Origin of the sequence: Burkholderia guangdongensis, assembly GCF_013403875.1 — a bacterium.
GTDB lineage: Bacteria > Pseudomonadota > Gammaproteobacteria > Burkholderiales > Burkholderiaceae > Burkholderia > Burkholderia guangdongensis.
In genome coordinates, this window is record NZ_JACBNX010000001.1 from 111,022 (window position 1) to 341,707 (window position 230,686).

The 230,686-nt window shown below is 64.3% G+C and carries 181 protein-coding genes, 1 tRNA gene and 4 pseudogenes (1 of these 186 cut by a window edge); 134 read left to right on the forward strand and 52 right to left on the reverse strand.

The window, feature by feature from the left end; all coding sequences use genetic code 11:
* Positions 1–415 precede the first annotated feature (415 nt).
* Entirely contained in the window at positions 416–1,297 is an 882-nt protein-coding gene (locus HZI36_RS00555) for a bifunctional DNA primase/polymerase (RefSeq protein WP_179400662.1), read from the forward strand.
* A gap of 51 nt (positions 1,298–1,348) precedes the next feature.
* A complete protein-coding gene (locus HZI36_RS00560; RefSeq protein WP_179400663.1) occupies positions 1,349–3,055 on the forward strand; it encodes a primase-helicase family protein in 1,707 nt (568 codons plus the stop codon).
* A gap of 745 nt (positions 3,056–3,800) precedes the next feature.
* Here the strand turns inward: HZI36_RS00560 and HZI36_RS00565 are convergent.
* Positions 3,801–4,232 carry a lysozyme gene (locus HZI36_RS00565; protein ID WP_179400664.1) on the reverse strand — a complete coding sequence of 144 codons (432 nt, stop codon included), beginning with the start codon at positions 4,230–4,232 and terminating at the stop codon, positions 3,801–3,803.
* 88 nt (positions 4,233–4,320) lie between these two features.
* Between HZI36_RS00565 and HZI36_RS00570 the strand changes: the two genes are divergently transcribed.
* From HZI36_RS00570 to HZI36_RS00585, 4 genes are all read left to right on the forward strand, one after another.
* A complete protein-coding gene (locus HZI36_RS00570) occupies positions 4,321–4,554 on the forward strand; it encodes a hypothetical protein (protein ID WP_179400665.1) in 234 nt (77 codons plus the stop codon).
* A gap of 48 nt (positions 4,555–4,602) precedes the next feature.
* Positions 4,603–5,034 carry an antirestriction protein gene (locus HZI36_RS00575; protein ID WP_179400666.1) on the forward strand — a complete coding sequence of 144 codons (432 nt, stop codon included), beginning with the start codon at positions 4,603–4,605 and terminating at the stop codon, positions 5,032–5,034.
* A 448-nt stretch (positions 5,035–5,482) separates the two neighbouring features.
* On the forward strand, positions 5,483–5,857 hold the full coding sequence (locus HZI36_RS00580; protein WP_179400667.1) for a hypothetical protein: 375 nt from the start codon (positions 5,483–5,485) through the stop codon (positions 5,855–5,857).
* A gap of 41 nt (positions 5,858–5,898) precedes the next feature.
* Positions 5,899–9,093, forward strand: a complete 3,195-nt coding sequence (locus tag HZI36_RS00585) for a glycosyl hydrolase family 28-related protein (protein ID WP_179400668.1) — start codon at positions 5,899–5,901, stop codon at positions 9,091–9,093.
* A 136-nt stretch (positions 9,094–9,229) separates the two neighbouring features.
* Here HZI36_RS00585 and HZI36_RS00590 read toward each other — a convergent pair whose 3' ends face one another.
* A complete protein-coding gene (locus HZI36_RS00590; RefSeq protein ID WP_179400669.1) occupies positions 9,230–9,979 on the reverse strand; it encodes an abortive infection system antitoxin AbiGi family protein in 750 nt (249 codons plus the stop codon).
* Positions 9,980–9,996: 17 nt separating this feature from the next.
* Positions 9,997–10,344 (reverse strand): hypothetical protein, encoded by a 348-nt coding sequence (locus HZI36_RS00595; protein ID WP_179400670.1) that lies wholly within the window; start codon positions 10,342–10,344, stop codon positions 9,997–9,999.
* Between the two features lie 125 nt (positions 10,345–10,469).
* On the opposite strand from HZI36_RS00595, the gene HZI36_RS00600 reads away from it, so the two are divergent.
* The 3 genes from HZI36_RS00600 (at position 10,470) to HZI36_RS00610 (ending at position 12,389) form a co-directional block, all read left to right on the forward strand.
* Entirely contained in the window at positions 10,470–10,700 is a 231-nt protein-coding gene (locus HZI36_RS00600) for a hypothetical protein (RefSeq protein WP_179400671.1), read from the forward strand.
* A 171-nt stretch (positions 10,701–10,871) separates the two neighbouring features.
* Complete coding sequence (locus HZI36_RS00605; protein WP_179400672.1) at positions 10,872–11,807, forward strand: STM4504/CBY_0614 family protein; 936 nt, start codon at positions 10,872–10,874, stop codon at positions 11,805–11,807.
* Positions 11,808–11,858: 51 nt separating this feature from the next.
* Positions 11,859–12,389 carry a hypothetical protein gene (locus tag HZI36_RS00610; RefSeq protein ID WP_179400673.1) on the forward strand — a complete coding sequence of 177 codons (531 nt, stop codon included), beginning with the start codon at positions 11,859–11,861 and terminating at the stop codon, positions 12,387–12,389.
* A 69-nt stretch (positions 12,390–12,458) separates the two neighbouring features.
* Here the strand turns inward: HZI36_RS00610 and HZI36_RS00615 are convergent, their stop codons facing one another.
* Together HZI36_RS00615 and HZI36_RS00620 are read right to left on the reverse strand one after the other, a co-directional pair.
* Positions 12,459–12,668 (reverse strand): hypothetical protein, encoded by a 210-nt coding sequence (locus tag HZI36_RS00615; RefSeq protein ID WP_218883526.1) that lies wholly within the window; start codon positions 12,666–12,668, stop codon positions 12,459–12,461.
* Positions 12,669–12,724: 56 nt separating this feature from the next.
* On the reverse strand, positions 12,725–12,955 hold the full coding sequence (locus HZI36_RS00620) for a hypothetical protein (RefSeq protein ID WP_179400675.1): 231 nt from the start codon (positions 12,953–12,955) through the stop codon (positions 12,725–12,727).
* Between the two features lie 211 nt (positions 12,956–13,166).
* On the opposite strand from HZI36_RS00620, the gene HZI36_RS00625 reads away from it, so the two are divergent.
* From HZI36_RS00625 to HZI36_RS00720, 20 genes are all read left to right on the forward strand, one after another.
* Complete coding sequence (locus tag HZI36_RS00625; protein ID WP_179400676.1) at positions 13,167–13,349, forward strand: hypothetical protein; 183 nt, start codon at positions 13,167–13,169, stop codon at positions 13,347–13,349.
* An 11-nt stretch (positions 13,350–13,360) separates the two neighbouring features.
* Positions 13,361–13,939, forward strand: a complete 579-nt coding sequence (locus HZI36_RS00630; RefSeq protein ID WP_179400677.1) for a hypothetical protein — start codon at positions 13,361–13,363, stop codon at positions 13,937–13,939.
* Positions 13,940–14,220: 281 nt separating this feature from the next.
* Positions 14,221–14,700 (forward strand): hypothetical protein, encoded by a 480-nt coding sequence (locus HZI36_RS00635; protein WP_179400678.1) that lies wholly within the window; start codon positions 14,221–14,223, stop codon positions 14,698–14,700.
* Positions 14,697–16,139 (forward strand): PBSX family phage terminase large subunit, encoded by a 1,443-nt coding sequence (locus HZI36_RS00640; protein WP_179400679.1) that lies wholly within the window; start codon positions 14,697–14,699, stop codon positions 16,137–16,139. The genes HZI36_RS00635 and HZI36_RS00640 overlap by 4 nt, the downstream gene beginning before the upstream one ends.
* 42 nt (positions 16,140–16,181) lie before the next feature.
* On the forward strand, positions 16,182–17,285 hold the full coding sequence (locus HZI36_RS00645; protein ID WP_179400680.1) for a hypothetical protein: 1,104 nt from the start codon (positions 16,182–16,184) through the stop codon (positions 17,283–17,285).
* A gap of 43 nt (positions 17,286–17,328) precedes the next feature.
* A complete protein-coding gene (locus HZI36_RS00650) occupies positions 17,329–18,285 on the forward strand; it encodes an SU10 major capsid protein (protein ID WP_179400681.1) in 957 nt (318 codons plus the stop codon).
* A gap of 483 nt (positions 18,286–18,768) precedes the next feature.
* A complete protein-coding gene (locus HZI36_RS00655; RefSeq protein ID WP_179400682.1) occupies positions 18,769–21,363 on the forward strand; it encodes a portal protein in 2,595 nt (864 codons plus the stop codon).
* 14 nt (positions 21,364–21,377) lie between these two features.
* Complete coding sequence (locus HZI36_RS00660; RefSeq protein WP_179400683.1) at positions 21,378–21,644, forward strand: hypothetical protein; 267 nt, start codon at positions 21,378–21,380, stop codon at positions 21,642–21,644.
* The gene (locus tag HZI36_RS00665) at positions 21,645–22,109 is read left to right on the forward strand and encodes a hypothetical protein (protein ID WP_179400684.1); all 465 of its coding nucleotides are present in this window, start codon (positions 21,645–21,647) and stop codon (positions 22,107–22,109) included. It begins immediately after the preceding gene.
* Between the two features lie 32 nt (positions 22,110–22,141).
* Positions 22,142–22,756 carry a phage adaptor protein gene (locus HZI36_RS00670; RefSeq protein ID WP_179400685.1) on the forward strand — a complete coding sequence of 205 codons (615 nt, stop codon included), beginning with the start codon at positions 22,142–22,144 and terminating at the stop codon, positions 22,754–22,756.
* Positions 22,756–24,495 carry a hypothetical protein gene (locus tag HZI36_RS00675; RefSeq protein ID WP_179400686.1) on the forward strand — a complete coding sequence of 580 codons (1,740 nt, stop codon included), beginning with the start codon at positions 22,756–22,758 and terminating at the stop codon, positions 24,493–24,495. The genes HZI36_RS00670 and HZI36_RS00675 overlap by 1 nt, the downstream gene beginning before the upstream one ends.
* Positions 24,496–25,101: 606 nt before the next feature.
* Complete coding sequence (locus HZI36_RS00680) at positions 25,102–26,730, forward strand: hypothetical protein (protein WP_179400687.1); 1,629 nt, start codon at positions 25,102–25,104, stop codon at positions 26,728–26,730.
* Between the two features lie 8 nt (positions 26,731–26,738).
* Positions 26,739–29,762 (forward strand): glucosaminidase domain-containing protein, encoded by a 3,024-nt coding sequence (locus HZI36_RS00685; protein ID WP_179400688.1) that lies wholly within the window; start codon positions 26,739–26,741, stop codon positions 29,760–29,762.
* A gap of 47 nt (positions 29,763–29,809) precedes the next feature.
* Positions 29,810–30,835 carry a hypothetical protein gene (locus HZI36_RS00690; RefSeq protein WP_179400689.1) on the forward strand — a complete coding sequence of 342 codons (1,026 nt, stop codon included), beginning with the start codon at positions 29,810–29,812 and terminating at the stop codon, positions 30,833–30,835.
* Between the two features lie 12 nt (positions 30,836–30,847).
* The gene (locus tag HZI36_RS00695) at positions 30,848–31,663 is read left to right on the forward strand and encodes a hypothetical protein (protein ID WP_179400690.1); all 816 of its coding nucleotides are present in this window, start codon (positions 30,848–30,850) and stop codon (positions 31,661–31,663) included.
* Positions 31,664–31,672: 9 nt separating this feature from the next.
* Complete coding sequence (locus HZI36_RS00700) at positions 31,673–32,806, forward strand: hypothetical protein (protein WP_179400691.1); 1,134 nt, start codon at positions 31,673–31,675, stop codon at positions 32,804–32,806.
* Positions 32,807–32,946: 140 nt separating this feature from the next.
* A complete protein-coding gene (locus HZI36_RS00705) occupies positions 32,947–33,690 on the forward strand; it encodes a hypothetical protein (protein ID WP_179400692.1) in 744 nt (247 codons plus the stop codon).
* A gap of 201 nt (positions 33,691–33,891) precedes the next feature.
* A complete protein-coding gene (locus HZI36_RS00710; RefSeq protein WP_179400693.1) occupies positions 33,892–34,374 on the forward strand; it encodes a hypothetical protein in 483 nt (160 codons plus the stop codon).
* 17 nt (positions 34,375–34,391) lie between these two features.
* Entirely contained in the window at positions 34,392–34,649 is a 258-nt protein-coding gene (locus HZI36_RS00715) for a hypothetical protein (protein WP_179400694.1), read from the forward strand.
* A 34-nt stretch (positions 34,650–34,683) separates the two neighbouring features.
* The gene (locus HZI36_RS00720) at positions 34,684–34,923 is read left to right on the forward strand and encodes a hypothetical protein (protein ID WP_179400695.1); all 240 of its coding nucleotides are present in this window, start codon (positions 34,684–34,686) and stop codon (positions 34,921–34,923) included.
* 432 nt (positions 34,924–35,355) lie between these two features.
* Here HZI36_RS00720 and HZI36_RS00725 read toward each other — a convergent pair whose 3' ends face one another.
* The 3 genes from HZI36_RS00725 to HZI36_RS00735 form a co-directional block, all read right to left on the reverse strand.
* Positions 35,356–36,168, reverse strand: coding sequence for a BPSS1780 family membrane protein (locus HZI36_RS00725; RefSeq protein ID WP_179400696.1), 813 nt, complete (start codon positions 36,166–36,168; stop codon positions 35,356–35,358).
* Positions 36,159–37,157 (reverse strand): homoserine kinase, encoded by a 999-nt coding sequence (locus tag HZI36_RS00730; RefSeq protein ID WP_179400697.1) that lies wholly within the window; start codon positions 37,155–37,157, stop codon positions 36,159–36,161. Before HZI36_RS00730 ends, HZI36_RS00725 begins: the two co-directional genes overlap by 10 nt.
* Before the next feature lie 102 nt (positions 37,158–37,259).
* Positions 37,260–37,670, reverse strand: coding sequence for a hypothetical protein (locus tag HZI36_RS00735; RefSeq protein WP_179400698.1), 411 nt, complete (start codon positions 37,668–37,670; stop codon positions 37,260–37,262).
* A gap of 131 nt (positions 37,671–37,801) precedes the next feature.
* Here HZI36_RS00735 and HZI36_RS00740 point away from each other — a divergent pair, with 131 nt between their 5' ends.
* A complete protein-coding gene (locus HZI36_RS00740; protein ID WP_179400699.1) occupies positions 37,802–39,328 on the forward strand; it encodes an AMP nucleosidase in 1,527 nt (508 codons plus the stop codon).
* A gap of 126 nt (positions 39,329–39,454) precedes the next feature.
* Here HZI36_RS00740 and HZI36_RS00745 read toward each other — a convergent pair whose 3' ends face one another.
* Complete coding sequence (locus HZI36_RS00745) at positions 39,455–39,679, reverse strand: hypothetical protein (protein ID WP_179400700.1); 225 nt, start codon at positions 39,677–39,679, stop codon at positions 39,455–39,457.
* A gap of 417 nt (positions 39,680–40,096) precedes the next feature.
* On the reverse strand, positions 40,097–40,852 hold the full coding sequence (locus HZI36_RS00750; protein WP_179400701.1) for an LOG family protein: 756 nt from the start codon (positions 40,850–40,852) through the stop codon (positions 40,097–40,099).
* A 1-nt stretch (position 40,853) separates the two neighbouring features.
* Here HZI36_RS00750 and polA point away from each other — a divergent pair, with 1 nt between their 5' ends.
* Both polA and HZI36_RS00760 read left to right on the forward strand, forming a co-directional pair.
* On the forward strand, positions 40,854–43,607 hold the full coding sequence (gene polA / locus HZI36_RS00755) for a DNA polymerase I (protein WP_179400702.1): 2,754 nt from the start codon (positions 40,854–40,856) through the stop codon (positions 43,605–43,607).
* Positions 43,608–43,767: 160 nt separating this feature from the next.
* Positions 43,768–45,132, forward strand: coding sequence for an NAD(P)/FAD-dependent oxidoreductase (locus tag HZI36_RS00760; RefSeq protein ID WP_179400703.1), 1,365 nt, complete (start codon positions 43,768–43,770; stop codon positions 45,130–45,132).
* Between the two features lie 23 nt (positions 45,133–45,155).
* On the opposite strand, the gene HZI36_RS00765 is transcribed toward HZI36_RS00760, so the two are convergent.
* Positions 45,156–45,863 carry a response regulator gene (locus HZI36_RS00765; protein WP_179400704.1) on the reverse strand — a complete coding sequence of 236 codons (708 nt, stop codon included), beginning with the start codon at positions 45,861–45,863 and terminating at the stop codon, positions 45,156–45,158.
* Positions 45,864–46,269: 406 nt separating this feature from the next.
* Complete coding sequence (locus HZI36_RS00770) at positions 46,270–48,681, reverse strand: ATP-binding protein (RefSeq protein WP_281376128.1); 2,412 nt, start codon at positions 48,679–48,681, stop codon at positions 46,270–46,272.
* A gap of 253 nt (positions 48,682–48,934) precedes the next feature.
* Between HZI36_RS00770 and HZI36_RS00775 the strand changes: the two genes are divergently transcribed.
* Positions 48,935–49,810 carry a dienelactone hydrolase family protein gene (locus HZI36_RS00775; RefSeq protein ID WP_179400706.1) on the forward strand — a complete coding sequence of 292 codons (876 nt, stop codon included), beginning with the start codon at positions 48,935–48,937 and terminating at the stop codon, positions 49,808–49,810.
* Between the two features lie 70 nt (positions 49,811–49,880).
* Here the strand turns inward: HZI36_RS00775 and HZI36_RS00780 are convergent, their stop codons facing one another.
* The gene (locus HZI36_RS00780; RefSeq protein ID WP_179400707.1) at positions 49,881–50,750 is read right to left on the reverse strand and encodes a sulfurtransferase; all 870 of its coding nucleotides are present in this window, start codon (positions 50,748–50,750) and stop codon (positions 49,881–49,883) included.
* Positions 50,751–50,873: 123 nt separating this feature from the next.
* Positions 50,874–51,980 (reverse strand): aromatic ring-hydroxylating oxygenase subunit alpha, encoded by a 1,107-nt coding sequence (locus tag HZI36_RS00785; RefSeq protein WP_179400708.1) that lies wholly within the window; start codon positions 51,978–51,980, stop codon positions 50,874–50,876.
* Positions 51,981–52,252: 272 nt separating this feature from the next.
* On the opposite strand from HZI36_RS00785, the gene HZI36_RS00790 reads away from it, so the two are divergent.
* From HZI36_RS00790 to folE2, 4 genes are all read left to right on the forward strand, one after another.
* A complete protein-coding gene (locus HZI36_RS00790; RefSeq protein WP_179400709.1) occupies positions 52,253–52,546 on the forward strand; it encodes an exodeoxyribonuclease VII small subunit in 294 nt (97 codons plus the stop codon).
* Positions 52,543–53,427 (forward strand): polyprenyl synthetase family protein, encoded by an 885-nt coding sequence (locus HZI36_RS00795; RefSeq protein WP_179400710.1) that lies wholly within the window; start codon positions 52,543–52,545, stop codon positions 53,425–53,427. The genes HZI36_RS00790 and HZI36_RS00795 overlap by 4 nt, the downstream gene beginning before the upstream one ends.
* An 81-nt stretch (positions 53,428–53,508) precedes the next feature.
* Entirely contained in the window at positions 53,509–55,413 is a 1,905-nt protein-coding gene (gene dxs / locus HZI36_RS00800) for a 1-deoxy-D-xylulose-5-phosphate synthase (protein ID WP_179400711.1), read from the forward strand.
* A 169-nt stretch (positions 55,414–55,582) separates the two neighbouring features.
* On the forward strand, positions 55,583–56,392 hold the full coding sequence (gene folE2 / locus HZI36_RS00805; protein ID WP_179400712.1) for a GTP cyclohydrolase FolE2: 810 nt from the start codon (positions 55,583–55,585) through the stop codon (positions 56,390–56,392).
* 83 nt (positions 56,393–56,475) lie between these two features.
* Here the strand turns inward: folE2 and tsaD are convergent, their stop codons facing one another.
* Positions 56,476–57,516 (reverse strand): tRNA (adenosine(37)-N6)-threonylcarbamoyltransferase complex transferase subunit TsaD, encoded by a 1,041-nt coding sequence (gene tsaD, locus HZI36_RS00810; RefSeq protein ID WP_179400713.1) that lies wholly within the window; start codon positions 57,514–57,516, stop codon positions 56,476–56,478.
* A gap of 202 nt (positions 57,517–57,718) precedes the next feature.
* Here tsaD and HZI36_RS00815 point away from each other — a divergent pair, with 202 nt between their 5' ends.
* From HZI36_RS00815 to HZI36_RS00850, 8 genes are all read left to right on the forward strand, one after another.
* Positions 57,719–63,832: an alpha-2-macroglobulin family protein gene (locus tag HZI36_RS00815; protein WP_179400714.1), complete on the forward strand. Its 6,114-nt coding sequence runs from the start codon at positions 57,719–57,721 to the stop codon at positions 63,830–63,832.
* Positions 63,833–63,847: 15 nt separating this feature from the next.
* Positions 63,848–66,238: a penicillin-binding protein 1C gene (gene pbpC, locus HZI36_RS00820; protein ID WP_179401033.1), complete on the forward strand. Its 2,391-nt coding sequence runs from the start codon at positions 63,848–63,850 to the stop codon at positions 66,236–66,238.
* A 79-nt stretch (positions 66,239–66,317) separates the two neighbouring features.
* The gene (locus tag HZI36_RS00825) at positions 66,318–67,535 is read left to right on the forward strand and encodes a BaiN/RdsA family NAD(P)/FAD-dependent oxidoreductase (protein ID WP_179400715.1); all 1,218 of its coding nucleotides are present in this window, start codon (positions 66,318–66,320) and stop codon (positions 67,533–67,535) included.
* Between the two features lie 73 nt (positions 67,536–67,608).
* Positions 67,609–67,821, forward strand: a complete 213-nt coding sequence (gene rpsU / locus HZI36_RS00830; RefSeq protein ID WP_006479415.1) for a 30S ribosomal protein S21 — start codon at positions 67,609–67,611, stop codon at positions 67,819–67,821.
* Positions 67,822–67,980: 159 nt separating this feature from the next.
* Positions 67,981–68,427 carry a GatB/YqeY domain-containing protein gene (locus HZI36_RS00835; RefSeq protein ID WP_179400716.1) on the forward strand — a complete coding sequence of 149 codons (447 nt, stop codon included), beginning with the start codon at positions 67,981–67,983 and terminating at the stop codon, positions 68,425–68,427.
* 55 nt (positions 68,428–68,482) lie between these two features.
* Positions 68,483–70,357 carry a DNA primase gene (dnaG, locus tag HZI36_RS00840; protein WP_179400717.1) on the forward strand — a complete coding sequence of 625 codons (1,875 nt, stop codon included), beginning with the start codon at positions 68,483–68,485 and terminating at the stop codon, positions 70,355–70,357.
* Positions 70,358–70,465: 108 nt separating this feature from the next.
* Positions 70,466–72,772: an RNA polymerase sigma factor RpoD gene (rpoD, locus tag HZI36_RS00845; RefSeq protein WP_179400718.1), complete on the forward strand. Its 2,307-nt coding sequence runs from the start codon at positions 70,466–70,468 to the stop codon at positions 72,770–72,772.
* A gap of 126 nt (positions 72,773–72,898) precedes the next feature.
* A tRNA-Ile gene (locus tag HZI36_RS00850) sits at positions 72,899–72,975 on the forward strand.
* Positions 72,976–73,010: 35 nt separating this feature from the next.
* Here HZI36_RS00850 and HZI36_RS00855 read toward each other — a convergent pair.
* The gene (locus tag HZI36_RS00855) at positions 73,011–74,096 is read right to left on the reverse strand and encodes a serine hydrolase domain-containing protein (protein WP_218883527.1); all 1,086 of its coding nucleotides are present in this window, start codon (positions 74,094–74,096) and stop codon (positions 73,011–73,013) included.
* Positions 74,097–74,320: 224 nt separating this feature from the next.
* Here HZI36_RS00855 and HZI36_RS00860 point away from each other — a divergent pair, with 224 nt between their 5' ends.
* The gene (locus tag HZI36_RS00860) at positions 74,321–75,199 is read left to right on the forward strand and encodes a helix-turn-helix transcriptional regulator (RefSeq protein WP_179401034.1); all 879 of its coding nucleotides are present in this window, start codon (positions 74,321–74,323) and stop codon (positions 75,197–75,199) included.
* 253 nt (positions 75,200–75,452) lie between these two features.
* Positions 75,453–81,332, forward strand: coding sequence for an excinuclease ABC subunit UvrA (uvrA, locus tag HZI36_RS00865; protein ID WP_179400720.1), 5,880 nt, complete (start codon positions 75,453–75,455; stop codon positions 81,330–81,332).
* 52 nt (positions 81,333–81,384) lie between these two features.
* Here the strand turns inward: uvrA and HZI36_RS00870 are convergent, their stop codons facing one another.
* Positions 81,385–82,227, reverse strand: a complete 843-nt coding sequence (locus tag HZI36_RS00870; RefSeq protein WP_179400721.1) for a helix-turn-helix transcriptional regulator — start codon at positions 82,225–82,227, stop codon at positions 81,385–81,387.
* Between the two features lie 185 nt (positions 82,228–82,412).
* Here HZI36_RS00870 and HZI36_RS00875 point away from each other — a divergent pair, with 185 nt between their 5' ends.
* From HZI36_RS00875 to HZI36_RS00900, 6 genes are all read left to right on the forward strand, one after another.
* Entirely contained in the window at positions 82,413–83,534 is a 1,122-nt protein-coding gene (locus HZI36_RS00875) for a polyamine ABC transporter substrate-binding protein (protein ID WP_179400722.1), read from the forward strand.
* Between the two features lie 48 nt (positions 83,535–83,582).
* Entirely contained in the window at positions 83,583–85,136 is a 1,554-nt protein-coding gene (locus HZI36_RS00880) for a DUF3138 family protein (RefSeq protein ID WP_179400723.1), read from the forward strand.
* Positions 85,137–85,192: 56 nt separating this feature from the next.
* Positions 85,193–86,485: an NAD(P)/FAD-dependent oxidoreductase gene (locus HZI36_RS00885; RefSeq protein ID WP_179400724.1), complete on the forward strand. Its 1,293-nt coding sequence runs from the start codon at positions 85,193–85,195 to the stop codon at positions 86,483–86,485.
* Between the two features lie 50 nt (positions 86,486–86,535).
* Positions 86,536–86,913 carry a cupin domain-containing protein gene (locus tag HZI36_RS00890; RefSeq protein WP_179400725.1) on the forward strand — a complete coding sequence of 126 codons (378 nt, stop codon included), beginning with the start codon at positions 86,536–86,538 and terminating at the stop codon, positions 86,911–86,913.
* A gap of 48 nt (positions 86,914–86,961) precedes the next feature.
* The gene (locus HZI36_RS00895; protein ID WP_179400726.1) at positions 86,962–88,371 is read left to right on the forward strand and encodes an amidase family protein; all 1,410 of its coding nucleotides are present in this window, start codon (positions 86,962–86,964) and stop codon (positions 88,369–88,371) included.
* 84 nt (positions 88,372–88,455) lie between these two features.
* Entirely contained in the window at positions 88,456–89,946 is a 1,491-nt protein-coding gene (locus HZI36_RS00900; RefSeq protein WP_179401035.1) for an aldehyde dehydrogenase, read from the forward strand.
* A 40-nt stretch (positions 89,947–89,986) separates the two neighbouring features.
* Here HZI36_RS00900 and HZI36_RS00905 read toward each other — a convergent pair whose 3' ends face one another.
* Positions 89,987–90,940, reverse strand: coding sequence for a LysR family transcriptional regulator (locus HZI36_RS00905; RefSeq protein WP_179400727.1), 954 nt, complete (start codon positions 90,938–90,940; stop codon positions 89,987–89,989).
* Positions 90,941–91,041: 101 nt separating this feature from the next.
* Between HZI36_RS00905 and HZI36_RS00910 the strand changes: the two genes are divergently transcribed.
* Together HZI36_RS00910 and HZI36_RS00915 are read left to right on the forward strand one after the other, a co-directional pair.
* A complete protein-coding gene (locus tag HZI36_RS00910; protein WP_246326919.1) occupies positions 91,042–91,683 on the forward strand; it encodes a glutathione S-transferase family protein in 642 nt (213 codons plus the stop codon).
* Positions 91,684–91,764: 81 nt separating this feature from the next.
* On the forward strand, positions 91,765–92,130 hold the full coding sequence (locus tag HZI36_RS00915; RefSeq protein WP_179400728.1) for a nuclear transport factor 2 family protein: 366 nt from the start codon (positions 91,765–91,767) through the stop codon (positions 92,128–92,130).
* A 30-nt stretch (positions 92,131–92,160) separates the two neighbouring features.
* On the opposite strand, the gene HZI36_RS00920 is transcribed toward HZI36_RS00915, so the two are convergent.
* The gene (locus HZI36_RS00920; RefSeq protein WP_179400729.1) at positions 92,161–92,466 is read right to left on the reverse strand and encodes a hypothetical protein; all 306 of its coding nucleotides are present in this window, start codon (positions 92,464–92,466) and stop codon (positions 92,161–92,163) included.
* Positions 92,467–92,641: 175 nt separating this feature from the next.
* On the opposite strand from HZI36_RS00920, the gene HZI36_RS00925 reads away from it, so the two are divergent.
* The 4 genes from HZI36_RS00925 to HZI36_RS00940 all read left to right on the forward strand — a co-directional run bounded on the left by HZI36_RS00925 (position 92,642) and on the right by HZI36_RS00940 (position 96,539).
* Positions 92,642–93,499, forward strand: a complete 858-nt coding sequence (locus tag HZI36_RS00925) for an MBL fold metallo-hydrolase (protein ID WP_179401037.1) — start codon at positions 92,642–92,644, stop codon at positions 93,497–93,499.
* Positions 93,500–93,523: 24 nt separating this feature from the next.
* Positions 93,524–94,783: a polysaccharide pyruvyl transferase family protein gene (locus HZI36_RS00930; protein ID WP_179400730.1), complete on the forward strand. Its 1,260-nt coding sequence runs from the start codon at positions 93,524–93,526 to the stop codon at positions 94,781–94,783.
* A gap of 131 nt (positions 94,784–94,914) precedes the next feature.
* The gene (locus tag HZI36_RS00935) at positions 94,915–95,580 is read left to right on the forward strand and encodes a c-type cytochrome (RefSeq protein WP_246326920.1); all 666 of its coding nucleotides are present in this window, start codon (positions 94,915–94,917) and stop codon (positions 95,578–95,580) included.
* Between the two features lie 11 nt (positions 95,581–95,591).
* The gene (locus HZI36_RS00940) at positions 95,592–96,539 is read left to right on the forward strand and encodes a c-type cytochrome (protein ID WP_246326921.1); all 948 of its coding nucleotides are present in this window, start codon (positions 95,592–95,594) and stop codon (positions 96,537–96,539) included.
* Between the two features lie 58 nt (positions 96,540–96,597).
* On the opposite strand, the gene HZI36_RS00945 is transcribed toward HZI36_RS00940, so the two are convergent.
* The gene (locus tag HZI36_RS00945) at positions 96,598–97,644 is read right to left on the reverse strand and encodes an AraC family transcriptional regulator (protein ID WP_179400732.1); all 1,047 of its coding nucleotides are present in this window, start codon (positions 97,642–97,644) and stop codon (positions 96,598–96,600) included.
* 125 nt (positions 97,645–97,769) lie between these two features.
* On the opposite strand from HZI36_RS00945, the gene HZI36_RS00950 reads away from it, so the two are divergent.
* From HZI36_RS00950 to HZI36_RS00980, 7 genes are all read left to right on the forward strand, one after another.
* Positions 97,770–99,503 carry an AMP-binding protein gene (locus HZI36_RS00950; RefSeq protein WP_179400733.1) on the forward strand — a complete coding sequence of 578 codons (1,734 nt, stop codon included), beginning with the start codon at positions 97,770–97,772 and terminating at the stop codon, positions 99,501–99,503.
* A gap of 36 nt (positions 99,504–99,539) precedes the next feature.
* Positions 99,540–101,147: a carboxyl transferase domain-containing protein gene (locus tag HZI36_RS00955; protein WP_179400734.1), complete on the forward strand. Its 1,608-nt coding sequence runs from the start codon at positions 99,540–99,542 to the stop codon at positions 101,145–101,147.
* A gap of 97 nt (positions 101,148–101,244) precedes the next feature.
* On the forward strand, positions 101,245–103,248 hold the full coding sequence (locus tag HZI36_RS00960) for an acetyl/propionyl/methylcrotonyl-CoA carboxylase subunit alpha (protein WP_179400735.1): 2,004 nt from the start codon (positions 101,245–101,247) through the stop codon (positions 103,246–103,248).
* Positions 103,248–104,144, forward strand: coding sequence for a hydroxymethylglutaryl-CoA lyase (locus tag HZI36_RS00965; protein WP_179400736.1), 897 nt, complete (start codon positions 103,248–103,250; stop codon positions 104,142–104,144). The genes HZI36_RS00960 and HZI36_RS00965 overlap by 1 nt, the downstream gene beginning before the upstream one ends.
* Positions 104,145–104,288: 144 nt before the next feature.
* The gene (gene bioF / locus HZI36_RS00970) at positions 104,289–105,491 is read left to right on the forward strand and encodes an 8-amino-7-oxononanoate synthase (RefSeq protein ID WP_179400737.1); all 1,203 of its coding nucleotides are present in this window, start codon (positions 104,289–104,291) and stop codon (positions 105,489–105,491) included.
* A gap of 100 nt (positions 105,492–105,591) precedes the next feature.
* Complete coding sequence (bioB, locus tag HZI36_RS00975; protein WP_179400738.1) at positions 105,592–106,608, forward strand: biotin synthase BioB; 1,017 nt, start codon at positions 105,592–105,594, stop codon at positions 106,606–106,608.
* Entirely contained in the window at positions 106,605–107,864 is a 1,260-nt protein-coding gene (locus HZI36_RS00980) for a cytochrome P450 (RefSeq protein ID WP_179400739.1), read from the forward strand. Before bioB ends, HZI36_RS00980 begins: the two co-directional genes overlap by 4 nt.
* Here HZI36_RS00980 and HZI36_RS00985 read toward each other — a convergent pair.
* Both HZI36_RS00985 and HZI36_RS00990 read right to left on the reverse strand, forming a co-directional pair.
* The gene (locus HZI36_RS00985) at positions 107,817–110,354 is read right to left on the reverse strand and encodes a mechanosensitive ion channel domain-containing protein (RefSeq protein ID WP_179400740.1); all 2,538 of its coding nucleotides are present in this window, start codon (positions 110,352–110,354) and stop codon (positions 107,817–107,819) included. The genes HZI36_RS00980 and HZI36_RS00985 overlap by 48 nt on opposite strands.
* A 235-nt stretch (positions 110,355–110,589) precedes the next feature.
* Complete coding sequence (locus tag HZI36_RS00990) at positions 110,590–111,501, reverse strand: LysR family transcriptional regulator (RefSeq protein WP_179400741.1); 912 nt, start codon at positions 111,499–111,501, stop codon at positions 110,590–110,592.
* Between the two features lie 104 nt (positions 111,502–111,605).
* On the opposite strand from HZI36_RS00990, the gene HZI36_RS00995 reads away from it, so the two are divergent.
* The 6 genes from HZI36_RS00995 to HZI36_RS01020 all read left to right on the forward strand — a co-directional run bounded on the left by HZI36_RS00995 (position 111,606) and on the right by HZI36_RS01020 (position 118,796).
* The gene (locus HZI36_RS00995) at positions 111,606–113,081 is read left to right on the forward strand and encodes a nitronate monooxygenase (RefSeq protein ID WP_179400742.1); all 1,476 of its coding nucleotides are present in this window, start codon (positions 111,606–111,608) and stop codon (positions 113,079–113,081) included.
* Positions 113,082–113,142: 61 nt separating this feature from the next.
* A complete protein-coding gene (hmpA, locus tag HZI36_RS01000) occupies positions 113,143–114,354 on the forward strand; it encodes an NO-inducible flavohemoprotein (protein ID WP_179400743.1) in 1,212 nt (403 codons plus the stop codon).
* 845 nt (positions 114,355–115,199) lie between these two features.
* Positions 115,200–116,123 (forward strand): NAD-dependent protein deacetylase, encoded by a 924-nt coding sequence (locus tag HZI36_RS01005; protein WP_179400744.1) that lies wholly within the window; start codon positions 115,200–115,202, stop codon positions 116,121–116,123.
* Complete coding sequence (locus HZI36_RS01010; protein ID WP_179400745.1) at positions 116,120–116,761, forward strand: DUF938 domain-containing protein; 642 nt, start codon at positions 116,120–116,122, stop codon at positions 116,759–116,761. Before HZI36_RS01005 ends, HZI36_RS01010 begins: the two co-directional genes overlap by 4 nt.
* Before the next feature lie 94 nt (positions 116,762–116,855).
* Positions 116,856–118,268: an NADP-dependent phosphogluconate dehydrogenase gene (gene gndA, locus HZI36_RS01015; RefSeq protein ID WP_179400746.1), complete on the forward strand. Its 1,413-nt coding sequence runs from the start codon at positions 116,856–116,858 to the stop codon at positions 118,266–118,268.
* Between the two features lie 201 nt (positions 118,269–118,469).
* On the forward strand, positions 118,470–118,796 hold the full coding sequence (locus HZI36_RS01020) for a DUF4148 domain-containing protein (RefSeq protein WP_179400747.1): 327 nt from the start codon (positions 118,470–118,472) through the stop codon (positions 118,794–118,796).
* 91 nt (positions 118,797–118,887) lie between these two features.
* Here HZI36_RS01020 and HZI36_RS01025 read toward each other — a convergent pair whose 3' ends face one another.
* Positions 118,888–119,208 carry a hypothetical protein gene (locus tag HZI36_RS01025; protein WP_179400748.1) on the reverse strand — a complete coding sequence of 107 codons (321 nt, stop codon included), beginning with the start codon at positions 119,206–119,208 and terminating at the stop codon, positions 118,888–118,890.
* Positions 119,209–119,573: 365 nt separating this feature from the next.
* Between HZI36_RS01025 and HZI36_RS01030 the strand changes: the two genes are divergently transcribed.
* Positions 119,574–120,305, forward strand: a complete 732-nt coding sequence (locus HZI36_RS01030; protein ID WP_179400749.1) for a peptidoglycan DD-metalloendopeptidase family protein — start codon at positions 119,574–119,576, stop codon at positions 120,303–120,305.
* Positions 120,306–120,360: 55 nt separating this feature from the next.
* Here the strand turns inward: HZI36_RS01030 and HZI36_RS01035 are convergent, their stop codons facing one another.
* Positions 120,361–120,996, reverse strand: a complete 636-nt coding sequence (locus HZI36_RS01035; RefSeq protein WP_179400750.1) for a Pr6Pr family membrane protein — start codon at positions 120,994–120,996, stop codon at positions 120,361–120,363.
* Between the two features lie 96 nt (positions 120,997–121,092).
* Between HZI36_RS01035 and HZI36_RS01040 the strand changes: the two genes are divergently transcribed.
* Complete coding sequence (locus HZI36_RS01040) at positions 121,093–121,629, forward strand: cytochrome b (protein ID WP_179400751.1); 537 nt, start codon at positions 121,093–121,095, stop codon at positions 121,627–121,629.
* Positions 121,630–121,734: 105 nt separating this feature from the next.
* Here the strand turns inward: HZI36_RS01040 and acnA are convergent, their stop codons facing one another.
* From acnA to HZI36_RS01065, 5 genes are all read right to left on the reverse strand, one after another.
* Positions 121,735–124,452 carry an aconitate hydratase AcnA gene (gene acnA / locus HZI36_RS01045; RefSeq protein ID WP_179400752.1) on the reverse strand — a complete coding sequence of 906 codons (2,718 nt, stop codon included), beginning with the start codon at positions 124,450–124,452 and terminating at the stop codon, positions 121,735–121,737.
* Positions 124,453–124,502: 50 nt separating this feature from the next.
* On the reverse strand, positions 124,503–125,957 hold the full coding sequence (locus tag HZI36_RS01050; RefSeq protein WP_179400753.1) for a bifunctional 2-methylcitrate dehydratase/aconitate hydratase: 1,455 nt from the start codon (positions 125,955–125,957) through the stop codon (positions 124,503–124,505).
* 22 nt (positions 125,958–125,979) lie between these two features.
* On the reverse strand, positions 125,980–126,483 hold the full coding sequence (locus tag HZI36_RS01055) for a hypothetical protein (protein ID WP_179400754.1): 504 nt from the start codon (positions 126,481–126,483) through the stop codon (positions 125,980–125,982).
* Positions 126,484–126,670: 187 nt separating this feature from the next.
* Positions 126,671–127,744, reverse strand: coding sequence for an HpcH/HpaI aldolase/citrate lyase family protein (locus HZI36_RS01060; protein ID WP_246326922.1), 1,074 nt, complete (start codon positions 127,742–127,744; stop codon positions 126,671–126,673).
* Between the two features lie 187 nt (positions 127,745–127,931).
* Complete coding sequence (locus tag HZI36_RS01065; RefSeq protein WP_179400755.1) at positions 127,932–128,915, reverse strand: malate dehydrogenase; 984 nt, start codon at positions 128,913–128,915, stop codon at positions 127,932–127,934.
* A 297-nt stretch (positions 128,916–129,212) separates the two neighbouring features.
* On the opposite strand from HZI36_RS01065, the gene HZI36_RS01070 reads away from it, so the two are divergent.
* The 18 genes from HZI36_RS01070 (at position 129,213) to HZI36_RS01155 (ending at position 147,002) form a co-directional block, all read left to right on the forward strand.
* On the forward strand, positions 129,213–130,016 hold the full coding sequence (locus tag HZI36_RS01070) for a GntR family transcriptional regulator (protein ID WP_218883528.1): 804 nt from the start codon (positions 129,213–129,215) through the stop codon (positions 130,014–130,016).
* A 202-nt stretch (positions 130,017–130,218) separates the two neighbouring features.
* On the forward strand, positions 130,219–130,635 hold the full coding sequence (gene sdhC, locus HZI36_RS01075) for a succinate dehydrogenase, cytochrome b556 subunit (protein ID WP_179400757.1): 417 nt from the start codon (positions 130,219–130,221) through the stop codon (positions 130,633–130,635).
* A gap of 4 nt (positions 130,636–130,639) precedes the next feature.
* Positions 130,640–131,008 (forward strand): succinate dehydrogenase, hydrophobic membrane anchor protein, encoded by a 369-nt coding sequence (gene sdhD / locus HZI36_RS01080; protein ID WP_179400758.1) that lies wholly within the window; start codon positions 130,640–130,642, stop codon positions 131,006–131,008.
* 3 nt (positions 131,009–131,011) lie between these two features.
* Positions 131,012–132,787, forward strand: coding sequence for a succinate dehydrogenase flavoprotein subunit (gene sdhA, locus HZI36_RS01085; RefSeq protein WP_179400759.1), 1,776 nt, complete (start codon positions 131,012–131,014; stop codon positions 132,785–132,787).
* A gap of 24 nt (positions 132,788–132,811) precedes the next feature.
* Positions 132,812–133,513: a succinate dehydrogenase iron-sulfur subunit gene (locus HZI36_RS01090; RefSeq protein WP_179400760.1), complete on the forward strand. Its 702-nt coding sequence runs from the start codon at positions 132,812–132,814 to the stop codon at positions 133,511–133,513.
* A 1-nt stretch (position 133,514) separates the two neighbouring features.
* Positions 133,515–133,790: an FAD assembly factor SdhE gene (locus tag HZI36_RS01095; protein ID WP_179400761.1), complete on the forward strand. Its 276-nt coding sequence runs from the start codon at positions 133,515–133,517 to the stop codon at positions 133,788–133,790.
* A gap of 55 nt (positions 133,791–133,845) precedes the next feature.
* Entirely contained in the window at positions 133,846–135,147 is a 1,302-nt protein-coding gene (gltA, locus tag HZI36_RS01100; protein WP_179400762.1) for a citrate synthase, read from the forward strand.
* A gap of 283 nt (positions 135,148–135,430) precedes the next feature.
* Positions 135,431–136,189, forward strand: coding sequence for a dimethylarginine dimethylaminohydrolase family protein (locus tag HZI36_RS01105; RefSeq protein WP_179400763.1), 759 nt, complete (start codon positions 135,431–135,433; stop codon positions 136,187–136,189).
* Between the two features lie 121 nt (positions 136,190–136,310).
* The gene (locus tag HZI36_RS01110) at positions 136,311–136,775 is read left to right on the forward strand and encodes an Lrp/AsnC family transcriptional regulator (protein WP_179400764.1); all 465 of its coding nucleotides are present in this window, start codon (positions 136,311–136,313) and stop codon (positions 136,773–136,775) included.
* A gap of 127 nt (positions 136,776–136,902) precedes the next feature.
* Positions 136,903–138,432, forward strand: coding sequence for an amino acid permease (locus tag HZI36_RS01115; RefSeq protein WP_179400765.1), 1,530 nt, complete (start codon positions 136,903–136,905; stop codon positions 138,430–138,432).
* A 312-nt stretch (positions 138,433–138,744) separates the two neighbouring features.
* Entirely contained in the window at positions 138,745–140,712 is a 1,968-nt protein-coding gene (locus tag HZI36_RS01120; protein WP_179400766.1) for an alkaline phosphatase family protein, read from the forward strand.
* Between the two features lie 200 nt (positions 140,713–140,912).
* Positions 140,913–141,299 carry a VOC family protein gene (locus HZI36_RS01125; RefSeq protein WP_179400767.1) on the forward strand — a complete coding sequence of 129 codons (387 nt, stop codon included), beginning with the start codon at positions 140,913–140,915 and terminating at the stop codon, positions 141,297–141,299.
* Between the two features lie 79 nt (positions 141,300–141,378).
* Positions 141,379–142,053, forward strand: coding sequence for a histidine phosphatase family protein (locus HZI36_RS01130; RefSeq protein WP_179401039.1), 675 nt, complete (start codon positions 141,379–141,381; stop codon positions 142,051–142,053).
* A gap of 25 nt (positions 142,054–142,078) precedes the next feature.
* Positions 142,079–143,110 (forward strand): phosphotransferase, encoded by a 1,032-nt coding sequence (locus tag HZI36_RS01135; protein WP_179400768.1) that lies wholly within the window; start codon positions 142,079–142,081, stop codon positions 143,108–143,110.
* 67 nt (positions 143,111–143,177) lie between these two features.
* Positions 143,178–143,942, forward strand: coding sequence for an SDR family oxidoreductase (locus HZI36_RS01140; RefSeq protein ID WP_179400769.1), 765 nt, complete (start codon positions 143,178–143,180; stop codon positions 143,940–143,942).
* Positions 143,943–144,032: 90 nt separating this feature from the next.
* Complete coding sequence (locus HZI36_RS01145; protein ID WP_179400770.1) at positions 144,033–144,794, forward strand: SDR family NAD(P)-dependent oxidoreductase; 762 nt, start codon at positions 144,033–144,035, stop codon at positions 144,792–144,794.
* A gap of 24 nt (positions 144,795–144,818) precedes the next feature.
* Positions 144,819–146,063, forward strand: a complete 1,245-nt coding sequence (locus HZI36_RS01150; protein ID WP_179400771.1) for an acyl-CoA dehydrogenase family protein — start codon at positions 144,819–144,821, stop codon at positions 146,061–146,063.
* A 39-nt stretch (positions 146,064–146,102) separates the two neighbouring features.
* Positions 146,103–147,002 (forward strand): LysR family transcriptional regulator, encoded by a 900-nt coding sequence (locus HZI36_RS01155; protein ID WP_179400772.1) that lies wholly within the window; start codon positions 146,103–146,105, stop codon positions 147,000–147,002.
* 74 nt (positions 147,003–147,076) lie between these two features.
* On the opposite strand, the gene HZI36_RS01160 is transcribed toward HZI36_RS01155, so the two are convergent.
* Entirely contained in the window at positions 147,077–148,057 is a 981-nt protein-coding gene (locus tag HZI36_RS01160; protein WP_179400773.1) for a LacI family DNA-binding transcriptional regulator, read from the reverse strand.
* A gap of 146 nt (positions 148,058–148,203) precedes the next feature.
* Here HZI36_RS01160 and HZI36_RS01165 point away from each other — a divergent pair, with 146 nt between their 5' ends.
* The 9 genes from HZI36_RS01165 to HZI36_RS01205 all read left to right on the forward strand — a co-directional run bounded on the left by HZI36_RS01165 (position 148,204) and on the right by HZI36_RS01205 (position 160,000).
* Positions 148,204–148,425, forward strand: a complete 222-nt coding sequence (locus HZI36_RS01165) for a hypothetical protein (protein WP_179400774.1) — start codon at positions 148,204–148,206, stop codon at positions 148,423–148,425.
* The gene (locus HZI36_RS01170; protein ID WP_179400775.1) at positions 148,422–149,951 is read left to right on the forward strand and encodes a sodium:solute symporter family protein; all 1,530 of its coding nucleotides are present in this window, start codon (positions 148,422–148,424) and stop codon (positions 149,949–149,951) included. The genes HZI36_RS01165 and HZI36_RS01170 overlap by 4 nt, the downstream gene beginning before the upstream one ends.
* A gap of 30 nt (positions 149,952–149,981) precedes the next feature.
* Positions 149,982–150,902, forward strand: coding sequence for a carbon-nitrogen hydrolase (locus HZI36_RS01175; protein ID WP_179400776.1), 921 nt, complete (start codon positions 149,982–149,984; stop codon positions 150,900–150,902).
* Positions 150,903–151,003: 101 nt separating this feature from the next.
* Positions 151,004–152,053: a porin gene (locus tag HZI36_RS01180; protein WP_179400777.1), complete on the forward strand. Its 1,050-nt coding sequence runs from the start codon at positions 151,004–151,006 to the stop codon at positions 152,051–152,053.
* A 193-nt stretch (positions 152,054–152,246) separates the two neighbouring features.
* Positions 152,247–153,656 carry a 3-isopropylmalate dehydratase large subunit gene (gene leuC / locus HZI36_RS01185; protein WP_179400778.1) on the forward strand — a complete coding sequence of 470 codons (1,410 nt, stop codon included), beginning with the start codon at positions 152,247–152,249 and terminating at the stop codon, positions 153,654–153,656.
* A gap of 11 nt (positions 153,657–153,667) precedes the next feature.
* A complete protein-coding gene (gene leuD / locus HZI36_RS01190) occupies positions 153,668–154,318 on the forward strand; it encodes a 3-isopropylmalate dehydratase small subunit (RefSeq protein ID WP_179400779.1) in 651 nt (216 codons plus the stop codon).
* Positions 154,319–154,403: 85 nt separating this feature from the next.
* A complete protein-coding gene (gene leuB / locus HZI36_RS01195) occupies positions 154,404–155,471 on the forward strand; it encodes a 3-isopropylmalate dehydrogenase (RefSeq protein WP_179400780.1) in 1,068 nt (355 codons plus the stop codon).
* 164 nt (positions 155,472–155,635) lie between these two features.
* Positions 155,636–157,684: an STY4199 family HEPN domain-containing protein gene (locus tag HZI36_RS01200; RefSeq protein ID WP_179400781.1), complete on the forward strand. Its 2,049-nt coding sequence runs from the start codon at positions 155,636–155,638 to the stop codon at positions 157,682–157,684.
* Between the two features lie 84 nt (positions 157,685–157,768).
* Positions 157,769–160,000: a hypothetical protein gene (locus tag HZI36_RS01205; RefSeq protein WP_179400782.1), complete on the forward strand. Its 2,232-nt coding sequence runs from the start codon at positions 157,769–157,771 to the stop codon at positions 159,998–160,000.
* A 150-nt stretch (positions 160,001–160,150) separates the two neighbouring features.
* Here HZI36_RS01205 and HZI36_RS27460 read toward each other — a convergent pair.
* Positions 160,151–160,273 (reverse strand): annotated as a pseudogene (locus HZI36_RS27460) (3-isopropylmalate dehydrogenase); the annotation flags it as partial.
* A gap of 29 nt (positions 160,274–160,302) precedes the next feature.
* Between HZI36_RS27460 and asd the strand changes: the two are divergent.
* The 16 genes and pseudogenes from asd to HZI36_RS01285 all read left to right on the forward strand — a co-directional run bounded on the left by asd (position 160,303) and on the right by HZI36_RS01285 (position 181,919).
* Positions 160,303–161,424 carry an aspartate-semialdehyde dehydrogenase gene (gene asd, locus HZI36_RS01210; protein WP_179400783.1) on the forward strand — a complete coding sequence of 374 codons (1,122 nt, stop codon included), beginning with the start codon at positions 160,303–160,305 and terminating at the stop codon, positions 161,422–161,424.
* Positions 161,330–161,560: pseudogene (locus HZI36_RS27325) on the forward strand (hypothetical protein); the annotation flags it as partial. The gene asd and the pseudogene HZI36_RS27325, both read left to right, overlap by 95 nt.
* A gap of 40 nt (positions 161,561–161,600) precedes the next feature.
* Positions 161,601–165,062 (forward strand): annotated as a pseudogene (locus HZI36_RS01220) (DUF6531 domain-containing protein); the annotation flags it as partial.
* A 1,992-nt stretch (positions 165,063–167,054) separates the two neighbouring features.
* The gene (locus HZI36_RS01225) at positions 167,055–167,309 is read left to right on the forward strand and encodes an Imm74 family immunity protein (RefSeq protein WP_179400784.1); all 255 of its coding nucleotides are present in this window, start codon (positions 167,055–167,057) and stop codon (positions 167,307–167,309) included.
* 976 nt (positions 167,310–168,285) lie between these two features.
* Positions 168,286–170,373: a FimV/HubP family polar landmark protein gene (locus HZI36_RS01230; RefSeq protein ID WP_343049917.1), complete on the forward strand. Its 2,088-nt coding sequence runs from the start codon at positions 168,286–168,288 to the stop codon at positions 170,371–170,373.
* Positions 170,373–171,209 carry a tRNA pseudouridine(38-40) synthase TruA gene (gene truA, locus HZI36_RS01235; RefSeq protein WP_179400785.1) on the forward strand — a complete coding sequence of 279 codons (837 nt, stop codon included), beginning with the start codon at positions 170,373–170,375 and terminating at the stop codon, positions 171,207–171,209. The genes HZI36_RS01230 and truA overlap by 1 nt, the downstream gene beginning before the upstream one ends.
* Positions 171,206–171,931, forward strand: coding sequence for a phosphoribosylanthranilate isomerase (locus HZI36_RS01240; RefSeq protein ID WP_179401041.1), 726 nt, complete (start codon positions 171,206–171,208; stop codon positions 171,929–171,931). Before truA ends, HZI36_RS01240 begins: the two co-directional genes overlap by 4 nt.
* A gap of 61 nt (positions 171,932–171,992) precedes the next feature.
* Positions 171,993–173,186, forward strand: coding sequence for a tryptophan synthase subunit beta (trpB, locus tag HZI36_RS01245; RefSeq protein ID WP_179400786.1), 1,194 nt, complete (start codon positions 171,993–171,995; stop codon positions 173,184–173,186).
* A 10-nt stretch (positions 173,187–173,196) separates the two neighbouring features.
* On the forward strand, positions 173,197–174,060 hold the full coding sequence (locus tag HZI36_RS01250; protein ID WP_179400787.1) for a DNA-methyltransferase: 864 nt from the start codon (positions 173,197–173,199) through the stop codon (positions 174,058–174,060).
* Positions 174,061–174,101: 41 nt separating this feature from the next.
* On the forward strand, positions 174,102–174,908 hold the full coding sequence (trpA, locus tag HZI36_RS01255; RefSeq protein ID WP_179400788.1) for a tryptophan synthase subunit alpha: 807 nt from the start codon (positions 174,102–174,104) through the stop codon (positions 174,906–174,908).
* A 69-nt stretch (positions 174,909–174,977) separates the two neighbouring features.
* Positions 174,978–175,850, forward strand: a complete 873-nt coding sequence (gene accD / locus HZI36_RS01260; RefSeq protein WP_179400789.1) for an acetyl-CoA carboxylase, carboxyltransferase subunit beta — start codon at positions 174,978–174,980, stop codon at positions 175,848–175,850.
* A 107-nt stretch (positions 175,851–175,957) separates the two neighbouring features.
* Positions 175,958–177,268 (forward strand): bifunctional tetrahydrofolate synthase/dihydrofolate synthase, encoded by a 1,311-nt coding sequence (gene folC, locus HZI36_RS01265; RefSeq protein ID WP_179400790.1) that lies wholly within the window; start codon positions 175,958–175,960, stop codon positions 177,266–177,268.
* A gap of 21 nt (positions 177,269–177,289) precedes the next feature.
* Positions 177,290–178,216 (forward strand): SPOR domain-containing protein, encoded by a 927-nt coding sequence (locus HZI36_RS01270; RefSeq protein ID WP_179400791.1) that lies wholly within the window; start codon positions 177,290–177,292, stop codon positions 178,214–178,216.
* Positions 178,217–178,219: 3 nt separating this feature from the next.
* Positions 178,220–178,714 carry a CvpA family protein gene (locus HZI36_RS01275; protein WP_179400792.1) on the forward strand — a complete coding sequence of 165 codons (495 nt, stop codon included), beginning with the start codon at positions 178,220–178,222 and terminating at the stop codon, positions 178,712–178,714.
* A gap of 51 nt (positions 178,715–178,765) precedes the next feature.
* Positions 178,766–180,307: an amidophosphoribosyltransferase gene (gene purF / locus HZI36_RS01280; RefSeq protein ID WP_179400793.1), complete on the forward strand. Its 1,542-nt coding sequence runs from the start codon at positions 178,766–178,768 to the stop codon at positions 180,305–180,307.
* Between the two features lie 268 nt (positions 180,308–180,575).
* Positions 180,576–181,919 (forward strand): MFS transporter, encoded by a 1,344-nt coding sequence (locus HZI36_RS01285; RefSeq protein WP_179400794.1) that lies wholly within the window; start codon positions 180,576–180,578, stop codon positions 181,917–181,919.
* A gap of 50 nt (positions 181,920–181,969) precedes the next feature.
* On the opposite strand, the gene HZI36_RS01290 is transcribed toward HZI36_RS01285, so the two are convergent.
* Genes HZI36_RS01290 through HZI36_RS01300 form a run of 3 tightly spaced genes read right to left on the reverse strand, consistent with a single transcriptional unit; the run spans position 181,970 to position 185,071 of the window.
* Complete coding sequence (locus HZI36_RS01290; RefSeq protein ID WP_179400795.1) at positions 181,970–182,926, reverse strand: GDP-mannose 4,6-dehydratase; 957 nt, start codon at positions 182,924–182,926, stop codon at positions 181,970–181,972.
* Complete coding sequence (gene gmd, locus HZI36_RS01295) at positions 182,913–183,956, reverse strand: GDP-mannose 4,6-dehydratase (RefSeq protein ID WP_179400796.1); 1,044 nt, start codon at positions 183,954–183,956, stop codon at positions 182,913–182,915. The genes HZI36_RS01290 and gmd overlap by 14 nt, the downstream gene beginning before the upstream one ends.
* 50 nt (positions 183,957–184,006) lie before the next feature.
* The gene (locus HZI36_RS01300; RefSeq protein ID WP_179400797.1) at positions 184,007–185,071 is read right to left on the reverse strand and encodes an acyltransferase family protein; all 1,065 of its coding nucleotides are present in this window, start codon (positions 185,069–185,071) and stop codon (positions 184,007–184,009) included.
* Positions 185,072–185,516: 445 nt separating this feature from the next.
* On the opposite strand from HZI36_RS01300, the gene HZI36_RS01305 reads away from it, so the two are divergent.
* The 3 genes from HZI36_RS01305 to HZI36_RS01315 are packed head-to-tail and all read left to right on the forward strand — an operon-like array spanning position 185,517 to position 191,695.
* Positions 185,517–187,721, forward strand: a complete 2,205-nt coding sequence (locus HZI36_RS01305; RefSeq protein ID WP_425485183.1) for an NHL repeat-containing protein — start codon at positions 185,517–185,519, stop codon at positions 187,719–187,721.
* A gap of 51 nt (positions 187,722–187,772) precedes the next feature.
* Complete coding sequence (locus tag HZI36_RS01310; protein WP_179400799.1) at positions 187,773–189,239, forward strand: flippase; 1,467 nt, start codon at positions 187,773–187,775, stop codon at positions 189,237–189,239.
* Positions 189,236–191,695, forward strand: a complete 2,460-nt coding sequence (locus tag HZI36_RS01315; RefSeq protein ID WP_179400800.1) for a glycosyltransferase family 4 protein — start codon at positions 189,236–189,238, stop codon at positions 191,693–191,695. The genes HZI36_RS01310 and HZI36_RS01315 overlap by 4 nt, the downstream gene beginning before the upstream one ends.
* Positions 191,696–191,822: 127 nt before the next feature.
* Here the strand turns inward: HZI36_RS01315 and HZI36_RS01320 are convergent, their stop codons facing one another.
* Entirely contained in the window at positions 191,823–192,989 is a 1,167-nt protein-coding gene (locus HZI36_RS01320) for an acyltransferase family protein (protein WP_179400801.1), read from the reverse strand.
* Between the two features lie 216 nt (positions 192,990–193,205).
* Here HZI36_RS01320 and HZI36_RS01325 point away from each other — a divergent pair, with 216 nt between their 5' ends.
* Positions 193,206–193,349 (forward strand): hypothetical protein, encoded by a 144-nt coding sequence (locus HZI36_RS01325; protein WP_179400802.1) that lies wholly within the window; start codon positions 193,206–193,208, stop codon positions 193,347–193,349.
* Positions 193,350–193,432: 83 nt separating this feature from the next.
* Positions 193,433–194,329 (forward strand): UTP--glucose-1-phosphate uridylyltransferase GalU, encoded by an 897-nt coding sequence (galU, locus tag HZI36_RS01330; protein ID WP_179400803.1) that lies wholly within the window; start codon positions 193,433–193,435, stop codon positions 194,327–194,329.
* Positions 194,330–194,503: 174 nt separating this feature from the next.
* Here galU and HZI36_RS01335 read toward each other — a convergent pair whose 3' ends face one another.
* Positions 194,504–195,622: an acyltransferase family protein gene (locus tag HZI36_RS01335; protein WP_179400804.1), complete on the reverse strand. Its 1,119-nt coding sequence runs from the start codon at positions 195,620–195,622 to the stop codon at positions 194,504–194,506.
* A gap of 253 nt (positions 195,623–195,875) precedes the next feature.
* Here HZI36_RS01335 and HZI36_RS01340 point away from each other — a divergent pair, with 253 nt between their 5' ends.
* The gene (locus HZI36_RS01340; RefSeq protein ID WP_179400805.1) at positions 195,876–196,319 is read left to right on the forward strand and encodes an HU family DNA-binding protein; all 444 of its coding nucleotides are present in this window, start codon (positions 195,876–195,878) and stop codon (positions 196,317–196,319) included.
* Positions 196,320–196,544: 225 nt separating this feature from the next.
* Here HZI36_RS01340 and HZI36_RS01345 read toward each other — a convergent pair whose 3' ends face one another.
* Together HZI36_RS01345 and HZI36_RS01350 are read right to left on the reverse strand one after the other, a co-directional pair.
* Positions 196,545–197,708, reverse strand: a complete 1,164-nt coding sequence (locus tag HZI36_RS01345; RefSeq protein ID WP_179400806.1) for a porin — start codon at positions 197,706–197,708, stop codon at positions 196,545–196,547.
* Positions 197,709–198,120: 412 nt separating this feature from the next.
* Entirely contained in the window at positions 198,121–199,035 is a 915-nt protein-coding gene (locus HZI36_RS01350; RefSeq protein ID WP_179400807.1) for a YihY/virulence factor BrkB family protein, read from the reverse strand.
* A gap of 430 nt (positions 199,036–199,465) precedes the next feature.
* Here HZI36_RS01350 and HZI36_RS01355 point away from each other — a divergent pair, with 430 nt between their 5' ends.
* The gene (locus HZI36_RS01355; RefSeq protein WP_179400808.1) at positions 199,466–200,566 is read left to right on the forward strand and encodes an NAD(P)H-dependent flavin oxidoreductase; all 1,101 of its coding nucleotides are present in this window, start codon (positions 199,466–199,468) and stop codon (positions 200,564–200,566) included.
* A 45-nt stretch (positions 200,567–200,611) separates the two neighbouring features.
* Here the strand turns inward: HZI36_RS01355 and HZI36_RS01360 are convergent, their stop codons facing one another.
* Positions 200,612–201,835 carry an IscS subfamily cysteine desulfurase gene (locus tag HZI36_RS01360; RefSeq protein ID WP_179400809.1) on the reverse strand — a complete coding sequence of 408 codons (1,224 nt, stop codon included), beginning with the start codon at positions 201,833–201,835 and terminating at the stop codon, positions 200,612–200,614.
* A gap of 268 nt (positions 201,836–202,103) precedes the next feature.
* On the opposite strand from HZI36_RS01360, the gene HZI36_RS01365 reads away from it, so the two are divergent.
* The 5 genes from HZI36_RS01365 (at position 202,104) to HZI36_RS01385 (ending at position 207,416) form a co-directional block, all read left to right on the forward strand.
* The gene (locus HZI36_RS01365; protein WP_179400810.1) at positions 202,104–202,634 is read left to right on the forward strand and encodes a flavin reductase family protein; all 531 of its coding nucleotides are present in this window, start codon (positions 202,104–202,106) and stop codon (positions 202,632–202,634) included.
* Between the two features lie 39 nt (positions 202,635–202,673).
* Complete coding sequence (locus HZI36_RS01370; RefSeq protein WP_179400811.1) at positions 202,674–204,152, forward strand: 4-hydroxyphenylacetate 3-hydroxylase family protein; 1,479 nt, start codon at positions 202,674–202,676, stop codon at positions 204,150–204,152.
* 60 nt (positions 204,153–204,212) lie between these two features.
* Positions 204,213–204,599, forward strand: a complete 387-nt coding sequence (locus tag HZI36_RS01375) for a cupin domain-containing protein (protein WP_179400812.1) — start codon at positions 204,213–204,215, stop codon at positions 204,597–204,599.
* 73 nt (positions 204,600–204,672) lie between these two features.
* A complete protein-coding gene (locus tag HZI36_RS01380) occupies positions 204,673–205,362 on the forward strand; it encodes a DUF2848 domain-containing protein (RefSeq protein ID WP_179400813.1) in 690 nt (229 codons plus the stop codon).
* A 185-nt stretch (positions 205,363–205,547) separates the two neighbouring features.
* Positions 205,548–207,416 (forward strand): amidohydrolase, encoded by a 1,869-nt coding sequence (locus HZI36_RS01385; protein WP_179400814.1) that lies wholly within the window; start codon positions 205,548–205,550, stop codon positions 207,414–207,416.
* Positions 207,417–207,477: 61 nt separating this feature from the next.
* Here the strand turns inward: HZI36_RS01385 and HZI36_RS01390 are convergent, their stop codons facing one another.
* Positions 207,478–208,593: a polyamine ABC transporter substrate-binding protein gene (locus tag HZI36_RS01390; protein ID WP_425485187.1), complete on the reverse strand. Its 1,116-nt coding sequence runs from the start codon at positions 208,591–208,593 to the stop codon at positions 207,478–207,480.
* A 133-nt stretch (positions 208,594–208,726) separates the two neighbouring features.
* A complete protein-coding gene (locus HZI36_RS01395) occupies positions 208,727–209,386 on the reverse strand; it encodes a TetR/AcrR family transcriptional regulator (protein ID WP_179400816.1) in 660 nt (219 codons plus the stop codon).
* A gap of 176 nt (positions 209,387–209,562) precedes the next feature.
* Here HZI36_RS01395 and HZI36_RS01400 point away from each other — a divergent pair, with 176 nt between their 5' ends.
* From HZI36_RS01400 to HZI36_RS01410, 3 genes are read left to right on the forward strand one after another with little or no spacing between them, the layout of a single operon-like run.
* Positions 209,563–211,173 carry an AMP-binding protein gene (locus HZI36_RS01400; protein WP_179400817.1) on the forward strand — a complete coding sequence of 537 codons (1,611 nt, stop codon included), beginning with the start codon at positions 209,563–209,565 and terminating at the stop codon, positions 211,171–211,173.
* Between the two features lie 43 nt (positions 211,174–211,216).
* Positions 211,217–214,504, forward strand: a complete 3,288-nt coding sequence (locus tag HZI36_RS01405) for a carboxyl transferase domain-containing protein (RefSeq protein WP_179401042.1) — start codon at positions 211,217–211,219, stop codon at positions 214,502–214,504.
* A 52-nt stretch (positions 214,505–214,556) separates the two neighbouring features.
* A complete protein-coding gene (locus tag HZI36_RS01410) occupies positions 214,557–215,462 on the forward strand; it encodes an SDR family oxidoreductase (RefSeq protein ID WP_179400818.1) in 906 nt (301 codons plus the stop codon).
* 6 nt (positions 215,463–215,468) lie between these two features.
* On the opposite strand, the gene HZI36_RS01415 is transcribed toward HZI36_RS01410, so the two are convergent.
* Positions 215,469–216,425 carry a LysR family transcriptional regulator gene (locus tag HZI36_RS01415; protein ID WP_179400819.1) on the reverse strand — a complete coding sequence of 319 codons (957 nt, stop codon included), beginning with the start codon at positions 216,423–216,425 and terminating at the stop codon, positions 215,469–215,471.
* A 133-nt stretch (positions 216,426–216,558) separates the two neighbouring features.
* Between HZI36_RS01415 and HZI36_RS01420 the strand changes: the two genes are divergently transcribed.
* Together HZI36_RS01420 and HZI36_RS01425 are read left to right on the forward strand one after the other, a co-directional pair.
* Entirely contained in the window at positions 216,559–217,881 is a 1,323-nt protein-coding gene (locus HZI36_RS01420) for an MFS transporter (protein ID WP_179400820.1), read from the forward strand.
* Between the two features lie 113 nt (positions 217,882–217,994).
* Positions 217,995–219,179 carry a M20 aminoacylase family protein gene (locus HZI36_RS01425; protein ID WP_179400821.1) on the forward strand — a complete coding sequence of 395 codons (1,185 nt, stop codon included), beginning with the start codon at positions 217,995–217,997 and terminating at the stop codon, positions 219,177–219,179.
* 135 nt (positions 219,180–219,314) lie between these two features.
* On the opposite strand, the gene HZI36_RS01430 is transcribed toward HZI36_RS01425, so the two are convergent.
* From HZI36_RS01430 to HZI36_RS01480, 10 genes and pseudogenes are all read right to left on the reverse strand, one after another.
* Positions 219,315–219,740: a DUF427 domain-containing protein gene (locus tag HZI36_RS01430; RefSeq protein WP_179400822.1), complete on the reverse strand. Its 426-nt coding sequence runs from the start codon at positions 219,738–219,740 to the stop codon at positions 219,315–219,317.
* A gap of 223 nt (positions 219,741–219,963) precedes the next feature.
* Positions 219,964–221,157 (reverse strand): porin, encoded by a 1,194-nt coding sequence (locus HZI36_RS01435; protein ID WP_179400823.1) that lies wholly within the window; start codon positions 221,155–221,157, stop codon positions 219,964–219,966.
* A 360-nt stretch (positions 221,158–221,517) separates the two neighbouring features.
* Entirely contained in the window at positions 221,518–222,117 is a 600-nt protein-coding gene (locus tag HZI36_RS01440) for a peroxidase-related enzyme (protein WP_179400824.1), read from the reverse strand.
* Positions 222,114–224,058: pseudogene (locus HZI36_RS01450) on the reverse strand (acyl-CoA thioester hydrolase/BAAT C-terminal domain-containing protein). The gene HZI36_RS01440 and the pseudogene HZI36_RS01450 overlap by 4 nt, the downstream one beginning before the upstream one ends.
* Positions 224,055–225,623: an ABC transporter substrate-binding protein gene (locus HZI36_RS01455; RefSeq protein WP_179401043.1), complete on the reverse strand. Its 1,569-nt coding sequence runs from the start codon at positions 225,621–225,623 to the stop codon at positions 224,055–224,057. The pseudogene HZI36_RS01450 and the gene HZI36_RS01455 overlap by 4 nt, the downstream one beginning before the upstream one ends.
* Positions 225,624–225,690: 67 nt before the next feature.
* Complete coding sequence (locus tag HZI36_RS01460) at positions 225,691–226,707, reverse strand: ABC transporter ATP-binding protein (RefSeq protein WP_343049924.1); 1,017 nt, start codon at positions 226,705–226,707, stop codon at positions 225,691–225,693.
* A gap of 101 nt (positions 226,708–226,808) precedes the next feature.
* On the reverse strand, positions 226,809–227,813 hold the full coding sequence (locus HZI36_RS01465; protein ID WP_179400828.1) for an ABC transporter ATP-binding protein: 1,005 nt from the start codon (positions 227,811–227,813) through the stop codon (positions 226,809–226,811).
* 37 nt (positions 227,814–227,850) lie between these two features.
* Positions 227,851–228,804 carry an ABC transporter permease gene (locus HZI36_RS01470; RefSeq protein ID WP_179400829.1) on the reverse strand — a complete coding sequence of 318 codons (954 nt, stop codon included), beginning with the start codon at positions 228,802–228,804 and terminating at the stop codon, positions 227,851–227,853.
* A complete protein-coding gene (locus HZI36_RS01475) occupies positions 228,801–229,775 on the reverse strand; it encodes an ABC transporter permease (RefSeq protein ID WP_179400830.1) in 975 nt (324 codons plus the stop codon). Before HZI36_RS01475 ends, HZI36_RS01470 begins: the two co-directional genes overlap by 4 nt.
* Positions 229,772–230,686, reverse strand: the 3' portion of a protein-coding gene (locus tag HZI36_RS01480) for an NAD(P)-binding domain-containing protein (RefSeq protein ID WP_179400831.1). The gene runs 597 nt beyond the window's last position; the window shows 915 of its 1,512 coding nt (coding positions 598–1,512); its start codon lies off the right edge, out of view — the gene reads right to left on this strand; the stop codon is at positions 229,772–229,774. The genes HZI36_RS01475 and HZI36_RS01480 overlap by 4 nt, the downstream gene beginning before the upstream one ends.

Genomic DNA, 230,686 nt, shown 5'->3' on the forward strand with positions numbered 1-230,686 from the left:
CGTGCTCAAATGCTCGACTTTGAAAAAGTGGCCGGTTGGGCAGGAATGACGTTTGTCCTATTCTATTTTGACGGCTCCTGCTGCTATGCCGTAATATGGCTGCGAGCAAGAAATCGCGGAATTCGAGCTTTTGCACACGAACCGTGAGCTTCTTGCTAAATAGATATGTGAAAGACAGGGCTTGGTCGCCTACGCTGAACAGTACAAGCTGTTCGCACTGTCTAGGTAAATGCAGAATACAATTAGCTAAATACTATCGTAGACACTACACTCTGTGAGTTGTAGCATGTTTTGATGTTTATTTTTCCCGTGTGTTATTTCGCTAATTCGTTAGCGTTTACCTAAGACCTCTTGTGAGACCAAGCACAAGAGGTCTTCCTCATTTCTGGCATAGAAAATAACAACGGAGAATAATATGCTCAATACTGAACTTGAAGTACTACAGTTACAAGGCGCGCTGTACGTACCCATCCCACTTGGTCAGAAGGGACCAGCTACAGCAGGTTGGCAGCACAACCCCAAGCAACTGCACGAGATACCAGACAACGGCAACGTTGGTGTTTTGCTCGGGCCGAAGACCGGTCTGTGTGCGATCGATTTCGACGGCGCATGGGGACGGAAACTTTTTGACGAGCTTTTCGGCGGCATGGCAATATTGCCCGAGACCGTAATGTGGTCGTCAGGGAAGCCCCATCGCTTCCAAATGCTGTTCAGCGTTCCGTCCGAATGCTGGCAATACCTGCGTACCGTCAAGAAAAACGACAAGCAAGCGACAGGCAAGCCCGAAGGTCTTGAGTTCCGCTGGAACAACGTACAGTCTGTACTACCTCCTAGCATCCATCCTGAGACGCAGAAGCCGTATCACTGGCTTGCTAGTCCTTGCGATGTAGCTGTAGCGGAATTGCCTGAAGTTGTACTTGCTTGGTGGTTAGCGGAATGCAATCCCGAACCGGTCAAACACCAGTACGAGTTCACAGGCAACAGCACTGAGCAGGAAGCAAAGGTCATAAAGTGCCTTGATGCGATCAAGCAGAAGCAGCCAGTTCTTGGTTACGACGACTGGTCTGTGATCACTTGGTCAGTGTTCAACACGCTAGAGCACAACGAGCAGCAAACAGTTGCTCTCATGTCACAGCGCTGGCCTGAACAGAAACGCGGTGAGTACAGCAAGCTGCTTACTAGTCGCTACAACGGTACTAGACGCAGAACGATGGGAACGCTGTACCACTATGCAGGTATTAAGCTAGATCGCAAAGACGTACTACAGGCGAGACTAGCCACACTGCTTAGAAAATAAAAATAACAACACACGGAAAATAAAAAGATCATGAACACACATGACATTGACATGGAAGCAGTCAAAAACGCTTCATTCGAAAAGAAACAATTGATCGACGCACTGAAGAAAGACGTTAAGTTGCTTGATACCAAACTAGCAGAGCTTGACAAGCAAGCAGTGCTGTTCAAAGACGACCCAGTTCTGTCACAGGCAATGCTGGCAAGGATCGAAGCTACAAGCAACGAACGCACAGACAAGCTGAAGCGGATCAACGACCTTGAGATTGAAGTCAAGCAGGGACAGCACGCAGCAAAGCAGTTGAAAGACGAGCAGGATTCTGGCGAGATCGGCCCACTAATGCAAAGGTTCAATATGGGCTACTCGATCAGAGACCAACGCTACATCAGCTTCAAGAACTCATCCGACAACATCACTGTGGTCTGCAATCCGCAACCACTGCTGTTCACGCACGAGCAGATGGTTGACGAACTCAGCTTGATCTCAGGCAAGAAGATCACACTCGACAAAGAAGCGTTAAAGGATGTGTTTCGCGCAGATGACCGTATCTATACGGCAATGGTAACCAGCTTCAAGATTGATCGTTGGGGCAAGAGCTTTTATAACGTTGCACGCGTGTTGAAAGATACGTTTTGGGTGCAGCCAGACAACACTGAGCCGTACAACGAGTTGTTCGATCACTTGATCTACAGTGTTGCGGGTGGCAAGCAAGAGAACGTTCAGCACTTGGAAAAATGGATCGTACACAAGCACAAATTTCCAGAGCGCAGTGAAAGCACTCCGAACCTGGACTTGATGGGCGCCGGCGGTGGTAACGGCAAGAACTTGTTCAAGGACATGTTGGAAACCATTTTTGCAGGTGGTTGCGTGGTTCCAATTGGACAAAAGGACTTGGAAAACGGCTTTAACTCAATGCTTGAGAATGCGACTATTGGCTTCATCGACGAGAACGAAGGCAAGAGCTTTAGTGCAGACGCATACAAGCGTGCAACTGGTAGCACGAACTTTCGACTGGAAAAGAAGGGCAAGGACGCAATAGCAGCAGACGCTAACTACAACCTGCTTTGTGCATCTAACAACGGCCTGAAAGGCTCTATCCCTGTTGATGGCAGTGGTACTAGCGGTGCTGACCGTCGTACCTCTGTTATTCATACAAACATTCGATTGAAAGAGCGTTTGCAAGACGTATACGAGTGCAACATTGATACCGCAAGCGAGCTAACACATGAGATCGCACTGCTTGTAAAGAACCGAGAGGAAGTGGCAAAGTTCCTGACTCATCTGTTCAGCAAGCACGGTGCAGACCTCAATGGTGTGTTGTTGGCCTTGCATGGTGAGGACTACCAAGAGCAGGTCAAGGCACAACGTTCAGACATCAATACACTGTACGACGCGATCATCAAGTATGCAGTCAACGACGGTTGCATTCCGCTGAAGCTTGTACACCGTATTGTTAATGCTTGTGTTGATAAGCCGATGAAAGTGTCAGAGGTCAAGGAGCAGTTCAGCAACGCTCTGATGTTGAACGGCTACAAGAGCCAGTGCGAGAAGCAGTACTTTGAAAACTACTGGGGCGACGAGAAAGGCGCAGCGAAAGACCAAGCACAGGTCTGGATTCTTGATAAGAGCGGTGTGCTCAATGTCAATTACAAGCAGTATCTGTCCCACAAGCCAGTAGCTGGCAAAAAGAGCTGGTCCGACGACCTGTTAATCGGCGAGCACCTAGCGGAAGAGCTGCGCCAGTACCGCCAAGTATAAAAATCGAGCATTTGAGCACGGAAATCGCTGGAATCCCTCGTCCTATAAGACTTCCACGCCGTGCTCAATGCAAAAAATCGAGCACCAATCAAGCACCAGTCGAGCATGGCTCGGATATAACACATAAAGGAATAAGTAAAAATGAAACGATTAAAAGTAAATCTAAAGAAGACGTTGTTCAAGCATCACATGCGGTTGACCTACACGCCAAAATCAGGAACGAGTATCTGTGACATGCACTGTGCAATCGTGGACTGCTTGCAGCGCTTCCCACATGACGCGCAAGTGGTTCAGAACAAGAGCAGTGTGGTCATCAACATCATAAGGGACGAAAGCCCACTAAACCTCTTGCTTGAGGATCTTGGTTATTTCGACACTTGGAGCGAATAAGATGAGTACACCAAGAATGACAGCAGCAGATTGCCTAAAGCGCATCAACCAAATACGAAACCGTATCAATAACGTAACAACCCTACAGCAAGGTTGGGACTTTGAGTTGTACTGTGATACACAAGATGAATGGGAGCAGCTATGCGAACTGATCGGAACCAGCGGCCCATTGCAAACGCAATGTCGGTTCACAGTAACCGATGACGTGTTAGCGCTACAGCTAAAACTCACGTATATCGACGCATAAGTACAGCGCGAGTATAAATAGGGTGGTGGATGTCAAAGAGTCCATGCATTGTTTTATTCTCCGAAACCGGGCAACCATTTCCAGCAGGACTTGGTTGCCTTCCTCATTTCAGGCTGGTGTCTCAAACAGCTTTGCTTCTGCTGCTCGTCTTGCCACTAGCCCCGGTAGTACTTTCCCGCCTGCATACACCCACAAGTGAAACTGGTTGGCTGCCCCTGTGTAGTTGCCCATGTTCAGCAGCTTCAACAGTGTGCTTTCCGCTAGGCTTCCTTGCCCCAAATTGAACACGAAGTCGGTCAAAGCATCGTACTGGTTCTGGCTCAATGTGACTGTGACCAAACGGCTTACGGCTGCACCTGCTGCTGCTAAATCCTGTTCCAAGTACTGAATGGCTTGGGCGTCCGTGATAGTCATGCCAGCAGCGACACCAGCAGTATGGCCGTAGCCGATTGTCCAAACGCCTACCGAGTCTTGATAGGAAGTTAGAACGCATCCCTCTGATGCCTCTACCAGATTGATACAGTTGATTGATGGAGTCATACGGATTCCTTATAAATCCGTATTTACCTCTCATATAACTGCTAACTTGGCTGGGGTAAATATACTGAACAAGCCTACAGGGGACTCTATGGCAGACGATTTAGACGCAGTGCGCGCAACCATGAACACACACCTATTTGAGTGTGCCCAAAACTACGCAGAACTGCATGCGATTACAGAAGTGCAGAATGCAAAGATTGATGCATTAACCAAGACCGTATCTACCCTAACAACTGTGATCATTTCCAGCGTTGGTTTTGCATTTGCCACGGTTGTTACTGTTGCGGGCTACCTAGCAAAGCTTTACCTGTCTCAGGCTTGATTGGTGCTATGGACTACGTATCATCTGGATCCCACAACGGAGGTTCAGATGAAAGCGAACGAAATCACAGTTACAGCAGTTCCCGAGCAAGAGCGCATGAAGTTCATGCCGTACTTGTTCACTGCCAAGTGCTTCATCCTCAGTGAGCAGACCTTGTTCAGGACCGCACGCAAGATCAGCAAGGAGTACAACGGAGGACACTGGGAGTTCGCGAAACTCAGCAACGGCTCGGGGTTTGCATATCCCGAGTCCCCAGAGAAGTTCAGCGTCTATGTAGACGGCAATGGTTTTGAGGGGGAGCTAGGACGCGAGGCATTCGGTATCGTCTGCACGCTGTTTGCGTTGAGCGGAGCGTGTGCGTATGCGTTCATGAAGGAAATGACAGCAGCTAACGAGACTTTGCACGATCACTATCACCAGCTACGCGACTACGTTGCCCAGCACACGGAAGCAAAGCAAATTTTTAGAGCGATTGACTGAACGTGATAACTTTTTCTTGTATACGGTAGTGGGCGAATACACCATCCAGATACCTAATCTCTGAGGAGAACAAAAATGAGCACTGCTGTAGAACTCTACAAAACCGTACGCAATGACATTCTGAAGCTCGCAGGGATTTGTGCGCTGGGTTTCGCAGGGTCTGGTCTGCTACCAGCTTTGCCAGCAGCATGAAGCGGTGTTAGCTGCTGAAGCACAACAGAAGCTTGATTACAGCAACATCACTACTGCGGACTTGATCGCGTCCATGCCTCCGCTTCCAGCTAGCGCAGCACAAGCAGACAAGCAGTAGTACAGTCCACGTAGTAACCACCAGCACTCTTTCGCGGGTGCTCTTTTTTTGTGCGCGTTTAATGCGTGATTCTCCTGCATAAATAGAACAACAAACACCGTCGGATTGGAGACGGTTCACCATGCAGGAGAAACCAATTTGGCATTCAACTTCTATGCCGGCCAAACATTCAATGGTGCTGGCAACCTCGCTTTTGTAGGCAATTTTACGCCGGGCTACTACGGTACATACGGCGTCACCGGCAACCAGCCGGATTTCAGTCAATGGGTTATCTCAGCTAGCTTGTACGACGCTACAGGCCAGACGCTGATCTATAACTTCAAGGTCACGAATCTATCAGATCCGGCGTTACCAAACACCAATGGCCTGTACATGATTACTGCAATATCCGGCGATACTGCTCAATGGGTAATTGGGAAGGCGCAGTTTGTTGTCAAGGCCGTAGCTGCTGATGGCTCTGAGATCTTAGGCGAGCCAATTTGGTATCGAATTGTGAAGCATCCAATGACATAATCAGCAGTACAAAATAAAACACTCTATAACGAGAACAATAAATGAGTGATTCACAACTTACCTTCACCATACAAACGGATCAAGGCACCTTGGTGTCCAACTTTGGTCCGTATCTGCCGATCCCTGTTGGCAATGACTTGCAGCAGATAATGACCCTGGTAACCGAAGCGCAGGCAACGGTTCAGAGTGCAATCGACGTAGGAAATACAGCTACCGCGCAGGCCAGTCTTGCGAACAGCTACGCTACGAATGCGTCAACAAGTGCGACGAACGCGGCCGGTTCCGCAGCACAAGCATTGAATTCTGCCAATGCAGCGGCCAATTCCGCAGCGCAAGTCGCTTCAAACGCCAGTACAGCACAAGCAGCGGCCAATACCGCACAAACTATTGCCAATCAACTTTCGAAGGATTACGTCGTTACGGTTAAGGATTTCGGAGCGGTCGGTGATGGTGTAACTGACGACACCGTGAGCATTCAGGCAGCACTTGACCACGTAACATCTATCGGTGGTGGGGAGGTTTTCTTTCCCGAAGGCACATACATGGTTATGGCTCCAGTGGCTAACTATCTGTGGCTAACCAAGGCATCTAATCGAATGAATTACGCTGCACTTATGGTTGGTTCGAATACCAAAGTGTCGGGGGCGGGCGCTACATCAATTATTCGATTGATTGGAACACTTCCAAGTCCGGGTACAACTGATGGCCGTGGAGATTATGCGACCACTCACATCATGATTAACAAAAATGCTGCTGGATTGCCGCAGCATATTGTTGACCGAGACATTATCGTATGTGGCCTAAAGTTTGACGGTAATCGCACTCAGCAGTCAGGAGAAGGTGTTTCTTTCTGTGGTGTTGAAAATTTCCTGATTACAGAATGTGACTTTACTAACTCCTACTACGAAACGAACTATATCGTGTACTGTCGTGGGGGTGAGATCGCACATAACCGAATGTACGGCAACGGTCTCTACCAGACGGACGGTGGTGGTCCAATGGCGGATACATCTTCGGATATTCATATCTCGAACAACATGATTCAGGATTGTGGCTACTACTCGATCCTTCTAATTAATGCGTTCAACTGTGTCGCGGAAAACAACCACGTATTCAAAGATACCTATCCTAGTGCGTCGGGTTATCAGTCGATCCGAGTAGCTAACTGCTCGATGTGCGAAGTGCGTGGCAACTACATTCAAGACAGTGCTTATTCGGCGGTTTGGATTCATGGTGGCTACTGCAACAGTGTATGTGACAACTTCATCCTTCACGCAGGCTATGGTGCTGGCGCAGGCTCTAACCTTCACGCGATTACACTTGATTTCATGTCTGGCGCGCCGGGTGGCCGACATATCGTGGATGGCAACAGAATCTTCTACAGCGCGGGTTGCGGTATTGCAGTGCTGGAGGGTATCCCATATGGTGTAGATGACAGCGCGGGCGATAACGCTGGATCAATCATAACGAATAACGTAGTCATGTATAACAACCGTGACGGTATTGCTATCTATGGCAGCTATCACAGGGTTATCGGCAATACCGTTGAGTCGAATGGTATTTCAATCACGGATGGTATTCCCGGGAATGGCTACAACGGTATTACTCTGAATGGTGCAACTTATTGTACTGTTATTGGTAATAGCTGTATGGACATTATTCAGCCTTATGCTGTTCCTCTTAATATTGATGCAGCGTATGGAACCACGTTTGCTACTCCATATACGATAACCCATTCGGCTCAAACGCAGAACTACGGTATCGTAGAATATCCCGGTGGCGTCACTGGCAGCGAGCCAGCGGACTACAACACGATCACGAATAACAATGTTCTGGGCAACCTTGCGAACCCAACAGGTGATGGAGGCTACCACGCCTATAACAACGGCACGGTTATTTGCGGTCAAAACTCGTTAGTTAAGGATAACCAAGGAACGGTAGACAATACTGGTCCGGTCAATCCAAGTAACGGCGGAACTGGTGTAGGAACTATTACTGGCGTTGTCTACGGTAATGGCACAGCAGCAATGAGCGCGGCGACTGGTCCTCAGATTGCAGCGACGCTGGGCACGGCAAACATCAGCGGTAGTGCTGCCAACGTAACCGGCACGGTAGCGGTATCAAATGGTGGCACAGGGGCTACGTCGTTGTCCGGTATTGCATTTGGCAATGGCACATCTGCGATGACAGCGGCTACTGGTGCACAGATTGCAGGCGCCCTCGGAACTACCAACATCAGCGGGAACGCAGCAAACGTGACGGGCACGATTGCCGTTGGAAATGGCGGTACTGGACTAACAACCTACAATGTTGGCGACCTCGTCGTTGCATCTGGTTTGTCGTCGTTGGCATCACTTCCTGATGTTGCTGTTGGTAAGGTTCTTCTCAGCGGTGGCGTTGGCTCCGCTCCCGTGTATGGGCAAGTAGGGCTGACAACTCACATCACAGGAACGCTGCAAGTAGCAAACGGTGGAACAGGGGCGACGACCGCATCCGCCGCACTGGCGAATCTCGGAGCTGCATCCACTGGAGCTAACACGTTTAATGGCGCACAAACCATAACCGCAACAGGTTCAGTTTTGACGCTTAACGAACCCACGGGGACTGGCGACGCGTCCTTCCTCATGGCTAGCAATGGGTCGCTGCGTTGGGAATTCGCTAAAGATGCAGCCACTGACAATTTGGATCTAAACCGATACGTTGGTGGTACTTGGACTGACACCCCGATCAGTGTCAAGAACAACACTGGTACGGTGGTCATCAACACGCTAACCGTAGCATCAAGCTTTAACCCGTCTGGCGGCATTATCGCGGTTGATTATGCGATGGAAGCTGCCGCTGGCAATATTGGGGAGTTTATTTACAGCAACGTCCCTGCTGGTTCTGCTGTTTCTCTGACCTCAGGCACTAACACCAACGTTACCTCGATCAACCTGACGCCGGGCGATTGGGAGATTTATGGTTCGGTTGGAACGTCACCAGGAGCTACGACGACACAGTCTGCATTTGTTGCAGCGCTTAACACAACGTCCGCGACTATGCCAGCGCATCCGAATTACGGTGCATCTGTACTACTGCCGTTTTCAGCATCGGCGGGTACGGGGATTGTTTCGCCAGTTGGTCGCATGCGACTGAACCTCAATGCGAATACAACAGTGTATCTGGTCGTGCGCTGTACGTTTGGAACGTCTACAAACGCTGCATATGGATACGTGGCTGCACGCCGTATGAAGTAACCTTTACGGTATTGATTCGGAGCTGCGTCTATGTAGACTCGCGAAGCATTTTCGTAGACGGTACGTAAGCATACAGACCTGAGAAAGCGTGTGTGCTAAGGGCAGGCCGCTAACCGTCGCTTGCCCTCTTTCCACATTAAAGATCTTGCGCCAAGCTTTCCTGCGAAACTATGCGCGTCTGCAGGATCTTCATGTCCTCGTCGGTGAAGCGTTTGCCCAAGCCTGACGCACTGGACCGCATGAAGTCCACAAGTTCAGGAATGTCCGCATCCTTCTCGACAAAGAGATAACGAATGTCGTCAGCGTTAAAGCCAAGCAGACAGTGTTCAAATGTTTTTTTGTTCGCTGCTTCAATAACCCCATCAGTGTCCCATTTAGAGCGCGGAATAAAGAAATCTATCTGATCATGGTCCGGAACATACCGCCACTCCGATTCTTGATAGAAGTCGACATTGTCGATCATCACTCCCTTGACCTTCATGCTGCCGGTGAGCGGCTTAATATTTCGAGCAATCTCCAAAAAATTGCGTCGTGGTTTCTTTTTTACTGCCTCGTCCATTTGAAGCAATTCAGAGTTTAAATTTTGGACCGAATCCCCGAGCATACTGGTACTGCTCAAATAGATCACCGGATTCAATCGGTTCCGCACTGCCCACGTTCTAGACATTCCAATGCCGTAGTTTCCATACTGTTGAACGTGTTGATCAACGCGACCGAGCGGTATGTCGCAGAAGCAAACCATCGGAAATGCATTTGCAAGACTCTGCCCGGACCAGCTCATATCTTCGAGGCAGTAGCGGGGGTGAAATCCGTTCCTGAGAATGCTTTTGAGATATTCCAGTTTGGGGGTGAAGTGGAATAGCGTCTGTGATTTCGGGCGTGCCATTACAATAATCTCTACGTTTACTTGTACTTGACCTTGACAGTCATCTTGCCCGACTTGCCGACCTTGGCTTCCACGTTTTCGGGGCCAAATTTACCCTTGAGACCTAACCCAGCATCTTGATCCATTGTGATTTCGATGGACTCGGCGCCGTTTTCTCTGCCGGCTTTGATCATCGCTTCAGCCGCTTCGCGCTGCGCTTGTATCGTTGGTCCGTTGTCGAATGCGCTCTTGACGAAGTCGATGGCTTTGCCTAGCAGGTAAACGGTTGGTTCGAAACCCAATGCCTTATAGAGAGGGTTGTCTTTAAGACTCGCCAGGGCCTGCCCCATTCCTTGGTTGGTTGTCAAATCCCACTTCTGTTCCATGTTTTCCCCGACAGTGACCTTGTTGTGAATGAAAGCTGTTGCAAATATTAGCACTTTGGGTACCTAGGGACGAGGTGCGTAGCGCTTGCTAAATATGGCTGTCAGACTTACGTAAGGAGTTATCCATGACAGATACCGTAGACCAAGCAATCGCATCCGCGGAAGGGGCAGTAGTGGCAGCTCAACCACTGGTTCAGACAGTGGGCACCGTCGTTGCCGCAGTTGACCCGTCAGCCGCACCCGCAGTAGCAGCAGTGGAAGCAGTAGCTAGTGCAGCACCAGAAGCCGTTTCAGGTATTGCCGGCATTGTGGCAGCACTTGAAGTTGCGCTTGCACACTTGAAAACACTGGTGTAGGCGTCTAACAGCCCACGGCGCAAAAAAAAGGGAGCAATCATTGCTCCCTTTTTTATGCGAGCGCAATCCACTGCGATTTCCCGCACACTTAGTTGCTTATAATATGAAAGCCGATTCGGTCTCGCGCTCGTAAGCGTTGGGCCGAGCAATTACTACACTAGGGAAGCGAACATGGCAGTGTTTGACTTGTATTCGAAGCGGAAGAAGCGAGCACTCGGGGAAGTTCACGACGTCTACCAGTACGACGCGATCCCAGTGCCATTGCGCGTACAGCTAGTCCACATTCTTGATGACGTTCTCGGGACAGAGGAGGAGTACTACGATAGCTACAAAGGAGTTCAAAAGGTTCATAAATTGATTGTCGACATACTTTGCCGAGAGCACGGCTGGTTTAGGCTGCCCACCAGCCTCCGCGACACAAATCACTTTAAGCAGCTTAGGGGTTTTCTGCTCGATGAGACAGACGTCGATAAGCTATTGGATGCCGTGGAAGTATCGTGTCGAGCGATTGACAAACTGACACGCAACGTTGACTATCGCGGCGAACGCAACAACGATAAGCTGGCTGACGAAGCACTTGAGGAAATCAATACGCGAATGCGGGAGCACGGCGTCGGATACGTGTTTCAGAACGGTGAGATACTGCGCGTAGACTCGCAGCTATTGCATAGCGAAGTTGTGCGGCCGGCGCTAGAGTTGTTGAATGAGCCTGGTTACGAGGGAGTGCAGGAAGAATATCTGGCAGCGCACGAGCATTACAGGCACGGACGTGCAAAAGAGGCGCTGAGTGATTGCCTGAAGGCGTTTGAAAGCATGATGAAGGTAATCTGCAACAAGCGCGGTTGGAGCGTTGGTGGGCGTGGTACTGCCGGTGACCTGATCAAGGCCATTTTCGACAACAAGTTGGTACCTGACTTCTGGCAAAGCCATTTCGGCTCGCTGCGCTCCACACTGGAATCTGGTGTGCCGACTGCCAGAAACAAGTTGGCAGGACATGGGCAAGGTGCGGAGCCTACTGAAGTACCGGCGGACCTTGTCGCCTACATGTTGCACATGACCGGCGCTGCAATCGTGCTGCTGTCCGAACGTGACAAAGCGCTGGGATAGTCCGTAAAAATGACAAGAGCGAGAGACCGGACGATGCGGGCGAAACTCTGTATGGTGATCGTGATGCTGGCTGCGGCAAACTCCGGCATTGCATTGGCGCAATCAAATGGGGATACGTTGCTGGACTGCGAAGGGAGGATGACTTGGGAGGGACATAATGCGCCGAAGGATGTTGAGATACCTGCACCCAGCAGTGTCGTCGGTCGATTTACGCTAGCAGGCGATACACTTCAACCCAGCAGCCTTGGTTCGTATCCGGCTCGCAAGCTCATCTTGTGCGAGAGTACCAGCGACAGCTATACGTTTTCCAACGATTGCACAGCGAACCCTCTTACCTACGTTGCCGAATGGCTTCGCGAAACGAACATCAATACGGAAACAAGTCCGTTCTTCAAGCGCCACCAGAACAGCATGTTTGACCTCGACGTGATTCGCATTGATCGCGTGAACCTCAACTTGGTTGAGACATACTATGCGAATGACACCCACAGCGACTGGAACGGTGCGAGCGTAAAGCATACCCAGTATGTTGTCTCTAGTCAGTTCGTTGCGACCTGCCGAGTGGTAAAGCCGAAGATCTGAACAATACAGAAGAAAAAAGCCCCAAGCATAAGCTCAGGGCTTCCTTTCGTTTTGTCAGGTCCGGTTAATTCAGTGCATCATCTTCGCGAACAGCAGCGAGAGGCTGACGATTGCGCCGATCACGGCTGATGCGGTCGTCGCGCCCCACACAAAGGGCATCCAAGTGCGTTCCCTTCGAAGCTTGGCGCTCTCGTCCACGAGCTTTGCTGTCTCTGCCATCAGCTTTTGGCTCGTGTTCCGCATGACTTCCATGTCAGCCTCGAACTTCAGCAGGTCCATTTGGTCCCTCACAGTCGTTAGCTCCTTGTATGTTATAGCACTTTGCAAGCTTGCGTTCAAAGCTGCTTGCGACCGTCGGTGTACTCGATGGTTTGCGTGAGTTGCAGGGCGGGCACTTTCGCAATCTCAGTCTTACCAAACCAAATGATGAACAGGCCGGGATCAGCAGGGCTGCGCTGTACCTTGCACTTTTTTCCCGCTTTGTGAGTACGGCCAGCATTAAGCCCCAGGTACTTGCTATGCACTTCGACTAGCAGCTTTGCGGGACGCGGAAGTTCGTAGGACATGGTTTGTATTCCTTATCAGTTGACGTGTCGTTTACCACCTTCTGATGGTACGTTCGTGTGGCTACCAATCAACTGCCAGTTCAATTGTGGTTTCCAATTGAACGCATCTCCACCAATAGCCAAATACAACTGGTTTGGTTGCGTTCTTCGCTTGCATGGTTGCCATGCGAAATTACCATCGGAACATGGTTAGGCAACAAGGAGAAACAAGGTGCAAACGCAACGTCTTATCAACTGGATCGACACGCACTACAGACCGCATCCCACGATCGACAACAAGGACGGCACGCTGATTGTGTTCAGCGAAGAAGTAGATGCCGCAGGTGTTGTACGTGTTGTGTGCGACGTTATCCCCGCAGAACTGCAAGCAGCACGTGATCTGCTCGGCTACTAAGGAGACTGAAAATGGCAAAGCAACTTTCGATGACCCCCGACGCAATCAAGAAGCGCGAGAAGCGTGCAGCGGATAAGCAAGCACAAGCAGTTGAACAAAATGTGCCTGTGGTTGACCAGAGCGACGCTGGTTCCCCTGCTGAGGTAGCACCTGACTCCGTGCATGTCCCAGAAGCGAAACCTGTTGGTGGTACCTCTGTGTGCTTCGTAGGGCACGCGTTTATCAAGGGAAAGGGAAAAAACGACAAGCCCAAGAAAGACAGCATTTGGGGCGTTATGCATGTGGGCGACCAGTACGTTAAGTTCTTTGGTCGTGTTGGTGGGGCGCTGCGCTTCAAGGTCGCCGACTGCTTGGAAGAAGCGAAAGACTTGTACGCGCAAAAGCTTGATGGCACTGACGCTAAGAAGCTCAAACACGTTGACCTTGCACCCAGCAAGCAAGTTGAGCTGCTTGGCAACGATTGGCCGGACAGCTTGTTTGCCAGGTACACGGAAGCGCTTGAACGTGGCGCAGTTGATGCGCGCAAACCGGAGCACGTGCAAGTACAGCCCGAGCCTGCTGCATGGCCTTGGCCTCGTAGTGCCGCATAACAGCCTAGGCAGTACAAAATGTGCCCCTGACAGCAGTGTTGGGGGCCATTTCTACTTCCAGAAATAGACGCGGAAAGTACCCAACATACTCAACACAAACCGACCAATCGTAGAGCCAGCACGGTTTTGCCGCTGTTGAGTACCGAAAAAAGCACCCAACATTCGTCGATTCGTACCCAACACACCCAACATCAAATACAGCTAGTTTTAACTACTGTTCTCGCGTTGCTAAATAGACATACGACCTCGCCTTTCTACCAATGGCGATCAGACGAGGACCTATGTCTAATACCAATAAACCTTCCAATGCTTTTACCTCTGCAAACCAGCCTACACCGGGCAATACACGAGGTAAGTCGCCGAAGACCAAAGCACTAGCAGCACTACAACGTGTTCAAAACTGGTCTGAGGATCAACTGTACGACTACATCGTGACAGAGGCGTTCCAGAACAACAACAAAGAGATGCTGGAGCAGTTTCTAAAAGCAGCAGTACCAACAGCACGTACAACACTCCCGAATATCGCATTCCAGTACGACCGAAGTGCGCCTTACCACGAGAAGGCCGAAGTGGTTATGGAGGCAATGAGCAAGGGCGAGATTCCACCAGACGTTGCGCTCGACATCATCAACAGCATCAAGCACATCGCAACCGTGCATGAGCAAGAAGCGCTGGTCAAACGCATCGAGCAACTGGAAACGATCTTGCAAAACACGTTCTCGTTTAATCGTCTTGGTGAGGCGGTGCCGTTGAAAGTATGACAACAGCACTTCTAAAGCGCCTCGGTGCTTTGGAGGAGTTGGTCAAGCAACAACAGCAGATCCAGCAACCAAAGCAGTTCCGCATAGGCGTATTCGCCTCTACACCAAATCAGAGTCTGTTGGGTGTTGTCGATATCAACGGCAAACCACTTGCCGGTACTGACTACGATACAGCGATAGCGGACAAGTTTCTGCCATTGCTGGACACAAAGTATCGCTTTGTATCAATGCGCGGTGGACGTGGCTCCGGCAAGTCCGTCACTGTCGCAAAGATACTGCTGCTACAGGCATATCACAAGCCAATCAAAGTGCTGTGCTTCCGCGAAGTCCAAAACAGTATCAAAGACTCCGTGTATCAGAACCTCGTTGACTTGATCGACGAGCTGGGATTGGGCCACTTCTACAGCTACACGCTAAACGAGATCCGCGGAGCAAACGGCAGCGCGTTCATCTTTAAGGGCTTGTCTGACCAGACTGTTGAATCGATTAAGTCGTTCTCTGGTATCGATATTTGTTGGGGTGAGGAAGCAGCAGGTCTAACAGACAAAAGCTTAAACATTCTCATCCCTACGATCCGTAACGAAGGCAGTCGTTTCTACTTTACGTGGAACCCGAGTTTGGACACAGATGCGGTCTATCACCGCTACGTGCTCAACTCACGTGAAGACGTCAAAGATATCGAAGTCAACTACCTGCATAACCCGTGGTTTCCTAGCGTACTAGAGGTAGAGCTTAATGCGGACAAAGGTCGTCTGTCGCAAGACATGTTCAGCCATATCTGGGAAGGCAAGGTGCTGCCAGCACAGCAGGGCGCAGTCTACTTCCGCGAGATATCAAAGGCTTTTGAGCAAGAGCGCGTTACACGTGTGAGAGTCGATCCAAGTCTTGCTGTCCATTCGATATGGGACTTGGGTATGGCAGACCAAACAGCAATCATCCTTGTACAGCGAACTTTGTCTGAAATACGTGTCGTTGGCTACTTCGAAGACAATCGCAAAACGCTGTCGGAGTACAACCAATTGCTGCGTACATGGGGCACAGAACATCAGGTCAACTGGGGCACTTGCTTCCTACCGCACGATGCGCGACACGACAACATTCAAACAGGACAAACTGCAGAAGAGGTAATGAAGGCATTCGGGTGGAAAGTTGAGATTACACCCAACATCAGCATTGACGAAGGCATCCGTTCCGCTCGCAGCTTGTTTGCATTGTGCTACTTCGACAGGGAGAGCACTGGAGTCTTGCTGGAGTGCTTGAAGCGCTATCGCTATAGCGAACGACCAGACGGAAGCTTTGGCAAACCAGTCCATGACCTGTATTCGCACGGAGCAGACGCGTTCCGTTACCTCGCAGTCAACCAGCAGAGCCTAACGAGTACGAACCTAAGCGCTAGCTGGGGCAAGCCTATCAACTACAGAAAGAATTCTGTTTTTTGATAAAACACAACTAAATCCATAGAACAACAAGGATAAATAAAAATGGATTCAAACGTTACAGATACTACCCAACTCGACGGCACGAGCGCAAGTGTTAGCGACGAGGGCGTGAAGAACCAAGCATCCCTTAACGAAGATGATCTCGCAAGCTATTTAATGGGGCAGCAAGACCACGTCATCAAGGGCAACCAAGGTGGTAGGTCAATCCCCAATCCTTTTGACGATACTCCAGTGTCCGAAAGCGAAGTTGAAGATCATGCAGATGGCGAAGACGAGCTAGACCTTGGGTTGTTGGACAGCGATTCCGAACAGGATACCAATGCTGACGAAGCGGAGTCTAAGGAAGAAGAACCATCGTATGAGCTTCAAGTAGATGGGCAGAAAATCAAAGTTAAGCAGTCTGATTTGATTGCAGACGCACAGAAGTGGCGTGCTAGCAACGACAAGTTCCAAGAAGCTTCCAAAATGCGCAAAGAAGCGGATGAGCTAATGTCAGCGTACCAACAAGAACGCGAAACATTGAAGGGGCTTATCAATCACTATCAGAATTTTATTGACCAGTCGTACAAGAGCCAAGAACCAGATTGGCAAACCCTGTTTGATGCTAACCCAGCTGAGTACATCAGACAGAAAGAGATCTGGGCAGCTCGTATGAACCAAGTGCAGTTGGCAATGCAGCATCAGGAGCAGATTAAAGCTCAAGAGGTGGCTGAGCTCAAAGCACGCGAAGTTGAGTTTGTAGCACAGCAGCGTGCAAAGCTGTTGGACGTGTTCCCAACGTGGAAGGATGATGCAGTACGAGCAAAGGCGGGCAGAGAAATTATGTCCTACCTGAATGCAGAAGGTTTCTCCCAAAGCGAGGCAGACGGTCTGACGGATGTGCGGTACTTGGTTGTAGCTCACAAGGCAGCAATGTACGACAAATTAGTAAAGGCTAACGCAGAGAAGAAAGCGAAAGCTGAACCTTCGAAGCAGACTTTGAAAGCAGGTGTAGGTACGAATAGAGACCCAGGCTTTGCAAAAAGACAGGCTCAAACTCAAGCCGCACGCGATGCAAAAGCGGTGAATGATCAGTTTAGATCTAACCCATCGCAGAGAACGCTGGAAGCTTACTTGGCTAGCCAGTGGACTACAAAGAAGCGATAAGCATCGCACCGTTTAACTTTGCGTCTAATAAAAAGGATAAAAAATGACCGCAAATACAATGACAACATATCAGTCAGTGGGTAACCGTGAAGACCTCATTGACAAGGTATTCATGATTTCACCAACTGACACACCATTCACTTCCGCTATTGCGAAGACTGGTTCAAAAGCACGTTTCCACGAGTGGCAAACAGACGTACTGGCAACACCAGGTCCAGTTGCACTGGTTGAAGGTGCAGATGCTGTGTTCGTAACTCAGAACCCAACCACACGTCTGGGTAACTACACACAGATCGTCGGTACATCTTTCAGCGTGTCAAAGTCACAGGAAGCAGTGAGCCACGCAGGTCCAAACGAATTGGCACGTGCGCAAAGCAAAAATATGATCCAGCTTACCAAGGCGATTGAGTACGCTGCGATCCTGAATACTGCTGTCAACGTTGGTTCCTCAACAACCGCACGTCAGATGGCCGGTCTTGCAGGCTGGTTGAAGACAAACTACTTCGGTGGTACAGGTGGTTCCGCTCCCGGTCTGACAGGTGAGTATCCAGGTACAGCACCAACAGCAGGTACAGGCCGTGCTTATACTGAACTGCTGTTGCAGCAAGCTATCACCCAGACATACACAGAGGGTGGCAAGGTCGATTACTTGCTGATGACCCCAAATGCGAAGATGGTACAAAACGGCTTCTCAGGCGGTGTTACACGTATGCAGGACATTAACGGCGACAAGAACGTTACACTGAACACCACATACACCATCTACGGTAGTGCGTTCGGTAACATCACAATCGTTCCTGACCGCGTTATTGCAAACGCAACCACTTCAGTGTTCGGTGTCGATACAGACATGTTCGCACTTGCTAACCTGCGTGGCTTCGAGACTACAGAGCTTGCTGTTGTTGGTGACTCCATTAACTACCAGATCGTTTGGGAAGGTACTTTGGAAGCACGTAATGAAGCGTCAAGCTTCAACATTGCGGACTTGAACGACGTCTAAACAACGCTTGTGCAGACGGAGGTGACTGCACTCTACGGCGTAAAAAGCCCTGACAGCAATGTTGGGGCTTTTTTCATGGAACACGCCGACCTAAATACGAGTGGAGAAGACAATATGAGAAAGAGACGCAAAAATTTCCACTACGTATATCTGCTTGTGCATGAGTCTGGTCTGTACTACTTGGGCAAACGTTCGTCGGTATGTGTGCCTGCCTGGGATCATTACTGGGGCTCTGGCAAGCTGCTATGGGAGGTGTACCGCATGTTTGGGTACCACGACTTGAAGCAGGGGAAGCCAAAGGGATGGGAAAAGCACATAGTTGCTGTCTTTGATAGTGAGCGGGAGTGCAGCAAGTACGAAACTGAGGTCATACGAGCAGAGCGACCCAACGAGCTTTGTTTGAACTGCAATGGTTCGGGAAAACTAACGCGTTAACTGGTGTCATCATCTAACTAAATATAGGTACTGTAAAGGTACCTATAAATGGCCAAAAGAAAGAACCCATTATTGCCACCAACGGAAGACAACGATCCGATCTTCCAAGACAAGACAAACAAGTACGAGCAGCAGCTACAGCAAATGCAGCAGTTGTTGCCGGGCTTGACGCCACAGGATGACAAGACGGCTATCGACGTAGAGGCACAGAAGGTCGGTGAAGACGGCCCTATGTCTGACGAAGAACTGCTTGGCATCATCCACGTACGTGAGAACCGAGCACGTTCTCACATGCAAGACCAGATCTCTATTCGCGCTGCTGTATCAAACGAATACTACCTCGCACAACCAGCTGGCATCTTTGCGGCACCTGAAACCGGCGGTCGTTCCAATTACGTTGATACCTCTGTAGCAGATACGATCAACTGGCTGCTACCACCATTGCTAGATGTGTTTTGCGGCACTGATGATGTTTGTAGCTTTAGTGCTCGCAGTCCTGCGCAAGAGAAGTCCGCAGAGATGACCACAGCGATGGTCAATCATGTATGGCGCAAGCAGGGCGGTTACAAAGTTGCTCGTACATGGATTCACGACGCACTGATGCAACCGGGCGGCATTGTCAAAGTGTATTGGGAGCCAGATACCGAAGTAAAGACTACCACTTACAGAGGTTTGACGGACTTACAGTTTGGCGCGTTAGCAGTTGCGGCAGATGCGGGTGAGTTGGCGATCAAAGCGCACAAGATGCGTGAGAACCCAGCATTCGATGCGCTAACAACATTGCAGCATGGGTTGAGCATTGCGAACGCAGTAGCGACAGGCCAACAACCGCAGCTAGTAGCTCCACAAGTACAACAGGCAGCTAATGCAGCACAGCAAGGCCAGAATCCCCTGCAAGCTGCTCAAAGCATCCAAGTAGACCCCACAGACGTATCAGCGAGTTCAATGCTGCATGACGTCAAGGTATCGATTGAGCCCGACAGCAAAAGCAACAGCAAGGGCAAGATCAAGATCGATAACATTCCGCTGGAAGAGTTTTACTTCGATAACCAAGTGCCGAGTTTAGAGCATGCGGATTACGTTGCACATGCGAAGAAAGTAACTGCATCGGATCTGCGAGCAATGGACTTTGACCCAGACCAGATCGACCGCATTACAGACATGGAGTTTGATCCACAAATGTCTTTGACGTATGAGACAAGACATGAACTGGATTCAACTTATGCATGGACGTATCAGCACGACGAAGTAGACCCTTCAATGCGACGCATTTTGATCATTGAATCTTACATGAAGGTGGACTACGACAGAGACGGTCTGGCTGAGTGGCGCAAGGTCATTACATGCGGTAGCGAGATCCTGCTGAACGAGGCATGCGACGGTCATCCGTTCATCATGCTCGTGTCCAACCCATTGCCACATTTGGCATTTGGTCAATCAGTTGCAGAACAAGCACAGCAGATCCAGCTTAACCAAACACAGATTTACCGTGCACTGATCGACAACATCAGCTACGGCGCTAACGCACAGGTATATGCAGTAGAAGGCGAGGTCAACGTTGACGACCTCTTGGACAGCAAGCCAGGCGGTATTGTGCGCGTCAAGAAGCCTGAGTCGGTGGGTATCTTGTCAACTGGTAGCGGAGATGTAGCTGCTGTTACTACGTTGCTTGAGGCATTCGACACCGTTAAGCAGGAGCGCACAGGCGTACAAAAGCTGACGCAAGGTAGTGACGCGGACATTCTGAACCAGACTGCTAGCGGCTACAGCATGATGACAGAACGTGCTGAGCAACGTATCAAGCTTATGGCACGCGAGTTTGCCGAGAACGGCTTCAAACCGTTAGCACTGCGTATTCAGAAGCTATTGGCGCAGTACCAAAACGAATACATGCAGATCCGATTGAACGGCCAAATTATGCAAGCTGACCCGATGGATGCATGTAACCAGTACGACGTGGATATTCGTGTTGCATTGGGTACTGGTGACAGAGCACGTGAAATTGCTTACCTGCAACAGATTATGGGTATGCAGCAGCTTGCGTTGGAGCAGGGCACAGGCATGGTCAACTTGAACCATATGTACAACACGGTAGAGAAGTTAGTACGAGCTATGGGCTTCCCAAATACAGAGGAGTTTGTAGCAAAGCCACCTTCACCAATGCCACAGCCCCCACAGCCACAGATTCCGCCGCAAGATCAAATCAAGCTGCAGATTGCACAGCAGCAGGCGCAGAACGAAGCACAACAGCAGCAACGTCAAGCCGAACTGGATGCAATGAAGTTACAAGCGCAGCAAGCCAACGACACAAAGCAAGCGCAACTGGACTTCCAGCGTGAGATGGCAAAGCTTCAGATGCAGCAAAAGATCGAGCTTGAGAAGCTGTACCTGCAAGCAGCAATTCAACGCGAACAAGCAGCTCTGCAAGCAATGGTCAAACCAGCGGATGAGCAAGCCATGTTCAACGAGACGTTTAAAAGCACTACTGACTCAATGAACGCCGCAGTTGCAAAGATCAGCATGCATGCAAGTGGTGACTACGCAAACCTGCTCAATGCGATTACTAACGCACCAGAGCCACAGGCACCAAAGATGCCACGCAACCCAAATGCACCGGACGAACCAGAGCCGATGCCAGCTTAAAAGGACAATAGAAGATGGAACGCAAACCAAAATCACCAACAGAGTACGACTTTCAGATTGCAAAGGGTAACGAAGCAAATCTAATCCTCAACAACCAAATGCTTAACGATGTACTGGCAAAGATCGAGTCGAATGCAGTTGCTCGCATGATCGACAGCTTGGACCCACTGCAACGAGAAAGTGAGTGGCACAAAGTACGTGCTATCCGCGACTTGAAGGCCGAGCTGCAAAGCATTGCAAACAGCGGAAAGATTGCTGCAAAGCGCAAGGAGCTGAAGTAAATGAGCAACAAGTTTTTTGCAAGTGGCAGCAATGCAACGTTTGATCTTAGCGGCGTGAAGAAGCCAGCAGAGCAGTTGGACCTAAGCGCAGATGCGGGTGTCAAGGAAACCACGTTCGGTAACAAGTTCGACGACAAGCCTTGGAGCAAGACAGAGTTTATTGTCGATAACGACGTAACTGGCGAGAACATCACCGTAGCACATACGGTTGATCTGGGCGATTCCGTGCAGTACGCGCAGGACTGGAGTAAGAACCTCGACAGCATCAGTTCATACGGTGAAGAGATGCGTCCGTTGATGAATATTCCAGGTATTGTCATCGAGCAGTATTGCATTAGACGTGGCGTTAGCTGGCGTGAGTTTTGGAGTGCGGAGTCCAACGGTGTGCATTTGCGCGCTATCTTGACAGATCCCGATCTAAGCTACTTCCGTTTGCGCTCGTACAACAGCAAGACAAAGAAGTAAGCAGTACAACAATAACAAAAAGAGGCATTTGAATGTCCGGTTTAAGTTTCGATTCATATGATGACCTGCAAGCTACGATTGCTGCGTACCTACAGCGTACCAATCTGACTGCACAGATTCCTGTTTTCATCCAGCTAGCAGAGGTGAAGCTGAGAGCGACCATCGACACGATGGAAGCGCAGTTCACCAATGACTGGCTCATTCAACCTGCACAGGGTTCGAACGTTGTAGCGCTGCCAACGGACTGTGCCTCTATTGCTAACGTTATATACGGCTGCAAGAAGCTGGAGTACACGTCTGTCGAGAATTTGAGTACAGATCCACAGCGATATGGGCGTGGTGAGTGGAGCACGTTGGGTAACAACTTGTACCTGCAAACATACGTTGACGGCGTCAAGCTGCTTGTCGTCAATTACTTTCGCACAATACAACCACTAAGCGAAGCTAACCCATCTAACTGGTTGCTGGAAGACTGGCCGAACGTCTATTTGTATGCGGTGTTGGTGGAAGCTGCCAAGTACCTGATGGATGACGAGCGCTTGCCAATGTGGTCGGAGGAGCTGGAAAGCGCGGTGTTGGATATGAAGGAATCCGACAAGATCGCACGCTACCCAGCACGTAGTAAGTTGCAAATGAGGGTTCGATAATGGCAACAATGCTTGATATTGAACCACAAAAGCTAATCGGTTTTGCACCTGACCTGAACCCTAGCACACCGGGCGTTTTTCAAAGCTGTAACAACGTCGTACCTACACTGATCGGCTTCAAAAGTGCTGCCAGTCCTGTTAATGCAGGTCTCCCAGCATTGTCAAGTGCATCAATGGGTGGAGCGCTCATTCTCAATTTGAATGGCACTGCACGCATGTTTGTAGGTACTGCCGGTGCTTTGTACGAAGACGTAAGCGGTGCTTGGGTAAACCAGTCTGCGTCAGGCGGCTATGCGTTGGCTACTGACGGTAAGTGGCGCTTTGCCTCAACGGGTAACGTCTCGCTTGCTGTCAACGGCGCATCTCAAATGCAGTGCTCGCAGAATGGTGCCTTTACTGCTGTACCTGTTTCAGTCTCAGCCATAAACGTGGTTACGGGGGGAGCAGGCTACACGTCAGCACCTACAGTCACCATCTCAGCACCAGACGTTTCCACGGGCATCCAAGCAACTGCAACAGCAGTCATTTCAGGCGGGGTAGTTACCGCGATCGTTATTTCTAATGCTGGTAGCGGCTACCTCAAGGCGCCAACGATCACGCTGACAGGTGGGGGTTACACAACAATCGGTACTGCGACACCAGTTCTGTATCAGTCTCCAGTAGGCGAGGTCGTATTTGTTGCGAACGGCCAAGTGTTTGTGTGCAATTGCTCGCAGCCAGCAGCCGTAGCAGGTGGTGACTTCTGGTATTGCTCGGGATCGTATGACTACACGCAATGGAACTACACCAACATGCAAACGCTGTCAGCATACGGACAGTTGATCGATACACCGGGTCCAATTACAGGTGGTGGATCGCTTGGTGCCAATGCCATCTTGTTCAAGAAGAACAGCATGTATCTGGGCACGCAGACAGGTTATCCGGTGGGCTGGGACTTCCAAGCGGTAAGCAAGACAATTGGTGCGTTAAACCACGAATGTATCGTATCTACCAACAATACGCTGTACTTTATTGGGCCGGATGACTTCTACGCATACCAGGGATACGGCTTGCCTGTGCCAATTGGTGAGAACGTGCGTCGCTGGTTCTTTGCTACGTTGAATCCAAATTATGTTGGCAACATTAGTTCGTACTACGATCAAACTAACCGTGTCATTTACTGGGCGTTCCCCTCCAACAACTCGCTAAACGGAGAGATCGATACTTGCCTAACCTACAACTGGTCAACAGGTACGTGGGGCATGATGAACGTACCAATGCAGGGGTTTGTGACGATCCTCAACGGGGAGCTAACGTACAACAGCATGGGCACGGAGTGGAGTACCTACAATAGCTTGCCAAACATTAGCTATAACTCGTCGTTCTGGATCAATTTCCTGCTGACTCCAGGCTACATCGATACAACTAACACGCTGCAAGCGCTATCAGGCACGTCAACTGGCGCGACGATTACAACTAACGCATTTGGTGATATCCGCTACTACTCGTCCATGCAGCAGTTCTTTATCACATTCAAGCAGGAACCGGCATCGGGTACAGCAATATGGCAGGGCAAGACAACATTGGGCAGTAGTGACCCTTCGATCATTGCTAGTGCAACAGTAGGCGGTTTGGTGCTTTCTGATAGCCGTATTGACGTAGACCAGTCCGATAGATGGCATCAGCTAATGATGACCTTTACAGGCGACTTCGAAGTAATGGAGTGGGTGCCTACCATGATCAGACAGGGGCGCAACTAATGGGCAAGATAAGCTTAATCCAGCTGCCAACAATCACAACAAACATCGATGGCAAGACAGTAACGTATGCAGATACAAACCAGTTGCAGTTGATCTTGAACCAGCTAGGCACACAGCTAAACTCGGTCAGTTCAGGTGCTATCTCGGGTACGTGGAATGCAGCAGTACAACCACCTACGGCACTTGCTGGTGTCACGTCAAACCCCACAGGTGCAGTACCCGGCATTACGTACGGCGTTGGAGACCAGATACGTAACAGCGCTCCAGTTGTACTAACTGCATCTGATGGAAAGCAATACATCACAATTGGTTGGATCTGTACGAAGGCAGGCAACGCAGGAACGGCTAACCCTCCTGTGTTTCAACCTATCAACAGCATCTTGAACCCGTAGTGCCGTGCTCGAATATGCTCGATGGTGCTCACGCCATGCTCGATTCGTGCTCGACGCGAAATCGCTGGAAGCTAGATGGGACGAGGGATTGCCCGATTCGCCGTGCTCAAATGCTCGATTTCTATCAATTCCGCTGCCAGCGGGAAAATGGCGTAGTGTGCAGCGTTAATGGATGCCATGCCGCTATAAATAACAAGAATAACAAGGATGATTCATGGCTAGTCTTCTAGATTTACTGGGTCTGCCAAGTTCAGCTGGTATGCCATCGAGCATGACCGATGAGGACTTGCAGAACCTACAGCAAAACCAAACACCATTTTCGACGCTGTTCGGCCTTAATCCATCAGCATATCGAGATGTGGCTTCCGATGCCGCCTCAGATGCTACGAGCAAACCCGATCCAAACTACGATACCGATACTACGACACCAACTGGTGTTTCTCAAGGCAGTCCAGATGTCACAGTAAATGACGACGGCACAAGCACTGATCAAACACCAGCAGCAAGTGCTGCCCAAAGCGACAGCAGCAGTGCAAGTGATAGCACGCCAGCTAGCAGCAATACACCAACAAGCAGCACATCAGGCACGACTGCACAGAGCGCCCAACCTGGCTTCATGTCCAAGCTCTTTTCCGCTACAGAGAATCCAAATGTTTCCATGGCTCTTATGAATGCTGGTTTTAGCATGATGGCTAACTCGCGCTATGGTACACCATGGTGGTCAGCGATTGGTTCAGGCGCGCAAACAGGCATGCAGACGTATGAGCAGTTGAAGCAGCAGCAGATTCAGAATGCAATGAGCATGTATGCGGCACAGCGCCAAACTGCATTGGATCAAGCGGATATTACCGCGAAGAACGCAACTTCAGCGGCAACACAGCAAGCAACTGCAAACAGAGCCAACTTCCAGAAGTATCTCGGAAGCAACCCTGCGAATGTTACACCACAAAGCATTTTGTCGAACGGTGGTAGTGCGGATGACATTAAGTCGCTGTTTCCAACCATGCAAACTGTCACTGGTGACGACGGTACTGTTTATTCTTTCAATCCGCAAGGTGGTGGGCTTACTAAGATCGGTCAAACTGTTAAGACACAGGCGACACCAGCAGGTACTGTTATTAATCAGGTCCAGCCGGGTCAAAACGGCAGTCCTGCTCAAGTAACGCCTGTATCCAACGTGTCGTTGACACCAGATCAGCAAAAGCAAGTCCAAACATACTCTGACAATGCTGTCGCTGCAAAACAGCAAGCGGATCAACTTGGCACTTACATGCAGGTCGTCAATGACCCGCAGTATCAGGCAGCACAAGCTAGCGGTTTGCCAGGGAAGATGCAAGCGTACCTGCGTTCTAAGGGTCTTACCTCCGACCCGTCGCAAGTTATTGCCCAAACAATGACAAATGCCCAGTTGGCTAACGCATACGGTTCTATTGAGAAGTCAGGTGTGTCACGTCTGGATCAGAAGACGCAAGAAGCGATTATTAACGGTCAGATCAATTGGAATTCCGCAGATCCGAAGACACGAGCCGCAATCGCGCAGGACATGTACAACCTAAAGATGAACGAGTACAACCTAAACTACCGTTCTGCTCAGTGGGATGGTGCCGGTTTGGGAAATTCGGTAGGTCCACAGGTTACATTGAAAGATGGAACTGTTGTTCCGGCGGGTACTAATCGTACTGACTTCGTTGGTGCTAAGAGCCAAGTCAGCAATCCTATGCAAGCAGGCAAGCCAGCAACTCAGTACACGCAAGCAAGTTCTTTACAGTACCTTGTTGATCAAGCACGTTCAGGTAATGCGAAAGCACAGCAAATCTTGGCCGCAAATAACTACAAATACTAAGGTCACGTATGGCAGATACATCTACACCGTCAATTGACCAACTTGCTTCCATTGCGTTCCCTAACGCTAGCTCAAGTTCATACTACACACCAAGCAGCTTCGCGCAGACATACGGACAAGCTGCGCAATCTGCTGGGCAGCAATTGGGTGTTGATCCAAGCATCATTCTGGGTCACTGGGGACAGGAAACAGGCTGGGGTAAGTCCGTTATACCCGGCACAAATAATTTGGGCAATATCAAAGATCCACGCGGACAGGGACCAACTGCAACCGACAATGCAACAGGTTCAACGGACAGCTACCAGTCGTATCAAAACCCGCAGCAGTTTGCGAACAGCTATGCTAGCTTCGTAAAGAGCAACTATCCGAAAGCAGTTAATGCAGGTACGAACGCGAATGCTTTCTTTGGTGGTCTTCAAGCAGGTGGCTATGCGCAAGACCCAAAGTATGTTTCAAAGGGCGTGGCAGCGACTAATACCGTAGCTAAGGCACCGGGCTTTTTGCAAACTATCGGCAACGCGGCAGCAAGCGCGATCTCCGGTACTGCAAATGCTGCTGAACCGGATCTAGACCAACTAGCCGCCATTGCTTTTCCCAACAGCAGTGCCGGTACAACTCAGACCGCGCAACAGCAGCCACAAAGTGCTAACTCGACGGGTTCTTTCTGGAGTGACGTGGGGCAAGGTATCAACACTGGTGTCAATGGGGTAGTAAATGCGGTGTCACACCCAATCGATACAGCTACCAGCATCTACAACGGCGTTAAGGGCAATCTTTCGCAGGCAGTACAGAACCCTGGTGCTTATGCGAAGGGTATCGGCGCATCTCTGGTCAACAACATTGAGAATGGTATTGCAGCACAAGCAAATGCGAGTCCGTTTGCTTCTCAGCAACAGCAACAAGCGTTGCAACAAGACGCCACTAACCGAAACATCACAGCAGGTACGGCTAATCCTAACGCGTTTAATGCTGGTCAATCTGCAGGTAACTTCGCACAGAACGCTGCGCTAGCTGTAGCTGCTCCTGAAGCTTGGGGCGTGCCGGGGCTTGCTGGTAAGGCGGTTCTAGGGGCAGGTGTTCAAACAGGTGCTAGTGCTCTGCAAAACGGAGCAACAGGCGGTCAGGCATTGGGCCAAGCATTGGTAGGCAGTGCTGCTGCTGCGCCTGTAGCGGGTGCTGGCAGTTTGGTTGGGAAGGCCATCGGCAAAACCGCAGGAACAGTTGCAGGCGCTACGAGTGCAGATGCGCAAGCGGCAAAAGGGGCTGCACAAGCGGCAGTGCAAGCTAATGGCTTCTCCTCAAGTGACTTGAATATCGCGCAGAAGCTAGCAGCACGTATCGACCAAACATCTGGTGTTACTGGTCAAGGCGTCGATGACGTAGCTAACGAGTTGACAGCTAAGGCGCAAAACCAAGTGCCGGGTTATCAGCCCACAGCAGCGGAAAGCACTGTCAACCCTGTTATTCAAAGTGCGCAACGTGGTCTAGAGAACCAGCATATGGAAGGGCTGGATACTCGCGCTGAACAGAATGCAGACGCAAACACAGCACATATCCAAAACCAAGCTGCACCAGACAGTACGATCTCTGACTTGCAGAACCAAACTGGCGACACACCAATGCAAAACTTGGTCGACCAATGGAATAACGTCAAAGGTACGCCAGAGCAATCAGCTAACTTGGAACTGCAACGTATTATCGATTCACGTCCGATGTATCAGCAGGTGTTCGACCAGGCCAGTGCGATCCCAGTAGAAGGCGACTTGGAAAAGATCCTGAATACGCCAGCAGGGAAGATCGCAGTTGGAAATACGGAGAAGTTCAGAGCTAACAGCTTGAACGATACACCGATGATCAACGACGGTGCAATCCAGCCGCAGGACTTGAACCAAGTAAAGATCGAGATGGACAACCTCATTAGCCGTATGAGCAATCCTGCGGATACTGAGGCAAACGCTTTGAAGTTCCAGAAGAACGCAATCATTGGCTTGCGCAATCGACTGGATGGCATCCTTGATGTCAACGTACCCGGATTTTCTACTGCGAACAAGGTCTACCAGACAGCGACGGAACAGATGCAAGCTAGTCGTTTCCTGACCGATCCGCAGATGACAGACGCGTTCGGCAACATGAACTTGAACCGCTTGAAGGCGCTGAACGATTCAATTCAAGCAGGGCAAGCTAATAACGATCCGTTCGACCCAGCTAAGCTAGTGTCACCGGCAAAGGTCAACCAATTGCAACAGATGCAAAAGGACTTGGCTGCGCTGAAACAGGCAAAGGGCACCGTCGGAACTTCGCCTGATGGGCAACTGTCAGTCAACAGTGCTTCGAATCCAGCTGCATTTAACCAGTACGGTAATTACTTGCGAGGTCAAGGCCAAGGTGACGTCGCGGATGCAATGCAGCAGTTAGCACAGCACCAAAACTACGGAAAGATACTCGATAAGATTGATGCACGACAAAGCAATTCACCAGCTTGGAATGACGTTGCAAAGATCAATCAGCAAGACGGACTGTACACACCAGAGCAAACACAAGCGTTGCAAGGCGTGCGTCAGAATCTGATCAACAGTGATTCATACAAGTACAAAAACATCAAGGGCAGTCCTACTACAAACAAGCAAGCTGACATTCAAAACGTCAACGAGTTAGTAGGCAAGACTGGTGTCGGCAAGTACATCAGTAGCGCAGAAGGTGAGCGCGCAATGCGTATGGCTGCTGATGGTGCAATCGGTGCTGCACACGTACATGGTCTAGGTGCTATTGGCGTGGGTTGGGGTTTGGACAAGGGCGTTAGCTGGGTTGCAAACAAAGTGGGTGCATCAGCGCAGCAGGCAAATACTCAGTCGCTTGAGCACTTGATGCTCAATCCTGATCGCCTTGCAGAAGCACTGAAAGTCGGCAAGCAAATGAATGACGCTGCTGCTAGTAAGGCTGCAACAGGTGCGAAGTTTAATAAGCTGATTGGGCAGACAACAAGAGGTGGATTGTTGGGCGGAATATCTGGATCGCGTACGCCACAGCCATAAATAAGCAGTAGTGCTTCCAGACAAGAAAAATAATAAAAAGGAAGAGTATGTCAATTTTCGTATTTGCGAAGAAAGCGCGCGGTCACATGATCGCAATGGGTAGCGGTGGTGGAAGTGGTGGGAACAGCACTACAACCACAGAACTGCCCAGCTATGCGCAACCTGCAGCACAAAACATTCTGAGCACAGGAACGCAGCTAAGTCAGCAGCAAGTGCCGCAGTACACAGGCCAAACATATGCCGGCATGAATGGCACGCAGTCAGGTGCTATCAACGGCATGACTAACTTGGCTAATACCGGTGGTGTTGGTGGTTCTGTTTCAGGTGCTGTCTCAGGCATGGCGAACAACGGCGGCAACAGCTACGGCTATGTCAACTCGCCAATGGCATCTGCATCGCAGAACCCATACGCCAGTATGAGCAATCCGTACTTGGCACAAGAAGTAAGCGCAGCAAACCAGCAAACAACAAACGCGTTCAACCAGAATGCGATGAACCTCAATAGTCAGTTTTCTGGATCAGGGGCATACGGCGGTTCCGCATATCAAAACGCGATGAACCAGCAGAACCAGACACTTGGGACTGCACTTGCTAACAACAGCGCGAATATCTACGGAAACGCCTACAACACGGCAGCAAACGCAGCGAGCGTCAACGCGGAGCTGGGAACGCAAGCAAACTTAGCAAACGCATCCAACTACCTCAACGCGCAGAGCCTGAATTCAAACAACTACAACACGGCTCAAAATCGTGTGTTGAGTGCAGGCGCACTTGCACCAAGTTTAGATAGCGATACGTTGAACCAGTTGAATGCTCAGTACACCGGCGGGACAGCACAGCAGACGAACGCTCAAAACGCAGACAACGCGGCCTATCAGCAATGGTATCAAGGCGCTATGTCTCCATACGAGCAACTTGGTATTCAAGAAAGCGCTTTGTCTGGTGCATTGGGTAATGGCGCACAAGGGATTTCGTCTACAAGCCAGTCAGCTAACCCGCTGGGTGCAATCGCAGGTTTGGGCGTCTCAGGGATGGGCTTGCTCGGCTCCCTGTCGTCATCAGGCTACCTATAAGGAGAACTATAAATGTCGGTGCCAACCAGTATTAGTCAATTAAACACAACAGCAAGCTTGAACTCTCCAGCGGGTACGGAGCCAATCGGCAACAACTTGTCTTTGTACTTGAATGCAGCGTTTGCGTTCATTGCTCAGCTTGCTAACGGATCAGCGCTTACACAATCTCAAGCTCTGAACATGAACAGCTACCAGATCAACAACGTTGCAGCGGGCGTAGCAAACACAGATGCGGTCATCGTGAGTCAGTTGAAGTCCCTGATTCCCGTTGGTACGGTCATGATGTGGTCAGGTGCAATAGCGAATATCCCTTCTGTATGGGGTTCGGACTGGGCATTGTGTAACGGCCAAAACGGCACACCCAATTTGATGGACAAGTTCGTCGTTGGTGCAGGTAACTTGTATGCGCCGGGTGCAACGGGTGGTTCTACAAGCGTTACGCTGTCTGCTTCAAACATGCCTGTTCACAATCACGGGGTGAATGATCCAACGCACAACCACTACGTCAACGATCCAACGCACAACCACTATGTCAATGACCCACAGCACGCGCATAGCTACCCACCAGGTGGTTGGGGCCAAGCAGGTCAAGATAACGGCGGTATCTCAGGTACTAGCGCGCCTAATCAGTATGGCACGTTCAACCGCGGAATCATGAACACAAACGCAAGCGGCACAGGTATTTGGTTGAATGCAAGCGGTACAGGTATTTGGTTGAATGGTAGTGGAACGGGTATCAGTATTCAAAATGCAGGCGCTGGACAGCCATTTACCGTAACCCCACCGTATTACGCATTGTGCTACGTGTGCAAAATTTCTTCCAACTGATGAGGTAGTATGAGTACATCAGCTATGGAAGGGATTGGGCTTGGAGCAGGTGCAATCGGTTTAGGATTGCTAACTGGTGGTGTGGGTGATGCCGCATTGGCAGGTGGAGCAGCAGCAGCGGATGCAGGCGCTACGGGGGCAATCGGTGCAGGAGCAGCGGGCGCAGCAGATGCCGGTACAGCAGCAGCGATCGGTGCAGGTGCAGCCGACGTGGGCACAGCAGCAGGACTCGGTAGTGGTTTGCTTGCAGGAACAGCAGGTACAGCGCTTGGTTCAGGTGCTTTAGCTGCTAGTCTTGCCGCTCCGACTGTTGCGGGCGCAAGTGGTGCATTGGGTGCAGCAGCTGGATCAGGTCTAGCAGGATATGAAGCAGCGACTGGTTTATCGGGCCTTGGTAGCTCTGCCGCAAATACAGCAGCTAGCACAAGCGGCTTGTTGGCTAGAGGCATGGGCGCTGGCAATGCAATTGGCAACAGTATTGGTGCAGGTGCGGGTCAAGCTGGCTTAGGCATTCAAGGTGCAATCAACGGAGCAGGTCTATACGGCGATGCAGGTCTCACAAATGGCGTAGGCGTCGGGGCAACTGGCTTGAACCCGGCAATGAGTAATCTAGCTGGTAGCTTGGGCGCGTCTCCAACAGGTCTTTACTCGGGTCTATTGCCGGGTGGAGGCATGACAGGCACTGCGTCTGGTGCGCTTGGTGGTGGTCTGTCAGGTGCAACGGCAGGGGGCGACTCATTGGGTACTGTATCGATGGGCGGTCTTGCAAACAGTCCGTATATGAAGCTGCTCATGGGTGCAGCACGTACGGGCACGACCGCCATGAACGCATCAAACGGAATGTCAGGTGGGCAAGCACCAAATGCCCCTATGGTTGGTGGGGGTGTGCATCACTCAGGCAGTACAGCGGGCTTTGTTCCGCAACCTCTGCCGAGCATGGCTAGCCCAAATTTGTATGAGCAGATGCCGGGTGCGAATGCGTTGCCCACAAACAACAGCTACAGCACTCTGCTCAGTACGATGCTGAACAACTCGGTAGCAAATCCCGAAGCGGCAATGCTTGCGGGACAATACGGGGCTACTGGCATACCGGGATACGGTACTAGTATCAATCCTTCTAGTCTGATGCCCGGCTTGTATTGAATTTCGCAATTTGGCAACCGCTTTTCGGTCGCACATAGCAATGCAATCGTCGACAGCGCGCTGCTAGAAGTAGGAAATTTCTCCTAATATGGCTGCTAGCAGCGCATCTCCCTCCTAAACTCCACTAGAAATTGCGCAAAATGTTTCGGGTCGCAGGGCAAGAGCAGGCAAACGCCGCTAACATTGCAGCCCAGTTCAGTTTGGAGTTCAACGAAGTGAAACAGAGCAGTAGTGGTTATCGCAAGACGTTCGACAATATGTGCGATGGGTTTTTGAGAATGGCGGCCAACACATACCAAGCCTGCACGGGTAAGGATGAGTTCGATTTCTTGGATACCGTCTACTACCCACTTTTGCGGCAACACGAGCTTGACCCCAGAGCAATGCAACGGGAATATTTGAAGAACAAGCGGCCCGATTACATGGATACCTTCCGATTGGCTTGCGCATACAGATCGGCAGCAACCCATGCATTCAATAGTGGTGATGGCGGCACGGCTTGGACGTTCCTTTGTCGGGCCAACTACTATCTCGGTCGGACCCAAACGCGAGCAATGCAACCGGTTGTAGTTGCTCGACAGGTAGGTAAGGAGCTTCGGACCAAGATCTCGGACAGAACGAGAGCAGGTGGTGATGCGAAGAACATCGCCCGCAATCTCGCAGTGCAGCGTGCCCGTCAGCTAGTGGCAGCCAGTCCGAACCTGTACAGCAGTGCAAGTCAAGCCGCTGGCAAGCTACAGGACCAGATCAACAGCTACATACAGGCAATCTACGACGACAAGGCCCAGCGGGAGCAGTACGGAATCCAATCAAAGCCCCAAAAGTTTGCCAGCAGTACGATCCGTAGGTGGTTTGACGGCATCGACTTCAAGAGCAAGCAGTAGCAAGCAGATAGTTGGCAGGTGCTAGCACTGTTCCTAGCCAACAGTATCTGGCGTCAATAGAATTCATTCCATCGAATCAACGACGCAATAACTGATTCGAAACAGCAGCAAAATCCATCCGCAGTTAAACGTACTGACCAGACGTGGCCAAGCCAACGACTGCGGATTAACTCACGCTCAATTTTTATTACGGGGAATTTTATGCAAAAGCAATTCACGACGGCTGGTATCGCAATGCAGCTCACTATGACGAAGGCAGAATACGACGCTCATATTAAGACGCTCGAAGCCTTTGCTCAGAAATTCGAACTGCAATCGCCGAAGGTTATTGCGCTCAAGCAGCAGGGGTTCAATCCTGAAACTGGTGAGGTCGTCGAAATCGAAGGCTACGATGCAGTGTCCGGTTATATCGTGAAACTGGAGATGGCTAACGTGCAGCAATACAACTCAATTCGCGAATTCGATAAACCGCAGGTTCAAACGTCTGCTAAGGGTGGTGGCAAAGGATATCCCGAGGCAGTGAAAGCTAAGGCCAAACACCTGCTCCTTGTTGAGCAAAAGACGGTCGATGAGGCGGTTGCCTTGTTGAAGGGCGACGACGGCGAGGGACCGGGCAAAAGCACGCTCATGAACTGGAAGAAGGCATGGCTTGCTGAAGCTACGGTGTCGCAGCAATCGGCCTAATAACGAGGGGAGACAGTATGACTACTTGGAACGAAGCGCCGTGCCGTAGCGGTGTGGCATTGAAAACTACGATTCAGGGTTATTCTATTGCTGACGCGCTGCGCAATTCGATTAATGCGTGGCTCGAACAAGTGTACGGCAGTTGGGATAATGCGGATACCGCGGGTGCGTCGTCATTGCTCCGCATGCTCACTAAATCTGAATTTGAGCTGACTGTGTATTTGGCTGACGACTTCGCTATCGTGGATTTCAAGCAGAAGTTCGGATGGGGCTGAAGGGCAGGTAAATACTCCAGATAGGAGGGTGGCTATGAATATTACTGTAGCTGATTATCTGGAAGCATTTGACGAGCTTAACGAACGGGATACGTTCGAGTGCTGTGACATTGGTTCCGGTTGCATTATCTGTTTGCACGAGGAGCTAGACGACGACAGCATCGAAATTATTCCGTTCGACAATAACGGCATCTCGGTTGGAGTGGTAGTAGAGATCGAGTCTCTTGCTATCACCAATATGATCTTGAGGGCAGTACGAAATACGAATTATTAGACGGACGCCATGCTCGACTGGTGCTTGATTTATGCTCGATTTTCGAGGTCAAGCACGGCTTGGAAGCCTTATGGGACGGGGGTTACAGCCATTTCTATGCTCAAATGCTCGATTCTTGTATTTCTGGTGCCAGAGCGTTTCCGCAGTCTGCCCCACATACCCAGTACGGTCCTAGCGTCAAACAGGCTGGGGAAGGCGTGCCAGATGCGGCAAGATGTCGCACCCGCACAATGTACACAGGTACGCGGGACTTGATGTGCCGCCTGCCACATGTAGACTAGACGCTGTACTGCTCTAAGTGCCAGATTCCACTAGGTGCTTGTCCCTAAGAGGATTTGCACAAACTGACCTAGCGGAACCTGGTGCAAACGCGGTGCAAACGGCGAGGAATTTTGACCAAACTTTGTACTAACCAGTTACTTTTCAACGATGCTAAGTCTTTGATTCTTCGGGGGAATTTTTTTCCTGCACGCCGTAGCAGCCGCGATAGGTCGCGTAGAACGAGCAATACAGCATCGTGAGGATGACGATCGTGGCCAGCATCATGACCGCGACCGCGCCCGTATTCATGTCCGCGCCGAGCGCCTGCAGCAGCAGCGACAGCGTGACCGACGTGCCGATCGCGACGCCGAACCAAAGCAGCCCGTACACGAGGAACGCGCCGCGATTGCGCCAGCAGCTGACGATGCTGAAGAACAGCGCCTTGACGGGCGGAATGTCGTGCCACGCGGTGAGCACCGGCGCGAACCAGAACAGCATCGAGACCGGCACGTACAGCGCGGTCGCGACCAGCAGCGCGCCGATGCCGTTCATGCCTTGCGCGGCGAGCGCATCCGGCGTCGCGTTGCTGCCGGCGCCCATCATCATGCCGAACAGCACGCCGCCGTCCAGCAGCGCCGACGCGGCGAACACCAGCCCCATCGCCGCGACGTAGAGCGCGCCGAGCACGAACAGACGCTGCGTCGTGACCTGGCCGTACGAGCGGAAGCCGTCGACGAGGATCGTCGGCATCACCGGCTTGCCGGCGACGGCGTCGCGGCATGCGGCCATGAAGCCGACCGCGACGCCCGGGATGAACAGCAACGGCAGCGCCGCGCCGATCACCGGCACCAGCGACACGAGCATGATCGCGAGCAGGTACGTGAAGAACAGCGTGACGAACGCGAGCGGATTTCGGCGAAACAGCCAGATTCCCTGACGGAACCAGACATAGCCCGCCTTCGCGGGCACTTCGATCAGTTGCATGCGGTGTGAGTCTCGGGAAGCGCGCTCGCATGGGCGATGCGTTCGCGCAGAATGCGTTCGAAATGGCCCGGATCGTGCGGCTTCAGCATCTCGGCCGCGCGCGGCAGGTGGAAGTCGTACAGGCGCGACACCCAGAAGCGGTACGCGCCCGCGCGCAGCATGTCGTTCCAGTGATGCCGTTCCTCGGGCGTGAACGGTCGCACCGTCTGATAGGCGCGCAGCAGCGCGTCGGCGCGCGCGGCGTCGAGCGTGCCCGTCGCGAGGTCGACGCACCAGTCGTTGACGGTCACCGCGACGTCGAACAGCCACTTGTCGCAACCGGCGAAGTAGAAGTCGAAGAAGCCGCCGAGCCGCACGCTGTGGCCGGTGCCGGGCGCCGCATGCGCGAACAGCACGTTGTCGCGGAACAGGTCGCAGTGGCACGGGCCGCCGGGCAGCGCCGCGTAATCGTCCGTCGCGAACAAGCGCGCCTGGTGCGCGAGCTCGTGCTCGAGCAGCGCGCGCTGCGCATCGGAGAGGAACGGCACGATCGCCGGCACGTTTTCCTGCCACCACGGCAGGCTGCGCAGGTTCGGCTGGTATCGCGGATAGTCGCGGCCCGCGAGGTGCATGCGCGCGAGCATCTGGCCGACCTCGATGCAGTGCTCGACGCCGGGCGCGAGCTCGGCCGAGCCGTCGAGCTTCGTGACGATCGCGGCCGGCTTGCCGTGCAGCTCGCCGAACAGTGCGCCGTCGTCGCGCGGCACCGGGTCCGGCACCGGCACGCCGTGCGCGGCAAGATGACGCATCAGGTCGAGATAGAACGGCAGCTGCTCCGCCGTCAGCTTTTCGAAGATCGTGAGGACGTATTCGCCGCGCGTCGTCGTCAGGAAGAAGTTGCTGTTCTCGATGCCGGACGGAATGCCGCGAAACGCGACGACGTCGCCCAGATCGTAATGGCGCATCCAGTGCGCGAGATCGGAATCGGTGACAGCTGTGAAAACGGCCATGCGAGGAACGTCGGGTCAGGTTGGCTGGCACGCGTGCGCGTGCGTCGCAAAAAGGGGCGGGCGGAAAAACGGCGCGCCGCGCGTCGTGGCGCGCGGCGGACGTCAGTACCGCAGGTTGAGCGACGGCAGCCGAGTGATCGGCACGCCCGCGTCGTGCGGCTTCGGCGACGTGTCCGGCGATGCGCTCATCTGATAGCGCGTGCCGAAGTTCGATTTCACGTCGATTTCGACCGGCTTGCCGCGATCGCGGTATTCGGTGACTTCGGTGCCGTTGCGGCTGACGGTGTGGAAGCTCGGCGTGCGCCGGACGTCGGCGAAATCGACCTTCGACGTGACGCGCGCGGCGGGCCGGTTGATCTTCGTGAGGTCGGGCAGGCCGGCGGCTTCGTTGGCGGCGGCCTGAGCCCGCGCTTCGGCGCTCGGCGCGTCGGCGTCCGGGCCATCGCCGGCGGCATGGGCGACGCCGGCCATGGCGAGCGCGGCGGCAGCGGCAACGAGAATGAGCGGCTTCATTGTGACTCTCCCAATTAACCGTTCAATTTTAGCAAATCCTCGGCATCGGCCGTCTGTCCAACGCGGACCGTGCGATCGGCGGGCTGTCAAGGTTCCGTGGTAATGTCGACTGATCCTACAGGGTGACGAACATGAAGAACGATCTGAGCCGCAGGCACCGGACACAGACCCCGGAATGCCCGCCCGTCGAAGCCTTCGACGATCCTGTCGCCGCCGTCGCGCGGCTGTCGGCGATCTACGAAGCGAACACCGGCTTCCTGCGCGACGCATTCGCGCGCTATCGCCGCCACGAGCCGTTCGCCGAGCGCGTGCGCGCATGCTATCCGTTCGTGCGGGTCCGCACCGACGTCAACACCCACGTCGATTCGCGCCGTTCGTACGGCTTCGTCGCGGGCCCGGGCGTGTTCGAGACGACGGTTACGCGTCCGGATCTGTTCGCCAACTATTACCGCGAGCAGTTGCGCCTGCTCGCGAAGAATCATCAAGTCCAGATCGAGATCGGCGTGTCGTCGCAGCCGATTCCGGTTCATTTCGCGTTTCCGGAGGGTATCCATCTCGAAGGCGAGCTCGACCGCGGCCGCCTGATGGTGATGCGCGACGTGTTCGACACGCCCGATCTCGCGTATCTCGACGACCGCATCGTCAACGGCACGTACGAGCCGGCGCCCGGCGAGCCGCATCCGCTCGCGCTGTTCACGGCGGCGCGCGTCGACTTCTCGCTGCACCGGCTGCGCCATTACACGGCGACGTCGCCGACGCACTTCCAGAACTACGTGCTGTACACGAACTACCAGTTCTACATCGACGAGTTCGTGAAGCTTGGCCGCACGATGATGATGGAGAGCGACGATCCCGCGGTGCGCGCGTATCGCAGCGAATACAGCGCGTTCGTCGAGCCCGGCGACGTCGTGACCTACAACGAGAATCTCGGCAGCGAGCCGGCCGAAGGCGCGGCGCCGCCGCGTTTGCCGCAGATGCCCGCATACCATCTGAAGCGCGCGGACGGCAGCGGGATCACGATGATCAACATCGGCGTCGGCCCGTCGAACGCGAAGACGATCACCGATCACATCGCGGTGTTGCGTCCGCATGCGTGGGTGATGCTCGGCCACTGCGCGGGCCTGCGCAACACGCAGCACCTGGGCGACTACGTGCTCGCGCACGGCTACGTCCGCGAGGATCACGTGCTCGACGCGGATCTGCCGTTGTGGGTGCCGATCCCGGCGCTCGCCGAAGTGCAGGTCGCACTCGAGCGCGCGGTCGCGCAGGTCACGCAGCTCGACGGCGCGGAGCTCAAGCGCGTGATGCGCACGGGCACGGTCGCGAGCGTCGACAACCGCAACTGGGAGCTGCGCGATCATCGCGAGCCGGTGCAGCGTCTGTCGCAGAGCCGCGCGATCGCGCTCGACATGGAGAGCGCGACGATCGCCGCGAACGGCTTCCGCTTTCGCGTGCCGTACGGCACGCTGCTCTGCGTGTCGGACAAGCCGCTGCACGGCGAGCTGAAGCTGCCCGGCATGGCCGATCAGTTCTATCGCGCGCAGGTCGACCAGCATCTGCAGATCGGCGTGCGCGCGATGGAGATCCTGCGTACGAACGGCCTCGACCGGCTCCACAGTCGCAAGCTGCGCAGCTTCGCCGAGGTGGCGTTCCAGTAAGCGCTTTCCTGAAACGACGAGGCCGCCCGTGCGCCGAAGCGCGACGGGCGGCCTTGCCATTGATCCGTGAATTCGATCCGTGAATTTGATTCGTGAATTTGATCCGTGTTATGCGGCGCGCGGTGCTCAGCACTCGTTGTGTCGATGACGCTCGGGCGTGCAGTGATGCTTGAGGTCGCGTTGATGCGCTTCCCAGTCGCGGCGCGTCCAGTCGCGATGGCCGTCCCAGTAGCGGTCCCCGTGCCAGCCGGCCGCCTGGCCGGGCGGGACGCTGTAGGTGTCGGCGTGCGCGAGGCCGGTCGCGGCGATACCGGCGCCGGCGAGAACGAGTGCGAGCAACGTGCGTTTCATGGTCTTCTCCGTGGGGGCAAGGGAAGCATCGGCGCGGCGACCTGGACGAGCGGCCCGAGCCGTCCGGGTGCGCATCGGCATCGCGTGATGCAGGCGCAGTGTGCCGGTTCGGCGCGGCGGGCGCGAGCGGGATGTATTACGACGGATTCGACCGGCGGGCGGCGATGCGGATGAAGCCGGCGTCGCATTTGACAATCGCCGGCGCGCCGGTGGTGTTGCCGCGCGCGCGATGCGCGGGCATTTGACAAACGGCGGGCAAACGGCGCTGCGCGCTTTTAATACGCCGTTACAAAGACGGCGTCGGCCGCGTGTTGCGACGCAGCGCGACGCAGCGCGCCTCAGTGCAACGCGACGCCGCGCAACACGCGGTGCGGCACATGCCGACCGCGCGTTTTTCGCGCGGTCCTACACGCGGTCCTACAGATAGAACATCCGGTCTTCTTCCGGGCGCTGCGGATGCGTTTCCTCGCCTTCCTCTTCCTCGCCGCGATCCTCGTAGAACGCCATCACCGCGTCGAGCACCTGGTCCGGATCGTCGATCACCTGCATCAGGTCCATGTCTTCCGCGTTGATCAGGCCCATCGGAATCAGCTGATCGCGGAACCACTGCAGCAGCCCCTGCCAGAACGTGCTGCCGACGAGGATGATCGGCACGAGACGCGACTTCTTCGTCTGGATCAGCGTGAGCACTTCGGACAACTCGTCGAGCGTGCCGAAGCCGCCCGGCATCACGATCACCGCGTCCGAATTCTTGACGAACGTGACCTTGCGCGTGAAGAAGTGGCGAAAGCGCAGCGAGATGTCCTGATAGTGATTGCCGGCCTGCTCGTGCGGCAGCTCGATGTTGAGGCCGACCGACGGCGCCTTGCCCGCGTGCGCGCCCTTGTTCGCGGCTTCCATGATGCCGGGGCCGCCGCCCGAGATCACCGCGAAGCCGGCGTCGGACAGTTTGCGCGCGATCTGCACCGCGAGCTTGTAATGCGGCGAATCCGGTTTCAGGCGGGCGGAACCGTAGATGCTGACGGCCGGGCGGATCTCGGACAGGTACTCGGTCGCCTCGATAAACTCTGCCATAATCGTGAACATCTGCCACGACGCGCGCGCCTTCTTGGCGGTCGCGCGCTCTTGATCTGCGAGCGAACGCAGACTCGGAATCACTTTTCTCTTGTCCATAATGCCTGAAGAACGAAATCTGGAAGGTAAGACCCTGCTATTGGTTGACGGTTCGAGCTATCTGTATCGGGCTTACCATGCGATGCCTGATCTGCGCGGCCCTGGCGGGGAGCCGACCGGAGCGCTCTACGGAATCATCAACATGCTGCGCCGTATGCGCAAGGAAGTCAGTGCAGAGTATAGCGCGTGCGTGTTCGATGCGAAGGGCAAGACGTTCCGCGATGATCTGTATCCCGAATACAAGGCGCAACGCCCGTCGATGCCGCCCGATCTCGCGCTGCAGATCGAGCCGATTCACGGCGCGGTGCGTGCGCTCGGCTGGCCGCTGTTGATGGTCGAAGGCGTCGAGGCCGACGACGTGATCGGCACGCTCGCGAAGGAGGCGGAGCGGCACGGCATGAAGGTGATCGTGTCGACCGGCGACAAGGATCTCGCGCAGCTCGTCACCGGTGCCGTCACGCTGATCAACACGATGACCGACGAGACGCTCGATCGCGATGCCGTGATCGCGAAGTTCGGCGTGCCGCCGGAGCGGATCGTCGATTACCTGACGCTGATCGGCGATGCGGTCGACAACGTGCCGGGCGTCGAGAAGTGCGGGCCGAAGACGGCCGTGAAATGGCTGTCGCAGTACGACAGCCTCGACGGCGTGATCGAGCATGCGGGCGAGATCAAGGGTGTCGTCGGCGACAACCTGCGCCGCGCGCTCGACTTCCTGCCGCTCGGCCGCCAGCTCGTCACGATCGAGACCGCGTGCGATCTCGCGCCGCATCTCGAGTCGATCGAAGCGTCGCTCGCGAGCGGCGGCGAAGCGCGCGAGCCGCTGCGCGACATCTTTGCCCGCTACGGCTTCAAGACCTGGCTTCGCGAGATCGACAGCGCGAGTGTCGAACGCGCGGACGAGCCGGCGGCGGCCAACGGCGAACCCGCGCCGGTCGTGCAGACGGTCGAGCGCGAGTACGACACGATCCAGACCTGGCCGCAGTTCGACACGTGGATGAAGACAATCGAGCACGCGCCGCTGACCGCGTTCGACACCGAGACGACGTCGCTCGATCCGATGGTCGCGCGGCTCGTCGGCCTGTCGTTCTCGGTCGAGCCGGGGCGCGCCGCGTATCTGCCGGTCGCGCATCGCGGGCCCGACATGCCGGAGCAGTTGCCGATCGACGAGGTGCTCGCGCGCCTGAAGCCGTGGCTCGAATCGGCCGCGCACAAGAAGGTCGGCCAGCACATGAAGTACGACGCGCAGGTGCTCGCGAACTACGGGATCGAGATGAACGGGATCGAGCACGACACGCTGCTCGAATCGTACGTGCTCGAATCGCACCGGCCGCACGACATGGACAGCCTCGCGCTGCGCCACCTCGGCGTGAAGACGATCAAGTACGAGGATGTCGCGGGCAAGGGCGCGCAGCAGATCGGCTTCGACGAGGTGCCGCTGCCGCAGGCCGTCGAGTATTCGGCGGAGGACGCCGACATCACGCTGCAGCTCCATCGCGCGCTGTACCCGCAGGTCGCGCGCGAACCGGGCCTCGAGCGCGTGTATCGCGAGATCGAGATGCCGGTGTCGATCGTGCTGCGCAAAATCGAACGAACGGGCGTGCTGATCGACACGGCGCGTCTCGACGCGCAGAGCGCCGAGATCGCGAAGCGGCTCGTCGAGCTCGAAGCGCAGGCATACGAACTCGCGGGCGGCGAATTCAATCTGGGCTCGCCGAAGCAGATCGGGCAGATCTTCTTCGAGAAGCTGCAATTGCCGGTCGTGAAGAAAACGCCGAGCGGCGCGCCGTCGACCGACGAAGAGGTGCTACAGAAGCTCGCCGACGACTATCCGCTGCCGAAGGTGCTGCTCGAGCATCGCGGGCTGTCGAAGCTGAAGTCGACGTACACCGACAAGCTGCCTCGGATGGTCAATGCCGACACCGGCCGCGTGCATACGAACTACGCGCAGGCGGTCGCGGTGACCGGGCGGCTCGCATCGAACGATCCGAATCTTCAGAACATTCCGGTGCGCACGGCCGAGGGCCGGCGGATCCGCGAGGCGTTCATCGCGCGGGAAGGCTGCCGGATCGTGTCCGCCGATTATTCGCAGATCGAACTGCGGATCATGGCGCACATCTCCGGCGACGCGTCGCTGCAGCGCGCGTTCGCGCACGGCGAGGACATCCACCGCGCGACCGCGGCCGAAGTGTTCGGCGTGACGCCGCTCGAGGTGACGTCCGACCAGCGGCGCATCGCGAAAGTGATCAACTTCGGGCTGATCTACGGGATGAGCGCGTTCGGGCTCGCATCGAACCTCGGCATCACGCGCGACGCCGCGAAGCTCTACATCGACCGCTATTTCGCGCGCTATCCGGGCGTCGCGCGGTACATGGAAGAAACGCGCGCGGCCGCGAAGGAGCAGGGCTACGTCGAGACCGTGTTCGGCCGGCGCCTGTGGCTGCCCGAGATCAACGGCGGCAACGGGCCGCGCCGCCAGGCGGCCGAGCGCGCGGCGATCAACGCGCCGATGCAGGGCACGGCCGCGGATCTGATCAAGCTGTCGATGATCGCGGTCGACGACTGGCTGTCCCGGGAACAGCTCGCCTCGCGGATGATCATGCAGGTGCACGATGAACTCGTGCTCGAGGTGCCCGAGCCGGAGCTCGCGCGCGTGCGCGAGAAGCTGCCGGAGATGATGTGCGGCGTCGCGAAGCTCAAGGTGCCGCTCGTCGCCGAGGTCGGCGCGGGCGCGAACTGGGAAGAGGCGCACTGACGGCGCACTGCTCGTATCCCTATACCCGCATTCAGTGACTCGCCACCCATTGTTGCGGGGATGTCACTGATCGACACGGTTTGCTTGTCGTCAAGGTACAAGCTCCCGGACAATGCATCGCACGCGGCCGCTGCCGGTTTTGAATCGCAAGGGGAAATCGATGCATCGAATCATCATCGTGGGCGGGGGCGCGGGCGGTCTCGAACTGGCGACGCGGCTCGGCAATCGTTACGGCGAGCGCACGCGCCCGGCGCGCGCGGTCGTCACGCTCGTCGACCGCAATCCGACGCATATCTGGAAGCCGCTGCTGCATGAAGTCGCGGCGGGCAGCATGGATCCGTTTACGCAGGAGCTCGAATACGCGGCGCAAGCGCGCTGGCACGGCTTCGAGTTCCAGCAGGGCGAACTGGCCGGGCTCGATCGCGCCGCGAAGCGGATCACGCTCGCGCCCGTCAACGACAGCGACGGCGAAGAATTGCTGCCGCAGCGCACGCTCGACTACGACACGCTCGTGATCGCGATCGGCAGCACGACGCACTTCTTCGGCGTGGACGGCGCGCAGCAGAATGCGATCGCGCTCGACACCGTCGCCGAGGCCGAGCGGTTCCGCAAGCGCCTGATCGCCGCATGCATGCGTGCCGAGCATCAGAGTCCGGTGCCCGTCGTCGAAGCGGCGGGCGACGCGCCGGCATCCGCCGAGTCCCCGGCGGTCACCGAGCCGCGCATCCAGGTGGCGATCGTCGGCGGCGGCGCGACCGGCGTCGAGCTGTCGGCGGAGTTGCGCAACACCGCGCAGGTGCTGTCCGCGTACGGGCTGCACAAGCTCGATCCGCGGCACGACGTCGGCATCGTGCTGATCGAATCGGGGCCGCGGATCCTGCCGGCGCTGCAGGAACGCGTGTCGTCGTCGACCGCGGAGCTGCTCGGCAAGCTCGGCGTGAAGCTGATGCTGTCGGAGCGCGTGATCGAGGTCGCGCCCGGGGTCGTGCGCACCGCGAGCGGCAAGGCGGTGCGGGCCGATCTGACCGTCTGGGCCGCGGGCATCAAGGCGCCGGCGGTGCTGTCGCATCTGGATGGCCTCGCGGTCAACAAGCTCGGTCAGCTCGAGGTGCGGCGCACGCTGCAGACCTTCACCGACGACAACATCTTCGCGCTCGGCGATTGCGCGGCATGCACGTGGCCCGGCAACGAGCGCAACGTGCCGCCGCGCGCGCAGGCGGCGCACCAGCAGGCGAGCTTCCTGCTGAAGGCGTTCGCGAGCCGGCTCGACGGCCGGCCGCTGCCGGAGTTCACGTATCGCGATTTCGGCTCGCTGGTGTCGCTCGGCCACTTCAGCGCGGTCGGCAACCTGATGGGCGGCGTGATCGGCGGCAACATGCTCGTGGAAGGCCTGTTCGCGCGCTTCATGTACATGTCGCTGTACCGTCTGCACGTCGCGGCGCTGCACGGCTATCCGCGGATGATCCTCGATACCGTCGCCCACTGGCTGCGCCGGACGACGCTGCCGCGCGTGAAGCTGCACTGACGCTGCACTGACGCAAAGCGCACTCAGCGTTTGGCGAGCAGTTTGCGCGACGCGAACAACTCGACGTCGTTGCGAATCCCGAGCTTGCGGAATGCGGACTGCTTTTGTGCGCTGATCGTCTTGCGGCTGCGCGAGAATTTCATCGCGATGTCGGATACGGTCATCCCGGCGAGATAGCAGCGCATCACTTCGTGCTCGCGCGGGCTCAGACGCCGGTCCGGGAACAGGTCCGAGGGCGTCGCGTCGTCGTCGACTTCGTCGACGGACTTCGCGTCCAGCACGTGCGGATCGATCGTCCGGCTCACCACCATCTTGTTCGCGAGCGACGCGCTGATGTACGGCCGGCCCGTCGCGACGACGTGAATCGCATGCTGAAGCTCGAGCAGGTTCTCGCTCTTGCCGAAGAAGCCGAGCGCGCCCGCGCGCATCGTCATGTTGACGGTGGACGGCATGTCGTTGCTCGACGTCATCAGGATCTTGCAGTCCGGGAAGCGGGTATTGACGAGCTTGACGAGATTGAGGCCGTCGATGTCGTCGGGGCCGAGCGTGTAGTCGAGCAGTACGACGTCCGCCTGATTGTCTTCGAGCCAGTGAATCAGCTCCCTCGATTTCGTAAAGCTCGCGGCGACTTCGATTCCGGTCTTCTCGGTGAGATAGGTGGCGATTCCGTGCTGGACGACAGCATGGTCATCCAGCACCACGACGCGGATCGGTTTTTGCTCTGGCCTCATGGCATACCTCTGAATGCTTGCGATACGGCTGGCAGGCGGAGACAAGCTCCGGCATTTTTCGCACTGGTATCGACAATCGCGTAGCTTACTGGTTGTCGGGATATTTTTTAACCCGATTGGCTAAAATAAAAAGTCGGCCGGATGGCGGCGTGAAGGTCTCCGATGGCAGCGGCCGATGCCTCGTGAGCGACCGCCGAATGCCCGGGTGGGTGCGTCGGGCGAATGCTTGAATCGAGTGCTCGGATCGAACGGGCTCCCGATTGTATGGGGCAACCGCCGCCTGCAAGGATCGCGCGCGTGCAACGTCGGCCGAATGCATGGGAGAGGAGATATCGGGGTTCGCGCTTCGCCACGCAACGCGTGCCGGCGCCGGCCGGCTGGCGTGAATCGGGATGGCGCGCGTCGGTTACGCGGGCATCTCCATGCGCGGATTGCCGGTCTTGCGCAGGCGCGTTTCGACGTGGTCGATCAACTGCGCGATCTCGGCGAACCCCGCGATGTGCGACGCCCCCTTGATCCGGTGGGTCGCGTGCAGCGCGCCCGGAATGTCGCGCTTGAGTAGCGCGGTGGCGAGCGCGTCGAAATCCTCCGCGACGCTGCTCACGTATATCGTCCGGAGATCGCCCCCATGGCCCGGCCCGGTGTGCTCGGGCGGTTCGTCGAGCGCGATGCCCGAGTACGCGGGGCACCACATCGAGATCATCTGTCGCAGCGCATGCAGACGCAGCGGCTTGCCGAGCACGCCGTCCATGCCGCTCTCGAAGCAGCGCATCTTGTGTGCGTCGTCGGTGGACGCCGAGATCGCAATGATCGGCACGCGTTCGGCCTGGCGCGCGGTCTCGCCCTGCCGGACCCGTTGCGCGACCGCATAGCCGTCGATGTCGGGCAGGTTGCAGTCGAGCAGCACCATGTCGAAGCGCGTGCGCGCGAGCTGCTGCAGCGCGTCCCGGCCGGTGCTGGCCATCACCGCCTGGCAGCGGAGCTCGTCGCATTGCTGGCGGATCGCGAACTGGACGGTTTCGTGATCGTCGACGACGAGCACGAGCGGAACATCGCGGCGTGCGTCCGGCCGGTGTGCGACCGGCGACGCGACGGACATGTCGGCGATGTCGGCGGCGATGTCGGCGGCGCGGCCGGGCGCGTCGAGTGCGGCGGGTACGGTGGGTACGGTGGGTACGGTGGGTACGGTGGCCGCGGCCGGCGCTCGAGCGACTGTCGCGGCGACCGGCAGGCGGACCGTCATCGTCGTTTCGACGTTCGGTGTGCTGTCGGCCGTGATCGTGCCGCGCATCAGCCCGACGAGCTCACGGCAGATCGCGAGCCCGAGCCCGCTGCCGGTCGCGGCGCGATGCGGCGCATGCTCGGCCTGCCAGTACGCGTCGAAGATATGCTCGCGCCGCTCGGGCGAAATGCCGATGCCGGTGTCTCGCACCTGAATCATCAGCGTGCCGCTTTGACCGTGCCGGCCAGGCAGATAGTCGATGCGCAGCGTGACCGACCCGGCCGACGTGAACTTGATCGCGTTGACGAGCAGATTGACGACGATCTGGCGCACGCGCACCGGATCGATCACGACACACAGCGACGGCGGGCATGCGACGTCGAGCGCAAGCTGCTTTTCGTCGGCGCGCCAGCGCACCATGTCGAGGCTCTGCCGCGCCCACGATTCGAGCTCGACGGGCTGTGGCGCCAGCACGATCTTGCGGGATTCGAGACGAGAATAATCGGCGATGTCGTCGAGCAGCGTGAGCAGCGTTTCCGATGCGGAGATCGCGGCGTTCGCGCGGCTCGCCTGCCTGCCGGTCAGCCGCGAGCGCTGCAGCAGCTCGAGCGACGACAGCACCGTATGCATCGGCGTGCGGATTTCGTGGCTGACGAACGCAAGGAACAGCGCCTTGTCGCGCTCGCTGCGGATCGCGGCGGCGCGCGATTTCCACGACAGATACGCGAGCAGCGCGAAGGCGGCGAGCGCGATGCCGACCGCGAGCACCTGCGGCGCGCGGTAGTGGAGGATCGAGCGGAGCGTCGGCTTGCCGTAGTCGGCGAGTTCGACCCAGGTGCGGGTCATCGCGGCCGTTTCGTCGACCGGAATCGCCGCAAGCGATTTGTCGATGATCGATGCGAGGATCGGCGAATCGGCGCGCGTGAGCATCGCGAGCGACAGCGGCCGGTCGGCGAGCGTGCCGGACACGTGGAGCTGCCCCTGGAAACGGCGGCGAAGGATCGGCAGCAGCGTCGCGTCGACGCCGAGCGCGACGTCGGCGGCACCTTCGGCGACGGCGGCGAGCGCGCGTTCCTCGGTATCGAACGCCAGCACGTCGAGCTTCACGCCGCCATGGCGCAGGAAGTATTCGATCGAGCCGCGCCCCTTGATCGCGACGCGCTTGCCGTCGAGCCCTTGCAGGCCGAAGATCATCCGCGCGTTCTCGCGCGTCACCGCCGCGAGCTGGCCGACGAAATACGGCGTGCTGACGAGCGCGCGATCGCCGAGCCGTTCGTGTGCGACTTCGCGCCAGATGCCCGGCAGCAGATCGACCTTGCCCGACTCGAGCGCCGGATACGCGTGCCCCCATTGCGTGCCGGACACGAACCGGAACGTGATGCCGGTCATTCTGGAGATCGCGCCGAGGTAGCCGGCGACGAGGCCCGCGTGTTCGCCGTTGCGGAGGTATTCGATCGGATGCCAGTCGGCTTCCGCCGCGACGCGGACGACCGGGTGCGCGTTGATCCATCGCTGCTCTTCGTCGGTGAAGAGCGGCTTGCCGCAGACGACGGCGCCCGTAGCGGGAAGCGATCCGGCGAGCAGGGTCGAGAGCAATACGCAGCAAAGCAGGCACCTCAGGGCGCCATGCGCGATAAACCGTGCTTCCATGATCGATGCGGTCAGAGCGACGCAGACGTGTTCGGAGACGCGAATCGAAATTGACCCGTCGGATGCCGACACTCTAACCGCCGAACGTTGTAATTCCAGTTTTGTATGACAAATTTCAGACGGAGCGTATCAGACTATTCTCAATTTGAGCGGTTGCGCGATGCGTGCCCGCGAACTTCAACCTCGGAGGATGCCGTCCATGCTGAAACCCGAAGTCGACAGTCTGGTTCCCCATGTACCGTTTTCGCGCCGCAAGTTCGTGCAGGCGGCGCTCGGCGGCACGTTCGCGGCGGCGGTGCTGCCCGTGTCCGCGCAGACGATCACCACCGACAGCGCCGGACTCGATGCGGGCACGGTCGAGATCCGCTCGGGCGACGCGAGCGTGCCCGCCTATCGCGCGCAGCCGCAGGGCAAGTCCGATCTGCCGGTCGTCGTCGTGATTCACGAGATATTCGCGGTGCACGCCCACATCGCGGACGTCTGCCGCCGCTTCGCGAAGCTCGGCTATCTGGCGGTCGCGCCCGACCTGTTCTCGCGGCAAGGCGACGTGTCGAAGATGCCGACGATCCAGGGCATCGTCGAATCCATCGTCAGCAAGGTGCCCGACCGCGAGGTCACCGAGGATCTCGACGCGACCGTCGCGTGGGCGATTGCCAACGGCGGCGACGCGAAGCGGGTCGGCGTGGTCGGCTTCTGCTGGGGCGGGCGTCAGGCGTGGCTGTATGCGGAGCACAATTCGAACGTGCGCGCGGCCGTCTCGTGGTACGGGATGGTCGAGGGCAAGCACGACGAAATGACGCCGTTCAATCCGGTCGATCGGGTGTCGTCGCTGCAGGTGCCGGTGCTCGGCTTCTATGGCGCGAAGGACACGGTCAATCCGCAGGCCACGCTGGCCGACTTGCGTGCGGGCCTCGCGGCGAGCGATACGCGGGCCGCGCACGAATCGCGGATCGTCATCTACGACGACGCGGGGCACGGCTTTTTCGCCGACTATCGTCCGAGCTATGTGAAGGCCGATGCGGAGGACAGCTGGAAGCGCGCGATCGCGTGGCTGCGCAAGTATGGCGTGATGTGAAAGGCGTGATGTGAAAGAAGTGAAGCGGAGCGCGCTCCGGCGAGCGGGTGCCCGCCGGCGCGCCGTCGCATTACGGCGTGGGGCCGGTCGCGACCGGTCGCGCCGGATCGCTGCTCCATTCGCTCCACGAACCCGGATACAGCGCGGCGCCGTGCAGGCCCGCGATCTCCAGCGCGAGCGCGTTGTGGCATGCGGTCACGCCCGAGCCGCATTGCAGGATCACGCGGTTCGGCTCGGTGCCGGCGAGCAGCGCGGAAAACGTCTCGCGCAGCTCGTGTCCGGTCTTGAAGCGGCCGTCCGCGGTCAGGTTGTCCTTGAAGAAGCGGTTGCGTGCGCCGGGGATGTGGCCGCCGACGCGATCGAGCGTTTCATTTTCTCCGCGATAGCGATCGGGCGAGCGCGCGTCGATCACGAGCCGCGCGTGCGTCGCGAGATTGGCGAGCACCGCCTGCGCGTCGGCGGTCACCTCGAGCGGCGGCTGCGCGCGGAAATCGCCGGCGGTGACGCGCGGCACGTCGGTCGCGAGCGGCTGACCGGCGGCCTCCCATGCTTGCAGGCCGCCGTCGAGGACCGCGACTGAATCGTGCCCGAGCCAGCGCAGCAGCCACCAGAGCCGCGCCGCATACATGCCGCCATGCGCGTCGTACGCGACGACCTGCTGACCTTGCTTCAGGCCGCGATTGACGAGCGTCGCGACGAGCGCGTCGCGCGACGGCAGCGGATGGCGGCCGTTCGTGCCGGTTTTGCGGCCCGACAGGTCGCGATCGAGGTGGAGATACTGCGCGCCGGGGAGATGGCCGGCCGCATACGCGGCTTCGCCCGCGCCGGTGTCCGCGAGATCGAAGCGGCAGTCGAATAGCACGACGCTGGCCGGCGCGGCCGCGACGCGTTCGGCGAGATTGGCCGCCGAGATGAGCGTGGTGTAGTGGGTGTGTGACATGACGGCTCCTGATTGAGCGAACGGCCTGACGAGCTAAGGGGCCTGATGTACTAAGTCTAAACAAAAAAAGACGAGCCGCAGCTCGTCTTTCGTCATGCTTTCATCATGCCGCCGGCCGATCCGTCAGATCGCGCCGAGCTCGCGCCGCAGGAACTCGTGGAAGTGCTGCATGCCGTCTTCCATCGGGCTCTGGTACGGACCGACCTGCGACTCGCCGCGCTCGAGCAGCGCCCGGCGCCCGGCATCCATCCGCATCGCGATCTCGTCGTCCTCGACCGCGGTTTCCATATAGGCCGCGCGCTCCGCCTCGACGAACTCGCGCTCGAACAGCGCGATTTCCTCGGGATAGTAGAACTCGACGATGTTCGTGGTCTTCTGCGGGCCGCGCGGGATCAGCCACGACACGACGAGCACGTGCGGATACCATTCGATCATCACGCCCGGGTAGTAGACCATCCAGATCGCGCCGAACTCGGGCGGCACGCCGTCGCGGAACTTCAGCACCTGCTCGTGCCATTTCTGGTATGTCGGGCTGCCCGGCTTCGCGAGCGCGCTGTGCACGCCGACCGTCTGCACGCTGTACCAGTCGCCGAATTCCCACTCGAGATCGTCGCAGGACACGAAGCTGCCGAGGCCCGGGTGGAACGGGACGACGTGGTAATCCTCGAGATACACCTCGATGAACGTCTTCCAGTTGTAGTCGCACTCGTGGATCTGCACGTGATCGAACACGTACTCCGAGAAGTCGAAGTGATGCCGGGTGCCGAGCCGTGCGAGATCGCGTGCGACGTCGCGGCCGCCGGCCTCGAACAGCAGCCCCTGCCAGTTCTGCAGCGGCGCCTTGTTCAGGTTCAGGCAGGGCTTGTCGGGGAAGTGCGGCGCACCGAGCAGCTGGCCCTCGAGATCGTAGGTCCAGCGGTGCAGCGGGCACACGATGTTCTGCGTGTGGCCACGCCCGTTCAGCATGATCGCCTGCCGGTGGCGGCAGACGTTCGACAGCAGTTCGACCTGGTTCGCCGGGTTGCGCACCAGCACGCGGCCCTCGTTCTCGGAAGGCAGCGCAAAATAGTCCCCCGCCTCGGGCACCATCAATTCGTGCCCGACGTAGCGAGGTCCTTGCTTGAAAAGTGTTTCGATTTCGCGCGCAAGCAGCGCCTCATCGAAGTAAGCCGTGACTGGAAGCTGGCTGTGTGCCGACTTCAACTGCAGCGCGTCGCTCAGATTGGACATTCCCACTCCCGGTGAAAGCGTGAAAGCAGTGAACAACCCAACCATCGAAAATTCGATTTTGGGGAGCCGAAGATTATACCGGGATCGATATCCGAGGGGGACGCTTAAGTATCTGATTTGTGTAAAATTTTTGTGACAACGCAAATTTTCGCGCGCCGGTGCGCATCGTGATGGGGTCGGAGTGCGCGCGCGGAAGGAAGCATGTCAGGAGGTCGGGGAATTCGCTTTTGCCGTAGAATGTCCGACTTGTTTTGAAATTTGACACATCGTCCATGGCGAAATCCGCATCCCCAGGTGCCACGCCGCCCGGCAACGGCTCCGAACCCTTGCCGGAGAATTACGAGACGGCGCTGGCGGAGCTCGAAACGCTGGTCGCGCGGATGGAAGGCGGCAGCCTGAGTCTCGAGGATTCGCTGACGGCCTATCGGCGCGGTGCCGCGCTTGTTGCGTTTTGCCAACAGCAGCTCGAAAAAGTGGAGCAGCAGGTCCGCGTGCTCGACGGGGCGACCCTGAAGCCGCTTTCGGCCGGCGCGGCCGCCACGGACGGCGAAGACGACGATCTATGACATTCGAACAATGGGTGCGGTCGGTGCTCGACCGTGTCGAGGACGCGCTCGGCCGCTATCTGCCGGCGGACACTGTGGTGCCCGCGCAACTCCATGAGGCGATGCGCTATGCGGTCATGGGCGGCGGCAAGCGCGTGCGTCCGCTGCTGTGCCATGCGGCGGGCGAACTGACCGGCGCGACCGAGGCGGCGCGCAACGCGGCGGCGGCGGCGCTGGAGATGATCCACGTGTATTCGCTCGTCCACGACGACATGCCGTGCATGGACGACGACGCGCTGCGCCGCGGCAAGCCGACCGTCCACGTGAAATACGATGAGCCGACGGCACTGCTCGTCGGCGACGCGCTGCAGTCGCAGGCGTTCGTCGCGCTGACCGATGCCGACGCGCTCGCGCCGGCCCAGCAGGCCGCGCTCGTGCGCGAACTCGCGCTCGCGAGCGGCTCGATCGGGATGGCCGGCGGGCAGGCGATCGATCTCGCGAGCGTCGGCGTGAAGCTGTCGCGCGAGCAGCTCGAGACGATGCACAGAATGAAGACCGGCGCGCTGTTGCGCGCGTCGGTCCGGATGGGCGCGCTTGCGGGCGATGCGCCGTCGGCTGACGCGATGGCGTCGCTCGACGCGTATGCGGCCGCGATCGGGCTCGCGTTCCAGGTCGTCGACGATATTCTCGACGTGACGACCGATTCCGCGACGCTCGGCAAGACGGCCGGCAAGGACGCGGCGAACGACAAGCCGACCTACGTATCGATTCTCGGCCTCGACGCGTCGCGCGAGCTCGCCGCGCGCTTGCGCGCGGACGCGCACGCCGCGCTGAAGCCGTTCGGCGCGCGCGCGCAGCGTCTCGCCGAACTGGCCGACCTGGTGGTGAACCGGGCGAGCTGACGCGCAGTCCCGCCGCCGCGCGCCCGCCGCGGTGCGCGCCGAGGAGGGCGGGCGCGTGTGTTTTCCTAAAGTGGAACGACGATGTACGACTTGCTCAAAACCATCGACGATCCGGCGGATCTGCGCCGCCTCGATCGTCGCCAACTGCACCCGCTCGCCGACGAGCTGCGTGCGTTCGTGCTCGACAGCGTGTCGAAGACGGGCGGCCATTTGTCGTCGAACCTCGGCACGGTCGAACTGACGATCGCGCTGCACTACGTGTTCGATACGCCGAACGACCGCATCGTGTGGGACGTCGGTCATCAGACCTATCCTCACAAGATCCTGACCGGCCGCCGCGACCAGATGCCGACGCTGCGTCAGCTCGACGGCATCTCGGGCTTTCCGCGCCGCAGCGAGTCGGAATACGACACGTTCGGCACCGCGCACTCGAGCACGTCGATCTCGGCCGCGTACGGGATGGCGGCGGGCAGCAAGCTGAACGGCGACAACCGCTTCTCGATCGCGGTGATCGGCGACGGCGCGATGACGGCCGGCATGGCGTTCGAGGCGATGAACAGCGCGGGCATCGACGAGAACGCGAAGCTGCTCGTGATCCTGAACGACAACGACATGTCGATCTCGCCGCCGGTCGGCGCGCTGAACCGCCATCTCGCGCGCCTGATGTCGGGCCGCTTCTACGCGGCCGCGCGCGCGGGCGTCGAGCGCGTGCTGAGCGTCGCGCCGCCGGTGCTCGAGCTCGCGCGCAAGCTCGAGGAGCATGCGAAGGGCATGGTCGTGCCCGCGACGCTGTTCGAGGAGTTCGGCTTCAACTACATCGGCCCGATCGACGGTCACGATCTCGATTCGCTGATCCCGACGCTGCAGAACATTAAGGAGCTGAAAGGCCCGCAGTTCCTGCACGTCGTCACGAAGAAGGGGCAGGGCTACAAGCTCGCCGAGGCCGACCCGGTGCTCTATCACGGCCCGGGCAAGTTCAATCCGGCCGAAGGGATCAAGCCGTCGCCGACGCCCGCGAAGAAGACGTACACGCAGGTGTTCGGCGAATGGCTGTGCGACGAGGCCGAGCGCGACAAGCGCGTCGTCGGCGTCACGCCCGCGATGCGCGAAGGCTCGGGGCTCGTCGAGTTCGAGAAGCGCTTCCCGGATCGCTACTACGACGTCGGTATCGCCGAGCAGCACGCGGTCACGTTCGCGGGCGGCCTGGCGACCGAGGGGCTGAAGCCCGTCGTCGCGATCTACTCGACGTTCCTGCAGCGCGGGTACGACCAGCTGATTCACGACGTCGCGCTGCAGAACCTGCCGGTCGTGTTCGCGATCGACCGCGCGGGCCTCGTCGGCGCGGACGGCGCGACGCACGCGGGCGCGTACGACCTCGCGTTCATGCGCTGCATCCCGAACATGACGATCATGGCCGCGTCCGACGAGAACGAATGCCGCCAGATGCTGCACACCGCGCTGCAGCAGCCGAATCCGACCGCGGTGCGCTATCCGCGCGGCGCCGGCACGGGCGTCGCGACCGTGAAGGAACTCACCGGGATCCCGCTCGGCAAGGGCGAGGTGCGCCGCCGAACGTCGCAGCCGGAGGGCAAGCGGATCGCGATCCTCGCGTTCGGCACGATGGTCGCGCCGTCGCTCGCGGCGGCCGAAGAGCTCGATGCGACCGTCGCGAACATGCGCTTCGTGAAGCCGCTCGACGCGGAGCTCGTGCGCGAGCTCGCGCGCACGCACGACGCGATCGTCACGATCGAGGAAGGCTGCGTGATGGGCGGCGCGGGTTCCGCGTGCGTCGAAGCCCTGATGGAGCGTGGGGTTATCCGGCCCGTACTACAATTGGGCCTTCCGGACCGCTTCATCGATCATGGCGATCCCGCGAAGCTGCTGTCGCTGTGCGGCCTCGACGCCGCGGGCATCGCGAAGTCGATCCGCGAACGCTTTCTGAGCCAGGCGGCCGACGTGGCCGGCCACGCGAAGCGCGTGGCCTGAGATCCGCGGCGGCGCGACCGGCCGGCCTTCGCGGGCCGGCCAGTCGGGCGTGATCCGGTTTTTCATTGATTCGGAAAACATGGGCCTGCGGGCCCATGTTGCATTTCCGGCTGCCGCTCGTCGCGGCGCGCGCGAAGCAGCATCGCGCGGCTAACAAGGATTGAAAAAAATGAACCAGATGAATCCCGCTTTCGTGATGCCCGACGTGCAGAGCACGGTGGATACCCGTCAGATCCCGATCCAGCGCGTCGGCGTGAAGGCGGTCCGGCATCCGTTGACGGTGCGTACCGCAAGCGGCGACGAGCAGCCGAGCGTCGGCGTCTGGAATCTCGACGTGCATCTGCCGGCCGAGCAGAAGGGCACGCACATGTCGCGTTTCGTCGCGCTGCTCGAAGAACATCGCGCGCCGCTGACGCTCGAGCGGTTCCGCGCGATGCTCGCGTCGATGCTCGACAAGCTCGAGGCGACGGCCGGCCGCATCGAGGTGACGTTCCCGTATTTCGTCAGCAAGACCGCGCCGGTATCGGGCGTTCAAAGTCTGCTGGACTACGAAGTGACGCTCGCGGGCGATGTCCGCGACGGCGCGACGCGCGTGTTCATGAAGGTGCTCGTGCCGGTCACGAGCCTGTGCCCGTGCTCGAAGAAGATCTCGCAGTACGGCGCGCACAATCAGCGCTCGCACGTGACGATCGACGCGGAGCTCGCGGCCGATCTGCCGGTCGAGACGCTGATCCGCATCGCCGAGGAAGAGGCGTCGTGCGAGCTGTGGGGGCTGCTGAAGCGTCCGGACGAGAAGTTCGTGACCGAGCGCGCGTACGAGAATCCGAAGTTCGTCGAGGATCTGGTGCGCGACGTCGCGCAGCGTCTCGATCGGGACGAGCGCATCGTCGCGTATGTGCTCGAGGCCGAGAATTTCGAGTCGATCCACAATCACAGCGCATATGCGCTGATCGAGCGCGACAAGCGTCTGGCCGCTTAAGGGCTCAAAGCGGGCTCAAAGCGGACTCAACGCCGGCGCAGTGCAGGCCCGGCGCGGACGCACTGCTGGCCCACTGCGCGGACTCAGCGCGCGAGCGACGCGAGATCCCAGCGCGGCTTCACGGTGAATGCATAGTCGCAATTCGCCTGGTCGGGCCAGCGCGCGAGACGCAGCGCCCCGGCCAGCGCGATCATCGCGCCGTTGTCGGTGCAGAGCGCGAGATCGGGGTAGTGCACGTCGAAGCCACGCTTCGTTGCCGCGGCCGACAGCGCCGCGCGCAACTGGCGGTTCGCGCCGACGCCGCCCGCGACGACGAGCCGCTTGAGCTTCGTCTTCTTCAGCGCCGCGAGCGACTTCGCGGCGAGCACGTCGACGGCCGCGTCGACGAACCCGCGCGCGAGATCGGCCTTCGCCCGTTCGAGCGCGTCGCCGGTCAGCCCCGCCGCTTCGAATTTCTTCATCTGCGTGAGCACGGCCGTCTTCAGGCCGCTGAAGCTGAAATCGAGATCGCCGGAATGCAGCATCGGGCGCGGCAGCACGACGGCGCCGGGCGTGCCCGTCTCCGCGAGCTTCGACACCTCCGGGCCGCCGGGATAGCCGAGGCCGATCAGCTTCGCGGTCTTGTCGAACGCTTCGCCGGCGGCATCGTCGAGCGTCTCGCCGAGCGTTTCGTATTCGCCGACGTCGGTCACACGCATGAGCTGCGTATGCCCGCCCGACACGAGCAGCGCGACGAACGGGAACGGCGGCGGCTCGGCGACGAGCAGCGGCGACAGCAGATGCCCTTCGAGATGGTGGATGCCGACGGTCGGCTTGTTCCACGCCATCGCGAGCGCGTTCGCGATGCTCGCGCCGACGAGCAGCGCGCCCGCGAGGCCGGGGCCTTGCGTGAACGCGATCGCGTCGATGTCCTCGCGCCGCGCGCCGCCTTTTTCCATCACGTCCTCGAGCAGCGGCAGCGCGCGGCGAATGTGGTCGCGCGACGCGAGCTCGGGCACGACGCCGCCGTATTCGCGGTGCATCGCGATCTGCGAATGGAGCGCGTGCGCGAGCAGCCCGCGCTGCGTGTCGTAGAGCGCGAGGCCGGTTTCGTCACAGGAACTTTCGATGCCGAGAACGAGCATGATGGGGAATGGGCGCGCGCCGTGCGCGCGGCGCCGAATGTCGACGTAACGGGAAAGTATACCAGCGGGGCTCGCGCGCAGTGGACGGGCAGCGGGTTGCACGTCCGGTGTGTGCGTCCGGTGTGCGTCGCTAATGACGCCGCTCGCGCGTCGGTTAGAATGCGCTTCGATTCGAAAGAAAAATGTAACCCGGGGGCGGGCGATGCGAAGCGGCAACGTAAAACAGCAATACGTATGGGCGGCCGCGGCAGCCGTCGTGCTCGGCTTTTTTCTGACGGCCGCGTGGCGTGCCGACGCCGCGCGCGTCACGCACGTGTCGCCGCAGGGCAAGGTCGCGCAGGTCCGGCAGGTCGTCGTCAAGTTCGACGAGTCGATCGTCGCGTTCGGCGCCGCCGATGCGCCCGCGCCGGCGCGGATACGATGCAACGACGCGTCCGCGAGCGCCGGCCAGGCGCGCTGGATCGACGACAAGACCTGGGCCTGGGATTTTGCCGCCGATCTGCCGCCCGGTGTCGCGTGCGCGGTCGATCTGAAGGACGGGCTCAAGTCGTCGGCGGGCAACGCGCTGAGCGGGCCGCGACACTACACGTTCGAGACGGGCGGGCCGTTCGTGCGGAGCGTCGAGCCGGGCGACGGCGAGATCGAGGAATCGCAGACCTTCGTCGTCCAGCTGAACGGGCCCGCGACCGATGCGTCGGTGCGGCAGAACGTCTGGTGTGAATCGAGCAGCCTCGGCAATCGCATTCCGGTGAAGAACGCCGATGCGGCGACCCGCGACGCGCTGCTCAAGCGCTTCAGGCTGCAGAAGGATGCCGCGCGCGTGCTGACGCTCCAATGCCAGCAGGCGCTGCCGTCCGGCGCGAAGGCGCAGCTCGTGTACGGCAAGGGCGTCGCGAGCCCGAGCGGAATCGCGAACGACGTCGAACGCCGCTTCGATTTCACGGTGCGCGAACCGTTCGCCGCGAGCTTCGGCTGCGAACGCGAGAACGCGAAAGCCCCATGCACGCCGTTGCGGCCGCTGCATCTGCAGTTCAATGCGCCGATCGAGCGCGCCGACGCGGAGAAGATCCGCATCAAGGGCCCGGACGGCGAGATCAAGCCGACGTTTGCGCCGGACGACAAGGATCCGCAGACCTCCGACGTTCAATTCGCCGCGCCGCTGCCCGAACGCGCGGAGTTGACGATTACGCTGCCGTCCGGCCTGAAGGACGCGAGCGGCCGAGCGCTGACGAACGCCGATCTGTTCCCGCTGAAGACGACGACCGCGTCGCTGCCGCCGCTCGCGAAGTTTTCGTCAGGCACGTTCGGGATCGTCGAGCGCTTCGCGGAGCCGGACATGCCCGCGCTCGTGCCGGTCACGCTGCGCAACGTCGAAGCCGATCTGCACATCGCGGGGCTCAACGCGGGCAACGCGCAGTTCTCGAAGCTGCGCGTCGACGCCGATACCGATATCCGCCGCTGGATGCGCCGCGTCGACGTATTCGACGGCTTCACGATGTCGCGCAACGAGATCGACGCGCAGATGCCGAATCTGCTCGCGCGCAATCCGCATCCGGTGATCGTGCGGCGCACCGGCGAAGGGTCGAATAATTCGGATATGCAGGAGGACCGCAAGAATCCGCAGATCGACGTGCGTTCGCTGTCGCTGCTCGCCGGGCGGTCGAACGTCGAGACGCTGACGCTGCCGAAGGCCGATCCGAAGGCGCTGCGGCCATTCGAGGTGGTCGGCGTGCCGATCGCGAAGCCCGGCTTCTACGTGATCGAGCTCGCGTCGCCGGCGCTCGGCGCGTCGCTGCTCGGCAAGCACGCGCCGATGTACGTCCGCACGGCCGTGCTCGTCACGAATCTCGGCGTGCATTTCAAGCAGGGGCGCGAGAACGCCGTCGTCTGGGTGACGACGCTCGACAAAGGGCTGCCGGTGCCGAACGCCGATGTGCACGTGAGCGACTGCAACGGCGATGCGCTCGCGTCCGGCAAGACCGACGCGCACGGCGTGCTGATGATCAACCAGGCGCTCTCATCGCGCGTCGCATGCAAGGACGACAACTTCGGCGGCCTGTTCGTGTCCGCGCGCGTCGACGATCCGAAGACCGGCCACGACATGGCGTTCGTGCGCTCCGACTGGAATCGCGGGATCGAAGCGTGGCGCTTCAACGTGCCGACCGACACGAGCGTCGACCGGACCGTGCGCGCGCATACCGTGTTCGACCGCACGCTGCTGCGCGCCGGCGAGACGGTGTCGATGAAGCACATGATCCGCGTCGAGACGATGCACGGGCTCGGGTTTCCGAAAACGTATCCGTCGCGCGTGACGATCCGTCATCTCGGCAGCGGCCAGACCTGGCATCTGCCGCTCAAATGGGCGGCCGATCACACCGCGGATTCGACGTTCGCGATTCCCGCCGCCGCGAAGCTCGGCGAATACAGCGTGTCGCTCGACGACGGCGACGCGGATGCATCGTCGTCCTCGTCCTCGTCCGACGACAGTGGCGACGATGGAGACGGAAGCGCGCCGCGCAACAGCGTCGAATCCGGTTCGTTCCGTGTCGAGGAATTCCGGCTGCCAGTGTTCAAGGGCACGATCGCGGTGCGCGACGAGAACGCGCATCCGCTTGTTGCCGCGAAGGAAGCGCCGCTCGCGTTGCAGATCGACTACATGTCCGGCGGCGGCGCGTCGGGCCTGCCGGTGCAGGTGTCGGCGCTGACGAAGCGCGCGTCGCCGGCGTTCGCCGACACGTATCCGGATTTCAGTTTCATCCCGTACACGAAGCGCAGCGACGACAACGCGTCGTCCGGCGGCGATGGCGACGACGGCGACGCGCAAGATCAGCAGGCCGGCAGCGAAGACGGCGACGACGGCTCGAAGCTGATCGCCGACAAGGAATCCGTCACGCTCGACCGCAACGGCGCGGGCGGCTTCACGCTGAAAAATCTGCCGCGCGTCGATGCGCCGAAACGTCTCGCGCTCGAAGCGACGTTCGCCGATCCGAACGGCGAGATTCAGACGATCAGCGGCGGCGCGATGCTGTGGCCGGCCGCGGTCGTCGCGGGCGTGAAGTCGGGGCAGTGGGTGTCCGTCGGCAGCACGGTGCCGGTGAAGGCGCTCGCGGTCGATCTGCAGGGCAAGCCGCGCGCGGGCGTGCCGCTCGACGTGCGCGGTGTCGCGCGGATCACGACGACGTCGCGCAAGCGGATGGTCGGCGGCTTCTACGCGTACGACAACCACACCGAAACGAAGGATCTCGGCACGCTGTGCAGCGGCAAGAGCGACGAGCACGGGCTGATGACCTGCGACGCGAAGCTGAAGGAAGCGGGCAACGTCGATCTCGTCGTGACCGCGAAGGATGGCGAAGGCAACGCGTCGACCGCGACGACGTCGATCTGGGTCACGCGCGAGGAGGATCTGTGGTTCGGCGGCGAGAACACCGACCGCATCGACGTGCTGCCCGAGAAGACCGCGTACGAGCCCGGCGAGACCGCGCGCTTCCAGGTGCGGATGCCGTTCCGCTTCGCGACGGCGCTCGTCGCGGTCGAGCGCGAAGGGATCATCGAGACGCACGTCGTGAAGCTGGACGGCAAGGATCCGACCGTCGAGCTGAAGGTGAGCGATGCGTGGGGGCCGAATGTCTACGTGTCGGTGCTCGCGCTGCGCGGACGCATCCGGGAGGTGCCGTGGTATTCGTTCTTCACGTGGGGCTGGAAGGCGCCGCTCGAATGGGCGCGCGCGTTCTGGTACGAAGGCCGGCAGTACGAAGCGCCGACGACGCTCGTCGATCTGTCGAAGCCGGCGTTCCGCTACGGGCTCGCGGAGATCAAGGTCGGCACGGCCGCGCACCGGCTCGCGGTGACCGTCGCGCCGGACGCGAAGTCGTACACGGTGCGGGGCAAGGCTCACGTGAAGCTGCACGTGCGGATGCCGGGCGGCAAGCCCGCGCCGGCGGGCACGCAGATCGCGGTCGCGGCGGTCGACGAGGCGCTGCTCGAACTGATGCCGAACGATAGCTGGGACCTGCTCGGCGCGATGCTGCAGCGGCGCGCGTACGGCGTCGAAACCGCGACCGCGCAGATGGAGATCGTCGGGCGGCGCCACTTCGGGCGCAAGGCGGTGCCGGCGGGCGGCGGCGGTGGGCGCGGCGCGACGCGCGAGCTGTTCGACACGTTGCTGCTGTGGAATCCGCGCGTGACGCTCGATGCGAACGGCGACGCGACCGTCGACGTGCCGCTGAACGATTCGCTGACACGCTTCCGGATCGTCGCGATCGCGGCGATCGGCGACGCGATGTTCGGCACCGGCAGCGCGTCGATCCGCAGCACGCAGGATCTGCAGCTCGTGTCCGGCCTGCCGCCGCTCGTGCGCGAAGGCGACCGATTCCGCGCGCAGTTCACGGTGCGCAATACGACGACGCGTGCGATGAAAGTCGTCGTCACGCCGAGCGTGCCCGGCTTGCCGCTGCCGCCGCAGACGGTCGACGTCGGCCCGGATTCCGCGCGCGAAGTCGCGTGGGACGTGATGCCGCCCGACGGCATCGCCGACGCGCCGGCGGCCGCGCTGACGTGGCAGATCGGCGCGGCGGAACAGGGCGGCGCGCACGCGTCGGATGCGCTGAAGGTCGCGCAGCGCGTGACGGCCGCGATTCCGGTCACCGTGCAGCAGGCGACGCTCACGCAGGTCGACGGCACGTTCTCGCTGCCCGTCGCCGCGCCGGCCGACGCGAGCGCGACGCAGGCGGGCGCGTTGCGCGGCGGGATCGCGGTGTCGATGCAGTCGACGCTGTCCGACGGATTGCCCGGCGTGCGCCGCTGGTTCGAGCGCTATCCGTATGGCTGCCTCGAACAGCTGACGTCCCGCGCGCTCGGCCTGCGCGACGCCGCGCAATGGCAGGCGGTCGTCGCGCGGATGCCGGTCTATCTGGATCGCGACGGCCTCGCGAACTACTTCCCGCCGAGCGAAGGCAGCGGCAACACGGGCAGCACGACGCTCTCCGCGTATCTGCTGTCGGTGACCGACGAGGCGGCGAAGCTCGATCCGCGCTTCGCGTTGCCCGACGAACTACGCGCGCAACTCGAAGGCGGCCTCGTGAACTTCGTCGAAGGGCGGCTCGAGCGCAACGTCTGGGCGCCGCGCAAGGATCTCGATCTGCGCAAGCTGGCCGCGCTCGAAGCGCTGTCGCGTCACGGCGCGGCGCGGGCGAGCATGCTCGGGTCGATCGAAATCGCGCCGAACCAGTGGCCGACGTCGGCGGTGCTCGATTACTACGCGATCCTGTCGCGCGTGAAGGACGTGCCGCAGCGCGACCAGAAGCTCGCGCAGGCCGAGCAGATCATCCGTTCGCGCCTCACGTATCAGGGCACGCGGCTGACGTTCTCGACGGCCGACGGCGACGATCTCTGGTGGCTGATGACGGACACCGAGACGAACGCGGCGCGCACCGCGCTGACCTTCGTCGATCTGCCGGGCTGGAAGGACGAGATGCCGCGGCTGGTCGCGGGCCTGCTCGCGCTGCAGAAGAACGGCGCGTGGCAGACGACGACGGCGAACCTGTGGGGCTCGCTCGCGGTCCGGCGTTTCTCGCAGGCATTCGAGAGCGTGCCGGTCGCCGGGCAGACGAGGATGCAACTCGGCACGGAGGTGAAATCGATCGGATGGGGGGCGGTCGCCTCGGCAGCGGCGAACGCCGCATCGGCGACGGCTGTGAAGGGTGTGACCAGCGCGACCGCTGCGACGACGACCGCGGACACGCGCAGCGTGCTGCTGCCGTGGCCGCCGGAAGCACGCCGCTCGCCGGTGCCGCTGACGCTCACGCACGAAGGTGCCGGCAAGCCGTGGGCGACGATCGAGAGTCTCGCGGCCGTCGCGCTGAAGGCGCCGTTCGCGGCGGGCTACCGGATCACGAAGACGCTCACGCCTGTCGATCCCGCCGTGAAGGGCGTGAACACGCGCGGCGACATCGTGCGCGTGCACCTCGATATCGATGCGCAGTCCGACATGACGTGGGTCGTCGTCAACGATCCGGTGCCGGCGGGCGCGACGATTCTCGGCTCGGGCCTCGGCCGCGATTCGGAAGCCGCGACCGAAGGCGAGAAGTCGCAGCGCGGCGCGTGGCCTGCGTTCGTCGAGCGCGGCTTCGACGGCTATCGCGCGTACTACGACTATCTGCCGAAGGGCAAATTCTCGATCGAGTACACGGTGCGATTGAACAACGTCGGCACGTTCGGCCTGCCGCCGACCCGCGTCGAGGCGCTCTATGCGCCGTCGTCGTTCGGTGTGCTGCCGAATGCGCCGGTCGTCGTGCGGCCGGCGGCGGGCGCGAAGTAAGCGGAGCGCGCGATGATGCCGATCGGCACACGGGAAGCCGCACGCGATCGTTCGACGCCGGGCGGATGGGCCGTGCTCGCGCGCGTCGCGCTCTGCGCGTGGCTGGTGGCGGCGCCGCTTGCCGCGCGCGCGCTGCCGTCGTTCGACGACGTGCGCTCGCAGTGGCACAGCTCCGACTGGCTGCTGCTCGCGCGCGACGGCACGCCGCTGCAGCGCACGCGCATCGACAAGACCGAGCGGCGCGGCGACTGGGTGGCGCTCGCCGACGTGTCGCCGGCGCTGCGCGAGGCGATCGTCGTGTCGGAGGACAAGCGCTTCTACGAGCATAGCGGCGTCGACTGGCGCGGCGCGGCCGCCGCCGCGTGGGCGAATCTGTGGAATACGCGTACGCGTGGCGCGTCGACGGTCACGATGCAACTGACCGGGCTGCTCGACGATGATACGAAGCATGCGGGCCGGCGCTCGCTCACGCAGAAAGCCGGCCAGGCCGTGAGCGCGCTGTGGCTCGAGCGCGCGTGGCGCAAGGACCAGATTCTCGAGGCGTACCTGAACCTCGTGCCGTTTCGCGGCGAAGCGGTCGGGCTGTCCGCGCTGTCGATCACGCTGTTCGGCAAGCTGCCGTCCGGCCTCGACGAGCGCGAGGCAGCGGTCGCCGCCGCGCTGATCCGCTCGCCCAACGCGCCGTACGCGAAAGTGAGCGCGCGTGCGTGCCGGATTCTGCGTGACATGAACGCGCCCGCGCTGTGCGAGAACCTCCCGGCCTTCGTGCAACTGGCGTTCGCGCGTCCGGCGCCGGCGATGCTGTCGGTGTCGCCGGACGCGGAATCGCTCGCGCCGCATTTCGCGCGCCGCGTCGCCGCCGAAGCGAACCCGATGGCCGGCGCGCGGATCACGACGACGCTCGACGCGCCGCTCCAGCGTTTCGCGACCGATACGCTGACGCGCACGCTCGTCGAGCTCAATGCTCGCGCGCATCCGCGCAACGTGCACGACGGCGCGGTCGTCGTGCTCGACAACGCGACGGGCGACGTGCTCGCGTGGGTCGGCTCGTCCGGCCGGCTATCGGGCGCGGGCGATGTCGACGCGGTGCTCGCGGGCCGTCAGGCCGGCTCGACGCTGAAGCCGTTCCTGTATGCGCAGGCGATCGACGAGCGGCGCCTGACGACGGCGTCGCTGCTCGACGACGCGCCGCTCGATCTCGCGGCGGGCGGCGGGCTCTACATTCCGCAGAACTACGACAAGGACTTCAAGGGCTGGGTCAGCGTGCGCACGGCGCTCGGCTCGTCGCTGAACGTGCCGGCCGTGCGCACGCTCGTGATGGTCACGCCGCACCGCTTCGCGAACACGCTGACCGCGCTCGGCCTGCCGCTGACGCAAAGCGGCGACTACTACGGCTATTCGCTCGCGCTCGGCAGCGCGGACGTGACGCTGCTGTCGCTCGCGAATGCGTATCGCGCGCTCGCGAACGGCGGCGTCGCCGCGCCGACGCGCGATCTGCCGCGTCCGCCGGCGGTGGACATGGCGAACGTGGTGAACGCGGCGCACGCGGCGCACGCGGCGCGCGTCGCGGGAGCGCCGCTGCCCGCGCCGCGCCGCGTGTTCAGCGCGGATGCGAGCTACATCGTCACGACCGTGCTGTCGGACAACAACGCGCGCACGCGCACGTTCGGCTTCGACAGCCCGCTCGCGACGCGGGTTTTCTCGGCCGTGAAGACCGGCACGAGCAAGGACATGCGCGACAACTGGACGGTCGGCTTCACGTCGCGTTATACGGTTGGCGTGTGGGTCGGCAACGCGGACGGGCAGCCGATGTGGGACGTGTCCGGCGTGACGGGCGCGGCGCCGGTCTGGGCCGCGATCGTCGGCTATCTGCACCGGCGTGTGCCGAGCGTCGCGCCGCGCGCGCCGGCGGGTGTCGTGCGCACGCGCGTCACGTTCGCGCGCAACGTCGAGCCGGCGCGCGACGAGTGGTTCCTGAGCGGCACGCAGATGTCCGTGGTCGGCCTGGCGGCGGATGCGGGCGAGCCAGGCGCTGCGCGGGTATCGCGGGCCGCCGACACGTCGAGCGCATCGAGCGGCCCGCCGCGCATCGGCTCGCCTGCCGACGGCACGCTGTTCGCGCTCGACCCGGACATTCCGGCCGGCCGCCAGCGGGTCGTGTTCGAACGCGCGGGCGGCGCGTCCGCGCGCGTCGCGTGGCGGCTCGACGGCAAGCCGCTCGGTCGCGCCGCGCGCGTGCCGTGGCTGCCGTGGCCGGGACGTCACGTGCTCGAGCTCGTCGATGCGCACGGATCGGTTGCCGATTCGGTGCGCTTCGAAGTGCGGGGCGCGATGGCGCGCACGCCGGCGGCGAACGCGAAGCAGCCGGCGGTGGCGGCGCAACGCGGCGCTGGAACTCAGAGGTAGGGGCGGCCGGTGGTAGAGGCGCGTCCGCCGACGGATACGTTCGAGCGCCGGGCATCCGCCGGCCGATATAATCCGCGCGATGGACAACTTCGATATTGCCGTGATCGGCGCGGGCGCGGCCGGCATGATGAGTGCCGCGGTCGCCGGGCAGCTCGGCCAGCGCGTGGTGCTGATCGATCATGCGCCGCGCCTCGCGGAAAAGATCAGGATCTCGGGCGGCGGCCGCTGCAACTTCACGAACCTGTATGCCGGGCCGGACAACTATCTGTCCGCGAATCCGCATTTCTGCCGGTCCGCGCTCGCGCGCTACACGCCGCGTGATTTCATGACGCTGCTGAAACGCCATCGCGTGACCTGGCACGAGAAGCACAAGGGACAGCTGTTCTGCGACCACGGCAGCGACGCTGTGATCGACGTGCTGAAGCACGAATGCGACGCGGGCGGCGTCGCGTGGCGGCGGCCGGTCGCCGTCGACGCGGTCGGTCACACGCCGGAGCAGGGCTTCACGCTCGACACGCAGGCGGGCCGGATCGCCGCGCGCGCGCTGATCGTCGCGACGGGCGGGCTGTCGATTCCGAAGATCGGCGCGACCGACTTCGGCTACCGGCTCGCGAAGCAGTTCGGTCACAAGCTCGTCGACACGCGTCCGGCGCTCGTGCCGCTGACGTTCGCCGCGCAGGACTGGGCGCCGTTCGCGGCGCTGTCCGGCGTATCGCTCGAAGTGCGCGTATCGACCGGCGACAGGAAGCGCGGCGGCGCGTTCGTCGAGGATCTGCTGCTCACGCATCGCGGGCTGTCGGGGCCGGGGATCCTGCAGATCTCGAGCTACTGGCAGCCGGGCGAGCCGATCCGGGTCGACCTGCTGCCGCAGCGCGACGGCGTGGCGGAGCTGCTCGACGCGAAGCGCAGCTCGAAGCGGCAGATCGGCTCGCTGCTCGCGGACTGGGTGCCGTCGCGGCTCGCGCACGCGTGGCTCGACACGCACCGCGTGGCCGCCGACGCGCGGCTCGCCGACCTGCCGGACAAGGCGCTGCGCCAGATCGGCGACGCGCTCGGCGGCTGGACGCTGACACCTTCCGGCACCGAGGGCTACCGGAAGGCCGAGGTGACGAAGGGCGGTGTCGATACGCGGGAGCTGTCGTCGGCGACGATGATGAGCGCGCGCGTGCCGGGCCTGTTCTTCGTCGGCGAGGCGGTCGACGTGACCGGCTGGCTCGGCGGCTACAACTTCCAGTGGGCGTGGGCGTCCGGCGTCGCGGCGGGCAGCGCGGCCGCCGAGCACGTTCGCGGCGCTTGACGCGATAGTGTGTCTGTGCAGTGGCTCTGCTATACTGCCGCTCTTTCTCTCTCAATTTTTTACGTGACGGGTCATGACGATCATCCGCGTTAAAGAAAACGAGCCTTTCGAAGTTGCAATGCGCCGCTTCAAGCGCACGATCGAGAAAAACGGCCTGCTGACCGAGCTGCGTGCGCGCGAGTTCTACGAGAAGCCGACCGCCGAGCGCAAGCGCAAGAAGGCCGCGGCGGTGAAGCGTCACTACAAGCGCATCCGCAGCCAGACGCTGCCGAAGAAGCTTTACTGAACGAATGTTTCGCGCCGCGCGGTTCGCCGGGCGGCGCACCGGCGGTTCCCATGCGAATTGCCGATGCCGGAATCGAGCCACCCGCTTGAGACAATGTCCCAAGCGGGTTTTTGTGTTGACGCCCTGTCGGGCGTCGAGTTTCCATCACTCGGGTGAAAGATGAGTTTGAAAGAGCAGATCAGCGAAGACATGAAGGCCGCGATGCGCGCGAAGGAAACCGAGCGCCTCGCGACGATTCGCCTGCTGATGGCTGCGATCAAGCAGCGTGAAGTCGACGAGCGGATCACGCTCGACGACGCCGCCATCACGGCCGTGATCGACAAGATGATCAAGCAGCGCAAGGATTCGATCAGCCAGTTCCAGGCCGCCGGCCGCGACGATCTGGTCGCGAAGGAGCAGGCCGAGCTGACGGTGCTGGGCGGCTACATGCCCGCGCAACTGTCGGACGCGGAAGTGGCGGCCGAAGTGCAGGCCGCCGTCGCCGCGACCGGCGCGGCCGGCCCGCAGGACATGGGCAAGGTGATGGGCGTGCTGAAGGGCAAGCTCGCCGGCCGTGCCGACATGACGGCCGTTTCCGCGCTGGTCAAGGCCGCGCTGTCCAAGTAATCGCTCGCGCCCGGCGTATGCCGGGCCGCCGCGCCGTTCTCCGGTCGATCCCACGGTGATTCCGCATTCGTTCCTGCAGGACTTGCTGAACCGCGTCGATATCGTCGACGTGGTGGGTCGGTTCGTGCAGCTGAAGAAGGGCGGCGCGAACTTCATGGGGCTCTGCCCGTTCCACAACGAGAAGAGCCCGTCGTTTACCGTCAGCCCGACCAAGCAGTTCTATCACTGCTTCGGCTGCGGCGCGCACGGCACCGCGATCGGCTTCCTGATGGAGCACGCGGGGCTGACGTTCCCCGACGCGGTTCAGGAGCTCGCGCAGTCGGTCGGGCTGACCGTGCCGCACGATCCGTCGCCCGTGCGTGGCGGGGGCGGCGGCAGCGACGGCTACGGACCGCCCGCCGTGTCGAAGTCGGTCGCAACCGCGCTGTCCGACGTGATGCAGGCCGCGTGCGACCACTACCGCAAGCAGCTGCGCGGCGCGCCGACCGCGATCCAGTATCTGAAGAAGCGGGGCCTGACCGGCGAGATCGCCGCGCGCTTCGGGCTCGGCTATGCGCCGGACGGCTGGCAGAACCTCGAGTCGGCGTTTCCGGACTACCGCGACGACGCGCTCGTCGAATCGGGGCTCGTGATCGTCAGCGAGAAGACCGACGCGCAAGGCGTCGCGCGCCGGTACGACCGGTTCCGCGAGCGGATCATGTTCCCGATCCGCAACGTGAAGGGGCAGGTGATCGGCTTCGGCGGCCGCGTGCTCGGCAGCGGCGAGCCGAAGTACTTGAATTCGCCGGAAACGCCGCTATTCAACAAGGGTAGCGAGCTGTACGGGCTGTTCGAGGCGCGGCTCGCGATTCGGGAGCAAAAGTACGTGCTCGTCGTCGAGGGCTACATGGACGTCGTCGCGCTCGCGCAGCTCGGTTTTCCGAACGCGGTGGCGACGCTCGGCACCGCGTGCACGCCGATCCACGTGCAGAAGCTGCTGCGCCAGACCGACACGGTGATCTTCAGCTTCGACGGCGATGCGGCCGGCCGCCGGGCGGCGCGCCGCGCGCTCGACGCGTGCCTGCCGCATGCGGCGGACAACCGGACGATCCGGTTCCTTTTCCTGCCGGCCGAGCACGATCCGGACAGCTACGTGCGCGAATTCGGGGCTGAAGCGTTTTCGGAGCAGGTCGAGCGGGCGATGCCGCTGTCACAGTTCCTGCTGAACGAGGCGATCGCGGGCAAGGCGCTCGATCAGCCGGAAGGGCGCGCGAAGGCGCTGTTCGACGCGAAGCCGATGCTGCAGGCGCTGCCCGCGAACGCGCTGCGCGCGCAGATCATGCACATGATCGCGGACCGGCTCGACGTGCCGTTCGACGAGGTCGCGGCATTGTCCGACGTCGATACGCGTCTCGCCGCGCCGGTGCGTCAGGCACCCGCGCGCAGCGAGCGGCGCCGCGTGACCGACACCGAGAAGCGCGCGCTGCGCAATCTCGTGATGCATCCGCGGATCGCGTCGCAGCTCGACGACGAGCAGCTCGCGACGCTGCGTGCGTTGCCGCGCAGCGGCGAGCTGTTCATGGAAATCGTCGATCACGCGCGTGCGCTGGGCGACGGCGCGGAGTTCCGTTTGCTTTCCGATATGTTGAAGATGTCGGCGAATGCGGCGACCTATGAGGAAATCACCCGCGAAATTCTGGACTATGATGAAAACGTCCGAGATCTGACGTTGCAGCATCCGGACGACGACGCGCAGTCCGAACGGCAGCGCGAGCAGGAACGGATCGCGGGCGAGGAGCTTCAGGCGGCCGTGCTCAAGATGCGTTACGACGCGTGTTCAGACCGGCTCGACCGGCTCACGCGCCAGTCCACGCATACGCCCGAGGAGTTGGTTGAACTGACTGAATTGAATCGGCTGCGAACCGAGATGAAGCGTCGGCTCGGGCTGTGAGGTGCGCTGGGGCGCCGTGAGAGGGGTTGACCCCGCGTGCTATAATATAGGGTTTCCAGCGGTCTGTTTTCCGGGCAGAGGCGAGTATCTGCAATGACAAAGGCGGCGATGACAAAGACGACGGGCGGAAAGAAAGCAACGGCCAAGGGCTCGATGGAGCCGACCACGAAGGTCACGGCGGTCGGGTCTGCTTCTTCCGCCGGGAACGCGTCTTCGGTCACGGCGGCTGCAGGAAGAATAACCGCGGCGAAAAGCGCAACGGAAGCGGCTGCCGCGGCGGACGAAACGGCAGTACGTACTACTCAAGCACCCACGGTTCAACCGGCTGTCGTCCAGCAGCCGCGAGTCGAATTAGCCGGTACGGCGAACTCCATGACGAAAAAGCTGAACGAAGTATCCGTCGATGACGACGCAAATCAGAGCGACGAGCAACCCGCTGCCGCTGCTGGCAAGTCCAAGGTGCGCGATCGCCGCGCCAAGGAAAAGGCGCTGCTGAAAGAGGCGTTCGCGTCGAGCCAGCCCGGCACGGCGGAGGAGCTCGAAGAGCGCCGCGTGAAGCTGCGCGCGCTGATCAAGCTCGGCAAGGAGCGCGGCTTCCTCACGTACGCCGAGATCAACGATCACCTGCCGGACAACTTCACCGAGACCGAAGCGCTCGAAGGCATCATCGGCACGTTCAACGATATGGGCGTGGCGGTGTACGAGCAGGCGCCGGACGCGGAGACGCTGCTGCTGAACGACAACGCGCCGGCGGCCTCGTCGGACGACGAAGTCGAAGAGGAAGCGGAAGTCGCGCTGTCGACGGTCGATTCGGAGTTCGGCCGCACGACCGACCCGGTGCGGATGTACATGCGCGAGATGGGCACGGTCGAGCTGCTCACGCGTGAAGGCGAAATCGAGATCGCGAAGCGGATCGAGGATGGCCTGCGCCACATGGTGATGGCGATTTCCGCGTGCCCGACGACGATCGCCGATATCCTCGCGATGGCCGAGCGCGTCGCGAACGAAGAGAGCCGGGTCGACGAGCTCGTCGACGGCCTGCTCGATCCGAATGCTTCGGATACCGATACGGACGGCTTCTCCGCGAAGGAAGCGGAGGCGATCGAGAACGAGGACGAAGAGGCGGACGAAGAGGAAGCCGAGGAAGAGGAAGAGGACGACGGCGGCGCCGCGCAGGCCTCCGCCAACGCCGCGCAGCTCGAGGCGCTCAAGCGCGCGTCGCTCGAGAAGTTCGCGATGATCAGCGAATGGTTCGACAAGATGCGCCGCGCGTTCGAGAAGGAAGGCTACAAGTCGAAGTCCTACCTGAAGGCGCAGGAAACGATCCAGAACGAGCTGATGACGATCCGCTTCACCGCGCGTACCGTCGAGCGTCTGTGCGACACGTTGCGTGCGCAAGTGGATGAAGTGCGTCAGGTCGAGCGCCAGATTCTGCACATCGTCGTCGACAAGTGCGGGATGCCGCGTTCGGAGTTCATCGCGCGCTTCCCGAGCAACGAGACCGATCTCGACTGGGCCGAGAAGATCGCCGCCGAAGGGCATGCGTACAGCGCGATCCTGTCGCGCAACATTCCGGCGATTCGCGAGCAGCAGCAGCGTCTGCTGGATCTGCAGGCGCGCGTCGTGCTGCCGCTGAAGGACCTGAAGGAAACCAACCGTCAGATGGCGGCCGGCGAACTGAAGGCGCGCCAGGCGAAGCGCGAGATGACCGAGGCGAACCTGCGTCTCGTGATCTCGATCGCGAAGAAGTACACGAACCGTGGCCTGCAGTTCCTCGATCTGATCCAGGAAGGCAACATCGGCCTGATGAAGGCGGTCGACAAGTTCGAATATCGTCGCGGCTACAAGTTCTCGACGTATGCGACGTGGTGGATCCGCCAGGCAATCACGCGTTCGATCGCGGATCAGGCGCGCACGATCCGGATTCCGGTTCACATGATCGAGACGATCAACAAGATGAACCGCATCTCGCGGCAGATCCTGCAGGAAACCGGTCTCGAGCCGGATCCGGCGACGCTTGCCGAGAAGATGGAGATGCCGGAAGACAAGATCCGCAAGATCATGAAGATCGCGAAGGAGCCGATCTCGATGGAAACGCCGATCGGTGACGACGACGATTCCCATCTCGGCGACTTCATCGAGGACAACAACACGGTCGCGCCGGCCGACGCCGCGCTGCACGCGAGCATGCGCGACGTCGTGAAGGACGTGCTCGATTCGCTGACGCCGCGCGAGGCGAAGGTGCTGCGGATGCGCTTCGGCATCGAGATGAGCACCGATCACACGCTCGAGGAAGTCGGCAAGCAGTTCGACGTCACGCGTGAGCGGATCCGTCAGATCGAGGCGAAGGCGCTGCGCAAGCTGCGTCACCCGAGCCGCTCCGACAAGCTGAAGTCGTTCCTCGAAGGGAACTGATCTCGGCGGTTTTCTCTTTGAACGCCACCGGTGTCGCAACGATGCCGGTGGCGTTTCTCCCCGCAGTTGCTACAATGCCGGCCCGGCGTTCCGTTCGGGCCGCCGGACGTAGCGCACTCCGTTTCAGGGCCTGTAGCTCAGTTGGTTAGAGCAGTCGACTCATAATCGATTGGTCGCCGGTTCAAGTCCGGCCGGGCCCACCAATTCCTTCTTCCCTCTAGTACGCAAAGCTCTGTGATCATTTAGGCAGCGCGTCACGAATGGCCTTGACCGCGGCGATCGCCGTGCGCGTTCGAACGTCGCTGACGAACTCCGGCCAGCTGGACAGAAGCACCGCCGCGAAATCCGCCTGCGGATCGATATAGATCATCTGGCCGAAAACCCCGCGCGCCATATAGGCCCGGCGTTCGTCGTACTCGACCCAGAACTGGCTCCGGTATGCGCCCAGCGGCAGATCCCGGCGGTCGATCTCCCCGAACAACTCGGGCCGGCCACCCGAGCGGATGTCGTCAAGCCATTCGGCGGGCACGATGCGACGTCCGTTGAGTTCACCACGCCTCAGGTGTAACAGCGCGAAGCGGCCGTAATCGCGCAGCGAGGCGTTGAATCCGCCGTCCGCCAGCGCGTATCCGGTTGAGTCGACGGTGAAGTAGGCGTCTTCTTCGGCACCCATCGGTGCCCACAATTCGCGGCTGACCAGTTCGGCCAAAGGCGTGCCGCTGGCGCGTTGAAGGGCGAACGCAAGAACATCGGTCTCGATCGACCGGTAGCGAAAGGAGGCGCCGTGCTCACACTCCGCTTTCGTCAGGCCGAGCACAAGATCCCAGACATTTGCCGGCCACGCCGGATCCAGGCGATCCTTCCATCCGCTGGCCGCGTCCAGCATGGCCATATGCGAATCAAGGGCCGTGTAGTTTTCGTCGAACGTGACCCCGCTCGTCATATCCAGGACGTGTCGAATCGTTGCGCCTCGATATGCGGTTTGTTCCAGCTCCGGCAGGTACGCCGTGAGCAGGCTGGCTGGATCGATTTCCCCACGTCCGATCAGGATCCCGGCAAGCGTGCCGGTAATCGATTTTGCCATCGACTGCGAAAGATGCGGAGTATGTGCGGTCATTCCGTTGAAATAGCGCTCCGCGACGATCTTGCCGCGATGGAGGATCAATGCCCCATCGGTGTAGTTCTCCTCGAAGAATGCCGCGATGGAACTGCGGTTTCCGTCGCTTTCGAAGTGGATATCGTCGATCTCTCGCAGCGCGGACGGTAATGGGCTGGCCGGGCCCGTTCCACGCCAGACCCGAGTGGTCGGGACGAATTCGCGCACACGCTGAAAACTCCATCGATTCCATGGTGTACGGTCCCACTCGTGGCGGGGGATTTGGGGCGCACCTTGCGCTCCGGAATGTCGGATTGCCGTCATGCTGTTTTCTCCGTTCGAATCGGGGCAACGGCCGGCCGAGGCGGGGTGGCCGTGGATTGATTCGCGGATTATCTTGGTATTATTTTTTTCCGGTAACTCCCCAGGTGGGTTACCTCAATGGAGACGGCATGAACCTCGAATGGCAGGATCTCGCCTTTCATCGCGAGATCGCCACCGTGATCGATGCGCTGGACGGGCCGCATTTCTGGCCGAGACTCGTTCGCGTTCTCGAACGTCACGTCGCGGTGGACGCGTGGGTCGCGCTGCGGTTCGCGCGCAATGGGGCGCCGCACGTGTGCGCGGAGCAGGCATTACCCGACGGTCAAGTGGACCTGCTGTTCCAGGAATATGTGTCGACGTTCTATCAGCTCGACCCGTTCTACCTGGACGCGTTCGAGCGCCGCGAGTCGGGCTTTCATGCGCTTGCCGACGTCGCCCCCGACAATTTCACGGCAACCGAATACTATCAACGCTATTTCCAGCGCAACATCATCGGCGACGAGGTCCATTTCAACGTGGCCGTCGATTCGGATCACGTCATAGGCTTCTCGCTCAGCAAGCGGCAGCGTTACGACGCGCGCGAAATGTCTCTGCTGACCCTGGTTGCTCCGTGGGTGATCGCGCTGATGCAGCAGCGCCTGCGTTTCGAGGATGTCGGTCGGCCGGCGCCCAGCATGCCGGCCGCCGACATACGCTCGCCCGATCTTCGCGAACGCCTGGTCATGTTTTCCGAGCGCGTTGGCCACGGCGCGCTGACGGCGCGGGAAATCGACGTGACGATGCTGTCACTCAGTGGGCATTCGTCGCGCGCGATCGCGGACAGGCTGGCCATTTCATTCGAAACCGTCCGCACGTACAAGAAACACATCTACGCGAAGCTCGGCGTCGGCTCGCAATCCAGCCTGTTCTCGATGTTCTACGAGTGGTGCGGCACGGACGAAGCGGCGACAGCCGCGGTCGAGCGAACACGTCGTCTCGGCCGCAGCGCGACACCCTCCGGCAAATAGTCGTTCATTCGCTTGCGCATATCTGGCACGACCGTGGCGGTCGGCATCGTGACGCTTCCGCGAAGGGCAATGTGAACCCCACCGGGCCGTGATTTCAAATTGCTATCGCTGGCTCGGCTGCAATAGCGATCTTCATGTCGCGCCTGTATGTATATACAGTGTAGTATTCGTCGAAATTGAGCCGCGCCTGCGGGCGTCCCGCAGCCTTCCGGCGCGGCGAACCCTGGCTAACTCATACAGACGGGCACACGAATTGTCATCAAGCAATCTGATCCGCATTCGCGGAGCGCGTCAGCACAATCTCAAGCATATCGATCTCGATCTGCGTACCGGCGAAATGACGGTCGTCACCGGCCCGTCGGGCTCCGGCAAATCGAGCCTCGTGTTCGACACCCTGTATGCGGAGGGCCAGCGGCGCTACGTCGAGACGTTCAGCGCGTATGCGCGGCAGTTTCTCGACCGGATGGACCGGCCGCAGGTGGACCGCGTCGACGGCGTGCCGCCCGCGATCGCGATCGACCAGACCAATCCGGTCCGCAGTTCACGCTCGACCGTCGGCACGATGACCGAGCTCAACGACCACCTGAAGCTCCTGTACGCACGCGCGGCGGAACTGTTCGACCGCAAGACCGCGCAGCGGGTGCGGCACGACACGCCGGAGACGATCTATGCGGACCTCTTCGCGCGCACGACGGAGCACGATCCGCGTCTCGTGATCACGTTTGCCGTCGAGTTGCCGGAAACCGTGACCGACGAGGAGGTCGAGCAGTGGCTGTCGGCGAGCGGCTATACGCGGGTGCAGGCGCAGCGCGAAGTCGCGTCGCCCACCGGGTCGCGCAAGGTGCTCGACGTGGTGGCCGACCGCTTCCGTCTGCATCAGGTCGACAAGGTGCGCGTCGTCGAGGCGATCGAGGCATCGCTGAAGCGCGGCGGCGGGCGGGTGAATGTCTACGTGCTCGCGCAGGGATCGGACAACCCGGGCGACGGCGCGGCGGCGTCCCAGGTGTGGCGTTACTCCACCGGGCTCCATGATCCTGACAGCGATCTGCGCTATGCGGATCCGCAAGCGGCGTTGTTCTCCTTCAACTCGGCGTACGGCGCGTGCGAAACATGCCGCGGCTTCGGCCGCGTGATCGGCGTCGATCTCGGCCTCGTGATTCCCGACGAGCGCAAGACGCTGCGCGGCGGCGCGATCAAGCCGATGCAGACGCCCGCGTGGAAGGAGTGCCAGGACGACCTGATGCGCTACGCGGCGAAGGCCGACATCCGGCGCGATACGCCGTGGGCCGAACTGTCGTCCGCCGAGCGGGATTGGGTGATCAACGGCTCGCCCGACTGGAACGGCAAGTGGCAGAGCCAGTGGTACGGCGTGAAGCGCTTCTTCGGTTACCTCGAATCGAAAGCGTACAAGATGCATATCCGCGTGCTGCTGTCGAAATATCGCAGCTACACGCCGTGCGAGGTGTGCGGCGGCGCGCGCCTGAAGACGGAGTCGCTGTTGTGGCGGCTCGGCACGAAGGCGAACGCCGACGCGGCGCTCGCGAGCGCCGGCCGCTTCATGCCGCGCGGTGTCGACTGGACCCGCGCGCAGCTCGAAGCGCTGCCCGGCCTGACGGTGCATGACCTGATGCTGCTGCCGATCGAGCGCATCCGCCGCTTCTTCGACGACATCGGCCTGCCGAGCGCGATGCTCGACGATGCGCTGAAGCTGCTGCTCGCCGAGGTGCGCACGCGGCTGAAGTATCTGTGCGACGTCGGGTTGGGCTATCTGACGCTCGACCGGCAGAGCCGCACGCTGTCGGGCGGCGAGGTGCAGCGGATCAATTTGACGACGGCGCTCGGCACGTCGCTCACGAAGACGCTCTTCGTGCTCGACGAGCCGAGCATCGGGTTGCATCCGCGCGACCTGAACCGGATCGTCGACGCGATGCAGCGCTTGCGCGACGCGGGCAATACGCTGGTCGTCGTCGAGCACGATCCGTCGGTGATGCTCGCGGCCGACCGGCTGATCGACATGGGTCCCGGCCCGGGCGAGCGTGGCGGCACGATCGTCTACGACGGCACGCCCGCCGATATCCGGTCGGCCCGCACGCTGACGGGCGAGTATCTCGGCGGCCGCAAACATGTCGCGCATGCGTCGCACTGGTCGCGCCGCCCGGTGGACAAGCACACGCCGCGGATCGTGCTCGACGGCGCGAGCGAGCACAATCTGCGCGACGTCACGGTCGAGATTCCGCTGCAGTGCCTCGTCTGCGTGACCGGCGTATCGGGCTCCGGCAAATCGACGCTGCTGCAGGACGTGCTCTATCCGGCGATGGCGCGGCATCTGGGCAAAGCGACCGAGTCGCCGGGCGCGTACCGCCGGCTCACGGGCGCGGAGCAAGTGAGCGACGTCGTGTTCGTCGATCAATCGCCGATCGGCAAGACCACGCGCTCGAACCCGGCGAGCTATGTCGGCGCGTTCGACGAGATTCGCAAGCTGTTCGCGAAGACGCCGCTCGCGCTGCAACGCGGCTACGGGGCTGGCAGTTTCAGCTTCAACTCGGGCGATGGCCGCTGCCCGACGTGCGGCGGCTCCGGCTTCGAGCACATCGAGATGCAGTTCCTGAGCGACGTCTATCTGCGCTGCCCGGACTGCGACGGCCGGCGCTACCGGGCCGAGATTCTCGACGTGCGCATCGAGCGCGACGACCGCGCGCTCAACATCGCCGATGTACTCGATCTGACCGTCAGCGAAGCCGCGGCGTTCTTCGCCGCCGACGCCGAGGTGCTGCGCGTGCTGCAGCCGATCGTCGACGTCGGGCTCGAATACGTGAAGCTCGGCCAGCCGGTGCCGACGTTGTCGGGCGGCGAAGCGCAGCGTCTGAAGCTGGCGGGCTTTCTCGCCGAGTCTGCGAAGGCCGGCGGTGCCCGCGGTGCTGGCGCCGCGAAAGGGTCGCCCGCCGCGCGTCTTTTCATGTTTGACGAGCCGACTACCGGGCTGCACTTCGACGACATCGCGAAGCTGATGCAGGCGTTCGGCAAGCTGCTCGCGAGCGGCCATTCGCTGATCGTGATCGAGCACAATCTCGACGTGATCCGCGCGGCCGACTGGTTGATCGATCTCGGCCCGGAGGGCGGCGACGGCGGCGGCCTCGTGCTGTGCGCGGGCACGCCGGACGATGTGAAAGCCTGCGCCGGATCGCATACCGGCGCGGCGCTGCTGCACTACGACCGCGCACTGGGCGCCGAAGCAGCGCCCGACCACGAGGGCGTGCCGTTGCAGACCGCGCTGAACGCGGCGCGGGCGCGCCGGGAGGTCGAGGGCGAGAACGTCGTGCGGATCGTCAACGCGCGCGAGCACAATCTGAAGGCGCTCGACGTCGACATTCCGCACGGCAAGTTCAACGTGATCACCGGCGTGTCCGGCTCCGGCAAGTCGACGCTCGCATTCGACATCCTTTTTCACGAGGGGCAGCGTCGCTACCTCGAGTCGCTGAACGCGTACGCGCGCTCGATCGTGCAGCCGGCGGGGCGCCCCGAGGTCGACGCGGTGTACGGCATTCCGCCGACCGTCGCGATCGAGCAGCGGCTGTCGCGCGGCGGCCGCAAGAGCACGGTCGCGACCACGTCCGAGGTGTGGCACTTCCTGCGGCTACTGTATGTGAAGCTCGGCCTTCAGCACTGCATCCATGACGGCACGCCGGTGACGTCGCAATCCGTCGAATCGATCGCCGCGCAGTTGCTGCGCGATCATCGCGGCGAGCATGTCGGGCTGCTCGCGCCGCTCGTCGTCAATCGCAAGGGCGTGTATACGGATCTCGCGAAGTGGGCGAAGGCGCGTGGCAGCACGCATCTGCGTGTCGACGGCGAATTTCTGACGGTGGACCCGTGGCCGAAGCTCGATCGCTTCCGCGAGCATACGATCGAACTGCCGGTCGCCGATATCGTCGTGTCGCCGGACAACGAGGCCGAGTTGAGGCAGCGTCTCGACGAAACGCTCGAGCTCGGCAAGGGCGTGATGCATCTGCTCGCGCCGCTCGACGGCCTGCATCATGCGATGACCAACCAACATTCGACCGCGCAGGTCGGCGAGGTCAAGGTGCTGTCGGTCAAGCGAGCATGCCCGGTGTGCGGCACGAGCTACCCGGAGCTCGACCCGCGCATGTTCTCGTACAACAGCAAGCACGGCTGGTGCACGACCTGCGTGGGCACCGGCCTCGCGCTGACGCGCGAACAGCGTGCGGCCTACGACGACACGGTGCTGGTCGAGGACGGCCGTGGCCGCGAGCAGACGCTGCCTTCCGACGAGCAGGAGCCGGAAGGCGTCGGCGACGCGCCGTGCCCGGATTGCGGCGGCACGCGGCTGAATCCGTCCGCGCGCGCGGTGACCTTCGACGACCATCCGATCGTCGATGTCGCGCACTGGACGGTGTCGGATACGCGCCGCTGGATCGACGGCCTGCAGCTTGCCGGGCGGGACGCCCAGATCGCGCGCGACATCGTCAGCGAGATCGGCAGCCGTCTCGCGTTTCTCGAGGAAGTCGGGCTCGGCTACCTGAGCCTCGATCGCGCGGCGCCGAGCCTGTCGGGCGGCGAGGCTCAGCGCATCCGGCTCGCGGCGCAACTGGGCAGCAACCTGCAGGGCGTCTGCTACGTGCTCGACGAGCCGACGATCGGCCTGCATCCGCGCGACAACCAGATCCTGTTGAACGCACTGCGCAAGCTCGGCGACAAGGGCAATACGCTCGTCGTCGTCGAGCATGACGAAGACACGATTCGCCGCGCCGATCACATCATCGACGTCGGCCCGGGCGCCGGCAAGCGCGGCGGCACGCTGATCGCGCAGGGCGGGGTCGCGGAACTGTCCGCGCAGCCCGCGTCGCTGACCGGCCGCTTTCTCGCGCAACCGATCGTGCATCCGTTGCAGCCGCGTCGCAGCGTGAATGCGCCGGGGGCGATGCACGAACCGGCGGTGCCGGAGCACTGGCTGACGGTGCATGGCGGTAAACTGCACAACCTGCGCGATGTCACGGTCGGCATTCCGCTTGCGCGGCTCGTCGCGGTGACGGGCGTGAGCGGCTCGGGCAAGTCGACGCTCGCGCGCGATGTGCTGATGACGAATCTGCTCGATGCGGTGGGCCGTTCGGTATTGTCGTCGCCGGCCACGCGCCGCGCGCGCAAGGCCGCGCAGCAGCAGGCGCCGCAAGCGGCGAACCGTCGCGCGAGCGTGCTGGCGCGCAGCGCGCCGAGGCCGTCGCTCGACGTCACGCACGCGTGGCAGGGCTGCGAGTCGCTCAGCGGCTGGGAGTCGATCGACCGCGTGCTCGAAGTCGATCAGACGCCGATCGGCAAGACGCCGCGCTCGTGCCCGGCCACCTATATCGGCGTGTGGGACGCGATCCGCAAGCTGTTCGCGGACACGCTGGAGGCGCGCGCTCGCGGTTACACGGCGTCGCGTTTCTCGTTCAACACCGGCGAAGGGCGTTGCCCCGCATGCGAGGGGCAAGGCGTGCGCACGATCGGCATGAGCTTTCTGCCCGACGTGAAGGTGCCGTGCGATGTGTGCCATGGGCAGCGCTTCAATCCGGAGACGCTCGCGGTCACGTGGCGCGGCCGGAACATTGGCGACGTGCTGACGATGGAGATCGACGAAGCGGCCGAGTTCTTCGCGCCGATACCGAACATCGCGCATCCGCTGCAACTGATGAAGGACGTCGGCCTCGGTTACCTGACGCTCGGCCAGCCGTCGCCGACGTTGTCCGGTGGCGAGGCGCAGCGCATCAAGCTCGTCACCGAGCTCAGCAAGGTGCGCGACGACATCACGCGGCGCGGCCAGAAAGCGCCGCATACGCTATACGTGCTCGATGAACCGACCGTGGGCCTGCATATGGCGGACGTCGCGAGGCTGATCCGTGTGCTGCACCGGCTCGTGGATGCGGGGCACAGCGTCGTCGTGATCGAGCACGATCTCGATGTGATCGCGGAAGCGGACTGGATCATCGACCTCGGCCCGGAGGGGGGCGTCGGAGGCGGCGCGATCGTGGCGGCCGCGCATCCGGAAGGGCTCGTGCGGGTGAGCGCGAGTCATACCGGGCGCGCGCTCGAACCCGTGCTGGCGCGAAGCGCCGCGGACCGGGGCGAGCAGGGGTGATGACGAGAGGCGGGAGTCGGTTGAACGCGCTGCATCCGATCTGGGTTGCGTGTCACGCGCTTGCTGCACCGTTTCGCTGCGGTACCGCGTTCAGGACGAGGGTAATCAACTGCCGCCTCGACTCGATCCCGAGCTTGGCAAATGCACGCTTCGCGTAAGTCTCGACCGTCGTCGGCTTGAGTTCCATCGATTGCGCGATCGCCCGGGTCGTCATGCCCCGTATGAACGACGAACAGACGTAAGCCTCGCGCGGCGTCAGCTTGTCGTGCAGCGCCGGCAACCACCGCGCAAGGTCGTTGCAATCGGATGAGCGGGTTTCGTCATCGTCGAGCGCGATCGCGCCCAGCAGCCGGTCATGCGCCGCGGACATCGGGAGCACGACCGCCGCGACCTGCTTCAGGATACTCAGTTCTCGCAACGAAAATGCCGGCAGGCGCTGCGATCGCGCCATCGAGATCGAATATCGCGCGCCGTTCGTCACGCGCGTGACCAGGCATTCGTCATGAATGTCCGCGACATCGAAGAATAGATTCCTGAGTTCGCTCGTGACTCTTGCGGCGGACACCTGCACAAGCTGCACGTCTTCTTCATCGCTGATTCCGTCGTACGTGCCGTCCTGGCTGGCATAACTGCGGTAGTAGTGCCGCATGGCCCGTCCGACCAGTTCCCGATCACGCCCATAGCTGCCAAGCCAGCCGATGTTGCGCTGTCCGGTGGGGGAGGTGCGTGCGTAATCGATATGCACCGCATCGAAGTCGACCAGTCGCACGACGCTGTCATAGACCGACTGGATGAATTGCGGGCTGCCAATGGCCTCCGCGACGACGCTCAACGCGTCCGCCAGGAAAGCGAACTGGTTTAGCTGTATCTCCCGGCCGGGGGAAGCGGAACTCATTGTCGTGACTCTCGATATCCATGGGGAGGCGCTACAGGTATCACGAAAAATTGCGCGTGCCTACGCGGGAATTCACGCAATCCCGTCGTTTCCGCTACGCGACTTGTCCTTCATTTACGGGACAGACGGCGCATACCGCGATCTTTAAAGTCCTTCCAGACGCCCACCCCACCAGGAGAATTCCCATGCGTGCCCGTTATCGCCGCCGCCCGATCGTTCGCGCCGTGCTCGCCACATCGACCGGCCTCGCGCTCGTCGCGAGTCATCCGGCCCAGGCCGGCGACACCAATCTGAACGTCTACAACTGGTCCGAATACGTCGCGAAGGACACGGTGCCGAATTTCGAGAAACTGACCAGCATCAAAGTCCGTTACGACAGCTACGACAGCGATGACACGCTGCAGACCAAACTGCTTGCCGGCAGTTCAGGCTACGACATCGTCGTGCCGACATCGAATTATCTCGCGCAGCAGATCCAGGCCGGCGTGTACCAGAAGCTCGACAAGTCGAAGCTGCCGAATCTCATGAATCTCGACCCGGCGCTGATGAAGATGGTCGCGAAGGCCGATCCGGGCAATCAGTACGGCGTGCCGTGGGCATGGGGCACGACCGGCATCGGCTACAACGTCGACGCGGTCCGCAAGCGGCTCGGCGACGGTGCGCCGACCGATAGCTGGGCGCTGCTGTTCGATCCGGCGAACGCGTCGAAGCTGAAGGGCTGCGGCGTGTCGCTGCTCGACGCGCCGGACGCCGCGTTTGCCGCGACGCTGCAGTATATGGGTAGGGATCCTAACAGCAAGAACCCGGCCGACTATCAGGCCGCTTACGACGTGCTGAAGAAGATTCGTCCGTACGTCACGCAATTCAGCTCGGCGGGCTACGCGGACGATCTCGCGAACAACGATGTCTGTGTCGCGCTCAGTTGGTCGGGCGATGTCGGCGTGGCGCGGCGGCGCACGCTGGATGCGAAACGCGCGTACGAGATCCGGTACGTCAATCCGAAAGAAGGCGGCCTGCTGTGGTTCGACGTGATGGCGATCCCGAAGGACGCGCCGCACCCCGAGGCCGCGTTGAAGTGGATCAACTACATCGAGGATCCGAAAGCGAACGCGGCCATCACGAACGAGATCTTCTATCCGAGCGCAAACAAGGCCGCGCGCGCGTTCGTGACGCCCGCGATCGCGCAGGACCCGGGCGTCTACGTGCCTGACGCCGCGCTCGCCAGGATGGCGCTCGCGATGCCGAGAAGCGCCGAGATCGCGCGGCTGCAGAACCGTCTGTGGCTGCAACTGAAGACCGGTGGCTGAAGAAGACGGCAGGGATTCATCGACGTGACGATTACCAGGAGACAGTCCATGAAGAAGAGGTTCCTCTGCGCGGTGGTGGCCGGGGTGCTGCCGGGGCTCGCCGCCGCGAGCCCGACCAGCGATCAGATCAGAGCCCTGCAGCAGCAGCTCGAGTCGTTGCGGCAGCAGGTCAACGCACTTCGATCGGCGCTTGCCGAGAAGCCGACTGGCGCGCCGGCGTCCGCCGGCAGCGCTGCCGCCGCCCCGTCGTCGCCGGGTGACGGCAGCGCGCCCGCGATGCTGACCAACGACGACGTCGCGGAGATCAGGCAGCAGGTCGCGAGCCAGCAGTTGAAGGTCGACGCGTTGACCGACGCGGCTCAGACCGGCCCGATCGCGGGGCTGTCGGTCACCGGCTATCTGGACCCGACCTATCTGTATAACCGCGCCGCGGGCACATCGGCATTCCAGTTCGCGAACCACGAGAACGCGTACACGTATTACAACAGCACGTTCGGCGACGTTTATCTCGACATCAAGAAGACGTTCGGCGTCGGGCCAACGGCGCCGTCCGCGGAAATCACGCTGATGCCGAATCGTGGCGCGGGACTGTCGATGATGACCGGCAGCGGCTCGAGCGGCCTCGATATCGTCAATACGGCGGTCGTCACCGTGCCGTTGTCGGGCACGACCGCGTTCGTCGGCGGGCTCGTATCCGGTTTTGGCGGCTATGAGTACCAGCAGTCGAACCAGATGCTGACGTTGACGCACAACCTGCTGTACGACTTTTCCGATCCGGGCTCGTCGATTGGCATAGGCCTCAACCATCAGAGCGCGAGCGGCCAGTGGGCATGGAAGTTCTTCGTCGGCAACGAGCAGTTCCGCAGCGCGGGAGCGATCACGCAGACCGGCGTGAACGCGTTCGGCGATCCGGTCACGACGAGCAACAAGGTGCCGACCTTTACCGCACGCGTCGACTATATGCACGGCAGCGCGCTCGACGTCGGCGGCTCGGTCAACATCGGTCGCCAGACGCTGCCGAGCGCGATCGACCCGGTGACTGGCAGCCCGCGGTACGGCTTCGGCGGCAATGCGCCGAGCGCGTACGGGGCGTTCCTCTTCGGCGAAGCGGATGCCACCTACACGCTGGCCGACGCGCAGTACAACGCGGAACTCGATTACGGCCAGCAGCAGCACGGCGCGTTCAATGGCGGCCTCGCTCAATGGTTCGGTCTGTCGCTGCTCGCCCATCGAAAATTCAATCTGCCGGTGGTCGGGCGCATGGGCGCGACGCTGCGCTACGACGTTCTCGTCAACCGGAAGAACGGTGGCGGCGGCTCGTCGATCGCGCTGAACGGCAACGGGATGGATCCGTTCAACGGCCTCGGCATCGATGCGGACTGCCTTGCGATGTCGAGGGCGAACGGCGGCGTCGGCTTCGAGTGCAAGGGCGCAACGCGCCAGGATCTCGCATTCGATCTGCTGTTCTATCCGACTCAGCAAGTCACCGTGAAAGTCGAATATCGCCACGACTGGGCGAGCAACAAGGTTTTCCTGCGTCACGACGGATCGTACGTGAAATCGAACGATCTGCTGGCGACACAGCTCATTTACTCGTTCTGATGCGATGGCGGCGCCGGCTTGCGACAAAGGGCCGGCGCCGATCGCGAATCCTACTCATGCTCAAGTTCGAAAATCAGGCACACGCTCCGTCGTACTACGCGGCTACCGCGAACGACGCCACGCGTCACATGCCGCTCGACGCGCCGGTTTCCGCCGACGTCTGCGTGATCGGCGGCGGACTCACCGGCTTGTCCGCCGCGCTCGATCTCGCGGAGCGCGGCTACTCGGTCGTGCTGGTCGAGGCGTCGAAAATCGGCTGGGGGGCGAGCGGCCGCAACGGCGGCCAGCTGATTGCCGGCTACGCGTGCGAAATCGATACGTTTTCGGCATACATGCCGGAAGAAGACGTGCGGCGGGTGTGGTCGATGGGGCTGGAGTCGATCGAGATCGTCAAGGCGCGGGTCGATCGGCACCGGATCGAATGCGACCTGACCTTCGGCTACCTGACCGCAGCGAACAAGCCGCGCCACGTCGACGCGCTGCGCGCGTGGCGGGACGCCGCTGCGTCGCGCTTCGGATATCGGGAGTACGAATATGTCGCGCGTGACGACATGCACCGTTTCGTCGCGTCGGACCGTTACGCGGGTGGTCTTTACCACGCGGGAAGCGGTCACCTGCATCCGCTCAACTACACGCTCGGCCTCGCACGCGCGGCGCGTGAAGCGGGGGTGGCGCTTCACGAGGAGACGAGCGCGCACGCGATCGAAAAGACCGCGCTTGGACATCGCGTGACGTGCACGCGCGGGCAAGTGGATGCGCGCTACGTCGTGCTCGCGGGTAACGCGTATCTCGGCCGTCTCGCCCCGGCGCTCGCGCGCAAGATCATGCCGGTCGCGACATATCTGATCGCGACCGAACCGCTCGGTGCCGCACGCGCGCGGGCGGCGCTGCCGGCGAATGCGGCGATCTGCGATTGCAATGCCGCGCTCGACTATTTCCGGTTGTCCAGCGACAACCGATTGCTCTGGGGGGGCAAGGCGAGCAGTTCGACGCGTACGCCGCGCGACCTTGCCACGGCGATGCGGCGGGACATGCTGAAGACGTTTCCGCAACTCGCCGACGTGAAGATCGAGTACGCGTGGGGCGGTTTCGTCGACGCGACGATGAACCGCGCGCCGCATTTCGGCCAACTCGAGCCGACCGTCTATTTCGCGCAGGGTTTTTCCGGGCACGGCGTGAACGTGACGGGGCTCGCGGGCCGGATGATTGCGGAAGCGATCGATGCGCAGGCTGCCCGCTTCGACCTGTTCGGCCGGATTCGGCATCGCGATTTCCCGGGCGGCAGCTGGCTGCGTACGCCGATGCTGGCGCTCGCGATGACCTGGCATCGGATGATGGACTGGCTGTGAACGCGCCGGCCGTTTCACATCGAATTTCGACTACATCTATTGGAGGTTTCATGGCGGACATCACGAGCATCGTCGACCTGAACGGGCGTGCCGCGACCGAGCGCGAGATTCGCGTGCCGCAGGCGCTGTTGCTGGCGGGCGACCCGATGCAGACGCTGACGCATCACTACATCAGTCCGTGCGGGCAGTTCAGCTGCGGTATCTGGGAGAGCACGCCCGGCCATTGGACGATCGAGTACGACGAGTCCGAGTATTGCGAGATGCTGAGCGGTGTCGCGATCATTCGCGACACCGCGGGCAACGAAAAGGTGCTGCGCGCCGGCGATCGTTTCGTGATTCCGACGGGCTTTCGCGGGACGTGGGAAGTGGTCGACGCATGCAGAAAGATCTACACGTCGCATGCGCCGAAGGCGGCGGTGCTCGCGTAGCGCCGTCGCGGATCAACGTCAACCATCAGGATCGACAAGGAGCATCGGATGACACAAGAATTGTGGCGCATGAGCGCGACCGAGATGGCGGAGCGGGTTGCGCGTCGAGACGTTTCGTCGCTCGAACTGACGCGGAGCGCGCTGCAGCGGCTCGAGGCCGTCAATCCTCATATCAACGCGGTAGTCGACGTGCTGACGGACAGTGCGCTGCTTGCGGCGTCGCAGGCCGACGCGGCGCTTGCGCGTGGTGAAGCCGTGGGCCCGTTGCACGGCGTGCCGGTGACGGTGAAGATCAACGTCGACATGGCGGCGTGCGCGACGACGAACGGCGTCGTCGCATTCAAGGATCTCGTCGCGCGCGAAGACAGTCCGGTGGTCGCGAATCTGCGCAAAGCCGGCGCGATCGTGATCGGCCGCACGAACGCGCCGGCGTTCTCGTACCGCTGGTTCACCGACAACGACCTGCACGGGCGCACGACGAATCCGTGGCATTCACGGGTGACGCCCGGCGGATCAAGCGGAGGCGCCGCCGCGGCGGTCGCGGCCGGTATCGGCGCGATTGCGCACGGCAACGACCTCGGCGGCTCGATCCGGTATCCGGCGTATGCCTGCGGGGTGGCCGGATTGCGCCCGAGCGCCGGCCGGGTACCGGCGTACAACCCGACGCAGTCCGCGGACCGGACGCTCGCGGTTCAGCTCGCGTCGGTGCAGGGGCCGCTCGCCCGAACGGTCGGCGATTTGCGAATCGCGCTGGCGGCGATGGCGGGCGGCGACGCGCGCGACGCATGGTGGGTGCCCGCCGTGTCGAGCGATCGCGGCGCATCGTTGCCGGCACGCGTGGCGGTGTGCGCGGAACTGCCGGGCATTCACACCGACCCGGCCGTTCGCGACGCCGTCCGGCAAGCGGCGCGCTGGCTCGAGGACGCCGGCTGCATCGTCGAGGAAGCGGTGCCGCCGCGATTGAGCGAAGCGTGCGCGTTGTGGCTGGATCTCGTCACCAACGAATCCCGGAGCGGGCTCGGCGACATCATCATGCGGCACGGCGACGAGTCGATCAGGACCGCGTTCGCGAGCCAGCGACGCCTCGCGGCACCGCTCGATCTCGTCGGTTACGTGAATGGTCTCGCGCGGCGCACCGGCATCCTGCGCGACTGGCAGTGCTTCTTCGAGCGTTACCCGGTGCTGCTGATGCCGGTCTCGTGCGCGAAGCCGTTTGCAATCGACGAGGACCAGCGCGGTGACGATGCGGTGCGACACATTCTCGACATGCAGAGTCCGCTGCTGGCTACCGCGTTGCTCGGGTTGCCCGGCTTGTCCGTTCCCACGGGGTTGTGCGACGGCGTCCCAATGGGCGTGCAGCTCGTTTCGGGTCGTTTCCAGGAGGCGCAGTGTCTCGCCGCGGGCGAAGCGATCGAAGCGCGAGCCGGCACGCTGACGCCGATGGATCCGGTGAGGTAAACGCGACCGGGCGCGACACGCACTGAGCGGATGCCGGTGCGCCTCGATGCCGGGCGGCGACAATGGAATTTCGGACTATTGATCATGCAGAGAACGTTTATCGAGTGGCAGGCGAAGGCGGCCACACTGACTGTCGACGGGCGCGCGTTCATCGACGGCGCGTTACGCGATGCGCAAAGCGGGCGAACCTTTTCATGCGCGAGCCCGATCGATGGCCGCATCCTCGCGGAGGTCGCGGACTGCGGGGCGGCGGACGTCGATGCGGCCGTTGCGGCGGCCAGACGCGCCTTCGAAGCGAGGACATGGTGCGGCATGAGTCCGCGGGCTCGCAAGGCGATCCTGTTACGCTGGGCCGCGCTGATACGTGAGCGTCGCGACGAACTGGCGTTGCTCGAAACGCTCGACGTAGGCAAGCCGATCAGCGACACGACGGCGATCGACGTGCCGGCCACCGCGCACTGCATCGAATGGTACGCCGAGGCGATCGACAAGGTCGTGGGCGAGGTCGTGCCTGCCGACCCCCATCTCGTCGGCCTCGTGACTCGTGAGCCGGTCGGGGTCGTGGCTGCCGTCGTGCCGTGGAATTTCCCGCTTCTGATGGCGGCGTGGAAGTTCGCGCCGGCGTTGGCCGTCGGCAACAGCGTCGTACTCAAGCCTTCGGAGAAGTCGCCGATGACCGCCATTCGCGTCGCGGAGCTGGCGCGTGAAGCGGGTCTGCCGTCGGGGGTATTCAACGTCGTGCCCGGTGGTGCCGAGCCGGGGAGGCTGCTCGCGCAGCATGCGGACGTCGACTGCATCGCTTTCACGGGGTCGACGCATACCGGGCGCCAGATCATGACGCATGCCGCGCAATCCAACCTGAAACGTGCATGGCTGGAACTGGGCGGAAAGTCGCCGAACATCGTGCTGCCCTGTTGCGCCGATCTCGAACGCGCGGCCAGGACGGCGGCGGAGGCGATCTTCTTCAACATGGGCGAGGTGTGCACGGCCGGCTCGCGACTGCTCGTCCATCGGGACGTCAAGGACGAGGTCGTCGCGAATCTGATCGCCGCTGCCCGTGCGTTCGCCCCGGGACATCCGCTTGATCCGGCCGTGCGAATGGGGCCGATCGTCGACCGCGCGCAGTTTGAGCGCGTGATGGGATTCATCGACACCGGTCGCCGGGAAGGCCGGGTCCTAACGGGCGGCTCGCGCGTCAGGGAGGAAACGGGGGGCTTCTACATCGAACCGACCGTGTTCGAAGTCAACGCGGACGCAACGGTCGCCCGCGACGAAATCTTCGGGCCGGTGCTGTCGGTGATCGAGTTCGGCGATATCGATGAAGCGGTGAGCCTCGCGAACGACACCGAATACGGGTTGGCGGCCGCCGTGTGGTCGGACGATCTGACGACCGCGCATCGCGTCGCGGCGCGTCTGCGGGCGGGCACGGTCTGGGTCAACGGCTATGGCGACGGCAGTGACGACATGAATTTCCCGTTCGGCGGGTACAAGCAGTCGGGTAACGGCCGGGACAAGTCGCTGCACGCGTTGGAGAAATATTCCGAATTGAAATCGACCGTCATACGGCTTTGCTGAGCGCGCGGCCCGATTGGGCGTATGGGTCTGGCGGGCATCATCACGTTGCGCGACGGCTCGGCGGCTTCCAGCCCATGAGCGTCTCCGCCCGCCATTCCGCGGTGGTCAGCCTGGCGATGAAGAAATCGGCCAGCGCGCCCACCTTGGCCGGTCGTGCGCGGGCGGTGGGCGTGACGAAATACAGGCCGCCTTCGGGCAAGCGCCAGTCGGTCAAAATCGGTTCCAGCTGCTGGTCCGGAAAATACTGCGTCGCGACAAATTCGGGCAGCTCGGTGATCGCCAGCCCCGCGAGCACCGTGGGCAGCAACGCTTCCACGTTCGTTCCGCGCAACGCGCCGGCCGGCGTGACCGTGCATGCCTCGCCGCTCGGGTGGGCAAAGCGCCAGACGTCGCGCTTGCTCCTGTTGACGTAGGTCAGACACGGGTGGGCGCCCAGATCATGCGGGTGCTGCGGGCGGCCGTGGCGGGACAGATAGGCGGGAGAGGCGACGACAAACCGCCGCACGGGTGCGATGAGACGCGCGACGAGGGACGAGTCGTCCATGATCGCGATCCGCAGCGCGGCATCGAAACCTTCCCCGATCAGATCGGCATGGGCATCCGTGAGGTGAAGATCCACGGAAATATCCGGATAGGTCCGGAAAAATTCGGGCAACAACGGGGCAACCCAGCGAGCGCCGAAGGAGAGCGGCGCCGCGAGCTTGACGAGACCACGCGGCCGGCTCGAGGTCTCGCGTGCGAAATCCTCGGTTTCCTCGGCCGCGGCGTAGATTCTCGCGGCGCGTTCGGCGAGCGTGTGGCCATAGTCCGTGAGTGCGAGTCGCCGCGACGAACGGTTGAACAGTCGGCCGCCCAGCCGCTCTTCAACGCGCGTCACGGCCCGGGAGACCGTGGCGACCGACACGCCCATGGCGGCGGCCGCCGCGGCGAACGAGCCTTCTTCGGCGACCTTCGCGAACATCGCGAGCCCTTCAAAATCCGGAAGCTTTGACATCGACAATTCTGCAACGATGGTTTGCGTTCATTTCTATTTCGAAAAATAGCATGTCGCCGTAAATTTGTCTCACCGGCGCTTCAGTCCGGATCTAGGAAAAAATGGATACGACCATGCTCGAAGTTCATGCATTCGCGACACCCAACAGCGTCAAAGTGCCGATCGCACTGGAAGAGATGGGGCTCGACTACCGGCTCGTTCCGGTCAACCTGCGCCAGGGCGAGCAGAAGACCGACGCGTTCAAGGCGATGAATCCCAGCGCGAAAGTCCCGGTGCTGATCGACCGTTCCGTTCCCGAGGACGGCGGCGTGGTACTCGGCGAATCCGCCGCGATCCTGGTCTACCTTGCCGAGAAGACCGGACAACTGCTTCCGAAGGACGGCATCCGCCGTGGCAAGGTCTTCGAGCAACTTTTCTTTCACGCGTCCGGCCTCAGCCCGGCGTTCCTCCACGCGTTTCTGGTCGCGATCCAGTCGTCGCCTCAACCGGAAGCCCGGGCGCGCGCGCTGGCGGAGGTCGACCGGACGCTGGGCGTGCTCGATCAGGCGCTCGAGCATCACCGGTACGTTGCCGGCGACGCGTACAGCATCGCGGACATCGCCCATTTCGGGTGGGTGTGGCGTCATCAGGCGATCGGTGCAACGCTCGACAAATTTCCAGCCGTCGCGCGATGGTACGCGGAGATCTCGGCTCGACCGGCTGTGGTCAGAGCTATCGCAAAGACCCTGGCGCTTGCGCAGTAATCCGCTGCGGGCTTCCATTTTTCAATCATCGACACCACGCGGCTCGGTGCAGTCCGCAATCGATTACTCAGGAGAAATGTCATGAACGACCGTATCGTTGAACTGCTTCATCGCAACCTGCAGGAGGTCTTCGGTGAAGGCGATGCAACGCGCCGTCGCGCGGCCATCGAGGCGCTCTATACGGAAGACTGTGTCGTCTACACGCCGGAGGGTGCGCTGGTCGGGCAGGACACGCTCGATAAATTTGCCGGCGATCTTCGCGCGATGCATCCGCATTTCGCCTATACGGCGCACGGCGAACCTCAGGCGCTTCACAACGCCGGTCGCCTGGCCTGGGGCTCCGGACCGCGCGGTGAGGCGCCTGACTATACGGGCCTGGACGTGATCATCGTTCGCGACGGGAAGATCGCGGCGCTCTATGTGTTTCTCGATTCCATGCCGTCGTAGTGCGAGCGGGCGGGGGCGCGTCGACACGACTCAAAAATCCTTTCGCATCCTGTGCAGCAAGTCGCCGGCCGATTCGTGCGTGTTCACCGCGTTGATGATGTCGGTCAGAAACCAGGGCAGGTTCAGTTGCGTGTCGGAATTGCTCACGCACACACGGACTAACGGCGGCTTTGACGGGGCGCGAGGGTTACGCGTCGCGTCGGCAGAGGAAGGTGGGACGCAATTTCTTGCGTTCGCCGGAACCGGTGGGACGTTGCCCTGGCTCGCGCCGGCGACTGTCGGCAAGCTCGCGGCGGCCAGCGCAATCAGTACGGCGATAGAGCGAACGCGCTTCATTCGTGTCTCCGGCGATGCTCGTTTGACATGATGGCCGATCGCGAGTTCGGTCGTCTGAGGTGAGCGCCGCGCGCAGTGGGAAGACCTGCCAGATTGCACCGTGATGTTTTGTCGCCAGCAAATGATGCGACAGACGGGTAAGCTTGACCACGACTTCCCGGAACTGGAGCATCGAATGAAGCCGACACGCAACCCCGACTCCGCGCCGGGGGAGTGGTACATCGACACGGCGTGCATCGATTGCGGCGCATCGCGCCACGTCGCGCCCGGGCTGATTGTCGAACGAAACGACAAGAGTGTCTTCGTTCGACAACCCGTCACGCAGGAAGAGCAGCTTGCCGCCTGGCGCGCGGTGCTCGTCTGCCCGACCGCATCGGTACGCAGCGAAACGAAGCAGCCTCGCCCGAGCGTCGACCTCTTTCCGCAGCCAGTCACAACGGACGTGTGGCGCTGCGGATTCAACGCACGATCGTCGTTTGGCGCGCATTCGTATTTTGCCGCGCGTCCGGACGGCAATCTGCTGATCGACTCACCGCGCTACACGGCGGAACTCGTGAAATGGTTCGACGACGCCGGCGGCATTGCGCACGTCCTTCTGTCGCATGCCGACGACGTCGCGGATGCCGACAAATATGCGCGCCGGTTCGGCGCGCGCGTCTGGATTCATCGAGAGGACAGGTCGGCCGCCCCCTATGCTTCGGATCTGCTGGACGACGGGGCGGCGCGGATCATTGCGGCCGGCGTGCGCGCGATCCCGCTGCCCGGGCACACGCGGGGGAGTGTCGGCTATCTGCTCGATGATCGCGTGCTCTTCTCGGGCGATTCGCTTGCCTGGAGCCCGCGCGAGCAAGACCTTGTCGCGTTCAGGGACGCGTGCTGGTACTCATGGACGGCGCTTGCCGAATCGCTCGGCAAGCTGGCCGCGTATCGTTTCGAGTGGTTGCTGCCGGGCCACGGTTGGTCGGCAAACTTGCCGGCCGACGAAATGAGCGAGCGCCTGCTCGCGCTGGTTGCGCGGATGAGAAAGGATTGAAGTCGCCGGACGATCCGGTTCGCGATGCGACGCCCCGCCACGCGCGACGCGCCGACGATACTGTTCGGCGCATTCGACCGACACAATTTCGGTGATCTGCTGTTCCCGCACGTCGTCGCGCGCATGCTCGACTGCCGGGAACTGTATTTCGCCGGTCTGGCCACGCGTGATCTGCGCGAATACGGCGGCCATCGTGTCGAGCGGTTCGACCGGATCGCGGCGGCTTTGCGCGAGCGTGCGCCGAACGTCGTCCACGTCGGCGGCGAATTGCTGACCTGTCGCGCGTGGGAAGCGGCCGTCATGCTGGCGCGCGCCGATGAAGTCGAGCGCCGCATCGCGTGCGCCGACACGTGGCGGCACAATGGGCCCGCGTATGCACTCGCGGACGCGCATGCGCGGTTCGGCGCGGCGTCGCTGGCGCCATACGTGCTGTCGCGGCAGGCCTATCCCGATGCGCGGATCCATCGCGTTGCGTTCAACGCCGTCGGCGGCGTCGAGCTCGACGCATGCGAACCGGCGCTTCGCAACGAAGTGCTGGCTGCGCTCGCGGCGGCGGACGACGTCAGCGTGCGCGACCGATACACGCAGTCGCAGTTGATATCGGCGGGCATCCGGGCCCGGCTCGTGCCCGATCCGGCCGTCATGACACGCGCGCTGTTCGGCGCACGGATCCGCCGCCATGCTGACGCCCGCGTGATGCGGGAGGTGCGTCACGCGTTTCCGGCCGGCTACGCGGCGGTGCAGTTCAGCGCCGATTTCGGCGACGACGCAACGCTCGACGTCATCGCGCGCCAACTCGACCGGATAGCGGCATCGGCCCGACTCGGCGTGGTGCTGTTCCGTGCCGGCGCGGCACCGTGGCATGACGATCTGGCCTGCTACCAGCGGATCGCCGCGCGGATGCGGCGTGCGTCGGTCAGGCTCTTTCCATCGCTGAATCTGTGGGACATCTGCGCATTGATCGCATCGAGCCGCGTCTATTGCGGCAGCAGCCTGCATGGCAGAATCGTCGCGATGGCATTCGCGCGACCGCGCGTGAACGTCCGTCATCCGTCTCACGGCACGCGGACGACGAAGCTGACCGCGTGTGCGGCGACGTGGGACGCGCCATGCGTGCCGGCCGTCGTCGGCGTGGACGACATCGCCGATGCGATCGACGAGACGCTTCGCGCCGATGCGGCGATGCTGCGGAGCAACGCGACGGAGCTGGCCAACCTGTACCGGGCGGGATTCGCGCCATTGCGCGACTTGTGTTCGCGCGGCGGGCGATGGCACACTCGGTGAGCGCGCATCGCCGATCAATCGGAGCGGTACGGGAGCGGTACGCGGCACGCACGCCGGCCGCGAAGTTCGACGGGGTTTTCCCAAAACGGCGCCGAGGAGACTAAATGGCACACGGAAGGCTCAGGGGATCGATGCTGGCCGCGACCGCATGCATGGCGGCCGCAATGGCGTTCGCGACAGCAGGCGCGTTCGCCGAGGACGCGCCGTCCGGCCGCGCGATCGCCACACAGGGCACGGCCAATGGCGTACCCGCTTGCGTCGGCTGTCACGGCGCGCAAGGTCAGGGCAACACGGCGGCGGGCTTTCCCCGGCTCGCCGGAGTCGGCGCCGACTACCTGAGCGCGCAGCTCGCCGCGTTCGCCGATGGCCGGCGGCAGAACAGCGTGATGCAACCCATCGCCAGGAACCTGTCGCCCGACGAACGGACGTCGGTGTCGACGTATTTCAGCGGCCTGCCGTCGCCTTCGACTGTCGGTGGGGGCGACGCGGCCGAGCCGTCGCCGTCGGACACGGGCGCCTGGCTGGCCGTGCGCGGCCGCTGGGGCCAAGGGCTGCCGGCGTGCGCGCAATGCCACGGACCCGGCGGCACCGGCGTCGGCGGCCTGTTTCCGCCGCTGGCCGGGCAGCCCGCTGCGTACATCGAAGCTCAGCTTCATGACTGGAAAGACGGCAAGCGTCCGCCCGGCGCGCTCGCGTTGATGTCCGTCATCGCCAGCAAGCTCTCCGACGCGGACATGGCGGCCGTCGCGAAGCACTACGCCCAGCAAACGGGCGCCGACACCAGCGCGGGCAAATAGGGGAAGCGGACATGAGGCGAGCGTTCAAGCACATCCGGATCGCGATGCTGGTGGCCTGCGGCCTGGCATGGAGCGTCGTTGGCCACGCTGCCGGGCCGGGGAACGGCGAAACGACGGGCGAAGCGACGGGCGAAACGACGACATCCGCACCGGCGAACGGCGGCGACAGCCAGCCATTCGCGCCGCCTGCCGAAGCGGCGATGCCCGGTGGCGAGTTCGGCAAGTCGGTCAAGCTCGGCGAGCAGATCTTCCGCCGCACGGGACAGTTCGCGGGCAAGTTCGTCGGCAATACGCTGACCTGTGAAAACTGCCATCTCGATGCGGGCAGAAAGGCCGACTCGAGCCCGCTTTGGGCGGCTTATGTTTCCTATCCGGCGTATCGCAGCAAGAACGGCCATGTGAATACGCTCGCCGAGCGGATGCAGGGGTGCTTTCGCTACAGCATGAACGGCAAGGCGCCGCCGCTCGGCGATCCGGTTCTGGTTGCGCTGGAGAGTTATGCGTACTGGCTTGCCACGGGCGCGCCCGTGGGCAGGAAGGTCGAGGGACGCGGTTATCCGAAGCTGCCGGCGCCGGCGCTGAAAGCCGACTACGCGCGTGGCGAGCAGGTTTACGCGCAGCATTGCGCGTTATGCCACGGCGCCGATGGGCAGGGGCAGGGCAGTCATGGTCAGACGGTGTTTCCGCCGCTGTGGGGGCCGCACTCGTTCAACTGGGGCGCGGGCATGCACGAAATTCAGAATGCCGCGGGATTCATCAAGGCCAACATGCCGCTCGCGCTCGGCGGCACCCTGACCGACCAGCAGGCGTGGGACGTGGCGACGTTCATGGACAGCCACGAAAGACCGCAGGATCCGCGCTTCAACGGCTCGGTCGAGCAGACGCGGGCGAAGTATCACGACACGCCGTGGTCGATGTATGGGCTGACCGTGAACGGTCGTACGCTCGGGAGTCAGTGAGTCGCGTTCCGGCGATTCGCCCGGGCACGCGCGGCAACGCGGAGCGCAGGCTCGCCGATCACCGTATCGGCGCGCTCGACCTCTGCCGATACTCGCTCGGCGATTCCCCGGTCCATTGCCTGAACGCGCGGGCGAACGTCTTTTCGCTCGAGAAGCCGATCGACAGCGCAATCTGCTTGATCGGTTGCGCGGTGCGGGACAGTTGTTCGAGCGCCTGCTCGCGTCGCACCGCATCCTTCAGCGCCTGCAGCGACGTTCCCTCTTCTTCCAGTTGCCGATGCAGCGTGCGTACCGACACGTTCAGCGCATTGGCCAGCGACGGCGCCGTGTGCTGCTCGTTCGGGCGCGCGGTCATCAGCGCGCGTGCGCGACTGGCCAGCAGGCGGTCGCGCCGATACTGCAGCACGATCAGCGGCAGCGCGTTCTGCAGCATCGTGCGCAGCGCGCGTTCGTCCCGGCGGGGCGGCAACGTCAGATACTGCGCCGAGAAGCGCATCCGCGCGCGGTCCCGTGCGAAGTGCACCGGCCCGGGGAACAGCAGCGAATGGACGCTGCCGTGCGGCGGCCGGGGGAACGGGAAATCCACTTCGGTCAGCGGAATGCGGGAATCGACGAGCCAGCACGCGTAACCGTGCACGTTGCGCAAGCTGGTGACGAGGCAAAACTCGCGCAGCGCGCCGAGGCGGCGCCTTTCCTCGATCTCCAGGGTCGCGACGTCGCCGTCGATCGTCAGGGTCGGCAGGATGTCCTCGGTCAGCAGCCGATGGTGCCGGCACCAGCGTTTCAGCGCGACGCCGAGATTCGGCGAAGTCAGCGACGCACGGGACAGCAGGCCATAGCTGCCCCACGGCAGCCGCCGGGAGAACCAGCCCAGCGCCTCGTCGTCGAGCTGCTGCATCGCAACCCGGCACAGCGCCTCGAATTGCGAGGCGGTGACGCGGGCGTCGGGTTCACTCAGTAACGCTGGCGCAATTTGCGCCGCGCGCAGCGCGTCGGACGGATCGGCACCGTATTTCCTGTAGCCGAGCAGCACCGCGTTCACGAAGGCGATCGGCGTCACCGCGCGATCGATTCGTGGAGAACGTCGGGAGAATGCATCGGGCATGGCGCTGTCGAATGTCGCGCAGATTGGCACGATAGGCTACCACAACGACACCATATGCGATGCGCGTCTCCGTAAGCTGACATCCATCGATCGTCCTTATCCGAAGTGACATCAGGAGACAAGCCATGCGTCAAGCGTCCGGTTCGCCGCTGGGCATCGAACCGCGAGACAACCTGTCCCACGTGCGGGGCTCCACCGAATCCCCGTTGTCGACAGCCACCATCGCCGAACTGCTCGCCGATACCGCCTCCCGCTTCGCCGACCGGCCGGCCGTCGTGTTCCGCGAGCAGAACGTGCGCTGGACCTGGGCGCAGTTCAATGCGGAAGTCGACCGCTTCGCCGCCGGGCTCGCGTCCCTCGGCCTGCTGCCCGGCGACCGGCTCGGCATCTGGTCGCCTAATCGCGTCGAGTGGCTCGTCACGCAGTTCGCGACCGCGCGCATCGGCGTGATCCTGGTCAACATCAATCCGGCCTATCGCCTGCACGAACTCGAATACGCGCTCAATGCGTCGGGCTGCCGCGCGATCGTGTCCGCGGAGCGCCTGCGTGCGTCGCAATATCTGGACATGCTGCAGACGCTGGCGCCGGAACTCGCGCAGTGCGAGCCCGGCAAGCTGGTTTCCGCGCGCCTGCCGGCGCTCGAATTCGTCATACGGATGGGCGGCGGGCGCACGCCCGGCATGCTCGGCTATGACGAGGTGGTGTCTCGCGGCACGGCCGCGCTGGACGTGCCATTGCTCGACAGCCTCACCGCATCGCTCGACTGCCACGACCCGATCAACATCCAGTTCACCAGCGGCACGACCGGCAACCCGAAGGGCGCGACGCTGACGCACCACAACGTCGTCAACAACGCGCGCTTCGTCGCGCAGGCGATGCGCTTCGACGAGCGCGACGCGCTGTGCGTGCCGGTGCCGCTTTATCACTGTTTCGGCATGGTCATGTCGGTGCTGGCCTGCACGGCAACCGGCGCGAAGATGGTGTTCCCCGGCGAGGTATTCGACCCGTCGGCCACGCTCGCGGCGGTGTCGGACGAGCAGTGCACCGCGCTGCACGGCGTGCCGACGATGTTCATCGCCGAGCTCGACGTGCCCGAATTCGCGCAGTACGACCTGTCGACGTTACGTACCGGCATCATGGCCGGCGCGCCGTGCCCGATCGAGACGATGAAGCGCGTCGTGTCGCAGATGCACATGAGCGAGGTGACGATCGCGTACGGGATGACGGAAACCTCCCCGGTGTCGTTCCAGAGCGGCACCGACGATCCGCTCGACAGGCGCGTGACCACGGTCGGCCGCGTGCAGCCGCATCTGGAAGTGAAGCTGGTCGATCTCGACGGCAACGTGGTGCTGGTCGGCGAGACCGGCGAGCTCTACACGAAGGGCTATTCGGTGATGCTCGGCTACTGGGGCGACGAGCCGCGCACGCGGGAAGCGGTGAGCGACGGCTGGATGCGCACCGGCGACCTGGCGACGCTCGACGCGGACGGCTATTGCAATATCGTCGGCCGGGTCAAGGACATGCTGATTCGCGGTGGCGAGAACGTGTACCCGCGCGAGATCGAGGAGTTCCTGTTCCGCCACCCGAAGGTGCAGGCGGTGCAGGTGTTCGGCGTGCCCGACCCGAAGTACGGCGAGGAAATCTGCGCGTGGATCATCCTGAAGGCGGGCGAGCAGGCCACCGAGGACGAGATCCGCGACTTCTGTCGGGGGCAGATCGCGCACTACAAGATTCCGCGCTACGTCCGCTTCGTCGACGACATGCCGATGACGATCACCGGCAAGGTTCAGAAGTTCGCGATGCGCGATCGCATGATCGAGGAACTCCGGCTCGTGCAGGACCGTACCGGCAGACGCTGAGTTGAACTATCCATTCCAGGCACCAAGGAGCGAACCATGCAGGTTCTGAATACGCAGGTCAACCCGAGATCCGCCGAGTTCCGGGCCAATGCCGACGCGATGCGCACGTTGGTCGCCGATCTGCGCGCGAAGGCCGCCGAGGCCGAGCAGGGCGGCGGCTCCGCAGCTCGCGACAAGCATGTCGCGCGCGGCAAGCTGCTGCCGCGCGAGCGTGTCGCGCAACTGCTCGATCCGGGCACGCCGTTCCTCGAGATCGGCCAGCTCGCCGCGCACGGCATGTACGACGGCGATGCGCCGAGCGCCGGCGTGATCGCCGGCATCGGCCGCGTGCAGGGCATCGACTGCATGATCGTCGCGAACGATGCGACGGTGAAGGGCGGCACCTATTACCCGATGACGGTCAAGAAGCACTTGCGCGCGCAGGAAATCGCGCAGCAGAATCACCTGCCGTGCATCTACCTCGTCGACTCGGGCGGCGCGTTCCTGCCGAAGCAGGACGACGTGTTCCCGGATCGGGATCACTTCGGGCGCATCTTCTACAACCAGGCGAACCTGAGCGCGATGGGCATCCCGCAGATCGCGGTCGTGATGGGCTCGTGCACCGCGGGCGGCGCGTACGTGCCGGCGATGAGCGACGAGACGGTGATCGTGCGCAACCAGGGCACGATTTTTCTCGGCGGCCCGCCGCTCGTGAAGGCGGCGACCGGCGAGATCGTCAGCGCCGAGGATCTCGGCGGCGGCGACGTGCATGCGCGCGTGTCCGGCGTGGCCGACCACCTGGCCGAGAACGACGCGCATGCGCTGTTCATCGCGCGCCGCATCGTCGCGAACTTCAACCGCAACAGGCCGTCGACGGTGGCGCTCGAATCCAGCGAGGAGCCGCTGTACGATCCGCAGGAGATCTACGGCGTGATTCCGCAGGACACGCGCAAGCCGTACGACGTGCGCGAGGTCATCGCGCGCGTCGTCGACGGCTCGCGCTTCGACGAGTTCAAGGCGCGCTACGGCACGACGCTCGTCACCGGCTTCGCGCGGCTGTACGGGATGCCCGTCGGGATCGTCGCGAACAACGGGATCCTGTTCGGCGAATCGGCGGTGAAGGGCGCGCATTTCATCGAGCTCTGCTCGCAGCGCGGCATCCCGCTCGTGTTCCTGCAGAACATCACCGGCTTCATGGTCGGCCGCAAGTACGAGAACGAAGGGATCGCGAAGCACGGCGCGAAGATGGTGACGGCGGTCGCGACCACGCAGGTGCCGAAGATCACGATGCTGATCGGCGGCAGCTTCGGCGCGGGCAACTACGGGATGTGCGGGCGCGCGTACTCGCCGCGTTTCCTGTGGATGTGGCCGAACGCGCGTATCAGCGTGATGGGCGGCGAGCAGGCCGCCGGCGTGCTCGCGACGGTGCGGCGGGAAGGCATCGAGGCGAAGGGCGCGCAGTGGAGCGCGGAAGACGAGGAGGCGTTCAAGGCGCCGATTCGTCAGCAGTACGAGACGCAGGGCCATCCTTACTACGCGACCGCGCGGCTGTGGGACGACGGTGTGGTCGATCCCGCGCAGGCGCGCCGCGTGCTCGGCCTGTCGCTGTCGGCGTCGCTGAATGCGCCGATCCTGCCGACGAAGTTCGGCATTTTCCGGATGTGAGGCCGCGATGCGCAACCAGACCCCGACGATCGGGCGGCGCGGCCCGGCGGCGCGCATGCACGCGCGCGCCGCGCACAACGCCTGAAGGAGACCCTACATGTTCAAGAAAATTCTGATCGCGAACCGCGGCGAGATCGCGTGCCGCGTGATCAAGACCGCGCGCGCGATGGGCATCGCGACGGTCGCGGTGTATTCGGACGCGGACGCGAACGCGCGGCACGTGCGGATGGCCGACGAAGCAGTGCGGATCGGCCCGCCGGCGGCCGCGGAGTCGTACCTCGTCGCCGAGCGCATCCTGGCAGTCGCGAAGCAAACCGGTGCCGAAGCGATCCATCCGGGCTACGGTTTTCTGTCGGAGAACGACGCGTTCGCCGAGGCCTGCGCGCGCGAAGGGATCGTGTTCATCGGCCCGCCCGCGTCGGCGATTCGCGCGATGGGGCTGAAGTCGGCGTCGAAGGCGCTGATGGAGCAGGCGAACGTGCCGCTGACGCCCGGCTATCACGGCGACAATCAGGATCCCGCGTTTCTGGCCGAACAGGCCGCGAAGATCGGCTATCCGGTGCTGATCAAGGCGAGCGCCGGCGGCGGCGGCAAGGGCATGCGGCGCGTCGACGCCGCCGCCGACTTCGAGGCCGCGCTCGCGTCGTGCAAGCGCGAGGCGCGCAACGCGTTCGGCGACGACGACGTGCTCGTCGAGAAATACATCCTGCAGCCGCGCCACATCGAGATCCAGGTGTTCGGCGATACGCACGGCAATTGCGTGTATCTGTTCGAGCGCGACTGCTCGGTGCAGCGCCGGCACCAGAAGGTGCTCGAGGAAGCGCCCGCGCCCGGCATGACGCCCGAGCGCCGTGCGGCGATGGGCAAGGCCGCGGTCGATGCGGCGAAGGCGGTCGGCTATGTCGGCGCGGGGACGGTCGAATTCATCGCGACGCAGGACGGCCAGTTCTACTTCATGGAGATGAACACGCGGCTGCAGGTCGAGCATCCGGTGACGGAGATGATCACCGGGCTCGATCTGGTCGAGTGGCAGTTGCGCGTCGCGAGCGGCGAGCCGCTGCCGCTCGGCCAGGAGCAGCTCGAGATCAACGGTCACGCGATGGAAGCGCGGATCTACGCGGAAGATCCGGACCGCGGCTTCCTGCCGTCCACCGGCCGGCTGGTGTATCTGTCGCCGCCGCCGGAAACCGACGACGTGCGCGTCGACACCGGCGTCGAGCAGGGCGACGAGATCTCGCCGCACTACGACCCGATGATCGCGAAGCTGATCGTGCGCGGCGCGGACCGCCGGCAGGCGCTCGACCGGATGCGGCAGGCGCTCGCGCAGTACCGGGTCGTCGGCGTGTCGAACAACGTGGACTTCCTCGCGCGCCTCGTCGCGGTGCCGTCGTTCGCGAACGCGCAGCTCGACACCGGCCTGATCGAGCGCGAGCACACGCTGCTGTTTCCGCCCGCCGGCGACGTGCCGGCGGAAGTCTGGCTGCTCGCGGCGCTCGCCGAGCTGCTGCGCGAGCGGCGTCTGGCCGAGAAGAGGGCTGCGCGATCGGCGGAGCCGGATTCGCCGTGGCATCGGCTCGACGGCTGGCGCCTGAACGGCCTCGCCGGGCGCCGGCTGGTCTTCCGCGCGGGCGAGGCGACGCAAGAGGTCGGCGTCGAGGTCGTGTCCGGCGGCGGGTACCGGCTGACGGTCGGCGCGCAGCCGGTCGTCGTGCGCGGATCGCTCGGCGCGGACAGCGAATTGCACGCGCTGCTCGGCGAGCGGCGGCTGCGCGCGGCGGTCGTCGCGAGCAACGAGCGCCGGCACGTGTTCTTCGAAGGGCGGGCGTGGCCGCTCGCGGTCGTCGACACGCTGCACGTCGGCGGCGAGGGCGACGAAGTGGCGGGCGGGCTACGCGCGCCGATGCCGGGCAAGGTGATCGCGCTGGCGGTCGAGCCCGGCACGCGGGTCGAGAAGGGCGCGCCGCTGCTCGTGCTCGAGGCGATGAAGATGGAGCACACGATCAGCGCGCCGCGCAACGGCGTGGTCAAGGCGTTCCGGTTCGCGCCCGGCGATCAGGTGTCCGATGGCGCGGAGTTGCTGGATTTCGAAGGAGACGCGTGATGGAACAGGTGCGTATCGTTGAAGTGGGGCCGCGCGACGGGCTGCAGAACGAGAAGCGGAACGTCGCGACCGAGATCAAGCTGGAGCTGATCGAACGCCTGGCCGCGGCGGGGCTGCGCGATATCGAGGCCACGTCGTTCGTGTCGCCGAAGTGGGTGCCGCAGATGGCGGATCAGGCCGACGTGATGCGGGGGCTGCGGCGCCGGCCGGGCGTCAACTATCCGGTGCTGACGCCGAACCTGAAGGGCTTCGAGGCCGCCGTGGCCGAAGGCGCGACCGAGGTGGCCGTGTTCGCGGCCGCGTCGGAAGGGTTCTCGCAGAAGAACATCAACTGCTCGATCGACGAATCGATCGACCGCTTCGTTCCGGTGCTGGACGCCGCGAAGCGTCAGGGCATCAAGGTTCGCGGCTATGTGTCCTGCGTGGTGGCCTGTCCGTACGACGGCGCGATCGCGCCGCAACAGGTCGCCCATGTGGCCGCGCGCCTTTACGCGCTCGGCTGCTACGAGGTGTCGCTCGGCGATACGATCGGCGTCGGCACGCCGGGCTCGGTGCTGCCGATGCTCGAGGCGGTCGCGGCGAAGGTGCCGGTCGGCGCGCTGGCCGGGCATTACCACGATACCTACGGGATGGCGGCAGCCAACATCCACGCATCGTACGCATTCGGGCTGCGGGTGTTCGACAGCTCGGTCGCGGGGCTGGGCGGCTGCCCGTACGCGAAGGGCGCGACCGGCAACGTCGCGACCGAGGACGTCGTGTACCTGCTGCACGGGCTGGGCGCCAGCACTGGCGTCGATCTGGACGCGCTGGTGGATTGCGGCGCGTGGATCTCGGCGCAACTCGGCCGCGACAACGGATCGCGAGTCGGCCGGGCCGTGCTGGCCAAGCGCGCGTGATGCGCGGACACGCGTCAATCATTCCCTGCTCCGCCCTTGGGGCGGCCCGGCGGAGGCTGAGATGAAACGACCCCCACGCTCACTGCGTTCGCTGCCCCCCGAGGGGGCGGTCAGCCTCCTTGGGGCGGCCCGGCGGAGGCTGACATGCTGATCGAGCACCTGAACCGGCAATTGCGTGAGCGCGCCGAGCAGTCGCTGACGCGGCAGCGGCGCACGACCCTGTCGCCGTGCGGGCCGCACGCGCGCGTGAGGCATGAAGGCGTCGAGCGATCGGTGCTCGCGTTCTGCAGCAACGACTACCTCGGCCTCGCGAATCACCCGGCGCTGGTCGCCGCGCTCGCCGAAGGGGCTGGCCGATGGGGCGTCGGCAGCGGTGCGTCGCATCTGGTCAGCGGACACGGCGAGCCGCACGACGCGCTGGAGTCGGATCTCGCCGGCTGGCTCGCGCCATCGATACCGGGGGCGAAGGCGCTATTCTTCGGCACCGGCTACCTGGCCAATCTGGCACTGCTGACCGCGCTGGGCGATGCGCGGGCCACGCTGTTCGCCGACAAGCTCAATCACGCGTCGCTGATCGACGGCGGGCTGCTCGCGCGCGCCGACATGCAGCGTTATCCGCATGGCCGGCTGGACGTGCTGGAGGGCCAGCTGCAGCGCTGCACGACCCCGATCCGGCTGATCGTCACCGACGCGGTGTTCAGCATGGACGGCGATCTGGCCGATCTGCCCGCGTTGCTCGATCTGGCCGAGCGCCACGACGCGTGGCTGATCGTCGACGATGCGCATGGATTCGGCGTGCTCGGCCCGCAGGGTCGCGGCTCGCTCGCGCACTTCGGCCTGCGCAGCGAACGGCTGATCTACATGGGCACGCTCGGCAAGGCGGCCGGCGTGGCCGGCGCGTTCGTGGCCGCGCATCCGACGATCGCGGAGTGGTTGCTGCAGGTCGCGCGCAGCTACATCTACACGACGGCCGTGCCGTCCGCGATCGCGCATGCGCTGCGGGCGAGCCTCGAACTCATTGCGGGCGACGAGGGCGCACGCCGGCGCGCGTCGCTGCAACAGCGCATCCGTCAACTGAGAGCGGGGCTGGCCGACTTGATCGCCCGGCGCCCGTCGCTCGGCTGGCGCCTGCCCGAATCCGCGACCGCGATCCAGCCGCTGATCGTCGGCGACAACGAACGAGCGCTGTCGTTGTCCGCCGCGCTGGAGGCCGAAGGTCTGTGGGTGCCGGCGATCCGCCCGCCGACGGTGCCGCTCGGCACCGCGCGCTTGCGCATCACGCTCAGCGCGGCCCATGCCGAAGGCGATGTCGAGCGTCTGCTCGCCGCGCTTCGGGCCGCATCATGAACCTCGCGCCCGCGCCCGCTGTCGCGGCGACCGCCGCGTATCCCGATGCCGTTGCCTTGCAGATCGTTCCTGGCCGGCGTTTCTTCTCTGGAGCTACTGCATGAGCACCGTTGCCACCATTCCGCTGTCCGCCCTGAAGAAGCCGGCTGCGCGGCCGGATGCGCGATGGCGCGTCGACGACGTCGAAGCGCTGTTCGCGTTGCCGCTGATGGACCTGCTGCATCGCGCGCAGCAGGTCCACCGCGAGCATTTCGATCCGAACGAGATCCAGCTGTCGACGCTGCTGTCGATCAAGACCGGCGGTTGCGCGGAGGACTGCGGCTACTGCCCGCAATCGGCGCACTTCGACACCGACGTGAAAGCCGGCAGGCTGATGCCGGTGACGGAAGTCGTCGAGGCCGCGCAGGCGGCGAAGGACCAGGGCGCGACGCGCTTCTGCATGGGCGCCGCATGGCGCAGCCCGAAACCGAGGGACATGGAGGCCGTGACCGAGATGGTGCGGCAGGTGAAGGCGCTGGGGCTGGAAACCTGCATGACGCTCGGCATGCTCGACGCGGAGCAGGCCGACGCGTTGAAAGACGCGGGGCTCGACTACTACAACCACAATCTCGACACGTCCCCCGAATACTATGGCCGCATCATCAGCACCCGGACCTACCAGGATCGCCTCGATACGCTGGGCCACGTGCGCGACGCCGGCATCAACGTGTGCTCCGGTGGCATCGTCGGGATGGGGGAAGGGCGCACGCATCGGGCGGGCCTGATCGCGCAGCTCGCGAATCTCGACCCGCACCCGGAGTCGGTGCCGATCAACAATCTGGTGCAGGTCGAAGGCACGCCGCTCGCCGGCACCGAGCCGCTCGATCCGTTCGAGTTCGTGCGGACCATCGCGGTCGCACGGATCACGATGCCGGGTGCGATGGTGCGCCTGTCGGCGGGGCGCGAGCAGATGGACGATGCGTTGCAGGCGTTGTGCTTCATGGCGGGCGCGAACTCGATTTTCTATGGCGACAGGCTGCTGACCACGAGCAATCCGCAGGCGACGCGGGATCGCGCGCTGTTCGATCGGCTGGGCCTGCGGGTTGCGCGTGAAGGTGCACGTGAAGGTGCGCGATGAGCGCGCTGCCGCTGCCGGCCGCGCCCACGTTGGCCGCCGGACGCCGGATGATCGACGATGGCTTTCTCGACGATCCGTATCCGGCGTACGCCGCGTTGCGCGAGGCCGGGCCGATTCACTGGAGCGACGAGTTCTTCGACGGCGCATGGCTGCTGACGCGGCATGAGGACGTCGAGGCGATACTGCGCGACCCGCGCTTCTCGGCGCGCCGGACCGGCGGCTGGGTGATGAACAGCGGCGAAGGCGCGCGTGGCGAGCTGAAGGGGTTCCAGCAACTGTTCGGTCGCGCGATGCTGTTCATGGACGAACCCGACCATTCGCGCCTGCGCCGTTTGATGCACGCGGGCTTTCGGCCCGACGCGCTGCGCGCGTTGCGTCCGTATGTCGAGGCGCTGGTCGACGAGATGCTGGAGAGCGTCGACGCGCGCCGCGGCTTCGACTTCATGCGGCAGATCGCGCGGCCGCTGCCGGCGCGGGTGATCGCGAAGCTGATGGGCATCGCCGGCGACGGCGACGATCGTTTCATCGACTGGTCGGACGATCTCGCCGCATTCATCGGCGCGCCGCGGCCGACGCTGGAGCAGGCGAGGCGCGCGCAGGTCAGCCTGCTCGGGATGAGCCGCTACTTCGAGCGCTGCATCGCGAGCGGCGCGGCCGGGGACGGCCTGGTCGGCAGTCTGGCGCGCGCCGCGCGCGACGGGACGATAGCCGACGATGCCGAGCTGCTCGCGCAGTGCGCGATGCTGCTCTTCGCCGGGCACGAGACGACGCGCAATCTGCTGGGCAATGGCCTGTACCACCTGCTGGCGCAGCCCGGGCTTCGCGACGCGCTGCAGCGCGAGCCGGACCGGCTGACGGGCGCGGTGCGCGAGCTGCTGCGCTTCGACAGCCCGGTCCAGTACACCGGACGGCGCGTCGCGACCGATCTGGTCCTGCACGGGCAGCCGCTGCGCAGAGGGGAGCTGGTGCTCGGGATCATCGGCGCGGCGAATCGGGATCCGCGTCGCTACGCGGATCCCGACCGGCTCGACATCGGGCGCCGCGCGTTCGCGCCGCTGTCGTTCGGCAGCGGGCCGCACGTTTGCATCGGCGCCGCGCTGACGATGATGGAAGCCGAGATCGTGTTCGGCACGCTGATGCGCCGCTGGCCCGAACTGGTGCTGTCGGCGCCCCGGCCGCGATGGAATCGCAACCCGGTCTATCGCGGGCTACAGACGCTCAACGTGCATGTGCCGGGCGGCATCGGAACGGTCTAGCGAGTCCGTATCTTCACCCGCACGCCGCATCCCGTCCTCATACGTGACCAGACTGCGTTGCGGATTCGCGATCCGGATCCCGCGCTTGCGGAACGTATCGGCGATCCGCCGGTTGAATTCGCGCTGCACGCCCCAGCGCGTCGAGTCCGTGCACTGCATCTGCCCGGCCAGCACGATCGCCGCGCCGTCGACCTGGTCGACACCCCAGTAGCTGAAATCGGACAGGATGCCGTCGTGGAACTTCGGATCGTCGCGCAAGGCGGCGCCGATCTCCTTGAGCGTCGCGACCGCGCGATCGATGTCCTCGCCATACGCGACGGCGACCTTGACGGCCGCGTTGCCGAGCCCGCGATTCGTGTTGTTGACGGTCGTCACCGAGCTGAACGGCACCGTGTGCAGCGAGCCGTCACCGGCCCGCAGCCGCACCGTGCGGATCGACAGATATTCGACCGTGCCCGACACGCCGGCGAGCGTGACCCAGTCGCCGACCTGCAGCGCGTTCTCCATCAGCAGGAAGATCCCGGTGATGAAATCCTGCACGAGCTTCTGCGAGCCGAAGCCGAGCGCGACGCCGAAGATGCTGGCGCCCGCGAGGAGCGGGCCGATGTTCACGCCGATCTCGCTCAGGCCCGTCATCCCGACGACGAGCGCGATGCTCACGAAGAGCAGCGAGCGCAGCATCGGCAGCAGCGTGCGCAGCCGCGCCGCACGCATCAGGTCGCCGTGGCTCGTCCATTGCTGGAGGCGCCGCTCGATCGAGATGTTCGCCACTTCCCACACGACGAGCGCGACGACGGCGGCGATCGCGACCGTTGCCAGCGCCGACGCGAGCCGGTGGCCGATCGAACCGGATTCGAATGCGCGGAACACCGGTACGCCCCAGATCTGCAGCAGCAGCACGATCGTCACGATGCCGACGACGACTGATACCACTCGCCGCAGCATCGGGTAATAGCGGCTTGCGTGACTACGGACGAGCGTGCGGTCGTCGCCGTTGCGCTGGAACAGGCGCGCGAGCGCGCCGAACACGACGATCGACGCGATCCGCATCCCGATCATCACGGCGATCGAGCGGCCGCCGAGCGTGATCAGCACGCGGTAGCCGTTGTGAACGTCGAGTGCCCAGACGAACCACAGCGCCATCACGACGAATATCGACACGGGTGCCCACGCGTCCGCGAGTGCGTTGCCGATCATCGCGAACGACGGCCGGCCCGCGCAATACGCGCGGATTCGCGCGGCGACCGGGCGGCTGCACTGCAGGATCAGCGCCGCGACCAGCAGGTGGCCGACGAGCGCGACCGCCTTCAGCAGCGCGACGTGCCCCGCGTCGGTGAGGCCGAAGTTCGCGGCGATCTCGACGGCGGCCGTGCAGCCGCCGACGATGATCACGAAACGGCCGATCCAGCGCTGCGCGAAGCCTGCCCATTCGTTGCTGATGTGCAGCAACCGCAATTGCGGCGCATCCGGCTGGAAGAACAGCCGGCCGACGATGGTGGCCACGCGGCAGACGACATAGATGTCGATCAGCGATTCGATCGCGGCTTCGGCCGGCGTGCCGTCGGCGGCGAACAGCGACGTCGTCAGGCTTGCGGCGCCGACGAACCCGACAACCGGCACCGCGCGCACCAGCAGGCTGACGATCGCGCGCGGCATCCGGTGCAGCAGCGTGCGATGGAGCAGCGCGTGGCCGCGTCGTCGCGACCACGCGTGCACGAAGCCGGCGGAATCCGGCGGCGGCGAGGTGTCGATGCCGGCCGGGTCCGGATCGTCGTCGGGCGCTGCGTTGCCGTCGGCGGCGGAGGCGTCGGAGTTGGCGTCGGAGTCGGAGTCGGAGTCGGAGTTGGAGTTGGAGTTGGAGTCGGTGTCGGTGTCGGTGCCGGTGCCGGTGCCGTCGGCCGACGGGCCGGGTGCGCGTCGCGAGGCGCCGGCGCGGCGCGCGGCGAGCGCGTCCAGCGCGCGCCGCAGCAGCCGCCTCGCGAGCCATTCGACGACGAGCGCGGGCACCAGCGCGGCGACGATGATCCAGATCGCGTGCGCGAGACTGGCGCGCGCGTCTGCGCGGCCCAGCGTGTCGCGCCACCAGATGCCGACCGAGCCGACGTCGAGCAGCGAGTGCAGCGATTCGTGCAGTGCGCTGCCGATTTCCGTCGCCCAGCGCGATCCCTGGTGGACGAGCACCGACGCGAGCCCGTTCGACGTGAGCGCGGTCGGCCCGGCGGCCGCCGATGCGGTGCTGGCGGCGGCCGCCGCGCTGGCCGGTATCGATGGCGTGCTCAGCGCACCGACGGCGGCGATCGCGCGAAACGTGGTTTCGACTTGCGCGCGATCGCGGGGATTCTCGAGCACGGCGAGCGCCTGTTGCGCCTGCTGGGGCGTCAGTGCGGGCGTGGTGCCGGAGGCGGCCGATGCGCCGGCCGGTGTGGGGGTGGCCGCATGGGCGGCCGTGATGACGATGGAGAGGAGCCAGCCGAGAAGAATGTGTCGCATGGATTGACAGGCAGGCGCGCGCCGGGGCGGTGGCGCGGCGAGCGCAGCGATGAACGAATGTTAACTTGATCGTGGCTGGAACCGAATAGTTCCGTATCGGCGGATTTGAAAAATCGAACGCGCGACTGGATGCCATTGCGTTCATGCATCGGCGCGGTTCGTCGGTTTGACGACCATTCGACCGCAAATTGAGAAGTAATGCTAAATAAATGAGCCGAGCCGAGACGCTTCGGCGTCAACGCGCATGCCCGTCGCGATTGCCCGGCATCTCGGGGCGCGCGGCGACGGGCTGAGTCGGCCCCGGATGCTCCTGCGTCGCCACGATCCGCAACCCGTCGCGCGCGCGTGACAGCGCGTCGCCATCGTATTCCGCCGCATACACGACGTACGCGGAATGCGAGAACGCCGGTGCGCCGCGCACCGGGAACAGCTCGCCTCGCGCGACGAAAGGGGCGACCGTGCCGGCCCGAAAGTACCCGGCGCCGCCCACGGTCAGCAGATAAGTCAGCGCCAGCGGCCCAAGCGAAATGGTGACCGGCGGATTCGGATGATCCGGAAACGCGGCCTGATGGTTCGCGCCGAAATTGGGCCCCCAGTCGACGTACACGTACTGCCCCGGATCGAGGCGGCCGTCGACGAGGCTGGTCACCATCACGAGCTTTTCTTCGAGCAGCAGTTCGCAGACCAGGCCGGGCCGCTGAGGCGGGTTATAGAGCAGCGCGAGATCGAGCGAGCCGTCTTCGACGCGATCGAGCAGGCGTGCGGGCGCATCGACGTCCGCGCGCAGCGCGACTTCCGGGCACACGTGATGCATCCACACGAGCCAGTCGGCGAGCAACGGATGCCAGATGCTCGGCTCCGCGCCGACGCTGATCCCGTCTTCTCTGCCCGGCGGCAGCGCGACGTGCTGGCGCGCGCGTTCCCAGCCCTGCACGAGGCGCGTCGCGTGGCGCACGAAGCGCTCGCCGGCCGGCGTCAATCGCGCGCCGGCCTTGTTGCGGACGAAAAGCGGCCGCCCAAGCTGCTGCTCGAGCGCGCGCACGCGGGCGCCGACCGCGGTCTGCGTCACGTGCAGGCGCTCGGCCGCGGCGACGAAGCTGCCGCTCGAGGCGATCTCCAGGAAAGTGCGGGCGAGGTCGATGTCCATCGGATAAAAGCAATTTTATTGCGGTCATCGAAAATAATAATTCATTTGCTTGTATTCAAGCCGGAACGCAGGATGGAGGGCGTCAAGAATCCGGAGTTCGACCGATGCCAAGCTCATTGCCCGATGTCCATGCGCTGTCTCCCACGCCGCTGTGCGAATTGCTCGGCTGCCGGTATCCGCTGGTGCTCGCGGGCATGGGCGGCGTGGCCCGCTCCGAGCTCGTGGCGGCGGTGACCGCCGCCGGCGGATTCGGTTTTCTCGGCATGGTGCGCGAGCCGCTCGAGCTGATTCGCGACGAAGTCGCGCGCGTGCGGCGGCGCAGCGACCGGCGCTTCGGCGTCAACCTGATCCCGGCGGCGACCGACGCGGCATTCCTGCGGCAGCAGATCGACCTGTGCATCGAGCTGCGCGTGCCGGTGGTCGGCCTGTTCTGGGACGTGATGCCCGACGTGATCGCGCGGCTGCGCGCGGCCGGCATCGTCGTGGTCTGTCAGGTCGGCTCGGTGGCCGACGCGCGGCAGGCGCAGGCGGCCGGCGCCGACGCGCTGATCGCGCAGGGCGTGGAAGCCGGCGGCCACGTCCGCGGCCGGCAGCCGCTCGCCGAGCTGCTCGCCGACGTGCTGCCGATCGCAACCGTGCCGGTCGCGGCGGCGGGCGGCATCGGCGACGGCCGGGACGTCGCGCGGGTGCTCGCGCAGGGCGCGCAGGCCGCGGTGCTCGGCACCGTGCTGATCGCGACGCGCGAATCGTTCGCGCACGACTACCACAAGCGGCGTCTGGTGGCGGCGCAGGCGTCCGACACCGTGCTGACCGAAGCCTTCCACATCAACTGGCCGCCGCATGCGGCGGTGCGGGTGCTCGCGAACAGCGTGACGCGGGGCGAGCACGGCGACCCGTTCGCCGGCGGCCGGACCGTGATCGGCGACGAAGCCGGCCGGCCGATCTATCTGTTCAGCACCGATTCGCCGCTGCGCTCGATGACCGGCGACTACGAGGCGATGGCGCTTTACGCGGGGCTGGGTGTCGATCGCGTCGTGTCGGTGGAGCCCGCCGCGACGCGCGTCGCGCGCATCGTCGCCGAGGCGGCGGCCCAGCTGCACGGGGCGGCCGTCGCATCGGTGGACGTGGCCGCACCGGCCGGCGATGCCGCCGGGTCCGAACACGACCGGCGCGCGTCGATCCTCGCGCGCCTCGACGAGCTGCTGGAAGCCGAGCGCGCGGGTGCCCGCGTGACGCTGGAAAGCGCGGGCCACGCGCAGGACGCCGCGCTGCGCGGCCTGATCGAATCGATCCACCGCGACGAGGTGAAGTGGTGCGCGATGCTGTCCCGCGCGATCCGCGGCCTCGACGGCACGCCGAGCACACGCACCGGCGCGTTCTACACGAAGGCGATGGCGATCGACGTTCTGAACGAGCGCCTCGCGTTTCTCAACCGCGGTCAGGGATGGGTGGCGAGGAAGGTGCGCGAGCTGCTGCCGCTCGTCGGCGATGCCGAGATCCGGCAGAACCTGACCGAGATGCTGGTTGCGCACGAAGAGAATCTCGACAAGGTCAACGTGCTGCTCGACGCCCCGCGCTGACGCACCGGACCGTCGTCCCGATTCGATCGCGCGATTTCACGATGTTGCAATGGAGAAACTTATGTTGACGCAGAAGACGAAGGACATCGTCAAGGCCACGGCGCCGGTGCTGGCGCAGCACGGCTATCCGATCATCCAGTGTTTTTACAAGCGGCTGTTCGACGCTCACCCCGAATTGAAGAACGTGTTCAACATGTCTCATCAGGAGCAGGGGCAGCAGCAACAGGCGCTCGCGCGCGCGGTGTACGCGTATGCGGAAAACATCGAGGATCCGGGCAGCCTGATGGCCGTGCTGAAGAACATCGCGAACAAGCACGCGAGCCTCGGTGTGAAGCCGGAGCACTATCCGATCGTCGGCGAACATCTGCTGGCCGCGATCAAGGAGGTGCTCGGCGGCGCGGCGACGGACGAGATCATATCCGCATGGGCGCAGGCGTACGGGAATCTCGCGGACGCGCTGATGGGCCTCGAAGGCGGGCTGTATGAAAGCGCGGCCGCGCAGTCGGGCGGCTGGAACGGCTGGCGCGCGTTCCGCGTGCGCGACAAGCGCGCGGAGAGCGACGTGATCACGTCCTTCGTGCTGGAGCCCGCCGACGGCGGCCCGGTGATGAACTTCGAGCCGGGGCAGTACATCAGCATCGCGGTCGACGTGCCGGCGCTGGGCTTGCAGCAGATTCGCCAGTACAGCCTGTCCGACATGCCGAACGGGCGCAGCTATCGCATTTCGGTGAAGCGCGAGAGCGGCGGCGCGTTTCCGCCCGGATACGTATCGTGCCTGCTGCACGACCACGTCGACGTCGGTGACGAAGTCAGGCTGGCTGCGCCGTTCGGCACGTTCCACATCGACGTCGACGCGAAGACGCCGCTCGTGCTGATCAGCGGCGGCGTCGGGCTGACGCCGATGATCAGCATGCTGAAGCAGGCGATCCAGGATCCGGAGCGGCAGGTGGTGTTCGTGCACGGCGCGCGAAACAGCGGCGTGCATGCGATGCGCGACCGTCTGCGCGAAGCGGCGAAGACACACGACAATTTCGATCTGGTCGTGTTCTACGACAACCCGCTGCCACAGGACGTGCTGGGGCGCGACTACGATTACGCGGGTTTCGTCGACGTCCACGCGATCCAGGCCGACGTGCTGCGCGACGATGCCGATTACTACATCTGCGGCCCGATCCCGTTCATGCGGATCCAGCACGATGCGCTCAAGGCGCTCGGCGTTCGCGAAGCCCGTATCCACTACGAAGTTTTCGGCCCCGACCTGTTCGCCGAATGATCCGGACGACGCGCCCCGGAGGCTCCTCCGGGGCGTGCGCCGTGTCCCCGTTGCACCACCCCCTGTTTCAGTTCTGAAACATCCGCCGTCCGCGGCCATTGCAGATCCGACCCGTCGTTCGACGATGCCCCGCCGGGCCTGGCTTTCCGGCCGATGGTACGTTCCTTGCGGATATCGGATGGCCACCGGCTCAAGCCTTGCCGAAATCGATGCGGCGGGCGGGCGCGGATGGGGAAGTCGCACTTCAATCGGGGACAAGAGAATGAAAAACGACCATGCCGCAACGTTTCACGTTGCAAAGATGAATCGCCGGCCACCGGCGCACACGTCAACCCTGCGAGAAGTGACCTGATCACGTTCCGCATCGATATCCATCCGCCAGTCAACCTCAGCTCGCTTGGGTCGCCGGTTGCGTCATCCGAACCGCCGGGCCGATCGATCGCGCACGGTCCGAACGACCGCCGATCGGCAAGCGTCCGCATGCAGGCGACGGGCGGCGATGGACTGCATTCGATTCGCGATCGAGAAACGAAACCGAACCGGCGGGCCGGACGAAGACTTCGTCCCGCTTCGAAAAACGACAGGCGGCCGTACCGAACGGGAGGGAAGCGGCAGTGCCCATGACATAGAACGATCGGCGTAAACGGGGAGTGTCCGCTTGCGGACGCAACAGCGCCAACATTTCAGTTGATCCACAACCCCGATGGGTCAATTGTTCGAGCGCCCATCGCCTTTTGGCCGGTGGGCGTCTTTTTTTGTGCGCTCGCTTCTGTATGATGTGCTGGCACGCAGGCGGCACGCGCGGGTTCCCGTGCGACCGATCCTGCCCGTCCATCCGCACCGCCATGACCGATCCCGACCCTTCCCCGCACGTTCCCGTCGATCCCGCGTCGCTCGATGCGCTTCATGCGTTCGTCGAGCGTCATCCCCGCCTGTTCGTGCTGACGGGCGCGGGGATCAGCACGGATTCCGGCATCCCCGGCTACCGCGACCGCAACGGCCAGTGGATGCGCACCGCGCCGATCCAGCTGCAGGAATTCCTCGGCTCGGACGCCGCGCGGCGCCGCTACTGGGCGCGCAGCATGATCGGCTGGCCCGTCGTCGGCCGCGCGAGCCCGAACCGCTCGCACGCGGCGCTCGCGCGGCTCGGCGCGGCCGGCCGGATCGAGCGGCTCGTCACGCAGAACGTCGACGGGCTGCATCAGCGCGCGGGCAGCGCCGACGTGATCGAGCTGCACGGCGGCATCGGCGGCGTGACCTGCCTCGACTGCGGCGCGCAACATGCGCGCGCGGCCATCCAGACCCAGCTCGAAGCGGAGAATCCCGATCTGCTCGACGCGCGGGCCGAGCCTGCCGCCGACGGCGACGCGCATCTCGAATGGCACGCGCTCGACACGTTCCGCGTGCCTGCGTGCCCCGCATGCGGCGGCCTGCTGAAGCCGTCCGTCGTGTTCTTCGGCGAGAACGTGCCGCGCGAGCGCGTGGCCGCGGCCGCGGCCGCGCTCGATGCGGCCGATGCGGTGCTGGTCGTCGGCTCGTCGCTGATGGTCTATTCGGGCTATCGCTTCTGCGTGTGGGCGCAGGCGCAGAGCAAGCCGGTCGCGGCGCTGAATCTCGGCCATACGCGCGCCGATCCGATCCTGACGCTGAAGGTCGAGGCGCCGTGCGGGCCGGCGCTCGACGCGCTGAATGCGCGTCTCGGTCTGGCCGATGCGCTGAATTCGCGTCCCGGCCCGGCTGACGCGAATACCGAACGGTCTTCGACATGAGCGGCGATCGTTCTCCCGCCGATCCGTCGCAGCGGCTCAGCGCGCCCGCGGCCGAACGCAATCGCGGGCCGATTCTCGACGTGCTGCGCCGCGTGCTGCCCGCGCGTGGCGCCGTGCTCGAGATCGCGAGCGGCACCGGCCAGCACGTCGTGCATTTCGCGCAGGCGCTGCCCGCGCTGGATTGGCAGCCGAGCGACCCCGACACGCACGCGCGGCGCTCGATCGCCGCGTGGATCGCGCACACGGGGCTGCCGAACGTGCGCGAGCCGCTCGCGTTCGACGTGCGCGACGCGTCGTGGCCGCTCGCGGCAGTCGACGCGATCGTCTGCATCAACATGATCCACATCGCGCCGTGGGCGGCGGCCGACGCGCTGTTCGCGGGCGCGTCGCGCGCGTTGCGGCCGGGCGGCGTGCTCGTGCTGTATGGTCCGTATCGCCGCGGCGGCCGGCATACCGCGCCGTCGAACGAAGCGTTCGATGCGCAGCTCAGAAGCCGCGATCCGTCGTGGGGCGTGCGCGATCTCGAGACGGTCGTCGCGCTCGGTCTCGATCGCGGGCTCGACTGCGTCGAGGTGGTCGAGATGCCGGCGAACAATCTGACCGTCGTGTTCCGGCGGCTGCCGTCGGCGGAGCAGTGACGCCGCGACGCCGTCGCGCGGTTTCCCTTATCCTTTCGGCTATGCGCGCGGCCCGTTCGGCGCGCGCCCCTGTTTATTTCCGGAGAATCGAACAATGGGCAAGCAAGCCATCGGCGTGGTCGGGCTCGCGGTCATGGGCCGCAATCTCGCGCTCAACATCGAGAGCCGCGGCTATGCGGTGTCGGTGTACAACCGCAGCCGCGAGAAGACGGACGAACTGATCGCCGAATTTCCCGACCGCAAGCTGGTGCCGACCTATACGCTCGAGGCATTCGTCGCGTCGCTGGAAACGCCGCGCCGCATCCTGATGATGGTGAAGGCGGGCGACGCGACCGACGCGACGATTGCGTCGCTGAAGCCGCTGCTCGAGAAGGGCGACGTGCTGATCGACGGCGGCAACACGCACTTCACCGACACCGTGCGCCGCAACCAGGAGCTCGCGCAATCGGGCCTGCACTTCATCGGCACCGGCGTGTCGGGCGGCGAGGAGGGCGCGCTGCACGGCCCGTCGATCATGCCCGGCGGCCAGCGCGCCGCCTACGATCTCGTCGAGCCGATCCTGAAGCAGATCGCCGCGAAGGCGCCGTCGGACGGCGAGCCCTGCGTCGCGTACATGGGCCCGGACGGCGCCGGCCATTACGTGAAGATGGTCCACAACGGGATCGAATACGGCGACATGCAATTGATCGCCGAAAGCTATGCGGTGCTGAAGCAGGTCGCGGGGCTGTCGAACGAAGCGCTCGGCCGTGTGTACACCGAATGGAACCAGGGCGAGCTCGACAGCTATCTGATCGAGATCACGTCGAAGATCTTCGGCAAGAAGGACGACGCGACGGGCGAGCATCTGGTCGACGTGATCCTCGATCGCGCCGCGCAGAAGGGCACCGGCAAGTGGACGAGCCAGAACGCGCTCGATCTCGGCGTGCCGCTGCCGCTGATCACGGAATCGGTGTTCGCGCGCGTGCTGTCGTCGCTGAAGACCGAGCGCGTCGCGGCGAGCAAGGTGCTGTCCGGGCCGGCTGCCCTGCCGCCGGACGGCGATCGCGCCGCGTTCGTCGAGGCGGTGCGCCGCGCGCTGTATCTGAGCAAGGTGATCTCGTACGCACAGGGTTTCGCGCAACTGCGCACCGCGTCGCACGAATACGGCTGGCACCTCGACCTCGGGACGATCGCGCGCATCTTCCGCGCGGGCTGCATCATCCGCGCGCGCTTCCTGCAGAAGATCACGGACGCGTACGCGAAGGATCCGGCGCTGGCGAACCTGCTGCTCGACCCGTACTTCCAGGACATCGCCGCGAACTATCAGGCGTCGCTGCGCGACGTCGTGGTCGCCGCGGTGAGGGCCGGAGTGCCGGTGCCGGCGTTCGCGTCGGCGATCGCGTATTTCGACAGCTACCGGTCCGAGCGCCTGCCCGCGAATCTCGTGCAGGCGCAGCGGGACTTCTTCGGTGCGCATACGTTCGAGCGCACCGACCAGCCGGGCAGCTTCCACGCGAACTGGTCGTGACCGGCGGCGCGCGGCGGGCATTGTTGCGAAATGCTATTCGACGAGTAGGGTTTTGATCGGCTGACCCGGAAATTGTTGGATTCGGCGAAATAGTGTTTTCGCTGATTCATGGTTTTCCCTAGGTGATCGACTGACTACACTTCAGTCACTCGCCGCACGCAATCAGGTGTGTGGCGAAGCAAAAAATCACGGAGGTCAATCATGAAATCGCTGATCGCAACGCTTGCTGTCGCTACCGTTCTCGCCGCTCCGGTGGTGTCGTTCGCCCAACAGAACGGCCCGGTCACGCGCGCCCAGGTGAAGGCCGAACTGTCGACCCTCGAACAGGCCGGCTACAACCCGCTCGCGAACCGCATGTACTATCCGGACAACATCCAGGCAGCCGAGGCGCGCGTGCATCCGCAGCAGAACGTCGCCGCGGCCGACACGAGCGGTTACGGCACCGAGCCGCTCGCCAAGCGCGAAGCCGGCGGTCCGGCTCCCAATCGCCGCATCGCCGATGGCGCACCGATCTATCGGGGGCGTTGATCGCCGCGCCGGGGCGTCCCGGTTTTCGCAGTCCCCGCAGCCCGCCGTTCCGCGATCCGGAACGGCGGGCTGTTTTGCTGGGTGACGCGCGTCAGTGCAGCGGGCGCTTGCCGTCGCCGATGTCCCGGAACAGCGCGTCGCGCGGCTCGAGCGCGGTCAGCCAGGCCTCGTCGTAGCCGCTGAGCGCGTCCAGCGCGCCGCGCAGGCGTTCGAGCGCCTCGACCGGCAGCTCGACGCTTTGCCGGGTGCCGCCCGACAAATGCGTGACGCTCGCGAGCTGCACGAGCGCGTCGGCGGCTTCCGCGACGTCGGCGGAGAACAGCAGATGGGTGTTCAGCAGTTCGGCCAGCCCGCTGGAGCCGCCGAAATCCTCGACGTTGAGCTGGACGGAAATAAAGGTCGCATTGTTCATCGTCTGTCTCCTGGCAATGCTTCCACGAGTATAGGGTCCGTTGCCGTCATGAACGGACCATGCATCGTCGATGTTTCGTCATGGACGAACGGCGATACTATCGTGCTTTGGGGGGCGCCGGCGATGTTCGTCGACGGTGTTCCGTCCCGATATGCGTCCCGATATGCGGCTCGAAGCGGCCGGATGATATCTTCTCACTTTTGCGAGTGCGGCAAAGTCCGACACGCCGGCGTCGACCGGCGCGGACCGCGCTGCGAACACTGACGGCCGCTTCAGGCGGCCGGACACCGGTTCGCCCGTCGAACCGGACATGACTGCGTCACGCGCTGGGGGGCAGCGCCAAGACGCGATTCCCGGAGGTTTGCTTGAGAACACCGTTTCCCGTTCATTTTTCCCCGAACCGATGGCTGGCGCGGGCCGCGCTCGCGGCCGGCATCGCCGCGCTGGCCGGCTGCACGGTGACCCCGTGGACCGACACCTGGCAGCCGTATCGGGCGCCGGCGCCGAGCCCGTCCGCATCGTCCGGCGTGCTCGCGGGCTACTACCGCGTGAATCCGGGCGACACGCTCGCGGGCGTCGCCGCCGCGTTCGGCCAGCGGGTTCAGGACGTCGCGAGCTGGAACCACATGGCGCCGACCGACGGGCTGTCGGTCGGCCAGGTGCTGCGCGTCGCGCCACCGCCCGCGGCGATCCCGCTGACGCCGCAGTCCGCGCCGTCGCTGTCCGAGTCGCTGTCGTGGCCGGCAACCGGCACCGTGACCGCGCCGTTCGTCCCGGGCAGGACGCGCGGGATCACGATCACCGCGTCCGGCCCCGACCAGACGGTGCGCGCGGCCGCACCCGGCCGGGTCGTCTACGCGGGCACTGGCGTGAAGGCTTACGGTCCGCTCGTGATCCTGAAGCATGAAAGCGGGCTGATCACCGCGTACGGCCACGCGGGCTCGCTGCTCGTGCACGAGGGCGACGCGGTGCGCGCCGGGCAGCCGGTCGCGCAAATGGCCGTCGACCCGAGCGGCCGCGCGTCGTTCGAGTTCGAAATCCGGCAGAACGGCAAGCCCGTCGATCCGATGGGATATCTGCCGAGGAACGGTGGCTGAACCGGTCGCCGTTTCGCGTGCATGGCGCGTGCGTTGTGCCGGGCGGCGCCCGCGGCTAGCCGGCGGGCGCCGTTGCCGGCCGCCGCTGCAATCGGTTGCCGAGCCAGCGGATCGCGATCATCAGCATGCACGCGCCGATCGCGATCAGCGTGCATTGCAGCGCGACCGGGATGTAGCCGTGCGGACGCGGATCGACGAACGGGTACGGATACCAGTTTTCCCACGCGCCGCGCACCAGCGTGTACCCGAGATACGTGACCGGGAAGCCGAGCCACGATGTCGCGCTCGGCCACGAGATCGGCGTGCGGGGCACCACGTAGAGCCAGTCGGCGAGTACGACGAGCGGCACGATCCGGTGCAGCACCCAGTTGTTGTACGCGGGCGTGATGTGGAGCAGCGCGTCGCGATGGGCGAGCAGCACCTCGTAGACGATCGCGGTGATCAGCAGATACAGCACCGCCGCGCCGCGCATCGATTCGTAGCGTCTCGACACGGGGCGCGCGGCCAGCAGGAGCCCGGCGCACAATATGCCGCCCGCGTACAGGTTGCTCAGTTGCGTGAAGTAGCTGAGGAAGTTGCCGAGATGAAACGTCGGCATGTCCCAGTCGACGGCGATGCTGTGCAGCGGCGCCGAGAGCGCGAGCAACGCGGCGGTCAGCCGGTAGGACGTGACGAAAGTGGTTTTGCTCATCGCGCCTCCCCGACGTCGAAGGCCAAAGCAACATCGTGCCACAACCGCGTGCGGCCGGCGCTTGCGGAAACCCCTCAACACGACACGAGATAAAGCATGAAAAACATTCTCGCGAGACGGGCGCGATACAGCACGCCCGCGATTCTTTTCCACTGGGTGATCTTCCTGCTGGTGGCGCTCGCGTATCTGGCCATCGAGGTCCGGGGCCCGAAGGGCAGCGCGAGCCGCGCGTTCTGGATGAACGCGCACGAATGCGCGGGCGCGCTCGTGCTCGTGCTGTCGGTGCTTCGCGTCGCGTGGCGCACGGTCAGCCGCGTGCCGGATCCGGTGCCGCAGCCGGCGCTGCTGCGCTGGCTCGCGAAGCTCACGCACGCGGTGCTCTACGTGTTCATCGTCGCGCAGCCGCTGCTCGGCATCATGACGATCAACATGGGCGGCCATCCGGTCACGCTCGACTGGGTCGGCTGGTCGTTCACGCTGTTCGGCCCCGACAAGGCGATGGCGCGGACCGTGAAGGAACTGCACGGGCTGCTCGGCAATACGTTCTACTTCGTGATCGGCCTGCACGCGCTCGGCGCGCTCTATCACCACTTCGTCAAGCGCGACGGCCTGCTGCGCCGGATGTCGTTCTGACGCGCGGCCGCCCGCCGCGCGCGAATCGAAGGCGAAAAAAAGCCCGGCGCGTATGCGCCGGGCTTTCCGTGGTCCGCCAGCCGCCTTGCGGCGGCCGGCGGGCGCTTACGCCGCGAGCAGCGAGCGCAGCACGAACGGCAGAATCCCGCCGTGCTTGTAGTAGTCGACTTCGATCGGCGTATCGATGCGCAGCAGCACCGGCACGCGCACCGTTTCGCCGTTCTGGCGGGTGATCACGAGCGTGACGTCCTGCTGCGGCTTGAAGTCGTCGCCGAGGCCTTCGACGTCGTACGTTTCGTCGCCGGTGATGCCGAGCGACTGGATGCTGTCCGCGCCCTTGAACTGCAGCGGCAGCACGCCCATGCCGACGAGGTTCGAGCGGTGGATCCGCTCGAAGCTGCGGGCGATCACGGCCTTCACGCCGAGCAGCTGCGTGCCCTTCGCGGCCCAGTCGCGCGACGAGCCGGTGCCGTACTCTTCGCCCGCGAACACGACGGTCGGCGTGCCGGCGTCGATGTACTTCATCGCGGCGTCGTAGATCGACAACTGTTCGCCGCTCGGCTGGTGGATCGTCAGGCCGCCTTCGACGCGCGAGCCGTCGGCCTTCACCGGGATCATCAGGTTCTTGATCCGGACGTTCGCGAACGTGCCGCGCATCATCACGTCATGGTTGCCGCGGCGCGAGCCGTAGCTGTTGAAGTCGGCCTTCTGCACGCCGTTCTCCTTCAGCCACCGGCCCGCCGGCGAATCTTCCTTGATCGAGCCCGCCGGGCTGATGTGGTCGGTCGTCACCGAGTCGCCGAAGATACCGAGCGCGCGCGCGCCCGACACTGCTGCGATCGACGCGGCCGGCTCCATCGAGAAATCGCTGCCGAAGAACGGCGGCTCCGCGATGTAGGTCGACTTCGGCCAGTCGTAGACCTGGCCGGTTTCGCCCTCGATCTTGCTCCACAGGTCGCCCTTCTTCGTCAGGTGCGCGTAGTTCTTCTCGAACTTGTCCGGGTCGAGCGCGTACTTGAGCAGCGACTGGATTTCGTCGCTCGTCGGCCAGATGTCGCCGAGGTAGATGTCGCGGCCGCCCTTGCCCTGGCCGACCGGCTCCGTCATCAGGTCGCGCGTGATGTTGCCCGCGATCGCATACGCGACGACGAGCGGCGGCGACGCGAGGAAGTTCGCGCGGATGTTCGGGTGGATGCGCGCCTCGAAGTTGCGGTTGCCCGACAGCACGGCCGCCGCGACGATGTCGTTCTTCGTGATCGCCTCGTTCAGCTCCGGCGTCAGATCGCCCGCGTTGCCGATGCAGGTCGTGCAGCCGTACGCGGCGAGTTCGAAGCCGAGCTTCGAGAGGTACGGCATCAGGCCCGTTTTCGTCAGGTACTCGGTGACGATGCGCGACCCCGGCGCGAGCGACGTCTTGATGTGCGGCGCGACCTTCAGGCCGGCCTCGACGGCCTTCTTCGCGAGCAGGCCGGCGGCGAGCAGCACGCTCGGGTTTGACGTGTTCGTGCACGACGTGATCGCGGCGATCAGCACGTCGCCGTTCTTCACGGTGATGCCGTCGCTCGTCTGGTACTCGGCGGTCAGGTCGTCGGCCTTCTTCGCGAAGCCGTTGTCCGCGACCGGCTTCGAGAACAGCTCGCTGAACGTCGACTTCACGTGGCCGATCTCGATGCGGTCCTGCGGACGCTTCGGGCCCGCGAGCGACGGCGCGACCGTCGCCAGGTCGAGCGTCAGCGCCTTCGTGTAGTCGATGTCGCCGGCCTTCGGAATGCCGAACAGATCCTGCGCCTTGAAGTAGTTCTCGAACGCGGCGATCTCGGCCTTCGTGCGGCCCGTGCCCTTGAAGTAGTCGATCGTCTTTTCGTCGACCGGGAAGAAGCCCATCGTCGCGCCGTATTCCGGCGCCATGTTCGCGATCGTCGCGCGGTCCGGCAGCGCGAGCGTCTTCGTGCCCTCGCCGAAGAACTCGACGAACTTGCCGACGACCTTTTCCTTGCGGAGCATTTCGGTGATCGTCAGCACCAGGTCGGTCGCGGTCACGCCTTCGCGCAGCTTGCCCTTCAGCTCGACGCCGACGACGTCCGGCGTCAGGAAGTACACCGGCTGGCCGAGCATGCCGGCTTCCGCCTCGATGCCGCCCACGCCCCAGCCGACCACGCCGATGCCGTTGATCATCGTCGTGTGGCTGTCGGTGCCGACGAGCGTGTCCGGGTAGTAGACGTGGCCGTCTTCGTCCTTCTTCCGGTGGACGCCGCGCGCGAGGTACTCGAGGTTCACCTGGTGCACGATGCCGATGCCCGGCGGCACGACCTTGAACGTATCGAATGCCTGCATGCCCCACTTCATGAACTGGTAGCGCTCGTTGTTGCGCTGGAATTCCAGCTTCATGTTCAGGTCGAGCGCGTCCTTCTGGCCGAAGTAGTCGATCTGCACCGAGTGGTCGACGACGAGGTCGACCGGCACCAGCGGCTCGATCTTCTTCGGGCTCACGCCGGCGCGCTTCGCGACGCCGCGCATCGCGGCGATGTCGGCGAGCAGCGGCACGCCGGTGAAGTCCTGCAGCACGACGCGGGCGACGACGAACGGGATTTCGTCGACGCGCTTGGCCGTGGGCTTCCAGTTCGCGAGCTGCTCGATGTGCTCCTCGGTGATCTTCTTGCCGTCATAGTTGCGCAGCACGGATTCGAGCACGAGCCGGATCGACACCGGCAGGCGTTCGATCTTCGTCTTCAGCTCCTTGCCGAGCTGGGGCAACGAGTAGAACTTGCCTTTGCCGGAACCGCTGTCGAATTCCTTGAGGGTCTTGTGCAGATTGTGGGCCATGATGGTTTTCCCCTGGGTTTAGGCGAGAAAAGAGTTCATGTAGATGACGGCTAGATCACGTACAAGTCGACGTACTCATCGACCGGCATCGCTTCGAGCTTTGCCTGGTCCAGCGACACGTCGAGAATCGCTTGTTGCTGCTTTGCCGGAAAGCGGCGGGCGAGGTTGGCCCGGAACTTCTCGATCAGAAGCGGGATGCCGTCGGCGCGGCGTCGCTGGTGGCCGATCGGATACTCGACGGCCACTTCGGCAAGCGTCGATCCGTCCGCGAACTCGATCGTGAGCGCATTCGCGATCGACCGCTTGTCCGGATCGTGATAATCCTTCGTGAATTGCGGGTCTTCCACGCAGACCATCTTCGCGCGCAGCGCGTCGATGCGCGGGTCGCGCGCGACGTCGTCCTCGTAGTCGGCGGCGGTGAGGCGCCCGAACAGCAGCGGCACCGCGACCATGTACTGGATGCAGTGGTCGCGATCGGCCGGGTTCGCGAGCGGCCCCGACTTGTCGATGATGCGGATCGCCGCCTCGTGCGTGCGGATCGTGATCCGCGCGATGTCGTCGGTCGAGCGGCCGGCCGCCGCGAGCTGCGCGTGCAGCTGCATCGCGGCTTCGGCGGCGGTTTGCGCGTGGAATTCGGCCGGGAACGCAATCTTGAACAGCACGTTCTCCATCACGTACGTGCCGTACGGGCGCTGAAAGCGGAACGGTTGTCCTTTGAACAGCACGTCGTAGAAGCCCCAGGTCTTCGCGCTCAGCACCGACGGGTAGCCCATTTCCCCCGTCTTCGCGATCAGCGCGAGGCGCACCGCGCGCGACGTCGCGTCGCCGGCGGCCCACGACTTGCGCGAACCCGTGTTCGGCGCGTGCCGGTACGTGCGCAGCGGATGGCCGTCGACGAACGCGAGCGATACCGCGTCGATCAGCTCGTCGCGCGTGAGCCCGACGAGGCGCCCGACGACCGCGGTCGACGCGACCTTCACGAGCAGCACGTGGTCGAGCCCGACCTGGTTGAAAGAATTCTCGAGCGCGAGGCAGCCCTGGATCTCGTGGGCCTGGACCATCGCGATCAGCACGTCGCGCATCGCGAGCGGCGGTTTGCCGGCTGCGATCGCGGTGCGGGAAAGCCAGTCGGCCGTCGCCAGGATGCCGCCGAGATTGTCGGACGGATGGCCCCATTCGGCGGCGAGCCAGGTGTCGTTGAAGTCGAGCCAGCGGATCATCGCGCCGATGTCGAACGCGGCCTGAACCGGGTCGAGCTGGAGCGACGTGCCGGGCACCTTCGCGCCGTTCGGCACGACCGTGCCCGGCACGATCGGCCCGAGCAGCTTCGTGCAGGCGGGATAGGAGAGGGCCTCGAGCCCGCACCCGAGCGTGTCGATCAGGCAGTGACGCGCGGTCTCCAGCGCGAGCGCGCTGTCGATCCCGCCGGCGTTCAGCACGTAGTCGACGATGTCGACGAGCACCGGATCCGGAGCGGGACGGACGCTGGAGATCGAGGCGGACATGAGGCTCCTCGGGCGAACGCGCTTAGTTGGTTTTCAGCTCGTTCGACTGCGTCGGCGCCGGCGCGCCTTGCGCCATTTCGGCGGTGTGGCACTCGTCGGCGAGGCGCTCGCCATCCTTGTCGCTGAACAGCATCGCCTTCGCCGGGATCACGACGAGCTTCATCCCCTGCGCCGGATCGTAGAACACGTCCGCGCCGGTGTTGTTCTGTTCGCGCGGCAGCTTGTAGTTCTTCTGCGCCCAGTGGACCGTGACGACCTGGTCACGCTTCATGTCGCCGGCGAGCTCGAACGACAGACCTTCCGCGCACGACCAACGGGCGGCGCCTTCCGGCACCGGATCCACCTTCGCGGCGGCGCGTTCCTGCGCCTTCTTGCTGCGCGGGATCAGGCGGCGCTTCGGTGCCGGGCGCTTGGCGACCTTCTTGTGAGCGGGCGTGCCGGAGTCTTGGGCGAACGCGGCCGGAGCCGTCACCAGCATCGTGGCGGACAGCGCGCCGATGGCGGTCGCGATCAGCAATTTCTTCATGGAGTCAGAACCTTTCGATAGTCAGTTAACAAAGGCCGGCGGTATCCGCTGCCGGCCGGGGTTGAACTGCACGCGCCCCGGAAGCGCGCAGCGGCCGCTATTTTCTCCTATTTGGCCGCACAAATTTAAGGTTTTCGGGCCCCGTAACATTTGTATTCAATTCGTCGAGCGGGGCGGCGCCGATCGCTCATGCCGGGCCTCCCGCGCCTGAGCTGGCCGCGCCTGGGCCGGTCGCGCGTACGCCGGCCGCGCCTACGCCGGTCGCACCTACGCCGGCCGCGCCGAACAGCGGTTCGGCGTCGGGCGGCAGCCGCTGCCCGGTCGCCCGCGCACGGCGCAGCACCGACCAGTAGTAGCGGTAGCTCGCGCGGTCGTGCAGCGTGTCGCGGTGGCGCGTCGGCCCCCAGTCGGCCGCCTGCGCGGCGAGCAGGATCTCGGCGGCGAGCGCGACTTCGTCGGTGCGCGGCGCGAACGCCGCGACGATCGGCCGGACCTGCGCCGGATGAATGCTCCACATCCGCGTGTACGCGAATTCGTCGCGCGCGCGCTGCGCGTCGCTGGCGACGACGCTCATGTCGCGCACCTCGGTCGTCACGTTGTGCGACGGCGTCTTGCCGTGCGCGTGGCACGCGGCGGCGATCTCGAGCTTCGCGCGGCGCACGAGCGGATGCTCGAACTGGCCGGGCGAGCGCATCGCGGCATCGGGAATCGCGCCGTGGTGCGCGGATACGAAATCCATCAGCCCGAAGCTCAGCGTGCCGACCGCCGGCAGCGCGGCGAGCGCGGCCGCTTGCGCGAGCGCGCCGTGCGTCTCGACGAGCACGTCGGCCGGAATCGGCCGCGCGATGCCGAGCTCGCGGCGCGTGCCTTCGATGAATGCGCACATCTCGGCCGCGTCGGCCGCGTTCGCGATCTTCGGCAGCGTGATGTAAGCGGGCGCGCGCGCGGCGCGCAGCACGATGCGCACGTCGTCGCGCCAGTGAGGATGGGAAAAGTCGTGGATCCGGACGCCGACGCGCCCGAAACGGTTCTCGGCGCTGCCGAGGATGTCGGCGACGAGCGCCGCGTGCGCGGCCTCCTGGCCGACGGCGGCGCCGTCCTCGCAGTCGAGCGTGATGTCGAAGACCGGGCCGAGCTCGGCCTGCAGCGCGAGCGACTTGCGCATCAGCTTCTCGCTGCCCGCGTAATGGTCGCAGCACGGCAGCATCGGGGGCGGCGCGGCGCCGTCGTACAGCACTTCTGCGGGAGTGAGCGCGGGCATCTTCTTCGGCGTCAGGCAATCGAGACCGGCAGGGTGGAGAAGATCGGATTCGGACGTGCTCTGGGCCAGCGGCGGCCGTGCTCGCGGGCGGCAAAACACGTTCGAATCGGATTGCGATGCGCGCGGCCGGCGGCGGACCGCCGGCCGCGCATCGCTGCCGGGCCGCCGCAGGCGGCCCGGGAAGCGCTTACTTCAGCAGATGGGCAACGCCTTCGCGCTCTTCGAGCAGCTCGGCCAGCGTGCCGTCCATCTTCTCGCGCGAGAACGCGTCGATCTCGAGGCCTTCGATGCGCGTGTACTCGCCGTTTTCGCAGGTCACCGGCACGCCGTAGACGATGTCTTCGGGGATGCCGTACGAGCCGTCCGACGGAATGCCCATCGTGACCCACTTGCCGTTCGTGCCGAGCACCCAGTCACGCACGTGGTCGATCGCCGCGTTCGCCGCCGACGCCGCCGACGACAGGCCGCGTGCCTCGATGATCGCCGCGCCGCGCTTGCCGACGGTCGGGATGAACGTGTTGCGGTTCCATTCGTCGTCGTTGATCAGCTTCGTCAGCGATTCGCCTTCGGCCGTTGCGACGCGGAAATCCGGGTACATCGTCGGCGAGTGGTTGCCCCACACCACGAGCTTCTCGATCGACGCGACCGGCTTGCCCGACTTGGCCGCGAGCTGCGACAGCGCGCGGTTGTGGTCGAGGCGCAGCATCGCGGTGAAGTTCTTCTTCGGCAGGTCCGGCGCCGACTTCATCGCGATGTACGCGTTCGTGTTCGCCGGGTTGCCGACGACCAGCACCTTCACGTCGCGGCTCGCGACTTCGTTCAGCGCGGCGCCCTGAACCGTGAAGATCTCGGCGTTCGCCGACAGCAGATCCTTGCGCTCCATGCCCTTCGAGCGCGGGCGGGCGCCGACGAGCAGCGCGACGTCGGCATCCTTGAACGCTACCTTCGGGTCGTCGGTGATCACGACGCTCTGGAGCAGCGGGAATGCGCAGTCATCCAGTTCCATCACGACGCCTTTGACGGCGGCTTGCGCTTGCGGGAGGTCGAGCAGTTGCAGAATGACCGGCTGATCCTTGCCGAGCAGGTCGCCGTTCGCGATGCGGAACAGCAGGGAATAAGCGATTTGACCTGCGGCGCCGGTGACGGCAACGCGCTTTGCGGGCTTAGCCATTGAAAATCTCCAGGACGGGTGAAGCGGTGGACGCTAGGGAAAACGCCATTTTATGCGCGTTACACGTTGCGTTGCTGTGAAGCAGGGCGGAGGATTCTCGGGGGCATGCGCGCGCGCGCCTGAGTGGGCCGGTGCACGTGGCCGGGGGCGCGCCTGAAGACCCGCGAACCCTTGCTCGACCCGGAGTTTAGGAGCCGCGCGACGCAATGTCAAACAGTATCATATGTCTTATATAAGACAGATGTATTCGGGAAATTCTCTGGACGCAAAAGCCGGGTTTGTGATGAAATGCGTGCCATGACATCGAACCAGGCGAACACCGCGAATCCGACTGGCGCAGGCGGCCCAGGGCAGCCGGGCGGGCCCGATGTCGCGCCTTCGCCGTCGCCGACGTTCAGTCCGTTATACCAGCAGATCAAGTCGTTGATCACGCAGAGTCTGGAAACGGGTGAATGGAAGCCGGGCGAGATCATCCCGAGCGAGGTCGAGCTCGCGGGCCGCTACAAGGTCAGCCAGGGCACCGTGCGCAAGGCGATCGACGAGCTCGCCGCCGACAATCTGCTCGTGCGCCGTCAGGGCAAGGGTACGTTTGTTGCAACGCACAACGAAGAGCGCGCGCAGTTCCGTTTCCTGCGCCTGCTCGCGGAGGACGGCGCCGAGCATCCGCACGTGAGCCGCCTGCTCGAGTGCCGGCGCACGCGCGCGCCCGCCGAGATCGCGCGCCAGCTCGACCTGAAGCCGGCCGATCCGGTCGTGCAGGTGCGGCGGCTGCTCGCGTTCGACGGCGACCTGACGGTGCTCGACGAGATCTGGCTGCCGGGCACGATGTTCCGCGGGCTGACGTTCGAGCGGCTGAGCGAGTACAAGGGGCCGCTCTACGCGATGTTCGAGACCGAGTTCGGCACGCGGATGATCCGCGCGTCGGAGAAGATCCGCGCGGTCGCGGCCGAGCCGTCGGTGGCCGACCTGCTGAGCGTGCCGCCGGGCTTTCCGCTGCTGTCGGTCGAAAGGGTTTCGTATACATATGGCGACCGCCCCGTCGAGGTGCGGCGCGGATGGTATGTCACGACCGGGTACTACTATCAGAACGATCTGAGCTGACGCATCGACTCGGGGCGCTGGGGCCCCGGTGGGCTCGGGTCGCGCGCTGTCGCCGCTACCGGTGGATGCACGCGCGCTTTGAACTGGTTTTGGACCGCGTTTGCTTCCTGTCGCGCAACGATTCAACGCAGACTTTCGCTGCAGCGCGATATAAAAAAGCGCTAAAATCGCGGATTAGTGTGACAACATAGTGGGGTCTAGCATGAGTGACGCAGTAAGAAAACCGAGACCGGAATACCGGAACATCGGCTTCGGAGACATCACGACGAAATACAGCCTGCCTCTCGCGGCGAAGGTGTCGATTCTCCATCGAGTCAGCGGCGCGCTGCTGTTTCTTTTTCTCCCGTTCCTGCTCTATCTCTTCGACAAGAGCCTGACCTCCGAGATCAGCTTCCAGGTCTTCCAGCAGTTCCTCTCCAACATCATCGTCAAGCTGATCGTCCTCGCGCTGTCGTGGGCGTTCCTGTTCCACTTCTGCGCGGGCATCCGCCACCTGGCGATGGACATGAACCACGACGCGGTCACGAAGGAGCGCGGCAAGTCGACGTCGGTCGTCGTGCTGGTCGTCTCGTCGCTGCTGACGGTCGCGATGGCCCTCAAACTGTTCGGAGCATTCTAAGAAAATGGCAGCCAACAACCGAATCGGCTCGAAGCGCCTCGTCGTCGGCGCCCACTACGGCCTGCGCGACTGGCTCGCGCAGCGCATCACCGCCACGATCATGGCGATCTACACGATCGTGCTGCTCGTCCTGTTCTTCACCGCGCACGATTTCTCGTACGACGGCTGGGCGTCGATCTTCTCGGCGCAATGGATGAAGCTCGCGACGTTCGTGACGCTGCTCTCGCTCTTCTACCACGCATGGGTCGGCATTCGCGACATCTGGATGGACTACGTGAAGCCCGTTGGTGTGCGCCTGCTGCTGCAATCGCTGACCATCGTCTGGCTGCTCGCATGTGCGGGCTACGCCGCGCAGATTCTCTGGAGAGTGTAAAGAATGGCTGCAATCAAATCTTCCCTGCCGCGTCGCAAGTTCGACGTGGTGATCGTCGGCGCGGGCGGTTCCGGGATGCGCGCTTCGCTGCAACTGTCGCGCGCGGGCCTGTCGGTCTGCGTGCTGTCGAAGGTGTTCCCGACGCGTTCGCACACGGTCGCCGCGCAAGGCGGGATCGGCGCATCGCTCGGCAACATGAGCGAAGACAACTGGCACTACCACTTCTACGACACGATCAAGGGCTCCGACTGGCTCGGCGACCAGGACGCGATCGAATTCATGTGCCGTGAAGCGCCGCACGCGGTCTACGAACTGGAACATATGGGCATGCCGTTCGACCGCAACGCGGACGGCACGATCTACCAGCGTCCGTTCGGCGGCCACACCGCGAACTACGGCGAGAAGCCGGTGCAGCGCGCATGCGCGGCCGCGGACCGCACCGGCCACGCGCTGCTGCACACGCTGTACCAGCAGAACGTCGCGGCGAAGACGCAGTTCTTCGTCGAATGGATGGCGCTCGACCTGATCCGCGACGCGGACGGCGACGTGCTCGGCGTGACCGCGCTCGAAATGGAAACGGGCGACGTCTATATCCTCGAAGGGAAGACGACGCTGTTCGCGACGGGCGGCGCGGGCCGGATCTTCGCGGCGTCGACGAACGCGTTCATCAACACCGGCGACGGCCTCGGGATGGCCGCGCGTTCGGGCATCGCGCTGCAGGACATGGAGTTCTGGCAGTTCCACCCGACCGGCGTGGCAGGCGCGGGCGTGCTGATCACCGAAGGCGTGCGCGGCGAGGGCGGCATTCTGCGCAACTCGAACGGCGAACGCTTCATGGAGCGCTACGCGCCGACGTTGAAGGATCTGGCGCCGCGCGATTTCGTGTCGCGCTCGATGGACCAGGAAATCAAGGAAGGCCGCGGCGTCGGTCCGAACAAGGACCACGTGCTGCTCGACCTGTCGCACATCGGCGCCGAGACGATCATGAAGCGTCTGCCGTCGATCCGCGAGATCGCGCTGAAGTTCGCGAACGTCGACTGCATCAAGGAGCCGATCCCGGTCGTCCCGACGATCCACTACCAGATGGGCGGCATTCCGACCAATATGCACGGCCAGGTGGTCGGCACGTCGCGCGATCATGAAGAGCCGGTCAACGGCTTCTACGCGGTCGGCGAGTGCTCGTGCGTGTCCGTGCACGGCGCGAACCGCCTCGGCACGAACTCGCTGCTCGACCTCGTCGTGTTCGGCCGCGCGGCGGGCAACCACATCGTGCAGCACGTGAAGAACCAGAAGGAGCACAAGCCGCTGCCGGCCGACGCGGCCGAGTTCTCGCTGTCGCGCCTCGCGAAGCTCGAGCAGTCGTCGTCGGGCGAGTACACGCAGGACATCGCGAACGACATCCGCGCGACGATGCAGAAGCACGCGGGCGTGTTCCGCACGTCGGCGCTGCTCGCGGAAGGCGTGCAGGAGATGAAGGGCCTGGAAGCGCGCGTCGGCAACGTCCACCTGAAGGACAAGTCGAAGGTGTTCAACACCGCGCGCGTCGAGGCGCTCGAGCTGGCCAACCTGATCGAGGTCGCGCGCGCGACGATGGTGTCGGCCGAGGCGCGCAAGGAAAGCCGCGGCGCGCACGCGCACAGCGACTACGAGCATCGCGACGACGAGAACTGGATGCGCCATACGCTGTGGTTTAGCGAAGGCGACCGCCTCGATTACAAGCCCGTCCACATGAAACCGCTGACGGTCGAATCCGTGCCGCCGAAAGCGCGTACGTTCTGATCCGGCGAGTCAAAGGAATCCGAAATGGCAAAACGTATTTTTGAAGTCTACCGCTACGACCCGGACAAGGATGCCGCGCCGCGCATGCAGACGTACGAGCTCGAGCTTCAGCACGAGCGGATGCTGCTCGACGCGCTGGTGAAGCTGAAGGCCGTCGACGAGACGCTGTCGTTCCGCCGCTCGTGCCGCGAAGGCGTGTGCGGTTCGGACGCGATGAACATCAACGGCAAGAACGGCCTCGCGTGCCTGACGAACCTGAACGATCTGCCGCAGAAGATCGTGCTGCGTCCGCTGCCGGGCCTGCCCGTCGTGCGCGACCTGATCGTCGACATGACGCACTTCTTCAACCAGTATCACTCGATCAAGCCGTACCTGATCAACGACGCGCCGCCGCCCGAGAAGGAGCGCCTGCAGTCGCCGCAGGAGCGCGACGAGCTCGACGGCGTGTACGAGTGCATTCTGTGCGCGAGCTGCTCGACGTCGTGCCCGAGCTTCTGGTGGAATCCGGACAAGTTCGTCGGCCCGGCGGGCCTGCTGCAGGCGTACCGCTTCATCGCGGACAGCCGCGACAACGCGACCGCCGAGCGTCTCGACAACCTGGAAGATCCGTACCGTCTGTTCCGTTGCCATACGATCATGAACTGCGTCGACGTGTGCCCGAAGGGCCTGAACCCGACGAAGGCGATCGGCAAGATCAAGGAGCTGATGGTTCGCCGTGCGGTCTGATATGGGCATCGACGAATCCCACCAGTCCGACCCGCACCGCCGCGCGCGCCTTCGCTGGCGCGCGCGGCGCGGTCTGCTGGAGAACGATCTGATTTTCGAGCGTTTCTTCGGCAGATACGAGCATGACCTCACTGATGCAGACGTGGGCGCGCTGTCGCGCCTGCTCGATCTGAGCGACAACGACCTGATGGACTTGCTGCTGACCAGCAAGGCACCGGAAGGCAACCTTGACAGCCCGGACGTGCGCCGGCTGCTGGAGATGTTGCGCAGCGTCTGAGGGCGCTGCGCCCGTTATCGAATCCCCGTTTCAACATTTCGATTGAGGATGTGCCATGACCCCGTCCGATGTAAAAGCCACGCTATCGTTCAGCGACAATTCGCCGAGCGTCGAACTGCCGATCTACCAGGGCTCGATGGGCCCCGACGTGATCGACATCCGCAAGCTGTACGGCCAGACCGGCAAGTTCACGTATGACCCGGGCTTCATGTCGACGGCGGCCTGCAACTCCGCAATCACGTATATCGATGGCGACAAGGGCGAGCTGCTGTATCGCGGCTACCCGATCGACAACCTCGCGCAGAACGCCGACTTCCTCGAGACCTGCTACCTGCTGCTGAAGGGCGAGCTGCCGAACGCCGCGCAGAAGACCGAGTTCGTCGATACCGTCACGAAGCACACGATGGTGCACGAGCAGATGCAGTTCTTCTTCCGTGGCTTCCGCCGCGACGCGCACCCGATGGCGATTCTCGTCGCCGCGGTCGGCGCGCTGTCCGCGTTCTACCACGACTCGCTCGACATCAACGACCCGCGTCACCGCGACGTGTCGGCGATCCGCATGATCGCGAAGCTGCCGACGCTCGTCGCGATGGCGTACAAGTACAGCATCGGCCAGCCGTTCGTGTATCCGCGCAACGAGCTGTCGTATAGCGCGAACTTCATGCGCATGATGTTCGCGAACCCGTGCGAGGAGTACAAGGTCAACGACGTGCTCGTGCGCGCGCTCGACCGCATCCTGATCCTGCACGCGGACCACGAGCAGAACGCGTCGACGTCGACCGTGCGTCTCGCCGGCTCGTCGGGCGCGAACCCGTTCGCGTGTATCGCGGCCGGCATCGCGTGTCTGTGGGGCCCGGCGCACGGCGGCGCGAACGAAGCCGCGCTGAACATGCTCGAGCAGATCGGCTCGCCGGACAACATCCCCGAGTTCATCAAGCAGGTGAAGGACAAGAACTCGGGCGTGAAGCTGATGGGCTTCGGCCACCGCGTGTACAAGAACTACGACCCGCGCGCGAAGCTGATGCGCGAGACGTGCTACGAAGTGCTGACCGAACTCGGCCTGCACGACGATCCGCTGTTCAAGCTCGCGATGCAGCTCGAGAAGATCGCGCTCGAAGACGAATACTTCGTGTCGCGCAAGCTGTACCCGAACGTCGACTTCTACTCGGGCATCGTCCAGCGCGCGCTCGGCATCCCGACGTCGATGTTCACCTGCATCTTCGCGATGGCGCGTACCGTCGGCTGGATCGCGCAGTGGAACGAAATGATCGCGGATCCGGAGCAGAAGATCGGCCGTCCGCGTCAGCTCTTCGTCGGCGATACGCCGCGCGAAGCGAAGCCGCTCTCGGCACGCTGAGCATCGTCCGGCCGCGCGCGGCCGGATCGCCTCCTTCGAACGCCCCGACGGGTCAGCCCGTCGGGGCGTTCCGCTTTGTGCGACCGAATCGGCGCGACCGAATCGGCTGTGCGCCGCGCCGAATTCGACCGAATCGGCTGTGCGTGCCGTCGAATTCGACGCGAATGACCGGGTGCGGCGCCAGATAATAGTTCGGAACCCGGAGCACTTGAGCCCGGAACGAAGAGGCGGCGCGGGGCCGACGAGCCCGGTGCCGGTCATGACAAAGAGAGGAGGCATTCCCATGAAATTCACCCAGGCCATCGTTCGCCGGCCCGCCGCATCGTGCGGCAACGGTCTCACGACTTCGCAGCTCGGCAAGCCCGATCACGCGAAGACGCTGCAGCAGTTCGACGCGTACTGCGCGACGCTGCGCACGCTCGGCGTCGAGGTCACCGAGCTGCCGTCGCTCGACGCGTTCCCCGATTCGCACTTCGTCGAGGACGTTGCGGTCGTCACGCCGGAATTCGCGGTGATCACGCGTCCGGGCGCGCCCGCGCGGCGCGGCGAGATCGAGTCGATCGGCGCGCCGCTCGGCGAGCATCGCGAGCTGAAGCCGATGCACGACGGCCGTCTCGACGGCGGCGACGTGATGCTGATCGGCAAGCGCTTTTTCGTCGGGCTGTCGGGCCGCACCGACGAGGCCGGCGTGCGCGCGTTCGACGAGATCGTGTCGCACTACGGCTATGACGTCGAGGCGGTGCCGATCGGCGCGAACCTGCATCTGAAGTCGTCGGTGAACTACGTCGGCGGCGACACGCTGCTCGTCTGCGACGTGCTCGCCGAGCATCCGGCGTTCCAGGCATTCCGCCGGATCGAGATCGACATGGCCGACGAGTATGCGTGCAACACGCTCGGCGTGAACGGCGCGCTGCTGACGCCGGCCGGCTATCCGCGCGTGCAGGAGCGTCTCGACGCGCTCGGGGTGCCGCTGCACGTGCTCGACACGAGCGAGTTCCGCAAGATGGACGGCGGCCTGACCTGCCTGTCGCTGCGTTTCTAACGGGGCGTTCTCCGCCACGTGCCGGTTGGCGCGCGATCCGGTTCGGCCGGATAATGCTCGCGCGCGGATGAATCGGCGGTGCTCCGCGCGGCTGGCCATGCCCCGCCCGGAGCGAACGCGGATGACGGACAAGAAGGCGCAACTCGACAAGATCGACCACCGGATTCTCGACATCCTGCGGCGCGACGGAAGGATCTCGTACCGCGAGCTGTCCGAGCGCGTGAACCTGACGCCGCGGCCGTGCCAGGCGCGCGTTCAGCGTCTCGAGGCGCTCGGCGTGATCGAGGGCTATCGGGCCGTGGTCCGTCTGCCGGACGACGAGCGCCTGATCGTCGTGCTCGCGCAGGTCGTGCTCGCCGACCACGGCCGCTCGCAAGGGCCGTTCGAGGACGAGATGCGCGCGCATCCGGCGGTGCTCGACTGCTGGCTCGTCAGCGGTGCGTTCGATTTTCTCGTGCGGCTCGCGTGCCGCGATCTCGCCGAATATCACGAGCTCGCGAACGCGTGGCTCGCGAATCCGCGGTTCCGGATCGAGAAGATCGTGACGACCACCGAGCTGCAGACGATCAAGCGCAGCGGCGTCTGACGCGCTTGCGCCGGCCGCCGATCCCGTTCATCCCCCGTCGAGCACCGAACCGCGTGGCGGAAAGCCGATTGATTTGTTTCGCATATCGAATCGACATGATTCGATCCGGGTTTCCAGAGGTGACATGATGGATGTTTTGCAAGCGACGGATGACCGAGTGGCATCCGACGAAGCGCCGACCGTGCTGAAGCGCCGGCTGCAGAGCCGGCACATCGCGATGCTCGCGATCGGCGGCGCGATCGGCACGGGGCTGTTCGTGGCGTCGGGCGCGTCGGTCGCGCAGGCCGGGCCGGGCGGCGCGATCGCCGCGTATATGCTGATCGGGCTGATGGTCTATTTCGTGATGACGAGCTTAGGCGAGATGGCCGCGCTGATGCCGGTGTCCGGCTCGTTCGCGACCTACGGCGCGAAGTACGTCGACGAAGGCTTCGGCCTCGCGCTCGGCTGGAATTACTGGTACAGCTGGGCGGTGACGATCGCGGTCGAGCTCGTCGCGGGGCAGCTCGTGATGCGCTACTGGTTTCCGGGCGTGCCGGGCGCCTATTGGGGCGCGGCGTTCCTGATCCTGATCTTCCTGCTCAACACGATGTCGGTGCGCGGCTTCGGCGAGGCCGAATACTGGTTCTCGCTGATCAAGGTCGTCACCGTGATCGCGTTCATCGCGGCCGGCGTGCTGATGCTGGCCGGCGTGCTGCATCGGGTGCCGGGCGCGGGTTTGCACAACTTCACGATCGGCGACGCGCCGTTCGTCGGCGGCATGCAGGCGATGATGAGCGTCGCGCTGATCGCCGGCTTCTCGTTCCTCGGCACCGAGCTCGTCGGCGTCGCGGCGGGCGAATCGGAAAATCCGCGCAAGACGATTCCGCGCGCGGTCAAGCAGATCTTCTGGCGCATCCTGCTGTTCTACGTGTTCGCGATCCTCGTGATCGGGCTGCTGATTCCGTACACCGATCCGAACCTGCTGAAGAGCGACGTGACCGACATCGGTGTGAGCCCGTTCACGCTGGTGTTCCAGCGCGCGGGCTTCCCGCTCGCGGCGGGCGCGATGAACGTCGTCGTGCTGACGGCCGTGCTGTCGGCCGGCAACTCCGGCACGTACGCGGCGACGCGGATGCTGTATACCCTCGCCGCCGAAGGGCGCGCGCCGAAGCTGTTCGCGAAGCTGTCGCCGGGCGGCGTGCCGCGCAATGCGCTGTACCTGACGATGGCGGTCGGCGCACTGTGCTTCCTGACTTCGCTGTCCGGCGATCAGACGATCTATCTGTGGCTGCTGAACACGGTCGGCATCACCGGCTTCATCGCGTGGCTCGGGATCGCGGTCAGCCACTACCGGTTCCGCAAGGGCTTCGTGAAGCAGGGCTACCGGCTCGACCAGTTGCCGTACCGCGCGAAATTCTTCCCGTTCGGGCCGATCTTCGCGGTCGTGCTGTGCCTCGTGATCTCGCTCGGGCAGGACTATCAGGCGTTCTTCGCGAAGCACATCGACTGGAAGGAGATCGTGTCGATCTACGTGTGGATTCCGCTGTTCGTCGCGATCTGGTTCGCGTACCGGCGTATCCGCAACAGCCGCCTGGTGCGCTACGAGGAGATGGAGATCGCGCCGTGGATGAATCGGCTTGCCGCGCGCGAGGATGCGCCGGACGATCGGCGCGCGTGACGCGGCCGTCCTGATCACGTCTGATCGCGTGGATGTGTCGAAGCCGGACCGGCGAGTGCCGCGGTCCGGCTTTTTCGTGGGCGGTCATACCCCCCCTTTCTTCGTATTCATTCAATCGACTCGGCAGCGACACGTGCGCGTCCTTGGATCGTCACACCCGGCCGGTATGTTTTCGTAACGCGCGGTAACGGGCGGTAATCGCCGAACCGGCAACGCATTGCGATGCATCGAGGTTTCCGCGCTCACGGCAAAAAGCGCGGCTTTTCCAAGGAGGGTGTGATGAAGCGAACAAATGGGTCGAGAACGAGGATCATGCGGCGTGCCGGTCTGGCCGGCGGCGGCGTCGCGCTGGTGATCGCGAGCGCGGTTTTCGCGTCCCTCGCGCAAAGCGAGACACACGAGGGGGACGATGCGTCCCGACATACGATCTCGCCGATCAAGCATGTGATCGTCATCGTCGGGGAAAACCGCACGTTCGATCAGGTCTTTGGCGCATACCAGCCTCGCACGGGGCAAACGGTATCGAACCTGCTGTCCCGGCGCATCATCAACGCGGACGGCAGCCCCGGAACGAATTTCTCCGCCGCCGCGCAATACACGGCTCAGGCGACCGATCCGTCGCACTTCCAGCTCAGCCCCGGCGGAAAAGCGCCGTACACGACGCTTCCCGCCCCCAATACCGGTTCCGCTCCCACGGCCGCGAGCGATGCGAATCCGCCGCCTTTCGCGACGCTTGCGGCGGCGCAAGCCGCTGAAAGCGATGCGCTGGAGCCGCAGGACATCGTGCATCTGACCACGGGCGCGACCGGCTTGCCGCAGAAGTCGGTCGACACGCGCTTCGGCACGAACACGTTCACGCTGCCGAACGGGCCCTATCAGATCTCGCGCGTCGGCCCGGATTACGATCAGTACATCGCGAGCCCGGTACATCGGTTCTATCAGGCATGGCAGCAGGCGGACTGCAGCGTCTCCCATGCGAGCGCCGATAATCCGAGCGGTTGCCTCGCCGATCTTTTCGCGTGGGTCGAGACGACGATCGGCGCCGGCTCCAACGGCAACGCGCAGTCCGCGACGTTCAACGACCAGACCACCGGCGAAGGCTCGACCGCGCTCGGCTTCTACAACGTGAACAACGGCAAGGACATGCCGTATTTCACCGCGCTCGCGAAGCAATACACGATCAGCGACAACTATCACCAGCCGGTGATGGGCGGTACGGGCGCGAACAGCATCATGCTGGGCACGGCCGATGCGCTTTACTTCACTGACGGCCAAGGGCATGTCGCGACCCCGCCGACCAATGAGATCGAAGATCCGCGGCCGCAATCCGGCACGAACAACTGGTACGCGCAGGACGGCTACGCGGGCGGTTCGTACAGCAACTGCTCGGATGCGAAGCAGCCGGGCGTCGACGCGATCGTCGGCTATCTCGGCACGCTGCCGTATCACCCGAACCCGAACTGCGCGGCGAGCGCCTACTACCTGCTGAACAACTACAACCCGGGCTACAACGGCGACGGCTCGGTCAATACGAGCGCGTTCACGATTCCGCCGTCGCCGGTGCGCACCATTGCCGACTCGCTGCTCGCGAAGCACATCTCGTGGAAGTATTACGGCGAAGGCTGGAATACGTTCAAGAGCTCGGACCCGAAGGTCAGCGGCGCAAGCGTCTACTGCAACATCTGCAACCCGTTCCTTTATGAAACGGCGATCATGACGAACAAGGAGGTGGTCGGGAAGCACTTCAAGGATGTGCCGGATCTCTACGACGATATTGCGGACGGCAAACTGCCGGCGGTGTCGTACGTGAAGCCGGGCGGGCTCCTCGACGGGCATCCGGCGTCGTCGAAGTACGGTCTGTACGAGGGGTTCGTGCGCAAGATCATCGACGCCGTTCAGCGCCGCCCCGAGCTGTGGAAGTCGACGGCGATCTTCATCACGAACGACGAGGGCGGTGGCTACTATGATTCCGGTTACGTTCAGCCGCTGGACTTTTTTGGCGACGGTTCCCGTATTCCGCTGATCGTCGTGTCGCCTTATTCGCAAGGCGGGCGTGTCGTGCACGAGTACGCCGACCACGTGTCGATCATCAAGTTCATCGAACGCAACTGGTCACTCGCGCCGATCACGTCGCGTAGCCGCGACAATCTGCCGAATCCGGTGCAGACGTCGCCGAATCCATATGTGCCGGTCAATGCGCCTGCGATCGGCGATTTGTTCAGCGTGTTCAGTTTCCGGCATGGGGACGATCGTCACGAGCACGGTGACGGCAACAATTAGAACGGCGGTTCCGGCCGGCCGTCGTTTTGACGGCGGTGCGTAGCCTGAAAGCGGCAGGGCTCGAAACCCTGCCGCTTTCGCTTTGCTGAATGCGCTCGAGTCATCTCCGCCTGCTCGCGAAGCGCTTTTTCGCGCCCGCGCCGCGCCGGCATGGCATCATCGCGCGGTATCGCACACACAGCGGCGACAGGAGGGAGCCGATGTATTCGCACATCTGCGTAGGCGTAAGCGACGTCGATCGCGCGTACGACTTCTATACGCAATGGTTCGGCGAACTGGGGCTGCGGCTCAGGTTCCGGCAGGCGGACTCGATCGGATGGATGCCGGAGACCGTCGATCGCCCGCTGTTCGTGATCTGCACGCCATACGACGGTAATCCGAGCGCGCCCGGCAACGGCCAGATGGCGGCGTTTCTCGCGCCGACGCGCGCGAGCGTCGACCGCTGCCATGCGCTCGCGCTGCAGGGCGGCGGCACATGCGAAGGGCCGCCCGGCCTGCGTCCGCAATACCACCCCAATTATTACGGCGCGTATTTCCGCGATCCGGACGGCAACAAGCTCTGCGTGTGCTGCCATTCGCCAGAGTGATGCTTGCCGATTCACGCAATAAATTTCAAAAATGAACGCGTGGCCGTTATGCTGAGCGCATCACTTGAGCGAGCACATGATGGCTGAACTCTTTCTGGTAAGGCATGGGCAGGCGTCGTTCGGCGCGGACAACTACGATCTGCTGTCCGCGCGCGGCGAGCAGCAGAGCGTCTGGCTCGGCGAATATTTCGCGCGGCAGGGCATCGTCTTCGATCGCGTGATCTGCGGCACGCTGCGCCGGCACGAGCAGACCGTCGACGGCATCCTGCGCGGCATGGGCCGCGCGGGCGTCGGCTACGACCAGCATCCGGGCCTGAACGAATACGACTTCAGCGGGCTGTTCGCCGCGCTCGGCGACGATCACCCGGTGGTGACGAAGATGGCCGCCGGCTCGATGCGCGATCACTACCGCGCGCTGAAGGAGATGCTGCACCTGTGGTCGCAGGACAAGATCCGCGGGCCCGTGCCCGAGACGTGGGCGCAGTTCCAGCAGCGTGTCGCCGACGCGCGCGCCGCGATCCAGAACGGCGCCGGGCAGCGCGTGCTCGCGGTGAGCTCGGGCGGCCCGATCGCGGTCACGCTGCAGCAGGCGGTCGCGGCGCCGGCGTCGAGCGCGATCGCGCTGAACCTGCAGATCCGCAACAGCAGCATCTCGCAGTATTTCTACAACGCCGAGTCGTTCCATCTCGCTTCGTTCAACGGCATTCCGCATCTGGAAGACCCCGAGCGACACGAATACCGGACCTACGGCTGACCCACGACACGGAATGATCGGGACGATGACGACCTCCGCACAGCAACTCGACGTCGCCAAGCTGGCGCGCTATCTGGAACAACACGTGCCCGGTTTCGAAGGGCCGATCGATGCGGAGAAATTCGCCGGCGGCCAGTCGAATCCGACCTTCCTGCTGACCGCGAAGAGCGGCCGCTACGTGCTGCGTCGGCAGCCGCCGGGCGAGCTGCTGAAGTCCGCGCACGCGGTCGATCGCGAATTCCGCATCCTGACCGCGCTGTCGGGGACCGCGGTGCCGGTTGCGCGCCCGTATCACCTGTGCGAAGACCGCGACGTGATCGGCAGCATGTTCTACGTGATGAGCTTCGAGGACGGGCGGATCTTCTGGAATCCTGCCTTGCCGGACCTGCCGCACGACGAGCGGGCGATCTGCTACGACGCGATGCTGCGCACGATGGCCGCGCTGCACGACGTCGACGTCGACGCGGCCGGCCTTGCCGATTACGGCCGGCCCGGCAATTACTTCGAGCGGCAGATCGGCGTGTGGACGAAGCAGTACCGCGCGGCCGAGACGGAGCGGCTCGACGCGATGGAAACGCTGATCGACTGGCTGCCGAAAGCGTGCCCGGCCGACACGGGCCGGCCGACGCTCGTGCACGGCGATTTCCGGATCGACAACGTGATGTTCGAGCACGACGGCTTTCGCGTGAAGGCGGTGCTCGACTGGGAACTGTCGACGCTCGGTAATCCGCTCGCGGATCTCGCGTATTTCTGCATGTGCCTGCGGTTGCCGTCGAGCGGCTATATCTCGGGGCTCGCGGATCAGGATCGCGCGGCGCTCGGCATTCCTGACGAAGCGCAGATCGTCGCGCGCTACTGCGAGCTGCGCGGGATCGAGCCGATCCGCGACTGGCATTTCTATCTCGCGTTCAGCTTCTTCCGGCTCGCGGCGATCCTGCAGGGCGTGAAGGCTCGCGCGCTGAAGGGGAACGCATCGAGCACGAAGGCGCTGCAGGTCGGCGAAATGGCCGGGCCGCTCGCCGAGCAGGCAGTGCGCGTGATCGACGCGCACCGCTGAACCCCGAACGGCGCGCCCCGCCGTCGACGAATTTCATCGAATACCGAATCAATTGAAGGAGCGAAACATGGCAACGAATCTGTTCGACCTGACCGGGAAGATCGCGCTCGTGACGGGCGCGAGCCGCGGGATCGGCGAGGAAATCGCGAAGCTGCTCGCCGAGCAGGGCGCGCACGTGATCGTGTCGAGCCGCAAGCTCGAGGACTGCCAGACGGTCGCCGACGAGATCGTCAAGGCGGGCGGCAAGGCCGAGGCGCTCGCGTGCCACGTCGGCAAGATGGAGGACATCGCGGCGACGTTCGAGCACATCCGCGCCAAGCATGGCCGCCTCGACATCCTCGTGAACAACGCGGCCGCGAATCCGTATTTCGGCCACATCCTCGATACCGATCTCGCCGCGTTCGAGAAGACGGTCGACGTGAACGTGCGCGGCTACTTCTTCATGTCGGTCGAGGCGGGCAAGATGATGAAGGCGCAGGGCGGCGGCGCGATCGTGAACACCGCGTCGGTGAACGCGCTGCAGCCGGGCGACAAGCAGGGCATCTATTCGATCACGAAGGCCGCGGTCGTGAACATGACGAAGGCGTTCGCGAAGGAGTGCGGGCCGTTCGGGATTCGCGTGAACGCGCTGCTGCCGGGCCTGACGAAGACGAAGTTCGCGGGTGCGCTGTTCGAGAACAAGGACATCTACGCGCGCTGGATGGAGCAGATTCCGCTGCGCCGCCACGCGGAGCCGCGCGAGATGGCGGGCACGGTGCTGTATCTGGTGTCCGACGCGTCGAGCTACACGAACGGCGAATGCATCGTCGTCGACGGCGGCATCACGATCTGAGGCTGAGATGAAACGACCCCCACACTCACTACGTTCGCTGCCCCCCGAGGGGGCGGTCAGCCTCCTTGGGGCGGCCCGGCGGAGGCTGACATGAAAATCGATAGCTATTCCGGCCAGGTCGTGATGATCACCGGCGCGGCGAGCGGCTTCGGCGCACTGCTCGCGCGCGAGCTCGCGGCGATGGGCGCGAAGCTCGCGCTCGGCGACCTGAACGCCGAAGGGCTCGAGCGCGTCGCCGCGCCGCTGCGTGACGCGGGCGCCGGCGTCGTCGCGCAGCGCTGCGACGTGAGCGTCGAGGCGGATGTCGCGTCGCTCGTCGTCGCGGCGGTGGCGCAGTTCGGCCGGCTCGACGTCGGCATCAACAACGCGGGCATCGCGCCGCCGATGAAGGCGCTGATCGACACCGAAGAGGCCGATCTCGATCTGAACTTCGCGGTCAACGCGAAGGGCGTGTTCTTCGGGATCAAGCATCAGATCCGCCAGATGCTCGCGCAGGGCGGCGGCGGCGTGATCCTGAACGTCGCGTCGATGGCCGGGCTCGGCGGCGCGCCGAAGCTCGCCGCGTACGCGGCCGCGAAGCACGCGGTCGTCGGCCTGACGAAGACGGCCGCCGTCGAATACGCGCGGCACGGGATTCGCGTGAACGCGGTATGCCCGTTCTACGCCCTCACGCCGATGGTCACCGAAGGCGACATCGGCGGCAAGCAGGATTTTCTCGCGCAGGGTTCGCCGATGAAGCGCCTCGGGCAACCGGAGGAAGTCGTCGCGACGATGCTGATGCTGTGCGCGAAGGAAAACTCGTATCTGACCGGGCAGGCCGTCGCAGTGGACGGCGGCGTCTCGGCATTCTGAACGATCGATATCGAAGGAACCGTCATGGATTTTGCTTATACCCCCAAGGTCGAAGAGCTTCGCCAGCGCGTGCGCGCGTTCATGGACGACCTGATCGTGCCGCGCATCCGTCAATGGAACGACGAAGTGCACGCGGGCCACTACCCGGTGTCGTTCATGGAGGACCTGAAGGCGCGTGCGAAGGCGCAAGGGCTGTGGAACCTGTTCCTGCCGCACCTGCACGACGGCGAGCCCGGCACGCGGCTGACGAACCTCGAATATGCGCCGCTCGCGGAGATCATGGGCCGCGTGTCGTGGGCGTCCGAGGTGTTCAACTGCAACGCGCCGGATACCGGCAACATGGAGCTGCTGCACATGTTCGCGACGCCCGAGCAGCGCGAGCAATGGCTCGTGCCGCTGTTGAACGGCGAGATCCGCTCGGCGTTCGCGATGACGGAGCCGGACGTGCCTTCGTCGGATGCGACGAACATCACGACGCGCATCGCGCGTGATGGCGGCGACTACGTGATCAACGGGCGCAAGTGGTTCATCACGAACGCCGCGCATCCGAACTGCAAGATCTTCATCGTGATGGGCAAGACCGACCCGGACGCGGAAAGCCATCAGCAGCAGAGCATGATCCTGGTGCCGCGCGACACGCCGGGCGTCGAGATCGTGCGCAACATCACGGTGATGAATCACTTCGCGCCGGAAGGGCATTGCGAGATCACGTTCAACAACGTGCGCGTGCCGGCGAGCAACCTGCTCGGCGAGGAGGGCAGCGGCTTTGCGCTCGCGCAGGCGCGTCTCGGGCCGGGGCGCATCCACCACTGCATGCGCTCGATCGGCGCGGCCGAGCTCGCGCTCGAACTGCTGCTCGATCGCGCGCAGGAGCGCAAGACGTTCGGCAAGTATCTGCATCAGCACGGCACCGTCGGCGAATGGATCGCACGCTCGCGGATCGAGATCGACCAGGCGCGCCTGCTCGTGCTGAAGGCCGCGTGGATGATCGACAAGGTCGGCGCGAAGGCCGCGCGCAAGGAAATCTCGATGATCAAGGCGGTGGTGCCGACGATGCATACGAACGTCTGCGACCGCGCGATGCAGGTGTTCGGCGCGATGGGGATCAGCCCGGACACGCCGCTCGCCGATCACTGGACCTGGGGCCGCGCGCTGCGCTACGCGGACGGTCCGGACGAGGTGCATCTGCAGTCGATCGCGCGGATGGAGCTCCAGTCGAGCACGCGCGGCGCGGCCGCCGATTACCTGACGCCGCCGGCGCGCGCGTGAGCGTGACGTGGACGGCCGCGCCGGCGAGGAGGCACGGCGATGCGCTTATCGAAGCTTGACCTGAACCTGTTCGTCGTATTCGAGGCGATCTACAACAAGCGCAACCTGACGCGCGCGGCCGAGATGCTGTGCATCACGCAGCCTGCCGTCAGCAACGCGCTTGCGCGGATGCGCCGCGCGCTGAACGATCAACTGTTCATCAGCACGCCGGCCGGGATGATGCCGACGCCGATGGCGGAGAACATCATCGGCCGCGTGCGCGAGGCACTGCAGCTGCTCGATTCGAGCGCGCACGAAGGCGACGTGTTCGAGCCGGCCGCGTCCGAGCGCGTGTTCCGCGTCAGTATGACCGACCTGACCGAGGCGCTGGTGCTGCCGGCGCTGAGCGAGGTGCTGCAGCGGCACGCGCCCGGCATGCGCGTGCGCAGCTACTACACCGACCGCAGCGAGGTGCCGACCGCGCTCGCGAACGGCTCCGTCGACATCGCGATCGACGCGCCGCTGATCGACGATCCGCATCTGCATCAGGCGCCGCTCGTGCGCGACCGCTATGCGTGCCTGATCCGTCACGACCATCCGTTCAAGGGCAACATCCTGTCGATGGCCGACTATCTTGCGATGGGGCACATCCACGTGTCGAGCCGCCGCAAGGGCGGCGGCTACGTTGACGCGGAGCTGACGCGGCTCGGGCTGCGCCGGAACGTGCAGATGCGCGTGCAGCACTACATGGTCGCGCCGCTGATCGCGATGCGCAGCGATCTCGCGCTGACGGCGCCGCTCAGGCTGCTGCAGCGCTATCCGGCGCGCGTCCTCGAGCTGCCGTTCGAGGTGCCGTACCTCGAATATCACTGCTACTGGCATCGCAGCGTCGACCGGGATCAGGGCAATCAATGGTTGCGCGAGCAACTGATGCGGCTGATGCGAGACGCGGCGGATTGACCGTGAAGCGTCCGCGCGGCGTGGCCTGACGCTGGCGCGCGGTCGGCATCGAAGCCGGGGCGGGCCGCCCGCGTCTAGCCCGCCAGAAAATCCGGCTGGTAAAAGCGATGCGCGTGGCCGGGCTGCGGATTCGTCGTGATCTCGTGCAGCAGCTCGACCGCGGCCTGGCCGAACTGCTTCGGCTCCAGATCGACCGCGAGGATCTGCGCGCTGCCGAGTTCGCCGACCGGATCGCCGGCCAGCGACGCAAGATGAAAGCCAGGTTCGTGTTTCAGCGCGAGCCGCTTCCCGAATTGCGGCAGCATCGACGCGACGCGCGCGGCGACGCCCTGCGGGCTGATCACGAGCGCGTCGACATCGCCGCCGTTCACTAGTTGCTCGACCGCGCGGAACAGCTCGTCCTCGCGCTGATTCATGGTGAGCGCGACGCGGTGCGACGTCACGCCGGCGCGCGCGCACCATGTGTCGTACGCGCGCTGCGATTCCGCGGCCCAGCCCGGCCTGCGGCTCGCTTCCATGCCGATGTAGCCGGGCCGCCGCGTCCCCTCGGACGCGAGCGCATCGAGCACGCGCGCGACGATCCGCGCATGGTCGATCTCGATCGTGCCGACCGTCAGCGTCGGCGCGAGCGCGCGGCCGCTGGGCCCCGCGAACACGATCGGGATCGACGCGTCGAGCATGCGCGCGACGACCGGATCGTCGTCCATCGCGTCGATGACGATCGCGCCGTCCACATGGAACTGCTTCGCGTCGTTCGCGTGCAGCGTGAGGTCGTTGCCGACGGCCGCCGCCGCGGCCGCCGCGCCGAACGCGAAGTGCATGTAGAACGACAGCGCGCGCGCATACGCGGGGATGTACAGCCCGAACGCGCCCATGCTGCGCCGGCGCAGCGAGCGCGCGGCCTTGTTCGACACGTAGCCCATCGCCTGCGCGGCGTCGGCCACGCGCTTGCGCGTTTCTTCCGACACGCGCCCGGACCCGATCAGCGCGTCCGATACGGTCGTTTTCGACAGGCCGAGCGCGCTTGCCAGATCCACGATGGTGACTGCTGCCATAGGTAAACCCTGATGAGATTTCGAGCCGACGGAGCTTGACATGCTATATCGGCAGGCTCATTCTCACCACCGTGCCGGAACGTTCCGGCATCGATAAATCATAGGTTTGACACGCAGTTCACAACGAACCGACTTTGGAGACTTTCATGCAGCAGGCTGCGCAACGCTCACCCGACAAGTGGCGCCGATCGGTGATCGCGTCGCTCGTGATTCTCGACTTAGTGCTGGGGCTGACGCCTCAGCTCCACTGGATCGCCGGCAACGGCACGGCGCTCGCGTCGCTCGGTTATTTCATCGGCACTTGTGTGTTCATCACGCTGACGCTCGTGGTGATGGTGGCGATCGATCCGGACGGAGGCGAGCAATGAACGCAGTGATCGGCTATGGCGGCATCGCCGCGTTCTTTCTCGTCGTGATCGGCATTCTCGAGGCGACCAAGAAGAAGAGCGCGACGTTCAGCGAATACGCGACCGCCGGGCGGTCGTTCGGCTCCTGGTTCAGTGCGATGGCGTTCCTGAACACGTGGCTGCCCGGCACCGGCTTCATCTCGTTCGCCGGCTTCGCGGCGGGCTTCGGCGTGATCAGCTTCTATTCGCTCGTCTATTCGCTGCTCGCGGTCGTGCTGATGTTCTTTCTCGCGCGGCCGGTGTACGACTGGGGCAAGCGCCACGACTTGCGCACGCAGGCGGACCTGCTCGGGCTGCGCTACGGCTCCCGCACGGTGCGCGTCGTCGCGGCGGTGATCGGGATCGTCGCGTCGTTCCCCTGGGTGATTCTCGGGATGCAGTCGCTCGCGCTCGTGTTCAAGTACCTGTCGTTCGGCCACGTCGGCGCGACCGCGGCGGTGCTGCTCGGCATCACGGTGATCGGGGTGCGCCAGATCTGGACCGCGCGCTTCGGGATGCGCGGCATCATCATCAGCGACATGGTGCAGGGGATCGTCGCGTACGTGATCGGCACGATCATCATGCTCGGCCTGCTCACGTGGCTCATCACGAACGGCCACGGTTTCGACAAGCTGCCCGCGAGCCATTACTCGCTGCCTGGCCCCGGCAGCCCGCTCGGGCCGCTGTACGTGTCGTCGCTGATCCTGACCGGCGTGCTCGGCGGATGGTGCTGGCCCGACATTTTCGTGCGCCTCTTTACCGCCAACGGCACGGCGACGATCAAGCGCTCGGCGGTGCTGGCCGCACCGCTGATGCTGATCTTCGCCACCGCGCTGACGCTGCTCGCGATGGCCGCCACGACGCTGCCCGGCGTCGACACGGCACCCGACAACGTGTGGTTCATCACGGCCGGCATCGGCGGCGTCGGTCTCGTCACGCTCGCCGGGATCTGCGTGGTCGCGGCGACGATGGGCAACATCGGCGCGAACCTGCAGGCGCTCGGCACGCAGGCCGCGAACGACATCGTCGGCGCCGCGCTCGACGTGCGCATCACCGACGTGCGCATCGGACGCATCGCGGTCGTCGCGCTGACCGTGCTCGCGGCGCTCGGCGCGTTCGCGACGGTCGGCGTCGGGTCCGGGCTGATCGTGCTCGCGTTCATCTCGTACCAGGGCATCTCGCAACTCGCGCCGACGCTGCTGCTCGGCATCTTCTGGAAGCGCGGCACGGCCGCGGCGGCCGTCGTCGCGATGGTCAGCGGGTTCGTGACCGCGATCGTGCTGCAGGTGCTCTATCCGCTGTCGATTCCATGGCTCGGCGGCGTCACGTCCGGCGTGGCCGCGCTGCTGGTCAACACGGCCGCGTACTTCGCAGTGACGTTCCTGATGCCGATGAGCGCCGCCGAGCGGGCGCGGGTCGAGCGGCTCTTCAGCCGCCAGAGCGCCGACGACGCGACGCGCGCGACGGCGCCGGCGCCGGCTGCCGCGACGCCGGCCCGCACGATTTGATGACGACAAACAGAAAGAAAGGAAACACAGATGGACCGTTCTCACCCCGTCGGCCAGCGCGAAGTCCGCGTCGCCGCCACCCAGTTCGCGTGCTCGTGGGATCTGCAGAAGAATCTCGAGGCCGCCGAGCGCGCAGTGCGTGCCGCGGCGGCCGCGGGCGCGCAGATCATCGTGCTGCAGGAGCTGTTCGAGGCGCCGTATTTCTGCCAGACGATCGATCCCACGTTCTTCTCGCTCGCGAAGCCGATCGACCAGAATCCGGCCGTCGCGCTGTGCCGCAAGCTGGCGGCGGAGCTCGATGTCGTGCTGCCGGTCAGCACGTTCGAACGCGACCCCAATCAGCGCTATTTCAACAGCGTGACGATCGTCGATGCGGGCGGCGACGTGCTCGGCACGTATCGCAAGACGCACATCCCGGACGGGCCGGGCTACTTCGAGAAGTACTACTTCAACCCCGGCGACACGGGGCACCGGGTCTGGCACACCCGCTACGCGACGCTCGGCGTCGGCATCTGCTGGGATCAGTGGTTCGTCGAGGCGTCGCGCGCGATGGCGCTGCAGGGCGCGGAAATCCTGCTGTTCCCGACCGCGATCGGCTCGAGCCCGATCGGCATGCCAACGGCGCTCGACGGCGCGTTCGCGGACCTGCAGGACACCGCGCTGCGCCATAGCCACTGGCGCAACGTGCAATGCGGGCACGCGGCCGCGAACATGATGCCGCTCGTCGCGTCGAACCGCATCGGCGTCGAGAAGGGGGGCGATACGCGGATCGAGTTCTTCGGCCACTCGTTCATCGCGAACCAGCGCGGCGAGGTCGTCAAGGAGATGGACGACACCACCGAAGGATTCGTGATGCACACGTTCGATCTCGAAGCGGTGCACCTGCAGCGTGCCGCATGGGGGCTGTTGCGCGACCGGCGGCCGGACGTCTACGGCGCGCTGACCCGCTGATATTCGGCGCGCGTAGTGCGCGCGTGACGGGGCCGGCGCGGATGCGGCCCGGCCCGTCGCGCGCGAATTTCCAAGAACAGGGATATCGACAGGAGGAAGACATGACGTTTCATCGAGGCGCGCACCTGCCGCGCGTACTGCTGGCGCTCGCGTGCGCGGTCCCGGCCGCGGCGTTCGCACAGAGCAGCGTGACGCTGTACGGATGGCTGGACGGCGGGATTCAGTACCGGACGAAGGCGGACGGGCACAACAGCGAAGTCAATCTGCAGAGCAACGGCAACCTGCCGACCATTTTTGGCCTGACCGGTGCCGAGGACCTCGGCGGCGGCCTGAAGGCGGTGTTCAAGCTCGAGCAGTCGTTCAACATCAACGACGGAACGCCGCTCGTGCCCGGCTACGAATTCTTCCGCGACGCGTACGTCGGCCTGAGCGGCGGCTTCGGAACCGTGACCGCGGGCCGCCAGCCGAGCCTGCTGTTCGACGAGACGCTGACGTTCGATCCGTTCTACTACTCGGCGTACAGCGGTCAGTCGCAACTCATTCCGATCACCGACAATTTTATTAGTAGTACGATTAAATATCAGTCGCCGGACCTGTCGGGAATCAAGCTGAAGGCGCTGGTCGCGACGGGCGGCGTGGCCGGGAATTTCCGGTCCGGGCGCGTGCTGGAGCTCGGCGGCGAATATCGCGGCGCGGCGTTCAGCGCGAGCGCCGTGCTGCGCGAGACGAACGGGGCGGCCGGTGTGGCCGGCGCGCCGGATACGTCAGGGCTCGTGCGCCGGATCGGCGTGGTCGACGCCGCGTACCGGATCGGGACGGGAGAGTTGGTCGCGGGCGTCGAGCGGCAGACGGGCGATCTCGCGCCGTCGAAGACGGTCGTCTGGGGCGGCGGCCGATTGCAGGCGACGCCGATGATCGGCTTCGGGCTGGGTGTCTATCAGACGCTGTCCAACGATCCGCAGACCGGGCATCCGACGATGGTCGCCGCGGGCGCGACCTACAGCCTGTCGAAGCGCACGAGCACGTATCTGAACGTCGGGTATTCGCGGAACTCACGCCACAGCTCGCAGACCGTCTACGAATACGACCCGACGCCGCTCGACGGCACGAACCAGTTCGGCGTGATGCTCGGGATGACCCATACGTTCTGATTCGCGCGCGCCGGGGGCTCACGCGGCGGGGGCGCGTGAGCCGAGCCGGGTAATATCGATACCTGTATCCGGAATACTACCCAACTCACTGTTTTTATTAACTTTTTTCTGTATCCCGGTACGCCTGGGCCGGTTTTGCGTGGCATAATCGACCGCACCCGCAAGGCTTGTAGCCATCACGACCCCACACACCATGGCCCAGACTCTCTACGACAAACTGTGGAATACCCACGTCGTCCATACCGAAGACGACGGCACCACGCTCCTCTACATCGACCGCCAGCTCCTGCATGAAGTCACGAGCCCGCAGGCGTTCGAGGGGCTGACGATCGCGCACCGCCCGGTGTGGCGCATCAGCGCGAACCTCGCGGTGTCCGATCACAACGTGCCGACGACCGATCGCAGCCACGGCATCGCCGATCCGGTGTCGAAGCTGCAGGTCGACACGCTGGACAAGAACTGCGACGCATTCGGCATTACGCAGTTCAAGATGAACGATCTGCGCCAGGGCATCGTGCACATCATCGGGCCCGAGCAGGGCGCGACGCTGCCGGGCATGACGATCGTCTGCGGCGATTCGCATACGTCGACGCACGGCGCGTTCGGCGCGCTCGCGCACGGCATCGGCACGTCGGAAGTCGAGCACGTGCTCGCGACGCAGACGCTCTTGCAGAAGAAGAGCAAGAACATGCTCGTGAAGGTCGAGGGCCAGCTGCCGCGCGGCTGCACCGCGAAGGACATCGTGCTCGCGATCATCGGCAAGATCGGCACCGCGGGCGGCACCGGCTACGCGATCGAATTCGGCGGCTCGACGATCCGCGCGCTGACGATGGAAGGCCGGATGACGGTCTGCAACATGGCGATCGAAGCGGGCGCGCGCGCCGGCATGGTCGCCGTCGACGACACGACGATCGACTACCTGAAAGGCCGTCCGTTCGTGCCGACCGGCGCGGAATGGGATCAGGCCGTCGAATACTGGCGCCAGTTCAAGTCGGACGACGGCGCGCAGTTCGACCGCGTGGTCGAGCTGAACGCGGCCGAGATCGTGCCGCAGGTCACGTGGGGCACGTCGCCGGAGATGGTCACGTCGATCGACGGCCGCGTGCCCGATCCCGAGCGTGAAAAGGATCCGGTCAAGCGCGACGCGATGGAGCGCGCGCTGGCCTACATGGCGCTCGAGCCGAACACGCCGATGGAGTCGATCAACGTCGACAAGATCTTCATCGGCTCGTGCACGAACGCGCGGATCGAGGACATCCGCGCGGCCGCGTACGTCGTGAAGAAGCTCGGCCGCCGCGTCGCCGCGAACGTGCGGCTCGCGATGGTCGTGCCGGGCTCGGGCCTCGTGAAGGCGCAGGCCGAGCGCGAAGGGCTCGACAAGGTGTTCACCGACGCGGGCTTCGAATGGCGCGAGCCGGGCTGCTCGATGTGTCTCGCGATGAACGCGGACCGTCTGGAACCGGGCGAGCGCTGCGCATCGACGTCGAACCGCAACTTCGAGGGCCGGCAGGGCGCGGGCGGCCGCACGCACCTCGTCAGCCCGGCGATGGCCGCGGCCGCGGCGATCGAAGGCCATTTCGTCGACATTCGCAAGCTCGGATAACCGGATCGATCATGGAAAAATTCACTGTGCATACCGGCGTCGTGGCGCCGCTCGATCGCGAGAACGTCGACACGGACGCGATCATCCCGAAGCAGTTCCTGAAGTCGATCAAGCGCACCGGCTTCGGCCCGAACGCGTTCGACGAGTGGCGCTATCTCGATCACGGCGAGCCCGGCCAGGACAACTCGAAGCGCCCGCTGAACCCGGACTTCGTGCTGAACCAGCCGCGCTACCAGGGCGCGTCGGTCCTGCTCGCGCGCAAGAACTTCGGCTGCGGCAGCTCGCGCGAGCACGCGCCGTGGGCGCTGCAGCAGTACGGCTTCCGCGCGATCATCGCGCCGAGCTTCGCGGACATCTTCTTCAACAACTGCTACAAGAACGGCCTGCTGCCGATCGCGCTGACCGAGCAGCAGGTCGACCACCTGTTCAACGACACGTACGCGTTCAACGGCTATCAGCTGACGATCGATCTGGACGCGCAGGTCGTGCGCGCGCCGGACGGCCGCGAATATCCGTTCGAGATCGCCGCGTTCCGCAAGTACTGCCTGCTGAACGGCTTCGACGACATCGGCCTCACGCTGCGCCACGCGGACAAGATCCGCCAGTTCGAGGCCGAGCGCCTCGCGAAGCAGCCGTGGCTGAACAACAAGCTGGTCGGCTGAAGCGCTGGCCGAAGGAACGCGTGCCCGTGCGGCGCGCGTTCGTCGTTCCGTACTCGTCCCATTTCTTTCTAGTCAGGAATTTCGCATGAAGATTGCAGTGCTGCCCGGCGACGGCATCGGTCCGGAAATCGTCAATGAAGCGGTGAAGGTGCTGAACGCGCTCGGCGAGACGTTCGACCTCGAACAGGCACCGGTCGGCGGCGCCGGCTACGAGGCGAGCGGCCATCCGCTGCCCGACGCGACGCTGAAGCTCGCGAAGGAAGCGGACGCGATCCTGTTCGGCGCGGTCGGCGACTGGAAGTACGACTCGCTCGAGCGCGCGCTGCGCCCCGAGCAGGCGATCCTCGGCCTGCGCAAGCATCTGGAGCTGTTCGCGAACTTCCGCCCGGCGATCTGCTATGCGCAGCTCGTCGATGCGTCGCCGCTGAAGCCCGAGCTGATCGCGGGCCTCGACATCCTGATCGTGCGCGAGCTGAACGGCGACATCTACTTCGGCCAGCCGCGCGGCGTGCGAGCAGCGCCGGACGGTCCGTTCGCCGGCGCGCGCGAGGGTTTCGACACGATGCGTTACTCGGAGCCGGAAGTGCGTCGCATCGCGCACGTCGCGTTCCAGGCCGCGCAGAAGCGCCAGAAGAAGCTGCTGTCGGTCGACAAGGCGAACGTGCTCGAAACGTCGCAGTTCTGGCGCGACATCATGATCGACGTGTCGAAGGAGTACGCGGACGTCGAGCTGTCGCACATGTACGTCGACAACGCGGCGATGCAGCTCGCGAAGGCGCCGAAGCAGTTCGACGTGATCGTGACCGGCAACATGTTCGGCGACATCCTGTCGGATGAAGCGTCGATGCTGACGGGCTCGATCGGCATGCTGCCGTCCGCGTCGCTCGACAAGAACAACAAGGGCCTGTACGAGCCGTCGCACGGCTCGGCGCCCGATATCGCGGGCAAGGGCATCGCGAATCCGCTCGCGACGATCCTGTCGGCCGCGATGCTGCTGCGCTTCTCGCTGAACCGCGCGGAGCAGGCGGACCGGATCGAGCGCGCGGTGCAGAAGGTGCTCGAAGCGGGCTACCGCACCGGCGACATCGCGACGCCGGGCTGCAAGCAGGTCGGCACCGCGGCGATGGGTGACGCGGTGGTTGCGGCGCTGTAAGAATCGTCGAGTTGGCAAAATCGAAAGCCCGTGCGCAAGCACGGGCTTTCGTGTTTCCGGCCGCGCCATTGACTCATTTCATCGGCATCGAAGAACCGTCCGGGCGCCGGATTCGACGATGACGAAAGATATTGTCAGATTATCGTGTGATCATATAAATTGGCGTGCGGACGCGCATTCGAGAGAGCGAACCGACAAGCCGAAAAACAAGGATACACATGGAAACGCACGGGGCAGAGATCAACGGGGTTAAAGCAGTCGACGCGTATTGGCACATCTGCGTGCGAGGCGTCGCCGAAGTCGTTCGCGCGCTTGGCGGACAACCGCAACCGTCGGCTTCGCTGGCCGATCTGCAGCGCGGCTTCGAGCAGTCGCGCAGCCGCCTGAACGGCGCGGCGGGCGTGGCAGAACGGCTGCACATCAACCAGGAGCAGGTTCTGTGGTTCGTCACCGCGCTGCGTCGCGTGCTGCGCACGATGCAAATGCGGCTCGACTCGGATACGGCAGCCGACAATGCGGCGATCGCCGCGCTGCGCCTGATCGATCTGCTGGACCGGATCAAGGAGGCCAATCCGCAACTCGCGTTCGACACGGCCCTGCCCGAATATGGAGCGGACGAGCACCTGGCGGGCACGCGGACCCAGCAGCAAGTTCGCGCGCTGGAGTTGGTGATCCGCAGCCTGATCAACGAAGCGTACGGCAGTCAGGATCGCCTGCGCGCTCACTTCGAGGCGATCAATCGGGCCGTGGTGGAAAAATGGGCCAAAGCCGCCGATCAAGGCGACTTGCTATCCGGATCGATGTTCGGCGAGCTGATTTCGCTGTTCACCAACGTTCATGAATATCCGGCGCACTACGACAAGCTGTTCGTGGATTCCCCGTTTCTCGATTTTCTCGAAGAAAAGCGTGCCACGCTGGAAACGTTCCTGGTGGATATCCGCGCGGTACGCAATCGTGTCGCGCATCACAAGCGCGTGACGCCGGTGCAGGTCGCATTGCTCGACCACTATTATCGCGAGATCGTCGAACCGCTACAGGCGGCATTCGATCGCGGCCGCACGCGCGTGAATCCCGACGAGTATTTCGATGCGAGCGACGCGGTACTCCAGCAGTATTTCGGGCGCGTCGAAAACGCGCTGAAGACGCTGGGCGACAATGTCGACGCAGTGAAGGCCGATCTTGGCGAACTCCGTGGCGAGGTCAAGGTCATCGACCAGAAGGTCACGACCATCGACGAGAAGGTGACAGTCATCGACAAGACGGTTACCGACATGGATAAAACCGTTGCCGGCACCGAGCAGAAGGTCGGCTGGCTGAAGGGCAAGGTCGTATGGCTCCTCGCCGCCGTGACGGCCGTGGGCGCGGTCGGCGTGCTGACGCTCGGCACGTCGTCGAAGACCTTGATCAATACCGGCACGATCAAGACCGGTGTCGACACGATCCAGCACGAGATGGTCAACGTCAAGCAGGAAACCAGCGCCGATCCGCGCAAGGAATTGCAAAACCGCGGCATTTCCTGGAGCCAGCAGCATTTGCGCGACGCGCTCGATCAGAACGACGCGAGCTCGGTCAAGCTGTTCATGGCCGGCGGCATGACGTGGCGCACGTATTTCGCCGGCAACGCAGTGATGCTCAACCACCGCGAAGCGGTCGACGTGCTGCTGCAGAATCTGTCGTTGCTCGAACGGCACGACGACGACTGCCGTATCGAGATGAGTGCGGATGTTCATCCCGAACCGTTGCCGCCGGGCACGCGTTACGATGCGCGCAAGACCCAAAGCCACCACCTGTCCGATCTCGAGGCGCGTTTTCTGAAAGCGACCTGCTCGAACCCCACGGACATCGCGTACGCGAAGACCCAATACGAGCAGGCGCTGCGCAATTGGCAGTCGCAGAAGCAGGCCTACGATCAAGCCAAGGCGGCCGCGGTGCCCGCCGCGCAGTGCCGCCGGCAGTGGCTGGCCGACGACGCGCAGATGCTGCGCCACGAGGCGTCGATGTTCGATCCGTTGGGCCCCAATACCTACAGCTCGCGCGACGAGATGCTGATGCAGGTCTACGCGCGGACCATGGTTGGTCCCTACGTCCCGGCCTCCCAGCTCGCGCCGTTCGTCGACAAATACTGCACGGCGCAAGCCAGCGAGGAACCCAACATCGACATCAACGATTGGGCCGTGCAGTCGTGGAAGCAGATCGTGCAACAAGTGAGCTGACATGAAACGACCCCCACGCTCACTACGTTCGCTGCCCCCCGAGGGGGCGGTCAGCCTCCTTGGGGCGGCCCGGCGGAGGCTGACATGACGCGCGTAATCGACGACATGACCGAAACGAAACGCTGGTGGGATGCCGACGGCGTGACGTTCGAGTTGAACGCCAGCACGCGCGAGGCGTCCCCCGGCACGCTGCTGATCGGCCTCGGCAACCCGAACCCGGGGGCGATGCGCGCGGGTGTCTCGCTGAATCAGAAGGGCTTCGCGGGGCCGCGGCACGCGTCGGTCACCGCATTCGTGCACGCGGCGGACGAGACGCTGTGGGCCTATTGGCGCAGCCGCTTTGCGAACACCGCCGCCATCCGCAAGGTGGTGGTCGAAGATTTTTCGCTCGATACCTGTTTTGCGTTGTTGCTGTTCGGGGCGGTGCTCGACGGTCGTCAGCCGGATGCGTACGGGTGCGCTGCGTGGCTCGACTATGTCAGCGCGTGGGAGCGCGGCATCTATCTCGATGGCGCCGATCTCGAACGCTCGGCGGCCTGCCTGCTTTCCGTACTCGGGCATTCATATCTGCCGGAGGACGTGACCGAAGTCGCAACCGGCGGTTTCGTCGCCCAGGCATTCCGGGCATGTCTGGCGCTCGTGGAACAGATGTGCGCCGCGCAAGCGAATCCACTTGGCGGCATCGATAGGCTCAATACGCGCGAATACGCGCGCGCGATCGGCCAGTTGAGCCACGAACGGCAAATGTACGAGCTCGCGTTGAAGCGGGCGTGTCAATGTCAGTTGCTGGTGGATCTGGACGGCTCGGCGCGCCGCGTCGTGCTCGACGCGCTGTTCCTGACCGAAACCTATCCCAGCGGCGTATTGAAAGTGATGGCGCGCACCGATACCGCGCACGCCTGGACGCGGCGCGGCTTCGGGATGCTCGCGATCCACCGGCCCGGCGAGCGCGGCACCGGCAACGATATGGTGGTGTCGGTCGATCCGGCCACGGGTGCCCAGCTTGGCGCGGCATGGCGCCGCCTCGAGGAACTGGAGAACCAGCGCTGGGGTGACGACCGTCCGCACGGTCAGCCGCGCCCGCTGCAAAGCTATCGCGATCCCGCACACCCCGATCGGCTGCTGCCGGGGGCACCCGACGAGCCGTGGTACGACGATGGCGGCAACTTCACGCTGATCGCCGCGCCCAAGCGCGTTGCCGACGGCGCGGCGGGCACGCGGCTCGACTGGTATGACGATGTGGTGCCGGCGCTATGGCAACTGGGTTTCACCGATCGCGTGCAGCATCTCGTCGAATGCGTGCCGGACACGCGCCCGCGTGCGAGCGCCGAAGCGCGCAAACGCATCACGCGCGTGCACCGGCGAGGAGCCGTGGATACCGGCGGCGATCTGCATCCGGATCGCCTGATTCTCGAGACGCCGACCTTTCACGCGTGGCTCGCGGCCCAGTCGATGCCCGACCCCGAGATCCGCAGCCCGTTCATGCTGCCGGCATCCGCCAGCTTCGACGTGCAGCATTTCGGGTCGATTTCGGCTGTCATGCATCGCCACGGCGTCACGTTTTACAGCAGGGATACCGATTCCGCGCATCTGCAGCACCTGTGCGAGCTGGCCGAGCGCGTGGCCGATGCCAGCTCGGCCTACGACGCGTTCCTGCACGACTACGTGTCCAAGCTCGCCGGCTGGACCGATGAACTGCTGGAGGCATCGACCAAAGGCGAGGCGGATTCGCCCGGCATGGCGCGACGTGACGGCAACGCGACTGACGCCGGCGGCGCGCCGCGTCATCCGGGCAAGGCCGAGCGCACGGGCGGACGGCGCGATCCCAAGCGCTGGACGGAGGAAGTGGTTCAGATGAAGGCCGCCGCGCTGGCCGCGCTGAGCGACATGACGATGCTCGAAGCGGACTATGACCGTAACCTGCTGTCCGAACAGCTGCAGCGGTTATGGGGCTTGTCGGAGCAGCGCGTCAAGCTGCTGGGGCTGATCGATCGCGTCGACGAACTGATGCGTCAGGTGATTGCCGCGCGCACGGAGCGGCGTCAGCGGGTCTATGGCGCCTGCCTGTCCGCCGCCGGCCTCGGGATTGCCGCGTCCCATATCCTGGAGCCTTTCACGGGGCTTTCGGTTCCGAGTGCGTATGAGTGGCAGCTCAAGCTATTCCGCGAAACGCCGCCTGCAAGCTACGAGCAGCTGCGGCAAATCGCCGAGCATAGTGCGCACCACGAAACGCTGATGGCCGTGTTCGTGGCGGTATTTTCCGTGCTGGGTCTCGTGCTCTATTGGATTTTCGGCATTCGGGGCGAAACCGAGTAGCGTCCATGCGCGCGCCGGTGGAGGCGACGCGTTATTCAGGGTAGGGGCAACGGGGGATCTGGCCGTTGTGCGACGCATCAGGTTTGTGTACTATCGAGCGATGGCGCAAATTTCCCTGATCTCCCCGGTCCTGAACCTCCACGGCAACATTGCCCGTGCGGGTACGCGCGCCATCGTCATCACGAAAACCATTACCACGAAAACGATCATTAAAATCTGATCGTCGTCGGTGCCCGCCTGTTTCCCCGCGCGGTCACGCCGGGGACGAAAAATGGCGGGGAAGCTCCATTCAAAGGTGAGTCATGAACGTAGGTCTCGTAGGTTGGCGCGGCATGGTCGGCAGCGTGCTGATGCAGCGCATGCAGGAAGAAGGCGATTTCGACCTGATCGAACCGGTGTTTTTCAGCACCAGCAACACGGGCGGCAAGGCGCCGTCGTTCGCGAAAAACGAGACCACGCTCAAGGACGCGACGAACGTCGACGAGCTGAAGAAGTGCGACGTGATCATCACGTGCCAGGGCGGCGACTACACGAACGACGTGTTCCCGAAGCTGCGCGCGGCCGGCTGGAACGGCTACTGGATCGACGCGGCGTCGTCGCTGCGGATGAAGGACGACGCGGTGATCATCCTCGATCCGGTGAACCTCGACGTGATCAAGGATGCGCTCGTCAACGGCACGAAGAACTTCATCGGCGGCAACTGCACGGTCAGCCTGATGCTGATGGCGCTGGGCGGCCTGTTCCGCGAGAACCTCGTCGACTGGATGACCGCGATGACGTATCAGGCGGCGTCGGGCGCGGGTGCGCAGAACATGCGCGAGCTGCTCGCGCAGATGGGCGCGTTGAACGGCGCGGTTCAGGCGCAGCTCGCCGATCCGGCTTCCGCGATCCTCGACATCGACCGCCGCGTGCTCGCCACGATGAACAGCGATGCGATGCCGACCAGCCACTTCGGCGTGCCGCTCGCGGGCTCGCTGATTCCGTGGATCGACAAGGATCTCGGCAACGGGATGTCGAAAGAAGAGTGGAAGGGCGGCGCGGAAACGAACAAGATCCTCGGCAAGCCGGCGATGGGCGAGCCGGGCTCGATCCCGGTCGATGGCCTCTGCGTGCGGATCGGCGCGATGCGCTGCCACTCGCAGGCGCTGACGATCAAGCTGAAGAAGGACGTGCCGCTCGACGAGATCAACGGCATCCTCGCGTCGGCGAACGACTGGGTGAAGGTCGTGCCGAACGAGCGCGAAGCGTCGATGCGCGATTTGTCGCCGGCGAAGGTCACGGGCACGCTGACGGTGCCGGTCGGCCGTCTGCGCAAGCTCGCGATGGGCGGTGAATACCTGTCGGCGTTCACGGTTGGGGACCAGCTGCTGTGGGGCGCCGCCGAGCCGCTGCGCCGCATGCTGCGGATTCTGCTCGACAAGTAAGGCGCGCATTGCGCGGCCGTTGCGGCGGCTGCGCGCTCAATGTGGAAAGCCCCGAGCCGCTTGCGCGGCCGGGGCTTTCTTGTCTCGCCTTTCCATTAGTGGTGACCATTCGGACGATCCGCACGTCGAGCGGTTGCTGCAGTCTTTCGCGCTGATGGCTGCATCTCACGACGCCCGGCTCGAGCAATGTGTTCTTCGAGGGCAAGCCGGTTGCGCGGGTCACAGACCTGGTGAAGTGCGATCACCACTCGGGTACGCCGCAGCCGCTCGTCGAGGGCAGCAAGACGGTGTACGTCAATGGCCTGCCGCTCGTGCGGATTGGTCACGAAACGCACTGTAGTGCGAAGGTCAATGCCGGCCGCAAGAGTATCTGGATCGACAAGACGACCGGGCAGTACGGTCCGAAGAATCCCGAGGTGACCGCCGGCGAGGCATTCTGGGCTAGTCTGCTCGGTGCGCTGGCGGGCGGTGCGATCGGCCGCACCATCGGCAAGGGATTCAAACCGAAACCGACAGAATCGGCGGAACAGCAAGGCATCAAGGACGAACAGCGCAAGTGTGCGCAGGATCCGGTCGATGTCGCGTCCGGTGAAGTGCTGGAGACGCGCACCGATCTGGCGATTCCCGGTGTGCTGCCGCTTGAGCTCAGGCGCCGTTACCGGACCCGCTCGGACGACCACGGGTTGCTCGGGCGACGTTGGTCGGACAACTGGTCGCAGCGTTTGACGATCGACGGCGGCCGGTTTGTACGATTCCACGACGGCGTCGGGCTTGTGATCGGCTTCGACGCACCGGACATGGTGCTCGATGGCATCAACCTGCGTGAGCCCCGATACCGGCTCGTCGGCAGTTGCCTCGAGCCCCGGATTCTGGATCGTGACACCCGGCAGTTGCGGATATTCTCGCCGCTCGTCGAAGGCCGAACGTCGCGCCTCGAGCGGATCGAGGACCTGGACGGCAACTCGATCGCGCTCTCGTACGATACGAGCGGCCGCCTGAGTGAGCTGACGCACAGCGATGGCTATCGGTTAAGAGTCGTTTATCACGATCGTGAAACCTGCCCGCAGCGGATCGTGCTGCACGATGCCGACGGCGGTGTCCGGACGCTCGTCGATTATCGCTATCAGGACGGAATGCTCGCACAGGTGGCCAGCTTCCAGTTCGGTCAGTTTCACTACGCGTACGACGAGCATGGCTGGATGATCCAGTGGCGCGATACCGACCAGACCGATGTCCGGTATCGGTATGACGCCGCTGGGCGCGTGGTCGAGACAGGAACCCGGCAGGGTTACCACACCGGCCGGTTCGTGTATGAAGCCGGTCGCACGCGCGTGCTCGATGCTGACGGCGAATGGGTCTACGAGTACAACAACGAAGGTCTCGTGACCGATGAGACCAATCCGCTCGGTCATTGCACTCGCTCCGAATGGGAACTCGGCCGACTGATGGCGCGGATCGATCCGCTCGGGCGACGCACCGATTATCGATACGACAATCGTGGTCAACTCATTTCGGTAACCGAAGTATCGGGGCGGACGATCGCCTTCGAATACGACGATGAGCAGCGCCTCACGTCGACGACCTTGCCGGCCGGCGGTCGAATCAGGCTCGAATACGACCCACTGCACCGGCTGATCGCGCGCACGGAGCCGGGCGGCACGAAAACCGCGTACCGGTATGGGCCGCGCGGCGAGTTGCTGCGCGTGGTTCAGGGCGACCGCGAGACGCGTTTCGATTACGACGACCGGCTGCGACTCACCGACATCGAGCTGCCCGGCGGAGCGCGGTTCCGGCGGAAGATCGACGTGCTGGGTCACGTGCTCGAGGAAACAGCGCCTGGCGGACACGCGACTCGCTTTGATTATGCTGATGGCCCCGACAATCCGCGCGGCCTGCTGAAAGCCGTCACGCGCCCGGACGGATCCACAACGCGTGCGCAGTACAACAGTGAAGGCTTGCCCGTCGGATGGACCGATCCGCTTGGGCGAACGATCAAGCGGACTTACGGGCCGTTCGACTTGCTGACAGCGTCAATCGACGCCGCCGGCCATGCGACCCGCTTCGAATATGATCACGCGACCCGGCTGACGAAAGTAGTCAATGCGTTGGGCGAGACCTACACGTACCGTTATGACGGGGCTGGCCGCCTTGCGGAAGAAATCGACTGGGGCGGTCGCGCGACGCGTTACGAGCGCGACGCGATTGGCCGGCTGCTAGCGAAGACGCTACCCGATGGTGGGCAATGGCGGTATGCGTATGACGAGCATGACCGGCTGACTGGGGTCGACGCCGGCGACGTGAAGCTCGTCTATCGTTACGACGCATGGGGCCGGCTGGCTTCGGCGGAAGTGCAGGGAGAAGACCATTCCCACGTGACGCGTTTCGCGTATGACAAGAACGGACGCTTGATCGGCGAAGATCAGCATGACGAACTGTTACGGCATGTCTACGACGCTGACGGGCAGCGCCGATTGCGGATCACGCCGCGTCGCGAGACGGTTTATGCGTACGATGCGCTCGGTGCGCTGACGCAGGTGGGCGGGCTGACGATTCAGCGTGATGGGCTGGGTCGGGAGATTGGCCGTCAGGCTGGGGAGTTCGTCGCGCAGCAGCAGTACGACGCGCTTGGGCGGATCGGGAGGCAGATCGCGGGGCCTGCAGCGGTGGTCGAGGCGCTGCAGAGTGAATCGGCCCGCGCGCTTGCACAGTTGACCCGTCAGGTCTACCACTACGACGTCGCTGGGCAACTGGAACGGGTAGAAACGGACACCGATGCCTTGACCTATCGTCGTGACCGGCGCGGTCAGGTCATCTCGGTCGAGAGCCTGCTGCAGCCTGCCGAACACTTTTCCTACGACGCGGCGATGAACATTGCCGCGCATGGGCAGCAGGCCCCCGTGGATGCTCACCATTACGACCGGGGTGGCCTGCCGGAACGGATCGGCTATGCGCGGTATCGGTACGACGCGCGCGGCCGGACGATCGAGAAGACGGTTGAGCAATCCGGATTCCGGCCCAGGACGTGGCAGTACACATGGGATGGCCTGAACCGGCTCGTGAAGGTCGCGACGCCCGAGCGCGGTATATGGGTGTATCGCTACGACGCTTTTAATCGCCGGGTCGAGAAACGACAAGTCGGCGGTCGGGAAGCGGTGAAGTTCCTGTGGGACGGTCCGACGCTCGCCGAGCGCTGGGTTGAGCAACGGGACGGCACGACCGGACAGGTGGTGACGTGGCATATCGAGCCAGGTAGTTTCTCGCCGCTCGCGCAGGAGACGGATGACGGGCTGTATCCGGTGCTGACGGATCAGGTTGGCCTGCCAAAGGCGGTGTTCGATGTACACGGCAAGCCGGTGTGGAAGGCGTCGTACTCGCTGTGGGGACGATTGCTGCCGGCGATGCGGACTGCGAACGACGGGCGCAGCGCAGCAATTGACACGACGCTGCGCTTCCCGGGGCAATGGGCGGATGATGAGACGGGACTGAGCTACAACCTGAATCGGTACTACGATCCGGATTCGGGGCAGTATCTTTCTGTCGATCCCGTCGGACTCGAGGGCGGCATTCGGACTCAGGGCTATGCATATGACCCATCGGAATATTTCGATCCACTTGGGCTAGCCGTTTGTACGCTCCGATACGAGCGCTACAAAATGTACCGCGACGCGGGCTTCTCAGCTCAAGATGCCGCGAAAATGTCGAAAGGTGCACACGAGGGATACTTCACTTCGCTTATGGGTGAGCGAGGTCAGAGGTATTATGATCGAGCCGACGCAACGCTCGGCGCTCCTGGGTACTCGACGTGGCTTGCCCCTACAGAGGATTATGCAGGAGTGACAAACAGAGCTGCAGCCGTAACTGCGACAGGTAAGGCCCCGGGTGTTTTGCAATCTTATCGAACTGGTGCTCCAATATACGGGATTGCTGTTCCCAAAGATGCGGTTTCTATACGCCTCCCTGCGGCGACAGATGGCGGGGCAAACGAACATTGGCGGTCGGGTGGATATACGGGTGTTCAGAATTCGAAAACGGGCGAATGGACAAGTAGCGGCGTTAGGGAAGTTGTCACCGATGGCGGTAAACCGATGCCGGAAGGTTCAGTATTCTTTGAGATGAATCCAGATGGAAGCTGGACCCCAATTAGGAGATTCTGATGTCATGTGAAAAATGTCGCAATTTTGGCGGAACTAGCTCTAACTATGAATATTTGGGTATAAACATTTCTCGGCACGCGGAACTGTACTGGTGCAGGAGCTGTGGTCAATTGTTGGAGATAGTTGCGGAAGCTCGAGCTCCGTATTTCCTCACATTTGAGCAGGCCAAAGAGCATTTTCCAGATGCTCACAAAGAGCTTGAGAACATTAAGCTGAGAAAATAACCGGGCGAATGGAGATGGGTGTCGTGAATGTGACGCCTGAACTGGTATGTGAAAATTGAGGAGACCTACGGGATTCAAAGTGACATCGGTTTCGTGCGACGATGTTTATTTGATCGATGGTTTTTCCAATATTTGAGTTATGGGTGCGGAGTTAATTAAATCTATATGGGAATCACAAGTTTCGTGACTTGTGTGAATTATTTTTCCATTGTTGATGGCGAAAAAAATGAAAGGGTGGCTGGTGATGAGTTGCGGAAGGGAGTTGTCGATTGGATAAGGGGGGATTCGCGGGACTCCGGGTTGGCGGCTTGCTGGAATGCCTCTCGTCGAGGAATAAACGGAATTTCTGTCGAAAAATGAGATTGGCCTGAAATGGATAAAGATATTCCGAATGTGCATCGGCGTTATTGCAAGAGCGCTATTGATTTGGCGCAGTTGAGAGTGTGGCTCGATGGTCAGGGGCACGTGTTGAGGCACAAATACCGTGGGGGAAACTGTTGAAACTTAAGCGAGGAAGCGAGGCGCAAAGCATTGGTGCGATTGCTCAATTGCTTCCGGCATGTATATACTGCAATGGTGTAGGTGAGCCTAAGAATTTCATGTCGCGCCTTGAATATCAGCAATATTCACAACGCCGTGACGCAGCCGTTGCGAGTGGCGCCCTAGTGGAAATTGATCCGCCATCCTATCCTACTGATGGGCCAGGATCCACAGGTTCCGCGATGCATTATCGCTGCACGCACTGTCAATCAATATGGGCGTTTGTGGAGCCAGAGCGAGCGGAAAACGGTTCATGGATCAGACTGGCCTAGTGACCCGCTCCGCTGATTCGCGAACAAAGTCTGTGTGGCTTTTCGGGGAAGGAAGGCATATGAAAAATCCACCACTTAAAATTGTCGACTTGAACCATGTGGCAGACGCGTCGATGCAGACTTCGATAGCGATATTTTATCAGTGTCAAAAATGTTGGAATATTGTTCCGTCCATGCCTGAAAGCAATGTTTGCTGTTCATGCGGAAATATTTCGATTGATATTGATGCCGGAGGATCGGGCGCAAGAGATGAAAGTTCGATGCTTATATTGGGGATTGGGCTCATTTAAGTATTGTTGGTAACTGGGCTTGAATTGAGATCCGGTAATGTTTGAGAAGTATGCAAACGGCAGGCACTCATGGGTAATCTGGGTGTCACGGCTATCGAGACTATTGATCCTCAAATTTGAGCGATGAACGCCATATTTGGAAGGTGGCCCATGGAATTCAAAGTGACGTCGATTTCGCTTGGCGACATTTACTTGACCGACGGTTCTTGTAATATTCGAGTGCTGGGTGAGGGGTTGATTTCACCTACAAAGGACTCGGCAAGTTTCGTGGTTTATCTCAACTCCTTTATCATTGTCGACGGTGGGGAAAATAAGAGGGTAGCAAGTGATGAGTTGCGGGATCGAATTGTCGATTCGATAAGGGAGTATTTTGCGGGAAAAGGTATGGTTGTGGATTTTGAGTAAAATGAATGGGGCAATGTGGGCGATCTCTCTAATCAAGCCGACGTTTCGCCAATCCTACGACTGCGAGTTCCTCGGCCTGCAATAGCTGGACCAAAATATAGCAAGACGTTGTGGATGCCTACGGAACTGCCTCCCATAACCCGAAAATGATGGATCAGGTTCGACCAGTCGCCATGCTTTTTGATGTACGCTACACAAATACCAATTCTCTATCAAGCCAACATTCGAATAAGGTTTTTTTGAACCGGAGCTTGCGTGACGATTGATGTTATCTCGAGGAATGTTTTAAACACGTCAAAATCGCCACATCCCGCGAGTGAGTTGTGGTTATGAAAATTCTTGCGGGCACATTGTAATAAAAATGCATTGCTAATTTTAAAATTTCCTCCTCAATTTCCCGCTCGAGAAAGGTGAGGCGATTCGGAACTTGGGCTGATTGCAAGTGCATGTCTGGAATATGGGGTTGGTGGGCAAGCACACCTTGTCCCAGTCGTTCCGAGGTCAACGTTGACTTCGACAAAATTGATTTAAGGCCTGAAGAATGACGATAGACGAGTTGCGAGTGCATCTGGCGCACTTAATTGAAACATACGCGCAGGACTCCACGATGCGTTCCAAATTGATGAGTCTCGTCGCGCGCGACGATGTTCCCGTTAAATATATTCTGGAGAAAATCACATCCTCATTGTCACATGTGATTTCCGCGAACGACGAGGTTACCCTAAAAGATATCGTATTCTATTTTTGCTGAGCGCTAAGGTCTGCTTGATCGGTCGGTCAGGTGCTTTTCTGGTAGCTTGCTCAAATATCCCTCGTCGGCAAATAGATTCAGAATTCGAACACGGCGAATGAACATAACACTATTGACTTGTCTGCGCTCGGAAAAGCGTTCCACGGATGTTCCCGCACTCCGGTCGCAAGACCGAATCGATACTAGTCTGGAGCGATCCCGCAGATTTATGGGGGGATTACCATCATGAAGACCCACGCTGCACGTGGGTTTATCAGTTCGCAGAGATTTCCTGTCGGCTTCGCCCTCGGTTCGGTCAACGTGGACGTCGGTGACCGCACCGTGGTGGCACTGGTGACGAAGCCAAGCGACACGGGCATGGTCTCTGCAGGAACCCTCAATGCTGCCTGCACCCGGTCGCTGGTGGCGACGAATACGGCCCGATTCCGACCGCGTGAAGTAAACTACGCGGTCACGACGCGCGGAGTCGCCGGAAGCGTCGCGTTTCACGCGGCGCTTTTGCATTTCTGCGACGACCATTGCATCCCTTCCAACGCGAATTCCAGCCGCGCGTTTTGCGTGGCGATCGAGCCAACGATGTCCCGACTCTCTTCGTTTCCGCTTCATTCGCGCCTGTCGCATGCGGTCTGCTGCGCGCTCGCGGCCGCGGCGCTCGGCGGCTTTGCCGCACCTGCCACGGCGGCTGGCGCAAGTGATGCCGCTGTGGCGTCCGTCGCCGCGTCCTCGGTGACGGTCCAGCCGGGCCAATCCCTCAACGACGTCGCGATTGCCGTTACGCAATCCCACGATCGGGGCGTGCTGGCGCGTGCGTCCCGCGCGCTGTTCGACGCGAATCCGCAAGCGTTCATGAAGCGCGATCCGAGCCGGCTAAGGCTCGGCGCAACGCTGACCGTGCCAGCGCTCGATGCGACCGGCGCCGTGCCGGCGCAGGAAGCGGCGGCGAGCGGTGTCGCGGGCGTGGGCGCTTCCGGTGGCGTTGCGGCATCGGGGGCAGCGTCGAGCGCAACGTCGGGGGGCGCCGCGCCGGCGAGTGCCACCCATGTCACTCCGGCGAGCAGCACGGCGCCGGCTGGCGCTTCTGCCGCCACGGCGGCAGCGGCGGCGCCTGAGCCCGCTTCCACGTTGCCGCCGGTCGGCGCGAGCGGGCTGCAGACGTCGGGCGGGGCGATTCAGTCGGCGTCGGCGGCCAGCGATGCGACCGCGCCATTGGCGTCCGGCGCCGCGTCGCAGGTCGCGGCGAGCGGCGTGCAGCCGGCGAATCCCGTACCGACGCCCGCGCCTGCATCTTCCGCCCAGATCGATTGGCGCGTCGCGTCCGCAGTGGGCGTGGCGGTCGCCGTGCTGCTCGTGGGCTTCGTGACGCGCATCCGCCGGAAGGCGCCGCAGACGGAGCCGGACACCGGTTCGACCGCGAGCGGCGGCGAGCGGGCGAAGCTGCGCGTTGTGCATGATTCGGCACATGATTCGCCGCAGGATTCGCCGCACGACGACGCGGCCGGCACGATGGCCGGCGCATCGTCGGCGGATGGACAAACCGCGCCGCCCGGCGCGGCGGCCGCGGCGGCGCGCGCGATCGTGGCGTCCGATCGCGAGCTGGCGTCGCATGCGCACGAGCAGCCGCCTGCCGGTGCGCAACCGGCATCGCCCGGCGCGGATCACCATACTGCGCCGGGTTCCGTCGGCGCGTCGGCGACGCCTCCCGAAGCCAATTCGGAACATGAGTTTCCGGCCGATGCGGTTGCCGCGATGGGCAGCGTCGACATGCCGTTGCCGCCGAGAGTGCAGAGCGATCCGACGGCGCCGGCCGGCGCCGCACGCGATGCCGGCACGCATTTCACCGAGGGTGAAAAGGCAACTAACGGTCAATCCACCCCGCGCCCGCCCATTGAGGACGAGGATCCGACCCCAAACATCGCTGAAAAGCAGGGGAACGACGCGCATACCACGGCCGCCGCGCGTTCGGCTCACTGGCAGCGCGTGCAGTATGACGACGATGTCGACGACGACACCGACTCGCCGGCCCCCGACTCGCCGCTGCGCTCCTCCACGCCGCTCGGCGGCGCGCCATTCGCCGCGCTGAAGCTCGATTTCGACCTCGATCTGCCGTCGTCCCCGAGCGAAGTGACCGCCGCGTTCACGCCCGACGAACTCGCGCGCATCGCGCGCAACAAGCTGGACCTCGCGGCCGAATACGTCGAGCTCGGCGACCTGTCGGGCGCCCGCACGCTGCTGCAGGAAGTCGCCGACGCGAACGACGCCGGCACCCGCGACGACGCGCGCGCGATGCTCGCGAAACTGGCGGACCGTTCGTGATGCGGATCGCGCTGGGCATTCAGTACGACGGCGCGGCGTTCTGCGGCTGGCAATCCCAGCCGCACGGCAAAACCGTCCAGGACGCACTCGAGCACGCACTCGCAAAATTCGCGCAAACGCGGCTGCACACGACGGTCGCCGGCCGCACCGACACCGGCGTGCACGGTCTCGGCCAGGTCGTGCATTTCGACACCGAGCTCGACCGAGCGGACTTCTCGTGGGTGCGCGGCACGAACGCGTTCCTGTCGTCGACCGTCGCGGTGCAGTGGGCGAAGCCGATGCCGGATGCGTTCCACGCGCGCTTCGCGGCGTTCGAGCGCACGTATTACTACGCGCTGTACGTGCATCCAGTGCGCTCGCCGATGCTCGCCGGCCGAGCGGGCTGGGTGCACACGCCGCTCGACGACGATGCGATGCGCGCCGCCGCCGCGCATCTGATCGGCGAGCACGACTTCTCCGCGTTCCGGTCGTCGGAATGCCAGTCGAAGACGCCGGTCAAACACCTGTATCAGATCGACATTCGCCGCGCCGGCGATTTTCTGCACTTCCGGTTCCGTGCGAACGCGTTCCTGCACCACATGGTGCGTAACCTGATGGGCTGCCTCGTCGCGGTCGGGCGCGCCCGCTATCCGGTCGACTGGCTCGCGGACGTGCTGGCCGGGCGCGACCGCAACCGCGCGGCGCCGACGTTCATGGCCGACGGGCTCTATCTCGCGCGCGTCGGCTACCCGGCGGAATTCGCCGTTCCGCCCGCGCAGCTCGGCAGCGTGCCGTGGAGCGGCGTCTGGGCCGATCTCGATCAACCGACAGAGCAACCGACCGACCAACCGACATGACGGACACCGCTTCCTCTCAACTTCCCGCCGCCGCCGACGCCGCCTCCAACGCCGCCGTCCCCGCGCTCCCGCCGCGCACGCGGATCAAGCTCTGCGGGCTGTCGCGCCCGGAGGACGTCGCGCACGCTGCCGCGCTCGGCGCCGACGCGATCGGCCTGGTGTTCTACCCGAAGAGCCCGCGCGCGGTGACGATCGCGCAGGCGGCCGAGCTGGCGCGGCACGTGCCGCCGTTCGTGTCGATCGTCGGGCTGTTCGTGAACGCGACCGCCGATGAGATCGGCGAGGTGGTGCGCGACGTGCCGCTGACGCTGCTGCAGTTCCACGGCGACGAAACCCCCGAGCAATGCGACGCGCTCGGCCGGGCGGCCCGGCTGCCGTGGCTGCGCGCGGTGCGCGTCGGGCCCTCGACGCAGACGGCCGATTTGGTAGAATCGGCACTTCACTATTCGCAAGCGCGCGGCCTGCTGTTCGACACCCTCGTGCCGGACTACGGCGGCAGCGGCAAGGTCTTCGATTGGTCACTTATTCCTGCAGAGCTCGCGCGTCGGGCCGTTTTGAGTGGTGGGTTGAACGCGCAAAACGTCGGTGACGCGATCCGTCAGCTGCGCCCGTTCGCGGTCGATGTCTCCAGCGGCATCGAGGTGCCGGGCGCAAAGGGCGTGAAAGATCACGCCCGGATGGCGGCGTTCGTGCGCGCGGTGCGCGACGCGGACGCCCGGTGATGCAAGCTGGTGCGCGGCGCGACTGAACGAGCGCGCGCACCGCCCGATCGAGAGTGACATCATGTACAACCTTCCCGATGATCGCGGCCATTTCGGCCCGTATGGCGGCACGTTCGTCGCCGAAACGCTGGTCCACGCGCTGGACGAGCTCCGCGCCGAATACGCGAAATACCAGAACGACCCCGATTTCGTCGCCGAATTCCAGCGCGAGCTGAAGCACTTCGTCGGCCGTCCGTCGCCGATCTATCACGCGAAACGCTGGAGCGACACGCTCGGCGGCGCGCAGATCTACCTGAAGCGCGAAGACCTGAATCACACCGGCGCGCACAAGATCAACAACGTGATCGGCCAGGCGCTGCTCGCGAAGCGGATGGGCAAGCGCCGCGTGATCGCCGAAACCGGCGCGGGCCAGCACGGCGTCGCGACCGCGACGATCTGCGCGCGCTTCGGCATGGAGTGCGTCGTCTACATGGGTTCCGAGGACGTGCGCCGCCAGGCCGCGAACGTCTACCGGATGAAGCTGCTCGGCGCGACCGTCGTGCCCGTCGAATCCGGCTCGCGCACGCTGAAGGACGCGCTGAACGAAGCGATGCGCGACTGGGTCACGAACATCGAGAACACGTTCTACATCATCGGCACGGTCGCGGGCCCGCACCCGTATCCGATGATGGTGCGCGACTTCCAGCGCGTGATCGGCGACGAGTGCAAGGTGCAGATGCCCGAAATGATCGGCCGCCAGCCGGACGCGGTGATCGCGTGCATCGGCGGCGGCTCGAACGCGATGGGGATCTTCTACCCGTACATCGAGGACACGTCGGTCAAGCTGATCGGCGTCGAAGCCGCCGGCGACGGGATCGAAACCGGCCGCCACTCGGCGTCGCTGCTCGCCGGCACGCCGGGCGTGCTGCACGGCAACCGCACGTATCTGCTGCAGGACGAGAACGGCCAGATCATCGAGACGCATTCGGTGTCGGCGGGCCTCGACTATCCGGGCGTCGGCCCCGAGCACGCGTGGCTCAAGGACACCGGCCGAGCGCAGTACGTGAGCATCACCGACGACGAGGCGCTGGCCGCGTTCCACGACTGCTGCCATATCGAGGGGATCATCCCGGCGCTCGAATCGAGCCACGCGATCGCGTATGCGACGAAGCTCGCGCCGACGCTGCCGAAGGACCAGATCCTGCTCGTGAACCTGTCCGGCCGCGGCGACAAGGACATGCACACGGTCGCCGAACGCGCGGGCATCACGCTCTGAGCGCCGGCCGATGCGTGACCTGATCGAAGAGCCGGCGGGCGGCGCGGCGAGCGCGGACGCGGTGGATGCCGCCTGTCCGCTGCCTGCGCCGCCCGCACCGCCCGCCGGCATCGCGTTGCACAACCGCGATTTCCTGACCGAAGCCGCGCGCCTGCCGGATGCGTCGATCGATCTGATCGTCGCCGATCCGCCGTACGGGCTCGGCAAGGACTACGGCAACGATTCCGACAAGCTCTCGGGCGACGCGCTGCTCGCGTGGACGCGCGAGTGGCTCGAGCTCGCGATTCCGAAGCTCAAGCCGACGGGGTCGTTGTACGTGTTCTGCACGTGGCAGTACGCGCCCGAGATCTTCAGTTTCCTGAAGACGAAGCTCACGATGATCAACGAGATCATCTGGGACCGGCGCGTGCCGAGCATGGGCGGCACGACGCGCCGCTTCACGTCGGTGCACGACAACATCGGGTTTTTCGCGGTATCGAAGGCGTACTACTTCGATCTCGATCCGGTCCGCATCCCTTATGACGCCGATACGAAGAAGGCCCGCTCGCGCAAGCTGTTCGAAGGCAGCAAGTGGCTCGAGGTAGGCTACAACCCGAAGGACGTCTGGTCGGTCTCGCGCCTGCACCGGCAGCACGCGGAGCGCGTCGACCACCCGACCCAGAAGCCGCTCGAGATCGTCGAGCGGATGGTGCTGTCGAGCTGCCCGCCGGGCGGCCGCGTGCTCGATCCGTTCATGGGCAGCGGCACGACGGCGGTGGCCTGCGCGCGGCACGGGCGCGACTTCGTCGGCTATGAGATCAACGAAAGCTATTGCGCGATCGCGCGCGAGCGCGTGTCGGCACTCGGCGCCCGCTCCGCGCAGGCGGGCGCGTGACGCCCGCCGCCGAAACGCGAACGCATCCAGGAAAAATTGCCATGTCCCGCATCCAGCAGATTTTTGCCGCACTCACCGAACAGGGCCGCAAGGGCCTGATTCCGTTCATCACCGCCGGCGACCCCGATCCGGCGAAAACCGTCGACTTCATGCACGCGCTCGCCGAAGGCGGCGCGGACGTGATCGAGCTCGGCGTGCCGTTCTCCGACCCGATGGCCGACGGCCCGGTGATCCAGCGCTCGTCCGAGCGCGCGCTCGTGCGCGGCGTCACGCTGAGGAGCGTGCTCGCCGACGTGAAGCGCTTCCGCGAACGCGACCAGAAAACGCCCGTCGTGCTGATGGGCTACGCGAACCCGATCGAGCGGATGGGTGTCGATACGTTCGTCGCCGAAGCGAAGGCGGCGGGCGTCGACGGCGTGCTCGTCGTCGACTATCCGCCGGAGGAGGCGGTCGCGTTCGCGGAGCGGATGCGCGCCGAGCAGATCGATCCGATCTTCCTGCTCGCGCCGACGTCGACCGACGAGCGGATCGCCGAAGTCGGCAAGATCGCGAGCGGCTACGTGTATTACGTGTCGCTGAAAGGCGTGACCGGCGCCGGAAATCTGGATGTTGCGAGCATTGCGGGTAAAATCCCGGCGATCAAGGCGCGCGTGCCGGTGCCGGTCGGCGTCGGCTTCGGGATTCGCGACGCGCAGACGGCGCGCGCGGTCGCCGACGTGTCCGACGCGGTCGTGATCGGCAGCCGCATCGTGCAGCTGCTCGAGAGCGCGGCGCCGGAGCGTGCGGTCGGCGAGCTGAAGGCATTCATCGCCGAGCTGCGCGCGGCGCTCGACGGCGCGGCCGCATAACAGCACAACCAACAGAAGCGCGCCCGGGTGCATCCCGCCCGGGCCCGTCACGGAACAGGAAACCATACGATGAGCTGGCTCGACAAACTGTTGCCGCCGAGGATCAAGCAGACCGACCCGAAGAGCCGCAAGGGCATTCCGGAAGGGCTGTGGATCAAGTGCCCGTCCTGCGAGGCCGTGTTGTATCGCAATGACGTGGACGAGAATCAGCACGTCTGCCCGAAGTGCGATCACCACATGCGGATCGGCGCGCGCGAGCGCCTCGACGCGCTGCTCGATCCGGAAGGCCGCTACGAGATCGGCCAGGAGATCGTGCCGGTCGACTCGCTGAAGTTCAAGGACAGCCGCAAGTATCCGGATCGCCTGAAGGAAGCGGTGGACGACACCGGCGAGACCGACTCGATGGTCGTGATGGGCGGCGCGATCCACACGCTGCCCGTCGTCGCCGCGTGTTTCGAGTTCGCGTTCATGGGCGGCTCGATGGGCTCGGTCGTCGGCGAGCGCTTCACGCGCGGCGCGCAGAACGCGCTCGAGCAGCAGGTGCCGTTCATCTGCTTCGCGGCGTCGGGCGGCGCGCGGATGCAGGAAAGCCTGCTGTCGCTGATGCAGATGGCGAAGACCACCGCGATGCTGACGAAGCTGTCGGAAGCGAAATTGCCGTTCATTTCGGTGCTGACCGATCCGACGATGGGCGGCGTGTCCGCGAGCTTCGCGTTCCTCGGCGACGTCGTGATCGCCGAGCCGAAGGCGCTGATCGGCTTCGCGGGCCCGCGCGTGATCGAGCAGACCGTGCGCGAGAAGCTGCCGGAAGGCTTTCAGCGCGCCGAATTCCTGCTGAAGACGGGCGCGATCGACATGATCGTCGACCGCCGCAAGTTGCGCGGTGAGATCGCGCAACTGCTCGCGCTGCTGCAGCGCCAGCCGGCCGACGCGCTGGCCTGACGCGCAGGCAACGGTCGCGAGTTGGTCGTAGAATTCGCGTCGCCGAGACGACTCGGCGGCGCGTTTCGTTTTTTGGGCGGTGTCGCCCCGTTTCACGAATTGACCCGATGAGCACTTTTCCCACTCTCGACGCGTGGCTTTCGCATCTCGAAAGCGCGCACCCGGTCGGCATCGACATGGGCCTGACCCGCATCGGGCAGGTCAAGGCGGCGCTCGGCCTCGAATTCGCGTGCCCGGTGATCACGGTCGGCGGCACGAACGGCAAGGGCTCGACCTGCGCGTTCATCGAGACGATCCTCGTGCGCGCCGGCTACAAGGTCGGCTGCCACACGTCGCCGCATCTGCTCGAATTCAACGAGCGGGCGCGGGTGAACGGGGAGAACGTGACCGACGACGCGCTGCTGCCGCACTTCGAGGCGGTCGAGGCGGCGCGCATGTCGCTGCCGGAGCCGGTGTCGCTCACGTACTTCGAATTCACGACGCTCGCGATCCTGCATCTGTTCGCGGCACGCGGGCTCGACGCGGTGATTCTCGAAGTCGGCCTCGGCGGCCGGCTCGATGCGGTGAACATCGTGGACACCGATTGCGCGATCATCACGAGCATCGACATCGACCACACCGAATATCTCGGCGACACGCGCGAGAAGATCGCATTCGAGAAGGCCGGGATCTTCCGGTCGGGCAAGCCCGCGATCTGCGGCGACCCGGCCGCGCCGCGGACGCTCGTCGACCACGCGCAGGCGATCGGCGCCGATCTGTGGCTCGTCGGCCGCGATTTCCGCTACGAGGCGCAGGCGGGCGCGGAGCGGCAGCAGTGGAGCTACATCGGCCGTGACAAGCGCTACCCGGCGCTCGCGTATCCGGCGCTGCGCGGCGCGAATCAGCTGATCAACGCGTCGGCGGCGCTCGCCGCGCTCGAGGCGCTGCGCGACCGGCTGCCGGTGTCCGCGCAGGACATCCGGCTCGGGCTCGCGAACGTCGAGCTGCCGGGCCGCTTTCAGGTGCTGCCGGGCAAGCCGGCGATCGTGCTCGACGTCGCGCACAATCCGCACGCGGCCGCGGTGCTCGCGCAGAACCTCGGCAACATGGGCTACTTTCCGTACACGTACGCGGTGTTCGGCGCGATGCACGACAAGGATATCGCCGGCGTGCTGAAGCACCTGAAGGGCGAGATCGACCACTGGTGCGTGACCGATCTGCCGCTGCCGCGCGCGGCGTCCGCCGGGCAACTGGAGGCCGCGCTGCGCGACGCGGGCGTCGAGGACGGGCCGGACAGCAGCGTGACGCGGTTCGCGTCGCCGGCCGACGCATTTCGCGAAGCGCGGAAAAGAACATCCGACGATGATAGAATCGTGGTTTTCGGCAGTTTCTATACGGTAGCCGGTGTGATGGCCTACCGAAAATCGCAGCAACATTGACGGGCACGGAATCAGCCATTCATGGGAATTTTCTCGTTCGGCAAAAAAGACGAAGACGCGCCCGTTCGGCGCGGCAGCCGCACCGGGGGTACCCGGAACGCTCGCACCGAGCGCGTCGAACGCCGTTCGCGCCGCACCGAGCGCCCGGAATCCGACGCGCTTCTCCTTGATCCGACCCTCCCTGAAAAGCAACGTGCGCGCCGCCGGCTCGTCGGCGCGATCGCGCTCGTCGTCGCCGCCGTCGTCGTGTTGCCGATGGTGCTCGATTCCCATCCGAAGCCGGTGACCGACGATATCGCGATCGACATCCCGAACCGGCCCGCGCATCGCGCGGCCGCGTCGCGTGACGACTCGGGCGATGCGGCTGATGCGGCCGATGCATCCGATACGCAGGCGGGTGTCGCGCACGACGCGCCGCCGGCGTCCGACGCGACGACGACGACGGCCGCCGCGCCGGTGCCCGCGCCCGTGACGAAGACGCCGGCCGCGCCGGCGCCGGCACCGGCCGTGAACACGACGACCGCGCCGACGACCGCGACGAACACAACGACCGCGACGCCCGCGACGCCCGCGACGACCGCGACGACCGCGAGCGCCACGCCGAAGAAGGCCGCGAAGAAGCCGGCCGCGCCGGCTCCCGCGCCGATGACGGTGCAGCCGGCCGCGGCCGCCGACGCGTCGGGCACGGACGGCGGCGACTCCGCCACCGCGACGCCGTCGTCGCCGGCGGGCGCGCGTTTCGCGTTGCAGCTCGGCTCGTTCAAGAGCGAGGCGGCGGCGAAGGCCTGGGCGAAGAAGCTGAAGGATGCGGGCGTGCCCGCGTACACCGAGCACGGCAAGCAGGCTGACGGCAGCGCGGCTACACTGTTGCGCGCGGGCCCGTTCGCGGATCGACAGGCGGCGTCGGCCGCGATCGCGAAGGTTCGCGAGGCGGGAATGGCCCAATAACGCATGCTGACGGCTTTCGACTACGCTGTATTGGCGGTCATTGCATTATCGGCGCTGCGCGGTGCATGGCGCGGCTTCGTCTCCGAGGTGTTCGGGCTGATCGGCTGGATCGCGGCGGTGATCATCGCGAGCCGCTACGTCGGGCTCGTCGTGCCGTACATTCCGGCCAACTGGCCGGGCGGCGCGCTGACGCAGTGGGTGGTTGCGTTCGCCGCGCTCGTGATCGGCGTCGTGTTCGTCGCCGGCGTCGCGAACGCGCTGCTGTCGCGGCTCGCGCAGGCGACGGGGCTCGGCGGCATCGATCGCTCGCTCGGGATGATGTTCGGTCTGGTCCGGGGCGCGCTGCTCGTCGTATTGCTGGTGGCGGCCGCCGGATTCACCGAGCTGCCGAAACAGGATTTCTGGCGCAATGCGCTTTTGCGTCCGCTGGCCGAACAGGGTGTGCACGAGCTGAAGACGCTCCTGCCCAGCGGCATGGCCCAGTACATACGCGTCTGACGACGCGTTCGGCCGGGACGGAACGGTTTTTGTATTCTTGAAGGACATGCCATGTGCGGCATCGTAGGTGTTATCTCCCAGTCCCCGGTCAACCAGCTGATCTATGACAGCCTGCTGCTGCTGCAGCATCGCGGCCAGGACGCAGCCGGCATCGCGACGGCGGACGGCAGCAATTTCCATATGTACAAGGCGAACGGCATGGTGCGCGACGTGTTCCGCACGCGCAACATGCGCAGTCTGCCCGGCACGTACGGGATCGGCCAGGTGCGGTATCCGACGGCCGGTTCGGCGTCGAGCGAAGCCGAGGCGCAGCCGTTCTACGTGAACGCGCCGTTCGGCATCTGCCTGTCGCACAACGGCAACCTGACGAACTGGAAGCAGCTGAAGGACGAGATGTTCCGGATCGACCGCCGGCACATCAACACGAACTCCGACAGCGAGGTGCTGCTGAACGTATTCGCGCACGAGCTGCAGCTGTCGACGACGGGCCTCGAGCTGGATCCGGCCTCGGTGTTCAAGGCGGTCGCGGGCGTGCACCGCCGCGTGCAAGGGTCGTATGCGATCGTGTCGCTGATTTCCGGCTACGGGCTCCTCGCGTTCCGCGATCCGTTCGGCATCCGTCCGCTCTGCATCGGCAAGCTCGAGACCGAGCAGGGCACCGAGTGGATGGTTGCGTCGGAATCGGTCGCGGTCGAGGGCATCGGCTTCGAGTTCGTCCGCGACGTGCTGCCGGGCGAAGCGATCTTCATCGATCAGGCCGGCAACTTCCACAGCCAGCAGTGCGCGGAGCATCCGAGCCTCAATCCGTGCATGTTCGAATACGTGTATCTCGCGCGCCCGGACTCGTGCCTCGACGGCGTGCCGGTCTACAACGTGCGCCTGCGGATGGGCGACTACCTCGCGGAGAAGATCAAGCGCGAGCTGCCGAACGTGCCGATCGACGTCGTGATGCCGATTCCCGATTCGTCGCGGCCGGCGGCGATGCAGGTCGCCGCGAAGCTCGGCGTCGAGTATCGCGAGGGCTTCTTCAAGAACCGCTACGTCGGCCGCACGTTCATCATGCCGGGTCAGGCGGTGCGCAAGAAGTCGGTGCGCCAGAAGCTGAACGCGATGAGCATCGAGTTCAAGGACAAGCACGTGCTGATCGTCGACGATTCGATCGTGCGCGGCACGACGTCCCACGAGATCGTGCAGATGGCGCGCGACGCGGGCGCGAAGTCGGTGATCTTCGCGTCGGCCGCGCCGCCGGTGAAATATCCGAATGTGTACGGGATCGACATGCCGACGCGCGGCGAGCTCGTCGCGCACGGCCGCACCGACGAGGAGGTCGCGAAGATCATCGGCGCCGATCACCTGATCTATCAGGACGTCGACGACCTGCGCCGCGCGGTGCGCGACATCAACCCGAAGCTCGATCGCTTCGAGGCGTCGTGTTTCGACGGCGAGTACATCACCGGCGACGTGACGCCCGAGTACCTCGATTCGATCGAGCGTGCGCGCCTGACGCCGGCGTCGCAGGCCGACCGCGACACCGGCGGCGACGGTGCCGGCGCCGCGCGTTCGCAGATGAACCTGCAGTTGTCGGTCGAGTAAGCGAAGGCGGGGGCCGCCGGCCCGAGTCGATCGCTGCCGTACCCGCACGAAGCCCGCTGATGCCGACGCACAGCGGGCTTTTTAGTGGGCCGCCCGCCGTGCGCGGTCTCGGACGCCGTCGATTTAAGAAACTTTAACGTTTTGGTCGGTGCGTGGCGGCCGCAATCGCCGATCGGACGGACTGCTCAAGATTTCTTCCGTTGTCCGGATAAAGCGTGTTGCGATTCGCTCGCTAACATGGCTGGTCTTCGATCGCCGGAAGAAGTCCATGCCCACCGTTCAGCCGGAAAACGTCGGCGCCACGCGCGCCGTGAAGGTGCCATTCCCGAAAATCGATCGGCATGTGCTGCCGCTGCTGACGATCTGCTATGTGATCGCCTTTCTCGATCGCATCAACATCGGTTTCGCACAGTTGCAGATGAAGCAGTCGCTGCCGTTCGGCGACACCGTCTACGCGACGGGCGCCGGCATCTTCTTCGTCGGCTACCTGCTGTTCGAGGTGCCGAGCAACCTGATGCTGGAGCGCATCGGCGCACGCAGGACGCTGTTGCGCATCATGGTCTGCTGGGGGTGCGTCGCCTGCGCGATGATGTTCGTGCGGACGCCGGCGCAGTTCTACGTGCTGCGCTTCCTGCTCGGCGTGTTCGAAGCCGGATTCTTTCCCGGCGTGATTCTGTATCTGACCCAGTGGTATCCGGGCGCGCGGCGCGCGAGGGCGATCTCGATCTTCATGATCGCGACGCCGCTCGCCGGCGTGATCGCCGGCCCCCTGTCCGGCTGGATCATGAAATTCATGGATGGCGCGCTCGACCTTCACGGCTGGCAATGGCTTTTCCTCGTTCAGGGGATGCCCGCGCCGATTCTCGGCATCGTCGCGTACTTTTTGCTGGCGGACCGGCCGGAACATGCGAAATGGCTCAGCGATCCGGAGAAGCGCGCGCTGCTCGACCTGTTGCGTCGGGAAACCGCAGACAGGGCAGACACGGCGGCCGCCGGCCACGGGGCGCTGCGCGCGCTGGTGCGCGATCCGGGGGTCTATACGCTGTCGTTCGCGTACGCGCTGTTCGTCGGCGCGAGTTACGCGATCGGGTTCTGGATGCCGACGCTGATCAACAGCTGGGGCGTGGGGGACGTGTTCGCGGTCGGCGTGCTGGCCGCGCTGCCGGCGCTCGCGGGGGCGGTCGGCATGGTGCTGATCGGCCGCAGCTCGGATCGGCGGCAGGAGCGCAGAGGCCATTTTCTGCTGGCGATCGGCTTTGCGTCGCTCGGCCTGCTGCTGACGCTGTTCGCCGAGGGCCTGCTCGTCTGGTCCCTCGCGTCGCTGGCGATATGCTCGATCGGTAAATCGTCGATGACGCCGCTGTTCTTCACGATGGTCAGCGAGTATGTGCCGAAGCAAGCCGCCGCCGGCGGCATCGCGCTGATCAGCAGTCTCGGCAACGTCGGCCCGGCGATCATGCCTTCGATCACCGCGTGGATCGTTGCGGCCGCGGATTCGCCGGTGCCGGGCCTGCTGTTTCTCGTCACGCTTTATCTCGTGGCCGGCGCGATCGTATTGCGCGCGACGCGATCCACCGCGGCCGCTGCCGCGATGCCGTCGAGCCGTTCGTGACGCAAGCGGAGCCGTGACGCAAGCTGAGCGCCCGCTTGCGGGCCGCCGGATCACGCGCGGCGCAGGTCGTCGACCATCCAGCGCAGCGTGTCGTCGAGCGGCGTGACCGGCAGCTCGCCGATCGCGCGGCGCAGCTTGTCGCGCGAGCCGCGCAGCATCTTCACCTCGTTCGCGCGCACGAAACGCGGATCGATCGTCACGTCGATCACGTAGCCGGCGATCCGTGCGAGCATCGCGAGCACTTCCTTCAGCGCATATGCGTGTTCCGAGCAGACGTTGAACGTCTCGCCCGCGGGCGCGGCTTCGACGAGCCGCAGATACGTGGCCGTCACGTCGCGCACGTCGGAGAAATCGCGGCTCACGTCCAGATTGCCGAGCGAGATGCGCGGCGCGCCGCGCGCGTAGTGCGCGACGAGCTTCGGCAGCAGATACGCGTCGCCCTGGCCGACGCCCGTGTAGTTGAACGGGCGCGCGATCACGATCGGCAGGCGGTCGAGCCACAGCTTCGCCACATATTCCATCGCGAGCTTGCTGACCGCGTAATCGTTCGCGGGCGACGGCGGCACCGCTTCGTCGAGCACGCCGCCGGTCGCGTTGCCGTACACGTTCGCGCTGCTCGCGAGCAACACGGCCGACGGTCGCCGGTCGAGGCCCGCGAGCGCCGCGAGCAGGTTGCGCGTGCCGACGACGTTCACGAGGTAGGTCTGCCGCGGCTCGTCCTGCGCGACGTGCGCGCGTGCGGCCAGGTGCACGACCGCGTCGGGCCGCGCATCGGCGACGGCTGCATGCAGCGTGTCCGTGTCGAGCAGGTCGGCCGGCAGCAGCGTCGCGCGGCGCAGCACCGGATCGTCGGGCAGCGGCGCGCCCGGCGCGACCGTGCCCCATACGTCATAGCCGGCCGCTTCGAGACGTTCCGCCATGTAGCGGCCCGTGAAGCCGGCGATGCCGGTCACGAACGCGCGGCGGCCGGGCGCGCCGCGCGACGCCGGGCGGTCAGAACGTGTCATGGTGCCGGTTCCGCGTCAGATCCGCTTCGACCATCATCTGGCAAAGCTGTTCGAGCGTCGTCTTCGGTTCCCAGCCGAGCTGGCTTCTCGCCTTGTCCGCGCAGCCGATCAGCAGATCGACTTCCGCCGGACGATAGAACTTCGGATTCACTTCGACGAGCACGTCGCCGGTCGCCGCATTCAGGCCGCGCTCGTTCTCGCCCTTGCCAGTCCACTCGATCTGGTAGCCGGCCGCCGCGAACGCCATCCGCACGAAATCGCGCACGGTCTCGGTGCGGTTCGTCGCGAGCACGTAGGTATCGGGCTCGTCGGCCTGCAACATCCGCCACATCCCCTCGACGTATTCGAGCGCGAAGCCCCAGTCGCGTTTCGCGTCGAGATTGCCGAGCTCGACGCGCGTCGCCTTGCCGAGCTTGATCTTCGCGACGGTATCCGTGATCTTGCGCGTGACGAACTCGCGGCCGCGCAGCGGCGACTCGTGGTTGAACAGGATCCCGCTGCTGCCGAAGAGCCCATACGACTCGCGGTAGTTCACGGTCGTCCAGTGCGCGAACAGCTTCGCGACACCGTACGGGCTGCGCGGATAGAACGGCGTGGCCTCGGTCTGCGGAATCGACTGCACCTTGCCGAACATTTCGGAGGTCGAAGCCTGATAGAAGCGCGTGTTCGGACTGACCACGCGAATCGCCTCGAGCAGGTTCAGCGTGCCGAGGCCCGTGACTTCGGCGGTGGTGTTCGGCTGGTCGAACGACACGCCGACGAAGCTTTGCGCGGCGAGGTTGTACAGCTCGTCTGCCTGCGTGCGTTCGAGCAGGCGCAGGCTCGAGCCCGGGTCGGTCAGGTCGTGTTCGACGAGCGTCAGGTTCGGATGCGTGTCGACGCCGAGCTCGGCGATGCGCCAGAAGTTGACGGAGCTCGTGCGGCGGTACGTGCCCGTGACGCGGTAGCCCTTGTCGAGCAGCAGCTTGGTCAGGTAGGCGCCGTCCTGGCCCGATACCCCGGTGATGATGGCCTTGCGAGTGTGGCTCATGGCGGTTTCCTAGTCGAACGATGGAGAAGAAGTCAGGCGAGGCGCGCGCTTCACGCGGTGGTGCGGGTCACGACCGGCAGCGGCCGGCGCGCGGGGCCGCGCGTCAGGCGCCGCTCGAAGCCGTACCAGGTCGCGGTGGCGTACGCGAGCGTGATCGCGAATGCGAGCGCCGCGCTCGCGTAGCGGTTCAGATGCAGCGGCCATAGCGCGTACAGCACGCTCAGATGGATCAGGTAGATCGTGTAGCTGACCGTGCCGACGTAGACGAGCGCGGGGTGCGTCAGCACGCGCTGCACGATGCCGCGCCCGCGCAGCGCGATCACGACGATCGACGTGCAGAGCAGCAGCGAGATGCTGTACAGCATCGCGTTGGACAGCGGCGTGTTCGCCGCGCGAAAGCGCGGGTTCGACACGTGCAGCCAGCCGAGCGCGCCGAGCGCGGCGAGCGCGACGACGATCGCGAGCGGATAGAACGGCTCGAGTGCGCGCCGGTCGCGGCGCAGCGCGACCGCGAGCAGCGCGCCGGCGGCGAGCAGGTCCATCCGGAACGGCGTCAGGTAGTAGATCGGCCAGAACGACGCGAACCACGGCGTCGCGATCGCGCGCAGCACGGGTGCTGCGACGATCAGCGCGGCCGCGACCCACGCGAGCACGCGCTCCGGGCACAGCAGCACGACGAACGGCCAGAAGATGTAGAACTGCTCCTCGACCGCGAGCGACCACAGCACGTTCAGGCTGTCGTGACCGATGCCGCTGAGCGACAGCCCGATGTTCGTCGAGAAGAACGCGTACCACGGCCAGTAGTGCATCCAGCCGGCGCCGAACAGCAGCGTCGACACCGCGAGCAGCAGCCCGTACGGCGGCAGGATGCGCCGCGCGCGGCGGGCGTAGAAGTGCGCGAAGTACGACTGGCCGCGCGCCTTGCGCTCGAGCAGGATGCCGGTGATCAGCAGCCCGCTCAGCACGAAGAACAGGTCGACGCCGATCCACAGCGGCGCTTTCAGCGCGTGCTGCAGGAAGACCGCGGACACCGCGATCGCGCGCAGCCCGTCGAGCTGGACGATGCGTGCGTGGCGCGTGGGGTCGCCTGTGGCCGGTGCGTGAATGTCATCCATGCGTTTAAAAGGAATATCGAGTCGAAATCGATTCTAGGGAAAAGAAATCGGCAAAAAAACGCACGTCGATTCAATCGATCGAAATCGAAAATACCGATTCGGAGTACGAGCAATACGGGGTCGGTATGGAATCAATGCGCGACAGACGCGGCGATTCATCCGACGGAAGCGGCCAAAATGCCCGGCGAAACCCGGCATTTTGTGCGGATTCGGCGCGAGATCCGGTCGTTGTTGCCGGCTTTTCGTGCGATTCCGGATGGGGCGGGAGTCGATATTTCACGCAGAAACATCCAAAAATATTTCCCAATTTCTCGTGATTATTTTTGCTTGTAACCTGCATCGCGTCGTTTGAAACCTATTTAGCGATGCCGCGTTCGCGCGGCCCGCGATGCCGCTTCGCAAGCGTGCGCGCGGTACGGCATCGACATGCCGGATCGCTGGAGCAATGTTCTGGAGAGGCGCTTTGCGACGACCGATACTGGCTGGCATCACGATATGCGCGGCGCTCCTCGCGGGCGCCGCGGCGGCCGAGACGGTGCTGCCCGCGACGACCTCGTGGATCGGCAACACGTTCGGCTACGGCGACGGCACCTGGACGCAGATCGATATTCACGCGATCGCGGTGGCGCCCGACGGCAAGGTCTATACGAACGCGCCGTGGGACGAGAGCGGCGCGGAGGCGAGCGTCTATCAGGACGGCAAAATGCTCGGCTTCGCCGGCGGCACGCACGGCTGGGGCGATAGCGGCGGCAACGCGATCGCGGTGAACAGCAAGTACGTGTATATCGGCATCGGCGTCGGCAACGAGCGGGGCCGGCTCGTGGCGCCGGGCGTGTGGCCGGACAAGGGCCACCAGTGGTTCGGCATCTCGCGGCGCTCGATTGCCGATATGCGCGAGCCGGCGCCGTTGCGCAGCGTGAACGCACTGGATGCGCGTGCGACGGAAGTGCGCGCGCGGATGGCCGCGAGCTTTCTGATGGTCAACGACGTGCCGACGGGCACGAAGGCCGAGGTTGGCGGTCTCGCGGCCGACGACAGCACGCTCTTCGCGACCGATCCGATGCACGACGGCGTCGACGTGTACGACGCGCAGACGCTGCAGAAAAAGGGCGCGTGGAGCGCGCACGAGCCGGGCCGGATCGCGCTCGCGAACGACGGCACGCTGTGGCTGCTGACGGATACGCTGCACGGCCCCGCGCATCTCGGGCACTACCGCGCGGACGGCCGCCCGATCGACGACGCGCCCGTGTTGCCCGAGAACACCGACGCGGTCGACGTCGCGGTCGATGCGAAAGGTCGCGTGCTGATCGCGGACAACGGGCCGCGCCAGCAGATCCTGACCTTCTCGAAGAACGGCGGACGGTATGCGCCGAGCGGCGCGCTCGGCGAGCGCGGCGGGATTTTCTCCGGCACGCCGGGGCGGCCCGGGCCGCGGCGCTTCAACGGGCTGACCGGCGTCGGCGTCGATCGTGCGGGGAACGTCTACGTCGCGATGAACGGCGTCGGGCCGCGTCTCGGCACGACGGGCGCCGGCCTCGGTGCGGTGCTCGAAAGCTATGCGCCCGACGGTGCGCTGCGCTGGCAGGTGCAGGGGCTACTGTTCGTCGACGGCGCGTGGATCGATCCCGCGCGGCCGGACAGCGTCTATACCGGCAACAAGCGCTTCGAGCTCGATCTGTCGAAGCCGGCCGGCCAGGATTGGAAATACGTCGGATTCCTGTCGAACCGGTTCAGGTATCCGGACGATCCGGTGTTCGATACCGATCAGTGGCCCGGCACGCCGATCGCGCGGCGCATCGACGGCCATACGTTCCTCTATCTGACCGACATGTACGCGGATCACTTGAAGATCTACCGCTTCGATCCGAAGCGCGACGGCGAGACCGCGATTCCGTCGGGGCTGATCGCGGGCCGCGCGCGGCAGGTCGACAAGGTGCCGAACCGGCCGGCGGGCGGCGACTGGATCTGGCGCGACGCGAACGGCAACGGCCGCTTCGACGCGGACGAGTTCGAGAAGAACTCGTCCGGCAAGGGGCTCGCGGGCGGCTGGGGCTGGTGGGTCGACACGAACGGCGACATCTGGCGCACGAGCGACACGCGCGGCATTCATCGCTTCCGTTACGGCGGCATCGACAGGGCCGGCAACCCGATCTACTCGTATTCGAAGCTGACGACCTATCCGATGCCGCAGCCGTTCGTCGCGCTGCGCCGCGCGATCTACGAGCCGCGCACCGATTCGCTGTACGTGACCGGCTATACGGCCGACGCGCCGCCCGCGCCGGGGATCTCGAAGGAGGTCGGGCGCGTGCTGGTGCGCTACGACAAATGGTCGACCGGCTCGCCCGTCGCGCGCTACACGATCGCGCTGCCGTGGCAGCTCGACGCGAAACCGATCCTGACGCTTTCCAGCATCACGGTCGAGGGCCGTTACCTGTTCGCGGTCGAGCCGGTCGGCAAGATCCACGTGTATGACAAGGACACCGGCAGGGAAGTCGGCGTGATGAGCCCGGGGCCCGAAGTGGGGCGCGCGTCGGGCTGGGTCGACGTGCCGTTCGGCATCAGCGCGTTCAGGCGCGAGAACGGCGAGTACCTGGTGTTCGTCGAGGAAGATGCGCGCGGCAAGGTGCTGATGTATCGCTGGAAGCCGTGATCGTCGGTCGACGAACGCGCGCATCGGTTTTACCCCGTACAAGGCAGGAGCATGGACAAAGGGATTCTCAAGAACGTCGCCATCAATTTCTGCGGGCTGATATTGCCGACCTTCGTGTCGCTGATGACGGTGCCCGCGTACATCAAGGCGCTGGGCGTCGAGCGCTACGGCGTGGTGAGCCTCGTGTGGACGCTGATCGGTTATTTCGGGGTCCTGGATCTCGGGATGAGCATGGCCGCGCAGAACCACATCTCGAAGGCGCGCGCGAGCGGCGACGCCGAGGAAAGCGCGCGCGTGTTCTGGAGCGCGTTCTGGCTCAATCTCGGGACCGGCATCGTCGGCGGGCTGTTGATCTATTTCGGCGCGTTCATCTATACCGCGTACTTCACGAAGGTGTCGGCCACGCTGCAGCACGAGGTATATCGCGCGCTGCCGTGGCTCGCGGTCGCGATTCCGCTCGCGAACGTATCGTGGGTATTCGCGGGCTCGATCAACGGCGCCGAGCGTTTCGGCGTGTACAACACGAACCAGACGATCGGCACGTTCCTGTTCCAGATGCTGCCGCTCGCCGCCGCGTGGTGGATCGCGCCGAACCTGCAGACGGTGCTCGCGGCCGCGGTCGCCGCGCGCTTCATCGCCGCGCTGATGCTCGGCCACGGCGCGCTGAAGGTGCTCGGCATCCGCCGCATCGAGCCGCCTCAGTGGGGCACCGCGAAGGGGCTCTTCAACTTCGGCGGCTGGATGCTGATCGCGAGCACGACGAGCATGATCGGCGACACGCTCGATCGCGTGATGCTCGGCGGCGGCCTCGGCGCGAAGGCGGTCACGTACTACACGGTGCCGCAGAACCTCGTCCAGCGCCTGAACATGCTGCCGAACGCGCTCGTGCGCACGCTGTTTCCGCGTCTGTCGGCGGTCGGGCGCGATCATGCGGATTCGCTCGCGCGCCAGTCGCTCGAATTCCTGAACGGCGTGTTCACGCCGGTCGGCATCGTCGCGATCTTCGCGCTCGAGCCGTTCCTGAATCTGTGGGTCGGCCACGACATCGCGACGCTGTCCGCGCCGGTCGGGCGCGTGCTCGTGATCAGCGTGTGGCTCGTCGGGCAGGCGAGCGTCACGCGGATCCTGATCCAGTCGCAGGTCAACCCCGCGCGCGCGGCGCTCGCCGGGCTCGTCGAGATGCCGTTTTTCGTCGGCGGGCTGTGGTTCGGCATCCATCATTTCGGGCTGATCGGCGCGGCGGTGGTCGTCGCGATGCGCGCGCTCGTCGACTACGGTGTGCTGCTCTACCTGTCGGCGATCCGCATGCGGCCGATCGCGCTCGATATGGCCGCGCATCTCGTCTTCCTGCTGGCGAGCCTGTATCTCGCGCACGCATGGCCCGCGCTCGGCGAATCGATCGGCATGTGCGTCGTCGTGCTCGCGCTGAACGTCGCGTGGTCGCTGACGATGACGCCGGCGCTGCGCACGCTCGCACGCGGGCTGCTCGTGCGTCTCAACACGAGGAAAAGCACATGAATCGCGATTTGACGGAACATTTGACGGAACACGTGATCCAGAACACCGTTGCCGACGACGTGCGCGACATGCTGCGCCGCGCCGAGCGGGCGGAAACGCCGGACGCGCGCGAGGCGGCGGCGCCGCCGCTGCGCGTCGCGATCGTGCACGACTGGCTCGTCACGTATGCGGGCGCCGAGCGCGTGCTCGAGCAGATCATCGCGTGCTTTCCGGAGGCGGACCTGTTTGGCGTCGTCGATTTTCTCGACGACCGGACGTTCGTGCGCGGCAAGCGGGTGACGACGTCGTTCATCCAGAAGCTGCCGTTCGCGCGCACGAAATACCGCAGCTATCTGCCGCTGATGCCGCTCGCGATCGAGCAACTCGACGTGTCCAGTTACGACCTCGTGATCTCGAGCAGCCACGCGGTCGCGAAGGGCGTGCTGACCGGGCCGGACCAGGTGCACATCAGCTACGTGCATTCGCCGATCCGCTACGCGTGGGATCTGCAGCACCAGTATCTCGAGCAGTCGAACCTGACGCGCGGGCCGAAGTCGATGCTCGCGCGCATGATGCTGCATTACATCCGCAACTGGGACACGCGCACCGCGAACTCGGTCGATCGCTTCGTCGCGAACTCCGCGTTCATCGCGCGGCGGATCAGGAAGGTCTATCAGCGCGACGCGACGGTGATCTTTCCGCCGGTCGACGTCGAATCGTTTTCGCCGAATCCGGTCAAGGAGGATTTCTATCTGACCGCATCGCGGATGGTGCCGTACAAGAAGATCGATCTGATCGTCGATGCGTTCGCGCGGATGCCGGAGCGCAAGCTCGTCGTGATCGGCGACGGCCCCGAGATGCAGAAGATCCGCGCGAAGGCCGGGCCGAACGTCGAGATCATGGGTTATCAGCCGTTCGATGTGCTGCATGACCGGATGCGTCGCGCGAAGGCGTTCGTGTTCGCGGCCGAGGAGGATTTCGGCATCTCGGTCGTCGAGGCGCAGGCGTGCGGCACGCCGGTGATCGCGTACGGGAAGGGCGGCGCGCTCGAGACGGTGCGCGATCCGCGCTCGCACACGCAGCCGACCGGGCTGTTCTTCGACGCGCAGTCGGTCGAGTCGATCGTCGCGACGATCGACGATTTCGAGCGGGATCCGTCGCGGTTCACGCCCGATGCATGTCGTGAGAACGCGGAGCGGTTTTCCGCGGCCGATTTCCGGCGGCGCTTTCTCGAACACGTCGAGGACGCGTTGCCCGGCGCGACCGCGCGGCGCGGCGCCGTCGACGGCGCGCTCACGGCGATCGCACCGGGCGGCCCGGCCGCGCTCGTGCTCGACCAGAGCGGCGTGCTCGGCGGCGCGGAGCTGTCGCTGCTCGAAATCATGAAGCACATGCGCGTCAACGCCGACGTGGTGCTGTTCGACGACGGGCCGTTTCGCGCGGCGCTCGACGAGATCGGCGCGCGCGTCGACGTCGTCGGGCAGCGCGCGCTCGACGGCGTGCGCAAGCAGGGCGGCGTGTCGTGGCGTGCGGCGAAGGGGCTGGCGGCGCTCGTGCGCGACGTCGCGCGGCGCGCGAAGCGCGTCGAAGTGATCTATGCGAACACGCAGCGCGCGATGGTCGTCGCGGCGCTCGCCGGGCGAATCGCGCGCAAGCCGGTGGTCTGGCATCTGCGCGACATCGTCAGCGCCGAGCATTTCGGCCGCAAGCAACTGCTCGCGATCAAGCACTGCGCGCGGCTCGGCGTGACGAAGGTGATCGCGAACTCGGAAGCATCCGCACAGGCGTTCATCGCGCTGACGGGGTTCGATCGGAAGCGCGTCGAGGTCGTGTACAACGGCATTTCGGCCGAGCCGTTCGACGCGCTCGCGGGCATGACGCAGGCCGGGTTGCGTGCGCGCTTCGGGCTGCCGAAGGACGCGTGGCTCGTCGGCTCGTTCAGCCGCCTCGCGCACTGGAAGGGGCAGCACGTGCTGCTCGTCGCGGCCGCGAGCCATCCGGACATGCACGTCGTGTTCGTCGGCGCGCCGCTGTTCGGCGAGGACGAGTACGCGGCGCAGTTGCGCGACTACGTGAAGCGGCACGGAATGGACGACCGCGTGCATTTTCTCGGCTTTCAGCACGACGTGGCCGCGTGCATGAAGGCGGTCGACGCGATCGCGCATACGTCGATCACGCCGGAGCCGTTCGGGCGCGTGATCGTCGAAGGGATGCTCGCGCGCCGGCCGGTGGTCGCGGCGCGGGCGGGCGGTGTCGTCGAGATCGTCGAGGATGGCGAGAACGGGCTGCTGTGCGAGCCCGGCGATGCGCAGTCGCTCGCCGATGCGCTCGACGCGCTGCATACCGACAAGGCGCTGCGCGAGCGGCTCGTCGCGAGCGGGCTGGTGACCGCGCTGCGACGGTTCGGAACGAAGACGTACGTCGACGGTGTGCGGGAGATTCTCGCTCAGACCGCGAAGGTGGCCAAGCGCGGTTAAGCGTGGTTATGCGTGCTTATGCGTGGTTAAGCGCGAGTAGGGCAGGTGTCAGAAGCGACCGGCGCCCACGTCCGATCCGGACGTGGGCGCAAATTTTTATCTCGAGGCGGCCGATCGGGACCGAGGCTTAAACCACCCGCTCCGCCGCCGGCGCGATCGCGGCCCGGCGTGCGGGCTTCAACCGCGCCGACCACCGCATCGCGGGCTGCTCGAACAGCCGGTAGAACAGATACGCGACCGGAATCGCCGCGGCCATGAACGCGAACGACGGCCAGATCGGCAACTGCAGCTCGGACCGGTACAGCACCGACCCGATGCACACGAACAGCGGCAGATGCACGAGGTAGAGCGAGTAGCTGAAGTCGCCGAACCATCCGAACACGCGCATCGGCGCATTCATGCGCGGCGGTTGCGCGAGCGCGCGATACAGGAAGCACGCAAAGCCCGCGGCCCACAGCTGAAACGCGCCGTACTGCCCGAAGTGAAACGCGCCGCAGCCGGCCGCGAGCAGCACGGCAGCCGCGGCGTACCATCCGCGGGACACCGCACCGGCCGCACCCGGGCGTTGCGCGCGCACGTCGGCGATGAGCGCGCCGATCGTCCATGACAGCCAGTACGACGTGAAGAACTGCAGATCGTGGCGTTCGAGCACCCACGCCGACACGACGTTGACGAGCGCGACCGTCGCCAGCACCGCCGGCATCCCGAAGCGCTTGCGCGCCGCGAACAGCAGCGGATAGATCGCGTAGAACTGGATTTCGAGCGACAGCGTCCACAGCGCGCCGTTCGACCCGTACGTATAGCCGGCGACGCCCTGCAGCGAGAACAGATTGACGAGGAACGCCGTGACGCCGATGTCGCGGATCTTGTGGCTGACCGGCGCGAACTGCAGGCTGATCGCGTCGAGCGCGAGCGTGAGCAGCAGCGCGGCAAGCAGCACCGGATAGATCCGCACGAAGCGGCGCGCCCAGAAGTTCGGCGCATCGAGCCGGTACGCGGGATCGGCCGCGAGCTTGAGCGCTGCGTTCCGGTGAATGCAGTAACCGCTGATCACGAAGAAGATCGGCACGCCGGCCGAGCCCCACGCGAACGGAAAGGTCAGGTAGCCGGCGAGCACGCCGGGCGACAGCGCGTGGCCGTACACGTGATGAAAACTCTGCATGCCGACCCAGACGACCTGGCGGCAGTGGAAGTACGCGACGAGCAGCGCGGCGAAGCCGCGCATCGCGTCGATCACGTGTTCCTTGCGATCGGCGGCGGGCGCGGCCGAAGACGATCCGCTGAAAGCATGCATGCGATTCGGTTCCTTGCGACGAACATGACGGGAAATCTCACCCCATCCTAGTGCGCAAGAATTCGCTCAATGAATAAAAAAATTTCGTGGGCGAATCGGCGCGGTTTCCCGTGTCGCGTCATCGGACTCGAGGGTTTCAAAGACATTACGCGCAATTATTTGCCGATTTTTTTCTGATAGTTTGAAACTCCCGAAGATTGATGCAAGGAGCGGCAGATGGATATGCACTGGATCGCGAGCGCAGCGGTGCTGCTGATCATGGCCGTGCTGTCGGCGTATCGCGATGCGCTGAAGAACGAGCCTATCCGCCGGGGCTTCGAGCGGGGTCGCGTACCCTATATCGAAGAATTCGAATCGTAATCGCCTTTCGAATTCGGCGAGGCGGTCATTCATCGTCGTGTCGCATCGCGATGCGGCGCAGTCCACGCAATCAGGATGCAAACATGTTGAAAGTCACCAAGGCCGTGTTCCCCGTTGCGGGTCTCGGCACGCGGTTCCTTCCCGCGACGAAGGCCAGCCCGAAGGAGATGCTGCCCGTCGTCGACAAGCCGTTGATCCAGTACGCCGTCGAGGAAGCGATCAACGCGGGCATCACCGAGATGATCTTCGTGACCGGCCGCAGCAAGCGCGCGATCGAGGATCACTTCGACAAGTCGTACGAGATCGAATCCGAACTCGAGGCGCGCGGCAAGGACAAGCTGCTCGAACTCGTGCGCGGGATCAAGCCGAGTCACGTGAACTGTTTCTACGTACGGCAGCCGGAAGCGCTCGGCCTCGGCCATGCGGTGCTGTGCGCGGAGAAGCTCGTGCACGGCGAGCCGTTCGCGGTCATTCTCGCGGACGACCTGCTGCACGGCGAGCAGCCGGTGCTCAAGCAGCTCGTCGATATCTTCGACCACTATCACAGCTCGGTGATCGGCGTCGAGACGATCGCGCGCGAAGACAGCCGCTCGTATGGCGTGATCGAGGGCCGCGAGTGGGAAGAGGACGTGATCAAGGTGTCCGGCATCGTCGAGAAGCCGGCGCCCGAGAACGCGCCGTCGAATCTCGGCGTGGTCGGGCGCTACGTGTTCATGCCGACGCTCTTCGATCATCTGCGCCGGATCAAGCCGGGCGCGGGCGGCGAGCTGCAGCTCACCGACGCGGTGCAGTCGCTGCTCGCGAGCGAGCAGGTGCTCGCGTATCGCTACTACGGCACCCGGTTCGATTGCGGCAGCAAGCTCGGCTATCTGAAGGCGACCGTCGAGCTCGCGCTGCAGCATCCGGAAGTCCGCCGCGAGTTCGAAGCGTATCTGCGGACGTGTCTGCCCACGCTGCCCACGCTGGCCGCGGTCGCTTAGCATCCCTGCGCATCGCACGTTTCAGGTGGTGGTTGTTCCGTTCAGCCCCGGCCGCTTCGGCGCCGGGGCTTTTTTCATCCTGATGCCGTCGCGCACGGCGCCTTTCGTCGCTCGCGTCGCTTGCGTCGCTTGCGTCGATATGCCAGGTACATCAGCGTGCCGACGTTTGCCGCTTCAACGCGTCGATGTTTGCCGCTCGGCCTCGAAATGCCTTTGCAGCGCATGCGCGAGCGGCTTCTTGTAGTCGAGCACGCGCCGTTCGAAGTAGCGCCACGACAGGTGGGCAAGCAGCGTCGCGAGCAGGAACTGCAGCGTTTCCGGGAGCGCGTTCTGCACGAATTGCGGCAGCCGCGCGCGCGCGTAGAGCGCCGGCATCACGCCGAAGTGTGCGGGAATCAGGTTGTGGATCAGGTAGAAGCCGTAGCTGATCGTGCCGAGATAGGCGAGCGGCGCCCATTCGAGCAATGCGACGGCCGGATGGTCGGGGGCGTTGACGATCCACAGCAGTAGCGAGCCGAGCGACGCGCTCAGGCCGAGATCCGCGAGCCCGTCGGCCGCGCGCGGCAGCGCGGCCCAGGCCGGCAGCGTCAGGAACAGCACGACGCCCGCGGCGCCGAGCCATCCGGGCGGAATGCGGCGCGACACGCGCGAGCGGTGATCGGCGAGCGCCATCGCGCCGATCCCGCCAAGCGCGATCAACGCGAAATTCCACGGCGAGAACGCATAGATCAGCACCGGCGACGCATCGTCGACGTACAGCGCGAGATGTGCGGCCGCGCACAGCGCGACGGCCGCGGCGGCGAGCGCGACGTGCCGCGTGGCAGGTGTCGCGAGCAGCACGAGCGGCGCGATCAGATAGCACTGCTGCTCGACCGCGAGGCTCCAGAAGTGCGACGTGGAGCCTGGCCAGCCGTCCTTCACGACGCCGATCCAGTAGTTCGACAGAAAGACCGCGTGCCACTTGAGGCCGAGATGGATCCCGCGCTGATAGAACAGCGTGTGCGCGAGCGCGAGCGCGGCCAGCAGCAGGTAGTAGACCGGGAAGATCCGCAGCGCGCGCTTCACGAGAAAGAGGCTGAGCGCATGGTGGCGCGTGAGCCCGCCGCGTTCGATCGCTTGCCGGTTGCGGTGCAGCTCGCCGACGATCAGGTAGCCGCTGATGAGGAAGAACGTCCACACGCCGAGCTTGCCGACGTCGATCGCGAGCACGTGGGCCTTGTGGGACAGGAAGACGAGAATGACGGCGACAGCCCGCAGGCCGTCGAGTCCTTTGACGTATCTGACTTCGCGCATGCGGATTTTCCAGCGTTGGGCCGGACCAGTATAGGTGCGCAAATATCGAACATAATTCGCGTCGCGCGGCGTGCGCGACGGTGCCGATTGGGCGATGCGGGTGGCTTCAGCGTGCGTGACGCAACAAAAACTGCGGGAAACCCGTGTATGACACACAAAAGTGCTGCACGAAGCGTCGCGGCGCTTGTAGAATCCGGCGTTGAAGTGCATCGTGCGCTTCGTGTATCCAACGACCACACCTGGTAGGAGAAACATGGCGACTTCCGCAAAAAAGGTAGCCAAGAAGGCTGCCGCACCGGCCAAGAAAGTGGCTGCCAAGAAAGCCGCGCCCGCGAAGAAAGTAGTGGCCAAGAAGGCTGTCGCGAAGGCGCCGGCCGCTCCGACGCCGATCAAGAACTCTTTCACGAAGGCTTCGCTGGCTACGCACATCGCTGAGCAGGCGGCGGTCGAACTGAAGGCCGTGAAGGCCGTGCTCGCCGCGCTCGAGAACACGGTGCTGGGCTCGGTCCACAAGAAGGGCGCGGGCGAGTTCACGCTGCCGGGTCTGCTGAAGATCACCGCGCAGGCCGTGCCGGCGAAGAAGAAGCGCTTCGGCAAGGATCCGTTCACGGGCGAAGAGCGCTGGTTCCCGGCGAAGCCGGCCAGCGTGCGCGTGAAGGCGCGCGCGCTGAAGAAGCTGAAGGACGCGGCCGCCTGAGTGCCACGCGGCGCGCTGCCGGTTTCGCCGGCAGCCGCAAGCGATCCCGACGAGCCCCGCACGCGACGAGCGTGCGGGCTTTTTTTTATGCCGCGCGTGTTGTGCCGCGCATCGGCACTGGCCATGGACAAAAAAAAACCAGCCAGGCCCGAGGGCGCTGACTGGTTTTCCAGTCCGGCGAAGCGGCGTCGTGAGACGCCGCGCGCCGTATCGATGTACTTCTTATTAGAACTTGTGACGCAGGCCGACGGCCACGATCTCTGCCGAGCTCGTGCCAGCGCCGCCCGTCGAAGCGATCGACGCTTGCGCGCTCTGGAAGTCCAGTGCGCTGTTGCCGGTGTCCGCGATACGCTGGTAGCCGCTTGCGTGCTGGTACGCGCCGATCAGGTAGACGTCCGTACGCTTGGACAGCGCGTATTGGCCGCTCGCCGTGACCTGGTGGTACTTCGCGTCCGCGTCGCCGCTCGCCTTCGTGTACGAATAGCCGAGGCCGAGCTGGACAGCCGGCGTTGCCTGGAACGTGGCCCACGCGCGGCCGGTGTTGTACTTCTCGGTCGATGCGAAGGCCGACAGCGCGTCCTGGTTGTACTGCGCGTTGCTGTAGCCGAGGCCGAACGCCACCGGGCCGAATGCGTACTGACCGGCGACTTGCGCGATGCCGACCGACTTCGCCGTTGCGTAGCCGGAGTTGATCGGGCCGTCGAACGTTGCGCCTGCGTCGGCCGTCGGGCTCGTCCACGCGGTGCGGGTCGCGCCGTTCGTCATGTGCAGGTAGCCTGCCGACACGCCCAGCGGGCCGTTGTTGTAAGCAGCTGCAGCACCCCACGACTGACCCGTGCCCGGCTTGCCGGCCACGCCGCTCAGCGCGTACATGCCTTCGAACTGGAAGCCGCTGAAGACCGGCGACGTGTACTTGACCACGTTGTTGAAGCGCGCGCTGTTGTCGTTGTTGTCGACGTCGCCCGGCGTGGCGTATTCGAACGCGATGTTGTCGCCCGTCATGCCCTGGACCAGGTCGGTCGTCGGGTCGTATTGACGGCCGAGCGTGACGGTGCCGGCTTGGTCGCTTTGCAGGCCGACGTAAGCTTGACGGCCGAAGATGCCCTTGTTCTGGCCCAGTTGGCCGTTCGCCGGGTTAAAGCCGCTTTCCAGCTGGAAAATCGCCTTCAGGCCACCGCCCAGATCTTCGGTGCCCTTGAGGCCCCACTTGTTGCCGCTTTCGTTGCCCGACAGCATTTGCCACGAGTTGTTGCCTTGGCCGTTGTTGCCGTGCACGTAGGCGATCGACGTATCGAGCGTACCGTACAGCGTCACGCTCGATTGAGCGTGAGCGGCGCCTGCAGCACCGACGAGGGCGAGCGAGAGGGTAGACAGTGCGAGTTTCTTCATCGTTGATTTCTCCACGCTAGTAAATCGTTATTGGTTGCGGGATGGAGAATAGCGCAGCGCATGATTCGCACGAAAGATTTAAAAAATAAAGTGTCGCCAAAACATCACAGCTGCTTGAAAAGCCATATTTATCAAGTACATCAACGACTATTCTCAAAACGGAAATAGTTGGTGACGGTTTTTGTTGATTGTTGTGGCTTTTGGTGCGCGAACGGCAACGACGGCGGTTTTGCGCGGCCTCGCGACGGAAATCGGGCGAAGGAAACGTTTGCGATTGCGCGTCGGTAGCGCCGAGCGTGTCGATGTGCGCCGCGAACTTGGTGCGACAACGCGTGGGCGTGGCTCGACAACGCGCAGGCGTTGTGCTTGAGCGCCGCCCGCCGTCGTCAGCCCCGGGGGTTAGGCCCGGTCATCAGCCCCGGCCGGCGGGCCGGACCGCGCCGCCGGCGGCTTCCGCCGGCCGCGCCGCCGCGCCGCGGGCCGCCGCGAATTCCGCGCCGAGCAGTAGCACGGCGGCGGAGAAGTACAGCCACATCAGCAGGACCGCGAACGATCCGGCGGCACCGAACGCGCTGGCGGTTCCCGCGTGCGCGAGATACAGCGCGAACAGCTTCTTGCCGCCGGAGAACAGGATCGCCGACACGAAGCCGCCGATCGCGGCGTCATGCCATTCGACGCGCGCGTCGGGCAGGAACTTCATCAGCGCCGCGAACGCGGACGCGAGCACCGCGATGCCGATCGAGAACTGCAGCAGATTGCCGATCAGCAGATACGGCGAATCGCCCCACAGCCAGCGGCCGATGAACGAGATCGCGGTGTCGAGCACGAGCGACACGATCAGCAGGAACGCGACGCCGAGCACGAGCCCGAACGAGACCAGCCGCACGCGCACGAGCCCGAGCACGCTCGACCAGCGGTTTTCCCGCGACGGCCAGATCACGCTCAGCGCGGCGTTCAGCGACGTGAACGTCGCCGACGCGCCGATCGCGAGCATCGCGAACGAGATCAGCGCCGCGACGCCGCCATGCTGGCCGTTGCGGTGCGCGTTCTCGACGATCGTCTGCACGCTCGTGGCGGCCTCGTTGCCGATCAGTTGATGCACCTGCGCGAACACCTGGCCACGCGCGGCGTCGTCGCCGAAGAACCAACCGGCCACGGCGATCACCATCACGAGCATCGGCGCCAGCGAAAACGCCGAGTAGAACGCGATGCTGGCGGCCATCGACGAGCAGCGGTCGGTCGAAAAGCGCTGGAACGCCGTGCGCGCCCAGTCGAATTGCCGGCGGGCCGCGTGCGTCGCTTGGGCGGGGAGGAGCGTGGGCTTCATGTCGTGTCGGCAGGCGATGCGGAATGCGTCGCGGAATTCGTCGCGAAGTTTGTCGCGAAGTTTGTCGATTGGACAGGCGAGACGCCGCGAGGATTCCAGTCGCTTGCGCCGGCGCGTGTCCGATGTCTGCCGATTGTCCCACGATGTCCGGCGGCGGAGGCCGGACGGCCCCGCGTCGCGGAGCGGACGCGGGCGAAAAAGCCTCGGTCGCGGGAGGGTGACCGCGACCGAGGGGAGAAAAGCATCCTATCGAGGTATGGATGCCTGCAAAGCATATGCCGGGTGTCGGGGCGCCCGCAGTGACCGGGATCACAGTCCGGGCACGGTCGGCGGTGCAGGTGCTGCCGCCGACCGTGCCCGGCGCCCGGCGTCTGGCGTAGCATGAGCGCAAGACCCTGTTCCCTTGTTTCCTGTCCGGAGAGAAATCGCGATGACTGATCCGTCGAGCAACCATGCGCTGCTGCCGCTGCTGGGCATCCGGATACCGATCATTCAGGCGCCGATGGCGGGCGTCACCACGCCGGCGCTGGCGGCGGCCGTGTCGAACGCGGGCGGGCTCGGCTCGCTGGGCGTCGGCGCGATGAACGCCGATGGCGCGCGCCAGGCGATCCGCGCGACGCGCGCGCTGACCGACCGGCCGTTCAACGTGAACGTGTTCTGCCATCGGCCGGCGCGCGCGGATGCGGCGGTCGAGCGCGCGTGGCTCGACTGGCTCGCGCCGGTGTTCCGCCAGTACGGCGCGACGCCGCCGGATGGCTTGTCGGAGATCTACACGAGCTTCGTCGTCGATCGTGCGATGCAGCAGATGCTCGTCGACGAGAAGCCGGCAGTCGTCAGCTTTCACTTCGGGCTGCCGCCGGCCGACGTGATCGACGAGCTGAAGCGGGCCGGCATCCGGCTGCTCGCGTGCGCGACGAACGTCGACGAGGCGAAGCAGATCGAGGCGGCGGGCATCGACGCGATCGTCGCGCAGGGGATCGAGGCGGGCGGGCATCGCGGCGTGTTCGATCCGGATGCGGCCGATCCGCGACTCGGCACGTTCGCGCTGACGCGGCTGCTGGTGCGCGAATGCGCGCTGCCGGTGATCGCGGCGGGCGGGATCATGGACGGCGCGGGGATCGCGGCGGCGCTCGCGCTCGGCGCGCAGGCGGCGCAACTCGGGACCGCGTTCGTCGCGTGCGCGGAGACGTCGATCGACGACGGCTACCGGCGCGCGTTGCTCGGCGAATCGGCGCGCCGCACGACGTTCACGACGGCGATCTCGGGGCGGGTCGCGCGGTCGATGGAGAACCGGATGACGGCGCTCGGCGAGGATCCGGGTGCGCCGAAGACGCCCGCGTACCCGAACGCGTACGACGCGGGCAAGGCGCTGAACGCGGCGGCGAAGGCCAACGGGGAATTCGGCTATGGCGCGCAGTGGGCCGGGCAGGCGGCCGCGCTGGCGCGGGCGTTGCCGGCAGCGGAGCTGTTCACGCTACTGGAGCGCGAAATGCGCGATGGCATCCGGCAGATGCAGGCGCGCTGGGGCTGATCCGCCGCATCCGGCGGCGCGCGCCTTACCACACGAAGGCTGCGCTCAGTGCGCGGCCCATTCGATCGTGCTCAGGTCGACGCCTTCGAGGTGCATGTCCCACAGCGGGCTCAGCGCGCGCAGCTTCTCGACCGTCTCCTGAACCTGGCGGATCACGGCGTCGACTTCCGCGTCGGTCGTGAAGCGGCCGAGCGTGAAGCGGATCGAGCTGTGCGCGAGTTCGTCGCTGCGGCCGAGCGCGCGCAGCACGTAAGACGGCTCGAGCGACGCCGACGTGCACGCGGAACCCGACGACACCGCGACGCCCTTGATCCCCATGATCAGCGATTCGCCTTCGACGAAGTTGAAGCTGACGTTCAGGTTGTGTGGAATGCGGTGCGTGAGGTCGCCGTTCACGTAAACCTCGTCGAGCTGCTTCAGCCCGTTGTGCAGGCGATCGCGCAGCGCGCCGACGCGGCGGCTTTCTTCCGCCATCTCTTCGTTGGCCAGGCGGAACGCCTCGCCCATCCCGACGATCTGGTGCGTCGGCAGCGTGCCCGAGCGCATCCCGCGCTCGTGGCCGCCGCCGTGCATCTGCGCTTCGATCCGCACGCGCGGCTTGCGGCGCACGTACAGCGCGCCGATGCCCTTCGGGCCGTACAGCTTGTGCGCGGTCACGGTCAGCAGATCGACGTTCAGCGCATTGACGTCGACCGGAATCTTGCCCGCCGCCTGCACCGCGTCGCAGTGGAACACGATGCCCTTCTCGCGGCAGATCGCGCCGATCTCGGCGATCGGCTGAATCACGCCCGTCTCGTTGTTCACGAGCATCACCGACACGAGGATCGTGTCCGCGCGCAACGCGGCCTTGAACGCGTCGAGGTCGATCAGGCCGTTCTGCTGCACGTCGAGATACGTGACGTCGAAGCCCTGGCGCTCGAGTTCGCGGCAGGTGTCGAGCACGGCCTTGTGCTCGGTCTTCACCGTGATCAGATGCTTGCCCTTGCCCTTGTAGAAGTGCGCGGCGCCCTTGATCGCGAGGTTGTTGCCTTCGGTCGCGCCGGAGGTCCAGACGATCTCGCGCGGATCGGCGCCGAGCAGGTCGGCGACGTGCCGACGGGCCGTCTCGACCGCTTCCTCCGCCTCCCAGCCGTATGCGTGGCTGCGGGAAGCTGGATTGCCGAAGTTCTCGCCCAGATACGGAACCATTTTCGCGACCACGCGCGGATCGACCGGCGTCGTCGCGCTGTAGTCCATATAGATCGGACGGGTGTTGGGGGTGGCTTGCATGAATGTGCTCCTGAGGACGGCGCCGCGCGCTGCGCGCAGGCCCGCGAATATCCGCTGGTCCGCAAGTGTAACGGAACTGGCCACCGCGCCTGGTAACTCCATCCGTCGAGTAGGGTTGTCTTGTCCCCCGAAACGCCACGACAGGGTTTACGCCAGCTTGAATGGCTTTGTGAGTTTGCGTTTAATAAAAGCTAAATAACAAAGCTAAATATGAATGGCTTTGTGTGACGAATCTTGTGCTGCCGGGTGGCAGCGGCGGAGAGGAAAAATGAGCGAAAACCCGAATCAGGCGAGCAGCGAGGCGGACGTGCAGCGCCGCTTCCGGAACGCGTTGTCGATGTTCGCGACCGGCGTGGCGGTGATCACCGCGCCGCGCAGCGAAGGGCTGCCGATCGGCATCACGGTCGCGTCGTTCAACGCGGTGTCGCTGGATCCGCCGCTGATCCTGTTCTCGGTCGACCGCCGCAGCCTGAGCCTCGCGGATCTGTGCGCGGCGCGCGGCTACGCGGTCAACGTACTCGACGAGACGCAGCAGCACATGTCGAACCGATTCGCGAAGGCGAGCGGCGACAAGTGGGGCGGGCACGACGACGTGCCGCATGCGGCGGGCGAGCCGGTGCTGCTGCCGGACGCGCTCGCGACGTTCGAGTGCGAGCCTTACGCGCAATACGACGGCGGCGATCACGTGATCTTCGTCGGCCGCGTGACGAAGCATCAGGCGCGCTCGGAAGGGCGCCCGCTCATTTTTTTCGGCGGCCGCTACCGCACGCTCCACGGCGAGCATGCGGCATCCGCGTGAACCCCTGAACGATTTCGATTTCAACTCCTGGAGAACAGCATGATCAAGAACGGGACTCAGCACATCGCGTCGCTGCGTGACGGCCGGCAGGTCTATCTGAACGGGCAACTGGTCGGCGACGTGACCGCGCATCCGGCTTTCCGCAACTCGATCCGCAGCTACGCGAGCCTGTACGACTTCCAGGCGAACCCGGGCAACGCGGAGAAGATGACGTTCGCGTCGCCCGACACCGGCCGCCGCGTCAGCCGGATCTGGGAACTGCCGACGTCGTATGACGAGCTCGTCGAGCGCCGCGTGGCGCTGGAAGCGTGGGCCGAGCTGCATTACGGTTTCATGGGCCGCTCGCCGGACCACGTCGCGTCGTGCATCGCCGGCATGTATATGGGCATCGACGTATTCGAGCAGTACGACCCGGCCCGCGCCGGCGCGCTGCGCGACTACTACAAGTACGCGCGCGACAACGACCTGTTCCTGACTTACGTGATCGTCAATCCGCAGGCGAACCAGTCGAAGGCCGCGCACGAGCAGGAGGACAAATATCTGGCGGTCGGCATCGTCGATCAGGATGCCGAAGGGATCACCGTGCGCGGCGCGAAGATGCTCGCGACGAGCGGGATCATGGCGAACGAGGTGTTCTGCAGCTGCATCCAGCCGCTGCGCGAAGGCGACGAGATGTACGCGCTGTCGTTCGCGATCCCGATGAACGCGAAGGGGATGAAGGTGATGTCGCGCAAGTCGTATGAGGAAAACGCGACGTCGGTGTTCGACAACCCGCTGTCGAGCCGCTTCGACGAGAACGACGCGGTGCTGTATTTCGACGACGTGAAGGTGCCGTGGGAGCGGATCTTCATCGCCGGCAACACGGCGATGTGCGCGAAGCAGTTCCATGCGACGCCCGCGCACGTGTACCAGAACTACCAGTGCCAGGTGCGCCTGATGACGAAGCTGCGCTTCCTCGTCGGCCTCGGCCTGAAGATCTCGGAAGTCAACGGCACGAACACGTTCCCGCAGGTGCGCGAAACGCTCGGCCAGCTCGCGGCGGAAGCGTCGATGATCGAGGCGTACGTGTACGGGATGGAAGCGAAGGGGCGCGTCGTCAACGGCTACTTCGTGCCGGACCGCAACATGCTGTACGGCTCGCAGGTGCTCACGCAGCAGCTCTACTCGAAGATCCTGACGACGCTGCGCGAGCTCGCGGGCGGCGGCATGATCATGCTGCCGTCGAGCGTGCGCGACTTCGAAAACCCGGACCTTGCACGCATCATCGAGAAAACGCAGCGGTCGCCGGTCTGCAATGCCGAAGACCGCGTGAAGTTCTTCAAGCTCGCGTGGGACGCGGTCGGCTCCGAATTCGCGTCGCGCCACAACCAGTACGAGCTGTTCTACGCGGGCGCGTCGTTCGTGACGAAGGGCCATGCGTACCGCACGTACGACTGGCCGCGCGCGACGGGCCTCGTCGACAACCTGCTGTCGAGCTACTCGCTCGATGCCGAGCGCGCGACGCCGCGCGCGGCCTGAACCCGATTTCCAACCCCGATTTTCCCCCGGATTCCCACCCTCACACCACGAGAGAGATTCATGGCGATCAACAAGATTCACGACGAGTTCCACACGCTCGATATGGAACAGGGCTGGCAACTGCCCGAAGGCTACGCGCCGGACTCCGGCGCGCAGGAACTGATTCTGTCCGGCGCGCTCGACACGGACAACAAGCGCGGCAGCCGCACGCGCCTGCTGCGCCTGCCGGCCGGCATGTATACGACGAAGCCGTTCGTGCATGACTACTGGGAGGAAGTGTTCCTCGTCGAAGGCGACCTGACCGTCGGCAACGACGAACGCGGCGAGGGCGGCACGCCGTTCAAGGGCTATACGTACGCGGTGCGTCCGCCCGGTGCATGGCACGGCCCGTTCAAGTCGAACGGCGGGTGCGTGCTGCTCGAAATCCATTACTACGATCCGGCCTGACCGGACGCGAAGGCGACGGCAGATAACCACGAATCGCGGGCGAGCCCGGCTCGCCCGTCATGAGGACCCATTGATGAAAGCAATCACGTTCGCGATCGAAGACCGCAACGGCAAGACTGAACGCACGATCACGATCGACACGCTCGTGATCGCCGGCTGGACCGGCCGCGATACGGTCGCGATGGAAAAGCACATCCGCGAGCTCGAAGCACTCGGCGTCAAGCGCCCCGCGTATACGCCGGTGTTCTACCGCGTCGCGGCCGACCGTCTCGGGACGTCGACGGCGATGCAGGTGACCGGCGACGAAAGCAGCGGCGAAGCGGAGTTCGTGCTCGTGCGCGACGGCGGCGAGACGTTCGTCGGCATCGCGTCCGATCACACCGACCGTCAGGTCGAAACGTACGGGATCACCGTGTCGAAGCAGATGTGCGACAAGCCGTGCGCGAACACGCTGTGGCGCCTCTCGGACGTCGCCAGCCACTGGGACGATCTCGTGCTGCGCTCGTACGCGACGATCGGCGGCGAGCGCGTGCTCTATCAGGAAGGCAAGGTCACCGCGATGCGCTCGCCGCAGGATCTGCTCGACCAGTTCGCCACGCGCGGCGGCGCGTTCGTCGACGGCACCGCGATGCTCGGCGGCACGCTCGCGGCGATCGGCGGCATTCGTCCCGCGCAGCGCTTCGAGATCGAGCTCGAGGATCCGGTGCTCGGCCGTACGCTGAAGCACGGCTACGCGATCGAGACGCTGCCCGTCGCCGGGTGAAGCCGTTTCTTTGACCGGCGGGCGCCGACCGGCGAGGCAGGCGGGGATCGCGCGTGGAGATCCGAATTTGTTCCTGCGGGGCACAAGAGTTATCCGACGATCGGGCTTGATTCGCGCGACGGACGCCGATAACGTGCGCGAGACCCTTTCCTCGCGCGCGTCACGCGCACCTTCAATCAAAGCCCATGATTGCCATCGATTCGATCCTGCACGGCGGCAGGATTTTCACCGCGGTTCGCGGCCAACCCCTGCAACAGGCGATCGCGATCGGCGCCGACGGCAAGATCGTCGCGGTCGGTGCCGATCGCGACGTGCTGCCGCTCGCGCAACCGCACACGCGCGTGATCGACCTCGGCGGCAAGGTCGCGATGCCGGGCCTGCTCGATTCGCACGCGCACGCGCTGCGCGGCGGCCTGCAGCAGCGTCAGGCGAGCTTCGACGGCCAGACGGTCTCGCTCGTCGAACTCGAGCGGCAATTGCTGATCGGCGTTGGCAACGGCTCCGCGCTGCGCGACGACGTCGTCGTGCTCGGCGGCGTGCCGGTCGGGTACTGGAGCCGCATCGGCGAGCTCGAGCGGCGCTTCAACGACGGCGCGTGGGCGGCGCGCGCGGTGCTGCTGGTCGGCTTCGACTATCACACCGGCTGGGCGAACGGCGCGATGCTGAAGCTCGCGCAGGTGAGCGACGCCGCGCCGGGCGACGGTGACGGGGACGGCAGCGGCGACCACGGCAGCGACCACAGCGGCGACCACAGCGGCGGCGACCACAGCGGCGGCGACCACAGCGGCGACGACACCATCGGCGACGACAACATCGGCCGCCACGACGACGGCCGGCCGAACGGCTTTCTCGCGGAAGGCGCATTGTGGTCGGCGATCGAGCGTCTGCCGCCGCTGCCGATGGACCAGTTGCTCGAAGGCGCGCGCGATGCGATTCGCCACTACCACGGCCTCGGCGTGACCGGCTGGATGGACCCGGTCGCGAACGACGCGCCGGGCTCGCCGCTGACCAACGCGTCGGTCGGCGTGCTGCCGGTCTACAAGACGCTCGCGGAGCGCGGCGAGCTGACCGTGCACGTTGCGGCGCTCTTGATGGCGGACGCGCAGGCGACGCCGTCGGACCTCGACGAGCTGGCCGCGGTGCGCGCGCAGTTCGACGGCGTGCCGAACCTGACGGTGCCGGGCATCAAGATTTTCGCGGACGGTGTCGTCGAATATCCGACGCAGACCGCCGCGCTGCTCGCCCCGTATGCGAATTCCGGCGAATGCGGCGAGCTGCTGATCGATCCCGCGCATTTCGGCACGCTCGTCGACGCGGCCGATGCGCGCGGCTGGCTCGTGCACGTGCATGCGATCGGCGACCGCGCGGTGCGCGAATCGCTGAACGGGATCGAACACGCGCGCCGCGCGCGCCGAAGCGGCATCCCGCATTCGATCACGCATCTGCAGATCGTTCATCCGGACGACTGGCCGCGCTTTCGCGCGCTCGACGTGATCGCGTCGATGCAGCTCTTCTGGGCGAAGCGGGACGCGGATTCGGTCGACCTGGTGCAGCCGTACGTCGATGCGCACGCGTATGCGCATCAGTATCCGGCGCGCTCGCTCGTCGCGCACGGCGCGACGCTCGCAGGCGCGAGCGACTGGCCGATCTCGACGCCCGATCCGTGGCAGGCGATGTATCAGGCGGTCACGCGCGTGGGTGCCCATGGCGTGCTGAACGCGGCGGAATGCGTGGACCGGGACACGATGTTCTACGCGTACACGATCCATGCGGCGCGCGCGATGCGCATCGACGACCGGACCGGCTCGCTGGAAGCGGGCAAGCAGGCGGACCTGATCGTCGTCGATCGCGACGTGTTCGACGTCGACCACGAATCGCTGCGCGACACGCGGGTGCTCGCGACGTTCTTCGCCGGCAAGCTGGTGTTCGCGCAGGGCTTCGACGGTGCCGATACCGGCGGGTTCACGCACGATCGCGGGTGCCCGGAAGCGGGGGGCGGGATTTACCGGTGCCTGTGCGCGATGCGCTTCACGGGCATGCGGGCCGCCGGCTGAAAGTGTGAAAGAAGCGGCGGCCTGTCGAGGCCGCCGCGCATGAGTGTGCATCACCCGGTCGTCACTCGGTCTTCAGCTTGCTCCACAGACGGTTCTGCAGGCGCGTGAGTTCCGGCGGAATCGGCTTGCTGAGGCTCAGCTTGCGGATCACGTCGGACGGCGGGAACACGGCCGGATCGGCGGTCACGTCGGCGCGCACCAGATGCCGCGACGACGTCACCGCGGACGGATACGACGTGTCGTTCGTCAGGCTCGCGCTTTCCTTCTGCGACAGCACGAAGTTCATGAACTTCAGCGCGTTATCCGGATGCGGCGCATCCTTCGGAATCGCCATCATGTCGAACCACATCGCGCTGCCTTCGGCCGGGATCACGTACTTGATGTGATACGGCCGGTGCGCGCCCGCCGCCGCGAGGCGCGCGGCGTTCACGTCGCCGGACCAGCCGAGCGACAGGCACACGTCGCCGCCCGCGAGATCGTTGATGTAGCTGCTCGAGTTGAACTGCGTGATGTACGGGCGGACCGTCTTCAGCAGCTCGTACGCGGCCTGGTAGTCAGCCGGGTTCGTCGTGTTCGGTTCCTTTTTCAGGTAGATCAGCGCCATGCCGAACACGTCGACCGGCGAATCGAGCACCGAGACCCCGCAGCTCTTCAGCTTCTGCGCGTACTTCGGGTTGAACAGCAGCGCCAGGCTATTGAGCGGCGCGTCGTTGCCGAGCGCGGCCTTCACCTTCTCGACGTTCATCCCGAGGCCGTCGGTGCCCCACGACCACGGCAGCCCGTACTGGTTGCCCGGATCGTCCTTCGACAGCGCCTTCATGATGTCCGGATCGAGCTGCGCGCTGTTCGGCACCTTCGACTTGTCGATCTTCTGGAAGATGCCGGCCTGGATCTGTTTCGCCCAGAAAATGTCGGACGGCACGACGACGTCGTAGCCGGAGTTGCCGGACAGCAGCTTCGCCTGCAGCGTCTCGTTCGAATCGAACTCCTGATAGACGACCTTGATGCCGGTCGCCTTCTCGAAGTTCGCGACCGTGTCCTTGCCGATCGAGTTGCCCCAGTTGTACACGTTGACGACGTTGTCGTTCGCCTGCGCGGCGGGAATCGCGGCACACGCGATGCCCGCTACCGCGAGCGCTTTGGCGACGGCGTTCAAACGCTTCACGACCTGCTTGATCACTGCATGTTCTCCTTGGATTGAAATTCTCGTGCATGGCGAGCGGTGCCGATCGTCGAAGATCGGCGGCGTCATGAACTGTATCCGCAGGCGATACCCCCATATGCCCCCCCACCGGGGGGGCATATGGGAATTAAGCGGCCGGCGCGCGCTTGCGCCGCGCGCTGCGCAGCCCCAGCGCACGGCATGCGATCTCGACGAGCTCGGGCACGATCTCGTCGACGTCGAGCTTGCCGTCCGGCTTGTACCACGCGTACAGGAAGCCGGGCACGCTGCACGCGGCGTGCGCGGTCACGCGGGTCTCGTTGAAATCGAACCAGCCGTCGTCGCGGCCCTGTTCGAGCAGCGCGCACAGGCGCTCATAGAAATGATCGGCGAGCCGCTGCTGCCGTTCGAGATATTCGGGGCGGAACGCCTGCGGCTCGCGCGCCGGGAAGAACGAGCTCGGATAGTGCTCGATCGTCGCGCGGATCAGCTGCTCGATGCCGGCCTTCACCTTTTCGTGCGCGGGCCGCGGATCGTCGTCGGGGAAATCCATCACGGTCAGGCACGCGACGGCCGGCCGCCACGACAGCGTCTCGAAAATCTCCTGCTTGCTGCTGAAGTAGTAATAGACGAACGGTTTCGTCACGCCGAGCGCCTGGACGATCTGCTCGACGGTCGTGTTCGCGTAGCCCTGCGCGGCGAACAGCTGCTCGGCGGCGTCGAGGATGCGCTCGCGCTTTTCGTCCGTGCCTTGCGTGGCGACGCGTTGACGGCCGGACTTCACCGGGAGGATCGACGATTCGTTCATACCTCGTTCATACCTCATTCATACCTTGTGGTATCAAAATAATACTGATGGGTATATATTAGCGGACCGATGCAAAGAACTCACGGTCCGGCGCGGTTCGGGACGATACGCGCGGGGCAAGCGGCCCCGCGGTTCCGCCGCCGGCGAATGATGACATACAGCAAGGAGACACGTTCATGGCCGATGCCGCCACGCAAGCCCTGCCGTTGCACGAGATGCTGCGCCGCCACGCGCGCGAGATGCCGTCGCGCCCGGCGCTGATCTGGTACGGACGATCGATCGACTGGGCGGAGCTCGACGCCGCGAGCGACGCGTTCGCGGCCCGCCTGCAGGCGCTCGGCGTCGCGAAAGGCGAGCCGGTCGCGCTGTTCATGAACAACTGTCCCCAGTATCTGATCGCGCATTACGGGATTCAGAAGATCGGCGCGGTCGTCTGCCCGTGCGGGCCGCTGAACAAGGAGCACGAGCTCGCGTATCAGCTCACCGACCTGAACGCACGCGTGATCGTCGCGGCCGACGTGCTGCTGCCCGTCGTCGACAAGGTTCGCGCGCAGACGGCGCTCAAGCACGTGTTCGTGGTCCGTTATGGCGATCTGCTGCCGGAGCAGCCGGAGATTCCGGTGCTCGCCGAGCTGCTCGACATGCGCGCGCGGTCGACGCCGATGCCGGCCGGCTGCGAGGATTTTCTCGAAGTCGCGCGCTCCGGCGCGCGCCCGGCGCCGGTCGACGTCGCGATGGACGATCTCGCGCTGATGACCTACACGTCCGGCTCCACCGGGTTGCCGAAGGGCGCGATGCTGACGCACGGCAACGTGATCTTCAAGATCTCGGCGTCCGCGCGGAGCAACGCGCTCGGGCCCGGCGACGTGATGCTCGCGGTCGCGCCGCTCTATCACATCGCCGGGATGAGCACCGGCGTCTGCGCGCCGGTGTACAACGGCGCGACGTCGGTGCTGATGTACCGCTTCGATCCGGCGGCCGTCGCGCTCGCGCTCGAGCGCTATCGCGTCACGTGGTGGTACAGCATCGCGCCGATGAACGTCGCGCTGATGCAACTGCCCGACGCGCGCGAGCGCGACTGGCGCGCGCTGCGCCGCAACCTGGTGACGAGCTTCGGGATCGCGTACACCGAGGCGCTCGCGAACCAGTGGCGCGAGTTCACGCCGAACTGCATCTCCTCCGAAGCCGCGTACGGGCTCAGCGAGACGCATACCTCCGATACCGCGATGCCGGCCGACGCGATCCGCTGGGGCACGCAGGGCAAGCCGGTGCCCGGCAACACGATCCGCATCGTCGATCCGGCGAGCGGCGAGCCGCTGCCCGCGGGCGAGGTCGGCGAGATCACGATCCACGGCCCGGGCAACTTCAAGGGCTACCTGAACAAGCCGGAAGCGACCGCCGCGACGCTGCGCGACGGCTGGGTGTTTACCGGCGACATGGGCAAGCTCGACGCGGACGGCTATCTGACCTTCCTCGGCCGCTTCAAGGAAATGATCAAGGTGTCGGGCTACAGCGTGTTCCCCGAAGAGGTCGAGATCATCCTGATCAAGCATCCGGCGATCGCGCAGGCCGCGGTGATCGCGAAGCCGGATCCGGAGAAGGGCGAGGTCGTCTGCGCATTCGTCGTTCGCAAGCCGGGCGCGGAGCTCACGGCCGACGCGCTGATCAAATGGGCGCGCGAGAACATGGCCGCGTACAAGGTGCCGCGCGACGTGCGCTTCGTCGAGGTGCTGCCCGCGACCGGCGCCGGCAAGGTGCTGCGGCGCATGCTGAAAGATCTCCTCTGACCTTTTTCCCTCGACTATTCACTCCGTTTTCATGACTCGAGCTCTGTTCAACAAAGTCCTCGTCGCGAACCGCGGCGAGGTCGCGCTGCGCATCGTGCGCGCGCTGCGCGAACTGGGGATCGCGAGCGTCGCCGTCCATGCCGACGACGACGCGGGCGCGCCGCACGTGCGCGCGGCCGATGCGGCGGTCGCGCTCGGCGTCGCCGGGCCGGCCGCGTATCTCGACGGCGCGCGGCTGATCGCGATCGCGCGCGAGCACGGCTGCGACGCCGTGCATCCCGGCTATGGATTTCTGAGCGAGCGAGCGGACTTCGCGTCCGCGTGCGCGGCGGCCGGCGTGCGCTTCATCGGCCCGACGCCCGAGCAGCTCGCGCTGTTCGGCGACAAGGCCCGTTCGCGCGCGCTCGCGCAGCGCTGCGATGTGCCGGTCATGCCCGGCACGCAGGAAGCGGTCACGCTGGACGAGGCGCAGGCGTTCCTCGCCGCGCAGCACGGCGCGGGCGTGATGGTGAAGGCGATCGGCGGCGGCGGCGGGCGCGGGATGCGCGCGGTCGCGGCGGCGGCCGACCTGCCGGCCGCGTATGAGCGCTGCCGCAGCGAGGCGAAGGCTGCGTTCGGCGTCGACGGCGTGTACGTCGAGCGGCTGATGACCGGCGCGCGCCACATCGAGGTCCAGATCGTCGGCGACGGCGGCGCGGCGCTGTCGCTCGGCGAGCGCGAGTGCACGCTGCAGCGGCGCTTCCAGAAGCTCGTCGAGATCGCGCCGAGCCCGTCGCTCGACGACGCACTGCGCCGGCGGATCGTCGCCGACGCGCTCAGGATGGCGCGCGACGTCCGCTACGAAGGGCTCGGCACGTTCGAGTTCCTCGTCGACCAGGCGTCTGCCGATCTGCCCTACGTGTTCATCGAGGCGAATCCGCGGCTGCAGGTCGAGCACACGATCACCGAGGAAGTGACCGGCGTCGATCTCGTGCACACGCAGCTCGCGCTCGCGGCCGGCTGCAAGCTGGCCGATCTCGGCCTCGATCCGCGCACGCCGCCCGCGCCGCGCGGCTTCGCGATTCAGTGGCGGATCAACGCGGAAACGCTCGACGCGCAAGGCAACGCGCAGCCGGGCAGCGGCACGCTGACGCGCTTCGACCTGCCGGCCGGCCCGGGCATTCGCGTCGATACGCACGGCGTCGCCGGCGGCTCGCCGTCGCCGCATTACGACACGCTGCTCGCGAAACTGATCGTCCATACGCGCAGCGCGTCGTTCGACGATGCGCTGCGCCGCTCGCGGCGCGCGCTCGCCGAGTTCCGGATCGGCGGCGTCGCGACGAACCTGCCGCTGCTGCGTGCGCTCGCCGCGGATCCGGCGATCGAGACCCAGAACGTCCATACGCGCTGGCTCGAGGCCGCGCTGCCGGCGCTCGTCGACGCGGCGCGCGCGCACGCGGACCGCCCGGATGCGCTCGACCGCGCGGCCGCTGCCGGGCCGGCCTCCGCCGCGTCGGACGGCCATCCGGCCGCGCCCGAGCACGCGGTGGTCGCGCCGATGCCGGCGCGCGTCGTGCAGCTGTCGGTGTCGGAAGGCGACGTCGTCGCCGCCGACGCCGAGCTCGGCGTGCTCGAGGCGATGAAGATGGAGCATCTGCTGCGCGCGCCGCACGCGGGCCGAGTAATGTCGATCCTCGCGGCGCCGGGCAGCTATCTCGCGCAGGGGCAGGCGGTGCTGGTGCTCGAACCGGTCGACGGGGCGGACGTCGAGGCGGCCGCCGGCGACGTCGCGCACGATCCGGACCGGATCCGCGCCGATCTGCGCAAGGTGATCGACCGGCACGCGCTGACGCTCGACGCCGCGCGTCCGGACGCGATCGCGAAGCGTCACGCGCGCGGCGGGCGCACCGCGCGCGAGAATGTCGCGGATCTGTGCGACGACGGCAGCTTCATCGAATACGGCGCGCTCGCGGTCGCCGCGCAGCGCAGCCGCCGCACGCTCGAGGATCTGACCGCGAACACGCCGGCCGACGGGATCGTCACCGGCATCGGCAGCGTGAACGGCGCGCTGTTCGACGCCGAGCGCGCGCGCACCGCGGTGCTGGCCTACGATCAGACCGTGCTCGCCGGCACGCAGGGTTACTACAATCACGCGAAGACGGACCGGATGCTCGAGCTGTCGCTGAAGCAGAAGCTGCCGGTCGTGCTGTTCGCGGAAGGCGGCGGCGGCCGGCCCGGCGACGTCGATTCGCCGTCGATCGCTGGGCTCCACACCGCGACGTTCGCTAGCTACGCGGCGCTGTCTGGGCAGGTGCCGGTCGTCGGGATCACGTCGGGCCGCTGCTTCGCGGGCAACGCGGCGCTGCTCGGCTGCAGCGACGTGATCATCGCGACGCGCAACAGCAACATCGGCATGGGCGGGCCCGCGATGATCGAAGGTGGCGGCCTCGGCGTGTTCACGCCGGAGCAGATCGGGCCGAGCCAGGTGCAGCATGCGAACGGCGTGATCGACGTGCTCGTCGACGACGAGCGCGAAGCGGTGGCCGCCGCGCGCCGCTATCTCGCGTTCTTCCAGGGCGCGACGCGCGACTGGCGCGCGCCGGATCAGCGCGCGCTGCGCCACGTCGTGCCGGAGAACCGGCTGCGCGTGTACGACACGCGCGCCGCGATGACGGGCCTCGTCGACGAGGACAGCCTGCTGATGCTGCGCACCGGCTTCGGCACCGGCATCCACACCGCGCTCGCGCGGATCGAGGGCCGGCCGGTCGGGCTGATCGCGAACAATCCGCTGCATCTGGGCGGCGCGATCGACGCGGACGCGTCGGACAAGGCCGCGCGCTTCATGCAGCTCTGCAACGCGCACGGTCTGCCGATCGTGAGCCTCGTCGACACGCCGGGCTTCATGGTCGGCCCGGACGTCGAGACGACCGCGCAGGTGCGGCACGTGAGCCGACTGTTCGTGACCGCCGCGCATCTGCGCGTGCCGTGCCTGGCGGTCGTGCTGCGCAAGGGCTACGGGCTCGGCGCGATGGGGATGACGGCGGGCGGCTTCCACGCGTCGCTGTTCACGATCAGCTGGCCGACCGGCGAGTTCGGCGGGATGGGCCTCGAAGGGGCGGTGCGGCTCGGCTTTCGCAAGGAGCTCGACGCGCTGCCGGCCGGCCCCGAGCGCGACGCGCTGTTCGACCGGCTGCTCGCCGAGAAGTACGAGAGCGGCGCGGCGCTCTCGCTGGCGACGGGGCTCGAGATCGACGCGGTCGTCGATCCGGCCGAGACCCGCGCGTGGCTCGTGCGCGGGCTCGCGTCGGCGAAGACGGGCGAGCGCGCCGCGCCGTTCGTCGATACCTGGTAAGCGGGCCGGCCCGGCCCGTGCGGAAAACGGAACAACGAGGAGGCATCCACAGATGGACGATTTCAACGGCAAGGTTGCGGTGATCACCGGTGCGGGCTCGGGCTTCGGACGCGAGTTCGCGAAGCTCGGCGCGCGCCTCGGCATGAAGCTCGTGCTCGCGGACATCCAGCAGGACGCGCTCGACGAGACCGCGTCGATGCTCGCGTCGACCGGGGCGGACCTGATCGCGCGCCGCGTCGACGTGTCGAACGGCGAGCAAGTCGACGCGCTCGCCGACGCGGCATTCTCGACGTTCGGCGCCGCGCATCTGCTGTTCAACAACGCGGGCGTCGGCGGGCGTGGCGGGTTGATCTGGGAGGGCGGCGAGCGCGACTGGCAGTGGACGCTCGGCGTGAACCTGTGGGGCGTCGTGCACGGCGTGCGCGCGTTCGTGCCACGGATGCTCGACGCCGCGCGCCGGGATCCGGGCTATCAGGCGCACATCGTGAACACGGCGTCGATGGCGGGGCTCGTGAACGCGCCGCTGATGGGCGTGTACAACGTGTCGAAGCACGCGGTGGTGTCGCTGACGGAGACGCTGTACCACGACCTGTCGCTCGTCGGCGATCAGGTGAACTGCTCGGTGCTGTGCCCGTACTTCGTGCCGACCGGGATCGTGAAGTCGCAGCGCAACCGCCCGGCCGAGCTGGCCGCCGACGCCGCGCCGACGCGCTCGCAACAGGCCGCGCAGGCGATGATCGACAAGGCGGTCAGTTCCGGCAAGGTCACGGCCGAGCAGATCGCCGAGAAGACGTTCGATGCGGTGCGTCAGCGCAACTTCTACATCTATTCGCATCCGCACCGGCTCGGCGGCGTCGAGGCGCGGATGGGCGATCTGCTCGCGCCGCGCAATCCGAGCGATCCGCTCGCGTCGCAGCCGGACGCGCGCGAACGGCTCGAGGCGCTGCTGCGGGGATGATGGCGGCTACGCGTGCTTCGCGCCGGACAGCCAGATTCCGGCCGGCAGCCGGCCGCTCTTGTCGGGGCGGCCGAGCTTCGTACGCAGCCGCATCACGAAGTCGCGCGCGGTCGCGGTGAGCAGATCCTCGCTCGGGTAGGCGAGATACATGCCGATGCTCGGCGTGCCGCCGTAGAGCTGCAACTGCTTCAACTGGCCGTCCGCGAAGCGCGGCGCGAGCAGCGGCATCGCGGGCGTGGTCCAGATCGACACGGCCGGCATCCGCAACGAAAGCTCGCCGTAAAGATTCATCGACGAGCACCGGATCATCCGCTTCGGCAGCGGCATGCCGTGCGCGCTGAACAGCGTGACGATGAAGCTCGACAGGTCGTCGGTCGAGTCGAGCACGATCCACGGCAGCTCGTGCAGTTGCTCGATCGTCAGCGTGGTCGGGCCGTCGTAGGTGGCCGAGATCGTGAGCAGCGTGTCGAGCTCGTAGAGCCGCTGCCATTCGAACGACGCGGTCGGCGGATCGCCGAACTGCGTGAACAGCGCGACGTCGACGGCGCCGTCGCGCAGCCCCTCGACGATCTGCTCCGCGCGCCATTCGAGCACGTGCAGTTTCGCGTCCGGGCGGCTCGCCGCGAGCTCGGTCAGCGTCTCGGCGAGCGCGCGGCTCGACGCGGGCGGCGTCATTGCGAGCGTGAGCTGGCCGTTCAGCGCGCCGCGGATCGCCTCGACGTCCTCGAGAATCCGGTGGACCTCGCGGTGGATCGCCCGCGCACGCTTGAGCACGCCGACCGCATACGGCGTCAGCGTCGCGCCGCGCGCGGAGCGCACCAGCAGCGGGATGCCGAGCTCGCCCTCGAGCTCGCGGATCGAGCGGCTGATCGCCGGCTGTGTGACGAAAAGCCGCCGCGCGGCCTCCTGTAGACTGCCCATCTCGGCGACGGCCTGCAGCGCCTCCAGTTGTCTCAGTTTCATCGCATCAAAACGCCGTTTAGCTATAAAAGAACATCATAGCCATAAAAAAATTTGTTTTGCCTGGGAAATTCTGTCCATGAATCATGAGACGTTCGGCGATTCGTGCCGATCCGCCCAATAAGGAGACGCCCACATGCAAAGCCCTTCCCTCGGCCGCCCGGTCGACGCCGCGCCCGAGCAGGCCACGACGCGCGCCGGCACGCGCAAGCTGATCGTCGCGACTTCGCTCGGTAACGGGCTGGAGATTTTCGATTTCACGGTCTTCAGCTTCTTCGCGGTGCACATCGGTGCCGCGTTCTTCCCGTCGCACGATCCGCTGACGTCGCTGCTGCTCGCGGTCGGCACGTTCGGGGCCGGCTTCTTCGCGCGTCCGCTGGGCGCTTTCCTGATCGGCAGCTACGCGGATCGCGTCGGCCGCCGCGCCGCGATGTCGATGACGATCTGGCTGATGGCAATCGGCACCTGCGCGATCGCGCTGTGCCCGACGTATGCGCAGATCGGCGTCGCCGCGCCGCTGATCGTGCTCGCCGGCCGGCTGTTGCAGGGCTTCTCCGCGGGCGGCGAAGTCGGCGCGTCGACGACGCTGCTGATGGAATCGGGCGAGGCCCGCCGCCAGGGCTACATGGTGAGCTGGCAGATGACGAGCCAGGGCGTCGCCGCGCTGACCGGCGCGGTGTTCGGCCTCGTGCTGACGCGCTCGCTGCCCGCCGACGCGGTCGCGAGCTGGGGCTGGCGCCTGCCGTTCCTGATCGGCCTGCTGATCGCGCCGATCGGCTACTACATCCGCCGCCATCTGCCGGATCACCACGCACAGGCTGGCGCGGAGAAGGTCGAGAGCCCGCTGCGCGAACTGTTCGTGAATCACGGCCGCGCGTTCTTCGTGTGCACGGTGATGATCATCAGCGGCACGGTGTCGACGTACACGATGGTCTACTTCATGCCGAGCTATCTGGCGCGGGTGATGCATCTGCCGGCGACGGTCGCGTTCTCGGCGGCGGTGCTCGCATCGGGCGTGATCATCGTCGTGTCGCCGATCGCGGGGTACATCGCGGACCGCGTGACGCAACGCAAGCAACTCGCGATCGTGCTCGGGCTGATCGGCTCGGTCTGCACGCTGCCGGCGTTCTGGCTGCTCACGCACGTGCCGACGCCGGCCGTCGTGCTCGGCGTGGTCGCGCTGATGGTCGCGCTGATGGTGCTCGGCATCGGCAACGGCTTTCTGATGATGATGGAAGCGTTCCCCGAATCGGTGCGCGCGAGCGGTTTCGCGGCGTCGTACGCGACCGGCGTCACGCTGTTCGGCGGCACCGCGCAGTTCGTCGTGACCGCGCTCGTCGTGCATACGGGCCAGCCGTTCTCGGCCGGCATCTACGTGTTCGCGGCCAACATCGTGAGCCTGGTGGCGGTGTTCGCTTATCGTGCCGCGAAGAACCCCGCGAAGGGCATCGCCGCCTGAATTCGCGCCGAGTTCGCGCCAAGTTCACCAATCGCGCCCGGGCCGCCCGCACGTCGCCCGGCCCGGGCGCGCCGTTCGCCTACCGTTCCCCCATTCCCCGGACAACAACAACCATGACGCAAGCCTCCCTCGTTCCGGCGCTCGTCGAGCGTCAATCCGACTTCGCCGAACTGCGCCGCGAAGTGCACATGTATCCCGGCCTCGGTTTCGAGGTCCAGCGCACCGCCGATCTGGTCGCCGCTCGCCTGCGCGAATGGGGCTACGAGGTGACGACGGGCGTCGGCGGCGCCGGCCTCGTCGGCACGCTGAAGCAGGGCACGAGCACGCGCCGCATCGGCATCCGCGCGGACATGGACGCGCTGCCGATCGTCGAGAACACCGGGCTGCCGTGGAGCAGCAAGATTGCCGGGCACATGCACGCGTGCGGCCACGACGGCCACACCGCGATCCTGCTCGCGGCCGCGTGGCATCTCGCGCAGACGCGCAACTTCGACGGCACGCTGCACCTGATCTTCCAGCCGGACGAGGAGGGCCTGTGCGGCGCGAAGGCGATGATCGACGACGGCCTGTTCGAGCGCTTTCCGTGCGACGCCGTGTACGGGCTGCACAACTTCCCGGGCCTCGCGGTCGGCACCGCGCTCGTCGTGCCGGGGCCGGTGACGGCGTCGTCGGACCGCATCAGCGTGCTGATCCGCGGCCAGGGCGGTCATGGCGCGATGCCGCATCTCGCGCGCGACCCGATCGTCGTGGCGGCGGCGATCGTGATGTCGCTGCAGACGATCGTCGCGCGCAGCGTGAAGCCGGGCGACCTGAGCGTCGTGACCGTCGGCCAGATCAAGGCCGGCTCGACGTTCAACGTGATTCCGCAGCACGCGGAGCTGATGGTCAACGTGCGCGCGACCAATGTCGACACGCAGAAGCTGATCGAGAAGCGGGTGCGCGAGATCGTCGACGCGCAGTGCGCGGCGTACGGCGTGACCGCCGACATCGAGGTCGAGAATCTGGTGCCGGTGATGGTCAACCACGCCGACGAAACGGCGTTCGCGGCCGACGTCGCGCGCGAGGTGTTCGGCGCCGACGCGGTGTCGAATACGCGCTCGGCCGTCGGCTCGGGCAGCGAGGATTTCGCGTGGATGCTGAAGGAGCGGCCGGGCTGCTATGTGATCATCGGCAACGGCGAAGGCAGCTGGGGCGGCTGCTCGGTGCACAACCCGGGCTACGACTTCAACGACGAGGCGATTCCGTACGGCGCGTCGCTGTGGGTGCGGCTCGTCGAGACGTATCTGAAGCAGGGTTGATGCGGGTGGCGCGGTCGCGGGCGATAGTCCCGACGACCGACGAGCACTGAAAGCAAGAGCGCCGGGCGATGAGCCCGGCGTTTCTATTTTCACGGATGCCCGTCGCGAGGCGGTCGCGTCCGGCGCGTTACCGCATCACGGCTTCGTGCCGCCGTCACCATCGTCAGCCGGCAGCTCCGCGATCGCGTCGACGCGGTCCGGATAGAACGCGAGACGGCCGCGAATCGCGTCCACGGCCTCATACGGGTTCTCGTACGTCCAGACCGCGTTCACGCCGCGCTCCCCGATCGACGGGATCGAAAAGTACGCGCAGTCCCCCTTGTACGGGCAGTACGTCGCGCGGTCCGTGCGTTCGAGGCGCGCCATGTCGACGTCCTGCCGCGGGATGTAGAACACGGCCGGATAGAGCGCCTCGCGCAGCGTCAGCGCGTCGCGCGTGTCGGCGATCACTTGGCCGCCCGCGGTGACCGTCACGCGTGACGGATTGCGTTCGATCGTGATCGGGTGTTCCGGGCCCGGAATCCTGACGGGCCTGTCGTTCGATGGGGGAAGGTCGGGCATGGTCGTGCTCCTGGACGGCGCGTGCGGGTGGCGGCGCGGGTGGGGTGTGTCGAGCCGCAGCGGAACTGAACGATACGCGCTCCTCGCACGCATGACCAATACATTATGAGCCGACCGCGGGAAGCCGCGCGGGCATGAAAAAGCGGCCGCCGGCAACCTGCCCGACGACCGCTTGGCGATGCTGAACGACCGGCGCCGGACGATTCGCCCGGCGCCGCGCCCGTTAGAACTGATGCGCGATGCCCACCGACACGCTCGTGATCGAATGGCCCTTCGACACGAGCGTCGAGCCCGACGTGCTGTCGTAGTTGTACGTCAGCGCCGACTGCGGGCCGTTGCGCAGGAAGCCGACGCGCGTATACAGCGACGTGCGCTTCGACAGGTAGTAGTCGGTGCCGAGCGTCGCGCCCCACGCGTAGTCCTGCTTGATCGTCGTGTCGCGGTAGTCGAGCGCGATGCGGTACAGCGTGCGGCCGGCGTAGCGCTGCATGCCGACCGTGTAGATCTTCGCGATCGCGTCGCCCGGATAGTGCGGCACGTATTCCATGAAGCCCGCCTGGCCGACGACCGGGCCGAAGTCGTGTTCGATGTCGGCGATGATCAGGTCGGTGCGCACCGACGGCGCATTGCCCGTGTTCGGCGTGCAGCTGCCCGCGAAGCCCGGATCGCACCACGTCTGGCCGTACGCGAGCCCGGCGATCGTCGACTTCGAGTTGAACGACAGCGATGCCGCGCGCGTGTGAACGGCCGGGCCGGGGTTCTGCGTCGTCTTGAAGCCGTAGCTGAAGCCCGCGGTGAAGTACTGCAGGAAGCGCGGCGTCGTGTAGTTGATCAGGTTGTTCATCCGGTTCGCGCCGTCGGCGGTCGCGCCGTGGCCGAGATCCGATTCGATCAGGCCCATGTACGTGAACAGCGATTCGTGCCCGTTCGCGTAGAACGGATCGACGCCGAGCGCGGCGGTGCCGGTCACCGAGTACGTGCGGCCGAGCGTGATCTTGCCGTAGTGCGGGTTGTCGAGGCCGACGTACGACGCGCGGTTGAACAGCGAGTTCGGATCCTGCTGCGCGCCGTTGTTCGCGGTGATGCCCGATTCGAGACGGAAGAACGCGGTCCACTGGTCGCCGAGGTCTTCCTGGCCGTACAGGCCGATCTTCGACGTCCACACGTTGCCGCTCTGCATGCGGACCATCGACTTGCCGCCCGCGTTGACGTAGTTGACCGCCATGTCGACGGAGCCGTACAGCGTGACGTAGCTGGTGTTCGGCGTGACGCCCCACGCGCCGGGGCCGAAGCCGGTGGTGACGGCGCCGAGCGCGGACGAGAGCTGGCTGCCGTCGGCGTGGGCCGGTGCGGCGGCGCCGAACAGGAGGGCGCAGGCGCCGGCGATCGTAGCGAGTTGTGTGGCGCGGGATTTCATGGGACGCATGTCTCTTGTTTGGTTTGGTGAGCTGAACGGTGACGGAAAAGTGCGACGCGCACCCTCCGGTCGGCTCGTTCCGCCTTCCGCCGATACGCGTGCCGCAAGGGTGTCGGGGCCAAAATATCAGCACAAATCAAATTCTTTGAGACCTCAAAGATTTGGTTTGGGGTGAACGGCCGGATCGGACGCTCGCACCGCATGTGTGCCGGGTCGCGACGCCCGCCGGGCAACGATGCGCGCATCCGCAAGCCAGAATGAAAGATGCGTGTAAACGAAGAAGGGCGCGGTGACGCGCCCTCGGGTTATCCGTCCAGTGTTGCGTTTTCGCCGCAGTCTGGCCGCGTGTCAGTCCGCGTGTCAGTTCACATTCGCGTCGTCCGGAAAAACCGGTTCGCCGAGATTCAGCATCAGCCGGTTCGCCCACGCGAAGATCGCGATTGAATGGATCAGGTCGACGATCTCCGCGTCATCGAGGCCCGCGTCGCGCAGCGCGCGCAGTTGCGCGGCGTCGACCGCGTCCGGCCGCTCGGTCAGCGCGATCGAGAAGCGCGCGATCGCCTGCTCGCGCGCGGTCGTGCCGGCGCTGCGCGGATCGTCGAACACCTGCCGGATCACGTCGTTGCGCTTCGCGAGCTGCTCGAAGCGCTGCGCGTGCACCGACGCGCAGTACACGCAGCCGTTCAGCCGCGACACGACGGTCGTCGACAGCTCGCGCTCCGCGCGCGGCATCCCGCCGGGCGCGTACATGATCGCGTTGAACGCGGCCGAGCGTTGCCGCAGGATCTCGGGCTGATGCACGAGGAACAGGTAGTAGTCCGACGTCTTCGCTTTCGGATGGCTTTCCTCGAGCACCGCGATCTGCTCGGGCGTCGCGCGCTCGACGTCGACGACGTCGAGCCAGGCGTCCCATTCGAGCGTTTCGTTCGTGAAGCCGTGCGAACGGATCAGGTCGGTCATGTCGTCGCCTCCAGTTGGTCGAGCGCGCGCAGGCCCGCGACGAGGCGCGTCTGGTAGGACAGGAACGCGACGAGCTGCGCGAGCGCGACGACCTCGGGCGTCGTCAGGCCGGCGGCGGGCAGGGTCTCGAGCGCGGCGCGGTCGCCCGCGACGGGGTTCTCGATCAGCGTGCGCGTGAACGCGAGCATCGCGCGCAGGCGCGGATCGGCGACGTCGTCCGGTGTGCCCGTCTCGACCGCCGCGCGCGCGGCCGCATCGACGCCGTGCCGGTCGAGCTCGGCCCGGTAGTGCGCGGCGAGCGCCGGTGACGGCGCGAGCCGGCTCGCGTACAGCGCGACGAGCAGCCGCTCGCCGAGCGCGAGCCCGACGAGCGCCGGGTCGAACAGCGTGTCGTAGCTGCGCTGCGTCGCGGTCGCGACCTTGTCGCGCCGGTGCCGCAGCGTGTGCGCGGCCGAGCCGGGCGCGAGCCCGGCAACGCGGTCGACGACGTCGTTCGCGACGTCGCCATCAGGGTTGTGCGTCATGATGGTCCTCCGAATGCTGAACGGAATCGGATGCGCGCGCGTGCGTGGCCCGCGCCGCGTGCGCGGCGACCGCGCGCGACAGAAATGCCTGCACGGCCGCCCACGAGCGCTCGTCGGCGAGCGCGTTCGCCTGGGGCTCGCCGCCGCCGGTGCTGACGCGGCCCGACACCGGATGCGCGTACACGAGCTGCGTCGTCGGCACGTAAGGAAAAAGAATCGCGTGCCCCGCGCGCTCGAAATCGAGGTGCTCGACCGGATACGGATGCGCGTGCCGCGCGAGCCGCTCGGCGACCATCGCCGAATAGCGGCTCGACGGCCACGAGCCGTCGTCCTCGGCCGACAGCAGCATCACCGGCCCGCGGATGCGCTCGACGCGGATCCGCGCGCGCTCGACCGCGTCGGCGTCGTCGAGCGCGGTCAGCATCGCGCGCGCGTGCCGGTGCGGCGGCGGCCCTTCGTCGTAGGGCGCCCAGCTCGCGGTGCGATTGTTTTCCCAGATATGCGGCAGCGGCTGGCCGCCGAGCAGCCAGGTCGGGCCTTCGCGGCCCGTCGCCGGATCGGCCGCGTTCTGCGCGCTGTGCACGAGCGCGCTCGGCACGTAGCCGACGACCGCCGATACCGCGTCCGGGAACGTCGCGCCGAGCAGCAGCACGAGCTCGCCGCCGCGCGACTGGCCGGACAGCGCGACGAAATCGTGCGCGGGCCGCACGGTGTCGCGCAGCCACCGCAGCGCGTTCTCGAAATACTCGAGCGGCGTGTTCGAGATGTAGTCGGACAGGCCCGGCGCCTTGAAGTAGCCGAGCGCGAGCGCCGCGTAGCCGCGCGACGCGTACAGGGCCGCGCGCGGCTCGTTGATCCCGCCGCCGGAGCCGTTCAGGATCATCACGGCCGGATGCGGGCCCGCGCCGGGCGGCAGGTACAGCGTGCCGACGACGCCGTGCTCGCGGATCTCGCGGCGCGTGACGCCGTCGGCCGCGAGCCGCTGCGTGAAGCGGGCGGACGCCGCTTCGCCACCGCCGCGGCCACCCCCGCGGCCACCCCCGCCGCCACCCCCACCGCCGTCGACCGTCGCGGTCAGCGTCGTCACGAGCGGCGTCGTGACCGCGTTCGGGAACACGTCGCGGCTCTTGCCGTCGTCCGGCACCTGCGACCACACGAGCCCCATCGCCGACACGCCAGCATAGCTGCCGTCGACCGGCGCGTCGCGCGACGTGTCGACGCTGCCGCGCGCATCGGCGACGAACGACGCCTCGGCATGCCAGACCGCGCCGCCCGCGCGCTCGGTGCGGCTCGCGAGCGTCACGCGCGCGCCGGGCGGCGCGCCGTCGAGCGCGATGCGGCGCGGCACGTCGATCAGCGCGTCGTCGGGCGTGACGGTCAGCGCGAGCCGCGCGAAGCCGTTCGCTGCTTCGCTCATGGGCCGACCTTCGTGACCTGCATCGCGACCGTGCGGTCGCTCGTGAACGGCGACACCTTCAGCCCTTTGCGCGCGGCCCAGATGTTCTGATAGTGGAACAGCGGAATCACGCCGACGTCGTCGGTCTCGATCTTCACCGACTGGCGCAGGATCGCCTCGCGCTTGCCTTCGTCGAACTCGGACGTCGACGCATCGAGCGCGCGGTCGACGGCCGGGTTGCTGTAATGCCCCCAGTTCGACGCGCCGAGCCCCTTCTTCGCGTCGACGGTCGCGAGCACGTTCACGAGCGCGTAGCTGCCTTCGCCGGTGCCGTTGCCCCACGCGAGCATCGTCATCGCGTATTCGTTCTTGTTCGCGCGGCCCGAATAGATCGACCACGGCACCACTTCGACCTGCGTTTTCACGCCGATCCGCGTCCAGAACTGCGCGACCGCCTGCGCAGTTTCCGGCCCCTGCGGGTAGCGGTCGTTCGGCACGTGCATCGTCAGCCTGAAGCCGTTCGGATAGCCGGCGTCGGCGAGCAGTTTCTTCGCCTGCGCGGCGTCGAACGGAATGTCCTTCACGTCGGGGTTGTAGCCGAACGTATTTTTCGGCATCCACTGGTTCGCGACGCTCGCGGTGCCCTGCATGATCCGCGTGACGATCGCGTCGCGGTTGATCGCGAGCGACAGCGCGCGGCGCACGCGCACGTCGGAGAGCGGGTTCTTCGGCAGCGGCTTGCCGTCGTTGTCGGTCACGTACGGGTTCGGGCCTTCGCGGAAGCTCGGCTGCAGCAGCATCACGCGCAGGCCCGGATACGGATACACGCTCACGTTCGGCGACTGCTTCAGGCGCGGGATGTCGGACGCGGACACCTTGTCGATCACGTCGACGTCACCGGCGAGCAGCGCGGCGGTGCGCGCGGCCGCGTTGTTCACGTAGCGGTAGTCGACTTTCTGCCAGATCGACTTGCCGCCCCAGTACGCATCGTTGCGGACCATCTCGACGCGGTCGCCGGGCGCGTACGACACGAACTTGAACGGCCCGGTGCCGACCATCGCGCGGCCCGAGTTGTAGTCGTCCGTCGACGCTTTCTCGCCGACGTGCTGGCTGACGATGTGCACCGACGCGAGGTTCAGCGGCAGATCCGGGTTCGGGATGTTCGTCTTGACCACGAGCGTCAGCGGATCGGGCGCGCTGACCGACGCGACGGTGCGCAGATAGCCGGCGAACGTCGCGACGCTGCCCGGCACGTTGCGCGCGCGCTGGTACGAGAAGATCACGTCGGCGGCCGTGAACGGCGTGCCGTCCTGCCATTTCACGTTCGGGCGCAGCTTGAATTCCCACGTTTTCGCGTCGAGCGGCTTCCAGCTCACCGCGAGGCCCGGCTGCAGCTTGTTCCACTTGTTCTCGACGAGCAGATCCCAGAAGTGCAGATCGTCCGAGCGGTCGCCCGCGTGGTTGTTGAGCTGAGGGTCGAGCGACGACAGCGGGTCGGCGAACGCGATGCGCAGCGTCTGCGCGCCGGCGGCGGTGCCGGTCGCGAGCAGCGCGGCGGCGATGGAGGACAGCAGGAGGCGTTTCATCATCGAATGATCCTGTCAGGCGGTTGATCGGTGGGTCGGGCAGATGGGGCGGACTTAGGTCGCGTACTTAGGTCGCGTCGTTCAGGTGGCACGCGCTGAAGTGGCGAACCGCGATCCCGCGCAGCGTCGGCGCTTCGGTCTTGCAGACCGGCATCGCATGCGGACAGCGCGGATGGAAATGGCAGCCGGTGGGCGGCGCGATCGGGCTCGGCAGCTCGCCGTGCAACGCCGCGAACGTCTTGTGGCGCACGTCGATCCGCGGAATCTCGGCGAGCAGCGCGCGCGTGTACGGATGATTCGGGTGCCGAAAGATCTCGTCGACCGGCGCGCTCTCGACGATCCGGCCGAGGTACATGATCACGACGCGGTCCGACAGATGCTCGACGACGCCGAGATCGTGGCTGATGAACACGTAAGTCAGGTTGAGCTGCTCGCGCAGGTCCATGAACAGGTTCAGGATCTGCGCCTGGATCGATACGTCGAGCGCGGCGACGGCCTCGTCGCAGACGAGCAGGTCCGGTTGCACCGCGAGCGCGCGCGCGATGCCGATCCGCTGGCGCTGGCCGCCGCTGAACTGGTGCGGATAGCGGTGGCGCAGCGCCGGATCGAGGCCGGCGCGCGCGAGTTGGGCGCTCACGTAGTCGTCGAAGCCGGCGCGATCGGTGAGGCCGTGCACGCGCGCGCCTTCGCCGACGATCCGGTCGATCCGCAGCCGCGGGTTCAGGCTCGCGAACGGATCCTGAAAGATCATCTGGATCTTCAGCCGCGCGGCGCGCTTCTCGTCGGCGGACAGTGCGGCGGCGGGGCGGCCATGGATCCGGACTTCGCCGCTCGACGGCGCGAGCAGGCCCGCGAGCACGCGACCGAGCGTCGACTTGCCGCAGCCGGATTCGCCGACGAGCCCGACGACTTCGCCGGGCCGCACCGTCAGATCGACGCGATCGACCGCGTGCACGACGGCCGGCGGCCGCGCGAGCCCGACGCGCTCGAGCAGCCGGCCGGCCGGGCCGACGCGGCGCTCGCCGAAGCGCTTGCTGACGCCGCGCAGCGCGACGATCGGCGTCGTCGACGAAAGGTCGGACACGCGTTCGCCTGCGTGGGGCGCGGCCGGCGAACCGGCCCGCCGCGCCGGGGCGGCGGAATCACGGCGATCGCGGCGATCGCGGCGATCGGGGCGGGGTGTGCTCATGCGATTTCCTTTGCGAGCCCGGCCGCGCCCGGATGAAAGCAGCGCACGAAGCGGCCCGGCAGCGGCTCGGTCAATTCGGGGCGCGCGCCGCAGGCGCTGCTCGCGTGCGCGCAGCGCGACGCGAACGCGCAGCCGGCCGGCATCGCGAGCAGGTTCGGCGTCATCCCGGGAATCTGGCGCAGCCGCTCGCCGCGCCGGTTCAGGCTCGGCAGGCTCGCGATCAGCCCGGCCGTGTACGGATGCTGCGGCGCGTCGAGCACCGCGTCGACGTCGCCGCGTTCGACGATGCGGCCCGCGTACATCACCGCGAGCTCGTCCGCGAGGCCGGCGACGACCGACAGGTCGTGCGTGATCCAGATCAGCGCCGTCCGGTGCTCGCGCGCGAGCTTCTGCACCTCGGACAGAATCTGCGCCTGGATCGTCACGTCGAGCGCGGTGGTCGGCTCGTCCGCGATGATCAGGTCGGGCCGGTGCAGCATCGCGATCGCGATCGCGACGCGCTGCCGCATTCCGCCCGACAGCTGATGCGGATACGCGCGCAACCGCGCGTCCGGGCTCGGAATCCCCATCGCGCCGAGCGCCTCGCGCGCGATTTCGCGCGCCTGCGCGGACGACGCGCGCCGGTGCGCGCGCACCGCCTCGATCATCTGCGCGTCGATCCGCAGCACCGGATTGAGCGTCATCATCGGATCCTGAAAGATCATCGCGATCCGGTTGCCTTGCAGATGCCGCCGCTCGCGCGGCGACAGCTTCACGAGGTCGCGCCCCTGGAACAGGATCTCGCCGCCGGCGATGCGGCCGGGCGCGTCGACCAGGCCCATGATCGAGAAGCCGGTGACCGACTTGCCGGAGCCCGATTCGCCGACGAGGCCCATGATCCGGCCCGGCGCGAGCGAGAACGACACGTCGTCGACCGCGGTCAGCACGCCCGCGCGCGTGTCGAACTGCGTGCGCAGGTGGCGCACGTCGAGCGTGGGTGTCGATTGCGGCGTCGGGTTCATGTCAGCCCCCGTGAACGAAGAGCGCGTAGGGGCTGTTTCACTTCTGGTTCCTCGGGTTGAACACGTCGCGCAGCCGGTCGCCGACCAGATTGATCGCGACGACGGCCGCGAGCAGCGCGAGGCCCGGATACACGCTGATCCAGTATTCGCCGGACAGCATCGTCTGATAGCCGTTCGCGATCAGCAGCCCGAGCGACGGCTCGGTGACGGGCACGCCGAGTCCGAGGAACGACAGCGTCGCCTCGAGCGTGATCGCGCGCGCGACCTGCAGCGAGCCGACGACGATGAGCGGCGGCAGGCAGTTCGGCAGGATGTGGCCGACGACGATCCGCCAGCCCGGAATCGCCTGGCAGCGCGCGGCCTCGACGTACTCGCGGCGCGACTCGACGAGCGCCTGAGCGCGCGCGGTCCGCGCGAAGTACGCCCATTCGAGCACGATCAGCGTGAGCACGACGTTGCCGATCCCCTTGCCGACGTACGCGAGGATCATCATCGCGACGAGGATCGACGGGAACGACAGCAGCAGATCGACGACGCGCATCACGAACGCGTCGACCTTGCCGCCCGCGTACGCGGCGACGAGCCCGAGCAGCGTGCCGAGGATCCCGGCCGCGAGCGCGGAACCGACGCCGACGCCGAGGCTGATCCGCAGCCCGTAGACGATCGCGGACAGCAGGTCGCGACCCTGGCCGTCGGTGCCGAGCCAGTAGGTGAGCGTCGCGGCGCCGTTCGCGGAGCCGGGCGCGAGGCGCGCGTCCATCACGTCGAGCTGCGCGAGGTCGTACGGATTCTGCGGTGTGATCCACGGCGCGGCGAGCGCGGCTGCGATCAGCACGACGAGCACCGCGAGGCCGACGAGCGCGCCCTTCGACTGCGCGAAATCGCGCGCGACCTGCCGCCACGGCGATTCGCGGCGCGCGGGCGCGGCGGCGCCGGATGATACGGGCGGCGGCGCGGACGACGGCGGGGAATGTGGAGTGGGCGCGCTCATGCGGCGGCCTCCAGACGAACGCGCGGATCGAGCCACTTGTACAGCAGATCCACGATCAGGTTCAGCGACACGAACAGGCACACGACGACGATCAGGTACGCGACGATCACGGGCCGGTCGAGGGCATTGATGCTGTCGAGGATCAGCTTGCCGGAGCCGGGCCACGAGAACACGCTCTCGGTGACGACCGCGAACGCGATCGTCGAGCCGAACTCGATGCCGAGCACGGTGACGAGCGGAATCAGCGTGTTGCGCAGCACGTGCACGAGCACGACGCGCAGCGGCGACAGCCCCTTCGCGCGCGCGAAGCGAACGAAATCCTGCGGCAGCACCTCGGCGACGCCCGCGCGCGTCAGGCGCAGCACGAGCGAGATCATGAACAGCGCGAGATTCAGCGCGGGCAGGATCAGGTGGCGCAGCCCGTCGACGGTCAGGAACGACCAGCCGATGCCGAACACCTGAACGGTCGCGCCGCGGCCGCTCGCGGGCAGCCAGTGCAGATGCACGGAGAACAGCATGATCAGCATCAGCCCGACCCAGAACGTCGGCAGCGAGAAGCCGAGGATGCTGCCCGTCGTCAGCAGCTTCGCGAGCGGATTGCGCGGATAGAGGCCGGTGAACAGCCCGAGCGGGATGCCGATCGCGACCGCGAGCAGCAGCGCGGCGACCGACAGCTCGAGCGTCGCCGGCAGGCGTTCGAGAATCAGCCGGATCGCGGGCACGTTGTACACGAAGCTGTTGCCGAGATCGCCGTGCAGCGCGCCGTTCACGAACGCGACGTACTGGCGCCACAGCGGCTGGTCGAGGCCGAGCCGCGCGATGATCCGCGCGCGGTCGATCTGATCGACGTCCTGGCCGATCAGGATGTCGACCGGATTGCCGATCGCGTGCAGGCCGACGAACACGACGACCGTCATCAGCCACACGACGACGAACGCCTGCAGCACGCGGCGCAGGAGCCAGGCGGTCATCGCACGTTCTCCGGCGCGTGTTTCGACGCGGACGCGGCGGGCGAGGCGGAAGCAGCGGAAGGCCCGGGCGGCGGCGCGGGCGTCCATTCGTCGCCGAACACCTCGGGCTCGTCGAACGCCTCGAGGTTCGCGTAGTGCCGTTCGACGTCCTCGCGATAGAGCGTCGCGGTCAGCGCGAGCGCGAGACGCTTCGCGCCGTCGCTGACGGCCGGGATGTCGCCGGACAGCGCGCCGTGCGTGAGCGTCGCCGGCGCGCAGAAGCAGTGGATCCGGTCGAGCCCCGGGCACGCGCCCGGGGTTTTTTCGAGGAATTCGAACGTGGGGCCGAGGTCCGGCGAATCGGACAGCTCGGCGTCCTCGTCGCCGGCGGGCGGCGCGTAGCGGTCGCCCCACGTGCGGATGTGGCGCGCGAACGGCGCGAATTCCGGGCGGTCGGCAGGAGCGATCCGGAAGCCGGTCGCGAACACGACGAAGTCGAGCTCGAACGTGCCTTTCGGCGTGCGCGCGACGAGCTTGTCGCCGACCGGCTCGACGTCGAGAATCGGCGCGCCGAGATTGAAGCGCGCGTTCGGATGGCGCGACACGCGCAGCGTGCTGCCGCGCGGCGGCGGCACCTGCCGCGCGTTGATGTAGTGGCGGATCCGCCATTTCCAGTCGTCCGGCAGAGCGGCGTGGCCGTGCGTGAGGCCGGGGCTGCCCGCGCCCTTGCCCTTGTTCACGCGCGGGATGTCCGCGCGGCGGATCAGCAGGTCGACCGACGCGGCGCCCGCCTCGAGCGCGGTCGCCGCGCTGTCCATCGCGGACGCGCCCGCGCCGACGACGCCGACGCGCTTGCCGCGCAGCGTCCCGTAATCCATCTCGTCCGACGAATGCGCCCAGAAGCGGCGCGGCAGCGCGCGCGCGAACGCGGG

What these genes read in the sequence shown, in the direction of transcription:
- HZI36_RS01120 (WP_179400766.1), top strand. Translation starts at nt 138,745, where the DNA reads ATGCGGCGTGCCGGTCTGGCCGGCGGCGGCGTCGCGCTGGTGATCGCG.
- HZI36_RS01065 (WP_179400755.1), bottom strand. Translation starts at nt 128,915, where the DNA reads ATGGCTAAGCCCGCAAAGCGCGTTGCCGTCACCGGCGCCGCAGGTCAA.
- HZI36_RS00630 (WP_179400677.1), top strand. Translation starts at nt 13,361, where the DNA reads ATGGCAAAGCAACTTTCGATGACCCCCGACGCAATCAAGAAGCGCGAG.
- HZI36_RS01285 (WP_179400794.1), top strand. Translation starts at nt 180,576, where the DNA reads ATGCCCACCGTTCAGCCGGAAAACGTCGGCGCCACGCGCGCCGTGAAG.
- HZI36_RS01275 (WP_179400792.1), top strand. Translation starts at nt 178,220, where the DNA reads ATGCTGACGGCTTTCGACTACGCTGTATTGGCGGTCATTGCATTATCG.
- HZI36_RS01470 (WP_179400829.1), bottom strand. Translation starts at nt 228,804, where the DNA reads ATGAGCGCGCCCACTCCACATTCCCCGCCGTCGTCCGCGCCGCCGCCC.
- HZI36_RS01345 (WP_179400806.1), bottom strand. Translation starts at nt 197,708, where the DNA reads ATGAAGAAACTCGCACTGTCTACCCTCTCGCTCGCCCTCGTCGGTGCT.
- sdhA (WP_179400759.1), top strand. Translation starts at nt 131,012, where the DNA reads ATGGCTGCAATCAAATCTTCCCTGCCGCGTCGCAAGTTCGACGTGGTG.
- HZI36_RS00930 (WP_179400730.1), top strand. Translation starts at nt 93,524, where the DNA reads ATGCGACGCCCCGCCACGCGCGACGCGCCGACGATACTGTTCGGCGCA.
- HZI36_RS01435 (WP_179400823.1), bottom strand. Translation starts at nt 221,157, where the DNA reads ATGAAATCCCGCGCCACACAACTCGCTACGATCGCCGGCGCCTGCGCC.
- truA (WP_179400785.1), top strand. Translation starts at nt 170,373, where the DNA reads ATGCGGATCGCGCTGGGCATTCAGTACGACGGCGCGGCGTTCTGCGGC.
- HZI36_RS00860 (WP_179401034.1), top strand. Translation starts at nt 74,321, where the DNA reads ATGAACCTCGAATGGCAGGATCTCGCCTTTCATCGCGAGATCGCCACC.
- pbpC (WP_179401033.1), top strand. Translation starts at nt 63,848, where the DNA reads ATGCCGATCGGCACACGGGAAGCCGCACGCGATCGTTCGACGCCGGGC.
- HZI36_RS00775 (WP_179400706.1), top strand. Translation starts at nt 48,935, where the DNA reads ATGCTGAAACCCGAAGTCGACAGTCTGGTTCCCCATGTACCGTTTTCG.
- HZI36_RS00880 (WP_179400723.1), top strand. Translation starts at nt 83,583, where the DNA reads ATGAAGAAGAGGTTCCTCTGCGCGGTGGTGGCCGGGGTGCTGCCGGGG.
- asd (WP_179400783.1), top strand. Translation starts at nt 160,303, where the DNA reads ATGAACGTAGGTCTCGTAGGTTGGCGCGGCATGGTCGGCAGCGTGCTG.
- HZI36_RS00730 (WP_179400697.1), bottom strand. Translation starts at nt 37,157, where the DNA reads ATGGCCGTTTTCACAGCTGTCACCGATTCCGATCTCGCGCACTGGATG.
- gltA (WP_179400762.1), top strand. Translation starts at nt 133,846, where the DNA reads ATGACCCCGTCCGATGTAAAAGCCACGCTATCGTTCAGCGACAATTCG.
- HZI36_RS00585 (WP_179400668.1), top strand. Translation starts at nt 5,899, where the DNA reads ATGAGTGATTCACAACTTACCTTCACCATACAAACGGATCAAGGCACC.
- HZI36_RS01010 (WP_179400745.1), top strand. Translation starts at nt 116,120, where the DNA reads ATGAGCGGCGATCGTTCTCCCGCCGATCCGTCGCAGCGGCTCAGCGCG.
- tsaD (WP_179400713.1), bottom strand. Translation starts at nt 57,516, where the DNA reads ATGCTCGTTCTCGGCATCGAAAGTTCCTGTGACGAAACCGGCCTCGCG.
- HZI36_RS00555 (WP_179400662.1), top strand. Translation starts at nt 416, where the DNA reads ATGCTCAATACTGAACTTGAAGTACTACAGTTACAAGGCGCGCTGTAC.
- HZI36_RS00650 (WP_179400681.1), top strand. Translation starts at nt 17,329, where the DNA reads ATGACCGCAAATACAATGACAACATATCAGTCAGTGGGTAACCGTGAA.
- HZI36_RS01300 (WP_179400797.1), bottom strand. Translation starts at nt 185,071, where the DNA reads ATGGATGACATTCACGCACCGGCCACAGGCGACCCCACGCGCCACGCA.
- HZI36_RS01475 (WP_179400830.1), bottom strand. Translation starts at nt 229,775, where the DNA reads ATGACCGCCTGGCTCCTGCGCCGCGTGCTGCAGGCGTTCGTCGTCGTG.
- gmd (WP_179400796.1), bottom strand. Translation starts at nt 183,956, where the DNA reads ATGAGCCACACTCGCAAGGCCATCATCACCGGGGTATCGGGCCAGGAC.
- HZI36_RS01225 (WP_179400784.1), top strand. Translation starts at nt 167,055, where the DNA reads ATGGAATTCAAAGTGACGTCGATTTCGCTTGGCGACATTTACTTGACC.
- HZI36_RS00780 (WP_179400707.1), bottom strand. Translation starts at nt 50,750, where the DNA reads ATGTCACACACCCACTACACCACGCTCATCTCGGCGGCCAATCTCGCC.
- HZI36_RS01370 (WP_179400811.1), top strand. Translation starts at nt 202,674, where the DNA reads ATGATCAAGAACGGGACTCAGCACATCGCGTCGCTGCGTGACGGCCGG.
- HZI36_RS00705 (WP_179400692.1), top strand. Translation starts at nt 32,947, where the DNA reads ATGTTTCGGGTCGCAGGGCAAGAGCAGGCAAACGCCGCTAACATTGCA.
- HZI36_RS01395 (WP_179400816.1), bottom strand. Translation starts at nt 209,386, where the DNA reads ATGAACGAATCGTCGATCCTCCCGGTGAAGTCCGGCCGTCAACGCGTC.
- HZI36_RS00700 (WP_179400691.1), top strand. Translation starts at nt 31,673, where the DNA reads ATGAGTACATCAGCTATGGAAGGGATTGGGCTTGGAGCAGGTGCAATC.
- HZI36_RS00600 (WP_179400671.1), top strand. Translation starts at nt 10,470, where the DNA reads ATGACAGATACCGTAGACCAAGCAATCGCATCCGCGGAAGGGGCAGTA.
- HZI36_RS00665 (WP_179400684.1), top strand. Translation starts at nt 21,645, where the DNA reads ATGAGCAACAAGTTTTTTGCAAGTGGCAGCAATGCAACGTTTGATCTT.
- HZI36_RS00635 (WP_179400678.1), top strand. Translation starts at nt 14,221, where the DNA reads ATGTCTAATACCAATAAACCTTCCAATGCTTTTACCTCTGCAAACCAG.
- HZI36_RS00940 (WP_246326921.1), top strand. Translation starts at nt 95,592, where the DNA reads ATGAGGCGAGCGTTCAAGCACATCCGGATCGCGATGCTGGTGGCCTGC.
- HZI36_RS01230 (WP_343049917.1), top strand. Translation starts at nt 168,286, where the DNA reads ATGAAGACCCACGCTGCACGTGGGTTTATCAGTTCGCAGAGATTTCCT.
- HZI36_RS00695 (WP_179400690.1), top strand. Translation starts at nt 30,848, where the DNA reads ATGTCGGTGCCAACCAGTATTAGTCAATTAAACACAACAGCAAGCTTG.
- rpoD (WP_179400718.1), top strand. Translation starts at nt 70,466, where the DNA reads ATGACAAAGACGACGGGCGGAAAGAAAGCAACGGCCAAGGGCTCGATG.
- HZI36_RS00815 (WP_179400714.1), top strand. Translation starts at nt 57,719, where the DNA reads ATGCGAAGCGGCAACGTAAAACAGCAATACGTATGGGCGGCCGCGGCA.
- HZI36_RS00685 (WP_179400688.1), top strand. Translation starts at nt 26,739, where the DNA reads ATGGCAGATACATCTACACCGTCAATTGACCAACTTGCTTCCATTGCG.
- HZI36_RS01415 (WP_179400819.1), bottom strand. Translation starts at nt 216,425, where the DNA reads ATGAAACTGAGACAACTGGAGGCGCTGCAGGCCGTCGCCGAGATGGGC.
- HZI36_RS00870 (WP_179400721.1), bottom strand. Translation starts at nt 82,227, where the DNA reads ATGAGTTCCGCTTCCCCCGGCCGGGAGATACAGCTAAACCAGTTCGCT.
- HZI36_RS00885 (WP_179400724.1), top strand. Translation starts at nt 85,193, where the DNA reads ATGCTCAAGTTCGAAAATCAGGCACACGCTCCGTCGTACTACGCGGCT.
- HZI36_RS00680 (WP_179400687.1), top strand. Translation starts at nt 25,102, where the DNA reads ATGGCTAGTCTTCTAGATTTACTGGGTCTGCCAAGTTCAGCTGGTATG.
- hmpA (WP_179400743.1), top strand. Translation starts at nt 113,143, where the DNA reads ATGTTGACGCAGAAGACGAAGGACATCGTCAAGGCCACGGCGCCGGTG.
- HZI36_RS00610 (WP_179400673.1), top strand. Translation starts at nt 11,859, where the DNA reads ATGGTGATCGTGATGCTGGCTGCGGCAAACTCCGGCATTGCATTGGCG.
- HZI36_RS01290 (WP_179400795.1), bottom strand. Translation starts at nt 182,926, where the DNA reads ATGACACGTTCTGACCGCCCGGCGTCGCGCGGCGCGCCCGGCCGCCGC.
- HZI36_RS00725 (WP_179400696.1), bottom strand. Translation starts at nt 36,168, where the DNA reads ATGCAACTGATCGAAGTGCCCGCGAAGGCGGGCTATGTCTGGTTCCGT.
- HZI36_RS00825 (WP_179400715.1), top strand. Translation starts at nt 66,318, where the DNA reads ATGGACAACTTCGATATTGCCGTGATCGGCGCGGGCGCGGCCGGCATG.
- HZI36_RS01350 (WP_179400807.1), bottom strand. Translation starts at nt 199,035, where the DNA reads ATGAAGCCCACGCTCCTCCCCGCCCAAGCGACGCACGCGGCCCGCCGG.
- HZI36_RS01325 (WP_179400802.1), top strand. Translation starts at nt 193,206, where the DNA reads ATGGATATGCACTGGATCGCGAGCGCAGCGGTGCTGCTGATCATGGCC.
- HZI36_RS00905 (WP_179400727.1), bottom strand. Translation starts at nt 90,940, where the DNA reads ATGTCAAAGCTTCCGGATTTTGAAGGGCTCGCGATGTTCGCGAAGGTC.
- sdhC (WP_179400757.1), top strand. Translation starts at nt 130,219, where the DNA reads ATGAGTGACGCAGTAAGAAAACCGAGACCGGAATACCGGAACATCGGC.
- HZI36_RS00910 (WP_246326919.1), top strand. Translation starts at nt 91,042, where the DNA reads ATGGATACGACCATGCTCGAAGTTCATGCATTCGCGACACCCAACAGC.
- HZI36_RS00575 (WP_179400666.1), top strand. Translation starts at nt 4,603, where the DNA reads ATGAAAGCGAACGAAATCACAGTTACAGCAGTTCCCGAGCAAGAGCGC.
- HZI36_RS00945 (WP_179400732.1), bottom strand. Translation starts at nt 97,644, where the DNA reads ATGCCCGATGCATTCTCCCGACGTTCTCCACGAATCGATCGCGCGGTG.
- HZI36_RS00785 (WP_179400708.1), bottom strand. Translation starts at nt 51,980, where the DNA reads ATGTCCAATCTGAGCGACGCGCTGCAGTTGAAGTCGGCACACAGCCAG.
- HZI36_RS00765 (WP_179400704.1), bottom strand. Translation starts at nt 45,863, where the DNA reads ATGAGGCCAGAGCAAAAACCGATCCGCGTCGTGGTGCTGGATGACCAT.
- HZI36_RS01005 (WP_179400744.1), top strand. Translation starts at nt 115,200, where the DNA reads ATGACCGATCCCGACCCTTCCCCGCACGTTCCCGTCGATCCCGCGTCG.
- HZI36_RS00985 (WP_179400740.1), bottom strand. Translation starts at nt 110,354, where the DNA reads ATGCGACACATTCTTCTCGGCTGGCTCCTCTCCATCGTCATCACGGCC.
- HZI36_RS00620 (WP_179400675.1), bottom strand. Translation starts at nt 12,955, where the DNA reads ATGTCCTACGAACTTCCGCGTCCCGCAAAGCTGCTAGTCGAAGTGCAT.
- HZI36_RS00595 (WP_179400670.1), bottom strand. Translation starts at nt 10,344, where the DNA reads ATGGAACAGAAGTGGGATTTGACAACCAACCAAGGAATGGGGCAGGCC.
- HZI36_RS01335 (WP_179400804.1), bottom strand. Translation starts at nt 195,622, where the DNA reads ATGCGCGAAGTCAGATACGTCAAAGGACTCGACGGCCTGCGGGCTGTC.
- HZI36_RS01355 (WP_179400808.1), top strand. Translation starts at nt 199,466, where the DNA reads ATGACTGATCCGTCGAGCAACCATGCGCTGCTGCCGCTGCTGGGCATC.
- HZI36_RS01315 (WP_179400800.1), top strand. Translation starts at nt 189,236, where the DNA reads ATGAATCGCGATTTGACGGAACATTTGACGGAACACGTGATCCAGAAC.
- HZI36_RS01240 (WP_179401041.1), top strand. Translation starts at nt 171,206, where the DNA reads ATGACGGACACCGCTTCCTCTCAACTTCCCGCCGCCGCCGACGCCGCC.
- HZI36_RS00925 (WP_179401037.1), top strand. Translation starts at nt 92,642, where the DNA reads ATGAAGCCGACACGCAACCCCGACTCCGCGCCGGGGGAGTGGTACATC.
- HZI36_RS00955 (WP_179400734.1), top strand. Translation starts at nt 99,540, where the DNA reads ATGCAGGTTCTGAATACGCAGGTCAACCCGAGATCCGCCGAGTTCCGG.
- HZI36_RS01365 (WP_179400810.1), top strand. Translation starts at nt 202,104, where the DNA reads ATGAGCGAAAACCCGAATCAGGCGAGCAGCGAGGCGGACGTGCAGCGC.
- HZI36_RS01305 (WP_425485183.1), top strand. Translation starts at nt 185,517, where the DNA reads ATGTTCTGGAGAGGCGCTTTGCGACGACCGATACTGGCTGGCATCACG.
- HZI36_RS01070 (WP_218883528.1), top strand. Translation starts at nt 129,213, where the DNA reads ATGACATCGAACCAGGCGAACACCGCGAATCCGACTGGCGCAGGCGGC.
- HZI36_RS01410 (WP_179400818.1), top strand. Translation starts at nt 214,557, where the DNA reads ATGGACGATTTCAACGGCAAGGTTGCGGTGATCACCGGTGCGGGCTCG.
- HZI36_RS01420 (WP_179400820.1), top strand. Translation starts at nt 216,559, where the DNA reads ATGCAAAGCCCTTCCCTCGGCCGCCCGGTCGACGCCGCGCCCGAGCAG.
- HZI36_RS00750 (WP_179400701.1), bottom strand. Translation starts at nt 40,852, where the DNA reads ATGGACAAGAGAAAAGTGATTCCGAGTCTGCGTTCGCTCGCAGATCAA.
- leuC (WP_179400778.1), top strand. Translation starts at nt 152,247, where the DNA reads ATGGCCCAGACTCTCTACGACAAACTGTGGAATACCCACGTCGTCCAT.
- HZI36_RS01340 (WP_179400805.1), top strand. Translation starts at nt 195,876, where the DNA reads ATGGCGACTTCCGCAAAAAAGGTAGCCAAGAAGGCTGCCGCACCGGCC.
- HZI36_RS01360 (WP_179400809.1), bottom strand. Translation starts at nt 201,835, where the DNA reads ATGCAAGCCACCCCCAACACCCGTCCGATCTATATGGACTACAGCGCG.
- HZI36_RS01170 (WP_179400775.1), top strand. Translation starts at nt 148,422, where the DNA reads ATGAACGCAGTGATCGGCTATGGCGGCATCGCCGCGTTCTTTCTCGTC.
- HZI36_RS00690 (WP_179400689.1), top strand. Translation starts at nt 29,810, where the DNA reads ATGTCAATTTTCGTATTTGCGAAGAAAGCGCGCGGTCACATGATCGCA.
- bioF (WP_179400737.1), top strand. Translation starts at nt 104,289, where the DNA reads ATGCTGATCGAGCACCTGAACCGGCAATTGCGTGAGCGCGCCGAGCAG.
- rpsU (WP_006479415.1), top strand. Translation starts at nt 67,609, where the DNA reads ATGACGATCATCCGCGTTAAAGAAAACGAGCCTTTCGAAGTTGCAATG.
- HZI36_RS00645 (WP_179400680.1), top strand. Translation starts at nt 16,182, where the DNA reads ATGGATTCAAACGTTACAGATACTACCCAACTCGACGGCACGAGCGCA.
- HZI36_RS00565 (WP_179400664.1), bottom strand. Translation starts at nt 4,232, where the DNA reads ATGACTCCATCAATCAACTGTATCAATCTGGTAGAGGCATCAGAGGGA.
- acnA (WP_179400752.1), bottom strand. Translation starts at nt 124,452, where the DNA reads ATGGCCCACAATCTGCACAAGACCCTCAAGGAATTCGACAGCGGTTCC.
- HZI36_RS00670 (WP_179400685.1), top strand. Translation starts at nt 22,142, where the DNA reads ATGTCCGGTTTAAGTTTCGATTCATATGATGACCTGCAAGCTACGATT.
- HZI36_RS01310 (WP_179400799.1), top strand. Translation starts at nt 187,773, where the DNA reads ATGGACAAAGGGATTCTCAAGAACGTCGCCATCAATTTCTGCGGGCTG.
- HZI36_RS00915 (WP_179400728.1), top strand. Translation starts at nt 91,765, where the DNA reads ATGAACGACCGTATCGTTGAACTGCTTCATCGCAACCTGCAGGAGGTC.
- HZI36_RS00675 (WP_179400686.1), top strand. Translation starts at nt 22,756, where the DNA reads ATGGCAACAATGCTTGATATTGAACCACAAAAGCTAATCGGTTTTGCA.
- HZI36_RS01205 (WP_179400782.1), top strand. Translation starts at nt 157,769, where the DNA reads ATGACGCGCGTAATCGACGACATGACCGAAACGAAACGCTGGTGGGAT.
- HZI36_RS00965 (WP_179400736.1), top strand. Translation starts at nt 103,248, where the DNA reads ATGGAACAGGTGCGTATCGTTGAAGTGGGGCCGCGCGACGGGCTGCAG.
- HZI36_RS01025 (WP_179400748.1), bottom strand. Translation starts at nt 119,208, where the DNA reads ATGAACAATGCGACCTTTATTTCCGTCCAGCTCAACGTCGAGGATTTC.
- HZI36_RS00590 (WP_179400669.1), bottom strand. Translation starts at nt 9,979, where the DNA reads ATGGCACGCCCGAAATCACAGACGCTATTCCACTTCACCCCCAAACTG.
- HZI36_RS00640 (WP_179400679.1), top strand. Translation starts at nt 14,697, where the DNA reads ATGACAACAGCACTTCTAAAGCGCCTCGGTGCTTTGGAGGAGTTGGTC.
- HZI36_RS01145 (WP_179400770.1), top strand. Translation starts at nt 144,033, where the DNA reads ATGAAAATCGATAGCTATTCCGGCCAGGTCGTGATGATCACCGGCGCG.
- trpB (WP_179400786.1), top strand. Translation starts at nt 171,993, where the DNA reads ATGTACAACCTTCCCGATGATCGCGGCCATTTCGGCCCGTATGGCGGC.
- HZI36_RS01385 (WP_179400814.1), top strand. Translation starts at nt 205,548, where the DNA reads ATGATTGCCATCGATTCGATCCTGCACGGCGGCAGGATTTTCACCGCG.
- HZI36_RS01035 (WP_179400750.1), bottom strand. Translation starts at nt 120,996, where the DNA reads ATGAGCAAAACCACTTTCGTCACGTCCTACCGGCTGACCGCCGCGTTG.
- HZI36_RS00790 (WP_179400709.1), top strand. Translation starts at nt 52,253, where the DNA reads ATGGCGAAATCCGCATCCCCAGGTGCCACGCCGCCCGGCAACGGCTCC.
- HZI36_RS00900 (WP_179401035.1), top strand. Translation starts at nt 88,456, where the DNA reads ATGCAGAGAACGTTTATCGAGTGGCAGGCGAAGGCGGCCACACTGACT.
- HZI36_RS01430 (WP_179400822.1), bottom strand. Translation starts at nt 219,740, where the DNA reads ATGCCCGACCTTCCCCCATCGAACGACAGGCCCGTCAGGATTCCGGGC.
- bioB (WP_179400738.1), top strand. Translation starts at nt 105,592, where the DNA reads ATGAGCACCGTTGCCACCATTCCGCTGTCCGCCCTGAAGAAGCCGGCT.
- HZI36_RS00560 (WP_179400663.1), top strand. Translation starts at nt 1,349, where the DNA reads ATGGAAGCAGTCAAAAACGCTTCATTCGAAAAGAAACAATTGATCGAC.
- HZI36_RS00660 (WP_179400683.1), top strand. Translation starts at nt 21,378, where the DNA reads ATGGAACGCAAACCAAAATCACCAACAGAGTACGACTTTCAGATTGCA.
- HZI36_RS01050 (WP_179400753.1), bottom strand. Translation starts at nt 125,957, where the DNA reads ATGTCCGCCTCGATCTCCAGCGTCCGTCCCGCTCCGGATCCGGTGCTC.
- HZI36_RS01425 (WP_179400821.1), top strand. Translation starts at nt 217,995, where the DNA reads ATGACGCAAGCCTCCCTCGTTCCGGCGCTCGTCGAGCGTCAATCCGAC.
- HZI36_RS00715 (WP_179400694.1), top strand. Translation starts at nt 34,392, where the DNA reads ATGACTACTTGGAACGAAGCGCCGTGCCGTAGCGGTGTGGCATTGAAA.
- HZI36_RS01250 (WP_179400787.1), top strand. Translation starts at nt 173,197, where the DNA reads ATGCGTGACCTGATCGAAGAGCCGGCGGGCGGCGCGGCGAGCGCGGAC.
- HZI36_RS01375 (WP_179400812.1), top strand. Translation starts at nt 204,213, where the DNA reads ATGGCGATCAACAAGATTCACGACGAGTTCCACACGCTCGATATGGAA.
- HZI36_RS01115 (WP_179400765.1), top strand. Translation starts at nt 136,903, where the DNA reads ATGGATGTTTTGCAAGCGACGGATGACCGAGTGGCATCCGACGAAGCG.
- HZI36_RS00835 (WP_179400716.1), top strand. Translation starts at nt 67,981, where the DNA reads ATGAGTTTGAAAGAGCAGATCAGCGAAGACATGAAGGCCGCGATGCGC.
- galU (WP_179400803.1), top strand. Translation starts at nt 193,433, where the DNA reads ATGTTGAAAGTCACCAAGGCCGTGTTCCCCGTTGCGGGTCTCGGCACG.
- HZI36_RS01400 (WP_179400817.1), top strand. Translation starts at nt 209,563, where the DNA reads ATGGCCGATGCCGCCACGCAAGCCCTGCCGTTGCACGAGATGCTGCGC.
- HZI36_RS01140 (WP_179400769.1), top strand. Translation starts at nt 143,178, where the DNA reads ATGGCAACGAATCTGTTCGACCTGACCGGGAAGATCGCGCTCGTGACG.
- HZI36_RS00895 (WP_179400726.1), top strand. Translation starts at nt 86,962, where the DNA reads ATGACACAAGAATTGTGGCGCATGAGCGCGACCGAGATGGCGGAGCGG.
- HZI36_RS01090 (WP_179400760.1), top strand. Translation starts at nt 132,812, where the DNA reads ATGGCAAAACGTATTTTTGAAGTCTACCGCTACGACCCGGACAAGGAT.
- HZI36_RS00605 (WP_179400672.1), top strand. Translation starts at nt 10,872, where the DNA reads ATGGCAGTGTTTGACTTGTATTCGAAGCGGAAGAAGCGAGCACTCGGG.
- HZI36_RS00995 (WP_179400742.1), top strand. Translation starts at nt 111,606, where the DNA reads ATGCCAAGCTCATTGCCCGATGTCCATGCGCTGTCTCCCACGCCGCTG.
- HZI36_RS00760 (WP_179400703.1), top strand. Translation starts at nt 43,768, where the DNA reads ATGCATCGAATCATCATCGTGGGCGGGGGCGCGGGCGGTCTCGAACTG.
- purF (WP_179400793.1), top strand. Translation starts at nt 178,766, where the DNA reads ATGTGCGGCATCGTAGGTGTTATCTCCCAGTCCCCGGTCAACCAGCTG.
- folC (WP_179400790.1), top strand. Translation starts at nt 175,958, where the DNA reads ATGAGCACTTTTCCCACTCTCGACGCGTGGCTTTCGCATCTCGAAAGC.
- HZI36_RS01455 (WP_179401043.1), bottom strand. Translation starts at nt 225,623, where the DNA reads ATGAAACGCCTCCTGCTGTCCTCCATCGCCGCCGCGCTGCTCGCGACC.
- HZI36_RS00570 (WP_179400665.1), top strand. Translation starts at nt 4,321, where the DNA reads ATGGCAGACGATTTAGACGCAGTGCGCGCAACCATGAACACACACCTA.
- HZI36_RS00795 (WP_179400710.1), top strand. Translation starts at nt 52,543, where the DNA reads ATGACATTCGAACAATGGGTGCGGTCGGTGCTCGACCGTGTCGAGGAC.
- HZI36_RS00875 (WP_179400722.1), top strand. Translation starts at nt 82,413, where the DNA reads ATGCGTGCCCGTTATCGCCGCCGCCCGATCGTTCGCGCCGTGCTCGCC.
- HZI36_RS00710 (WP_179400693.1), top strand. Translation starts at nt 33,892, where the DNA reads ATGCAAAAGCAATTCACGACGGCTGGTATCGCAATGCAGCTCACTATG.
- accD (WP_179400789.1), top strand. Translation starts at nt 174,978, where the DNA reads ATGAGCTGGCTCGACAAACTGTTGCCGCCGAGGATCAAGCAGACCGAC.
- HZI36_RS00720 (WP_179400695.1), top strand. Translation starts at nt 34,684, where the DNA reads ATGAATATTACTGTAGCTGATTATCTGGAAGCATTTGACGAGCTTAAC.
- HZI36_RS01130 (WP_179401039.1), top strand. Translation starts at nt 141,379, where the DNA reads ATGGCTGAACTCTTTCTGGTAAGGCATGGGCAGGCGTCGTTCGGCGCG.
- HZI36_RS01180 (WP_179400777.1), top strand. Translation starts at nt 151,004, where the DNA reads ATGACGTTTCATCGAGGCGCGCACCTGCCGCGCGTACTGCTGGCGCTC.
- HZI36_RS01060 (WP_246326922.1), bottom strand. Translation starts at nt 127,744, where the DNA reads ATGCCCGCGCTCACTCCCGCAGAAGTGCTGTACGACGGCGCCGCGCCG.
- HZI36_RS00890 (WP_179400725.1), top strand. Translation starts at nt 86,536, where the DNA reads ATGGCGGACATCACGAGCATCGTCGACCTGAACGGGCGTGCCGCGACC.
- HZI36_RS01040 (WP_179400751.1), top strand. Translation starts at nt 121,093, where the DNA reads ATGAAAAACATTCTCGCGAGACGGGCGCGATACAGCACGCCCGCGATT.
- polA (WP_179400702.1), top strand. Translation starts at nt 40,854, where the DNA reads ATGCCTGAAGAACGAAATCTGGAAGGTAAGACCCTGCTATTGGTTGAC.
- HZI36_RS01160 (WP_179400773.1), bottom strand. Translation starts at nt 148,057, where the DNA reads ATGGCAGCAGTCACCATCGTGGATCTGGCAAGCGCGCTCGGCCTGTCG.
- HZI36_RS01155 (WP_179400772.1), top strand. Translation starts at nt 146,103, where the DNA reads ATGCGCTTATCGAAGCTTGACCTGAACCTGTTCGTCGTATTCGAGGCG.
- HZI36_RS01150 (WP_179400771.1), top strand. Translation starts at nt 144,819, where the DNA reads ATGGATTTTGCTTATACCCCCAAGGTCGAAGAGCTTCGCCAGCGCGTG.
- HZI36_RS01095 (WP_179400761.1), top strand. Translation starts at nt 133,515, where the DNA reads ATGGGCATCGACGAATCCCACCAGTCCGACCCGCACCGCCGCGCGCGC.
- folE2 (WP_179400712.1), top strand. Translation starts at nt 55,583, where the DNA reads ATGAACCAGATGAATCCCGCTTTCGTGATGCCCGACGTGCAGAGCACG.
- HZI36_RS00960 (WP_179400735.1), top strand. Translation starts at nt 101,245, where the DNA reads ATGTTCAAGAAAATTCTGATCGCGAACCGCGGCGAGATCGCGTGCCGC.
- HZI36_RS01135 (WP_179400768.1), top strand. Translation starts at nt 142,079, where the DNA reads ATGACGACCTCCGCACAGCAACTCGACGTCGCCAAGCTGGCGCGCTAT.
- HZI36_RS01380 (WP_179400813.1), top strand. Translation starts at nt 204,673, where the DNA reads ATGAAAGCAATCACGTTCGCGATCGAAGACCGCAACGGCAAGACTGAA.
- HZI36_RS00990 (WP_179400741.1), bottom strand. Translation starts at nt 111,501, where the DNA reads ATGGACATCGACCTCGCCCGCACTTTCCTGGAGATCGCCTCGAGCGGC.
- HZI36_RS01020 (WP_179400747.1), top strand. Translation starts at nt 118,470, where the DNA reads ATGAAATCGCTGATCGCAACGCTTGCTGTCGCTACCGTTCTCGCCGCT.
- HZI36_RS01165 (WP_179400774.1), top strand. Translation starts at nt 148,204, where the DNA reads ATGCAGCAGGCTGCGCAACGCTCACCCGACAAGTGGCGCCGATCGGTG.
- HZI36_RS01440 (WP_179400824.1), bottom strand. Translation starts at nt 222,117, where the DNA reads ATGACCGACCTGATCCGTTCGCACGGCTTCACGAACGAAACGCTCGAA.
- HZI36_RS00740 (WP_179400699.1), top strand. Translation starts at nt 37,802, where the DNA reads ATGAAGAACGATCTGAGCCGCAGGCACCGGACACAGACCCCGGAATGC.
- HZI36_RS01270 (WP_179400791.1), top strand. Translation starts at nt 177,290, where the DNA reads ATGGGAATTTTCTCGTTCGGCAAAAAAGACGAAGACGCGCCCGTTCGG.
- HZI36_RS01125 (WP_179400767.1), top strand. Translation starts at nt 140,913, where the DNA reads ATGTATTCGCACATCTGCGTAGGCGTAAGCGACGTCGATCGCGCGTAC.
- HZI36_RS01320 (WP_179400801.1), bottom strand. Translation starts at nt 192,989, where the DNA reads ATGCATGCTTTCAGCGGATCGTCTTCGGCCGCGCCCGCCGCCGATCGC.
- leuB (WP_179400780.1), top strand. Translation starts at nt 154,404, where the DNA reads ATGAAGATTGCAGTGCTGCCCGGCGACGGCATCGGTCCGGAAATCGTC.
- HZI36_RS00920 (WP_179400729.1), bottom strand. Translation starts at nt 92,466, where the DNA reads ATGAAGCGCGTTCGCTCTATCGCCGTACTGATTGCGCTGGCCGCCGCG.
- HZI36_RS01105 (WP_179400763.1), top strand. Translation starts at nt 135,431, where the DNA reads ATGAAATTCACCCAGGCCATCGTTCGCCGGCCCGCCGCATCGTGCGGC.
- HZI36_RS01175 (WP_179400776.1), top strand. Translation starts at nt 149,982, where the DNA reads ATGGACCGTTCTCACCCCGTCGGCCAGCGCGAAGTCCGCGTCGCCGCC.
- HZI36_RS01055 (WP_179400754.1), bottom strand. Translation starts at nt 126,483, where the DNA reads ATGAAGAAATTGCTGATCGCGACCGCCATCGGCGCGCTGTCCGCCACG.
- HZI36_RS00735 (WP_179400698.1), bottom strand. Translation starts at nt 37,670, where the DNA reads ATGAAGCCGCTCATTCTCGTTGCCGCTGCCGCCGCGCTCGCCATGGCC.
- gndA (WP_179400746.1), top strand. Translation starts at nt 116,856, where the DNA reads ATGGGCAAGCAAGCCATCGGCGTGGTCGGGCTCGCGGTCATGGGCCGC.
- trpA (WP_179400788.1), top strand. Translation starts at nt 174,102, where the DNA reads ATGTCCCGCATCCAGCAGATTTTTGCCGCACTCACCGAACAGGGCCGC.
- HZI36_RS01465 (WP_179400828.1), bottom strand. Translation starts at nt 227,813, where the DNA reads ATGAACCCGACGCCGCAATCGACACCCACGCTCGACGTGCGCCACCTG.
- dxs (WP_179400711.1), top strand. Translation starts at nt 53,509, where the DNA reads ATGTACGACTTGCTCAAAACCATCGACGATCCGGCGGATCTGCGCCGC.
- sdhD (WP_179400758.1), top strand. Translation starts at nt 130,640, where the DNA reads ATGGCAGCCAACAACCGAATCGGCTCGAAGCGCCTCGTCGTCGGCGCC.
- HZI36_RS00980 (WP_179400739.1), top strand. Translation starts at nt 106,605, where the DNA reads ATGAGCGCGCTGCCGCTGCCGGCCGCGCCCACGTTGGCCGCCGGACGC.
- HZI36_RS00950 (WP_179400733.1), top strand. Translation starts at nt 97,770, where the DNA reads ATGCGTCAAGCGTCCGGTTCGCCGCTGGGCATCGAACCGCGAGACAAC.
- HZI36_RS00615 (WP_218883526.1), bottom strand. Translation starts at nt 12,668, where the DNA reads ATGGACCTGCTGAAGTTCGAGGCTGACATGGAAGTCATGCGGAACACG.
- leuD (WP_179400779.1), top strand. Translation starts at nt 153,668, where the DNA reads ATGGAAAAATTCACTGTGCATACCGGCGTCGTGGCGCCGCTCGATCGC.
- HZI36_RS00935 (WP_246326920.1), top strand. Translation starts at nt 94,915, where the DNA reads ATGCTGGCCGCGACCGCATGCATGGCGGCCGCAATGGCGTTCGCGACA.
- HZI36_RS00655 (WP_179400682.1), top strand. Translation starts at nt 18,769, where the DNA reads ATGGCCAAAAGAAAGAACCCATTATTGCCACCAACGGAAGACAACGAT.
- HZI36_RS00745 (WP_179400700.1), bottom strand. Translation starts at nt 39,679, where the DNA reads ATGAAACGCACGTTGCTCGCACTCGTTCTCGCCGGCGCCGGTATCGCC.
- HZI36_RS01110 (WP_179400764.1), top strand. Translation starts at nt 136,311, where the DNA reads ATGACGGACAAGAAGGCGCAACTCGACAAGATCGACCACCGGATTCTC.